We start from the raw sequence: 216798 nt of genomic DNA, 5'->3' as shown, positions 1-216798 counted from the left end.
CAAGCGCCCAAATCCACGTCGGTAATACGTCGGTATCGCAACTGTATTACGGAGGTGCGGAAATACGGAAGAAACAATGCCCTTTCTCTCCCCCTACCCCACAGCGCGTGCCCGTTGCGTCTCTCGCGAGTCACAGGGACTGCAGAGACAGTAGCTGACGAGCCAGAGGCTTCAGTGCCTGCTGTGCCTCTAAGACCAATTGGGTCGCACGGGTGGTTGCGGCGGTGTGCTGACCTCCGGTTACCCGATCGGCCAGCTGACGGGCAGCCTGCGCATCGTCAGCAACGCGATGCGCCAAACCCTCCGCTTCCAACTGACGATAGTCCTGAGTAAAGTTGGCCGTGTTGGGACCGCACATCACAGGGCAACCCAGCACGATGGCTTCCCAGGGATTGTGCCCTTCTGTGTTGCCAAAACTGCCACCAATCAACGCCACCTGTGCAAGTCGATACCACAGACCCAGTTCACCAAGCGTGTCGGCCACATAGACCTGATGGCGCTTCTCGACCATCTGCCCACAACTGCGCTGCGCAAACGACACCCCTGCCCCTGCCAGCGCCTGACAGATCTCTGCCCCCCGCTCCGGCGCACGTGGTGCAACAATCAGCAGCGCGTCAGGGTCCGTTTTTAACACCTCTTTTTGGGCGGCAATGGCCACTGCCTCATCCGGCACATGACTGGAGGCCGCAACCCAGCATCGCCGATTTGCCAAAGCCCCTCGCAACTCATCCAAAGCTTCCGTATTTACGTTCAAGGGCGCAGCCGCCGGTTTGAGCGACGGCATGACCTGCGGCGCGACTGCGCCAAGCCGCTTCAAGTAATCTGCGGAGGTTGGCTCCTGTGCTGCCACAAAGGCAAACATCTGCATCAGGTCTTTAAAGCCCGACCGCACTTTGTGCCGGCGCTCAAACCCGTCTTGAGAGATTCGAGCATTGATATACGCCAAGGGGATACCACGGCCGGCAATGTCGACAATTGCCCCGGGCCAAAGGTCCTGTTCCGACCAAATCGACAGATCCGGCCGCCAATGGTCCAAAAAGCGGGCGACATAAGTGGGGCCGTCCAGCGGCAAAAACTGATGCATCACCCGGGGCGGCAGGTTTTGCCCCAAAACCTGGGCTGAACTGCGGGCGGTTGAGGTGACCAGGAAATGGGCTTCCGGCGCCAATTCCCCCATCACTTGCAACAAAGGCCGCAGAGCCAGGACTTCGCCCAACCCCACCGCATGTAGCCAGATCAATGGGCCCTCAGGCCGCGCCAACCCAGCTTGCCCGAGTTTCTCTTGCGCACGTGTGGGATCATCTTTGCCACGTGCCACGCGGCGGGCCACCACAGCGCGCATCACCGGCTGCAACACAACACGCAAGGCCAGGTAGCTGCGCAACTGCCACCCAAGCGAAACCTCTGCGCTTTTTTGCTCAATGCCCATACCAAGGTGCCCGTCCGTTGCTGTGGTTCTCAACCTTATATACACTGGCCAAAGCCCAAGACCATGCCCGGGCAAAGCGTTGCCGCCAAACAACGCTTACGCGAAAACCCACGTTAATAAGTGGTGAAGGACTTTCTGAAACAGTGCGCCTGACGCCACTGTTTGTTACGTATTTGATGCCGGATCCCAAATGTCACTGACAACATCTTTTTGGACCTTAAGCCGCTCGCTGGCCAGACGGACCTATCTGCCCTCATTCATCGCGCTTGCTGTGGTGTTCTTCTTGGCAAATTACGCTGAGAAAAGCGAGACCGTGATTGCGCAACAAGAGCAACGGGCCCTGATCAGCAGTGAAGCCAGCCGCCTGCGCGCCCAATTGGAGGGTTACGTCACCGCGGATATCCAGTTGGTGCGCGGCATGGTGGCAGCGTTATCCGCCAATTTGGACATGTCCCAGGAAGGCTACAGTGCGCTTGCAAGCCAAGTGATGGGCACCCGTCACGAATTCCTCAATATCGCACTGGCGCCGGATCTGGTTGTGAACCGCGTCTACCCTTATGAGCCCAACAAAGCGGCGCTTGGATTGGACTACAACAAGAATGAAGCCCAGCGTGCGGCCGCCTTCCGGGTGCGCGACACCGGCGACGTGGTTCTTGCCGGCCCCTTAAATCTGGTGCAGGGCGGAACCGGTTTTGTGGGACGCTTCCCGGTCTGGGACACTCGCAACGGGCAAAAGCGTTTTTGGGGTTTGGTCGCCGCTGTCATAGATGCGGATGTCCTCTACAAGGAAGCAGGGCTCTTAGATCCCTCTCTGGCCATCGACGTCGCCCTCATAGGCAAAGATGGCACCGGCGCTCAGGGCGAGCTCTTTTTTGGCGACAGCACCATTCTGGACGACACGCCGATCCTGATGGACATTCAATTGCCAAGTGGGTCCTGGCAAATGGCCGTGCGCCCCAAAATTGGATGGGCCACAGCCGCTGACGACGTTTGGGGTACCCGGATCTTCTTCCTCTTTGTTGGCCTGCTTATTTTTATTCCAACTTTTGCTGCCGGACGCCTGTCCGAGACACGTAGGCACGCCATCGATACCTTAAAGCGCCGCGAAACCGAGCTTGAGCGCCTGTCTCTTGTGGCCAAACATGCCTCCGACAGCATTATCCTGAGCACGCCGGATGGCATAATTCAGTGGGTGAACGCCGGTTTTACCCGCATGATGGGCTACAGCTCCGAGGAGGCGGTTGGCCAACACGTTGGCAAGTTGCTGAATTCAGAGAATACCAGCCCAGACACCATCCAAGCCATGATCGACCAGCGGATCCAAGGCAACCGGTTCCATTGTCAGATTGTCAACAAAACCAAAGACGGCCGGGACATTTGGGTTGGCACGAATATCTTCCCGATCAAAGACGAAGACGGCAACATCACGATGAACATCGGGATCGAGCGCGACATCACCCGCACCAAAAACTACGAGAAGGATCTGGCCGAAGCCAAGCTCGTGGCGGAAAAGGCCGATCGCGCCAAATCTGAGTTCCTCGCCAATATGAGCCATGAGATTCGCACGCCCATGAATGGCATTCTGGGCATGGCTGATGTGCTGAGCGAAAGCGACCTTTCGATCGACGATCGCCAATGTGTCGAAACCCTGCGTGACAGTGGTCACGCACTGCTTAAAATCATCAACGACATCTTGGATCTATCCCGTCTGGAAAGCGGCAAGCTGGAGGTGTCCGAGGTTGATTTCAACCTGCGCCGCTGTATCAACAGTGCGGTCGAGCTGCTGCGCCACAAGGCGGAAAAAAAGGGCATTTCGCTCACAGTGGACTATGCCGATGACCTGCCCAAAAACGTGCGATCCGACGATGGCCGGCTGCGCCAGATTGTTGTGAACCTGGTTGGCAACGCTGTGAAATTCACCTCCGAAGGCGGGGTACGGGTTCAGGTAAGCCGGGACGATGACGCGGAGCATGGCATCAAAATTGGCGTTTATGACACCGGTATTGGCATCTCTTCTGAGCAGGCAAAGCACATTTTTGACCGCTTCGCCCAGGCGGATGCCGCAACCACGCGGGCCTTTGGCGGCACCGGGCTTGGCTTGACAATCTCCGCCATGCTGGCCCGGCGCATGGGCGGTAATATCATCCTCTGTGATGACTATGAAGAAGGCGCTTGTTTTGTCGCCACCATCAACACCCAGCCTGCGTTGGGGGCCACCCCACAGGACACCGCCCCACCTGTGTTTGCTTCAGAACACTTAGATGGCGCGCGCATCCTGCTGGCCGAAGACAACAAGACAAACCGCCTGCTGGTGCAAAAATACCTGTCCGCTTTTGACGTGGAACTGATTGAGGTGGAAAACGGGCTGCAGGCTGTCGAGTTTTGCAAAGCCTACAATCCGGATGTGGTTCTGATGGACATGTCGATGCCGGAGCTGGACGGGGTGGAGGCCACCCGCATCATCCGGTCTTTGCCCATTCATCAGCCGCCCATTGTGGCGCTGACAGCCAATGCTTTTGACAGTGACAAAGACGCGTGTCTGGAAGCAGGCATGGACTACTTCCTGTCAAAGCCGATCAACAAGGCCCACCTTCTGCAGGCATTGTCGACCCAGTTGGAACACCGCAAGGCCTCCTAACCCTGTTGCATTGCGGGACCGGCGGCGCTGATTATAGCGCCGCCGTCCTCGTCACCTAGGCAGCAGGCATCCGCTGCTCAACAATTTCTGCCCACCAGGAACAGCCCGCCGGAATGGCCTCATCGTTAAAGTTGTATTCCGGGTGGTGAACCATCGCGCCGTCTTCGCCGTTGCCCACCAAAATATAGGCCCCCGGACGCTCTTCCAGCATGAAGGCAAAGTCCTCGCCGCCCATGACCAGCGGTGCTTCATCACACTGACCAGAAATCGACTTGGCCACTTCGGCGGCAAATTCGGTCTGTGTTTCAGAGTTCACCATCACCGGGTAGCCGCGGTGGTATTTGACTTCGACTGTGCCACCAAAGGTCGCCGCGATGCCGTTGCAGATGTCGTTGATACGCTCTTCCGCCAAGGCACGCATATCTTTGGACATAGTGCGCACGGTGCCTTTGATGTGCACCTTCTGCGGGATCACGTTGAACGCTTTGGACGAGGTCTCAAAGCTGGTCACGGAGACAACCACCTGATCCACCGGATCAGCGTTGCGGCTGGCAATGGTCTGCAGCGCCAGAACCGCCTGCGCGGACATCACAGTGGTGTCCACCGTGTCATGTGGCTTGGCAGCGTGACCGCCTCGACCTTCAAAGTGGATTTCAAACTGGTCGGTTGCCGCAAAGAACGAGCCCGGACGGATCGCAAAGGTGCCCAGCGGCACACCCGGCCAGTTGTGCATGCCGTAAACTTCCTGAATGCCCCAACGCTCCATCAGACCGTCTTCACACATCTCGCGACCACCGCCGCCACCTTCTTCAGCAGGCTGGAAGATCACCACAACCGTGCCGTCAAAGTTGCGGGTCTCCGCCAAATACTTCGCCGCACCCAGCAGCATGGCGGTGTGCCCATCGTGACCACAGGCATGCATCGCGCCCGGTGTTTTGGAGGCATACTCCAGACCGGTCTGCTCGTGGATAGGCAGCGCATCCATGTCAGCACGCAGACCAATCACCTTGCCAGAGCCGGTCTCTTTGCCCTTGATCACGCCAACAACGCCGGTGCGGCCAATACCGGTGGTCACTTCGTCCAGACCAAACTCTTCCAGTTTCTCCGCCACAAGCGCGCTGGTGCGGTGCGTTTCAAACAGGATTTCCGGGTTCTCATGCAGATCACGGCGCCAGGCGGTGATTTCGTCATGCAACTCTGCAAAACGGTTCTTGGTTGGCATAATTGTTCCTCGCTTAATAGTACGTTCTTAAACCGCTGGCATGCGGCGTTCGATCACTTCGGACAGAAAGCTGCTCCCGTGCGGGATTGCCTCGTCGTTAAAGTTATATTCGGGGTGGTGCAACGCCGCGCTGTCGCCGTTGCCCACCATGATGAAGGCCCCGGGCCGCGCTTGCAACATATAGGAGAAATCTTCGCCGCCCATCTTCAAAGGCGCTTCATGACACCCCCCAGACACCGCCGTAGCAACCTCTTCCGCAAACGCCGCCTGCTCATCCCAGTTGATTGTTGCAGGCGTGATGCGCTGATAGTCGACCGTGGCCGTGCCGCCAAACGTCGCTGCGACACCGGCCACAACTTCTTCCATACGCGCTTCAACCATATCCTGTGTATCCGGGTTAAACGTCCGCACGGTGCCTTTCAGCGTCGCGGTGTGTGGGATCACATTGTAGACGTCCGAGCCGGTCTGAAACGAGGTCACCGACAGCACAGCACGATCCACAGGATCGGCGTTGCGGCTGACTATCGACTGCAGCGCCAAATGGATCTGGCTGCCCATCATCGTCGGGTCGATGGTCTTATTCGGCTGCGCCGCATGGCCACCTTTGCCTTCGATCTCAATGGTGAAGAAATCCACCGCCGCCAGCAACGGTCCTTTGCGCAAGGCAAACTCGCCAACCGGCAGGCCGGGATAGTTGTGCATGCCATAGACCTCTTTGATGCCAAAGCGCTCCATCATGCCATCTTCGACCATGGCCAAGGCACCATTGCCACCTTCTTCCGCAGGCTGAAAAATCACCGCCACGGCCCCATCAAAGTTGCGGGTCTCGCTGAGATACTTCGCCGCCCCAAGCAACATCGCCGTGTGCCCATCATGGCCACAGGCATGCATCGCGCCGTCACGCTTCGAGGCGTACTCCAGCCCTGTCTGCTCCGCCATTGGCAGCGCATCCATGTCCGCTCGCAAGCCGATCACATTGCCTTTGGTATCTGTCTTACCTTTGATCAACCCAACCACACCGGTACGGCCAATGCCGGTGACCACTTCGTCACAGCCAAACGCCTTGAGCTTTTCGGCCACCAAAGCGGATGTGCGATGGGTGTCATACAACACCTCCGGGTGCGCATGAATATCCCGCCGCCATTCGGTGATTTCGGCGTGCAACTCCGCGAAACGGTTTTTAACCGGCATGTCTCTCTCCCCTGCCCCTGCTTTAGTCTGCGCTCGGCATGCGCCGCTCAATCATCTCGACAAACCAGCTGCTGCCCACCGGGATGGCTTCATCGTTGAAATCGTAGGCTGGATGGTGGCACTGTGCGCTGTCGCCATTGCCCAGGAAGATATAGGCACCGGGGCGCTCTTCCAGCATGAAGGAGAAATCTTCTGCAGGCATAATAGGTTGCACATTGGCGTCCACATTTGCCACACCCGCCACGGCCTGAGCCGCTTCCACAGCAAACTCTGTTTCACGATCATGGTTGACCGTGACTGGGTAGCCCTCTTCCCAGATCACCTCTGCTGTCGCGCCAAAGGCCAGTGCCGTATGGGTGGCAACCTCGCGAATGCGCCGTTCCGCCAACTCGCGATTGTTGTTGTCCAACGTCCGCACGGTGCCCTTCATACGCACCGTATGGGCAATCACATTGGAAGCACTGCTGTCGGTCTCCAATGTCCCCACGGTCAGCACCACGCGTTCAATTGGCTTCACGTTGCGCGATACAATGCTCTGCAAGGAGACCAAGATCTGCGCCGCCACAAGGGTTGTGTCGACCGCCTCCTGAGGCTCAGCCGCGTGGCCACCTTTGCCGGTGACCACAATCTCAAACTCATCCGCCGATGCCAAAAGCGCCCCGGGACGGATGCCAAATTCACCAATAGGCGTGCCCGGCCCGTTGTGCAGCCCGTAGACTTCTTGAATGTTCCACCGGTCCATCATGCCGTCGCGGCACATCTCCCGGCCACCACCGCCGCCTTCTTCGGCGGGCTGGAAAATCATCACCGCCGCGCCGTCAAAGTTGCGCGTCTCCGCCAGATACTTCGCCGCGCCCAGCAACATCGCGGTATGTCCGTCATGCCCACAGGCGTGCATCTTGCCGTCAACCTTGGATGCGTAATCCAGCCCGGTCGCCTCGTGGATCGGCAGCGCATCCATGTCTGCCCGCAACCCAATCACCCGCCCTTTGGTGTCTGTTTTGCCTTTGATCACCGCCACAACACCGGTCTGCCCAATGCCCGGCGTGATCTCGTCCACACCAAATTCCTTCAACCGTTCCTGCACAAAATCCGCCGTCTCATGTACATCAAACAACAGTTCGGGGTTCTCATGCAGATGACGCCGCCATCCGGTGATCTCTTCGTGCATTTGCGCAATACGATTGCGGATAGGCATGGGCACTTCCTCCTAAAGGGCATGGTTTTCCTGATCGCTGCGGCGAGACTGAACGAATGTTCATTGGCTGGCAAGGGCTCCAGCCAAAATAATTCACTTATCAAGCAAATCCCCGCCTACCCATGCGTCAACATGAGTCACCACGACAGGCTTCGGAGCGCTCGCACCACCAGGCACAAACGGCTAGACTTAAGGCATGCGAACTTGGATACGCCACCGGGCCACGATTCTCCTCCTCTTCTTTATCCTGCTTGTTGCACTCGCCAGCGGCGTCTGGCGCTACGGCTACGTGCAGGCGCTGGATCAACTGGCCCGTCGCGGCGAAGCTGACCTCGCCTTGGCCGCGGACCGCCTTACGGCACAATTGCAGCGTTATCAGGAACTTGCCGTCCTAATGGCGGAGCACCCAACACTGCTGGCGCTGAGCAAAGATCAGTCCAACGCCCAGCCCAGCGCCGACCTGCTTTTGGAGGTGGCGGACAAAACCGCTGCGCTTGATCTGATCTATGCCAGCGCCGACGGCACCATTCTGGCCACCGCCCAGGAAAACGCGATCCCGTCTGAGAACCTCACCGGCGCGCCGTATTTCACCCGCGCCTTGCACGGCGCCATTGGCACCCACCACGCCGTGGACACCCGCTTCAACCAACGCGCCTTCTACTTCTCCGCTCCCAGTTTTGGCGCAGACGGAAAAGTGGCGGCCGTCCTCACAGTTGTGGTGGACATGGCCGATGTGGAAGGCAACTGGCGCGGCGACGGCCCTGCTGTCTACTTTGTGGACGATGCCAAAGAGGTTTTCATCACCAACCGCTCCGAGCTTTTGTTTTGGCAGCGCCCGGTTGACAGCACCGGCCTCGCCCCTTCCGATGCCCCTGCTCCGGCTTTCACCAGCCATACCACCGCAGGCTATGAAATCTGGAAAATGGACTGGGGACCCTATATCCCGGAACGCGGCCTGCACATTGTGAAAGACCTGCCAATCATCGATCTTGTGGCCGAAGCCATTGTCGACGTCAGCTTCGCCCGCCGCATTGCAGGCCTTCAGGCCGGCGCTATTGCCGCCGTGGTCATGGTGTTTGGGCTGATCCTGCTGCAAGTGCTGGAACGCCGCCGCGTGCTGGCCCAGGCCAACGCCGAACTCGAAGAACGTGTGACCATCCGCACCAAGGCACTGTCTTCCACCAACGAAGCCCTGCGCCGTGAAATCACCGAACGCGAAGAGGCTGAGGCCGCCCTCAAAAAGGCACAGGCTGATCTGGTGCAGGCAGGCAAGCTTTCTGCCCTTGGCCAGATGAGCGCCGGCATCAGCCATGAACTCAACCAGCCGCTACAGGCCATTCAGACATTTGCTGACAACGGCACCCGGTTCCTGGATCGCGACAACACCGAAAAGGCTGGCGAAAACCTCACCCGCATCTCGCAGATGGCCACCCGCATGGCCCGCATCATCAAAAACCTGCGCGCCTTTGCCCGCAACGAAAACGAGCCCATGGGCCGCGTGGATCTGGTGGCCACCATCAGCCAGGCCGTGGAACTCACCGAACTGCGCCTCAACCAGGACAACATCAACCTCAGCTGGGCCGCCCATTCCTACAACATGCCCATCTATGCATTGGGCGGCGAAGTCCGCCTCGCACAGGTGTTTGTGAACCTGATCAATAACGCCGCCGACGCCATGTCCGACAGCGAGGAACGTCAGATCAACATCTCTATTGTCACGGCGCCGCGCCTCTGTGTGAATATCCAAGACACCGGCCCCGGCATCGACGCCCCCGACAAGATCTTTGATCCGTTTTACACCACCAAGGAGGTTGGCAGCGCAGAAGGCATGGGCCTCGGCCTCTCTATCAGCTATGGCTTGGTGCAAAGCTTTGGCGGCAACATTCGCGGGCAAAACTTGCCTTCCGGCGGCGCGCTGTTCACCGTCGAGTTGGACCAATGGCAAGAGGAGAGCCAGCCATGACAGCGCCTGTTCTGGTGGTCGATGACGACCCCATCGTGCGCGAAGCCCTGACACAGACGCTGGAGCTCGAAGAGTTTCCGGTGATCTCCGCAGGCTCCTTTGTCGAAGCCAAGGACCACATCACCGCGCGTTTCGCCGGCGTGATCCTCTCGGACATGCGCATGCCCGGCCGCGACGGCTTTCACCTCCTGCAGTTCACCCGCGACACCGACGCCGAATTGCCCGTGATCCTGCTCACCGGCGAAGGTGATATTCCCATGGCCGTGCGCGCCATGACCCAAGGCGCCTTTGGCTTTCTGGAAAAACCCTGCGCCCCGGCCGAACTCATCGCCGTGATCGAACGCGCCCAAAAAGCCCGCGCCATGGCGCTGGAAAACCGCCACCTCAAAGCGCAGCTCGAAACTGGCGACGCCGCCGCCCGCATCATCTACGGCACCTCGCCCCAAGCCGAAGCCCTGCGCCATCGCGCCCGGTCTGTGGCCCGCATTAACGCTGAGGTGCTGATCTCCGGCCCGCCCGGCGCAGGCATCTCCAAAGTGGCCGAGGTCATCCACCTCTGCGGCGCGCATCCCGAAGGCCCCTTTGCCAAACACACCGCCGCGGGCATGGATCCTGCCGCCTTTGCGGTTGCCGTCGAGGGAACCCAAGGCGGCACCCTCTTTTTGGACGATGTGCATTCCATGCCGATGCAGACGCAATTTGCCCTGCTCACTTTGCTGGAAACTGGCGAACACCCACGCCTGATCTTTGGCAGCGCCGCGCCGCTGGATGACGCCGTGCAATCTGGCGCCCTGCACGCCGACCTTTTTTACCGCCTCGAAGCGCTGCAAGTCCGCATCCCCGGCCTGTCCGAACGCCCCGAGGACATCCCTGTTTTGTTCCGCCACTACGTGGCCCAAGCCGCCGAACAAGCGGGCATCGACGCCCCGGAGATCACCTCCGATGTGATCTCGTCCCTGATGGCGCAGGACTGGCCCGGCAACGCCCGCGCGCTCATGAGTGCGGCCATGCGCTTCACCCTGGGCCTGCCAGGCGAGGAAACCCAAACCGCTGGCCTGGGACTGGCCGACCAAATGGCACAGGTTGAGCGATCCTTGCTTGCAGAAGCGCTGCGCAAGCACCAAGGTCGGGCCGCAGCCGCCGCTGAAGCGCTCAAGCTGCCGCGCAAAACCATGTATGACAAACTCGCCAAATACGGCCTCAAGCCCGAAAGCTTCCGATGACCGCAACGACCGACCCATCGCACGCCCCGGCCCCCGCACATCTCACCCGCCGCGCCGGATGGCTGGCGATTGCCGCCATGTTTGCCATCAACGGCTCGATTTTTGGGTTGTGGGCCAGCCGCATCCCTGCCTTCAAAGCCACACATGATCTCAACCACGCGGAACTCGGCGGGTTGCTGCTCCTGCTTGCAGCTGGCGCGATCTGCGCCTTCCCGCTGGCAGGCCGCCTCGCAGACCACTTTGGCGCGGCCCGCGTGACCAAAGCATTTGTCTTGGCCAATTTGATCTTTGTGTTAGCGCTCGCACTCACACCCAACGTCTGGCTGCTTGGCACAGTCCTTTTCCTGTTTGGCGCAGCGCACGGCGGTATGGACGTCACGATGAATGCCTGGGGCGCAGAGGTTGAACGCTGGGCCAAACGTCCGCAAATGTCGTCGTACCACGCAATGTGGAGCCTCGGAGCAGGCATCGGTGCCGCCTCTGGCTTTGCCGCCATCAGCCTCAACGCTGCACCGCTCACGCACTACGCCATTGTGGGCATCCCCTTGACCGCGCTGCTGTTTTGGCTCGGCAACATCCCGTGGACCTCTCCGCTCAACCGCGACAGCAAGGCGCCGATTTTTTCGATCCCCAAAGGCCAGCTCGTGCTGGTCGGCCTGCTCGCACTCGGTGCCTCTATGGGCGAAGGCGCCATGGCAGACTGGAGCGCGGTTTATCTTGTGGACATTGGCGGTGCGCCTGAAAACTGGGCCGCCATGGGCTATGCAATCTTCTCCGTGACCATGGTGATCATGCGCCTCCTGGGCGACTGGATCACCCACCACACCTCACCCCATTTGGCCGCCCGCGTCAGTGGACTTGTGGCCGCAACAGGAGCAGCCCTAACGGTGCTGTTCCCGGTGCCACAGGTGATGCTGGTGGGCTTTGTGATGATGGGCATCGGCTACGCTTTGATCTTCCCCCTCGCCTTCAGCCGCGCCGCCAACGACCCGCATGAAAGCCCTGGCAAAGCCCTCGCGGGAACCGCCACCTTCGGTTACGGCGGCATGTTGCTCGGCCCGCCCGTGATTGGCTTCATCGCCAACGCCACCTCACTTCGGGTGTCCTTTGGCGTGCTGGCTGTATTGGCGCTGATGATTGCGGTGTTGAGTGGAGCGTTGAAGCGGGAAAACTAGCTGTCCCGCCTTTCAGCTTGCGAAAGGGGCCTGCAAATCAGGCCCCAAGAGCGTTTTTCAATCTGATCAGCCATCAACCGGCGCAAAATGCGCACGGAAGAAACGCAGGCAATCCGGCTCATATGTGAACTTGAGACCGCGAATGTCCGCTGCGCCCTGCATCACACGCTGCACACTTTCCGCGACCACATCCATATGTGCCTGCGTATACACCCGGCGCGGCAGTGTCAGGCGCACCAACTCCAGCTTTGGCATGAAGTTTTCACCAGTGTCTTTGTCACGTCCCGCCGATACCACACCACGTTCCATAACCCGCACACCCGCATCGATGTAGAGCGCTGCTGCCAGCGCCTGCGCCGGGAATTGATCTTGCGGAATATTCGGAAGAATGGCTTTTGCGTCGAGATAGATCGCGTGCCCGCCAATGGGTTGCACAATCGGCACGCCCATCTCCATCAACCGGTTGCCGAGGTATTCGACCTGCCCAACACGCGCGCTGATGTGATCATCCTGCACACTTTCCGTGATGCCAATCGCCAAGGCTTCCATGTCACGTCCAGCCATGCCGCCGTAGGTGTGCAGCCCTTCATAGACCACCACAAGGTTACAGGCCTTCTCATAGATATCGGGATCGTTCATCGCCAAGAAACCGCCGATGTTGACCAGCGCATCTTTCTTGGACGACATGGTTGCTGCATCGGTCAGCGCGCAAAGCTCATGCACAATCTCACGCACAGTTTTGTCCGCATAGCCCTCTTCGCGCTGCTGAATGAAATAGGCGTTTTCCGCCACCCGTGTCATGTCATGCACCAACAGCGTATCGGTGCGATCACACCACGCCCGCAACGCGCGCAGGTTGGCCATAGAAATCGGCTGCCCACCCGCCATGTTCACGCAGGTTGCGATACAGATGTAAGGGATCTTCTCCGCCCCAACCTTCGCCACCAGCGCATCCAGCTTGGCCAGATCAACATTGCCTTTGAATGGATGTGTCGAGGCCGGATCATGGGCCTCATCAATGATCACATCCACAAAGCTCGCGCCCGCCAACTCTTGGTGCAGGCGCGTGGTGGTGAAATACATGTTGCCCGGCACATAATCCCCATCCGAGATCAAGATCTGCGACAGAATGTTTTCAGCGCCACGTCCTTGGTGTGTCGGCACGGTATATTTGTACGAGTAATAGCTCTCGATGGTGTCCCGCATGCGATAGAAGTTGGCGCTGCCCGCATAAGCTTCATCGCCAAGCATCATGCCCGCCCACTGCCGATCCGACATCGCGCCACAGCCGGAGTCTGTCAGTAGGTCAATATAAACGTCTTCGGATTTGAGCAGGAACGTGTTGTAGCCCGCCTCCGCAATGGCGGCACGGCGCTCATCTTCGGTGGTCATCTTCAGCGGCTCGACCATTTTGATTTTATACGGTTCGGCCCAGGTTCTGGTGGATGTGGTCATTTTTTGACTCCTTGTCCAAACGACACATAAGTGAGTTTTCACGCGGAGCCTTTGAGAGGTGCGCCACGGAAAACCCGTGGCATTTCATCCCTCCCACCAGACAAGATCGCCTGATCAAAGTGGCCGAGAATGAGCGTATCGCCGCTCCGACCAAAAACAAGAGTTTTCATGTTGTGAAACGCGCATGCGACGATTCTGCGCACCAGGGTAACCAACTTCCACGCAGCCCCGTTAACCTCTCGCCACCCCAAAACGCACCTCCGCAAAACAGTCGCGATACCGACAAATTACCGACGTGATTTTTGGCGCAAACCGGTCTGCGGCCAAAGCCTAACGCTCAGAGCGGTAGCATGCTGGTGGACTTGATTTCTTCCATAGATAACAAGGCTGTCACGTTGTGCACCTTAACCTCCGAAATCAGAGCTTGATAAAAGGTGTCATAGGCGCGCGCGTTCTGCACCTGAACTTTCAGGATATAGTCTATGTCCCCCGCCAGCCGGTGTGCTTCCAAAACCTCAGGGCGCTCACGCAGGGCTTTCAGGAACTTCTGCTGCCAGTCCGCCTCATGTTCGCTGGTGCGGATCAGGACAAAGAAACATGCCTCAAAACCAAGGGCTTCGGCGTCGAGCAGCACGGTCTGCTGCCGGATCACTCCAGCCTCTTTTAATTTGCGAATGCGATTCCACACCGGCGTCTTGGAAGAGCCCACACGTTTGGCAATTTCGTCCAAGGATTGCGCCGCATCGCGTTGCAACTCCCCGAGAATTTTCTTATCCATATCGTCGATACGCAACGCCATCCCATTTCCCCTGCTATTTGTGGAACACTGGCGTATTTCCCCAAACACCCCGGAACACACGTTTCTATTTCCGCCAGCATCTGGCGGTTAAGGGGAACAATTTCCTATATTGCTTCTAAAGTCAAACCCCGGGAGAGCCTTATGCCACGCGCATTCACACCCAAAGTCATCACCGCCAACGCCCTGATCGAAGGCGACGTGATTTATTTCACCAAAGACGACACTTGGACCCGTGATCTGGCCTGCGCCGAGTATCTCACGGATGAGGCCCACGCACAGGTGCGTTTGCTGGACGCAGAACAGCAAGTTGACCAGGTGGTTGGCGCTTACCTGGCGGACACCGCAGAGGGCGAAAATGGCCTGGAGCCAACCCACTTCCGCGAAGAATTCCGCCGCACCGGGCCGTCCAACTATTTCCACGGCAAACAAGCAGACAGCAAGCAACAGGATGGTCAGGCCGCCTGATCGGCCTCTCCTGCAGCAAACAAAAGGGTCCACCCATGTATCACTACAACGACTTTGACAAAGCCTTCCTGGCAGAGCGCAATCGTCAGTTCCGTGCACAGGTAGAACGCCGCGTCGCTGGCAACCTGACCGAAGAAGAATTCCGCCCCCTGCGCCTGATGAACGGCCTGTACCTGCAATTGCACGCCTACATGCTGCGCGTCGCCATCCCGTATGGGTCGCTGAGTTCCGCACAGATGGACACACTCGCGCTCCTCGCAGAGAAGTGGGACAAAGGTTACGGCCACTTCACCACGCGCCAGAACATCCAGTACAACTGGCCCAAACTGACCGACGTGCCGGATATGCTCGACGCGCTTGGCAAGGTTGGCATGCACGCCATCCAGACCTCTGGCAACACCATTCGCAACGTGACTGCGGACCACTTTGCCGGTGCGGCTGCCGACGAGCTGGAAGACCCGCGCCCCGTGGCTGAGCTGATCCGCCAATGGTCCACCGACCACCCGGAATTCCAGTTCATGGGCCGCAAATTCAAGATCGCCGTCAGTGCCGGTGCGCAAGACCGCGCTGTGTTGAAAGCACACGATCTGGCCGTACGCATTGTGAAAAACGACGCTGGCGAGATCGGCTACCAAATCCTTGTTGGCGGGGGCCTTGGCCGTACGCCTATGGTGGGTAAGGTTCTCAATGACTTCCTGCCGCGCGAAGACCTGCTGCCGTATATCGAAAGCACTGTTTCGGTCTGGAACCAGATTGGCCGCCGCGACAACAAATACAAAGCCCGTATCAAGATCACCGTGCATGAAACCGGCCTTGAAGAGTTCCGCGCAAAGGTAGAAGAGCGCTACGAAAGCGTACGCCCAACCTTCTCCGGCATTGATCAGGACCTGTTTGAGGACATCAAAGCCCACTTTGCACCTCCGGCATTCCGCAACGCGCCCACTGTTGAGTTTGACAGTGCTTACGACGCCAACCCTCTGTTTCGCAGCTGGGTTGATACCAATCTGACAACGCACCGCGCGCCGGGGTATTCGGTTGTTACGGTTTCGCTGAAAAAGCACGGCGAAACTCCCGGCGATGCCACGGCAGATCAAATGCGCGCATTGGCTCAGATTGCCCGTGACTATGGCCATGACGAACTGCGCATCAGCCACGAGCAAAACGTGATCCTGCCGCATGTGCACAAGTCCGATTTGCCGGCGGTCTACGCCGCGTTGCGTGAAGCGGATCTGCACACCGCCAACATCGGCCTGATCAGCGACATCATCGCCTGCCCCGGTATGGACTATTGTGCACTGGCCACCGCCCGTGCGATTCCGGTTGCCCAACAAATTGCAACCCGTTTTGACGAGCTGAAGCTGGAACATGACATTGGCCACCTACAGATCAAAATCTCGGGCTGCATCAACGCCTGTGGACACCACCACGTGGGCCACATCGGCATTCTCGGTCTAGATCGCGCAGGCGTGGAAAACTATCAGATCACCCTTGGCGGCGATGCCACTTGGAACGCTGAAATTGGCCAACGTGCGGGACCAGGTTTTGCCTATGATGAGATCGTTCCAGCAATTGAGCGTCTTGTGAACGGGTATCTGGAGCTGCGCGAGGGACCGGAAGAAACCTTCCTGGAGGCTTATCGTCGCCTTGGCCTCGCGCCTTTCAAGGCACATCTCTATCCAGAGACCCAGGCCAATGCAGCATAATGGCATAACCCCTTTGACCTCCCCTCTGACGTCGGCGATTTCGCCCACGTCAGAGCGCAAGGACCCGTTGCAGGCCAAGGTAGATGTGCTCAACGCCCGCTATCGGCATCACTCTGCGACCTCGGTCATGGAGGCCGCGCTCAAAGACCCACAGGCCGGCAAGCTGGCTCTGGTGTCGTCTTTTGGTGCCGAATCCGTTGTGCTGTTGCATATGGCCGCTGTTGTGGATCGCAACATTCCGGTGATCTTTGTCGACACCGAAATGTTGTTCACGGAGACGCTTGTGTACCAGCAAGAAGTGGCGGAACGCCTGCATCTGGATAACGTCCAGGTTATCCGTGCAAGTGACGCCACTTTGGCTGCGGAAGACCCAGACGGTACGCTGCATCAGCTTGACACCGATGCCTGCTGTTCCCTGCGCAAAACACGGCCTTTGCAAAAGGCTCTGCGTGGCTATGACGGCTGGATCACCGGCCGTAAGCGTTTCCAATCCGGCACACGCGCCGCCTTGGACTTCTTTGAGGTCGAGGACTTCACCGGCCGTATCAAAGTGAACCCGCTGGCCCATTGGGCGCCAGAAGACGTGCGGGCTTACATGGAAGAAAACCGCCTGCCCCGCCACCCGCTTGTGGCACAGGGCTACCCTTCGATTGGCTGTGCCCCTTGCACATCCAAGGTTGCGGAAGGCGAAGACCCGCGCTCCGGTCGGTGGCGTGGTCAAGAAAAAGACGAATGTGGCATCCATTTTGTGAACGGCAAAATGGTGCGAGCTGGAGAAAAGACATGACTGTGATTGTAACGGACAGTGGCTTCACCGCCGACAACTGGACTCTGGGCTTTGTGCCTTTGGACGAAGCGGCCAATGACGTTGCCGCCCTTGATGTGCCTTCCACCGCTGATCCCGCAGATGTCATTGCGCAGTTGGCAGGGGTGGAAATGGTCCGCGTGGACTTCCCCAGTTTTGCGGATGGCCGTGGCTTTACCATCGCGCGTCAATTGCGTTTGGCTGGTTACAAAGGCCGCCTGCGCGCCAAAGGCCACGTGATTTCCGACCAATACGCCATGGCACGCCGCTGTGGTTTTGACGAGGTAGAGATCTCCGAAGAGCTCGCCACACGCCAACCAGAAGGGGAATGGAAATTCCGCTCCGACTGGCAAGCCAACAACTACCAAGCGCGCATGCGCGGCTAACACATCGCAAAAAAGCGATGCGAGCTTGCGTTATGTCAAAGCCGCATCGCTGCTATCCCTTCAAAACCTCACCAGAGATGTTACATGAGGAGCGGGCAGTCCCGCCCAGTATTTGATATGACCGAGCAAAAACCCGTGACCGAATCCACCGCCCAAAAAGTGCCAGCGCTTCCTGACGCCCAGACTGTCACCGAAGTGAAGCACTATACCGACCGTTTGTTTTCCTTCAAATGCACCCGTCCCGCCTCATTGCGGTTCCGTTCCGGTGAGTTTGTGATGATTGGCCTGATGGGCGACCCTGACCCAAAGACCGGAAAGCAAAAACCTCTCTTGCGCGCGTATTCCATTGCGTCGCCAAGCTGGGACGAAGAAATGGAGTTCTACTCCATTAAGGTACAAGACGGCCCGCTGACCTCCAAGTTGCAGCACATCCAGCCGGGTGACGAGGTTATCCTGCGTCCCAAGCCTGTTGGTACGCTGGTGCATGACGCCCTGATCCCGGGCAAGCGCATCTGGTTTTTTGCCACCGGCACAGGATTTGCACCGTTTGCGTCCCTGCTGCGTGAACCGCAAACTTATCAGGACTACGACGAAGTCATCATCACCCACACCTGCCGCGAAGCTGGCGAGCTGACCTATGGCCGTGATCTGATCGAAGCTCTGAAAGACGATGAACTGTTGAACGAAGTGATCGGTGAGGGTTTCTGGAAGAAGATCAAATACTACCCGACCACCACCCGCGAAGAGAGCGCCAAGATGGGGCGTATCACCGATCTGATCCGGTCTGGCGAAGCCTATGCTGATCTGGATGTTGAGCCGCTCAACCCAGAAAGCGACCGCGCGATGATCTGTGGCAACATGGCGTTCAACCTAGAGCTCAAAGATATGCTCGAGGAAGCTGGTCTGGAAGAAGGCGCCAACTCAAAGCCTGCTCAATATGTGGTCGAGAAAGCCTTCTTGGACTAAGTCCAAAACATAGTTCCAAAAGAAAACGCCCCGACATTGGCCGGGGCGTTTTGCGTTTTGGGTACTGAAACAGTTTACATTCCAAGCGCTTGCTTTGCAGCGTCCAACGCCTGCGTTAGCATTTCTGGGTTGTTGGTGGCGCTTTCGATGGCTGTTTTGAGCGTGGTTTTCTCAATCATACCCAGCGACGATCCGTCGATCACCTCAGACACTTTCGCCATATCAAAACCGTCCGCGGTAAACACGCTGGTCAAATCCGCCAAGCCGGTTGTGGCCGCATCAGTAGCCTGCTCAGTTGTTTCTGTTACAGCCTCTGTCGCATCAGAAGCAGCTTCCGTCGTGGCATCTGTGGCTGCGTCGGTGGCCGCGCTGGCGGAGTCTGTGACCGCGGTTACGGCCTCCTCAGCGGCTTCGGTGGCCGCAGCGGCGGTATCTGCAGCGGCGGTATCTGCAGCCGCGTCTGTAGCAGCTTCCACAGCTTCAGTTACAGCAGCTTCAGCTTGGTCAGCAACTGCTTCGACCTGGTCTGTTGCAGCTTCAACAGCCTCTTCCGCTGCTTCCTGAACGGCCTCTGCGGTTGCGGCAACACCATCAGTTGCCTCTTGCACGGCCTCTTCCACGGCTTGCTGCGCCTCTTCAACAGCTTCAACAACCGGAGAGGTCTCAACAACTGGAGCGTCGGTCACAGCGTCCTTGCCGCCCTGCCCCAATACAAAATAGGCCACCACCGCAATGGCACCTGCAATCACTACAAAAATCAGATTCTTCATGGAATTCTCCAGCTCTATCTCTCCCACCCGAACAGTCCGGGCCCTTCGCCTGTTCTATTTCTGCCGCTCAACGCCCACTCTCAAGGGGGAAACCTGCCATATTTGCATCATCGCCCTAGATTCGGCGGTTGTATCGTCTGAAAAGGACGAATAAATTGGGTGCCCAAAGGCATTCACCATTGAAGGAAGAAAACCATAGCCCGCAGACCTCATAACGCACCGCCTCAGCGTGACACCGGACCCCGCGTCAACGGACGCATCCGCGCTACCGAAATCCGCTTGATTGGCGCAGACGGCGAAAACGTCGGTGTCGTGACCCCATCGCGGGCCATGGTAATGGCTGACGAGGCTGGTTTGGATCTTGTTGAGATTTCTCCAAATGCAAACCCACCTGTGTGTAAGATCATGGATTTCGGCAAGTTCAAATATGAACAGCAGAAACGTGAATCCGAAGCGCGCAAAAAGCAAAAGACCATCGAGATCAAAGAGGTCAAGTTCCGCCCCAACACGGACACGCATGACTACGAAGTCAAAATGCGCAACGTGTATAAGTTCCTGGAGAACGGCGACAAAGTCAAAGTGACTTTGCGCTTCCGTGGCCGCGAAATGGCGCACCAGAACTTGGGTCGCGAATTGCTAGAGCGCGTGGCAGCGGACACCAAAGAAATGGGCAAAGTTGAAAACATGCCCAAAATGGAAGGCCGCCAGATGATTATGCTGATCGGCCCGCTGCCGAAGTAAATCTGGCAGACCATTGAATTCTAAGAAACCCCGCCATCGCGCGGGGTTTCTTATTGGTGACATACCGAAGGCAACAAAAAGGCCCCAATCTTAGGATCGGGGCCTTTCTATTTTACTATAGGTCACTTAGCCGGCGGCAGTCACCGCGCGGCGGGTCAAAACCCCAACCAAGTGGGCCCGGTATGCCGCCGTGCCATGCAGATCAGAGATCATGCCATCTTCGCCTGGCGTCATATCGGCAATGGCGTTAGCGGAGAAGTTGCCGGACAGCGCGGCCTCAGCCTCCGTCCAACGGAACACGCCCTCTTCAGACGCGCCGGTTACCGCGACACGCACACCGTCCGCATATTTGGCCACAAACACCCCCACCAAGGCAAACCGCGAGGCTGGCTGCTCAAACTTCTGATAGTTTGACGCCTCCGGCACGGGGAAACGCACCTCCGTGAGGATCTCCCCCTCATCCAAGGCCGTTGTGAACATGCCTTGGAAATAGTCATCCGCCGCAATCTCACGCGCATTGGTGACAAAGGTGGCACCAGATGCCAAGGCCCCGGCTGGGTAACAGGCAGATGGATCGTTGTTGGCCAGAGAGCCGCCAATGGTTCCACGTGCCCGCACCGCCGGGTCACCGATGCCTCCGGCAAGAGCCGCAAGTCCGGGGTAAGCACCGGCCCCTGCAGCCACATCCGCATGGGTGGTTGCCCCACCGATACACAGCGCGCCATCATCGCCGGTGCAAATGCCCTGCATCTCGGCAATGCCCTTGAGGCTCACCAGCTTAGACGGGCTGGCAAGGCGTTGCTTCATGGTGGGGAGCAATGTTTGCCCCCCACCCAGTGCCTGCGCATCCTCGGCGCTCAGCGCGGAGACCGCATCCGCGATCGTGGAGGGTTTTTCGAAGTCGAAATTATACATGATATTTCCTCCGCTTATCCGTTCATCGCCTGCCAGACGCGCGACGGCGACACTGGCATATCGATATGGTGAATGTCATGCCCACCAGAGCGCAACGCGTCAACAACCGCGTTGATCACCGCTGGAGGAGACCCAATGGCTCCAGCTTCGCCACAGCCCTTCACACCCAATGGATTGTGCGTGCAAGGTGTCTGACTAGAGTGGTCCACGCCGTAGAAAGGCACATCACTGGCACGTGGCATGGCATAGTCCATATAAGACGCGCTCAGCAGTTGGCCATTCTCGTCATAAGCCGCGTTTTCAAGCAAAGCTTGACCAATGCCCTGACCAATTCCACCATGCACCTGACCATCGACAATCATCGGGTTAACAATGTTGCCGAAGTCATCTGCCGCGTTAAACGCCTCGATGGTGACCTTACCGGTGTCCGGATCCACCTCCACTTCACAGGCATAAGCACCGGAAGGATAGGTGAAGTTGGCAGGATCATAGAAAGCCGTCTCCTCCAAACCCGGCTCAATGTCCTCAAGCGGATAGTTGTGTGGCACGTACGCGGCTAGCGTCACATCCCCCCAAGCCACTGATTTGTCTGTGCCCGCAACCGAAAACGCACCATCTTTGAGTTCGATGTCCGCTTCAGCTGCCTCCATCAGGTGCGCGGCAATCTTCTTGGCTTTGGCAATGATCTTCTCAGTTGCCCGAACCATGGCGGAGCCGCCAACTGCCAGCGAGCGTGAGCCGTAAGTGCCCATGCCCATTGGCGTATTGGCCGTATCGCCGTGCACGATCTCAACCATGCTTTCGTCAATGCCGATCATCTCCGCGATCACTTGCGGGAAAGAGGTCTCGTGGCCTTGGCCATGGCTGTGTGAGCCGGTCATCACAACAAGGCCACCGGTTGCATTTACACGCACTGTTGCGCTTTCATACAGACCCGCACGTGCGCCCAGCTGTCCCACAAGGTTTGACGGCGCAATACCGCAAGCCTCGATGTAGCAGTTCACGCCAAAGCCACGCAGCTTGCCTTTGGCCTCGCTGGCCTTACGGCGTGCCTCAAAGCCAGACAGATCCGCCATCTTCTCCAAAGCATCCATGGTGCCGTGATAGTCACCGGTGTCATATTCCACCGCCACTGGGGTGGCATAAGGGAACTCAGTGATGAAGTTTTGACGGCGCAGAGCAATTGGGTCCACACCTAGCTCGCGCGCCGCTTTGTCGACCACACGCTCCAGTTGGAATGTCGCTTCTGGACGGCCCGCACCGCGATACGCATCCACAGGCACTGTGTTGGTGAAGACCGCTTTGACGTTCACGTAGATCAGCGGTGTTTTGTAGTTCCCCGCCATCAGCGTGCCATGTAGCCAGGTTGGAACAGACGGTGCAAAGGTCGACAAATACGCGCCCATGTTTGCGTACGTATCAGTCCGCAAAGCTGTGAAGTTATTGTCCGCATCCAGCGCCAGCTCGATCTTGGTCACGTGATCTCGGCCATGCGCGTCCGAAATGAACGCCTCAGAACGTGTTGAGGTCCACTTCACTGCACGGTTCAGGGCTTTGGCCGCAAAAGTACAGAAGGCTTCCTCAGCATAGTGGAAGATCTTTGTCCCAAAGCCACCGCCGACGTCCGGCGCAACAACCCGCAGCTTATGTTCCGGAATGCCCAGAACAAACGCGCCCATCAAAAGACGGATCACATGTGGGTTCTGGCTGGTTGTGTAAAGCGTACTTTCACCGGTTGCGCGGTTGAAATCGCCAATCGCAACACGTGGTTCCATTGGGTTGGCCACCAGGCGGTTGTTGCGCAACTCGAGCGTTGTAACATGTGCCGCCGCCTCAAACGCCGCGTCGACTGCTGGCTTGTTCTCTTCAACGAAGCCCCAGTCATAACAGAGGTTACTGGTCAGATCATCGTGCACTTTTGTGGCCCCATCAGCCAGTGCAGCCTTCATATCGACAACCGCCGGAAGCTCTTCCAGATCAACCTCAATGGCTTCAGCAGCGTCACGTGCCTGCTCCAAGGTTTCGGCTACAACGGCAGCGATCTGATCCCCCACGTAGCGCACTTTGCCTTGAGCCAGAACCGGGTGGGCAGGCTCCTGCATCGGCTCGCCGTGGCGATCCGTCACTTGCCAACCGCAAGGAATGCCACCAACACCTTCAAAATCCGCACCGGTGAAAATCTTGATCACCCCCGGCATAGCCGACGCAGCATCCAGATTGATGCCATTGATATTGGCATGAGCAATGTCAGAGCGCAAAAAATGTACGTAGGCCTGACCGTTAACTTGAATGTCGTCTGTATAGTTGCCGGTTCCGCTTAGAAACCGGACATCTTCGCGCCGCTTGGGGCTGGCGCCAATGCCATTGTCCTTAGGCATGTTAATCCTCCCTAAAATCAGAGCGGGCCAAAGCCTCACGCATCCGATTTGAAATCAAAATCGCACAAGTTCGCGCCTCCTCAAACGCGGGTCTGTGGATCACTCGGCTGCAATGCTGCTCACATCTTGCCCGCTGGCCGCCAAGATCGCTTTCACGATGTTGTGGTAGCCGGTGCAGCGGCAAATATTGCCCTCAAGATGATGGCGCACTTCCGCTTCGGTAGGTTGCGGGTTGTTTTTCAAGAGATCCGCCGCAGACATGATCATGCCTGGGGTGCAAAATCCGCATTGCAGGCCGTGGTGATCTTGAAATGCCTGCTGCAACGCATTCAATGTGCCATCCGGCGCAGCCTGACCTTCAATGGTGTCAACCGAAGTGCCTTCTGCTTCCATCGCCAACATGGTGCAAGCTTTCACGGCAACCCCATCAACATGCACCACACAAGCGCCACATTGGCTGGTGTCGCATCCAACGTGCGTGCCGGTCAGGCCAAGGGTTTCTCGAAGAAATTGACTGAGCAAAGTGCGTCCTTCGGCATCGCCGGACATTTCTTTGCCATTCACGGTCATGGTGACCTGTGACATTGGCTCCTCCCAATTTAGCTATTGTCATTGAACAAGAGTAAAGCAGCCACCATGCAACTTGAGAAGCCGTTTTTTTTAACAATCTAATTAGGCGGCGTAGACATTGGTCGTAGCTGCAAGCGCAGCACAAAACGACGCTTTTTCTTAGATGCCTTTCTCGCGTGGCATGGGGCGGATTGGGATTTCCTTCAACAATCCCCCCACCCCCATGGCCGCAATATCATCATGGGACACCTCAAGCCCGCAGATCACACGCTCCAGCACCCAATCCGCGCCATTGAGAGCAGGAGACCGGGCACAGCCTGGCAAACCAATCACAGGTTTGCCGTCAATTCCCCCTAGAAACAGTAGGTTTCCGGGGTCAACTGGCATGCCAAACCGCTCAACCTGACCACCCGCATTCCGCAGAGCCTGCGGTGCTACATCCAGCGGATCTGACGTTGCCGACGCGGTAAGAACAAAGATCATGTCCCCGGTAGCAGAGCGGATCGCTTGCGCCAATGGTTCTTCCTGGTGCGCCACCAATACGCGTTCACTAAGTGACATTCCCATGCGTTCAACACGACCAGCCATCGCCCGGCGCCCCTTATCAGATGGGGTGTTGCCAATTGTCGTCTCAATCAACGTGGCCGACTGATAGACTGGTCGCAACAGCGAGACAGCCGCCGCCGCAACATCAGTTGCCACATCAATCGAGGATGATGGCACGGCATAGGAAATAATCTTGATGGTCGCGACCATGCCCCCCGCGTCAACCCGATGATAATCCGGCACTGTCGCGACCGTAATCATCGGGTCAATCGAGTTAATCTGCTGCACTTTGTCAGCGTTGACGCGGATCACACCATAGCCCTCAGCATAGAGGTTCACCCGCCCAGCGCCCGCGCCTGTTGCTCGGACCCCCTCAATCCCAACAAGCATGGCCGCTGCCAATTTGGCTGCCGCTTCATCTTCGGGCACATCGCCTTGGTCCAATTGGGCAACAACAACGGTCTCAAACCCTGCGTCGACGAGAGCCTGTAGGTGCGTTTCTTGCAGGACTGTTCCTTTGGGGAGTCTTTTGCCGGCAACCAGGGAATGCGCCAACACGGCGTCCAATGCTGATTTGACAGGCACGGCACCAAACTTCATGTGCCTTTCCTCAACACTGTCAAAATCTCCGCCAGGATCGACACCGCAATTTCGGACGGGCTTGCCGCGCCAATGTCCAATCCAACCGGACCGTGTAAACGAGCAATGGCTTGACCCGAAAACCCGGCGTCCTGAAGCCGTTCAACCCGCTTGGCATGGGTTCTTTTGCTGCCAAGAGCGCCAATATAAAAAACATCTGACTTCATAGCGATATGTAGTGCTGGATCGTCGAGTTTGTGATCATGGGTCAACAAAACAAGCGCAGTGCGCGCATCAATTCCAATGGTTTGCAAGGCCTCATCTGGCCACTCATCGACTACAGCCTCCCCGGGAAACCGCGCCTCAGAGCCAAACGCGGCTCGCGGGTCAATGATTACGGGATCAAAACCGGCGACACGAGCCATTGGCACCAACGCCTGCGCAATGTGAACAGCTCCCACAACGACCAACCTCAGGGGAGGATTGTGAATCGCAACAAAGCGGCCGTTTTCCTCCACGCCAGATCGATCCATGCGAAAGCGATCTGCAAATCCGGTATCCGACAGTTCGCCACCGCCAGTTTCAACATTGGCAACATACGCGACCGCTTTGCGCGCGGCACGGGCCTCAACCAATTGTAACAGCACGTCCTCAGTGAGAACGGTTCCCACAGGTTCGACCAGAACCTTGATTGTGCCACCGCAGGCCAAGCCAACAGCAAAGGCATCTCCGTCGCTGACGCCAAATTCCAACAAGGTGCCCTTGCCGCTTTCAATCGCGTCGAGTGCCTCAACCATCACCGCGCCTTCGACACAACCACCAGACACTGAGCCTTCAATTTGGCCATCACCGGACACAACCATCTGCGCCCCCGTTCGACGTGGTGCAGAGCCCCAGGTTTCAACCACCGTGGCCAGGGCAGCCCCACGTCCAGCGCGATACCAGTCCAGCGCCAATTCCGGCGCTCCTTCAAGTCCTTGGCGCATTCCACCCTCCCTCAGAGCAAAAAACATGGGCCTCGTTCCACCAAACCGCAAGGTCCTCTTTTTCCATATACTTCACAGGCTCAGGACCATTATTGTAGCTCTCCAAGGAGCCGTGCCTTTTCCCCTATATCGTCGGGACGTGACAAAGCCTCCGCAAGTGCCTCTATGGAAGCTATGGAGTGGCCGGCGCGGAAACTATCAACATGCGGCAACATTGCCCGAATGCCTTGCGCCTTGGCGGCAAACCCCTCCCACCTCAGAAGTGGATTCAGCCAAATCAGGCGTCGCGAAGACAGGTGCAAGCGCTGCATTTCTTTGGTCAGCGCCTCAGGCGCACCACGATCCAACCCATCGGTGATCAATAAGACAACGGCGCCCTGGCCCATCACGCGGCGCGACCAATCTCTGTTAAAACTGTGCAGGCACTCCCCAATTCGTGTACCGCCTTCCCAATCCTGCGCTTCGGCACCCGCCGCTGCCAGCGCGGCATCTACATCCCGAGTTGCCAAATGACGGGTGATGTTGGTTAGGCGTGTGCCAAAAGTGAAGCCGTGAACCTTTGCCCATCCCGCGCCTTTTTGATTGGCAACCGCATGTAAGAAATGCAGCACCATGCGGCTGTATTGGCTCATGGAGCCAGAGATATCACAGATCACCACAAGGTTGGGCCAACGGATACGCGGGCTTTTACGGACTAGGCCAGACAGGTCTCCCCCTTGGCGCATGGAGTGCCGTATGGTGGCGCGCCAATCGATTTTGCGCCCAAGCGGATCCGGTTTCGTGCGTCGAGACAAGATTGGTTTGACCGGTAAGCTCAGGCGCGACAGCATGCGCTTTGCTTGGGCAATTTCCTCCGTGCTCATTTGCTCAAAATCCAGCGACCGCAACTTCTCCTCTGAAGACATGGTGAGGGATGCGTCGATCTCGATTTCAGTGCCGGCCTCCTCTTGCGCCACATCTTCGGGAAGGTCTTGATTGGCCCCATCAAGCAGTGCTTCTGCTGCGCGCTTCTCTCCGGCTTGTCCCGCGCGGTCCTCTTGCACACCGCGCACAGCCGGCAACATCATCGCCATCATGTGCTCCAGATAGCGTGGATCACGCCAATACAGCCGAAAAACTTGTGCAAATACAGTGCGATGTTCGGGGCGAGACACAAAACACGCATGCAAGGTCCAATAGAAGTCTTGCTTGCTGGTGAACCCTGCAGCTTCGACAGCTCGAATAGCGTCGATCACCCGCCCTGGGCCAATGGGCAGCCCGGCCTTGCGCAAAGCGCGCGCGAACCAAGTGATGTTTTGCGTCAGTTTAGGATCATCCGGGATCTCAAGCGGAAGGTGTTCAGCCATCGTTCACAACGGGGGGCCAGCCCCCCATGCCCCCCGGGATATTTGAGGCCAAATGAAGCATCAGGCAGGTTCCAGCGTTGCACGCGCCTCGTCCAGAAGGCGCTTGGCTTCTGTTCCTTGCAGTTTGGCAATGTCGTCCTGGTATTTGAGCACGGCTCCCAAAGTGTCAGCGATCACCTCGGGACTTAGGGTGAGAACATCCAAAGCCAACAAACACTTGGCCCAATCTATGGTTTCCGCAACACCAGGCTTTTTAAAGAGATCTTCCGTGCGCAGCCTTTGAACAAACGCCACAACCTCCCGGCTTAGGCCCTCCGCCGCTTCAGGTGCACGGGCGCGCAAAATTGCCATTTCGCGATCAAAATCCGGGTAGTCGACCCAGTGATAGAGGCACCGGCGCTTGAGCGCGTCGTGCACTTCTCGGGTCCGGTTGGATGTAACTATCACTATCGGCGGATGCGGCGCTTTGATGGTGCCTATTTCCGGGATGGTCACCTGAAAATCGCTGAGCGCCTCAAGCAAGAAAGCCTCAAACGGTTCATCAGTGCGGTCCAACTCATCGATCAGCAACACGGGCGCGCCAGCCAGATCAGGACGCATGGCTTTCAGCAGCGGGCGCTCCACAAGGTAATCTGGCCCAAAGAGTTCTTCCTGAAGCGCGCTGCGGTCTGCGCCTCCGCTGGCTTCTGCGGTGCGGATGGCAACCATTTGAGCAGCGAAATTCCATTCATACACCGCGCTGGAGGCATCCAAACCTTCGTAACACTGTAAGCGGATCAAGCTGCGCCCCAAAGCTGCCGAAAGCGCCTTGGCAATTTCAGTTTTGCCAACCCCGGCCTCGCCCTCCAGAAAGATTGGTCGCCCCAAGCGCAGCGCCAAAAAAACAACCGTCGCAAGCGGCCGACCACACACGTAGCCTTCTTCTACCAGAAGCCGTTGAATATCGTCGATGCTCTCAATGTCCTGCATAGGGGCGCCTTTGGCTGAAAATGCTCCGGTCACGCTGCATTGGAGCACCCGTCACGTCAAGCGTTTGCCCCCGCGACAAAAGTTGTAGAAAAGCACAAAGCCTTCCCAATTTTTGCCGCAAATGGTCTATATCTTTCCCGCAAAGGCCATCAAACAAGGCCAGATCATCAGGCCATAAAGGCCAGGGGCGTAAGGAAAAACATCGAGATGCAGGACACCGCCAACGGCTTTGACACGCCGATGCTTGGATTGTCACGGGATGAATGGCTCACGCAGCTGGAACATGTTGCGGACGCGCATGGGCACTTTCAACCGCTGGGAAAACGTCATTGGGCAACTCTGGTAGAGGACAAACCTGTCCTTCTGGTCACCTTTGAAACCATTGATAGCATTCAAAAACGAGGCGACACCGGCCATCCGTTGGGATGGGAGTTGGTGCGCGAGTTGGGCTGGTCTCACCTTTGTGTTTTGAGTGATGGAGACACGTGGTTTCGCGATCCGGAGGTGATTGCTTATTTTGATCGTCTGTCTGATGACGGCTTTTTTGATGAGTTTGATGAAGTGGTGTTTTACGGCGCTGGTTCTTGTGGCTATGCCGCCGCGGCCTATTCGATTGTCGCAACCGATGCACAGGTTGTGGCGGTGAGACCGCAGGCAACCCTATCGCCGCGGTTGGCGGGCTGGGACAAACGGTTTCCACACTCCCGAAAAATTGCTTTCGACGGGCAGTATGGCTTTGCACCTGATATGGCCGCCATGGCAGACCGTTGCTTTGTGATTTACGATCCGACCCAAAGCTTGGACGCAATGCACGCGGCGCTTTTTGCCCGTGAAAACACCGTCTTGCTACCGACAGCCCATTTGGGCGACACCCCGGAAGAAGACCTGTTGGAGATGCAAATTCTGTATCGGGTCTTGGTGAAAGCGGGCGCGGGCACATTGAGCCGTGCGGCCTTTTACAAGCTTTACCGAGCCCGGAGGGCCCATGTTCCCTATCTGGATCGCCTCTTGCGGAAGGTCTCACAAAAGAACCGTCCGTTTGTTACCGCCCTTCTCTGTGCCAACGTCGCGCGGCGCCTGAAAGAGCCGCGATACCTGCGCCACTTAAACGCGCTTGTGCAGGATGCCGATCAGGGGCGTTTGGCGAGCTAAAACCGGCGCAAAACCGCTAAGTTTTGCGCACAAAGACTAGCCACTGGTCGCGGCTTTGTGTAAGCCGCGACTATGACCCAAAATCTGACCATTGCCCGCCCCGATGACTGGCATCTGCATCTGCGCGATGGCGCGATGCTGCAAGCCGTCCTGCCTGAAACCGCGCGCCACTTTGGCCGTGCGATCATCATGCCCAACCTGGTGCCGCCGGTTGTGACCGGAGCGCAGGCCGCAGCCTACAAAGATCGCATTATGGCCGCGCTGCCTGACGGCATGAGTTTTGAACCGTTGATGACGCTGTACCTCACTGAAGACAGCGATCCGGAAGATATTGCAGCGGCCCATGCCACCGGTCTGATCAAAGCAGTCAAACTCTACCCCGCCGGTGCGACCACCAACTCCGCCAGCGGCGTTGCAGATTTCAAAAACGTGCGCGCGTCGCTGGAGAAAATGGCCGAGATCGGCCTGCCACTGTGCGTCCATGGCGAGGTCACCGACCACGACATCGATATTTTTGACCGCGAAGCGATTTTTATTGACCGCGTGTTAGATCCAATTCGCAAGGCAACGCCAGGCCTGCGCGTGATTATGGAGCATATCACAACCAGTGACGGTGTTGCGTATGTGCAGGACAATGCGACCGATCTGGGCGCAACAATCACCACGCACCACCTGATCATCAACCGCAACCACATCCTCGTGGGCGGGATCAAACCGCACTACTACTGCCTGCCTGTGGCCAAACGCGAAGAGCACCGTTTGGCACTGCGTGCGGCGGCGACATCTGGTGATGCGCGATTCTTCCTGGGCACCGACAGTGCGCCGCACCTGGATGGCGACAAAGAAAGCGCTTGTGGCTGCGCCGGTTGTTTCACCGCGACCAATACCATGGCGCTTTTGGCGCATGTGTTTGAGGAAGATGGCGCGCTGGACAAGCTGGAAGACTTTGCCTCCCGCAATGGTCCAAACTTCTACGACCTGCCAGTGAACGAAGAAACCATCACGCTTGCGAAGAATGACCAAGCCTCTGTCTTCCCAGACAAAATCGAGAGCGCCAATGGACCGGTTACCGTATTTGATCCCGGCTATGACGTGTTCTGGACTGTCGCTGACTAAGAATTTCCGCTGCCAAAGGATATCAAAATGATCCCAACCGCCTTCCCGCCAAAAGAAGAAATTGCCCGCCTGACAGCCCGTATGCTGCTGGAAATTGGCGCTGTGAACTTCAACACCGATGAGCCCTACACGCTGGCCTCTGGTCTGCCGAGCCCGAGCTATATCGACTGCCGCAAGCTGATCTCTTTCCCGCGTATCCGCGCGACTTTGATGGACTTTATGACCGTCACCGTGATGCGCGAAGCCGGCTTTGAAGCGTTTGACAACATTGCCGGTGGTGAGACCGCCGGCATCCCGTTTGCCGCACTGGTGGCCGAGCGCATGGCGCTGCCAATGACCTATGTGCGTAAGAAGCCAAAGGGTTACGGCAAAAACGCCCGTATCGAAGGCGCGATGAGCGAAGGCGAGCGCGTGCTGCTGGTGGAAGACCTCACCACCGACGGCGGCTCCAAGCTGTCGTTTGTCGATGCAATCCGCGAGACCGGCGCGTCCTGTGGCAATACTGCGGTGATTTTCTACTACGACATCTTCCCGGAAACCGAGAAGACGCTGGGCGATCACGGCGTGGCGCTGCACTACCTCTGCACCTGGTGGGATGTGCTGGCGGAAGCCAAGGCGCAGGGTGTGTTTTCGGAAGAGACACTGTCGGAAGTGGAGACCTTCCTCAAAGACCCACGCGCGTGGCAAGAAGCTCGCAAGGGGTCCTGAGCCTTTCGGCGGAAAACCGACCATGTTGAGGCTCTGAACCGCCGCAACGACACAAGATGTTGACGCAACAACGCCCGCCCTGACAATATCAGGGCGGGCGAAGTTATCCACAGGCGATCCACAAAAACATACAAGTTGCCCAGTTTGAGACCGCTGGTTTAGAACCAGCCGGGTGGGGCATTTGGGGACAGACATGAACGAAATCGCGAGCATCAATTCGGGCGAAACCGCAGCAGCAGAAATTGAGGCGCTACCGCACTCCATCGAGGCTGAGCAACAGCTTCTGGGTGCCATTCTGACCAACAATGACATCTTTGATCGCGTGGCGTCGGTGATCAATTCGTCCCATTTCTATGAGCCTGTGCACTCGCGGATTTATGAGATTGCCGCCGCCCGAATTGCCAAGAACAATCTCGCCTCACCGGTTACGCTGAAAGCCTTTCTGGAAGACGATCCAGGGCTGATTGAACTGGGTGGCCCCGCCTACCTTGTGCGTTTGGCCGGATCGGCAATTTCTTCTTTTGCTGCAGCCGATTACGCGCAAATGATCTACGATATGGCGATGCGCCGTGAGTTGATTGATCTGGGCAACAACATTGCATCGAAAGCCAAGAAAGCAGACATCAAGCTTGAGCCAAAAGAGCAGATTGTTGAGGCGGAACAGGCGCTTTACAAACTGTCAGAGCAGGGCACTTCTGAGCGCGGTTATGTCAGCTTTTTGAAAGCGGTGACCCAAGCGGTGAACACCGCTAATGCGGCCTACCAGCGAGACGGAGGTTTGGCCGGAATTTCCACCGGTTTGGTCGATCTTGATAAGAAGCTTGGCGGCTTGCACCCGTCGGACCTTTTGATCCTCGCGGGACGTCCGTCGATGGGCAAAACATCGCTGGCAACCAACCTCGCGTTTAACGTGGCAAAGGCTTATAAAAAAGGCGTCAAACCAGATGGCAGCGAGGGCGCGGTTGAAGGCGGCGTGGTGGCCTTCTGTAGCCTCGAAATGTCGGCTGAACAATTGGCGGCGCGTATCTTGTCTGAGGCGGCTGAAATCCCGTCTGAACAGATCCGAAAAGGCGACATGACCGAAGAGGAATTCCGCCGATTTGTTCAAGCGGCAAAGGATCTTGAGGCTTGTCCGCTGTTCATCGATGACACCCCTGCCCTACCCATTGCGCAGCTCGCAGCGCGGGCGCGACGCCTTAAGCGGACACATGGGTTGGACCTGCTGATCATCGACTATTTGCAGCTGTGTCGCGGTACGGCCGACAACCGTGTGCAGGAGATTGGTGAGATTTCCATGGGTATGAAGGCGATTGCCAAGGAGCTCAATATTCCGGTGATCGGCCTCTCCCAGCTGTCACGTACGGTGGAAAGCCGAGACGATAAACGCCCACAACTCAGTGACTTGCGGGAATCTGGCTCGATTGAGCAGGATGCTGATGTGGTGATGTTTGTGTTCCGCGAAGAGTACTATGTGGAGCGGGAAAAACCGTCTGATGACCGGCTTGATGAGATGGCCGCATGGCAAGAACGCATGGAGCGTTTGCACGGCAAAGCCGAGGTGATCCTTGGTAAGCAGCGTCACGGTCCCATTGGGACAGTGGAGCTGTCGTTTGAAGGGCAATACACCCGTTTTGGCAACCTTGTGCAGCCTTGGCAGCAAGGCGGCGGCGAGGAGTTTTAAGCCGCAACCAAGCGCTTTCGAATCGCCGCGTTAACTTGCGGTTTTGGCGGCGATTTGCACGTCGGTATTGCGTCTGTATCACGACTGTTTTGCAGAGGTGCGTATTTTCGACCCGCCGCAATCGGCAATTGTTAAGCCACAGTTCGCAGCAACGGGGAAAAACGCACCGCCTTTGGCCTTGACCTCGCGGGGTCAGACGTCAACAAACACCGTCATGGCTACTGCAACTTTGACAATCGACCTCGACGCCCTGATCAACAACTGGCGGGCGCTGGATGCACAGACGGAAGTGACCACCGCCGCGGTGGTGAAAGCCGACGGATACGGACTGGGCGCGGACCGCGTGGCGCGGGCTTTGATGCGCGCCGGTGTGACCCGCTTTTTTGTCGCCGCTGCCGAAGAAGGCGCAAGCCTGCGTCAGGCTGTCGGCCCGGACCCGGAGATCAACATCTTTGGCGGTCATATGCGCGGTGACACCGATATGATCAGCGACATGCACCTGACCCCGATGCTGAATTCGGTGGATCAGATTGTACGCCATGTCGAGGCGCTGCCAGCACATCCGTTTGGTGTGCAGCTGGACACCGGCATGAACCGGCTTGGCCTTGAAGCGCCGGAATGGGAAGCGGTGAAAGAACTGGTGTTGCAGCGCGGGCCAACCTTGATCATGTCGCATCTGGCCTGCGCCGATGAGCCAGAGCACCCGATGAACCCCAAGCAGTTGGCTGCGTTCAAAGAGATGACGGACGGGTTGGACATTCCGCGCTCGCTGGCCGCGACGGGCGGGATACTGTTGGGTGATGACTATCACTTTGACCTGACCCGCCCTGGTGTGGGTCTGTATGGGGGAATGCCGTTTGTGGATGCCACCCCTGTGGCCAGCCTACGCCTTCCGGTGATTCAAGTGCGCGACGTGGCCGAAGGTGAAAGCGTGGGCTATGGCAATGCCTGGATTGCCGAACGCGACAGCAAAGTCGCCACCCTTGCGGCGGGCTATGCCGATGGCCTTTTGCGGGCGATGAGCGGCAAGGTTGCCACTTTTGCTGGCGAAGATCGCTGCCCGTTGATTGGCCGGATTTCCATGGACCTGATTGGCATCGACGTGACCGATCTGTCTGACATTCCCCGTGAGGTGGAATTGCTTGGGCAACATCAGTCGGTGGACACATTGGCGGATGCGGCCGGCACCATCGGCTATGAAATCCTGACCTCAATGGGCCAACGCTATCAACGCCGGTACAAGTCTTCATGAAGCTGATCGTGGCTCCTTTAAATGCCATTGGGCGCAGCATGATCGCGTTGTTCACTTCTTTTGGGGAGGTTGTGCTGTTTGTCTGGGGCGCGCTGAGCCATATTTTCCGCCCGCCGTTCTATGGCCGCGAGTTTCTCAGCGCATTGTTCAACATTGGCTGGCTGAGCCTGCCGGTGGTCGGTTTGACCGCGATTTTCACCGGCGGCGCACTGGCTTTGCAAATCTATGACGGCAGCTCCCGGTTTTCGGTGGAAAGCGTTGTGCCGCAGATTGTGGCGATTGGCATGGTGCGCGAACTCGGCCCCGTCTTGGTGGGCCTGATGGTGGCCGCACGGGTCACAAGCTCGATTGCTGCTGAGATTGCCACCATGAAGGTGACCGAGCAGATTGACGCTCTGGTGACCCTGTCGACCCATCCGATGAAATACCTTGTCGCCCCGCGTGTGATGGCCGCCATTTTGGTGGTGCCTGCGCTGGTGGGCATTGGCGATATCGTTGGCATCTATGGTGGTTTTCTGGTCGCGACGGAAACCTTGGGGTTCAACCCAGCAACCTACATCCGCAACACCGCCGACTTCCTGCAACTCAACGATATTGTGTCGAGCCTTGTGAAAGGCTCGGTGTTTGGCGGGATAGCTGCCGTGATGGGCTGCTACGCGGGCATGCATTCTGGCCGCGGTGCGCAAGGCGTGGGCCGCGCCACCAAAAGCTCTGTGCAAGCCGCCGCGGTGATGATCCTGGCCGCCAACTTTATCCTCACAAGCCTGTTCTTTGCCTCATGATCCAGTTTGACAACGTGCATAAACGCTTTGGCCCCAAACGGGTGCTGCAAGGGGTGAACCTCGAGATTGCCAAGGGCAGTTCGATGGTGATCATCGGCGGGTCCGGCACCGGGAAATCGGTGATGTTGAAATCGGTGTTGGGGTTGATTACGCCGGACAGCGGCACCATCACCGTGGATGGGCAGAACGCCACCCAAGGAGATCGTGATGCCTTTCTCGCACGGTTTGGCATGTTGTTTCAGGGCGGCGCGCTGTTTGACAGTATGACCGTTTGGCAAAACGTGGCATTCCGCCTGCTGCGGGGCAGTCTGAAACGGCCCAAGGAAGAAGCGCGCGAGATCGCCATTGAGAAGCTGCGCCGGGTGGGATTGACGCCTGATGTGGCGGATCTTTATCCGTCTGAGCTGTCCGGCGGGATGCAGAAACGTGTGGGGCTGGCTCGTGCGATTGCAGCAGAGCCGGAGATCATCTTTTTTGATGAGCCCACCACCGGTCTTGATCCCATTATGTCCGGTGTGATCAATGACTTGATCCGCGAGATTGTGGTGGAGATGGGTGCAACGGCCATGACCATCACCCATGACATGAGCTCAGTACGAGCGATTGCCGATAACGTGGCGATGCTGCATGGCGGGGTGATCCAATGGACCGGCCCGGTTAGCCAGATGGACGCCAGCGGCGATCCCTATCTGACGCAGTTTATTTCAGGATCCGCAGAGGGGCCGATTGAGGCGGTGCGGTGACCCCAGGTGGCGTCCTGTTTTTGCTGTTGCTGATCGCTTTACCACTTACTGCTGCGGGCTTGAGCTTGGTGCGTCTTTGGCACAATGGCGTTGCAAAAAGATATGCCGCGGAAAGTGGTCTTGCGGTGGTCCTTTTTGCCATACTGATGACTGTGTCACTGGATGTGCCTGCAGAGGGGCGAACTGCCCTCCGCGCGGTGACGTTTTTTGCCTACCTGTGGCCAATGTATGCGTGGGTACGTGTTGTGCGCGCCACGCGGCTGCGCTGGTATGACAGCGCCTTGGCCTTCGTGTTGCTTGGGCTTATTGCGATACCCGTTTTCGGAGCGAGCCATTTTGAGGCGCGAAAATGCGAGGGCATTTTTTCGGGGCTAGAAACATGTCGCGGAGTCGGCTGACCCTTACCTTTTCTTAACCATTTGTTCGCAGAATGTTCGCTGTGTTTTGGTAAAAGGTAATTCGGGTATGTCAGAGAACGAGCCGCAGTCGCCGGTCACTCCAGTTGTGGGCACAACCGGCGATGACAGCATCACCACGGGCGACGGCGTTGACAGTGTCAACGGGCATGCCGGCAGCGACACGCTGACCTCCGGGGACGGCAATGACCTTGTCGCGGGTGATATGGTTGGGCGCGAGTGGGTCTTTGTTGACGGGCGGTGGGTGTATAATCCGGATGCCATTGTGCGCAACGGAGATGCCGAAAATCGCGCGTATGATGATGTGATTAGCACAGGCGCAGGGGATGACGTTGTGCTGGGCAACGGGGGCAATGACAGCCTGTTGTCCGGGGCTGGTGCGGATACCGTGAACGCGGGCACCGGGCGCGACACCGTGGACGGCGGCGCGGGCAACGATGTGCTCAACCTGGAATCTGGTGATGACCTGGCCCAGGGCGGCCTTGGCGCGGACACCGTGAATGCGGGAAGCGGCGATGATCTGGTCTATGGCGATCTGAAAAACGGCAATCTGCTTGCTGATAGCGCAAAAGGCGCCGCAACATTGGGGCAGCTCGCCGAGGCCGGTTGGCATGTGGACGCAGAAGGCGCGTTGTCGCAATCCGTCGCCACGCAAACCGGAGACACCTATACCATCAGCTTCGAGATGGCGGCCAACCTGGCGGGGGGCGCCACCAGTGGCAGCGTTGAGGTATTGTGGAATGGTGAGGTCATTGGCACCGCCTCCACCACATCCGGCGTGTTTGAAACCCATACGTTTGAGGTGAGAGGCAGCGGTGACGCGGGCGGATTGACCCTGCGTGAGGTGCCGCCGGAAAACAGCGGACCGGACATCAATATGGACGGGCCGATCTTCAGCTACCTCAAGGAGGTCAGCCTTGGTGGAGATAGCGTTGAGGTGGCAGCCTTCGCCCCCGGACAATCCAAACTGTTCCAGATGATCGACGGGCAATTAAACGTGTTTGATCCGGAAACCGAGCAATATGAAGTCGCCGGAGACCCAACCGGCCTGCGGATCAATGCCATTGGCTTCAACACCGAAGACGACCTGATTTATGGCATCGCCAAGGCCAACGGAGTGGATGCACTTGGCAATCCTGTCTCGATCCGTGACCTTGTCATGGTGGATGCCGAGGGCCATGCCTATCGGGTGGGTGAAACGCCCGTTGCGGACTACGTTGGCGATTTTGATGACACAGGCAACCTCTGGACTTTCCAGAGCAGCCTGAACCGCGTCACGATGATTGACGTGAACGCTTTGGATGGAAGCGGCAATCCGGTGGCGACAAGTTTTGACCTGCCCAATGGCCTGTTTGGTGGCCGCGCCTATGACGTGGCATATAACGCCAAGGACGGTGCTTTTTATGCGGTGGAATCCCCCGGACGAAATGGCGAGGCAGGAGCAGTGCATCGCATCGACATGTCGGATGTGCCCGATGGCGGCGCGCCGCAAATCACGTCGGTCGACATCACTGCCACGCTCTATGAAGACGGGATGACAGCCGGAATGCCCAAAGGGGCCTACGGCGCAGTCTTTCTGGATGGGGACGGAAATCTCTATTTTGGCTTGAACCGGGGCGACCATGATCTGGACGGCGGCACCGGTGCCTCCGGAGCTATCTACCGTGTAGAGGTCGACTGGGCTGATGGCGCGGCCTATGCCGAGTTCATGGCCGAAGCGCAAAGCACTGGCAGCAATGACGGCGCGGTGGATCCGCGCGCACCTGATCCATTTGCACCGGTAGATCCGGACGGCAGTGTGCTGATACGTGAGCCTGCCATTACTGGCACCGAGGGTGGCAACGACAAGCTGCGTGGCGGTGACGGGGACGACACCCTTCACGGCGGCGGCGGCGACGACACTTTGCAAGGAGGCAAAGATGACGACTTGTTGTATGGTGACAGCGGCAACGACCAGGTGTTTGGCGGCTCAGGAGATGACACCGCGGCTGGTGGTGCTGGAGAGGATAAGCTCATCCTTGGTGCCGGCGATGATGTGGGCTACGGCAATGCCGGGCGGGATTTCCTGCACGGGCGCATTGGAGACGACTCGCTTGATGGCGGGTCTGGGACCGACAAGCTGGTGGGCGGCACCGGTGCCGACACGCTTCACGGAGGCAGCGGCAACGATCATCTTTGGGGCGGCAATTGGTGGAAAGACGGCGATGCCGACACTTTTGTCACCCAGGCGGGCGGCGGCCGCGACATGATCCATGACTTTGAGGTTGACCATGACGTCATCGACCTCAGCAGCTACGGCCTTCAATACAGCGATCTTGCGGCCCACATCCAAGATCAGGGATGGGCCACCGTCATCGATCTCAGCAGTCTGACCGGCGGGGATAGCGGTGACAGGCTGATCCTCAAGTCCGTTGATCCCAGCGATCTGGATGAAAGCAATTTCCTGCTGTGAGGTGACCATGACCAAGCCAACATATGCCCCCCCCACCGCCGGGTCCGCGCTGGGCCCCACGGGGGCACCCCTGCATGAAATCACCCGGCTGATCGCGCCACTACTTGTGCTGAGTGCCGTCTCGAACTTGGCCATCTTGGTCAGCCCGATTTTTATGATGCAGGTGCTGGACCGGGTCCTGCCCACCGGAAACTTGCAAACTTTACTTTTGCTGTTGAGCATCGCCGCAATGGCACTTTTGCTTCAGGCCTTTGTGGATGGGCTGCGCGACATCACCCTGCAACGCACAGCTCGCTGGTGCGAACGATTCTGCGCGCCGATTGTCCTCGCGCAACCGCTCAGTCATCGACAGCCACTGTTGGCACGGGTCAACGACATCAACACCGCATTGGAGGGCCCAGCGGCCCGTGCGGCGCTCAGCCTGCCCTGGCTGCCGGTGTTCACCTTGGTTCTGTGGCTGATCCATCCCTGGTTTGCTGTGCTTGCAGCGACGCTGATCGCGCTGGCCGCAGCCATTCGATTGACGTCGCAAATCACTGGTGCCAGCCGGCGATCTTCCTTGCGTGCGGCCAAAGACTACGAAGCCTGCGCAATGCGTGACGCGCAGAAGGTGTCTGCCCACCCGGCCCTGTCCGGCCTGAGCCAAAATCTGTTCCAGCGCTTCTTTGCCGCTCAGAAAAACCGCAGCGATCTACAGGATCAAATGACCCCGGGACGTGTCGCGACCATCGGTCTGGAGGCCTATTTGCGCAGCTTGACCCAGCTCTTGGGACTGAGCCTTGGGGCAGCATTGGTGGTGGGAGACGCATTGAGCGCAGGCGGCATGATTGCTGCCAGTTTGATCCTCACCAAAACTGTCGCCAGTTTCGAGGCGGTTTTTGCCAGCATACAGGAGTTGAAACACGCCAGACAAAGCATGATTTCTTTGCGCCAACTGCCGGTATGCCCGCGCCAAACCAACACCGAAATTGACGGATTGGAGGGTGCCTTGAAATGTGAAGGGCTGATCTCCCCCAGAGGCGGCGGCGCGCCGCCGCGCCTGGATCGAATCAGCTTTGCCCTCTCTCCCGGCAGTTGCCTTGCCATAGTTGGCGCCTCCGGCAGCGGCAAATCCACGCTTTTGGAGGCTCTTGCCGGGGTAACACCCTGCCCCATTGGCACCGTCTGGCTGGACGAGACAGCGGTCGATACGCTGCCCCCAGACAGTCAGACCGCTCAAATTGGGTATCTGCCGCAGCAGGCACAGCTGTTTCACGGCACTCTCGCGGACAACATCTGTGGATTTGCCACTATGCCAAACGACAAGAGGGTGATCGCGGCGGCCCAGACCGCTGGAGTGCACGGCTTGATTTCGGCTCTGCCACAGTCTTATGACACAGACGTTGGTGCCTCACCGTTTGTGTTGTCAGCGGGGCAAAAGCAACGCGTGGCGCTGGCTCGGGCGATCTTTCATCAACCGCGCTATCTGTTTTTGGATGAACCCAACGCTTTGTTAGATGCGGCCGGCGAGAGGCAATTATGCGCGGTTCTTGCCCGCCTCAAAAAGCAGCGCACCACAATTGTGATGGTCATCCACCGATCAGGGCTCATGGGCCTGGCGGATCACGTGTTGGCGCTCGACAAGGGGCGTTTGGCAGACTTTGGCCCGCGGAGCGATGTCTTGGGCCGGATGAGCGGCGGTCGCCGCCGGCTGGAGGTGCCGATTTTGAGTGCCAGTTTGCAAGACGTCACCGATTGGGTTGGCGCCCAGTTTTCCCGCAGCAATGATGCCGCGCTGTCGCAACGGGCAGAACTGATTGCCAGCGAACTGTTTAATCTGGCACTGGTGGATGGCCCGCGTGACACGCAACGCACGGCAGTTTTTCTGTTTCGGTTTCTCAACGACCACCGGTGTGAAATCTCATTGACAGAAAACCGGACTACACATGCAGATAAAACAGTGCAGCGCGTCGCACGCCTGATGCGACAACCAGAGGCAAACATGTCGGACTTGCCGCGTGATGAGGCGGCAATTGCCATGCTCTCCCAACTCAGCGAGAACTTTGATGTGCAAAACCTAGACGGGCAATCGGTTTACCGCGCTGCACTTTCCACATCCGTCAAACCGCTTAATGGGATGACAGCACATTGAGCACAGAGATCGCCCACATGTCCCCCAGACCTGAGGGCGGCCTGCCGTCTCAGGTCACCCAGCCGCTCCGCGTCGGGCTCTACACCATTGTGTGCGCCCTGGCCATTTTGGGTCTTTGGGCCTGTCTCGTGCCTCTTGCCACGTCAGTCTCGGCAAGCGGCCACTTACACACACGCAAACCCAGCCTGGACATTCAGCACCGCTTTGGCGGCAAGATCGCCAAGGTCCATGTTGCGCCCCATGACGCAGTCAACAAAGGCCAAATTCTCATGCAACTGGACACATCGGACGCCGAAGCCGAGCTTGGTGAAATGCAGGCCACCCTAGCACCGATGCAGGAAGAGCGCGCCGCACTGCGGGCGGCACTGGACGGTGACTTGACGGCGCAACAGGCCGATCTATTGGCGCCTCAAACGCAGCTGGCCTTACAGCGCATGCAGGTCAGGCGGGAGGTTTTGACTCTGCGCACCGATATGACACATCAATTGGAGGTCTCTCTCAGACAGCGCGCAGAGCGCCATCATGCCAGCTTGCAGCACCTCACAAACCGGCAACACTCGATGCAAGCCCGCTTGGATCGCTACACAACTTTGGCAAATCGGGGTGCCCTGCGCGCAGCCGAAACCGAGGCCCTTAAGGAGAGCATTCTCAACATCCAAGCCGATCTTGCCCGAGAACAGGCGAAAATTGCGTCCCTTGACAGCCAAGCCACACAAGCCAAGCTGCAAGTGGCGCGTGACAAGTTGGAGTTCCGTCAGAATATTCTGGACCGGCAGGCGCAATTGGAGGAGGCGATTCCGCGCCTACGGCTCCAGATGTTGCGGCTGTCAGCGCAGATCGATCAGGCAGACATCCGGGCGCCGGATGATGGCATCGTTGCGTCTCTGCCCTATGACACGGCCGCCATGGTGATTGCGCAAGGGGACACAGTTGTGACATTGGCGCGCACATCAGACACATTGGATGTGGCCTTCCTTGCCAATCCGCAGACCATCGACCAACTCCGGGTCGGGATGCAAGGATATATGACCGTGACCGGCCTGCCGCAGCGCAACCATCCCAAGGTGCGCGTCACGCTGACATCACTGTCACCGGAAGCCCGACGCGATCAGAACAACATGATTGTGGGGTATGACGGGGTCGCCGTGATGAACGCGCAAGACCGAGATCACTTGCGCGAGGAAATGGGAGAGTACCTGAATTTGACCAGAGACATGCCTGTGCACCTTGTTTTTACGGGTCGAGAGACGACGTTTGCGGACTATTTGATCGGACCGTTCTTGCGGTTTTTGAACTTGGCTCTGCAAGATTAGGAACGCGCAGGCGTCGCAACCGAAGAGCAACAGGGCTGTGCTGAGACAAAAATGGTACTCAGCGCACATCGAATACTGGCAACACCGGTGCGCCCCGCCTGCTCGGAGCAGCCATCGTGTCGTTTGAAGGCGGCAGTTCAACCTCCAAGTTTAGGAGGTTGGCAGGAAGCGAGGTGCCAAATTCCCCGAGGGTCACAGCTTGCGTTGGCCAAAGGTTGCGCATAGCTCTTTCGCCATGACCCACGTTTTGCGCCTGTGCAACCTTTCTTTGCTGTTCCTTTTTCCCATCGCTTGGTTTGCACCATTGATGCGGGCCGGACTTTTGCCATTGTTTGGGTTGAGCGAAATTTCGATTGTGTCCGGTTTACAGTCGTTGTGGGACACGGATGTCGCGCTGGCGTTGCTTGTGACATTCCTGGCCATCTTTGCGCCGTATATGAAGGTGATTGGGCTTGCGCTGATCCAGTTTGGCATGATGCGGCGCAAGGTGCTGCCGGCGCTGGAATGGCTGGGCAAATTGGCCATGGCGGATGTGTTTTTGATCGCACTCTATGTTGTGATTGTGAAAGGCGCCGGCCATGTCACGGTGGAAACCGGGTGGGGATTGTATCTATTTACCACCTGCATTTTGGCGTCTCTGGCGATTAGTCATTTGACCCGCAAGCGGTAGTGGTCCAAAACGAGAACATGGCAAAAAGCAAAACCCAATTCAATTGCTCCAGTTGTGGCGCACAGTTTTCCAAATGGTCTGGCCGATGCGAAGGCTGCGGCGAATGGAACACCATTGTGGAGGAAGCGCCTTTTGGCGCTGGCCCATCAGGATCGTCGCTTGGCACGGCCAAGGGGCGGCGCATTGAGCTGTCCGATTTGCGCACTGAGGAAGCCCCGCCGCCACGGACCTTGAGCAATGTAAAAGAGCTAGACCGTGTACTGGGCGGCGGCCTGGTGCCGGCAAGCGCTATTCTTGTAGGCGGTGATCCGGGGATCGGCAAATCCACGTTGCTGCTTCAAGCGGCTGCGCGGTTTGCGCGGCAAGGTGTGAAGACCATTTATGTGAGCGGCGAAGAAGCCAGCGCACAGGTTCGGATGCGGGCGCAGCGTTTGGGCCTGACCGAAAGCCCGGTATTGTTGGCCGCCGACACAAACCTGCGCGATATTCTGACCACGTTGGAAGCTGAAAAGCCGCAATTGGCAATCATCGATTCCATTCAAACAATGTGGAGCGACTCTGTTGCCAGCGCGCCCGGCTCCGTCAGCCAGGTGCGCGCAGCGGCTCATGAACTCACCGCTTTTGCCAAGCGCAAAGGCATGGCGATTGTATTGGTCGGCCACGTGACCAAAGAGGGTCAGATCGCCGGTCCCCGCGTGGTGGAGCACATGGTGGATACAGTGCTCTATTTTGAAGGCGAGCGCGGACATCAGTTCCGGATTCTGCGCGCCGTGAAAAACCGCTTTGGACCTGCCGACGAAATTGGCGTGTTTGAAATGACCGGGCGCGGCTTGGCTGAAGTGGCCAACCCAAGTGCGCTGTTCTTGGCAGATCGCGGCGCGCCAAGCCCCGGCAGCGTGGTGTTTGCCGGCATTGAAGGCACACGTCCTGTACTGATCGAGTTGCAGGCTTTGGTTGCGCCCTCGCCGCACAGCCAATCGCGCCGTACGGTGGTGGGCTGGGACAGCGGACGGTTGGCGATGATTCTCGCGGTACTAGAATCACGTTGCGGGATTCCCTTTGCCGGGCTGGATGTGTATCTGAACGTGGCTGGCGGCATGAAAATTTCGGAACCGGCAGCGGACCTCGCGGTGGCCTGTGCGCTGATCTCCGCGCGCGAAGACAGTGCGCTGCCCGCCGAGACCGTGGTTTTTGGCGAAATCAGCCTATCCGGGGCCCTCCGATCGGTCAGTCAGACGGAAAATAGGTTGAAAGAAGCCCAAAAACTTGGTTTCACGTCCGCAATCGCTCCGAAAGGTGGCAAGTCCGCGAAGGTTGAAGGTATCAATCTCAACCGCATTGGGGATTTGGCAAGCTTTGTGGGAGAGGTATTCGGAGCGGGCTGACAGGCCGAGAGTTAAAAAGTGAAAATCTGGCCGGGGGCGGTCAAAGGGGACGAGAATACATGGAAGGCTTCACAATTATCGATGCCGTGGTCGCAGGTGTGATCATCGTTTCAGCGCTTCTGGCCTATAGCCGGGGTGTTGTGCGCGAAGGTATGGCCATCGCAGGGTGGATCGCGGCCGCGATCTTGGCCTTTATGTTTGCGGGCACGATACAGCCGATGGTCAAAGAAATCCCGGTTTTGGGGCAGTATTTGTCCGACAGCTGTGAACTGTCGATCATCGCCGCCTTTGCTGGTGTATTTGCGCTGGCGCTCATCGTGGTTTCGCTGTTCACGCCGCTGTTTTCCTCCATAGTGCAGCGATCTGCGCTTGGCGGCATTGATCAGGGGCTTGGCTTTATCTTTGGTGTGTTGCGCGGCATCCTGTTGGTGGCGATTGCCTTCTTTGTGTACGAAACCGTGATCACCAGCCAATCCGTGGCGATGGTGGACGACAGCCGCTCCGCCGCTGTGTTTAGCCGCATCACACGCAAGATTGATGACCGCGACCCACAGCAAGCCTTGGGTTGGATCACCACACAATACGAAGAGCTTGTGGGCGTCTGCGCACAGTAAGCGTCGCCACTTCAGTAAGACTTAAGCCCGCGCCACATGGTTGCGGGCTTTTTGCTGCGCGACGGTCTGGGCACTTGTTTGCCGCGCGGCGGGGGGATACCGTCGCAAAAATCGGAATGTTTTGGCAGCTTTACCATGCGACTTTGGATATTCATCACCACCTTGAGCCTCGCCATTTGTGTGTCGTTGGTGTTGTTTATGTTGCTGCCGCCAAACGCGATTAAAATTGCCGCAGGCACACAAGGCGGCGCCTACACACTTATGGCCGAGCGTTATCGAGACGTTCTGGCGCGGGATGGCATTGACGTGCAGATTGTGCACACCAATGGGTCAGTGGACAATGCCGAGCTGATGTCTAACGGCATGGCGGATGCCGCATTTTTGCAGGCAGGCATTGACGTGGTTGATGGTACTGCGGAATCGATAGGTGGCGTATTTTATGAGCCAATGATTTTCTTGGCCCATACCGGGCACAAGATTCCCACAAACCCAGCTTTGTGGCGTGACCTTACAATTGCGGCAGGCAAGCGTGGCTCTGGAACAGCGGTAGCCTTTGCGGATTTTCAGGATGCGGTTGGGATGGACAAAGGTGCCAACACGCTGGTGGATGTCGGTTTTTCCCAGGCGATTTTTGCGTTGCGGGCCGGTGAAATCGATATGGCCTTTTTTGTCAGCAGCATCGAGGCCCCCTATTTGCGGCAAGCTTTTGGCTATGAGGACATCGACATTCTACGCCTGTCCTACACAGACGCAATTGCGCGGCATTTGGACTATGCCGATCTGGTCGAAGTCCCTACAGGGGGGGTCTCATTGAACCCGGTACAACCGGCCGAAGCGCGACAGTTTCTGGCCCTCAAAGCCCAGCTGGTGATTGACCCCAATTTGCATCCGGCATTGGTGAACCGGCTAACCATGGCGGCTAAGGAGCTGCATCGCGGGCATGATGTGCTGACCCCGCGTGGCACTTTCCCGGAGCCACGTGGCATCGGCATCCCGGAAAACAGCGTGGCGCGGCAATTGATTGAAGATGGACCAAGTACCTGGCACAGCCTGTTGCCCTATTGGATGGCGGCGCAGGTCAATCGACTGTTCCTGCTGACCTTGCCCATCCTGTTCTTGCTGCTCCCGCTTCTGCGGGTTTTGCCAATGATCTATGCCTATTTTCGCGGCTGGCAGGTGTGGAAGCACTACGGGCGCATCCGCGAGATCGAAGCGCAGATGGGACCGAAGTGTACAGCAGATGAACTGGCGGGCATGTCCGAAGAGCTAGAAGAAGTTGATCACCGGATTTCGCAGCTGAAGTTGCCACCGGCGTATCGCCAAACAGCTTATCATGCACGCATGCATATCGACCTCGTACAAAAACGTATCACGCATTTGGAAACGCAGCTGAGCTGAGCTGCGATCAAGGAGCACTGTCATGGACGGCACAAGCGAAGCACAACTTTTCTCCGGTATTTTTAGCGCCGTGATCATCGGTGGCTTGGCCGGGTGGCTTGCCGGCAAGCTGGTGCGAGGCGGCGGCTTTGGCTTGGTTGGCAATGTGATCTTGGGCATTGGCGGTGCCATCTTGGCCAACTTCGCGTTACCATTCCTGGGGTTTTCATTTGGCGGAGGCTTTATCAGCTCGGTATTTCAATCAATGCTCGGCGCGGCGGTGGTTCTGGTGTTGATCCGCATGGCCAAACAAACCTGAGCGCAGATTGTCACAGCTTTTGTGATCCTTTCGTGACATGCCCGCCATGAGCCCTTAAGAGGAGCCTAGCACGAGAACAGGATTCGGAGCTTCCCTGTGGACAGTGGTTATGACCACCCTTTCAGCTGGCGCAGACCGCGCACAGAAAAGGCTTGTCTGCCCGCGACTCCGATTGATCTGACTTGTACCTTTGGTGCCTCGGTGCGCAGCCTCACTCAACCTAGCCTAACCTGACGAAGGGAGCCCTGCCTGTGTGCGGAATTTTGGGGATCGCCAACCGAAACCATGACGTCTTTGGAGAGATCTATGATGGTCTCTTGATGTTGCAGCACCGTGGGCAAGATGCCTCGGGTGTGGTGACCTACACCGGGGGATACTTTCGTGAACGCAAGGCCAATGGTTTGGTCAAAGATGTGTTCCAGCCGTCTGATGCCGAGACCCTGACCGGGCGTATTGGCATGGGGCATGTGCGCTACCCTACCGCGGGCAGCCTGTCCGCCTCGGAAGCGCAGCCGTTTTTTGTGAACGCGCCTTATGGCATTTACCTTGTGCACAACGGCAATATCACCAACACCGAAGCCCAGCGCGAAAAGGTGACCGGGAAATACAGCCGCCATCTGCGCACCACCTCTGACAGTGAAATCCTGCTGAACGTGCTGGCGGACAAAGTGGCCGACGCGATCAAAGTAAACGGCAGTGCCGATGCGATCCGCAATATCTTTGCGGGCGTGAAAATGACCATGGAGCGCGTGCAAGGCGCCTATTCCGTGGTGTGCCTGATCGCTGGTGTGGGCATGCTGGCGTTCCGCGACCCCCATGGCATTCGCCCGTTGTCTGTCGCTAAACGGGACGCCGAAGGTGACGGTGACGACTACGCCTTTGCTTCTGAAGATGTGGCCTTTGGCATCAACGGCTTTGACAAAATGCGTGACCTGAAGCCGGGCGAAGCCATGCTGGTGGATCTGGAGGGCAACCTGCATGAGTTCCAAGCGGTGGAAGGCAAGCTGACACCTTGTATTTTTGAGTATGTCTATCTGGCGCGTCCGGACAGTGTGCTGGACGGTGTTTCCGTCTATCAGGCGCAAATCCGCATGGGCAAAACGCTGGCCAAGCAGATTGCCGAAAGTGGGCTGGACATTGACGCAATCATTCCGGTGCCAGACAGTGCCCGCCCTGTGGCTTTGGAAGTCAGCAACATCACTGGCATCCGCTACCGCGAAGCGCTGGTGAAAAACCGCTATGTCGGCCGGACGTTTATTATGCCGGGTCAGGAAGAGCGCCAAAAATCCGTGCGCCGCAAGCTGAACGCCATTCCACGGGAAATGGAAGGCCGCAACATCCTGTTGATCGACGACAGCATTGTGCGCGGCAACACCATCAAGAAAATTGTGCAGATGTGTCGAGAAGCCGGGGCCAAAAAGGTCTACATTGCCTCTGCATCCCCCCCTGTGGCCAATCCAAACGTCTATGGCATCGACATGCCAACCAAACACGAGCTGATCGCCAACGGCAAATCCACCGATGAAATCCGGGAAGAGTTGGGCGCAGATGCGCTGTTTTATCAAGACCTTGAGGATCTGATCTGGGCGGCCAAAGAGGGCAATCCGGAGATCGAGCAATTTGATTGCTCCTGCTTTGACGGCAACTACATCACCGGTGGTGTGACGCCTGAGTATCTGGCGGCGCTGGAAGGCAGCAGCCGTGTGAGCAAGAAGATCGAAGAAGCCCCAGCACCCGGTGCAAGCTGGAACAGCGCCTCAGTGGCGCCGTCGCAGGGCTGAGGCAATGAACCTGCTGGCGCTCGACAGCCGCTGGCAGCGGTTTAATGATCCAGACTACGCCTGCAAGTGTTGCGGGCGTAGTTTTGGCGGTCTCGTTGACATTGGATTTGGCCAACCGGATTGCTGGCCCCATGGCGAGATGACAGACAGCGACACGTTGACGGTGGGCGACGATGTGCTGACCGCCGACCTTTGTGTGTTTGACGACCTGCGTTTCCTTCATTGTGTCCTGCCCTTGCCAATCCGGGGCAGTGACGAGGTATTTTTGTTTGGTGTTTGGGCGAGTGTCACCAAAGACCAATTTAAGGCCTATGTGTTGGACGCCACCGGTGAGGCTCCTGGGTTTGACGGCTGTGACGCGTGGCTGATGAATGACTTGCCGCTGTTTGAGTGCGACGAACCAATGGGCTGCGCCTTGAAACCGGCAGAATCGGCTGCTGAAAGACCCCTTCTCACGGCCAAATCCGGTCCTCTGGCACAAGCGCAAGCAGAGGGCATTTCCTTCGATCAACTGCTGGATATCTATGCGGCCAGTGGCGAAGACCTGCGCTCACATCTGTTGGGCTGATTTTCGCCACATCTGCCTTTTTTCTTAGGCAATCGCCCGCCTGTTCAGCGGTCCTTAACCATAAATAGCCTATGTCTGTCTGGCGGCACCTACCCCTCCCCTATATAGCCGCCACCACTCACAGACACAGGCAGTATCATGTCCTCCAAGACTCCTTCTCACGTGGCCGCGCAGGCCACGCAATCCGGTGTGCTGAAAAACCGCTCTCGCTTGACCCTGATCGGCGTGATGGGCAGCCCCAAAAGTCCACGCGCGCTGTTGATGACGGCCGGTGGAAAAACCCTGCGCGTTGAACTGGGAGACCGCACGCCATCCGGCAAAGTGGTTGCCATCGGCGAAGACAGCGTTGTGCTCAATGCGGGCCATGGCACCACCCGCCTGTCGATGCCAAACTAGACCTCTCCGAAATGAGGGGTTCAAACACAGGTCCCAGCGGACCTGCGACGTGCTTGCCCCTTGACCTCATGACACTTTGGACGCATTTCATCGGCCTATGAGTGATACGTCCAACACCCCCGACGCCTCCGGCGAGAAAATCGCGCTGATCACCGGCGCTTCCCGCGGCCTTGGCGCTGCCTTTGCAGAGGCTCTTGTGCCCGCATACCACGTGGTGGCGGTCGCCCGCACCACCGGTGCCTTGGAAGACCTGGACGATCGCATACAGGCCAAAGGTGGCAAAGCCACATTGGCACCCATGGACATCACCAATGCAGACGCGATGGCGCAGCTCTGCCGGTCAATTCATGACCGCTGGGGCAAGGTGGATTTGTGGATCCACACCGCCGCACATGGCGCGCCTTTGACCCCAACCGATCACATTGACGCCAAAGACTGGCAAAAATCCTTGTCGATCAACGTCGACGCGGTTGGCCGGTTGATCCCGTTTATGAGCCCGCTGCTGGGTGACACAGGGCACGCAGTGTTCTTCGAGGACAACCACGCGGGCGAGAAGTTCTTTGGCTCGTATGGCGCCACCAAGGCTGCGCAGATCGCGCTGGCCAAAAGCTGGCAAGCCGAGACCACCAACATCGGCCCTACCGTGTCAGTGCTCAGCCCACGTGGCATGCCCACCGGCACACGCGCGCGGTTCTTCCCAGGCGAAGACAAAGACAGCCTTGTGCATCCGCGCGAGGAAGCAGCACGTTTGATGGCTGAAATGGGCCTTTAACGCCCGTTAAGCTGGCAACACCGCAACGGTTGCCGTTCGCGACACCACGTGGCTTGCCCCCTTTGCACACCTCCACTAGACAGGACGTCAGCAAATATTGGGGCAGGCACATGCGTATTCTCATCACCAATGACGACGGTATCAACGCACCGGGACTGACCGTTCTGGAACAGATTGCTGCGGAGCTGGCTGGCCCAGATGGCGAAGTCTGGTGTGTGGCGCCTGCGTTTGAGCAATCTGGTGTGGGCCACTGTATCAGCTATACCCACCCGACCATGATTGCTCAGATGGGCGAACGCCGCTTTGCGGCGGAGGGCAGCCCTGCGGATTGCGTGCTCGCTGGCGTGCACGACGTGATGAAGGATACGCCTCCAGAGTTGATCCTGTCCGGTGTGAACCGTGGCAACAACTCGGCTGAGAACGCGCTCTATTCCGGCACGTTGGGGGCGGCAATTGAAGGCGCCTTGCAGGGGATTCCGTCGTTTGCACTCTCGCAGTTTCTCGGCCCGAAGAATTTCACGGCGGATGATCCATTTGAAGCTGCAGGTGCTTATGGTGCGGATGTGGTGCGCAAAGTGTTGGACGCCAACCCGAGCAACGACCACGCGTACGGGCTGTTTTATAACGTGAACTTCCCGCCTATACTGGCAGCGGACGTGCAAGGGGTGCGGGCTGTGGCACAGGGTCTGCGGCAAGGCACGCGGTTCTCGGTTGAGCCCCACAACGCGCCATCGGGCCGTCGGTTCCTTTGGGCCAAGGGTGGCGACCAGACGGTGATGACCGGCGAAGGCACCGATGCGGCCGCCAATCTCGACGGGTATATCTCGGTCACGCCGATGCGGGCGGACCTTACGGCACATGATACGCTGGCCGCGTTGAAAGGCATTGAATGACCGACCCTGACGCGCTTGCACAACGCAAAATGCAGTTTCTGTTTGCCTTGCGCTCGCGTGGGGTGACCGATCCGGCTGTACTCACCGCCATGGAAGACGTGGACCGCGGCCTGTTTGTGCGTGGTCTGTTTGCCGAGCGGGCTTATGAGGATACGCCGCTGCCCATTGCCTGTGGGCAGACCATTTCTCAGCCCTCCGTTGTGGGGCTTATGACGCAAGCGTTGGAAGTGACATCCCGCGACAAAGTGCTCGAAGTGGGCACTGGCTCCGGCTACCAAGCGGCCATTCTCAGCCATCTGTCACGTCGGGTGTATACTGTGGATCGTCACAAGCGACTGGTGCAGGAAGCGCGCGCCATTTTTGACCAGCTGGGCATCGTGAACATCACCTCGCTGATCTCGGATGGCAGCTTTGGCCTGCCCGATCAGGCGCCGTTTGATAAGATCATCGTCACAGCCGCCGCAGAAGACCCGCCAGGCCCCCTCTTGGCGCAACTCAAGATCGGCGGTATCATGGTGGTGCCCGTGGGGCAGTCGGATGCGGTACAAAGCCTCATTCGGGTGCGCAAAACCGAAAACGGGTTGGACTATGACGAATTGCGCTCGGTGCGTTTTGTGCCATTGCTTGAGGGCGTCGCGCGAGAGAATGATTGATTTGATTGGGCTTTCCCCTTGGCAAAGGGTGACGGCTCGCCCATTTGGAAGCTTAACGAAGCGAACAACAGACGCGGCTTTGGCAGCAGACCCCCGGTAGCAGGGCGCCGCATGTGAGGACATCGAGATGGCAGTTTTCTCATCTAAGAACACCCGGTTGATCGGCGCAGGACTGGCGTTGACTGTGATGAGCGGCTGTTTGGACACGCTAGATTACGACTTGCGCGGAGACATTGGCGGCGGATTGGACACCACCACTGCGGCGCAAACCGCCACGGCAACGCGGCCTGAGCCGGATGATCGCGGTGTGATTTCTTATCCAAGTTATCAGGTCGCGGTGGCCAAACGGGGTGACACGCTGGCGGATGTATCCCAGCGCGTAGGCATTCCGGCCGACGAGTTGAGCCGTACCAATGGTATCGCGCTGGATGCGCAGCTGCGCGAAGGCGAAGTGGTCACGCTGCCCCGTCGTGTGGCGGAGCCGTCAGCGGCCACAGGCGGCACCGGCATGGTCACTGCCCCCGGTGGTGTAGACATTGCCTCGCTGGCTGGCGGCGCAATCAACAATGCCGATACCGGCGTTGAAACAGAGACATTGCAACCAGCGGCAGCCCCTGCCTCGCAGGTTCAGTCAGGTGTGGAACCTGTGCGCCACAAGGTAAAACGTGGTGAGACCGCCTTTACCATCGCGCGTCTGTACAACGTCTCGGTGCGCTCGCTGGCGGAATGGAACGGTTTGGGCAGCGACTTCACCATTCGTGAGAACCAGATCCTGCTGATCCCGCCAGTTGATCCGCAGGCGGAAGCCCAACGCAAGGCAGCGGCTGCAGCAGCAGCCACAACCACCACAAAGCCAGGCGAAGGCTCGCCAACGCCAACACCTCCAAGCGCCTCCAAGCCGCTGCCGGAAGACAACACCGTTGCGGCGGCGACACCGGTTGCCAAACCGGAAAGCCCAAACCTGAACGAGCAGCAGAGCGCCAGCAAGGCGGCCATGAGCTATCCGGTGTCCGGCAAGGTGATCCGGCCCTACTCCAAAGGCAAAAACAACGGCATTGATATTGCCGCACCAGCAGGTACGCCTGTGACAGCTGCGGCGAGCGGCACGGTGGCGGCGATCACCAAAGACGCGGATGACGTGACCATTCTTGTGGTGCGCCACCCCAACAACCTGATGACGGTTTACTACAACGTGGACGGTGTGAAGGTGAAAAAGGGTGCAAGCGTGAAGCGTGGGCAGAGCATGGCTGTGCTGCCTGCGGAGAACAGCTTTGTGCACTTTGAGGTGCGTGAAGGCTTTGACAGCGTCGACCCTGCCCCCTACCTGAAGTAAGAGATCGAGGTGTCTGCGTTAGGACAACGCGACGCCTTCTCGGCCTGCCAAATCCACAAAGAACTGCCAAGCCACACGGCCGGAGCGTGCACCGCGTGTGGCTTGCCACTCAATGGCTTCGGCGCGTAGGCGGTCCGCGTCCACTGTGACACCATGGGCGACGCAATAGCCGTCGATCATCGCCAGGTATTGGTCTTGAGAGCATGGGTGGAAGCCCAGCCATAGGCCAAAGCGGTCTGACAAAGAGACTTTTTCTTCCACAGCCTCAGACGGGTTGATCGCAGAGCTGCGCTCGTTTTCGATCATGTCGCGTGGCATCAGATGGCGGCGGTTGGACGTGGCGTAGAATACCACGTTGTCAGGCCGCCCCTCGATGCCGCCATCCAGCACCGCTTTGAGGGATTTGTAATGCTGGTCATCGTGGCTGAAGCTGAGGTCATCGCAGAACAGCAGGAACCGCTCCTCACTGGCGCGCAGGAGGTTTAGGAGCCGCGCCACGGACGGCAGGTCCTCGCGTTGCAGCTCGACAATCTTGAGAGGTAGACCTTCCGCAAGAATTTGAGCGTGTACCGCCTTCACGATGGAGGATTTGCCCATACCCCGCGCGCCCCAGAGCAGCGCGTTGTTGGCGGGCAGTCCGCGTGCAAATTGGCGGGTGTTGTCCAGAAGCGTATCCCGCGAGCGGTCGATGCCCACCAGCAAGTCGAGGGACACACGGTTGATATTGGCCACAGGTTCCAGTCGGTCTGGGTCCACATGCCAGACAAACCCATCTGCAGCCGCAAAATCCGGCGCGGCCATAGGGGCCGGTGCCATGCGTTCAAGCGCTTCGGCGATACGGGTCAAAGTGGTGTCATCCATGGCGGGCCTCCTGCTGTCTTGCGCGATACAGACCATGTTCATGACGGGACAACAAGAGGCCAAAGAAAAAGGCGCACCCCAAAAGGGATGCGCCTCAAATCTCAGCCAAAGATAGACCTACTTGTGGCTTTCCGCGTCGGCGATATCCGCCTCGTCTTCGCCTTCTTCGTCGTCCTCAAAGTAAACGCCTTCGGCTTTCAACTTGGCGACCCGCTGACGGTCCACACGCCGCACCAGGAAGATCGAAACTTCGTAGAGGCCGTAGACCACCACAAATAGGATCAGCTGCGTGGTGACGTCTGGTGGGGTGACCAAGGCGGCCAGTACCAGAATGCCCACCATGGCGTATTTGCGTACGCGGCCGAGACCTTCGGCATTCACCAGACCCGCTTTGCCCATCAGCGTCAGCAGCACTGGAAGCTGGAAGCAGAGGCCAAAAGCCATGATGAACTTCAGCGAGATATCCAAGCTCTCGTTTACCTTACCAAAGAAGGTGATCTTGATGCCGCTGTCGGTTTCAGGAACCACGGCTGTGCCGGTTGGCATTTCGCTGGTTGTGCTGGCCAACAGATTGGCAAAGATCGAACTCACGTCGGTGAAGCCCAAGAAGAACGCCATCGCCAGAGGTGTCACCACGAAGTGCGCAAAGGCCGCGCCCAGCAGGAACATAAACGGTGACGCAATCATGAAGGGCAGAAAGGCACCACGCTCGTTTTTGTAGAGCCCAGGGGCCACAAAGCGCCACAGTTGGAACGCGATCACCGGGAACGCGAGCACAAAGCCCCCCACCATGGAAATGCGGAACAAGGTGAAGAGGTATTCCTGTGGCGAGGTATACTGCATCGTTGGCGACGGATCGCCCAGCGCCCGCAGGGTTTCCTCAATGGGGCCCAGCAAGAACTGCAGAGTTGGCTCCGCAATCACAAACGCCAGAATCATGCCAACCAAGAAAGCCAGCACAGAACGGATGAGCCGCGTGCGCAGTTCCGCCAAATGCTCGATCAGCGGTGCGGAGCTGTCTTCCATGTCGTCAGTTGAGCTCATGCCTCATCCTTCTTTGCCGCCGTCTTGGCCGGAGGTGTCGGCGCGGGATCATAGCTGCGTGCCGCTTTGCGAGCAGCCTTCGCCGCATCCTCTTCGCTGGCAGCGGCTTTTTCCGCGGCTTCACGGTCCAGACGTTCTTGCGCCATTTCCGCAGACTTCTGGCGTATTTTCTCTGCCGCCTCTGCGCGTTCCTTGGACAACGTGGTGGTTTGCGCGCCTGGCTCGTATGACATAGAGCGCTTCACTTCGTCGACGGAGTCATTCAACGCGCTTGTGGCAGATTTCAAAGGGTTGGTGACTTTGTCCAACCCATCGGTGGCCCCTTTGATGGTGTCGGTGACGTCTTTGACGCCCGCCTGATCAGCCGCCTGATTCATGGCAGAGGAAAACTCCCGCGCCATGCCTTTGGCCTTGCCCACAAAGCGGCCCACCGTGCGGAACATCACCGGCAGGTCTTTGGGCCCCACCACGATGAGCGCCACGATGCCAACAAGCAGAAGCTCGGTCCAACCCAGATCAAACATCTTGGATCAGCCCGCCTTACGCTTTGTCTTTTTCGTCTTCCGGCGTCACGTCCTTGGCCGCGTCTGCCGCTTCTTCCTCAAGCTCTTTGGCGCCTTCGTTTACGCCTTTTTTGAACGAGGTGATGCCTTTGCCAACTTCGCCCATGATGCCGCTGATTTTGCCGCGTCCAAACAGGACAAGAACCACAACTGCGATCAGAAGGATGCCGGGCAGGCCGATATTGTTCAACATGACTTTGTCTCCCTTGGTCGGAGGCACAATGGCCGCCTAAGTCTCATGGCAAAGTCCTACCGCGCCGGGCGCGGGGGCAAAAGGCGGATTTGCAGGGGTGTGAAGCGATATTTGGGGTTTTTGGCATCTGATTTGACACTATTATGTCAGTTGTCATTATTTTGGCGGGAAGTCGGAGAATCACACGTTATGGCCAGCTCTCAAAACCGTTCGGACCGGCTTTATGGTCTCATGGAGATTTTGAAGGACGGCAGCTTGCACCGGGCTGAGGATTTAGCTGCTGCGATGCAAGTGTCCTTGCGGACGATCTACCGAGACATGCAAACCTTGGCAAACAGCGGCGTGGCCATCGAGGGCGAGCGCGGCACCGGCTATCGCGCGAAGGCGGTTTTGACGTTGCCGCCGTTGAACTTGACGGAAGAGGAATTGGAGGCGTTGCACATAGGATTGGAGGTGGTCGGGACAGGCATGGAAGGGCCATTGCGGGCGGCGGCAGAAAGTCTGAGCGCGAAGATAGATGCGGTGTTGCCGGAGGAGATTGGCGGCGTGAGCCAAGGCTTTGGCTTTGCGGCCTACCCGTTTGCGGAAACCACTCAGGCGCTGCAATACCTAGAACCGCTGCGCGAAGCCATTCGGGCACGGCAAAAATTGCGGATCACCAGTGGAGATGAGGTGGCACGCGATGTGCGCCCTCTGAAGCTCGACTATTGGGGCCGCGTTTGGACGTTGGGTGTCTGGGACGAAACCCTTGGCCAGTTTGCAAAAATCCGGGTGGACCAGATTGCTGAGCTGACTGTGTTGCCAAGCTTGTTTGTCGAGGAGCCGGGCAAAAGCCTAAAGGATTTTCTCGCACAGAGCTAAGACGTTTCAGGTCTCAGCGGGGAAGACAAAACAGCGGTCGCGGCGAATTGTGAGCCAGAGCGGCGTGCCCTCTTTGGGCAGGAACACATTTGGCACGGTGACCTTAAGCGCGGACCCATCATGGTCCATTTTGAACTCCACCAGGCTCTCGTTGCCCATGAAGCGGGCGCGGGTCACGATGCCACGTGCGGCAACGCCGTCTGACGGGGTTGGCAATGGGCCTTTGCCTTGGCGATCAAAGTCGAGCTTCAGATGCTGCGGGCGGATGACAATTTCGACCGGCGCGCCGTCTGCAAGGCCGGGGGTCAGGAACTGCCCAAAGGGGGTTTCAGTGAGCGCGCCGTTGCTCACGGATTTGATGACGTTGATGTCGCTGAAGAATGCCACCGCCTGTTTGTCTTTCGGGGCGTTGTAGATGTTGTACGGTGCGCCCTGCTGAACGATCACGCCATTACGCATCAAGGCTATTTCGTCAGCCATGCGCATGGCCTCTTCCGGCTCATGCGTCACCAGCAACACCGCGGTGTCTTCTTCTTTAAGCACCGCAAGTGTTTCATCACGGATGCCGTCGCGCAGGCGGTTGTCGAGGCCAGAGAAAGGCTCATCCATCAGCATGATGCGCGGGCGTGGAGCTAAAGCGCGGGCCAAGGCTATACGCTGTTGCTCACCACCGGACAGAAGGTGCGGATATTTGTCGATGGCCCAGCCGAGGTTCACCTTAGCCAGAAGTTCCTCAACGCGGTCGCGTTTTTCGTCTTTGCTGCCTTTGAGGCCAAAGGCAACGTTGTCGCTCACCGAGAGATGCGGAAAGAGCGCAAAGTCTTGAAACATCAGGCCAATCTGACGGCGTTCTGGAGGAATGCGGAACACAGTGTCACAGATCAGCTTGCCGTCCACATAGATTTCGCCGCTGTCTTGCATGTCCACACCGGCGATCATGCGCAGGGTGGTGGACTTGCCACAGCCGGACGGGCCAAGCAGGCAGGTGACCTTGCCCGATTGCAAAGTCAGAGACACATCGTCCACCACCTGACGGTTGCCAAAACGGCGGCGCAGGTTGCGGATTTCCAAACGTGGTGGCGTCGAAGTGGATGTCAGCTGCACGGGAGGCCTCTTGCAATCCCCGATGTTTTTCATCGGGTTTCGCGTTGGTGTATCAGCCCCCTACCCGTGCTTCAACCCTGCGGCTCCCGATCAGGACTGCGGCAAATCCGACGGCCAGAACGATGAGGCAGATCTGCAGAAGCTGCTCGTATTTGTGACCATCGTAGAGGAACTGGGCCACAAATTCTGTGTCGCGGAACATATAGGCGGCGGCACCGTAGAGCGCGGCAAAGAAACACGCCATGTAAGACCAGAGCGGCACATCCCGGCCGCCGATCAGGCTGGCAACTAGCACCGGCGTGAGGAACATCGAGGCCGTGCCGGATACGGCGACGGCATCAAATAGGGTTTGGTTGCCACAAAGGGTCAGCGCGCCACCGGCGAGGGCAAAGACCAACATGGCAACGCGGCCGCCAGCCAGAGTGCGCGGAGCGAGTTTGAGCTCCTCGACCACAAGGCGGGCGGCGGAGCTCAGCGCGGAGTCCAATGTCGACAGCGCGGACACCAGAAGTGAGAGGATCAACAGGGTGAACACCCATGTGGGGAACATCGCGCTCCAAGTGCCGATCAACTGGCCTTCATACGCGGCACCTTCAAGCGAGGCCTGAATGCCAAAGAAACCAAACGCGATGATGCAAAGCGTGGACAGCCAAAACGCATGCAGGAAGCTTTTGCGGGTGGTGTCACGATCCGCGAGAAAGCCGCGGTCCATCATCACCGGGTCATGTACCGGATAGGAGAAAACTTGAAGTGCGGCGACCACCAGAAGCACCCAGCCGTTGTGTGGGCCAGAGGCACCGGGCGCCGTTAGGACAGCGCCGAGATCGCACTCGGGGCGCAGAACCAGCGCGACAAAGGCGATGCCAAATACCACAAGGAACAGAAGCATCTGTACCACATCGGTGCGTAGAGCTGCGGACAAGCCGCCCCAAGCGGAGTAAGCAAGAGCAACCACGCCAACGATCAGGATGGAGATGGTGCCAGCATTGGCAACATCCGGCAGCGCCGCACTGAAGATCAGGCCGACGACCAGCAAATTGGCAAAAACTTCGGACAGCAAACGTAGGGCAATCACGACGTTGTAGGCGGTGGTGCCGGGTGTGCCAAAGCGCGAGGTGAGCCAGTCTTGCACTGAGCCAGCGCCCTGCACGCGCATGCGGTTCACGATGTAGCCGCCGGTGAGGAAAGACGCGTAGTAAGCCGCATAAGCCAGCGTGCCCGCGATGCCGTAGTAGAAACCTAGGATGGCAGCATTCATGAGCGAGCGGGCGAAGATCCAGGTGGTGACCTGCGACAGCACCAAGGTCCAAAGCGAAGGCGCCTGCCCTTCTGCGGTCTGCCCGCCAAAGAAGCCCACAACCGTGGCCCGTTTCGGGGCGACCACAAGGCTGAGCAAAAGAATGGCGGCAAAGATGGTGATGAGTGTGGCGGCGTGCATGGTCGTGTCCCGTTCAGAATTGGGAACGGCCTAGCAGGCGGCCCGCTGCCAGACCAGCCGCCCCACAGAAACGTGATGAAACGTCAGAGGGTTACGTGGGTTCCGTCAGATCAAACGCCACATCCCCTAGCACACGACCGTTGACCTGAATGGCCAGTTTGTGCGGACCCGGATGCAGTTGAAACGTGCTGGCATTGACTTTGAGTGGATGCTTTTTGGCCAATGTGAGCGACTTTCCAGCAGGGATTTTGCCTTGCTTGAGTTTAAACACCTTGTCACTGCCACGCCCGTTGGGGCGATGGAAACTCAGCACATAGTCGACCATCACCGGCACGGGGGATGTGCCATCCGTGGACAGCGTTGTTTCGACTTGAAGCGCGTCGCCGATCTGGATGCAGTCGCCGCCCACTGAAAGGCTGTCCAATGTGATGGGGGCGTCTGCGTGGAACCCCAACATCGACAGCGCACCGGAATGACCTGCCTTAACCGCGGTGCGCAGGGAGTGGCGCGTCATCCAGTCCAGTTCTTTTTCGGCTTGCTTGCCTTGTTCTTTCCACTCGGAGAGTTGGCTGACCACCGTGTCAGTTGAGAGTTTGGAAATGTCGTTGAGGTGGTTGGACACCGACCGGGTCACGTAGCGTGTTGGGTCGGCGTGCAATTTTGTCAGTAAGGGCAGCGGTGCCATGGGATCGATGTCGATTTTTTTGGCCCACGGCAATTTGGGACGTGTGCCCTCGCTCACCAATCGGCGGACGTGGTAATTGTCATTCTCGGCCCAGTCATGCAGGCGGGCAAAGGTTTCGTCCGGCCAGCGGTTGAGGAAAGCGCGGATGTAGAACTCCATGGAAAAGCGCTTGGTGGCCTCTTCCAGCAGATCGAGCGCTCGATCCCGATGATTTTCAACCCCATGACGGGTGGCCAAGATGCCAGGCACCGCATGGATGAAGCGGCCAAAGTCATCGTCGGTGAGCGACGGATCAAGTGCAGGCGGCATGGCCGCTTCAAGTTGATCCGCCATGTCTGGGAAATCTGGCGCGAGGCGTTTTTCGATGCAGTCAGCAATCCATTCCATTCGCTCCATGAGCTCGCGCCCTTGAAGCCCTGCCACAACCTCGTGATGGAAGTCCTCACCATCAAACCCCGGCACTCCGGCGGCAAATTCTGCCGCCAGATCGCCGAGGCTATTTGTGTTAAACAACTCATCTTTCAGTGAAAAACCCTGGGACACACCCACACCTCGCGCCATTTCGTCTACTTTTCGCGCTTACATAGCAGAAGCAAAGGCACCGCCGTCCAGCAGAACATTCTGCCCGACGATAAAGCCTGCGTGATGTGAACACAGGAAGGCACAGGTGGCGCCAAATTCATCTGATGTGCCGTAGCGGCCAGCGGGGATTGTGGCGGCGCGTTGGGCCTGTGCCTCCTCCATGGAAATGCCTTGTTGCTCGGTCACAGCCTTGTCCAGAGACACGGCGCGGTCGGTGGCGTGAATGCCCGGCAGGATGTTGTTGATGGTCACACCTTTGCCCGCCACTTGACGCGCGGTACCCGCGACGTAGCCGGTGAGGCCTGCGCGCGCGGCGTTGGACAGGCCCAGCACCGGAATCGGGGATTTGACCGAGACAGAAGTGATGTTCACCACACGGCCCCAGCCGCGTGCCATCATGTCCGGCACCAGTGCTTTGATAAGCGCGATAGGGGCCAGCATGTTGGCGTCCAAGGCGGAAATGAAATCGTCACGATCCCAGTCGGTCCACATGCCTGGAGGCGGGCCGCCGGCATTGTTGACCAGAATATCCACGCCCTGCGCGGCTTCGATCAGCTTGGCTTGGCCCTCAGTGGTGGTCACGTCGCAGGCAATCGCCTGCACATCCACACCAAAGTCGGACCGGATATCAGCGGCGGCGGCCTCAAGTGCCTCAACGCCGCGCGCGTTCATGATCAGGTCGACACCTGCCGCAGCCAGAGCGCGAGCACAGCCCAACCCAAGACCTTTTGAGGACGCACAAACCAGCGCGCGTTTACCTTTAATTCCCAATTCCATGCGATTCTCCCCGTTGTTGTGGGGGTAAGAAATACCCAAATTAGGAATGATGCCAGCATAATGCCGGAGCCGTGGCATTGTGCTGCCACATTTGTGTGTCACTTCACTTGTTCAAAGAAAGCGTGCAGTACACTAGAGTAGGTAAGTTATGACGTCCCAAGTCCAAGATAGCTCCCAGCCCTCCCAACGCCTGCCGGTGTATCCGGCGGATGCCTTTGTGGTGACCGACGGAGCAAACCTTGGTGATTCCCTGTCTTTTGCAGAGGAACTCGTCTTTGATGATATTTACACCTTGGCGCACGACGCAGAGGAAAAAAGCCTCGCGTTGCGTACGGATAGCGAAGGTCAGCACTTCATTGCCAGCGAATACAGCCTCGGCAACAAGGGCGCACGGGTCTATCTCGATTGCGTTGCCACCTTCATGCCGCCCAGCGGCGACACAATTGAAGTTTTGGTATTGGTCGAAGTCGACCACGACGGCGGTGTGGTAGAGGTTTATGGGGCCCCATTGGCGCCGCTCACTCCCAAAGGCGACTATGTATTGGTCGGTGTTGATCGTGGCGCGGCCTCCACAAAATTGGCACAGCTGGCCTGCGTGAGCTTTACCGGCGGCACCCGCATCACTATGGCCACGGGCGAACAGCGCCGTGTGGAAGAATTGACCGTGGGTGATCGGGTTTTGACGCGCGATGACGGCCCACAAGAAGTGCGCTGGATTGGCCATGCCGTGCAACGCGCAAGCGGTGAGTTTGCCCCCATTGTCATTACCTCCGGCACACTCAACAACACACAGGATCTGCGGGTGAGCCCGGATCACCGGTTGTTTGTCTATCAACGCCATGACCATATTGGCGTGGGGCGCAGCGAGCTGCTGATCAAGGCACGCCATCTGGTGAATGGGGACACGGTCTACGCCGACGAAGGTGGTTTTGTGGACTACTACCAGATCATGTTTGACACCCATCAGATCATCTTTGCTGAGGGTATTTCGGCGGAAACCATGCAAATGGACACACGCACGCGTCCTGCAGTGCCAGAAGAGGTGAAAGAGCGTCTGCGCCCAGCGTCCAACGCGACTCGTGGCATGCCGCAGGCACATCTCGAAGTGCATGAAAGCTTGCTGGATCGTCCTGATGCGGTGGAACTTTTGAAGCGGGCGTCGTCGAAGTAGGATCCGCCGCTTTTCCTTGCGAATTGGCGCTTTGCGACCTATACGCGCGAACATGTTGGACACGCAGACAAACCGCCCCGAATTGCCGCCCGAGATTGCGCGCCGTCGCACCTTTGCGATCATTTCGCACCCGGACGCCGGTAAGACCACGCTGACCGAAAAATTCCTCCTCTATGGGGGCGCGATTCAGATGGCGGGTCAGGTGCGGGCCAAAGGTGAGGCGCGCCGCACACGGTCTGACTTCATGCAGATGGAGAAAGACCGCGGGATTTCCGTGTCGGCCTCCGCCATGTCGTTTGATTTTGGCACTTTCCGCTTCAACCTGGTGGACACGCCGGGCCACAGTGATTTTTCCGAGGACACCTATCGCACGCTGACCGCTGTGGACGCGGCTGTGATGGTGATTGACGGCGCCAAAGGTGTGGAAAGCCAGACGCAAAAACTGTTTGAAGTGTGTCGCCTACGCGACCTGCCCATTTTGACGTTTTGTAACAAAATGGACCGCGAAAGTCGCGATACCTTCGACATTATTGACGAAATCCAAGAAAACCTTGCGATTGACGTGACGCCAGCCAGTTGGCCCATTGGGGTCGGCCGTGAGTTCATGGGCACCTATGACATGCTCAATGACCGGCTCGAGCTGATGGATCGCGCGGACCGGAATGTGGTGGCCGAAAGCGTTCAGATTGAAAGCTTGGATGACCCCAAGCTGGCGGACCATATCCCAGAGCACCTGCTGGAGCAGTTGCGTGAAGAAGTTGAGATGGCCAAAGAGCTGTTGCCGGCGCTTGACCCACAGGCGGTGCTGGAAGGGCATATGACGCCGATCTGGTTTGGCTCTGCGATCAACTCCTTTGGCGTAAAAGAGCTGATGGACGGCATTGGCACCTACGGGCCAGAGCCGCAGGTTCAAACGGCAGAGCCGCGCAAAATTTCGCCCGAAGAGAAAAAGGTCGCCGGGTTTGTGTTTAAGGTTCAAGCCAACATGGACCCGAAACACCGCGACCGTGTTGCGTTTGTACGGATGGCTTCTGGCCACTTCAAACGCGGCATGAAGCTGACCCATGTGCGCACCAAAAAGCCGATGGCGATTTCCAACCCCGTGTTGTTCCTGGCGTCTGATCGCGAATTGGCCGAAGAGGCCTGGGCGGGTGATATCATTGGTATTCCCAACCACGGACAACTGCGCATTGGTGACACGCTGACCGAAGGCGAAGCTCTGCGCGTGTCCGGCATCCCCAGCTTTGCGCCGGAACTGCTGCAAGGCGTTCGGGCCGGCGATCCGTTGAAAGCCAAGCACCTCGAAAAGGCACTGATGCAATTTGCTGAAGAAGGTGCCGCAAAGGTGTTCAAGCCGATGATTGGCTCAGGCTTCATTGTGGGTGTGGTCGGTCAGCTTCAATTTGAGGTACTCGCCAGCCGGATTGAGATGGAATACGGCCTGCCCGTGCGTTTTGACCAGAGCCAGTTTACTTCGGCACGCTGGGTGCACGGTGAACGTCAAGCTGTTGAAAAGTTTGCGGATATGAACAAACAGCACATCAGCTACGACAATGATGGTGATGTGGTGTTCCTGACCCGCCTGCAGTGGGACATTGACCGCGTTGCGCGCGACTATCCGGATGTCACGCTGAGCGCGACCAAGGAAATGATGGTCTGATACACTCTGCGATTGCACGGGGTTTCCCCCCGTGCAAACATCGCCCCATGTCTGAAAAAACCCTCACCTATCCGGGCGGTTACGCCTATATGATGGAGCGCTACGACGGGCGGCGCGAGCCGTTTGATTTTGGCCCCGAAGACTTGCCGCCCTTGGATGTGAACCTGTCGGTTCTGAGGAATGCGGTTGTGCCGGAGCGCGCAACTCAAAAAGGGCCTGCCGACCCAAACACCAGTTGGTCCCGCAAACGGCGGCAGATTGCAGAAGAGTTCATTGGCGCAAGTGAACTGGCCTTTTTGAATGCTCAATTGATTTCCAACCTGCGCAAACGAGAGCATCCCCCACAAACCGCTACGCTGTTTTGTCGGCTCTGGGCCGAAGAGTCCGAACATCTGATTTCAGAGTTGAGCCTGCGGTGGCTGGTAAGTTCTGTGCAAACCTTTGCGGACCATGGGGAAACAGCGGCGCAGCGTGAGACTGGCCAAGGGCTGCGCATGTTGTTTGGCATGATGAAACTTTACGAATTTGAGCGCAGTTTCAGCGGGTTGGATCCCAACAAGGAGTATGGGTTTGGCAAACGTGTAAAGACACGGTTGCCACTCGACATGGAGCCGTTCTCGCTGATCCATGGCGGTCTAGACATCAACGTGATTGCGCCAATTTGGGAGATGGGCAAATCTGATCCAGTGATCGCGCCTTTGGTGGATTTCCTGCTGCAGGAATTGATCGAGGAGCCAGGCGGCGTGTTCCGGCGCTTGGCGCAAATGCGAGCCAAGAAAGAACGTCAGCAGGCGCGCAAATGAGCACCAAGGTTCCCACCTGGGGCGTGGTGGCAACGATCAAAGCGCCCGCCGTTGATATTTTGAATTTTGTCGCCCACCACCTCGAGCTGGGTGCCACACATGTGTGGATCTATTTGGATGCGGCCAATCCGGAGGCCAAAGAGCATCTCAAGCCACATCCGCAGCTGACAGTGGTGCGTACCGGCGACAATTACTGGATGAAGACACGCGGGAAAAAGCCGCCGATGCACCAGCCCCGCCAATCTTTCAATGTGCGACACGCCTACAATCGCGCCAAGGAAGTAGATTGGCTACTGCACATCGATGTTGATGAGTTTTTGTGGCCAGATCACCCAATCACAGACCAACTGGCCGCACTCCCAGAAGAGTGCTTGGTTGCGCGGGTCCGCCCTGCCGAGGCGATGGCAACAACTGAAAAAAGCGACATTGTGCATTTCAAGAGCTTCATTGCAGACAAGTCCAGGCGCGATCAGATTGTTGCGGAGGTGTACCCGAACTTTGCACCTTATCTGAAAAACGGCTTTGTCAGCCATGTGGCCGGGAAGATGTTTCTGCGCACCGGTCAGAAAGATATGGCAATCAAGATCCACAATGTGGTGCAGAACGGTCGCCATAACCCTGGACAGGTTGAATTAACCGACGTTGCTCTGCTGCATTTGCACACCACCAGCTGGGACCATTGGATGGAGAGCTTTGCCTATCGCCATAAGAAAGGCTCTTATCGCGAGGAATTGGGCTCCGCAGTGCCAGAAGATCAGGGCGGCCTCAATCTCCACAGATTGTTTGCGCATTTGGCGGAAGAACCAGAGGGGTTGCGGCAGTTTTATCAGGAAGTGTGTGTGGCGACGCCGGCGCTAAAAGCGAAGCTCGATGCCCGGGGACTTCTCCGCAGTCATGATTTAGGTTTGGACGCCAAAAGACAGAAACACTTCCCGCGGTTTGGGGTCTAATGTTTCCGCATTGCGCCAAGTCGTTAGCACATATTCGGTTTCATTGACCCGAGGGCGCAGGTGCGATAGAAGGCCCCGTGGATCAAAAACGCCATAGACGCGGGGTCAGACGGACCCGATCCAAAGCGCCGCTACGGGCCAAAAAGTGTCCGTAAACCACGGATACAAATGACAAAATTTTCTGACCTAAACCTCAACCCGAAGGTACTCAAAGCGATTACCGAAGCGGGCTATGAAACCCCAACCCCTATCCAGGCAGGGGCGATTCCTTCTGCATTGGATGGTCGCGATGTGCTTGGCATTGCCCAAACCGGCACCGGTAAGACGGCCAGCTTCACGCTGCCAATGCTGTCGTTGCTTGCCCGTGGACGCGCCCGCGCACGGATGCCGCGCAGCTTGGTGCTGTGCCCAACCCGCGAGTTGGCGGCTCAGGTTGCCGAAAACTTTGACACCTATTCCAAACACTTGAAGCTGACCAAAGCACTGCTGATTGGCGGCGTGAGCTTCAAAGAGCAAGAGACCATCATCGACAAAGGTGTCGACGTTCTGATTGCAACGCCGGGCCGGTTGCTTGACCATTTTGAGCGCGGCAAGCTGATCTTGTCTGACGTGAAGGTCATGGTTGTGGATGAAGCGGACCGGATGCTGGATATGGGCTTTATTCCCGATATCGAACGCATTTTTGGTCTGACACCTTTCACACGGCAAACGCTGTTTTTCTCGGCTACCATGGCACCGGAAATCGAGCGCATCACCAACACCTTCCTGTCCAATCCTGAGCGTGTCGAAGTGGCGCGCCAGGCAACTGCCAGCGAAACCATTGAGCAAGGCGTCGTGATGTTCAAAGCCTCCCGTAGGGACCGCGAAGGCAGCGAGAAGCGTAAGGTTCTGCGGGCGTTGATTGACGGCGAAGGTGACAAATGCACCAACGCAATCATCTTTTGCAACCGCAAGACCGACGTGGATATCTGTGCGAAATCGCTCAAGAAATACGGTTACGACGCCGCGCCTATCCATGGCGATCTGGACCAGTCGCAACGGACACGCACGCTGGAAAGCTTCCGTAACGGCGAATTGCGCATTCTGGTGGCGTCTGATGTGGCGGCCCGTGGTTTGGACGTGCCAAGCGTGAGTCACGTGTTCAACTTTGATGTGCCGGGCCACGCAGAAGATTATGTGCACCGCATCGGCCGCACTGGTCGCGCGGGCCGTGAAGGCAAAGCCATCACCATTTGCAGCCCACGTGACGAGAAGCAATATGATGCGGTTGAGGCGCTGATCCAGAAAGAAATCCCGCGGCTTGAAAACCCGGTGAAAATTGAGCCGCGCAAACCTCGCAAAGCTAAAGAAGATGCGGCACCGAAGGTGGAAGCAAAGCCAGAGGCGGTTGAATCCGTTGAGGCACCGGCAAAAGATGACAAGCGCAAGCGCGATGACAACCGTGGGCGTGACCGGGAAGACAACAACCGAAGCGGTCGGGACGACAACAACCGACGTGGTCGGGGCCGTGGCCGCAACGACCGGCGTGATGACGGCAACAAAGTTGTCGGCATGGGCGATCATATGCCCAGCTTTATTGCAATGAGTTTTGACGAGCGCCGCGAACAAGGAACCCAATGATCCCGGCGCGATTTGCCCCGATCCTTTTTGGCCTGATCCTGTCCGGGATGATGACCAATGTGGTCACATTTATCTCAACTTGGCATGTGGGTGGCTTTGTCCAGGACTTTGTGGCCACATGGCTTGGTGCCTGGGTCACAAGCTGGATGGTTGCGTTTCCGCTTGTGCTGGTGCTTGCCCCTCTGACGCGCAAACTCGTACAGATTTTGGTCCGCACGCCTTAAGCCTGCGGACCACCACTTTCCAACAATTCTAAGAGGCGATGCCGCCGCTTGAGGTTAGCTCAAGCGGCTGACAATCACCGTGACTTCTGGCTTTTTGCCAATCTCGTCACGGGCGGAATTGCGCACGATACGACGAATGTCGCCTTCGATCTTGTCATCATCCCGCAGGGTTTTCTCTTTGGCACGTCCAAGGAACTGCGTGACGTCTTCTTCGAGCACATCCACCAGCGGCGCTTGGGAACGGCCCAACTCCGGCAAGCCCATCAGCTCACACCAGGCATCACCCAGCGGCTCATCGTCTTCATCAAGCAGCACGGTCACGATCACATGGCCATTAAGCGCCATGCGGATGCGGTCCCGGATGATCCCATCCATGGCACCGATCTGCGTGCTGCCATCCAGATAGGTCCGCCCGGTTTCCACATAGCCCGCAATTGACGGCTGCTCACCGGAAAGATCCAGCATGGTGCCGTTCACAGCCACAATCGATGCCCGGCCGTTGTCATTGGCCAGCTTGGCATGTTCGCGCAGGTGACGGTGCTCACCGTGGTTCGGGATAACCATGGTTGGGTTTACGATGTCGTGCAGACGCAAAAGGTCCGGACGGTTGGCGTGACCGGACACGTGGTATTTGCCGGAGCTGTCATCCACCACATCCACACCCATTTCGGAGAATTGGTTGATGATGCGGAACACGCCCTTTTCGTTGCCCGGAATGGTTTTTGAGCTGAACAGGAACAGATCGCCCTCTTTCAGCGTGATGCCATTGTATTTCCCTCGTGCCAGCTGCGCGCTGGCTGCACGGCGTTCCCCCTGGGAGCCGGTGACCAGCAGCATGAGGTTTTCGCGCGGAATAGACGCGGCGTCTTCCGGGCTAACCACTTTGGGGAAGTCTGACAGAACGCCAGTTTGCATCGCTGCTTCGATCATGCGGCGCATGGCGCGGCCCATCAAGCAGATGGAGCGCCCTGCCCGTTCGCCGGCTTGTGCCAGGGTTTTCACCCGCGCAACATTGGACGCAAAAGTCGTTGCGACGACCATGCTGGACGCTTGGGAAACCAGTTTTTCAATCTCCGGACCAACGGAGGCTTCTGACCGACCTGCATGGGGAGAAAAGACATTGGTACTGTCACAGATAAGCGCTTTAACACCGCCTTTGGACACTTCAGCCCAGAGTTCCGGATCAAACGGTTCCCCCACCAGAGGGGTTTCGTCCAGTTTGAAGTCACCAGAATGGATCACGCGGCCGGCAGGTGTGTCGATCACCAAAGCAGCGCTTTCCGGAATGGAGTGGCTGATGGGCAGGAAACCCACTTTGAACGGCCCTGCATCGGTGGTTTCTGGCCATGCGGACACAGTGCGGATCATCTCTTCGGGTTGCCCTCGGTCCGCCATCTTGTGACGGGCCAAATTGGCGGTGAAGGCGCGGGCGTATACCGGAACCTCAAGACGGTCCCAATAGTGGCCAATGGCGCCAATGTGGTCTTCGTGGCCGTGGGTGATGAACACCGCCTCAAGCCGGTTCTTGTTTTCTTCCAGCCATTTGATGTCGGCAAAAATCAGATCAACGCCCGGGCTGGTTTCCATGTCAGAAAACGCCACGCCGATATCGACCAGGATAAGCCGCTCGTTGTCGGCGGGTCCGTAGCCATAAACATAGGCGTTCATGCCAATTTCGCCGGAGCCGCCAAGCGGCAAATAGATCAAGCGGTCGCTCATGCGCCCTGCTCCTTGTTGTGTGTATGGATCACGGTCAGGCCGTGCATCGTCAAATCATCTTCGATGGTGTCAAACAGGCTGTCGCCCTGCTCAAACAGAGGCGCAAGACCGCCTGTTCCCACCACTTTCATAGGGGCGCCATATTCCGCTTTAATGCGCGCAATGATGCCTTCGATCAGCCCAGTGTAGCCCCAAAACACACCGGACTGGATACAGCCAACCGTGTTGGTTCCGATCACTTTTTCAGGTTGGCTGATGTCCACATGCGGCAAGGCAGCCGCACCGGAGTGCAACGCTTCCAGCGACAGGTTCACGCCAGGGGCAATCACGCCGCCCACATACGCGCCGTCCTCGGCCACCACGTCAAAATTGGTTGCAGTGCCAAAATCAACAACCACCACATTGCCGCCGTGCCGCTCATAAGCGGCAACAGCATTTGCCAAACGGTCTGGCCCTGGCTGCGTGCCTTGGTCGACACGCGGTGCCACCGGCAGTTTGCAGTCCGGTTTGCCCACCACCAATGGGCGGCAGTTAAAAAACCGATCCGCAAAAACGCGCAGGTTAAAGACCACGCGAGGCACGGTGGAAGAGATGATCACGTCGGTGATATCCGCGTCGATGCCGTAGTGATTGATCAGCGTGGAGTACCACGTGAAATAGGCATCCGCCGTCCGCGCGTGGTGGGTCGATGTGCGCAGGGTGCAGAGGAACTTTTCCCCGTCCCAGATGGAGAACACAGTGTTGGTGTTGCCGCAGTCAATGGCGAGAAGCATGGGTAAGATCCCCTTTCACGCGGATCAGAAAAAAATATCTGCCGCGGGAATGGCCACGCGGCCTTTTGCGGTCTTCAACACGAGATTGCCCGCGCTGTCCACTGTTTCAAAGGTTCCGGTCGTTTCGTCACGGGTGGTGCGGGCGGTGATGACCTCTCCAATACGCGCCGCGCGGGCGAGCCAGGCTGTGCGGATGGGTTCAAAACCATAGGTAACAAACTGAGTTTCCCACCGAGCGTAGGCCGCGGCGAGGGCGTCGAGGAACTCTTCTGGAGTGACAGAAGCGCCTGTTTCACTGAGTAGAGATACAGGCGGCGTTGCTTGAGTTTCCACGGCCCCCGTATCAGGCGCATGGGCCAGATTTACGCCGATGCCGATGGCGATATGGCTGACGGCACCGCCTGCCATACCCGCGCTTTCCAAAAGGATGCCTGCGACTTTACCGCCGTTCAGAAGCACGTCATTGGGCCATTTCAGCGCCAGGCCATCAGGACGGCCAGTGACCGCGACAAAGGCGTCATAGAGCGCGAGAGAGGCCACAAAGGAACGCAGGGCCACTTGATCCGGTGTTTCGGCGGGACGCATCACCAGCGTGCCGGCAAAATTACCAATTGGATCAACCCACGCTCTGCCGCGACGGCCACGGCCTTGGGTTTGGCGCAGCCCCAAAATCCACTCCGGACCAGCCAACTCTGGTGCGATGCGTGCAGCTTCGGCATTGGTGCTGTCCACTTCGGCCAGCACGCGGCGACCGTATCCTTCTGGCCAAGTGTTCATATCAGTGTGATCTTTCAACGATTGGTCAAAACAGCAACGCGCCCCGGTGGGGCGCGTCACGTTCAATTGCTTGTCTGTGCGATCAATGTGGCATCAGAGCGGCCGCAGCAGCCTGAGCGGCGGCATCCACACCAAAGAAGTTGACGATACCAAGCAGCATGATCGCCGCACTGGCCATCAGCAACACCTGCTGAACCAAGGAGCGCGGAGCGTCCAAAGCGTCGCCCTCTTCGCCAAAGTACATGTAGAACACAATGCGCAGATAATAGAACGCGCCGATGACAGAGGCCACAACACCGGCAATTGCCAGCCATGCCAGACCACCTTCATAGGCGGCGCGCAGCACGTAGAGTTTGCCAAAGAAGCCAAGGAACGGCGGCACACCTGCCAGAGAGAACAGCAGAAACAACAGCGCCAGCGCCCGACCGGAAGATTGCTTGCTGTACATGTTCAGAGAGGCGATGTCTGTCACCGGCTGGCCGTCTTTTTCCATGGACAGGATAAAGGCAAACGTACCGACGTTCATGGTGACGTAAATCGCCATGTATACCAGCATCGCTTCGACACCCAGAGCCGTACCTGCGGCCAGACCCATCAGCGCATAGCCCATGTGGGCAATGGAGGAGTAGGCCATCAGGCGTTTGATGTTGGTTTGGCCAATCGCGGCGACAGCGCCGAGGAACATCGACAAAACAGACAGCAGCGCAATGATCTGTTGCCAGTCACCGACCACACCACCAAAGGCGTCAAACAGCACGCGAGCAAAGAGGCCCATCGCCGCCAGTTTTGGCGCCGTAGCAAAAAACGCAGTGATTGGGGTTGGCGCACCTTCATAGACGTCCGGTGTCCACATGTGGAACGGCACAGCGGACACTTTGAACGCGAGACCGGAGATCACGAAGGTCAGACCAAACAGCAGACCCAACGGGGTGTGACCGTGGCCAACCGCATCGATGATGCCTGCAAATGTGGTGGTGCCGGCAAAGCCATAGACCAGCGAGGACCCATAAAGCAGCAGTCCGGAGGACAGAGCGCCGAGCAGGAAGTACTTCATACCGGCTTCGGTGGATTTCACACCATCTCGGCGCAGGGTGGCAACGACGTAGAGCGACAGAGACTGCAGCTCGAGACCCATGTAAAGGGTCATTAGGTCGCCGGCGGACACCATGGTCATCATCCCCACCATGGCCAGCGCCACGAGGATCGGATACTCAAACCGCAACATGTTGCGGCGCTGCATGTAGTCCGCGCCCATCACGAGCACTGCGGCACCAGCCAGTAACATCGCCACTTTGGCAAAGCGAGAGAAGGCGTCGTCGTGGAACATGCCGTTGAAGGCGATGTTTTCACCTTCGCCAGAGATGCCAATCCACACCGCGAGGATCGCAAACACCCCAGCAGTGAGCCAAGTCAGCATCGGCGCCATTTTGTCTTTGCCGGTGTAGACCACCGCAAGCAGCGCCAGCATGGCGTAAATCGCCAGCAGGATTTCCGGCAAGATGATATTCAGGTCAGCCTGGATCATATCTCAAGCGCTCCTTAGTGCGATGCCGACTGGCTGGCGGAAGCGCCGTGTGCCAGTGCGGTGTCATAGTTGGAAATCAGGTTCTCGACGGAGGGACCAATGATGTCAGTGACCAGGGATGGGTAAACGCCCAGGATCAGCGTCATGGCAACCAGTGGGGCGAAGATCATCTTTTCGCGGCTTGTCATATCGCTGATGGTCTTCAGGCTTTCCTTGATCAGGTCACCCATCACAACGCGGCGGTAGAGCCACAGCGCATAGGCTGCGGACAGGATCACTCCGGAGGTGGCGATCAGTGCCACCCAGGTGTTGACCTGGAACACGCCCATCAGGGTCAGGAATTCGCCGACAAATCCGGAGGTGCCTGGCAGGCCAACGTTGGCCATAGTGAAGAACATGAAGATCAGCGCGTAGGCAGGCATGCGGTTCACAAGGCCACCGTAGGCGTCGATTTCACGGGTGTGCATGCGGTCATAGATCACGCCAACACAGAGGAAGAGCGCGCCGGAGATGAAGCCGTGGCTGATCATCTGGAAGATCGCGCCGTCGATGCCCTGTTGGTTCGCGGCAAAGATACCCATGGTCACGTAGCCCATGTGTGCCACCGAAGAATAGGCAATCAGCTTCTTCATGTCTTCTTGCACGAATGCCACCAGCGATGTGTAAACAATCGCAATCGCTGACATCCACATCACCAGAGGTGTCATCACCTCAGCGCCAATTGGGAACATCGGCAGCGAGAAGCGCAGGAAGCCGTAGCCGCCCATCTTCAACAGGATAGCTGCAAGCACAACGGAGCCAGCTGTCGGTGCCTGTACGTGGGCATCCGGCAACCAGGTGTGTACCGGCCACATCGGCATCTTTACGGCGAACGAGGCGAAGAAGGCCAGGAACATGATGGTTTGCATGCCGCCGATTATGGTGACGCCCATGACGCTCATGGTCTCAGAGGCAAACTCATGTGCCATCAATGTTGGAATGTCGGTAGTACCCGCGTTCACAAACATCGCGACCATCGCCACCAGCATCAGCACGGAGCCGAGGAACGTGTAGAGGAAGAACTTGAACGACGCATAGATGCGGTTGGCGCCGCCCCAAATCCCGATGATCAGGAACATCGGGATCAGCCCTGCTTCGAAGAACAGATAGAAGAGCACCAAGTCCAGTGCCATGAACACGCCAAGCATCAGCGTTTCAAGCAGCAGGAAGGCAATCATATATTCCTTCACGCGGGATTTTACGTCCCAGGACGCCCAGATCACAAGCGGCATCATGAAGGTGGTGAGCATAACAAACAGGATCGAAATGCCATCAACGCCCAGTTTGTACTTCAGCCCCATCAGCCAGTCGCGTTCTTCGACAAACTGGAAACCTGTGTCGCTGGGGTCAAACCCGGCGAGCACAAACAAGGACATCAGAAAGGTGATGATAGTGGCGGTCAGGGCAACGCGTTTGGCGTTGCGCTGAGCCATTTCATCCTCACCTCGCAGGAAGACCAGAAGGATCAAAGCTGCAAAGGTCGGGATAAACGTGACCAGGGAGAGCAAGCTGTCGTTCATTAGTGCGCTCCTCCGCTGAGCGTCATCAAGGTGATGAGGGCAACGATGCCGATCACCATGGCAAGGGCATAGGTAAAGACGTAGCCAGTCTGGGCGCGGCCTGCGAGACGGGTGACCCAAGGCACAAAGCCCATAGCCACACCATTTAGGGAGCCGTCGATCACGTCACCGTCACCGCGTTTCCATAGGAAACGGCCGATGGCAGCTGCCGGACGCACAAACAGGAAGTCATAGGCTTCATCAAAGTACCACTTGTTCAACAAGAACAAGTAAAGTGGACGTTGTGCTGCTGCCAAACGTGCTGGCATAGATGGGTTCCAAATATAGAACCACAGCGCAAAGACCAGACCGATGACCATCGCGATGAAGGGGCTGATCTTGACCCATTTCGGGGCATGGTGCGCGTCATCCATCACGTGGTTGTCAGGGTGCGTAAAGACCGCGCCTTTCGGCGCTTCGCCGTGGTGCGCGGCTTTCACAGCAGCATGGCTTGGATCGTCATGCGTTGCAGCATGGTCGTCACCGTGTGCATCGTCTTTCGCGTGGTCATCCCCATGAGAAGCTTCTTCGCCGTGGCCTTCGCTGCTTTCAGCATGGTGCGACGGCACGCCGTAGAATTTATTCACAGTGTCGTGGTCACCAAAGAAGGAGCCAAACCAGATCATCCCAGCAAAGATCGCGCCCAGCGAGAGTACGCCCAGCGGGATCAGCATGACCATAGGGCTTTCATGCGCATGATCATGGGTGTGCTTGTTGCCACGGGCTTCGCCATAGAAGGTCAGGAAAATCAGGCGCCAGCTGTAGAAGCTGGTGAACAGCGCAGCGATGACCAACATCCAGAAGCCGTAACCGCCTGCGGTGCCTGCCCATGCGCTTTCGATGATCGCATCTTTCGAGAGGAAACCAGCAAAGCCGATGTGCGTGAGCGGGATGCCAACGCCGGTGATCGCCAGCGTTCCAATCATCATCGCCCAGTAGGTATAGGGAATCTTCTTACGCAGACCACCATAGTTGCGCATGTCCTGCTCGTGGTGCATCGCGTGGATCACCGAGCCCGCGCCCAGGAAGAGCATTGCCTTGAAGAAGGCGTGGGTGAAGAGGTGGAACATCGCGGCGGAGTAAACACCAACACCAGCGGCCACAAACATGTAGCCCAGCTGGGACATTGTGGAATAGGCGATCACGCGTTTGATGTCGTTTTGCACAAGGCCGATGGTTGCTGCGACAAAGGCGGTTGAAGCACCGATGAAAACGATAAACGCTTTGGTGTCACCGGCGTATTCGATCAGTGGCGACATGCGCGATACCAGGAAGACACCTGCGGTTACCATCGTCGCGGCGTGGATCAGGGCAGACACTGGGGTGGGGCCTTCCATCGCGTCCGGCAACCATGTGTGCAGAAAAAGTTGCGCCGATTTGCCCATTGCACCAATGAATAGCAGGAAGGCAATCAGGTTGGCCGCGTTCCAGTCGCGCCACAAGAAGTGCAACTCCATTTCGGCCAGTGCCGGTGCAGCGGCGAAGATGTCGTCAAACTTGATGCTGTCTGTCAGCATGTAGATCGCGAAGATGCCGAGCAGGAAGCCAAAGTCGCCCACGCGGTTGACCACAAACGCTTTGATCGCGGCAGCGTTGGCAGATGGCTTTTTGTAGTAGAAGCCAATGAGCAAGTAAGACGCGACGCCCACGCCTTCCCAGCCGAAGAACATCTGCAGGAGGTTATCCGCAGTCACAAGCATCAACATGGTGAAGGTGAAGAAAGACAGGTAGGCGAAGAAACGCGCCTTGTAGTTCTCGTCCTCTGTCCAATGCTCGTCATGCGCCATGTAGCCAATGGAGTAGAGGTGCACGAGGGCCGAGACCGAGGTCACCACAATCAACATGATCGCAGTCAGACGATCCACGCGGATGGACCACGCGGTGTCGAGGTGACCGGATTGGATGAAATCCAACACATGGATTTGTTTGACCTGCGAGGCGTCAAGGCCAAGGAACACAATCCAGCTCAGCAGACAGGCCCAGAACAAGATCGCGGTTGTCAGGTATTGCGCGGCTTTTTCACCGATTAACCGCCAACCGAACCCAGCAATCAGGGCGCCAACCAGCGGCCCAAAGAGAATAAACGTTTCCATGATCGCTTAGCCTTTCATCACGTTGACGTCTTCGACCGCAATCGAACCACGGTTGCGGAAGAAGGAGACCAGGATCGCGAGGCCAATGGCGGCTTCTGCGGCCGCCACGGTCATCACAAACAGCGCGAAGACCTGTCCGGTGAGATCGCCCAGGAAGGACGAAAACGCCACCAGGTTGATGTTCACAGACAGCAGGATGAGTTCAATCGACATCAACAGAATGATGATGTTCTTCCGGTTCAGGAAGAGGCCGAAAATGCCGATGACGAAGAGCGTCGCCGCCACGCCTAGGTAGTGTTCCAAACCAATCATATTTGGTCCCTCGGTTCTTTTTATCTCTTCAGGCGGGCTTAGAGCCCCTGCCCCGGTTTTACGTCTTTCAATTCCATCGCGTCCGCTGGGTCGCGCCACATCTGCTCCAGCACATTCTGACGCTTCACGTCTTTGCGGTGGCGCAGCGTCAGAACAATTGCACCAATCATTGCAACCAACAGGATCAGGCCGGACAGTTGGAACAGCAGGAAGTACTGATCATACAGGATCAGGCCCAGAGCCGCGGTGTTGTGGGTGTCGGTTGGAGTGGGGGCTGCGCGCAGGCTTTGCGCCGTGTCGGCAAATTCCCAAGGACCAAATACGATGCCCAGTTGCATAAGCAGGATTGCACCAATCAGCAGCGAGAGCGGTAGGTATTGCGCCATGCCCGCTTTCAGCTCGGCAAAGTCGACATCCAGCATCATCACCACAAACAGGAAGAGCACAGCAACCGCGCCCACATAGACAATGATCAACAGCATCGCGACAAACTCTGCGCCCAGCAAAACAAACAGCCCGGCGGCGCTTAGAAACGCCATGATCAACCAGAGCACCGAGTGCACCGGGTTGCGGCTGATGACGGTGCAGAAGCCGCCAACGATCACACAGATCGAAAACAACCAAAATGCATAATCCGCGATGGTCATGTGTCACTTCCCTCTTTGTCCGCCAGAACCTCTTGCACCAGTTCCATGGCGCGGGTGGTGGCGGGAATACCGGCGAACATCGACATTTGGCCGATGGTCTCCACGATTTCTTGTTTTGTGGCCCCAACCTCCACCAAATGGCGAAGCGTGAGGCGGATTTGAGCGTCTCCTTGTGCACCCAGCATAGTGAGCGCGCCAAGGGTCAGCAGCAGGCGGGTCTTGGCATCCAAGCCGCCTTTGTTCATCGAGTTGCCAAAAAACATCTCCATGACGTCTTTGGGCATGGTGGGCCAGAGCGCCTCAAACCCTTTGGGCGTGAACGATTCCAGCGCAGGATTGAAGGATTTCGCCATCTCCTGATACTGGGCGAACATCGCCTGATATGGGTTTTTGCTGTCGCTCATGGTCCTAGGTTCCTAACTCAGCGGTATGGCGCGTCGATTTCGAGATTGCGCGCGATCTCGGCTTCCCAGCGGGCGCCGTTTTCCAGAAGCTTCTCTTTGTCGTAGAACAGCTCTTCGCGGGTCTCGGTGGCAAATTCGAAGTTTGGCCCTTCGACAATCGCGTCCACTGGGCAAGCTTCCTGACAGAAACCGCAGTAGATGCATTTGGTCATGTCGATGTCATAGCGGGTAGTGCGGCGGGAGCCATCTTCGCGCGGTTCCGCGTCAATCGTAATCGCCTGTGCCGGACAAATCGCTTCACACAGTTTACAGGCAATGCAGCGCTCTTCGCCGTTTGGATAGCGACGCAGGGCGTGTTCGCCGCGGAAACGTGGAGACAGCGGGCCTTTTTCGTGTGGGTAGTTCACGGTGGCCTTAGGCTTGAAGAAGTACTTCATGCCCAGTTTGAAGCCGCCCAAGAAGTCCTTCAGCAGGAAGTAGCCAGCGGCGCGTTTGTAGTCGATTGCCGTCATATCAGCCTCCGATGGCCCAGCGGGCATAGGCACCGCCGAAAAGTTCAAATTTCGCAAGGAACGACACCAGCACAACCCAAACGAGGGACATGGGCAGGAAGACTTTCCAACCGATGCGCATCAGCTGGTCGTAGCGGTAGCGCGGGGAGATGGCTTTCACCATCGAGAAGATGAAGAACACAAAACAGATCTTCAGCAGCATCCAAACGATGCCGTCAGGCAGGCCGGGGATTGGGGAGAGCCAACCGCCAAGGAACAGCAGCGACACCAGTGCACACATCAGCACGATGGCCACATATTCGCCAATCATGAACAGCAGGAACGGGGTGGAGGAGTATTCCACCTGATAACCTGCCACCAGTTCAGATTCCGCTTCGGGAAGGTCAAACGGTGGGCGGTTGGTTTCCGCCATGGCCGAGATCAAGAAGAGGAACATCATCGGGAAGTGTGGCAGCCAATACCAGCTGAAGATGCCGTAGTTGCCGTCTTGTGCGTTCACGATGTCACCGAAGTTCATCGAGCCGGTGGTGATGATCACACCGATGATGATCAAGCCCAAGGACACTTCGTAAGAGATCATCTGCGCTGCGGAGCGCAGGGATCCCAAGAACGGGTATTTGGAGTTGGAGGCCCAACCGCCCATGATCACGCCGTAAACTTCCAGCGAGCTGACCGCCATCACATAGAGAATGGCAACGTTGATGTCAGACACCACCCAGCCGTCATTAAACGGGATCACAGCCCAGGCGATCAGCGCCATGACCAGGCTGACCATTGGGGCGAGCAGGAAGACCACTTTGTCCGAGCCTGCTGGATAGACGATCTCTTTCACCGCGTATTTGATGAAGTCAGCAAAGCTTTGCAGCAGGCCAAAGACGCCCACAACATTGGGGCCCCGGCGCAGCTGTACAGCCGCCCAGATTTTCCGGTCAGCGTAAAGCAGGAATGCCAGCGCCACCAAAAGCGGCACGACAACCGCCAGCACCTGCCCCAAAGTCAGGAGCAAAATGCCGAGGTTCGTGGTGGTAAAGAATTCAGTCATGGGTCCTCACACCGTAGGTATTCCGTTGTCTTCGCAGTTCGCGACAATGACTTCAGCGTCAATTGTCTTGAGACCACGGGGCAAAGCGGCGGAGATGGTGTAAACTGCATCTCCCGACCACAGGTCGCCCTGATTATCTGTTGTTGTGCGCACATGGCGGGCAAAGCCGAAGCCACGAATGAGCGCATATTGTGCCGCTGCACATTCCGCGTATGCATGCACGTCACTTTCGTCCCGTGCGCCGGTCATTGCGACGTGAAAATTCACCAGATCGCCTTCCAGCAGGCGGGTGTCCACGCCTGCGTATTTCGGTTCAAATACCACCTCCTCACGCATCACATCCGTTTCGGGCTGCGGGGTGCAGGCCGACAGCCCGGCCAAAGCGGCCGAAGCAAGCAGGATATGAGGGCGCGTGAAGGTCATTCGTTTGGCTTATTCCGCAGCGATTTTGGCATTGTTGCGCGCTTTGGCTGCGGCAGAGAGTTCTGCCATCAGCGTGCTGGCGCGTGCAATGGGGTTGGTCAGGTAGAAGTCGGTGACGACCGCTGGAAAGCGGCCTTTTTTCAGCTCGATTGGCGCAATCGGTTGCCACTCGTTTTCGACAAACTGATCGATCTGTTTGAGGTGCGGCACCGCGGCCACCAGTGCCTGACGCAGCTGCGCGAGACTATCATAAGCCAATGGCGCATCCAGTTCAGCGCTCAGCGCTCGCAAGATCGCCCAGTTCTCTTTGGCCTGGCCCGGTGCAAAACCGGCGCGCATGGCCAGTTGAGGACGACCTTCGGTGTTCACAAACAGGCCGTTTTCTTCGGTATATGCCGCCGCTGGCAGGATCACGTCTGCGCGGTGGGCACCGCGATCGCCGTGGCTGCCCTGATAGATCACAATCGGGCCTTCGCCAATTTCGACTTCGTCGGCACCAAGATTGAACACCACTTCCGCGCCTTCAAGTGCTTTGGTCATTCCGCCTTCGGTCACGGCGCCTACATCCAGCGCTCCAACACGGGAAGCAGCGGTGTGCAACACCAGCATCTTGCCGCCCATCTTCTCGGAGGCAGCCATACACTGGCTCAGTACCGCAACGGCGTCGCCTTCACCAAGCGCACCCTGACCAACAATCACCACCACGCCGTCTTTTGGCTCAGCAGTGGCCGCCAGTTTCGCCAGTGGGGAACGACCCGGACCGGCCATGGCATAGTCATAGGTCAGATCCATGTCAGACTGGCCAATTACGGTGACGTTGGCACCTTTGGTCCATGCCTTACGAATACGGGCATTCAGCACCGGCGCTTCGTCGCGCGGGTTAGTGCCAATCAGGTAGATTTCTTTTGCGGTATCGATGTCTTCGATAGAAGCGTTGCCTACATAGGCCGAACGATTATCCGCAGGCAGCGGCGCACCGTTGGTGCGGCATTCGATGGAGCCTTCGAGGCCTTCAACCAACTGCTTTAGAGCAAAGACCGCTTCGGTTGGGGCCAGATCGCCGACCAGCGCAGCTACCTTTTTGCCTTTCATCACGTCAGCGGCGGCGGACAGCGCCTCACCCCACGTGGCGGGCTTCAGCTTGCCGTCCACACGCACGTAAGGTTGGTCCAGACGCTGACGACGCAGGCCATCCCAAACAAAACGGGTTTTGTCAGAAATCCACTCTTCGTTCACGCCATCGTGGTTGCGCGGTAGGATCCGCATCACTTCACGGCCTTTTGTGTCCACACGGATGTTGGAGCCAAGCGCGTCCATCACGTCGATGGTTTCTGTCTTGGTCAACTCCCAAGGACGGGCGGTGAAGCTATAGGGCTTGGAGGTCAACGCGCCAACTGGGCACAGGTCGATGATGTTACCCTGCAGGTTGCTGTCCAAAGTCTGGTTCAGATAGCTGGTGATTTCCGCATCTTCACCACGACCAGTCTGGCCCATCTGGGTGATGCCCGCAACTTCGGTGGTGAAACGCACACAGCGGGTGCAGGAAATGCAGCGCGTCATTGTGGTGGACACAAGCGGACCGAGGTCCAGGTCATCCACCGCGCGTTTGCCCTCCTTGAAGCGATTTTCGCTGATGCCATAGGCCATGGCCTGGTCCTGAAGATCACACTCGCCGCCCTGATCGCAGATCGGGCAATCCAGCGGGTGGTTGATCAGCATGAATTCCATCACGCCTTCACGCGCCTTTTTCACCATGGGTGAGTTGGTTTTCACCACCGGTGGCTGGCCTTCGGGACCGGGGCGCAGATCACGCACCTGCATGGCGCAGGACGCGGCAGGCTTAGGCGGACCGCCAACAACCTCAACAAGACACATACGGCAGTTACCGGCAATCGACAGGCGCTCGTGATAGCAGAAGCGCGGGATTTCCACGCCTGCTTCTTCACAGGCCTGGATCAGGGTCATCGCGCCCTCTACCTCGACTTCGGTCTCGTCGATGATGATCTTGCGGAGGTCAGACATCGCTTATTTCGCCCTCAAATACACGCCGATCGCGCTGTTTCGTTCGATTTCCGCGCGACCAAGCGCACAGACAGATTCCGGATCGTCCAAAGAGACACCTTTGTGCTGCAAAAAGGCATCGCCACGTTGGCGCATGCGCTCTTTCTCTTCGTCCGACTTGATGAATGCTTTGATTTCTTCGTCGGTATAGCCAAGCTTGCGCGCCTTGCGCACCAATCCCCAGCCATCAGCCACACCTTTGAGCTTGCGCGGCTCGATGGTGTCGCAGTGTTCGCTGAGTTCATAGGCCACCAACGCCCAATACAATGGATCGCTTATTTCCTTCACCTCACGCAGAGGCGGCTTGGCGGCGGTTGCGCCACTCAAAGCCAGGGTTGCAGCCACAACAACGGATGTCACACGGATCATTTGCTCACTCCTTTAACAATGGCAAAGGGACCCTTTGCCAAGGAGGACAGAGGCAAAAGCCCCTGTGATAGGCAATAACAGCCGGGATATGTCGGATAACCGATCACGGGCGGCAGTATCCTTCGAGTCTGATTTTGTCATCCACAGGGATGATGGTTTCTGTGTCCGGGCCGATCACCCAATCCATTTTTGAGGTGCCGTATTCTTTGATGCAGTATTTGACGGCCTCATAGCCACCGGCCTGTCGCGCCCCGTCCAAACTTTGGTTGGCGCGGGAGACAATCACCTCAAAATGGTCGCGTTCTTCTTTGGAAACCTGATCGGCCTTGGCCTTGTACTCAAAACCTTCAAAGGCAATGCGGTCACGCTTGCTCTTGAAGCTCGCACGCCAGTTACCGCTACAGCCCGATAGTGCCGTGGCAGCAATGAGCAACCCGACAACAATGGCTGGCGTTTTCCGCTGGCAAGTGAACTTGGTCTTGAGCATTCTTGGTTTTTACTCCGCAGCAAAGGCGCCCATGCGCCCGGTATTGTTGGCTTTGATACGATCTTCAATTTCCTCGCGGAAATTGCGGATCAAACCTTGGATTGGCCACGCGGCTGCGTCGCCCAAAGCACAGATGGTGTGGCCTTCGACCTGTTTGGTCACGTCCCACAGCATGTCGATCTCGTCGATCTGCGCTTCGCCACGCACAAGACGATCCATTACACGCATCATCCAGCCGGTGCCTTCGCGACACGGGGTACACTGGCCACAACTTTCGTGTTTGTAGAATTTGGACAGGCGCCAGATCGCTTTGATGATGTCGGTCTGCTTGTCCATGACAATCACCGCAGCGGTGCCAAGCCCGGAACCCAGATCGTTGCGCAGATAATCAAAGTCCATGATCGCATCGCGCATGTTCTCGCCACGCACACAAGGCACCGACGAGCCGCCCGGGATCACAGCCAATAGGTTGTCCCATCCGCCGCGAATGCCGCCGCAGTGTTTGTCGATCAGCTCCTCAAAGGAGATCGACATCTCTTCCTCAACAACACACGGGTTGTTCACGTGGCCAGAAATGCCAAACAGCTTGGTGCCAGCGTTGTTTGGACGGCCAAAGCCTGCAAACCACTCGCCACCACGGCGCAGAATGGTTGGCACAACAGCGATGGATTCCACGTTGTTCACGGTGGTTGGGCAGCCATACAGACCTGCACCCGCCGGGAACGGTGGTTTCATGCGCGGCATGCCTTTTTTGCCCTCAAGGCTTTCCAACAACGCGGTTTCTTCACCGCAGATATAGGCACCAGCGCCGTGATGTAGGAACAGGTCAAAGTCCCAGCCGGAGCCGGCCGCGTTTTTGCCAAGCAGACCTGCATCATAGGCTTCGTCAATCGCGGCCTGTAGTGCTTCCCGCTCGCGGATGTATTCGCCACGGATGTAGATGTAGCAGGTGTGCGCGTTCATCGCGAAAGAGGCAATCAAGGCCCCTTCGATCAGCGTGTGCGGATCGTGGCGCATGATTTCGCGGTCTTTACAGGTGCCGGGCTCAGATTCATCGGCGTTGATTACCAAGTAAGCCGGACGACCATCGCTTTCCTTCGGCATGAAAGACCACTTCAGACCGGTTGGGAAGCCCGCGCCGCCGCGCCCACGCAGGCCGGAGGCCTTCATGGTGTCGATGATCGAATCCCGCCCCTGCTGGATCAGCTTTGCGGTGCCATCCCAATGGCCGCGCGCCTTGGCGCCAGCCAGTGTGCGGTCATGCATACCGTAGAGGTTGGTAAAGATACGGTCTTGATCTTTGAGCATCCCGTTACCCTTTGTCTGCCTGACGCGCGCGCCAGATCTGATAGATGTTGACCAACGCCCAGATCAGCGCGGCCATTGCAGCAAAATCAAACAGAAGCGCAAAGCGCCCTGGCAATCCCGCCATCTTTCCAATCACGTTGAGAGCCAGCCAAATCAGAATGGTTCCGGCGATTACCACCGAAACCATGCGGCTTTTGCGCGCCAAGTCCTGATCCGATTGTCTCTCAGTCATTTATCAATCCTCGTAGACGTCGCCTTTGGCGACTTTCTTGGAGAACTCTGTTTCTTCGCCCGCCGCCAGCAATTTGGCCTGATCCACCCAGCCATCACGCTCAATGCGGCCTTTGAACGACAGTTTGTCGTCCATGTCTTCGATTTCTGCCGGACCCCAAGCAGCGATCTGCGCAAAGGTGGTCACACCGTTAGCGTGCAGCTTCTTCTCCAGCGCCGGGCCAACGCCCTTGAGCTGTTTCAGATCGTCGGCGGTGTCTGCTTTGGCGGCTTTCTTAGGTGCAGGTTTCTTGGCCTTAGGCTTGTCCGAATTGGTCTCAGCCTTCTCAGCTTTCGGTTTGGCGGCTTTTTTGGCCTCTTCCGCCTGCTTAACAGCCGGCTTGGGTGTCGGAGCTGGCATTGGCGGCTGACCTTCAGCAGCGCGCCCGGCAACAACGCCGTCCTTGCCAACCCAAGGGGTCAAAATCGGCACTTCCGTGCCGTCGATGCGTTTGATGGAGTCGCCAATATCCGTCGCCAGCTGCGCGGACGCGTTGTATTGCGTCTTGCCGCTGTCGTATTCTTTGAGGCTGGTCAGACCGGAAAGCGGCTCAGAGGAATAACGGCCGTTCTGAGGGCCCGGTGTTGGCACCTTGCCAGCGGCCAACTCATCCAGCATTGTGGCAAACCCGTCGGCGGTCAGGTCTTCGAAGTAGTCTTTGCCAATTTGCGCCATTGGCGCGTTAGTGCAGGCACCAAGACATTCAACTTCTTCCCAAGAAAACTTACCGTCTGCGCTCAACTGATGTGGCTTCGCAGCAATTTTCTCTTTGCAGACAGTGATCAGGTCTTCGGCGCCACAGATCATGCAGGACGTGGTTCCGCAAATCTGAATGTGCGCGACGGAGCCAACCGGCTGCATCTGGAACATGAAGTAGAAAGAGGCCACTTCGAGCACGCGGATATAGGCCATGTCGAGCATATCGGCGACGGTTTCAATCGCGGGCTTAGACAGCCAGCCTTCCTGTTCCTGCGCGCGCCACAGAAGTGGGATCACAGCGGAGGCTTGGCGGCCTTCGGGGTATTTGGTGATTTGAGCCTCGGCCCAAGTCTGGTTGGCCTCGGTGAAAGCAAAGCTTTCTGGTTGGTCATGATACAGGCGACGGAGCATTAGTTTTCGAACTCCTCAAGCGGAATACAGGTCGCGGAGGCCGCGTCCCCCGGAATGTCCTCGCCCTTTTCCTGGGCGTTAAAAGCAGCATCGGTGACGTTTAAACGACACATGTAGCTGCCGTCATCGGTCTCGACGAGAACAACGTTGTCACGGATGTGCAGGTAGCCATTTGAATTGGCGACCATGTCCGGAAAGGAGGGATCAGCCGAGGCTGTTTGGCAGCTCAGTGCCAGAACAGCTGCCCCAATAGAAACGCGCGTTTTCATCGGTCGATCTCCCCGAACACGATATCCATGGTGCCGATGATGGCGGCCACGTCGGCAAGCTGGTGGCCGGTTGCGATGTGGTCCATCGCCTGCAGGTGCAGGTAGCCCGGTGCGCGCAGCTTGGCGCGATAAGGTTTGTTGGTGCCATCAGCGACCATGTAGACGCCAAATTCACCTTTGGGGGCTTCGACGGCGGCATAAACCTCACCAGCGGGCACGTGGAAGCCTTCGGTGTAGAGCTTGAAGTGGTGGATCAGGCTTTCCATCGAGGTTTTCATGTCACCGCGTTTGGGCGGGGTCAGCTTGCCACGAGACAGTACGTCACCGGTGGCTTCACGCAGTTTCACAATGGCCTGACGCATGATCGACAGCGACTGGCGCATTTCTTCCATGCGCATCAAGTAGCGGTCGTAACAGTCGCCATTTTTGCCAACCGGAATTTGGAACTCAAACTCATCGTAGCATTCATAAGGTTGCGCACGACGCAGGTCCCATGCGAGGCCGGCCGAGCGTGCCATAACGCCGGACATGGCGAATTGCAGAACCTCTTCTTCGTTCACGACGCCAATGTCGACGTTGCGCTGCTTGAAGACGCGGTTTTCGGTCAGCAACCCGTCGATGTCAGCGATCACTTCCGGGAACTCAATCGCCCATTCTTCGATGTCATCCACCAATTGATCTGGCAGATCCTGGTGCACACCGCCGGGGCGGAAGTAGTTGGCGTGTAGACGCGCACCACAAGCACGCTCATAGAACACCATCAGCTTCTCACGCTCTTCAAAGCCCCACAGCGGCGGGGTCAGCGCGCCAACGTCCATCGCCTGTGTGGTGATGTTCATCAGGTGGTTCAGAATACGGCCAATTTCGCAGAACAGCACACGAATGAGCTGCGCACGACGTGGCACCTCGGTGCCGGTCAGCTTTTCAATCGCCAGACACCATGCATGTTCTTGGTTCATCGGCGCCACATAGTCGAGGCGATCCAGATAGGGCAGGTTTTGCAGGTAGGTGCGGCTTTCCATCAGCTTTTCAGTGCCACGGTGCAGCAAGCCAACGTGCGGGTCGCAACGCTCGACAATCTCACCGTCCAGTTCCAGAACCAGACGCAGCACGCCGTGGGCCGCAGGGTGCTGCGGGCCGAAGTTGATGTTGAAGTTGCGGATCTGCTGTTCGCCGCTCAGCGCGTCCACGCTGCCGTCGTCAAATTTGGAGCCGTCCATCATTTCGCGTCCCCTTTTTCGTCACCGGGCAGGATGTATTCAGCCCCTTCCCACGGAGACATGAAGTCAAACTGTCGGTAGTCCTGTGTCAGTTGCACAGGTTCATAAACCACGCGTTTTTGCACTTCGTCGTACCGCACTTCTGTGTAACCGGTGGTCGGGAAGTCCTTGCGCAGAGGGTGGCCACGGAAGCCATAATCCGTCAGCAGGCGACGCAGGTCCGGGTGGTCGGAGAAGATGATGCCGAACATGTCGAACACTTCACGCTCAAACCAGTTTGCGGAGGGGTGCACCGGCACAACGGAGGGCATCATCTCATCTTCGCGCACAGAAACGCGCAGACGCACGCGGTGGTTCTGATACATGCTCAGGAAGTGGTAGACGACATCAAAGCGCTTGGACCGCTCAGGATAATCCACGGCCGTGATATCCACGAGAGTGGAGAAGCGACAGGTCGGATCGTTGCGCAGGAATTCCACAAACGGCGCGATGTTGGCTGGGGCCACATCGATGGTCAGCTCGTCAAATGCAACATCCCAACCAATCACACAATCCGGGCGTTTGAGCTCAATGTGAGCACCAAGTTCTTTCAGGGCTTCGGTCATCGTTCAATTGTCCCCGTGCGGCGGATTTTGCGTTGCAGCTGCAACAGACCGTAGAGCAGCGCTTCGGCGGTTGGCGGGCAGCCCGGAACATAAATGTCGACCGGCACAATGCGGTCACAGCCGCGCACAACAGAGTAGCTGTAGTGGTAATAGCCGCCGCCATTGGCACAGGAGCCCATGGAGATCACGTAGCGTGGCTCTGGCATCTGGTCGTAGACCTTGCGCAAAGCAGGCGCCATTTTGTTGGTCAGCGTACCCGCCACAATCATCACGTCAGACTGACGTGGGGAGGCGCGCGGGGCGATACCAAAGCGCTCCGCATCGTAACGCGGCATAGAGGTGTGCATCATCTCAACCGCACAGCAGGCCAGACCAAAGGTCATCCAATGCAGAGAGCCGGTGCGGCCCCAGTTGATCAGATCTTCCGCGTTGGTCAGCAGGAAGCCTTTATCCTGAAGCTCGGAATTCAGCGCCTGGGTGACAACTTCCTTGTCAACACCAGCGGTGTTTGCGCCCGTCATCACTCCCATTCCAGAGCTCCTTTTTTCCACTCATAGGCAAAGCCAATGGTCAGAACCGCGAGGAACACCATCATCGACCAGAACCCCACCATCGAAACATCCTTGAAGGCGACGGCCCAAGGGAAGAGGAAAGCAATTTCCAGATCGAAGATGATGAAAAGGATCGAGACGAGGTAGAACCGAACGTCAAATTTCATACGCGCGTCATCAAAGGCGTTGAAACCGCATTCATAGGCCGAAACTTTTTCCGGGTCCGGGTTGCGGACGGCCAAAACAACGGCTGCGAGAATGAAAACAAGACCGAGACCGATGGCAACGGCAGCGAAGATGAGGATGGGAAAATATTCCCGAAGCATCTCTTCCAAGGGTAGCTCCTTTCATGCACGCCAGCACGGTGCAGTCAGATGGCTGTGTAGACTCTCTGCGGGGTTTACCCCTGCCCTATGGCGGGGTCAACATTTAGCGCAAGTTTTGAGCAGGGCGTGACTTTGATGTTTTAGGATTGAAAACAAATACTTAAACAATTCTCACATCTATGTGCGGCATTAAGCCGGTGTCAAATTTTCCAACCAGCCTCTTGAAACAGGACAATTTGACCCTTGATTCCAAATCCGCGCCTACCCAAGCGTTTCAGTCGGAAAATGAGTTTCATCCTTGCCAATTCACGGCATCCGCCCAGATGCATAAAAACCGTGATGTACCGGATATTTAGACGGCTTCAGGTGTGGAGGCCCAATAGAGCCTCCACGGAGCGTCTTTGGCTTCACGACGCCCAGTTTGGCTTTTGCTTGGCAAAGAATGCACCAATGCCATCTTTGGCCTCGTCGCCTTCCCAGCAGGCCACCAACTCACGGATGGTGTGGTCAATCACATCATCGTCAATGGTTGGGCCTAACTTGCGCGCAAGCGCCTTGGCCCGGGCCACAGCCCCCGGCGCGCAGGCCAAATAGGGTGTGACTTCAGCCTCGACCGCTGCGTCCAATTCATCTGTAGGTACCGCCTTTGCCAAAAGCCCCAAGGTGACTGCTTCAGGCGCTTTGAACAATCGGGCAGACATAAAGACTCGGCGCGCCATGGCTTCGCCCATGCGCGACAGCACATAGGGGCCGATGGTGGCTGGGATCAGGCCAAGTTTGGTTTCCGTCAGCCCCATGGTCAGCGTGTCCACGCCAATCGCTACGTCACAGACACTGGCCATACCGACCCCACCGCCAAAGGCATTGCCCTGAAGTCGGCCAATCAACGGCTTTGGCATGGTGTTAAGCGCTTGCAGCGCCTCGGCCAGCTTGCGTGCTTCAACAAAGCGCGTGTCTGGATCCGCCGCCATCTGCGCCTGCATCCAAGCAAGGTCCCCCCCGGCGCAGAAGCTCTTTCCGGCGCCGGTCAGAACGACCACACGAACTCTGTCATCTGCACCAAGCGCTTCAGCAGTTTGCTTTAACTCGACAATCATTTGCCCAGACATGGCGTTGTGCTTTTCCGGACGGTTCAGAGTGAGCGTGGCAACGCCGCGGTCGTCAATGTCTATGGTCAGAGTTTCAAACATGGGTGTCCTCGTGTTTGGTGGCCTGCATTGCCGCGAACAGGCGCAAGATCGCCCCTTCTCTGCTCAGCTGGCTGGCGTCCAGGTGAATGTCAGCGTCGGGAAAGGGCTCAAACCGGCGGTTTTGCACTGCTTCCCAAGTGGGCAAGGTATGCCCTTCAATGTCGTTTTCACGTGTGTCTACACGCCGCCTGTGCTCAGCCGGATCGGAACACGTGATCACCACATCCAGATGATGGTGGTGTTTGGAAGGCTGTCGCCAGTCCCGGCGGGTCAGTGCGATAGGGTTTACACTGTCCGCAATAACATCAAACCCTTGATCCAAAGCTGCGCCGGCGACGGCCTGAGCTGCGGCGTAGCCACCATCTGCGAGGTCATCACACGTCATGTGAGACTGCCGCATCGCAGCTTCCATCTCGTCTATGCGCAAATGTAAAGCGCCGGCTTGTTCCGCTAGAGCACGGGCAATGGTGCTTTTGCCAACACCGGGCAGCCCAGACAAACACAACAGAACCGGCATTATTGCCCCCGCATGGCCCGCGCCATCTCTGCCGCTTGCGCCAGAACGGCGGTATCGAGGCCTGTCTCGTAGCCCAGCGCCTTAAGGCGCGCATCCACGGCTTCTGTGGCCACATTGCCTTTGGCCCCTGGCGCATAGGGGCAGCCGCCCAGACCACCAACGGCGGCATCAAACACCCGCACCCCAAGTTCCAGAGACGCTTCGATGTTCGCCAAGGCACGGCCAGCAGTGTCGTGATAATGGCCTGCCAGCATGTCGGCAGGCACCACGTCCAACACGGCTTTCAACATAGCCGAAATGCTCTCTGGCGTGCCTTGACCGATGGTGTCGCCCAGGCTGATCTCATAGCAGCCCGCGTCAAACAGGTGCTTCGCGACTTCCACGACTTTTTCAGGCGGTGTCGCTCCATCGTAAGGGCAATCAGTGACACAGCTCACATAGCCGCGCACAGGCAGACCGATTTCTTTGGCCGCGGCCACCACAGGCGCAAAACGTTCCAGGCTCTCCGCGATGGTGGCGTTGATGTTGGCTTTGGAAAAGCCTTCAGAGGCAGAACCGAAGATTGCAATCTCATCTGCCTTGGCAGCCACTGCCCCCTCAAAGCCGCGCATGTTGGGTGTGAGAGCTGCGTAGCTGATGCCTTCAGCGCGGATAATTCCCGCAAGGACTTCCGCCGAGTCCGCCATTTGCGGCACCCATTTGGGGCTGACAAAACTCGCTACCTCGATGCGCTTGAAACCCGCTTTGGACAGGCAATCCACCAACGCAACTTTCTCAGATGTCGGGATTTGGCGCTTTTCGTTTTGCAGCCCGTCCCGCGGGCCCATTTCGAAAATTTCAACGGTTGTGGACATGGTCAGGCCCCTTGCTCCGGCAAGTCATAGAAGTCTTGCGTGTAAAACTGCTGTTCCCCTTCAGCGGCCTGCGCCGCCTGATAGGCCGGACGCGCTTCAATCCGGCGCAGATAGGCCGTGGTCAACGGGTAGCCATCAAACCGCACATATCGGCTGGCGCTTTCCAGCGTGAAACCCATCATCACATCCGACGCCGAAAACCCGCTTCTCAACAAAAACTCCCGTCCGTCGGCCAACGTGCCCTCAACTGCCTTCAAAGCAATCGCCAGCCGTTTGGTTTCAATCCCCATCACAGTGGGAGACTTCATCCAATCTTTGGGCAGGAACAGATGCTGCATGTTGAGGTTCTGAATGCCCGCCGCGATGGTCTCTGCGTAATACAGCCATTGCAACCAGTCAGCCCGCTCCTCACCGCCGACCTCTGGCATCAAGCCATGCCCCTCGCGGGTTTCGCAGAGGTACTGCACAATCGCGCCGCTTTCATAGAGCACCCGTCCGTCGATTTCCAACGCCGGCACGCGCCGGGCGGGAGACATAGCTTTGAAGTCAGGCTGCTGCAATGAGCCGTCCATAATCTGGTACGGCACGATCTGCACCGTTTCCTCCAACTCGTGAAGCAGCCAGTTCACCCGAAAGGACCGGCTGCCCGCAATGGAATGCAGGACCGCACTCATGTCTCGTCTTCTTCCAACAGGATTAGGGCCGTACCGTCCTCGACTTGTGCGCCCTCGGTGGCCAAAACATCCGCCACGACACCATCACGTGGAGCGAGCAGAGAATGCTCCATTTTCATAGCTTCCAAGATCGCCAGGCGGTCGCCTTCGCTCACCTCTTGTCCGGCCTCCGCAAAAATCGCTTTCACAAGGCCTGGCATCGGTGCGGCAATCACGTTGCCGCCTGCCCCGCCTTCGTCTTCACGGTCCAGCGGATCCACGACAGTGAAGCGATAGCCGTTGCCCCAGAACACGGTCAGCTCGTCGCCGTTTTGCGCGGTACGCGCGGGAACTTTGACTGTGTCGACCCACCAGCTGCCGCCTTTGAAAGTGACGGTGTGCTCCGCCTCACCGACGTGAACGCTGTAATTGCCGGTGTCATTCACACGCACATCTACATCGATACGCTCTTCATTGTGGATCATCGACACGCTGTGTGTGAGCGGGGACCACAGTACCAGCGTTTCGGCCGGCGCGGATCCGTCCAGTGGCCGCAATCCCAACGCTGTCAGCGCCGCAACCGAACGGGCTTTGGTGCAGGCCGACGGCTGTACTGCAAGCGCGTCGATGTGGCGCTCGATCAGGCCGGTGTCAACGTCGCCCGCCACAAAGTTGGGCTGCGCCGCGAGCAAGGCCAGAAAGCTTACGTTGGTCACGGTGCCGCCCACATCAGTCCAGCGCAGCGCGCGTTCCAATTGTTTCAAGGCAATCTCACGGGTCGCCCCATGCACCACCAGCTTGGCAATCATCGGGTCATACCACGGGCTGATTGTGTCGTCTGCCCGCACACCGCTGTCGATACGCGCCGCTGCAGGGAACTCCAGATGCGACAGCGTACCGGTCGCGGGCAGGAAGCCTTTGGGTACATCTTCAGCATAGATACGCGCTTCAAAAGAGTGGCCGGTGATGGTCAGCTCGTCTTGCTGTTTCGGCAGCGGCTCACCTGACGCTACGCGCAATTGCCATTCCACCAGATCGACGCCGGTGATGGCTTCGGTGACGGGGTGCTCCACCTGTAGGCGGGTGTTCATTTCCATGAACCAGAACCCGTCCGGGCGCAGGCCATCAGAACCGTCCACGATAAACTCAATGGTGCCCGCGCCTTTGTAGTTGATCGCCTCGGCCGCACGTACAGCAGCGTCGCCCATTGCCGCGCGCATTTCTTCGGTCATACCCGGAGCAGGCGCTTCTTCGATGACCTTTTGGTGGCGGCGTTGCAGCGAACAGTCCCGCTCAAACAGATGTACCGCCTTTTCGCCATCCCCAAAGACCTGCACTTCGATGTGACGCGGGCTGGTGACGTATTTCTCGATCAATACATCCGGGTTGCCGAAGGCTGTGGTGGCTTCGCCCTGCGCCGACGCCAGCGCATCCGCAAACTCCGCGGGTTTCTCAACAAGACGCATGCCTTTGCCGCCGCCGCCCGCAACCGCTTTGATCAGCACAGGGTAGCCGATGGCCTCGGCTTGTTCGGCCAAAAACGCCGCGTCCTGATTGTCACCGTGATAGCCCGGCACGACCGGAACGTTGGCCTCTTCCATAAGCGCTTTGGCAGCGTCCTTGAGCCCCATGGCTCGGATGGCTTTGGCAGATGGACCGATGAAGGTGAGGCCTGCAGCCTCGACAGCCTCCACAAACTCAGGGTTTTCCGACAAGAAGCCGTAGCCGGGGTGGATACCCTGCGCGCCGGTGTCCAGAGCGGCTTGGATGATCACATCGCCTTTAAGGTAGCTGTCCGCTGGCGCGGCACCTCCAATGTGCACGGCTTGATCTGCCAGCGCGACGTGTTTTGCGGTGGCGTCCGCGTCGGAGTAGACAGCAACGGTTTTTACCCCCATGGATCGGGCGCTTTCCATCACGCGACAGGCGATCTCACCACGGTTGGCGATTAGAATTTTTTCAAACATCGGGTGGTCCTTTGTGTTGAGACGTCGGACCGGGGGCTGCCTGCCCCCGGACCCCCGGGGATATTTTGGGCCAAGAGAAGATTACATCCGGAACACGCCGAACTTGGTCTCCTCAATTGGTGCGTTCAGAGAGGCTGTGAGGCTCAGGTGCAGCACGTCGCGGGTTTTGCGCGGGTCGACAATACCGTCATCCCACAGGCGGGCTGAGGCATAAAGCGGGTGGCTTTGTTCTTCGAACATGTCCAGCGTGGGCTGTTTGAAGGCGGTCTCTTCCTCCGCGGACCACTCCCCGCCTTGCCGTTCGATGGCATCGCGTTTGACCGTTGCGAGTACACCCGCCGCCTGTTCGCCGCCCATCACGGAAATGCGGCTGTTAGGCCAACTCCAAAGGAAGCGTGGACTATAGGCGCGACCAGCCATGCCGTAGTTGCCTGCGCCAAAGGAGCCGCCGACCAACATGGTGATTTTTGGCACTTTGGTGGTGGCCACTGCGGTCACCATTTTCGCGCCATGGCGGGCGATGCCTTCGGCCTCATATTTCTGGCCAACCATAAAGCCTGTGATGTTTTGCAAGAACACCAGTGGGATTCCGCGTTGCGAGCAGAGCTCAACAAAATGCGCGCCTTTGGCTGCACTTTCCGAATAGAGCACGCCGTTGTTGGCGATGATGCCGACGGGGCAACCTTTCACATGGGCAAAACCACAGACCAGTGTTTCGCCAAAGCGTTTTTTGAATTCATCAAACCGGGAGCCGTCGACCACCCGGGCAATGACCTCACGGATGTCATACGGCGTGCGCAGTCCGCCAGGCACCACACCGAGGATTTCTTCGGGATCATACGCAGGCTCTTCTGACGCCTGCCAATCAACGGTTTGTGGTTTGGTGCGGTTGAGGTGCTTGAGTGCATCGCGCGCCAAAGCCAATGCATGGGAATCGTCATCCGCCAGATAGTCTGCCACACCGGACAAACGGGTGTGCACATCGCCGCCGCCAAGATCTTCGGCACTTACAACCTCACCGGTTGCTGCTTTCACCAGTGGTGGGCCTGCAAGGAAGATAGTCCCCTGCTCTTTTACAATGATGGTCACGTCTGACATTGCCGGCACGTAGGCACCACCAGCTGTGCAAGAGCCCATCACAACGGCGATCTGCGGGATGCCTTTGGCGGACATATTGGCTTGGTTAAAGAAGATACGGCCAAAGTGGTCGCGGTCTGGGAACACTTCATCTTGCTGCGGCAAGTTCGCACCGCCGCTGTCCACCAGATAGACGCACGGCAGGTTATTCTGCTCCGCGATCTCTTGAGCCCGCAGGTGTTTTTTGACAGTCATCGGGTAGTAGGTGCCACCCTTAACGGTGGCATCATTGCAAACCACCATGACCTCTTGCCCGTGGACACGGCCAATCCCCGCCACAACACCGGCACAGGGTGCGGCGCCGTCGTACATGTTATGCGCTGCCGTCGCGCCCACTTCCAGGAACGGCGAGCCAGGATCCAGCAAACCCGCCACACGCCGGCGCGGCAGCATTTTGCCGCGGCTTTCGTGACGTGCGCGGGATTTTTCCCCGCCACCCATACGAGCCTTTTCCGCCACCTGACGCACATCATCAATCATCTGAAGATGCGCCGCGCGATTGGCGGCAAATTCCTCAGACGAGGTGATCACTTTGGATTGCAACTTACTCATTGTCGTATCCCATTCTTATGACAGGCGTGGTGTGTGATCTCACTCCACCAGCCCATCCGCTTCCAGATAGAGCGCCTGTTCGGCGGTCATATACATCAGGCAACTCACCGTCGCCGGACCACCGCCCGTGCCGCCGCCCCAAAGTGAGCGTTCGTAATCACAGGTGGCGTCGCGATAGGCGATCCAGGCGCGTTGCATGTTCTTGAGGGCATCGCCCTGAGACGGCGCGGCCGAGCCCAGGGCGGCCATTTCTTTGTCTGTGGCCTTACGCGTTGCACGGACCGCCTTGTAAGCGGCGTTGAGACGCTGGTCCCAATAGGCCCGCTCCTGATCAAGGCATTGGCTCATGCCGTAGGTGGACCAGCCACCCTCAGTGGCCTCCATACAGTGATTGGCGGAATTGCCGATACATGTGGTGGGGTTCTGACTGTCCGTCATCGCCGCCAGACAGGTTTCGGTTGCGACGGTCGAGAAACCCGCCCCCCCCTCTGCCAGCGCCACAGTGCCAGTGACCACTCCTGTCGCAAATGCCAAAATCTTCCACATGGTTTGATGCCTTTCAAAACGCTGATTTGCCTTGAGGGTAAGCGAGAAGGCTGTTCCCGCCCAACCCCACAGGGCAAATTGGCGCTTCGGAGCCCTTACGCCTGCGCTGCCATCAGTTCGCGGCCAATCAGCATACGGCGGATTTCGCTGGTGCCTGCGCCAATCTCCATCAGCTTCGCATCGCGGAAAATCCGACCCACAGGGTTATCAGACAGGTAGCCCGCGCCACCCATGGCCTGCACCGCCTGGTGCGCCTGGGTCATCGCTACTTCGGATGCGTAGAGACAACACGCCGCGGCGTCCTGACGGGTGATGCGGCCTTCGTCGCAGGCTTTCGCACATTCATACACATAGGCGCGTGCAGAGTTCATCGCGGTGTACATGTCGGCGATTTTGCCCTGCATCAGTTGGAAATTGCCGATGGATTGGCCAAACTGTTTGCGCTCCACCATGTAGGGCATGATTTCGTCCAAACAGGCCGCGATAATGCCGGTGCCGATGCCCGCCAGAACCACGCGTTCGTAATCCAATCCGGACATCAGAACCGCAACACCTTTGCCTTCTTCGCCAAGAATATTCTCGAACGGCACTTCTACATCTTCAAAAATCAACTCTGCGGTGTTTGAGCCGCGCATGCCCAGCTTGTCGAAATGCGGCGAGGTGGTGAACCCCTTCATCTCTTTTTCGATCAGGAAAGCTGTGATGCCGCGCGGGCCTGCATCCGGATCGGTTTTGGCATAAACCACCAGCGTATCGGCGTCTGGACCGTTGGTGATCCAGTATTTGTTGCCGTTCAGAACAAAGCGATCGTTGCGCTTCTCGGCACGCAGCTTCATCGACACCACATCTGAGCCGGCGGAGGGTTCGGACATGGCCAGAGCCCCAACATGCTCACCAGATAGCAGGCGCGGCAGGTATTTGGCGCGCTGCTCATCGGTGCCGTTGAGTTTAATCTGGTTCACACAGAGGTTGGAGTGCGCGCCGTAGGACAAGGATACGGACGCGGACGCACGGGCAAGCTCTTCGACCACAATCACATGTGCCAGATAGGACATGCCGGCCCCGCCAAATTCTTCTGGAACGGTGACCCCCAACAGGCCCAATTCGCCAAACTCTTTCCAAAGCTCATTGGGGAATTCGTTTTTCAGATCGATCTCTGCGGCCATCGGTTTGATGCGCTCTTGCGCAAAGCGGTGCACCATCTCGCGCAGCGCGTTGACGTCTTCACCCAGGTCAAAATTCATCGTGTGCATGAACATGGGACACCCCCTTCAGTTATTGAACAGTTGTTCAATAACTAGACCGAGTCGCAGCACGGATCAAGAAATTTCACGCCACCCCAAGCCCCACACAACAAAAAAGGCGACGCAAACTGCGCCGCCCATTTGGTATTCTCTTTTATATTGAGAGCCTTGCGTTAGGTCGCTGCCCGCGCTTCCAAAGCCGGATACCGCAAGGCCAATGTGACGCCGCGCGCCACAAAACTGACCATCAATGCCAGCCACAAGCCATGATTGCCCAAACTCGGCAAACAAACCGCCAACGCAGCAAAGTAGATTACGGTTGAAAGCAGCATCATGTTGCGCATGTCTTTGGTTTGCGTCGCGCCAATAAAAACGCCATCCAGCATAAAGGGTACAACACCAAGCATGGGAGAGAGCACCACCCAAGGCAGATAGTCCCGCGCCAATGCCCTAAGAGTCACAGAGGATGTCATGAGGTCCACAATCCAGCCGCCGGCAATCCAATAAACTGTCGCGATAAGGATCGACCCAAGCACCGCCCAGACGGAAGCCAAATAAGTGGCTCGCCGCAACCCGACGCGGTCTTTGCCACCAAAGGCCTGGCCTGCGAGTGTTTCCACAGCAAAGGCAAAGCCATCCAGCGCGTAGGCCGTAATGTAAAGGAACTGCAACAGCACCTGATTTGCCGCCAGTGTGTCATCCCCAAAATCCGCTCCCAGAAACAAGAACGACATGAAGATTGCCTGCAACATCAAGGATCGCAGCAAAATATCGCCATTAACTGCCGCCATTTCCCGCAAGGCTGCCCGATCCAAAACACGCGCCTTTTCTTTCCACGCAGGGTTTTGGAAAACGTCGCGACACAACCACACAGCCAAAGCGCAGCCCGTCACCTCGGCAATGACAGTGGCAATCGCCACACCTTCAACACCCCAACCCAACCCAAGCACGAACCATAGGTCGAGCAGAATGTTGACGCCGTTCATCCAAAGCTGAATGACAAGCACGGCCTTTGTACGCTCCTGAGCAATCAACCACCCTGTGAGGCCGTAAATTGCAATCGCCGCTGGAGCAGACCAAATGCGGAATTGCAAATACTGTTGAGCCAGAACCTCAACTTCCGGAGAAGCTGGAGACAGCCAAAAAGCTGCTCGGAAAAACCAAACTTGGCCGACAATGAGCAAAAGCCCCGCCACAACGCCAATCATCACCGCACGGGTGAGCATCGCGGCCACTTCACCGTACCGCCCTTCCCCTTTGGCGCGTGCAGTTAGGCCTGTGGTGCCCATCCGCAGGAACCCGAAAATCCAGTAGAGCCCTGCAAGAATAACAGCGCCAATGCCCACAGCACCAATGGGCGCAGCTTCGCCCAACTGCCCGACGACACCTGTGTCCACTGCACCAAGGATAGGCACTGTGGCGTTGGACAAAACAATCGGAAGGGCGGTGTGTAAAATGCGCCGGTGAGTGATTTCGCCAACACCACTCGCTTGCGGTCCTTCATTCATCTTTGGATGGCATCAAGAAATGGCCGGTGGCCTGCGCAAACAACACGTCGCGCTGATCTTGCCAAGCCTCGACATGTACAGAGGCATAACGACGGCCGGAGCGGTTCACCCGCGCACGGGCATAGGCATCGCGAGGCAAACCGGATCGCAGGTAGTCCACTGTGAAGTCTATTGTCTTGGGCAAACGGGGCAAATGGCCTTCGGTCAGGCTTTCCATGGAAATCCGACCGCTCTCGATATCATCCCACAACCCGGACCAAGCCAACCCAATCACCGCCGTGGTCTCAAGAAAGCCCGCCGTCACGCCGCCATGAATGGCGGGTAAAAGTGGGTTGCCAATCAGCTTATCATCAAACGGCAAAATGGCGGTGAGCTCATCACCACGGCGTTCAAACTCGATGCCAAGAAAATTAATGTAAGGCACACCATGCACCAGCGCAGAGAGCGCTGTGTCACGGCGTTGTTTGACCACCTGTACGGGTTCTGGGCGGGGGCGTGGCATACTCAGCTCCTCTGCACTGTAAAGGCGCCGGTTGCCGTGGCAACGGGACGAGCGTCGTCATCATCAAACGCGGTTGCCCGCACAAAGGCCACCGAACGGGTGATGTGGTAACACTCGGCTTTGGTGCGCACATTCTGCCCCGGCGTCGCCGCGCGCATATAGTCAATTCGCAAATCAATTGTCGCGGTCCCGGACGGTGAAGATGGATGGCACATCGCGGCCGCACCGCAACAGGTGTCCATCAAGGCCGAAACCGCGCCGCCGTGCAAAACCCCGGTTTCCGGATCGCCAACAATTTTGGCATCATAGGGCAATTCCATTTCTGCTTTGCCGGCGCCAATGTCCGTCAGCCGCATGTTCAACGCCTTGCAATGGGGAATCGCATTGATGAAATGCTCCGCCATTTTTGCTTTGTCCGGTTCCATGTCCTGCCTCCGACTGGTTTTCGTCCTTTATGAGCGCCATTTGTCGCTGGCTTCAAGGGGGCGGTTGCTCTTGCTGCGGATGCAAACTAAGTTTCGCCCCCAAGGAGGCCCCGCAAATGTCTGATACTCGCATGACTTTTAAGGAAATGTGCGCCCGTTTTGACGTCACGCCCAGAACGCTGCGTTATTATGAGTATATCGAGCTCTTGCAGCCGGAACGTGAAGGTCGCAGCCGTTTTTTTGGCCCTCGTGAGATCGCCCGCATGACCCTAATCATGCGCGGACGCCGCTTTGGCATTAAGCTCGAAGACATCCGCCAGTGGCTCATGATTTATGAGAACGATGGCACCTCCGCACAGATGCAGGCCTTTGTTGAAATGGCTGACCGCCAGATGGCGGAGCTTGAAGAACAGCGCCAACAACTGGATGAGGCGATGCGGGAACTGAAGGCACTGCGGGACGAAACTGCGGGCTTCCTCACCAAGGCCACCTAAACCGTGATCTCTTACTGAAACACGCTGAGCAAATATTGGGCGCCCATTGGGCGCCTTTTCTTTTGCTGCCCCAAACTGCTCCCGATGCGCAGGATATCGCTTAAGATGAAAAAACTGATCCTACGTCACTTCAATTTGTGACGTGACGTCTTACTTACGTTAACGTCAAGCTGTATAGTAACCCAATTCCCGAAGCCCATTTTGTTCCCAACTTCCGTAAGAAAGGACGCAACGATGAGCGAAGAAACGATGACCATTCGCGAGATGTGTGACGTCTATGACGTGACCCCTCGTACCCTGCGTTTTTACGAGTCCAAGGAACTTTTGTTCCCCGTTCGCGAGGGCCAAAAGCGTTTGTTCACTAAACGTGACCGCGCCCGTTTGAAACTGATCCTGCGTGGCAAGCGTTTTGGATTTTCTCTCGAAGAAATCCGCCAGCTGCTCGACCTATATGACATGGGCGATCAACAGGCGACGCAGATGCAACGCACCTATGAAGTGGCCAAGCACCGCCTCAAAGACATGGAAGAGCAACGCGACGAGTTGAACGAAGCGATCGACGATCTGCGCGAACAACTCAAATGGGGCGAACAGTTCCTATCCGATCTCACATCGCAGAAAGACGCCGCTCAGTAAGCGACGCACACCAAATTCCGTCTCGGATCATCCAAAGGGAAGAGCTATATGCCGATTTATACCGCGCCCGTAAAAGACCTGCAGTTTGTGCTGCACGACGTATTGAACGTCTCCAACTCCGACATTCCAGGCTACAGCGACCTGGACGCCGACTTCACCAACGCCGTGCTGGAAGAAGCTGGCAAATTGACCGGCGAAGTGTTGGCGCCTCTCAATGTTGTTGGCGATCAAGAAGGCTGTCGCTTGGAAAACGGCGTTGTGTATACGCCGACAGGTTTCAAAGCCGCATTTGAGCAAGTGAAAGAAGGCGGCTGGCCGGGTCTGGATATGCCCGAGGAATACGGCGGACAGAACATGCCACAGGTGCTCGGCACAGCAGTTGGTGAGATGTTCTCCTCCTCCAACCAAGCGTTCACCATGTATCAGGGTCTGACCCACGGTGCAGCGGCGGCGATCCTCGCCCACGGTACCGATGAGCAGAAAAGCAAATGGCTGCCGAAAATGGTCTCCTGTGAGTGGACCGGCACCATGAACCTGACAGAGCCACATTGCGGCACCGATCTGGGTCTGATGCGCACCAAGGCAGAGCCGCAGGACAACGGCAGCTACAAAATCTCCGGTCAGAAGATCTTTATTTCTGCTGGCGACCACGACATGGCGGACAACATTGTCCACCTTGTTCTCGCCAAAGTGCCCGGCGGCCCGGAAGGCATCAAAGGCGTATCTCTCTTCATCGTGCCCAAGTTTATTGTGGATGACGAAGGCACCATCGGTGCGCGCAATGGCGTGTCGGTTGGCAGCATCGAAGAGAAGATGGGCATTCACGGCAACTCCACCTGTGTGCTGAATTACGATGAAGCCGAAGGCTACCTGCTGGGAGACCTGAACAAAGGCATGCGCGCCATGTTCACCATGATGAACGAAGCGCGTCTGGGTGTTGGGATGCAGGGCCTTTCCGCCGCTGAAGCGGCCTACCAAAACGCCGTGGAATACGCGAAAGATCGCTTGCAGGGCCGCGCCGTAACTGGGGTTGAAAACCCGGATGGCCCAGCAGATCCGTTGATCGTGCACCCGGATATCCGTCGCTCTCTGATGGATCAGAAATCTTTTGTGGAAGCGGGTCGCGCGTTCATTCTGTGGGGGGCTAAACTTCTCGATGAATCTCACCGCAAAGGTGACAAAGACGCTGATGGTTTGGTCTCTCTGATGACCCCGGTTATCAAAGGTTTCCTGACCGATGAAGGCTACGACATGACGGTCAAAGCCCAGCAGGTTTATGGCGGCCACGGGTACATCGAAGAGCACGGCATGAGCCAGTTCACCCGCGATGCGCGGATTGCGATGATCTACGAAGGCGCAAACGGTGTTCAGGCTCTGGACCTCGTGGGTCGCAAGCTGGCAGCTGACGGCGGCAAGCACGTGATGGCCTTCTTTGAGCTGGTCAAAAGCTTCTGCAAAGAAAATGGCGAAGACGAAGCGCTGAAGGATTTTGTTGGCCCGCTAAAGCAAGCTTCGAAGGATCTGCAAGCCGCAAGCATGTACTTCATGCAAGCAGGCATGAAGAACCCGAATGATGCTCTGTCTGGTTCCAACGACTTCATGCATCTCTTCGGTCATGTTTGCCTGGGCCTGATGTGGGCCCAGATGGCCAAAGCCGCAAACGCGGCATTGGCCTCTGGTGCCGAAGACAAAACCTTCTACGAGACCAAGCTGACCACCGGCCGCTACTACATGGCGCGTCGTCTGCCAGCGACCGGCATGCACCTGGCGCGTATCCAATCCGGTGGCGACACCGTGATGGCGCTGGCCGCAGACCAGTTTTGATCCGGTTGGGCGGGGCCTCCCCGCCCTCCACTCGTGTACCGGCGTCGTAATGGAGGACAGATGCCCAAACGTTTTCGACTGACCCGCCGTTTCCCTGTTGCGATGACAGAGGATGGGTATCGTAAGCTACGCAGTTTTGCGACGGAGGCCGGTCTGGACGAAGGTGAGGCGCTCTCGTTTCTGTTTGAGAACTTCGACGCTGTAACAGACGACGACCAACTGGCGCATCGCTTGCGCCAGTTCAACGCGACTTTGGATGACCGCAAACGGTGATCAAGCCCGCGCAGACATTTGCCAAGGGGAGGACGGCATGACAATCAAACTCTACTGTTTTGGGGAAAGTGGCCATTCCTACAAAGCTGCTCTGGCATTGGAACTTTCCGGTCTCGAATGGGAGCCCGTGAAGGTGGACTTCTTTGCAGGCGAAACCCGCTCCGATGAATACCGCCAGAACGTAAATGAGATGGGTGAAGCGCCGGTGCTTGTGGATGGCGACTTTAGCCTGACACAGTCCTCGGTCATTCAGGATTACATTTCCGAGAAAACCGGGAAATTTGCGGGGCGCGACAACGATGAACGCCGCGAAATTCTGCGTTGGCAATTCTGGGATAACCACAAGCTCAGTTCGTTTGCAGGCATGACCCGCTTCCTGATCAACTTCATGCCCGAAGACAAACAGCCCAAAGAGGTGATTGCCTTCAATCAAGGCCGTCTCAAAGGCGCCTATGACATTCTGAACAAACATCTTGAGGGACGTGACTGGATTGTGGGCGACAGCCTGACCAACGCGGACCTGACCTGCTGTTCCTACCTCTACTATCCAGAGCCCTTTGGCTTTGACCGTGCCGAATGGTCCAACATTGACCGCTGGCTATCCAATATTTCGCAAACGCCGGGGTGGAAACACCCCTACGACCTGATGCCCGGTTCCCCTGCGGACCGCGCCTGATCTCGCCTGATAATAGGAGACCACAATGACCGAAGCCTATATCTATGACGCCGTGCGCACGCCGCGCGGCAAAGGCCGCAAAGATGGCAGCCTGCACGAGGTGACCTCCGTTGCCCTGTCCAAGACTGTTTTGAACAGCCTGAAAGAGCGCAACGGCCTGGAAGGCCACGCCGTTGAAGACGTGATCTGGGGCAACGTGACCCAAGTGAAAGAGCAAGGCGGCTGCTTGGCGCGGACCGCTGTACTCGCTTCCGATCTGGACGAAATCATTCCAGGCCTCTCGATCAACCGCTTCTGCGCGTCTGGCATGGAAGCTGTGAACCTCGCGGCGAACCAGGTCAAAGGCGGCGCAGGCGATGCATACATCGCTGGCGGCGTTGAAATGATGGGCCGCGTGCCGATGGGCTCTGACGGGGCCGCAATTGCCGTAGATCCATCTGTCGCTATGGACATGTATTTTGTCCCACAGGGCATTTCCGCCGACATCATTGCGACTGAGTACGGTTTCACCCGTGATCAAGCGGACCAATTGGCCGTAGAATCCCAACGCCGCGCCGCAATGGCGTGGGAGGAAGGCCGGTTTGATAAGTCCATCGTGGCGGTCAAGGACATCAACGGCCTGACCATTCTGGATCGCGACGAGTACATGCGTCCGGGCACCGACATGCAATCCCTCGGTGGCCTGAAGCCTGCGTTTAAGGAACAGGGCGAAGTGATGCCCGGTTTCGACAAGCTGGCGATCATGAAGTACCCCCACCTTGAGAAGATCAACCACATCCACCACGCCGGTAACTCTTCCGGTATCGTGGATGGCTCTGCTGGCGTACTGATCGGCAACAAAGAGTTTGGTGAGAAATACGGCATTAAGCCACGTGCGGTGATCAAACAGACCTGCAAAATTGGTCTGGACCCAACCATCATGCTGACCGGTCCGGTCCCTGCGACACAGAAGATCCTGAAAGACGCAGGCATGGCGATCTCTGACATCGACCTGTTTGAGGTCAACGAAGCCTTCGCTTCGGTGGTGATGCGTTTCCAGCAGGCGTTTGACGTTGATCCGGCGCTGGTAAACGTGAACGGCGGCTCCATCGCGATGGGTCACCCACTGGGCGCCACCGGCGCGATCATCATCGGCACATTGCTGGACGAGCTGGAGCGTCAGGACAAAGAAACCGGCCTGGCCACCCTCTGCATCGCGTCCGGCATGGGCGCGGCCACCATCATCGAACGCGTGTAACCGGCTGACATTAGGATAAGAGACATGACTGATTTCACAATGAAAGTCGGCGACAACGGTGTCGCCATCATCACATGGGACGTGAAGTCCAAATCAATGAACGTGCTGAGCCGTGAGGCTTTTGGCGACTTGGAAGCTTGCATTGACGAAGTGCTGGGCAACGACGACATCAAAGGCGCGGTAATTACCTCTGGCAAAGACACATTTGCCGGCGGCATGGACCTGAACGTGCTTGGCTCCATCCGTGCGGATGCTGGCGACGAGCCTGCGCAAGCGCTGTTTGACTTCACTATGATGGGCCACAAGTTCCTGCGCAAAATCGAGCGCGCGGGTATGGACCCAAAGACCAACAAAGGCGGCAAGCCCATCGCTTCTGCCCTGCCCGGCACCGCGCTTGGGATTGGTCTGGAACTGCCGTTGGCAACCCACCGCATCTTTGCCGCTGACAACCCAAAGGCAAAAATTGGCCTGCCGGAAATCATGGTTGGCATCTTCCCGGGCATGGGCGGCACCACGCGCTTTATTCGCATGATGGGCGCCATGGCGGCCTCGCCGTTCCTGCTGCAAGGCAAGATGGTCGATCCGAAGAAAGCCAAATCCGCGGGCATCATCCATGAAGTGGTGGACGATCCTGTTGCAGCCGCAACCGAATGGGTGTTGTCGGCTACAGACAAAGACATCCTGAAGCCTTGGGATGCCAAAGGCTACAAAATGCCAGGTGGTGAGCCGTATCACCCAGCGGGTTTCATGACCTACGCAGGCGCGTCGGCCATGGTGAACGGCAACACATGGGGCGTGTACCCAGCGGCCAAAGCGCTGCTGTCTGCCGCCTACGAAGGTGCACAGGTGCCGTTTGACACCGCGCTGAAGATCGAAGCACGCTGGTTCGTGAACGTGCTGATGAACCCGTCGTCTTCGGCGATGATCCAGTCTCTGTTCATCAACAAAGAAGCGCTGGAAAAAGGAGCAAACCGCCCGGACGTGCCGGATCAGTCCGTCAAAAAAGTCGGCGTTCTGGGCGCAGGCATGATGGGTGCAGGCATCGCGCTGGTGTCCGCACAGGCCGGTATGGATGTTGTGCTAATCGACACCAACCAAGAAGCGGCAGATCGCGGCAAAGCCTACTCCGAGACCTATCTCGACAAGGGCATCAAGCGCGGCAAGGTCACGGCAGAAAAAAAAGAGGCCATGTTGGGCCGCATCAACGCCACCACTGATCTGAACAATCTGTCCGATGTCGACCTGATCATCGAAGCGGTGTTCGAAGATGTCGGTGTGAAAGCCGAGATGACCAAGAAAGTCGAAGCGATCATCCCTGAGGATGCGATCTTTGCCTCCAACACCTCGACACTGCCGATCACTGGTTTGGCGGAGGCCTCGGTGCGCAAAGAGCAGTTCATCGGCATCCACTTCTTCTCCCCAGTGGAGAAAATGGCGCTGGTGGAAATCATCAAAGGCAAGGAAACCGGCGACCGTGCGGTGGCCAAAGCGCTCGACTATGTGCGTCAGATCCGCAAGACGCCGATCGTTGTGAACGATGAGCGCTTCTTCTACGCCAACCGTTGTATCATTCCTTACATCAACGAAGGCGTGATGATGGCGGGTGAAGGTGTCGGCCGTCCGTTGCTGGACCACGCAGCACAGTTGCTGGGCTTCCCGGTGGGGCCAATTCAGTTGGTGGATGAGACCTCGCTGGATCTGGGGGCAAAGATTGCCAAAGCCACGAAAGCAGCCATGGGGGATGCCTATCCGGCCTCCGTTGCGGATGACGTGACCTTCTGGATGGTCGAAGAGGGCCGTTTGGGCCGAAAGGCAAAAGCTGGCTTCTTTGACTATGATGAAAAAGGCAAACGCGGCGACTACTGGACCGGCTTCAACGAGAAGTTTCCGCTTCTGGACGAACAGCCTGATCTGATCGAAGTGCAGCATCGCCTGATCTTTGCGCAAGTTCTGGAAGCCGTGCGGGCGCTGGAAGCGGGCGTGTTGGAAGACATCCGTGAAGGTGACGTGGGCGCAATCCTGGGTTGGGGCTTCATGCCTTGGTCCGGCGGGCCATTCAGCTGGCTCGACATCGTTGGTGCCGCCTGGGCTGCAGAACGCTGTGACCAACTGGCCGAGAAATTTGGCGATCGGTTTGCCTGCCCAGCACTACTGCGTGAGATGGCAGACAAAGGTGAGACCTTCTATGGCCGCTTTGGTCCAAAGGCCAAAGCGGCAGCCTAAACGCATCATTTTAAACACAAAACGCCCGGTAGCCTATGCTGCCGGGCGTTTTATTTTGTGAATTTTCTACGCTGCGGCTAGCATCATCTCTGGCTTCACAGACACATTCCGCACCGCGCCGCTTTCCAGCATGGTCATAGCTGTTTGCACCGGCACCATGTTGTAGTTCGCCGCCCGACCAAAACGGGGCCGCACACCGGCACGTACGCCCCAAATGCACTGGGAAAACAACAGTGCCCCGCCGTTGACAAACACCATCTGATCATCAGCAAATACCGGCAGGATAGCCTTAAGCGGCGTGGTTGGTTCCACGCGGTAGGTGCCGCTCAATACGTCCAAAGCTGCGCCAGGGATGACAGAATAGGGATCGCCCCATTTGTCGCGTACCGACGGGCTTTCGACGAGAACCCCTTCCCCCGGTTGCACCAAGAGATTTCGCCGATTCTCCAAGGCGCCGGCGGGGACAAAAATCGGCCAAAGCTGGCGCGGGGTCACGTGGTCGTGCCTGAAGATCGGATCTGTCGCCAAAGCGGTGACACGCTGAAACCCAGCGTCAAATGTGAGGACTTCGTCGCCGACATGCAAGCTGTCTACAGTGGCCCAGCCACCCGGCGTGACCACACGGGTGCCTCCCACAAACCCACATCCCGTGGTTGTGATCACCGGCCGCAGGTTGGATTGGCGGCGCCTGGCCGCCAAAGCCAACCGGGCTTTGTCACGAAGTGTTCCCACCATATGTTCCATCGAGTATTCGGCCCCATCCAAATAGTCATACGGCTCTTCATTGTTTTTGAACCGCAGGTCCGATTGTTTGGTGCCAGCCTCTACAATTCGTAAACAATCTCAGCAGGCTGTTCTGCATTTAGTTCAACTGAGAGAAGGCTCAAACTGAATGAAATTTGAAACAGCGCCCGCTTGCCATTACCTTTGCCGCAGCGCTGCGCCAGACCTTGGAAACAGCCCCCGAAACGCATGATTGTTTCAAGAATACCAACTAAGGCGTGCGTATTATTACCGTCTTCCCTTTTGAAACGACATCCGCAAGATTGCATCCAGCATTTAATGGGAGGGTTCGCCGATGGGTTGGATGTCTGATGAAACTGGTTTGGAAAAATGCGCGGCAAATTATGTACCCTTGTCCCCCCTGTCGGGGCTGAAGCGTGCGGCAAAAATCTTTCCAGACCGCCTCGCCCTGGTAGATGGAGAGATTCGCCGCACCTATCGGGAGTATCACGCACGATGCAGCCAGCTGGCCAGCGGCCTCGTCAGTTTGGGTGTGAAACCTGGCAACGTGGTTGCTGCGCTTCTGCCCAACACGCCGGCCGCATGTGAGGCGCATTTTGGCGTGCCTGCCTGCGGCGCCGTACTGAACGCGATCAACATTCGCCTTGATATCGCGACGGTGACCTACATCTTTGAACACGGGGAAGCCAAAGTGGTTTTGGTCGATAGCGCGTTCCTCGAGCTTGCCGAGGCCGCTTGCGCCGCGATGACCACCCCCGCCCCCACGCTGATCGAGGTGGCAGCCCCGGAGGCAGGTTTTCCGGCCACCGGACGGCACCAGACCTATGAAGACCTATTGGCGCAAGGCGACCCTGTGTTTGACTGGATCATGCCACAAGACGAATGGGAGAGCATCGCGCTCAACTACACTTCAGGCACGACAGGCAAGCCCAAGGGCGTGGTGTACCACCACCGTGGCGCCTATCTGAACGCCATGGGACAAGTGCTGAGCTGGCGCATGACATTGCACCCAGTCTACCTGACCATTGTGCCCCTGTTTCATTGCAACGGCTGGTGCCACACGTGGATGATGCCGATGGTGGGTGGCACCATTGTCTGCTGTCGGGACATCACAGCGCAGGCGATTTTCAACGCAATTGCAGATGAGGGCGTGACCCACTTTGGTGGCGCCCCTATCGTGTTGAATATGCTGGTCAATGCGCCGGAAGAGCAGCGCCGAGCGTTTGATCACGTTGTCGAAGTCTTCACCGCTGGCGCCCCCCCTGCGCCGGCCACTTTGGCCAAGATCGAACCGATGGGTTTTCACATCACGCAAGTCTATGGCCTGACCGAAGTCTATGGTCCGGCCACAGAATGCCTGTGGGATGACACCCGCTGGGACGACCTAGAAGGCCATGACCGCGCCGCGATCAAAGCCCGCCAGGGTGTGGCGATGCCCTTCATGGACGACATCACTGTTCTTGACGACAAAATGGCGCAAATTCCTATGGATGGTGCCGCAGATGGCGAGATCATGATCCGCGGCAATGCGGTTATGAAAGGCTATTTGAAAAATCCCGAAGCCACCAAAGAAGCCTTTGCCGGCGGCTACTTCCATTCTGGCGACATCGCGGTACAGCATCCCGACAGCTACGTACAAATCACCGATCGCGCCAAAGACATCATCATCTCTGGTGGAGAGAACATCAGCTCTGTGGAAGTCGAAGGTGTGCTGATGCATCACCCTGCAGTGAACCTTGCAGCGGTTGTGGCCAAATCAGACGAGAAATGGGGCGAAATTCCCTGTGCCTTTGTCGAACTCTTGGACGGTCAAACGGCAGAGGAGAAAGAGGTGATTTCTTTTGCACGAGAACACCTTGCAGGATTCAAAACCCCAAAGAAAGTGGTATTTGGCGAATTGCCTAAAACCTCTACAGGCAAGATTCAAAAGTTTGCCCTGCGCGAAAAAGCCAAGAGCCTGTAGGGGTGCTTGGCAATCGCCATCGCTGACCTCAACATCCAAGCAATCTTATCAAGGCGAGAGGCACCAACCCTCGCCTTGATCAAAGATGGGAAATCAAGCAGTCCGCAAAGCCGCATCCAAATCAGCGACCAAATCATCAGGATCCTCGCACCCGACCGACAAGCGAATGAGATCATCACCGATGCTGATTTTCTCCCGATGCTCTTCGGCCACTGCCGCGTGGGTCAAGGATGCGGGATGCTGAATCAGGCTTTCTACACTGCCAAGACTGACCGCGAAGTGGAACAAACGTGTCGACGTCAGCACACGCTCCACCCGGTCAAGCCCGCCCTCCAATCGCAATGAAATCAGCGCGCCAAAGTTTGCCATCTGCTGTGCAGCGATGGCATGGCCCCGATGGGTTTCCAAGCCGGGATAAACCACTTGAGAAATCCCGTAAGCACTTGCGTTTTGAGACAGTTTTTCAGCAATAAACGCTGCCGAAGACGCCTGTCGTTCAACCCGAAGAGCCAGCGTGCGCAAAGACCGCAGAAGCAGTGCACAATCGCTTGGGCTCATCACCGCGCCAAGCGCGTTTTGCAGATAACCAACACGTCCCGCCAGGCCTTCCGGTGCCCTTTCCGACACCGACAGCACCCCACCCAACAGGTCCGAATGCCCGCCAAGAAATTTGGTGGCGGAATGCATCACCACATCAACGCCATGATCCAATGGCAACTGACCGCAAGGCGACGCAAAGGTACTGTCACACACCGTCACCGCCCCTACGTCGCGCGCGATTTGGGCCACCGCCTGTAAATCTACAATTTTTAACAGCGGGTTGGACGGCGTCTCAAACCACATCAGATTGGCACCCTGAGCCACTGCCCTCAAAGCTTCCGCGTCGGAAAAATCAACCAGTTCAACATCATATCCAGCCATCGCAGGACCAACCTGGGCCAACAGTCGATAAACACCTCCATAGAGATCTTCGTGCGCGACGATCTTGGCGCCCGGCTTCAGCGTTGCCAGCATGGTTGACGCAGCAGAGAGGCCGGACGGGAACACAAAAGCCGCCTCCGCGTTTTCAAGATCCGCAAGGCAGCTTTCCACCCGCTGCCGAGTTGGGTTGCCAGATCGGGAATAATCATAGCCTCGGTTTTTTCCGATACCGTCCTGCACGTAGGTTGTGGCCGTGTAGAGAGGGGGCACCACCGCACCGGTGGCAGGGTCGGGCTCATGACCGGCATGGATGACGCGGGTTGCCAAGGAGGTGCGGTTTTTGGTGCTCATGGTTTTCTCTCTGCGGATAAGGGCTTAGCGGGATTGGCTCGTTATCTCAGAGGCGCTGAAAAGAGCAAGCCGTAACTGCTGAGCAAAACCATCCTTCGTCTCCCAGGATAGCAAACAACACTCCCCCCTTGGCACGCCCCCACCCAAACCGAACACCTTTGGCAAAAGCCCGCAGATGCGACGCTGCAGTGCAAAAAAGTTGCGGCATTTTGGGAAACGCTCTGATAAGGTTACCGCAACGACCAAAAATGGCGACGACATGAGCAGTACTCCAAAAATCGAAGACGACATGCGCGAGAAGATCATCTCGCAACCAGATGTAATTCTGGAAGACCGAGACCTGATGCGCGCATTGATTGCCGCCAATGAAAAAACCATGGGTGGCAACATCGTTGACCTGCGCGGCATCGCCATGGAGCGGCTTGAATCGCGTTTGGATCGGCTGGAAGACACACATCGCAGCGTGATCGCAGCAGCTTACGACAACCTCGCTGGTACAAATCAGGTGCACCGCGCCATACTACGGATGCTGGATCCGGTAGAATTTGAAGGCTTCCTGCACGATTTGGGCGGCGAAGTGGCCGATATTTTGCGCGTGGATGCAGTGCGTTTGGTGCTGGAAACCGAAGCGGAAACCGAGGGTGACGCCAATATCGCACGTCTTGGAGATGTTTTGTCGACGGCGGCTCCTGGATTTGTGGAAGACTATTTGACCGGTGGACGCAATATACCACAGCGGCAGGTGACGTTGCGCCAAATACAGGGTGGGGGTTCGGTGGTCTATGGTGATGACGCCGATTGGATCCGCTCTGAGGCCTGTCTGAAGTTGGACTTTGGCTCTGGCCGCCTACCCGGCTTGCTGGTCATGGGGGCTGAAGATCCGCACCAGTTCACACCGCAGCAAGGCACTGATCTGTTGACGTTTTTTGCCGGTGTGTTTGAGCGTGCCATGCGCCGCTGGCTGGCGTGATAAGCCCTGCGGCCAGTGACGCGGTTGCGCGGTTTCTGGCCCATAAAACAGCGTTGCAAGGCGCGTCCGAGAACACCGTTGCGGCTTATCAAAGAGACCTCACAGAATTCCTGATCTTTATGACGATGCACAAAGGCGGGCCGCAGGGGCTGGCCCCTTTGATGGAGCTGGGTGTGCCGGACATGCGCAGTTGGATGGCGAGTGCGCGATCCAGTGGCATTGCGCCACGCTCACTGGCGCGTAAGCTCTCGTCCGTAAAGAGTTTTTACCGCTGGCTGGCCGACAAAGAAGGATGTGATCCGACGGCTGTTCTCGCAACCCGCGCGCCGAAATTTCAGGCCAAACTGCCACGCCCTTTGAGTGAAGGCGCAGCCAAGGATGTGATTGAGACCGTGGAGTTTCAATCACAAGAAGACTGGGTGGGCGCACGGGATATCGCCGTGATTACAATGCTTTACGGATGCGGATTGCGCATCTCTGAGGCGCTTGGCCTGACGGGAGCGGATGTGCCCTTGCCCAATGCGCTGCGCATTGTTGGGAAAGGCGGCAAAGAGCGGGTGGTGCCGGTGATCGACACGGCACGCGATGCGGTGGCGCGCTATATTCGTCTTTGCCCTCATACACTTAGCGAGGGTCTTCCGTTGTTTCGTGGGGTGCGCGGCGGGGCGCTTAATCCACGACAGGTGCAGAAGGTTATGCAGCAAACACGGCAGCAACTGGGCCTGCCTGCGAGCGCCACGCCACATGCGATGCGACACAGCTTTGCCACGCATTTATTAAGCGCTGGTGGGGACTTACGCGCCATTCAGGAACTCTTGGGCCATGCATCCTTGTCAACGACGCAGGCCTACACCCAAGTCGATGCGGCGCGATTGATGGAAGTCTATAACAAGACCCATCCGAAGGCGTGAGTTAACCTCCCTATTTTGGCGCAAAAATCACGTCGGTATTCTGTCGGTATCACGACTGTTTTGCGGAGGTGCGTTTTGTTGCGTGTAAAGGTTAAGTCTGCGGGCGTTGCGTGCCAGTCGGGATCACCTCATACCCCGGCTCTTCCGGCTCATCATCGAGCATCTCCGGGGGGAAGCCGGGAGCGAGGACGGACAGGCCGGTGGCCTCTTCCAGCCGCTTGATGATGTTGGGGCTGAGCTCGCGCGCGCCAAAGCGGGCAATGGCGTCGTCAAACATCGAGATCATCAGCGGGTTGAGTTCTAACGGCACCCCTGCCCTGTCGGCGACGTCTTGGAATAGGCCGATGTCCTTTTTGACCAGATCCATGGTGAAGGAGATATCGCGCGAGCCATTCAGAATGACTTGGCTCTCAGTTTCGTGGCTGAAGGAGTTGCCGGAACTGATGCGGATCGCCTCATAGGCGGTGTTGAGGTCCATACCGGCGGCGGCGCAGGTGGTGAGCGCTTCGGCGGAGGCCACGAGATGCGCCGTGGCGAGGTAGTTGGTCACCACCTTCAAAACGGAAGCGGAACCAAGCGGGCCGGTGTGCAGGATACGGCGGCCCATGGTAGTCAGGAGTGGCAGGATGCGCTCAAAGGTGTCGCGATCACAGCCTGCGAAGATGGCGATGTTGCCGGTGTCGGCGCGGTGGCAACCGCCGGAGACCGGGCAATCCACCGCCGCGCCGCCACGTGCGATCACCAATGCGCCGAGGCGTTTGACCTCGGCCTCATCCGTGGTGGACATTTCCATCCAGATTTTGCCCTCAGTGACTTCAGGCAGCATCTCTTGCATGACCGCATCGGAGGCCGCGGGGGATGGCAGGCAGGTGATGACCGCATCGCAGAGGCGCATCATTTCGGCGGGACCGGACACGGGTTTAGCCCCGGCCCCGCATTTCTCCGCCACAAGATCGGGGTTGAGATCATGCACATAAAGGTCTTTGCCGTTGCGCAGCAGGCTGCCGGAGAGTTTGCCGCCGACATTGCCCAATCCGATGAAGCCGATTTTCATAGCTGTCCTCCTTTGGTTAAGGTCAGACTGCGTGGGAGAAATTGCGCCAGCAGGCCTGATACCGACAGGGAGTGGACGTTTTTAGCTTTTGAGCAAACGGCCAGGGGCGTTGGCGGCCAGTTTTGCGCCAGAGAGTTTGACCATGTGCCAGGCGAGGGCAAGATTGCTGCCAAACACCGGCTTGTCGAGGTCGGCCTCTAGGCTGTCGATCACATCCAAGGTTTGCAGGTTGGTGCAGCTGAGAAAGACCGCATCCACGTCTTGATGCCCCACTTGCAAGGCGGCGGCTTTCACAGAAGCGGTATCAATGCGGGCGACGTTTTCTTCGCCTGCCTCGCCAAAAGACACCAGATGCGGCACGGCAATGCCTGCGGCCTCAAAGGCCTGTTTCACCGGCAGGGAGACGCTTTCGACATAGGGCGTGACCATGCCAAGGCGGGTGATGCCCAAGGCTTTGCAGGCGGCGATTGAGGCCGTGAGCGGATCGGTCACGGCGGGCGTTTGCACGCCTTGTTTGACCAGATCAGCAACCTTCTCTGCGCCAATCATGGTTGTGCCAGACGTACAGCCGTAGCCAACTACATCGAAGTTTGCGGCGGGCGGGAAAAGGGATGCGCTGGCAGGCAGGGTTTTGGACATTTCCAGCAGCGTGTCTTGTGTGACTTCCGGGTCCGAGGGCACCCGGCTGGTGTAGATGGAGAGATCGCGGGACGGGAACAGACGGCGAAAGTCCTGCTCCAGCGTTTCGTCAAACTTGAGCACGATCAGGCCCAGAGTGGTCTGACCGGACGCCGGGGTGCCAAGGGTGAAAGGGACAGTCTCCATGGGTGTTACCTCAGAATGGGCAGGGTTGCAGCGGCGCGGGAGGAGAGCAGCTCCGGGCCGGTGTCGCGCAGGACGATGTTTTCTTCATGCACTTGAAACAGGCCGGGGGCGATTTCGACGCCCGGCTCCAAGGTGAGCACCATGCCTGCGCGCAGCTCAGTGTGGTCATGGGGCGTGAAGCTTGGCCATTCGGTGAGCGTGATGCCCAGACCATGGCCAAGGCGACCGCCACCGGGCGTGGCGCCTTGCTTGGTCAGGCTATCGACAAACATGGCGTGCACATCGCAGGCCTTGTGGCCGGGGCGCAGGGTGGCAAGCACGTGGTCGGTGGCTAGATAGAGCTGATCATAAGCGCGTTTGGCGGCGTCGTCGGCGTGACTGATGGCGAAGTTGCGGTCAAAGTCACAGAAGTAGCCGTCCAGCACCGCGCCGGTGTCGAGCATGAGGATGTCGCCAGCCATGAGGCGTTCATCACCTGCCGGAGAGATCACATCTCCGTAGCCGCCCTGCCCTGCGCCGCCTGCTGTATAGCTGACCCAATCAGCCCCCTCCTCTAAGAGAATACGCTGAAAGTCTCGGAAGACTTGACCGTGAGTGTTGTTTTCAGAGGCGTATTCAGTGATGCGGGAGAAGGCGCGGTCTGCAATGGCGCAGGCGGCGCGGATTTTGGCGACTTCGCCATCGGATTTGATTTCACGGGTGCGTTGCACGGTGTTGGTGGCGTCGACAAAGCGGCGCGGGGCGAGGTTTTGTGTGAGCTGGAGGTAATCCCCAAGCGGCATGCGCAGGTGGGTTTCCAGGCCCATGGGCAGGCCGATGGTGCCGGCCTCGGGCACGATGTCAGCAAGGGTTTGGGAGAGCAGGCTAACGCCGTCGTCGCCGGGAAAAGGCGCATCCCATGTGCGGATGTCGGTGAGCCAGGTTTTGGACATCAGGTCCGCACCGATGGAAGGGATCACGGCGATGGGGTCGCCTTGCGTGGGGATGATCACAAACCACGGGCGGGCGGGGCTTTCCCAGAAGCGGGTGAGGAAGCCTGTGGTGTAGAAAATGTCGGCCTGTGAGGTCAGCAGGAGTGTAGTTTCGCCTGCGTCTGTCATGGCGGCTTGCTGGCGGGTGATGCGGGTGCGGAACTCTGCTGGTGGAAAGCCACGGTCAGGCATCTTCTGGCCCTTCGGAGACGAAACACAGAACGCGGGCGTCAGTCGGCAGATCGGGACGTTTCAGGAGCGCGGCGGCGACACCGGCAACGCCGGAGGGCGTGCTGGCGATGCCATGGGACTTGAGCGTGTCCACTGTGTCCTGCGCCTCCTGCTCGGAGATGGTGACAAAGCTGTCCGCATCCATCGCAAGCCCGTTGAGCGCCACCATGGAGGCCGTTTTGCAATCCAAGCGCCCCATATCGGACACAGGTCCGGTGGTGTCGACCAATTGGCCAGCACGAATGGATTCAATCAGCGCGGGGGCGGCTTCGGGTTCCACCACGGTGACATGTGGCGCGTCACCCCACGTGGTGCGGGCATAGGCCGCGACGGCAGCAGCGAGGCCGCCTACGCCAGCCTGTAGAAAGATGTGGGTGGGTGGCGCGGGGATTTGCGCAGCGGCTTCAGAGGCCATTTGCAAATAGCCCTCCATGACGCGGTAGCCGCTGTCTTCATACCCGTCCCATGTGCTGTCAGAGAGCAAAGTCCAGCCATTGTCTTTGGCGGCTTGCGCGGCGGCCTCCATGCTGGCTTCGTAGTCGTCACCGGCCCAAGCCACTGTGGCGCCTTGCGCCTCCAGACGTTTGCCAAAGGCTTGTGGCACTGTGTGGGAGAGGTAGATCACGGCTTTTGCGCCAAACACACGCGCGCCAGCGGCGACGGACATGCCGTGGTTGCCCGCCGAGGCGGTGACATAGGTGCGGCCCGTTAAAGCGGTTGCCCAGTCGTTGGGTTCCGTGCGGGCCGCATCATAAGCGATGGCGTAGGCGGCACCGAGAGCTTTGAAGGAGCCAAGCCCCATGCGGGAGCGCTCGTCTTTGATGTGTAAGCTGTGCACGCCCAAGGTGGTGGAGAGATCCGCCATGTCTTGCAGTGGGGTCTCGGAATGGGCTGGGCACAGGGCGAGCAGCTTGGCAACGGCGGTGGCGTCGCGGCTCGGGAGGGTCTCGGATTGGCGCGTCGGCAGGCCGTGGCCGCGGTGTGGGTTTTGCAGGGTTTCGGTCATGGCTCAGAGTGGCTTTCGAGGTAAGATTTGAGACGAGTGACCTCCCCTGCCCGCATGCGGCCGTCGCGATTTTCAAACAACGCACGGACCTCGGTGCCTTCAAAGGCCAGATCATCACCAACATAACCGCGATGGACCAGGCGGTAGGATTTGGCGGTCCACTCGACGATCTCCATGCGGATGGTCAATGCGTCGCCATCGGTCAGTGGGCGGCGGTATTTGGCATGGGTTTCCATCAGGCCCAACCCCACGGCGTCGAGGTGTTCACAGACAGCGGCGTGGCCGCCATATTGCTGCAAAAAGCGCTGAAAGGTGCCGTCCATCCAGCGGTAGATGTTGGGGTAGTAGACAATGCCAGCCGGATCACAGTCGCCAAAGACAACGTTGTGGTGATTTTCGAAACTAAAAGGCATGGCATGAGTCCGACTGAGATTTCTTTGACGGTCAGAGTGAGCGGGGTTGCGGGGAAAGGCAATGGGCTGTGCAGGGTTGACAGGAGAGGGTTCAGAACCAAAGGCTAGCGCAAAGATTTGGGCAGAATGCTCTGAAATCGCCACAGGCTGAGCGTAGTGCCCGCAGTTTCCCGAAAGGAGCCCCAACATGGCCACCAATTTGGATGACATCGACCGTCGCCTGCTTACGGCCATTCAGAAGAACAACCGACTGACGGCGGATGAGTTAGGGGAGATCGCAGGCATCTCGCGCTCCGCTGTGCAACGGCGGCTGAAGCGGTTTCGCGATGAAGGGATCGTGGAGGCGGATATCTCTGTGGTCTCTGCGAAAGCCGTGGGGCGGCCAATGACCTTTGTGGTCGAGGTGGAGATGGAGCGCGAGCGCACGGACCTGCTTGATGAGTTCCGCCGCTCGATGCTCAAGCTCGATGATGTGCAGCAATGCTACTACGTCACCGGTCAGGCGGATTTTATTCTGGTGGTGACCGCCCCGGATATGACCGCCTATGAGGAGTTCAGCCGCCACGTGTTCAACGACAATCCCAACATCCGGCGGTTTCACAGCAATGTGGTGATTGATCGGGTGAAAGCGGGGTTGCAGGTGCCGGTGTGAGCGCTGTGCCACGTCGGCAGCCGCGCACTGGACGTCAGGATCAGGGACCAATCACAGGGGTCGGAAAGGCCTGTATCACCACAAAGGCAACAATGGCTGAGAGAATAAGGAAGAGGGCTGCAACTTTCAAATCGCCGCACCAAGAGTGCCGACGGCAGTAGGCGGTTATGTGTTTCATGTCTGTTCTCGCGTGTTGATGACACGCTACAGATGGTAGCGCCAACAGAGACTGCATTCAGAAATCGCGACAGTGATTTGGGATGCGGCGCCAAAAGCAGCCAAAGGCAATTGGCACTCAAAACCAGATGGACCCGCGAATGGGCTTCAAGGCGGGTTGTCGATTGTGTTGGGAACCGCATAAATCACCAATGACGCCACGCCATAGGCGATACCGAAAAACATGGCGGCCAGCAGGATGTTGCGGCAGAAATCGTGCTTCTCACAGAATTTTTGAAAACGCCCCATGGTTGGTCCCAGTGCCAAGGTCCGGTTGAGATAGGGCCTTCTGCATTGGCACAGAAGCTCAAAAACCGGACATGTTACTGGGGCAGCGTGCCGGTTTTGGATGGGATGCGACATGGGAATGGGGGGAAGCTGATCCCCAGAACCGGAGGTTGAAGCACGTCAATATTGCTAGCGCAATGGAAGCAGACACAATACGGTGCCCAGCGAGACTACAAAAAACAGAATTGAGGCCGGCTGATGACATCTTGGAAAGCGAAGATTGTGATCGCGAGCCTTCTGATGTTGGGGTTAAAAACTCTTGCCATCTCTGAAACGGTGCGTTCCCCCTCACCGTTGCGATATTTTGTTGCTGCAGACAACGAAGCATTTGCTGAGAATATGATAAACCTCTTAGATACATATACTCTCGTCTACGACGGCACGTTTGGCACACATGGTCGGCAGGTCTCGCAATTTATTTTTCTGCAAAAGCGCGATGCAATTTCAAATGGAAAAATCGCGAAGACGGTATTGAAAGGGATCGATGGCAGCGTAAATCAACAACTGCTCAGTGAGCATTCAGAAAGCGACGAGTGCTTTGTTTCGACGTATCCAACCGAAGATGGCTGGCCGGTAACATTTGTTATCAGCACAACTGTCGACAATCAGAATGGATCACTACAGTGTTTTGCGGTCGGCCTGTCGTATCATGTCACGGAGCGCGTACCGGACGATCCGCAGCAATCTTGGAGGAAGACGTATCTTGATCTGTTGCAGGCTGGGGCTGTCAACGAGTAGCGCCATAGGAAACTTAGCCCGCCTTACGAAACCCAGCTTGGTTCAGGTTTGCGGCGACGTAAATGTCCGTCCAATGCTTGACCTAGTTAACTCCCACTGAACTGAAGGTCGATTGGCTCTCAGACAAGAGTCCCACATAGGCCTCTCGCCATTTGGATGGAACAAAGTCGTCTAAGCTGCCCTTCACAAATTTGTACAAACCAGCAGTGAGGCATTGGCTCATATACTCTGGAGCCTCGTTGTCTACACTGTGAACTACCAAAAGAACCCAGCGTTTTTCTAAGCCAACACTAAAGCTTTGTACAAAGCAGTGCCCTGAGTTGGCTGGAAGTTCCAAAATGAACTCCGCCACTTTTGGATCAAACTCAGTCAAGGCATCAACTGCTAGTCGCCCTTGCACGATGAAATCGTCCCCTGATGCAAAAACAAAATTCGGTTTTGCAGCCACCCAAGGTTCGTTCGAAACAACAGTTTCGCGAATTTGGCCAATTGTGCGAAAAACCGAAAGCAATTCGCCTGCTTTCCTTGTGGTGTGAGGATCATCCGAAACCACCGCTGCCATTAGCACTCGTGCTGGGGAAACGTCAGAAGCAAACCCTTTCACGGGATGCAGTGCCAAGACAACTGCGGCGACCATCACACATAACTTCAACATGCTATCCCTCAAAAGGCGCGGACTAAACGACTGTAAACGTACATTCCCACTAGTGAAGTGGCTGGCCTCAAAACAAAAAAGCCGCCCCTTTCAGGGCGGCTTCCTTGTTTCAACCTATCGGGTCAGCCTTAGTCGATGATCGCGTTCAGGGTGGCGCTGGGGCGCATGACTTTGGCTTTCAGCTCCACGGATGGGCGGAAGTAGCCGCCAATATCAGCTGCTGGACCTTGGGCCGCAGCGAGCTCGGCCAGGATGGCTTCTTCGCCGTCTGCGAGCGCTTTGGCCACACCTGCGAATTCGGCTGCTAGGTCGGCGTCGTCAGACTGTGCTGCCAGTGCCTCGGCCCAATAGCGGGCGAACCAGTAGTGGCTGTCGCGGTTGTCTGGCTGACCGACTTTGCGCGATGGCGAACGGTTGTCGTCCAGAATGCCTTGGGTTGCGGCTTCAGCTGCCACACCGAGAACACCTGCTTTGGCGTTGCCTTTGACATCCGCGAGGAAGTTCAGGCTTTCACCAAGGGCACAGAACTCGCCCATGGAGTCCCAGCGCAGGTGGTTTTCTTCGACCAGCTGCTGCACGTGCTTTGGTGCGGAGCCACCGGCACCGGTTTCAAACAGGCCGCCACCTTTCATCAGCTTCACGATGGAGAGCATTTTGGCGGAGGTGCCCAGCTCGAGGATCGGGAAGAGATCGGTCAGGTAGTCACGCAGCACGTTGCCGGTGATGGCGATGCTGTCGTTGCCGGCGGTGATGGTTTTGAGCGACTGTGCGGTGGCCTCACGAGGCGCCATGATCTGGAACAGGTCAGCTTTGCCAGCCGCCGCGAGCGCCGGGGTCACATATTTGATCAGCTCGGCATCGTGGGCGCGGTTTGCGTCCAGCCAGAAGATCGCCTCGGACCCGGTCAGGCGCTGACGGTCCATCGCCAGTTCGATCCAGTTCTCGATTGGGGCTTTCTTCACGGTGCAGGAGCGCCAGATGTCGCCGGTGTCCACATCGTGAGAGTGCAGCACGTCGCCGTTTTCCAGAACGATGCGGATGGAACCCGCGGCTGGGGCCTCAAACGTGGTTGGGTGAGAGCCGTATTCCTCGGCTTTCTGCGCCATCAGGCCGACGTTGGCGACGGAGCCTGCGGTGGTCACGTCAAGCGCGCCATTGGCTTTGAAGAAGTTGACGGTTTCGTCATAGACAGTCGCGTAGCAGCGATCCGGGATCACACAGTTGGTGTCACCTTTGTTGCCGGCTTCGTCCCAGCCCTTGCCGCCTGCGCGGATCACGGCTGGCATGGAGGCGTCGATGATCACATCGGACGGCACGTGCAGGTTGGTGATGCCTTTGTCGCTGTCGACCATGTACATGGACGGACGGTCCAGCGCGGCGATCTCGGATTTGATGGCGTCGGCGTTGTCGAGCGTGTCGATCGCAGCCAGAACAGCACCCAGACCGGAGTTTGGAGAGCCGCCAGCGGCGGCGATGGCCTCACCATGGGCGTCCCAAACCGGACCCAGCCATGCTTTTACCGCGTGGCCAAAGATGATCGGGTCGGAGACCTTCATCATGGTGGCTTTCATGTGCAGGGAGAACATGGTGCCGTCGGCTTTGGTGTCTTCAATCGCGTCCGCGAGGAAGGCGCCCAGCGCTTTGGCGGACATGAAAGTGGCGTCTGCGATGGTACCTGCGGCCAGCGGGTAGCTGTCCTTGAGCACGGTCACGGAACCGTCTTTGCCAACAAATTCGATCTTCGCATCACCGGCTTGCGCCTCAGAGATGGTGGCGGATTTTTCGTTGGCGTAGAAGTCGTTGCCCGGCATGGAGCTGACTTTGGTCTTGCTGGAGCTTTCCCAGGCGCCCATGGAATGTGGGTTGTTCTGAGCGTAGTTTTTCACGGCGCGGGCGGAACGGCGGTCAGAGTTGCCTTCACGTAGTACCGGGTTCACGGCGGAGCCTTTGATGCCGTCAAAACGCGCGCGGATGGCTTTGTCTTCGTCAGACTGCGGGTCTTCTGGATAGGACGGGATGTTGTAGCCCTGGCCCTGCAGCTCTTCGATGGCCGCGACCAGCTGTGGCACGGAGGCGGAGATGTTTGGCAGCTTGATGACGTTGGCGTCCGGTGTTTTCACCAATTCGCCCAGCGCGGCCAGCTCATCAGATTGACGCTGCTCTGCAGTCAGGTTTTCAGGGAAGGTGGCAATGATGCGACCGGCAAGGGAAATGTCCGGGGTGCCAACGGTGATACCAGCGGCGGACACAAACTTGCGAATGATCGGCAGGAAGGAGGCGGAGGCCAACTCAGGCGCTTCGTCTACAATGGTATACAATATGTCGGGCGATTTTTTATCAGCCATGTTTCTCACTACCTTTTTTGCGTCAGGGGTGTTCTGTGACTTGCGGGATCAGGTCGGGATGACCTGACAAAATCCGAATGGTTCTCCTCCGCCCTCGCGCAGACTCAAAAGCCCGCACAACAGCAGCGTGCGGGCTTCGTATAGGCCGATGGGGCGCAAAGATCAATTCTCGGTTGCCGCTTAGGCAGAGGCTTTTTGCCGCGCTGCAGCCATGTAGCTGTCGATGGCGGCAATTTGCTGCGCGTTGAGGCGCAGACCCAGCTTGGAACGGCGCCAGACCACATCGGCGGCGGCACGGGCGTATTCCTTCGCCATGAGCCAGTCGACCTCAGCAGCGGTGAGCGTGGCGCCAAAGTCTGCGCCTAGATCAGCGGCAGATTTTGCGGCCCCGAGCATCTCCGGTGCTTCGGTGCCATAGGCGCGGATCAGGCGTTTGGCCCAGGCATCGTTTAGGAAGGGGTAGTCGCGTAGTAGCTCGGCAATCTTGTCCCCCACCTGATGCACCTCAAAATCACCCCCGGGCATGGCCACACCGGCCGTCCAAGGGGCTGTGGCCTCCGGGAAGAACGGCGTGAGTTTCTCCATCGCCGCTTCGGCCAGCTTGCGGTAGGTGGTGATTTTTCCGCCAAAGATGTTGAGCACCGGTGCGCCACCATCATCCAGTTTCAACACATAGTCGCGGGTCGCGGCCTGCGCAGAAGACGCGCCGTCGTCATAAAGCGGACGCACACCGGAATAGCGCCAGACGATATCCTCCATGGTGACGGGCTTCTTGAAGTAGTTAGAGGCAAAGTCGCAGAGGTATTGCGCCTCTTCATCGGTGCAGGTTGGGGCCACGTCAGCGTGGGTGTGCTCCTGATCGGTAGTGCCGATGAGAGTGAAATCTTCCTGATAGGGAATGGCAAAGATGATGCGCCCGTCGGTGCCTTGGAAGAAGTAACAGCGGTCGTGGTCAAACAGGCGTTTGGTCACGATGTGGCTACCGCGTACAAGCCGAACGCCGGCAGAAGAATTTTGCTGGATCACACCACGAATGACATCCGCCACCCAAGGGCCACCGGCATTGACCAGCGCCTTTGCGCGAGTGCTGCGGCGCACGCCGGTGTCGACGTCTTCCATCTCGATATGCCAGAGGCTGTCTCCCCGTTGCGCGGAGATCACTTTTGTGCGGGTGCGAATGGTGGCGCCGCGCGCCTCGGCATCGCGGGCGTTCAACACCACAAGGCGGCTGTCTTCGACCCAACAGTCGGAATACTCAAAGGCTTTGACAAATTTCTCTTTGATTGGCGCGCCTGCTTCATCGATTTTCAGATCCACGGTGCGGGTGCCGGGCAGGATTTTCCGCCCGCCGAGGTGGTCATACATGAAGAGCCCCATGCGGATCAGCCAGCTGGGGCGACGGCCTTTCATCCACGGCATGACCACACTCAACAGTTTTGAGGTCGGCGTGTCGTTTTCAAAGCGCATGTCTTTGTGCATCGGCAGCACAAACCGCATCGGCCAGCTGATGTGCGGCATGGCGCGTAGCAGAGTTTCACGCTCGATCAACGCTTCCCGCACCAGACGCACTTCGAAGTATTCGAGATAGCGCAGACCGCCATGGAACAACTTGGTTGAGGCCGAGGACGTGGCCGAAGCCAAATCGCTCATTTCCGCCAGTTCCACCGAGAGCCCCCGCCCTGCTGCATCGCGGGCAATGCCACAGCCGTTGATGCCGCCGCCAATGACAAAAAGATCCACCGGATTTTCGGTTTGCGCTTCCATAAGAACACCTTCGAACATTTGCGCACCCTTACGAACCCAAAACGCGCATATCGTCAAGGAAATTCTCTGTGACTCCACGGATTTTCGTTGAAAATCCACCCGCCGCCTGCCACTGAAGGTGGAAGCAAACGAAAAGTAACGAACATGCTGAGCAGTTTTCGCGAAAGAGAAATCCTCGATATCGCCCGCAGCGAGGGCAAAGTCACTGTTGAAGGGTTGGCCGCGCGCTTTGACGTGACCGTGCAAACCATTCGCCGCGACCTCAATGAAATGGCCAACGCCGGTAGGCTGGAGCGGGTACATGGCGGCGCGGTTCTCCCCTCCGGTGTGCGCAACATTGCTTATGAGGAACGCGGACGCGTGAACGCGGATGCCAAAGCGGCAATGGCGGCGCGCTGTGCGGCGGACATCCCCAATGGTTCCGCCCTGTTCATCAACATCGGCACCAGCACAGAGGCACTGGCAAGCGCCTTGCTGGGCCACGATGGCCTGCTGGTGGTGACCAACAACCTCAATGTGGCACGGATATTGTCCGGCAACGCGCGCTGCAGCGTGCTTTTGACTGGCGGGCGGCCGCGGGAAGAAGATGGCGGATTGGTCGGCCCGGTGGCCGCGCGCATGGTGGCCGACTTCGCCTTTGACTATGCCATCCTGGGCTGCTCGGCGGTGTCGGACACCGGCGTGGCCTATGATTTTGACATCGACGAGATTGCCGTATCCCACGCCGCTTTGGCGGGTGCGCGGGAAACCTGGCTTTTGGCGGACCACTCTAAATTCCAACGCAACGCCCCCGCGCGGATTTTGGACTTCGCCGACGTGGCCCGGCTCTACACCGATGACATCCCGGACACATTGGCCGAGGTTTGTGCGGCGAAAGACACTGCGGTTCTGTCTGGATAAGCCAACCGGTTGCGATGGAAATTCGTTTTTCCCGCCCGTGCCGTTGACAAGCTGGCGCGGCTATAAGAAAGGTGACGGCGCAGGGTGACCTGCTGGCCGTTTGGCGATGGCCCCTTAGCTCAACTGGATAGAGCAGCTGACTTCTAATCAGCAGGTTGAGGGTTCGAGTCCTTCAGGGGTCGCCACGGCTGTGTCACACGGCTTGCCTAAGCTCCACTGAAAAGGTCCGCGGGGCTAATTTTTGCGCAGTCCAGTTGGTGCAGCACGGCCGCACTTAAGGAAAACGCGTCATCCAGCGCATCGTGTTCCCGAAGCAGCCCAGTCTCGACACCAAAAAAGCTGCTGAGACTTGCGCTGTTGGTGGTGGCGATATCATGTTCTGACATCGACGCCTTTTGAAAAACTGATTTCAGGTTGCCAAATCGGTTGGCAGGAATGCTTGGCTGTACCCCCTGCACAAAGCAGCTCACGCCCAAGGCAAAAAGCTCATCTTTTCCCCAGCTCCACAGGCGGCTTCCGCGCGAAAACCTGTCCAAGGCTTCAAGCGCCGCTGCTATTCCAACGCCCTCTGCCCGCAGTCTTTCGTTGGTGATGCCGGTCAAAGCGACAAAATACGGGTCAAGCTCACATAGCGCGCCAAACCTGTCCTTGGGCAAGACAAGGACATTGAGACTATCCTCAACCCTGGCCTGACCTTCCAAATCAATCAGAACGGCGCCGATCTGAACCAACAGGGGGTCTGGATCGTCAGCGGCGGACCAAAGCCGGTGCATTGCGCCCTCACAGGACAAATACTCTGTGTCAAAAATCACCAGCTTTGACATGTGTGCTTTCCGCCTTTGACCGGTCTGAAAACCATCTGGGTCATCCACTTTCTGTGGCGTGGTGTGAGGCTTTCGAACATCCGGCCAGCGGTGACAGGTCGGCGCTCTGACCGCGCGCAAAGCCTTTGGGGACGGATTGGCCAAACAGGTGACACCTGCCGTCGCGCAATATGCCCAAACAGTCCAGCTCTGTAGAGAGTAGTGACATGGAGGCACTCAAACCCGGCTTGAGTTGGCCATAGATGTGCTGCAGACCCACGGCTTGCGCCGGGTTGGCACTCGCAAATTTCGCGGCATCGCCAAGGCTGGCAACGGTGTGTTGGACAAGGGTTTGCACCGCGTTTGCCATCGTCAGGTGGGCGCCTCCAAGGGTGCCGTCATCCCCGGTCAATCGCCCGTGTTTCAGGCGAATTCGACGGCCATACAGCGTCATTTCCTGCGAGCGGCCATTCATAGTTTGCATCGCGTCTGTCACCAGACAGAGGTGATCCGGCAAGGCCCGCACGGCCAGGTTTAAATTGTGCGGATGCACATGATGACCATCCGCCACGATGCCCGCGTAAAAAGCACCACCGCCCAACACCGCACCAACTGCGCCCGGCTCCCGCGGGGTCATCTGGCTCATAGCGTTGAAGAGATGTGTGCCCCCCGTAACGCCGGATTGCGCCGCCCGTGTCATGTCCTCGAAAGTTGCTTCGGTATGCCCCGCAAAAAGTGTCACGCCAGCTTGCTGGAGCTGTTGCAGCATGTGAGGTGGCTGTTCTTCCGGTGCCAGCGTGACAAGAAGCGGTATTTTTGCGGCGGCCTCACACAGCAGGTCGACATCACTTTGGCGCAACGGCCGAATGAAGTCCTTTTGATGTATGCCTGGCCTGTGGCGGGAGATAAACGGTCCCTCCAGATGGAGCCCCGCAATCCCTGGAACCCCAATTGCAACCGCCTCAGCCACAACCTCAATTGCCCGGCGATAGTCGCTGTTTGGTGCGGTTGTGAAGGTCGGAAAGATATGGGTGGCTCCGCCAAGGGCGGAGGCTGCGACCATCGTTTCGAGACCGGAAATAGTCAGGTCAAAATTGAATTGCACATCTCCTGCGCCATTGATCTGCAAATCGAGAAAACCCGGCATCACAATGGGAACGCGGAGCGCATTTGAGGGGACGTCGTTTTGCGGAACGTCACCATGAACGGTGACAATCCGGCCTTCCGCCACACCAATCAGCGCGTGGGGCTGGCCGTGCCGGGACACGCCATCATACATCATATCTGCATACACAAAGGTGCGGGCCTGAGGATCAGCCATCGGACACGGCACTTTCCTGCCCGTCCGGATGCACCAGCTGATAGTAACTGCGCAGCTCGAGATCGCGCGCAGCCTCTTCATCCAGCATCACCGTTACTTTCTGGTGCATCTGCAAAGCACTTGCCGGACAGCTTGCCGCCAGCGGTCCCTCAATCATTGTCTGTACCGCCGGCGCCTTGGAACTGCCGGTGGCAACCAGAAGGCACTCATCAGAGGCCATAATTGTTCCAATCCCAACGGTGAGCGCATATCTCGGCACCTGCTCCATCGTGTCAAAGAAGCGGAGATTGGCATCGCGTGTGCTCTGGGTCAGCGTCTTGAGCCGTGTTTTAGAGACCAAGCTTGAGGTCGGTTCATTAAAGCCAATGTGCCCGTTCACCCCGATTCCGAGCAGTTGAAGATCTATCCCGCCAGCCCCGGATATGCGCGCTTCGTACTGTGCTGCGGCCATCTCCGGGTTGTCGCCCTCCGACGGCGGGATATGGGTCGCACCCGGATCCACGTCGATGTGGTCAAACAGATGGTGGTTCATATAGGTGCGATATGATGCAGGGCTGTCGCTCGAAATGCCCCAGTATTCGTCCAGATTGAAGGTGGTTACCTGCGCCCAACTGGCGTCGTGTTGGTGGCTCTGCTTGACCAGTTCGGCATAGACATCCTCCATCGTGCCGCCTGTCGCCAATCCAAGCACAGATTCAGGATTGCGCTGCACTGACATCAACAACTGCCGCGCCGCCTGTACTTTGACCTCCTCGGCCGTTTTGAAAATCAACACCTTCATGACAGGTTCCCTTTGGCTACCGCAGCGGACAGCGCACCGTACATCGCGCTGTGCTTGCCCAACCCTGCAGGTACGAGTTGGGGTTGAAATTGCTCCGGCTCCCGAGACAGGTGACGCCGCACGCCACTGAGGAAATCATCCGCCAGCCCAACGCCCCCGCCGAGCACAACCCGCTCGACTCCCAAAACGGCGGCCAGATTAGCACAGAGTTCGGCAATGGCAGCGCAGGCATTATCCATCAGGGTTTGCGCCCAACGCTCCCCCGTCGCGGCCGCGGCAAAAACTTGATGGCATGCAAAACCGGGATAGCCCTGCTCTGCGGCCATGGCCTCTATGGCGCGGCCGGAGGCAATGCTCTCGTAGGTGCCAACACGCCCACATCCGCAATTGCGATCTCCGGTTCTGCTCACCATTGCACCAACATGCCCCAACATCCCGTTTGGCGACTGCAGGGGCTGGCCGTTCAACATAAAGCCCGCCGAAATCCCTGTAGATACGGTCAGATACGCCAATGAGGCGACGCCCTGCCCGGCTCCAAAGCGAAACTCGCCGATGGCGGCGGCCTGCGTGTCATTGAGCGCGACAACGCCAGGCCCCATCGCGTTTGACAAACAATCCACCAGGGGCAGTTTGTTGAGATCTTTCAATATGGTGTGGTTGACGGAAGACCATAGGCCCTGCTCATCCAGCTTACCGGCAACAGCCACGCCAATTGGCGCGCCAGCGGTGTAGCCTATGTCACGGGAAATATGCGCCAGGTCACGCACCAGGGCATCCGGCCCATCTGCGCTCCTTGTCTTGCGTACAAGCGCGTCTTGAACCTGCCCCGCAACAATCGAAACCGCCGCCAGCTTGGTTCCTCCCAAGTCCACCGCATATCCATTCAAATCAGCCAACGCGCACATCACCATTGCCTACATCCCGCTTTGGCAGAGCTTCATAAAATTTGGCGGTGTTCACTTCCAGACGCGTGAGAACCGTGCCGACAGTCACGCAATCCGCGCCGGCGTCCAGCGCCATCCGCGCCCATTGCGGTGTGTCATAGCGCCCTTCCGCCATCACAAACCGCTCCAAAGCGCGTAACTCCGTCACAAATTTGAGGTCTGGAGACGTGTTGTCGCCTTCGGTCTCGAGCGTGTACCCCGACAAGGTGGACCCAAGAATGCGCGCGCCATCTGCGACGGCAGCTTGGGCATCCGCCATTGTGGCGCAATCAGCCATCGCAAGGCATCCCCGCGCTAAGATTTCCCGCACAAGTTCCGCGCAGGCAGTGGGCCGCACGCGGTCTGTTGCGTCATAGGCAATCACATCGGCGCCTGCCTGCGCCAAATCCACGACGTCTTGCACCCACGGCGTGATGCGCACCAAACTGTCATCCAAGTCGCGTTTCACAATGCCAATGATCGGCTGTGTGACACCGGCCCGCACAGCCGCCACATTGTCCGCGCCCTCGATGCGCACGCCAACAGCCCCGCCGGCAATGGCTGCTTGGGCCATGGCCAATATGATATCGGGGCGGTCCATCGGGCCGTCATCCACCGGCTGGCATGACACCACCAAACCGTTTTGTAGCTGTTTCAGTATCGTCATGCCTACCTCATCAGACTTGGCAGGCCGGTGGCCAGAATTGGGAAGGTACACACCAAGACCAGCACAATCAGCGGCGGCAACAGCCATGGCAGAATGGCTTTGGCCAGGCGCTGATAGGGAATCTCCCCCACCTGGGCGACAACAAACAGAGCCATCCCCATGGGCGGGGTCAGGATCGAGATCATCAGGTTAAGCACCACGATGATGCCGAAGTGCACCGGATCAACGCCAAAGCCCAACGCCACGGGCACCAAAATGGGCACCACCACAAGCAGGATCACCAGAGACTCGATGAAGGCACCCAGCACAAAAATCATGAGGTTCACCGCGATCAGAAACGTCAACTTACTGTCTGCGATCGCCAGAAACAGGCTGGCCAGTTGCTGTGGCGCTTGTTCGCGCGCCAGAACCCACCCCAGCAATCCAACACCTGCGATGATCGTAGCGATCGCAGACGAGGTCACCGTGGTGTCGTAAATCGCATCCCACAGCCGCCGGAACGTGAGTTCGCGGTAAAACAGCAGGTCGATCAGGATGGCATACAGCACGGTGATGGCAGCGGCTTCGGTTGGCGAGAAATACCCGGAGAAAATGCCGCCGACGATGACAACAGGTGTAAGCAAGGCAGGGAGCGACTTCACAAACATGCCTGTGATCTCGCCGGCGGGCTTCACTGGGTCCGTCGGGTATTCACGCTTGCGGGCAATAAAATAGACCATGCACATCAGGGCCCCGGCACACATAACGCCCGGCACAATGCCGCCCAGAAAGAGCTGTCCAATGGATGTGTTGGAAATCACCCCATACAAAACCATTGTGATGGAGGGCGGCACAAGCGGACCAATCATCGACGACGCCGCGGTGACGGAACCGGAGAACTCATCGTCATAACCGGCTTCGCGCATGGCTTCGATTTCCATTTTGCCAAGCCCCCCGGCGTCGGCAATTGCGGACCCCGACATGCCCGAGAAAAACAGAGAGGCCAGAACATTCACATGGCCCAGACCACCTGTGATGTGCCCAACCAAGGCACGGGCAAAGCCAAACAGGTGATGTGTGATCCCGGCGGAGTTCAAAATGGCCGCGGCCAGAATGAACAGCGGCACCGCCAACATGGGAAAGCTGTTAAGCCCGTCCACCATGCGTTGGGCGGCAAAAGTTAGGCCAAGGCCGGAATAATAGAAGTAGCCCATCGACACAAAAATCATGCCAATGCCAATTGGGACATTCAGCAGGACCAGCAGGAGCCAGCCCACAACAACACATAACAGCACCATGTTCAGGCCCCCTCTTGTTCGACTGATTTGAATGACGTGATGTTTTGGAGCAGGCGCCAGAAAATGCGGTGCACGATCAACACCAGCGCCACAAAGGCGGAGGCGTAGAGAACCGCATCCGTTGTCGGCAACGTCACCGTTTCATTGTTCCATGTGCGCAGGATTGTTTTGTAGGCAATCCAGACCAGATGACTGGCCAAGGCGATGTAGACAATGTCGACAAGGATCGCCCAGGTTTTCTGAACAATTGCCGGCAGAAGGTCCATCAGGAAGCCCATGCGCAAATGCGCGTCGTCCCGCTCAACCGTGCCAATGCCAATCAGGGCCATCCAGACCCAAAGCCAACGTGCAAGCTCCTCAGTCCAAATTGGCCCAACCACCAAATTGGTCCGCCCAACAATCTGCAACACCATGACAAAAAACAGAACGATAAACAAAACGGAGGCCACAGAGGCTTCAAAACCGTATTTTCTTTTCATTCTTTCCGCCCCAAGAGTAGAGAATTGGAGGAGGCGTCGCAGCCTCCCCCAACAGCTTTTCGTGGCTTACTCGCCGCGCACTTTTGCGATTGCGCCCGCGCCAAACTCACCTTCCAACTCATCGTAATACGGCTTCATCGCCGCACGGAATGGGGTTGTGTCAGGTTCGGTGATGGTCAAACCACGCTCTTTGAACGTGTCCACCAGCTTGGCTTCGGCTTCAAATGTCAGGCTGTCTGACACCTCGCCACCTTTGGCAACAGCGGCCTGAACCCAGCCTTTTTCTTCATCGGAAAGGTTGCCCCAGGTGGAAGTGCCAATCTGAATGGCGCCCGACGCAATGAAGTGATTGGTCATCGCGATGTGGCTTTGCACCTCATAGAACTTCATCGCTTCGATGGTTGGCAGCGGATTTTCTTCCGCGTCGACCTGATTGGTTTGCAACGCAAGATAGACTTCCGCAAAAGCAACTGGGGCCGGTGTCGCGCCGGTGTTTTTCGCATAGGCGATCAGGAACGGCACGTTTGGCGTGCGCAACCGCAGGCCTGCCATGTCATCCAACGAATTGATCGCACGGTTTGAAGTGGTTTGACGTGTGCCGTAGTACCAGACATCCAGCAGATGAATGTTGGCTTCATTCATCTTTGTCGCCATGTCCTGCCCCCAGGGGCCGGCCACAATTTCTTGCAGGTGATCAAAGCTGTCGACCACATAAGGCGCGCCAACCAGCTTCAACTCAGGAATGATATAGGACATGTCCGGATAACCGGTCATCACCATGTCCAGCTCGCCGGCTTGAACCTGCGCCACCATGGCTTTGAAATCACCAAGAGAAGAGGATGGGAAGAGATTGACTGTCATCTCGCCGCCGGACACTTTTTCAAGCTCATCTTTAAATGCGAGCGCGCCCTGGTACACGTTGGACACTTCATTGTCCTGCATACCAAACGTCAGTGTTTTTTCGGCAAAAGCCGCCCCTGACATCAAAAGAGAGACAACCGTCCCGGTGATTAGTTTATTCAGCATCTCATATCCTCCTTGCTGTTTGTTCACGGCTTAACGCCGCTTTGTGTTAGGCTTCCTCGATTGATTGGGTCTCACTCTGCAGCGATTTTGGCGCTGCCAGTCGCGACCGATAAGATCGCTCAAGGTGGCCATCCATTTGCTTGGTTGCGGTGACGACATCCCCGTTGAGCACCGCCTCATAGATCGCGCGATGTTCTTCATAGACCAACGCATCCATATGGCGCGGGCTTGGGGAATTGGGGCGATGCGCCAACATCGTGCTCACAAACATGTCGTGCAGCTTCAAAATGATCGGGTTGCCCACAACCGCGACAATGGAGCGGTGAAACGCAATATCTGTGGCCGGAAAGGCATCTGTACCCACCGATTCCAGGTTCTTTTCCAGAGCGGCCTGCATTTTGGCCACTTGGATATTGGACGCGTTTTCGGCGGCAACCCGCACGGCGCCAGCTTCGATAAACTGACGCATTTGCTCCAGATGCGCCGCACTTTCAGCATTCCCGAGAATTTCGCGAATGTGGTCGCCAGCCAGCGTAAACACATCCTCCAAGGACGGCGTTGTGACCCGGGGGCGTTTCCCCGTGCCGGTCGAAAGAAACCCGCGCATGTGCAGATTGGACAAGGCTTCCCGCACGGTGGGGCGGGAGGTTGAAAACTGGTCACATAACTCACGCTCAGTTGGCACTGCATCGCCAACTGACAATGTTCCATCTTTTATCTGCGCAATGATCGACTCGGCGATCCGGGCGGCGGTTCGCTTGGGGGTGTCGTTTCGCATTTCCAATTCCGGCGACATTCCAATTCTCCTGAGCTTGGTGGGTCATTGGGCAAAAGACCTAACAAAAGGATCTGCAAACCACCACCTGAGCTATCAACTTGCCTCATTTGGTATTTCCAAAACTATTTTTTGTCAAACCATACTTTACCAAAAGTTCCATTTGGGATACCAAAAAGCCAATATGGAGTCAGCGGGGATGTCAGACCTCCCCCTTGAACGCGAAGCAATCGTGAGGAAATTATGGGTAAATCACTTGAGGGCATGTATGCCGCACTGTTGACGGGCTTTTCTGACAGCGGCGCCTTTGATGCAGGCAGACAGACGGCAATCACGGAGTATGTTCTGCGGCAGGGCCTGCAGGGCATTTACATCGGAGGCAGCAGTGGCGAGTCGGGATTGATGTCCACGGACGAGCTGTTGGCGCAGCAGGCAGTCATTGCGGGACTCCCGGACGCGCAAAACGCACAGGTGATCGCACATGTTGGGCAACCCAACACCCGTGATTCCATCGCCTTGGCAAAATCCGCCGAAACCTTTGGGTTTGCGGCCCTGTCGGCGCTGCCACCGCACTCCTACCCGTTTTCCGATGAAGAAATCTTTCACTACTACGCAGAGCTTGCCGCCGCGACTTCTCTGCCGCTGATTGTCTACGAGGTGCCGGTGCGCACCGGGCGGCCGCTGCCGCTTGCATTGCTGCAACGTCTGCTGGATTTGCCCAATGTCGCCGGGATCAAATTCACCTCCACCGACCTCTTCAAACTGTCAATGTTGCGCCGAAGCCGGCCGGACAAGACCTACTTCTTTGGGTTTGACGAAATCTTCGCTGGCGCGGCGGCTTTGGGCTGTGATGGCGGAATTGGCACAACATACAATGTGTTCGGCAAGCTATATGTCGAGCTCAACAAAAGTGTGCTGGCATCCGATTTGCGCCAAGCGCAGGAACTTCAGGACATCTCTCAGCGCTTCGTCGAAGTTCTTTTGGAAACAGGCGTGATACCTGGGGTCAAGGCTGCGCTGAGATCCATCGGAGTCGACGCAGGCTTTGCACGAGGGCCCCTCATTGAACTGGACACAAAGACGGAAGAACGCATCGGTGCCTTTTTGCAATCCGCGCCAGTTCAAAGCTGGTTGTCCTAAAGCGCAAGCCTCATGAACCATACAAGGGCGGCACATTTGATGCCGCCTGCCCCCTCCTCCAAGGCGCTGTTTTTGTGCTTGCCTCAATCAAACAGAGTTTTGTGACTGCGCGGTGCAGTCACAGGAACCCTAAGAATAGTCACGTATATTTCACCCATGTTTACCGCGCAAACACAGCCAACCCGGCAATTATGTGATACGCTGAATCATAGTTGCAAGGAGTAGAACGCGCGCGCCTGACGTTTTGAAGGGCAAAAGGGGACAGCAACAAAAAAGGATCGATCAGCAGAGACAACGCGTAATGAACACCAATACCTTTTCGGTCGCGACGCTCGAGCCAGAGCTTAAGCAGCTGTATTTTCTGTGGCGATCCGCGGCAACGGCCGCGCCGCTGCCACAACTCAAAAACATTGGGCTACCTTTCCTGCAAGCCCCGCCCAGTATCCTGTCAATTTATGAGATTTTGCGGTCCCACACCGGGGAGCCTGTCGACTTCAAAGGGCTCTATGTGCGCAGCAAGCTCAACAAAACGCTGAGCAAAACCTTCACGGGAACCTGGCTATCCGATCACATTGGCAAGGGCCCAGGCTCCAAGATGTGGAGCGCGTTTGTGCGGGCTGCAACAGAGCCCTTCCCGCTGAACATCACCCTGCCCTACACAGGTCCGCTCAAAAACTATCACAGCACGTCCGAGCTTTACCTACCAATAAGTGGAGACCGACATACGGTGGAGTTTGTGATGGTGGGCGTGGTTCTAAAGCCGGCCGACTATGGAGAAGTGGTTGATTTCCCTGGACATCGGCGAAACGGGACGCAGTCCTGATTGTTAGAAAAAGGGCGCCTGTGACGCCCATCTTTTGCAACGGAACGGCTTGCCCCCTGTGTCAGCCGCCTTGGCGCACTTCCTTGATCCAGGCCACAATCAAATTGCGGCTTTCCTGATCCATCTCGATCGCGTTGGGGGGCGGCATGGCGTGGGTGCGGCCCGCTTGCAGATAAATCTGCTCAGCATGGCGTGCCACATCTGCTTCGGTTTCCAGCACCACGCCTTTTGGGGCCCAGTGCAAGCCCTCCCAAGAAGGCTCACGGGCGTGACACATTGAGCAGTTTCCGGTGACCGCATAGTAAGCGTCTTCAAACCCCTCGGCGGAGGCGAACTTCTGCTCGTAGGCGGTCAGTTCACGGGCCTCGGATTCCTCGTAGGTCTCGCCGCTCTGCGCGGTGGAGAGCCAGGCGATGGTCACCATCAGCAGCGCAGTAATCAACCAGGTCCAGAGCGGGCCTTTGCCGGTGCGGTGCATGGTGTTGAAGTAATGGCGGATGGTGACACCGGTCAGGAAGATCAGGCTGGCGATGATCCAAGCATACTCGGTGGCGAAGGCCAGCGGGTAATGGTTGGACAACATCAGGAACACCACCGGCAGGGTCAGGTAGTTGTTGTGGGTGGAGCGCACCTTGGCGATCTTGCCGTATTTGGCATCCGGCGTGCGGCCGTTTTTCAGATCATCCACAACGATGCGCTGATTGGGCATGATCTGGAAGAACACGTTAGCGGTCATGATGGTGGCGGTGAAAGCCCCAAGGTGCAGCAGCGCGGCACGGCCGGTGAAGATCTGGTTATAGCCCCAGGACATCACCACAAGGATGGCAAACAACAGCAGCATCAGCAGGGTTGGCTGCTCGCTGAGCTTGGATTTGCACATGAAATCATAGGCCAACCAGCCAATGGTCAAGGAGCCACCAGAGATCAGGATGCCCTGAAACAGGGTCAAGTCGGCTTTGGTTGGGTCCAGCAGGAAAAGCTCACCACCCACCCAGTAGACAATCATCAAAAGCGCGGCGCCGGAGAGCCATGTGGTGTAGCTCTGCCATTTGTGCCAGGTCAGGTGCTCCGGCATTTCGGACGGCGCCACGAGGTATTTCACGGTGTGATAGAAGCCACCGCCGTGCACTTCCCATTCTTCGCCAAATGCGCCTTCTGGCAGGTGTTTGGCCGGTTTCAGCATCAGGTCCAATGCGATGAAATAGAACGACGCGCCAATCCATGCCATGGCGGTGATGACGTGTAGCCAGCGCACCGAGAACGCAATCCAGTCCCACAAAATAGCCATATCGTACATGGCGGTCTCCCCTAGATTCGAATTTTGATCAGTCTACGCGACAGGGCTTTCTTTCGGAATTCCCTCTAAATGCCAAGCAGTATCAAAAATTTCAGAACAATGAAAAATCTACACTATCTGCTGGGCTGCACACAAAAAAGGCGCGTCCGAAACCAGAGCGCGCCTTTGCAAAACTGTTTTGCCCTAAAGCCTTAGCTGCCACGATAGGTGGAGTAGCCAAACGGCGAGAGCAGCAGTGGCACGTGGTAGTGCGAGGCCTCCGACATGCCAAAGCGGATTGGCACGATGTTCAGGAAACGCGGTTCTTCCGGCGGGGTGCCGCAGGCGTCAAGGTAAGCCCCGGCGTGGAAGATCAGCTCATATTCACCGATGGCGAACTCCGCAGCTGGCAGGATTTGTTCATCGGTGCGGCCATCATCGTTGGTGACCAAAGATTTGAGTTTGGTGCGGGTCTCGCCTTCGATTCGGAAGAGATCAATTTTCAGGCCCTCAGCAGGGCAGCCACGGGCGGTGTCCAGAACATGAGTGGTCAGATAGCCGGTCATGGATGTGTCTCCTGATTGTTTGTATTGGTTTTAGTCCGGTTGGGGCGCTGGAGGCAAAGCCTGTCTGAGGCGATGCACTTTCCGATTTTTCTTGAAAAACAAACGCGATTATCTGGCATATCCAGCAATGCGCGTTACGGTGCGCGGACCGCCAGACCAAATACAAGAGAAAGACCCCGATGACGATCTTGGAACTCTGTGTGCTGGCATTGGCCGGATTTGGCGCTGGCGTTGTGAACACGATTGCGGGGGGCGGGACGTTTTTGACCTTCCCGGCGCTGGTCTGGGCCGGGGTGCCGCCGGTCGCGGCCAATGCCACCAGCGCGGTGTCGGTGTTCCCCGGCTATCTGGGCGGAGCAATAGGATTTCTGTCAGAACTCAAAACACTGTCGCGGGCGCAAATGATCCGGCTCACCGTCATCACGCTGGCGGGCGGATTGGCGGGGTCGCTGTTGTTGCTGGTGTCGTCCAACGAGGTGTTTTCCTATGTGGTGCCGTTTCTGTTGATGTTTGCCACAACGGCGTTTTTGCTGGGGGCAAAGCTGCAGGTCTGGGCACAGGAAAAGGCAAAATGGTTCAAGCCGGAAGGCGCTGTGGGACTGTTTTTGGTCAGCGTCTATGGCGGCTATTTTAACGGCGGCTTGGGCATTGTGCTGCTCGCGCTGTTTGCCATGTGGGGCTGGCGTGACATTCACCTGATGAACGGGGTGAAAAACGGACTGTCGTTTGCGCTGTCCGCCATTTCGGTGGTGACATTTGCCGTGGCAGGCCTGGTGGTTTGGCCGATGGCGGTACTGATGATGGTGTTTGCGGTCTTGGGGGGCTACAGCGGGGCTTTTGTCGCCAAGGCCATTCCGGCTTCCGTGGTGCGCTGGATCGTGGTCGTGATCGGCTACGGCATGAGCGCGGTGTTTCTGGCGCGGTTGTTTGTCAGCTGACCCGATGATTGGAGCCAGCTGACAAGCGTTTTGTCGATCAGGCGGATTTGAGCACCGGCGCTGGTGCAGGGGTAACTGCAAGTGCCGCCGTGCCGTTTTTCTGCGCCACGCCAGCAACATAGGTCTCTGCCACAGCGCGATCATCGCCCAGAGTTTGCAGGATAAACAGCTCTTCCGACAGGCTTTCCGCGCGCTGCACGCGCAGGTCCATGGCGTGGGTGGCGTGGGAATCCAACACCACCACATCCGCATCTGAGCCTGCGGCCAGCGTGCCGATTTTGTCGGACAGGCCCAGCACCTCCGCGTTGCCACGGGTGATCCAGTCAAAGGCGCGCAGCGGGTGCAGTTTCTGCTTTTGGAGTTGCAGGATTTTGTAGCCCTCATTCAGTGTCTGCAGCATCGAGTAGCTGGTCCCTGCCCCGATGTCGGTGGCAATCGCGTTCTGAATACCACGGGCGCGCAGCCCGCCGTCGTCAAACAGACCGCTGCCCAGGAAGAGATTGGAGGTTGGGCAGAACACCGGTTTCGCCTGCGTTTCGGCCAGTACATCAATCTCGCGCGGGGTCAGGTGAATGGAGTGGCCCAGCAAGGTTTTGGGTGTCAGCAGGCCGTAGCTTTCATAGACGCCCAGATAGTCCGGCGCGTCGGGATACAGCTCTTTGGTGAAGGCAATCTCGTCGTGGTTTTCGCTCAGGTGGGTCTGCACAAAACACTCGGGGTGCTCCGCCACCAAAGCCTGCGCCATCTGCATCTGTTCTGGCGTTGAGGTGATGGCAAAGCGCGGGGTGATGGCGTAGTGCGCACGGCCCTTGCCATGCCACTTGGCAATCATCTTTTTGCTGTCGTCATAGCTGGATTGCGGCGTGTCGCGCAGAGCATCCGGCGCGTTGCGGTCCATCATGACCTTGCCACCAATCATGCACATGTTGCGCTTTTCGGCTTCAGCAAAATAGGCCTCCACCGATGCGGTGTGCACCGAGCAGTAGGAAACAGCGGTGGTGGTGCCGTGGCTGGTCAGCAGATCATAGAAGTGTCCCGCCATCGCGGTGCTGTGCTTGGGATCTTCAAAGCGAGTCTCTTCGGGGAAGGTGTAATTGTTGAGCCAGTCCAGAAGCTGTTCGCCCCAGGAGGCAATCACCTGCACCTGCGGGAAATGCACATGGGTGTCGATGAAACCGGGCAGCAGCAAATTTGGACGGTGGTCCTTGACCGTGGCCTGTGGCGCCTGCGCCGCAATGTCTTGGTAGACACCGGTGGCTTTGATCTTGCCGCCTTCGATCAGGATCGCGCCGTCCTTGATGTAGGTATAGGCGTCGGTGTCCATCTCATCCGCAGGGGCGGCGTGGAAATCCAGAATACGGCCCCTCAGGAGCGTTTGGGTCTCTGTGTGTGGCATGGTCGGGTCCAATGTGGAGGAATAAAAAGGTGCGGGCCGCCGAAGGACAAGGCTGGCCCGCACAAGGGCGTCCGGGGAAGTGGACGTTATTCGGCCGGTGCCGGGACCTCATCCACCACCGCGTTTTCGTTCACGAGGTCGTCCTCTTTGTGAAACAGCGGGTAGATGTAGAGGAAGGCCGCGGCGATGAGGTAGCCGGAGGTCACACCGTTAAGTGCAGGCCACTGCAGGCTGGCACCATGGATGATACCAAAGGCAGACATCACGGCTGCTGCGAGGGCAAAACCACCGGCGTTGCGGAAGCGGCCATCAATGACGCTGGCGACAATGGCACCCCAGATTAGACCGGTCAGGATTGCGCCCTGTGAGAGAGCCAGATGTCCTTCGAAATGCGCGCCTTGCTGCAACAGGGCGGCGGTCAGGGCCTCATCACCGAGGTTTGGCAGACCCGCCACGCCTACGGCACCCAATGCACCCATCAGCGAGCCCCATTTCACCATCAGGAAAGAGGACACATGCGGCATCATCGCGATGGTCACCGCCGCCATGTGATCGGTTTTCACCGAATGTGCCGTATTGGTAATCAGGCTGAGCGCAACAAACACCAGTACCGGAGCCGCGGCTGCGGTCGGGATCAGGTTGTTGAGGAAAGCAAGCAGACCGAAGAAGGCTGCCAGCGGGATCACCGCGCCCACGCCAATGATGTAGCCCGCATGTGCGCCCATGCGCTTATAAGCCGGGTGGCCGATATAAGCGGTGGTTGGAAAAGGTGAGCCAAAGACCGCACCGACCATGGTGCCCAGACCGTCGGTGATCTGACAGGTGGCCACAGGGTAATGGTCCCCCGCCGCTTCGGCGCTTTCCACGTTGTTCATGGTTTCGATGAAGTTGTAGATCTGCACCGGCACCAACACCAGGAACAGCTCCGGGTTGGCAAACAGATACTGGATGCCTGCGATCAGGTCACCAAAATATGGCAGCGGTGGGTAGAATCCAACGCCATCCAGGCTGAGCTTGGCTTCGCCAATGCCAAAGGCCACCACGGTGCCGACGATCAGTGCGAGCAGACCGGCGGGGATGTTGTATGGCAGGCGGAAGCGGCCCACGAGCCCCCAAAGGATGATGATCATCGAGGCAAAGCCGATGAACGGGTTTTCAAACACGGTCGCCAGCGGCACAGTGCCAATGAACACCAGCGCGATGCCGCAGAGCGTGCCCAGCATACCGGCGCGTGGGGTCACACGTTTCAGCCACGGGCCAATCACAGCGCCCATTGCGGCGACGATTCCGCCCATGAAACCAGCGCCGATACCGACCTGCCAAGCCAGCATTGGGTCATTGGTGGACCAGTAGATCGGGCCAATCACGCCAAACAGATAGACAAACATCACCGGTGTCGAGATGCCGTAGGGCAGCGCGGTTACATCGCGGCCATGTTGCGCGGCGGCGCGTTTGGCCAAACCAACATAGACGGCGATCCCGGCCAGAATGGCCACGGCTGCGCCCGGCACGATGCGACCATAGACAATCTCAGCAGGCATCTGGAACACAAATTGGCAGACGCCAGCAAGCACCATCAGGTTGATCAAATTGTCGGTGAAAAGCGCCCAAAAGGCACTAAAATCGCTGCGATCAAACAGCTTGTAGGTATAGCTACCATCCCTCATGTGGGACCTCCATTTGCTAACCGAAGGGATGCCGCCCTCTCCTCAAGGTGACATCTCTTGGCGTGAACTCACTGGGCTGCGATATGCGGTCCAGTGCCCCGAAGTTGGGGAGTTGCGGCAGTTTCAGAGGTCAGCGCCGGAATCACTTCGGCCACATCAGAGGTGGCGATCCCGGCAGGCCGCATTTTGCGGCTACCGCCTGCCCACGAGGGGCAGATCAAGGGCGCGACGGACAGGCCATCGCGATATTGGGTGCGTGCGGGAGACTGGGACAAATCGACATCAGACCGCGCGTGGGCACTGTCTTTCTGAGCCGTCTTGTCCAAGCAATGTGCCATCTGGCCTCCCCTATCGCGCAGGTATCGCGCGCGTGTGGCCTTAGTTTTATCGGCTGTGACTACGGGGCAAAACGGCGCAAATCGGGAGATACTTTCAATGGATTTTTGAATAAAACGTCGCGTAAGGCTGAGAGCGGCAAACGCCAAAAACAAAGCACCCCCGCAGCCCAATGGGCAACGGAGGCGTGTGTTTTCAAAGGATTAGAGAGGCTTAGAAATCGACCTCGATGGCGATGCCTTTTTCCACCGCCAGATCAACGACGGCAGCAGCCACCGCGAGATCCTGCAAGCCCACACCTGTGCCATCAAACAGGGTGATTTGCTCCGCCGAGGTGCGCCCCGGGTTGGTGCCGTTGATCACCGCGCCGACTTCGGCCACATCACTGACCTCAATCAGCCCTTCGGCCACCGCGTGTTGCGCCTCGCCGATGGTGATCGATTGCGCCACCTCGTCGGTGAAGACGGAGGCTTTCGCCAGAAGTGCGCTTTCGACCTCTTGTTTGCCTTTGGTGTCCGTGCCCATGCAGGCGATGTGCGTGCCGGGCGCCACATGATCCGCCATCAAGGACGGTGCAAAGGCTGAGGTGATCGAGATAATTACGTCAGCTTCGCCCATGCCATCGAGCTCCACTGCCTCAAAAGGAAGGCCCGCCTCAGAGGCGACTTTCTCAATGTTAGGCAGCATCTCCGGATGGTAGTTCCAGCCGATGACCTTTTCAAAGCCGCGCTGCTCCAGCGCGGCGCGCAATTGGAAAGTGGCCTGATGCCCCGCGCCAATCATGCCAATGACTTTGGCATCTTCGCGGGCCAGATGTTTGATCGACACGGACGACGCGGCAGCGGTGCGCAGCGCGGTCAAGAGGTTGCCGCCGACCATGGCTTTGGCCTTGCCGGTGTCCGGATCAAACAGGAACACGGTGGACTGGTGGTTGATCAGCCCGCGCTTTTCCAGGTTGTTGGGCCAGTAGCCGCCCGCCTTCATGCCCAGCGTCAGCCCCGCCTGATCAAAGCCGCCTTTGAAACCATAAAGCGCGTCTTCGTGGCCGATGGCCTCACGCACAACCGGAAAGTTATAGGCGTCGCGCGCGGCCATGGCGGCAAAGACTTTTTCAACCGCATCAAACGCCGCCTCACGGGTCATCAGATCGGCAATTTCGCGTTCAGGTACAATCAGCATGGTGCTCTCTCATCAGAAATTTGAATGCCCGCGCGTCAATGCCGGAAGGGAAAGCAGACACGCGGGCACAAATCCGGCGCCCCATACGCCGGAGGTGTTTTTTTGGTAACGGGATCAGTAGGCGCGGCCGCGAGCGGACACAGGCCAAACCGTTTCCACCTTGCCGTCGCGCACCCCAACGTACCAGTCGTGCACATTTGCGGTTGGATCGCAGTGGCCCGGCACCAGCTTGAGCTTGTCATTGACCTTCAACGCGCCGGTTGGGTCCATGACCACACCGTGTTCATCCGAGCATTTGATGTATTCCACATCGTCGCGACCAAAGATCACCGGCAGGCCGCTGTCCACGGATTGCGCCTTCAGCCCTGCGTCCACGATGGCTTTGTCGGCTTTGGCGTGGCTCATCACGCTGGTCAGGATGAAAAACGCGTTTTCCCACTCACCCTGGTCAATCCGGTTGCCGTCCTTGTCCAGGATGCGGCCGTAGTCTGCGTCCATAAAGGCGTAGGAGCCACATTGCAGCTCGTTGTACACACCGGAGTTGCTCTCAAAATAGTAAGAGCCGGTGCCGCCGCCGGAGACCAATTCGCAAGCAATGCCTTCGGCTTTGAGGCCGTCCACCGCGTCCTGCACCTGCGCAATCGCCACGTCGAGCTTGGCCTTGCGGTCCTCGTAGCTGTCCATGTGCTGCATTGCGCCCTGATAAGCCTGAATGCCGGTGAACTTAAGGTTCTCTGCTGCTCCAACAGCCTTGGCAATCTCTACAACGGCCTCAGTTGTGGTCACGCCACAGCGGCCCGCGCCACAGTCGATCTCGACAAAGATTTCCAGTTCGGTGCCATGCTGCACGGCTGCGGCTGAGAGGTCGGCCACATTGGCGACGTCATCCACGCAGACAATTGTGCGGCTGCCAAATTTGGGCAGGCGGGCCAGACGGTCGATTTTCGCCGGGTCACGCACCTGGTTGGAGACCAGAATGTCCTTGATGCCACCACGGGCAAAGACCTCGGCCTCGGACACTTTTTGACAGCACACACCCACGGCGCCGCCAAGGCTTTCCTGTAGCTTGGCCACATCCACGGATTTGTGCATCTTGCCGTGCACACGGTGACGCATGCCGTGGGCTTTGGCGTAGTCACCCATTTTCTTGATGTTGCGCTCCAGCGCATCAAGGTCCAGCACAAGCGCCGGAGTTTGAATGTCTGCGGCGTCCATGCCCGGCTTGGCCGGAATGTCATAGCCCACTTCGTAGTTGTCGAGATTGGTCATGTCTTTCATGTCCTTATCCTCTGTCGAAAATCGTATTGTGTGTGTTTCAGGCGGTTGCCAGCCAAGGCAGCTTGTCCAGATCGACGTTGCCGCCAGTGATGATCAGCCCGACGCGTTTGCCCTTGAAGGCCTCCGGGTTTTTCAGAACTGTCGCCAACGGCACGGCGGAAGAGGGCTCCATCACGACGCGCAGGTGCTTCCAGGTGAGCTTCATCGCGTCGATGATCTCTTGCTCAGACGCGGTGTAAATCTCGCTCACGTGGTTGGAGACAAAGTGCCAGGTGCGCTCTTTCAACGGAACCAACAGCCCGTCAGCAATGGTTTTTGGCGCATCATCGGCGATGATGTGTCCGGCTTTGAAGCTGCGGTAGGCGTCATCGGCCTGTTCCGGCTCTGCGGCAATCACCTGCGTTTCCGGCGCCAAGGTGGAGAGCGTCAGGCAGGTGCCGGAGATCATGCCGCCGCCGCCAATGGGCGCGACCACCATGTCCAGACCGTCAGTCTGTTCGATGAATTCTTTGGAACAGGTCCCCTGCCCCGCTATCACGCGATGATCGTTGTAAGGATGAACAAAATCGCCGCCTGTGGCCGCTTGCACCTCGGCAAAGGTCGCCTCACGCGACGTGGTGGACGGTTCACATTCGGTGATCTTGCCGCCATAGCGACGCACGGTGTCTTTCTTGGCCTGTGGCGCCGTGCGCGGCATGACCACGTTGCACGGGATGCCGCGCTTCATGGCCGCGTAACTGAGACAAGACGCGTGGTTGCCGGAGGAATGTGTCGCCACACCCTTCTTGGCCTGCTCGTCATCCAGTCCAAAGACTGCATTGGCCGCGCCGCGCACTTTGAACGCGCCGGGTTCTTGGAAGTTCTCACACTTGAAGAACAGCTCCGCACCGGTCAGTTCGTTGAGGTAGTCCGACACACGCACTGGGGTGCGGCGGATGTGGGGCTGAATGCGCCTGTGCGCCTCCAGCATGTCCTCATAGGTTGGGATATACATGTCGCTGTCCAACATCAGGCCGCGTCCTTCTGCGCCGTCGCAGTGTGGCCACGGTAGAAATCTTGTGCGGCGGCAACACCACTGCCCAGTTTGATGTCCAGACCAAGGTCCACCATGCACATCTCTGCGGTGGCGATGCCGGAGAGCGCCATCACGTCGGTCAGGCTGCCAAGGTGGCCGATACGGAAGACTTTGCCCGCAACCTCGCCAAGCCCCACACCAAAGGCGACGCCGTATTTCTCCGCCGCGTGGGTCACAATATCAGTGGCGTTAAAGCCCTCCGGTGTTTTGATCGCACTCACGGTGTCGGAATAAACCGACGGGTTAGCGGCGCAAAGCTCCAGCCCCCAGGCACCGACGGCGGCGCGCACGCCTTCGGCGATGCGGGTGTGGCGGGCAAAGACGTTGTCCAGACCTTCGTTGAGCAGCATGGAGCAGGCTTCATTCAAGCCATTCAGCAGGCCGACGGCAGGCGTGTAAGGGTAAGCGTTGGCGGCATAGCCTTTGGCCATGTCGTGCACGTCAAAGAAGGTGCGCGGCAGTTTGGCGGTCTCGGTCGCGGCCATGGCTTTGGCGCTGAAGCCGACAATCGCCAGACCAGCAGTCAGCATGAAACCTTTCTGTGAGCCGGTCACAGCAACATCCACACCCCATTCGTCCATGCGGAAGTCCATCGAGGCAATCGAGGACACGCCATCGACAAACAGCAGCGCCGGGTGGCCTGCGGCATCCAAGGCGCGGCGCACGGCGGCGATGTCAGATTTCACACCGGTTGCCGTCTCGTTGTGGGTGGCCAAAACGGCTTTGATTTCGTGGTTGGTATCTGCGGTGAGGATTTCCTCGTAGCGATCCGCTGGCAAGCCTTTGCCCCACGGGGTTTCCACAACCTGCACATCGAGGTCGTGGCGCTGGCACATATCGATCCAGCGGTGGCTGAACATGCCGTTGCGTGCCGCAAGAATTTTGTCACCGGCAGACAGTGTGTTGGTCAGTGCGGTTTCCCAGCCGCCGGTGCCGGTGGACGGGAAGATGAAAATCTCCGCGCTCTCGCTTTTGAGCACTTTGCGCACACCCTCACGGGCGGGGTGCAGGATTTGACCAAACAGCGGCGAGCGGTGGTCAATGGTTGGCATGTCACACGCCTTGCGCAGGCTCTCCGGGATGTTGGTTGGACCGGGAATAAAGACAGGGTTTTGGAAGCTCATGGTTGGTCTCCTTCAAGCGTTGCAATCAGGATAGCGGGTGCGCCTCAGGCTGAAAATTTTTTTGAAAAATGATTTCAGAATGACATTTTTCAAAATTATTCAATGTTGTCAGATGCTTGATTTTTTCATATTGTGAATGTGTTTTTCAACAATTTCAAAGGGGCAGTTTATGGTTTCGCAAAAGAATACAGAAAATGACGGTCCCAAGGCCCGTGGACGTCCACGTGATTGGCACGACAAAACGGCACAGAACACCATCAAATCGCTCGATCGCGCGATGGAGGTGTTTGAGTATCTCAGCGAGGAACAGGGCAAAACCCTCTCGCAGATTGCCGATGAGATGGGGCAATCCCCGGCCACGGTGTACCGAATTCTGGTGACACTGGAGACCCGTGGATTGGTCGAGTTTGAGGGCCGCGAACAGCTTTGGCACATTGGACCGCGTGCCTTCATTATTGGCGCCCGTTTCCTGCGGCGCACCAGTCTTGTGGACCGTGCACGGCCCGTGATGCGCAAATTGATGGAACTGACCGGGGAGACCGCCAACCTTGGCGTGGAGCGCGAAGGACAGGTGCTTTTCCTCAGCCAAGTGGAAACCCACGCCAGTATCCGCGCGTTTTTCCCACCCGGCACCCTGTCGCAAATGCATGCGTCGGGCATTGGCAAGGCCTTACTGGCACATATGGAAGCGGGCCGGCGCAATCGGCTGTTGGCCAACGAACAGCTCACGGAGTTTACCAAACACACCATCACCGATGTGGATGCCTTGCTCGAAGACCTGCTCGCCATTCGGGAACGCGGCTATTCAGTGGATGACGAAGAGCGCAACATGGGCATGCGTTGTATCGCGGCACCGGTGTTTGATTTTAATGGCGAAGCGGTGGCAGGCATATCCGTGTCTGGACCAGCCAGTCGTGTGAGCGCAGAGGAAACCGACCGCCTGGCAAAGGCCGTGACTTCTGCAGCAAAAGAACTGACCCTGGCAATTGGCGGGGAGGCCACAGCATCTTGAAAAATGTTTGCGCTACCATTTATGTGGAGTCAGAGAGGGAGGCGCGACATGCCCCAGAACACAAAGGGCCAGGCACTTATCGTGATGGGTGTCAGCGGCGTCGGTAAAACCACGGTGGCGCGGGCTTTGGCGGATCGGATCGGCGGGCGCTACATCGAGGCTGATGAGTTTCATCCGATGGAAAACGTCGCAGCCATGGCAGCGGGAACACCGCTGACGGACGCGATGCGACAGCCTTGGCTGGAGCGGCTGGCGATTGCGATGCGGCAGGCCCGCACATCGCAACCGGACACACCTGTGGTGGTCGCTTGCTCCGCACTCAAATACAGTTACCGGGATATATTGCGGGCTAAAAACCCTGAAGCGATCATCGTCTATCTCAAAGCGGATCCCGACATGATCCGCGCCCGTATCGAAGCCAGAACGGACCACTTTATGCCGCCAAGCTTGTTGGACAGTCAGCTGGCCATACTGGAACCGCCTGCACCGGATGAGGCCTGTGTGCCCGTTGACGCCAGCCTGTCGCCTGAAGGCACCGTGGCCATGGCATGTGAAGGACTGGCCCGCAGAGGCAACGCGGGTACATTGACATCCTCCTGACACCGCAGGACACATGAAAGAGCGCACCGCGATTTGAGCGGCACGTACCCCTTGAAGACAAGGAACACACCGATGACGCTTGCAAACTTTGGCCTCTATGGACTTGGCACAATGGGCACCGCCCTGGCGCATAACATCGCTGAAAACGGTTTTGATCTGCATGTGGCTTCCTATCGCAAAGCCGATATGGACAGGTTTGTCACTGAGGCGCCGGCTTTTGACGGCAAATTCACCGGCCATAAGAGCCTGGCCGACATGGTGCGCGACATGCCCGCGCCGCGCGCGATCATCTTTCTGATCCCGGCCGGACAAGCGGTGGATGACGCGATTGCGCAGGCCCGGCCCCATATGCAGCCCGGCGATGTCTTGATTGATGCGGGCAATTCGAATTTCCAGGACACCCGCCGCCGCGCGGCTGACCTTGAGGCCAGCGGGTTGGCCTATATGGGCATGGGAGTGTCCGGCGGCGAGTTTGGTGCGCGCACCGGCCCGTCGATGATGGTGGGCGGCACGGCCTCGGTCTGGGAGGCGATGCGCCCCATGCTGGAAGCGATCTCGGCCAAGTTTGAAGGTGCGCCTTGTGTAGATCATGTCGGGCCGGACGGCGCGGGGCATTTCGTAAAGACGGTGCACAACGGTATTGAATATGCCGACATGCAGCTTTTGGCGGAGAGTTATGGCCTGATGCGGCAGGGTTTGGCGATGTCGCCAGCCGAGATTGGCGCAGAGTTTGAGCGTTGGAACAATGGGCCAATGCGCAGCTACCTGGTGGAGATTTCTGCTAAAGTTTTGCAGACCGTTGATCCAAAGACGGACACGCCGCTGGTGGATGTGATTGTCGATACAGCGGGTCAGAAAGGCACCGGCCGTTGGACCGCGATTGAGGCTCAAAAGCTGGGGGTTGCCGCCAATACGGTAGAGGCAGCGGTTGGCGCTCGGGTGTGGTCCGCCGGCCGTGAGGCGCGTGCCGTTGGCGAAGAGATTTTTGCACCAGCGCGTGGCGCGGTTGAACTGACCTCTGCGCAGATGGAACAAGCGGCTCTGGCCGCGCGCGTCATTGGCCACAGTCAGGGGTTTGACCTCTTGGCCAGCGCGTCCGAGGAATTTGACTGGGGCCTGGATCTGTCGCGCTGTGCCGAGATTTGGCGGGCGGGGTGTATCATTCGATCTGAATTGCTCAGCGGCATTGCAGACGCCTTCCGCAACGCGCCACCGGCGGGATTGCTGGCGTATGCGCCGGAGATGGCAATCACGCTCAAAGATACGGTTCCCGCCTTACGCGCTGTGGTGGGCACGGCCATCGCCGCGGGCCATCCCGTGCCGGTGATGACAGCCGCACTGGCGTGGTTTGATGGCATGACACAAGCGCGCGGCACGGCGGATTTGATCCAGGGGCAGCGCGATTTCTTTGGCCGCCATAGCTTTGCGCGGGTCGACGGGGGCAGCGGCCATCATGGGCCGTGGGCGGACTGATCCCACGCAACTAAAAAAGGGCCGCCAAAGCGACCCTTTCCAACTCATCTTAGCGAGAGCATTAAGCCGTCAGACCCTCTGGCTCGGCCAGACCGTTGGCGCGGCAACAGGCCGTCACGGTGTTGGCCAGCAGGCAAGCAATGGTCATCGGACCAACACCACCCGGCACAGGGGTGATCGCACCGGCCACAGCAGCGGCGCTTTCAAAATGAACGTCGCCCACCAGACGGGTTTTGCCTTCGCCTTTTTCCGGCGCAGCAATGCGATTGATGCCAACATCAATCACAGTGGCACCTTCTTTGATCCAGTCGCCCGGCACCATTTCCGGACGGCCCACCGCTGCAATCACAATGTCGGCACGTTTCACCACATCCGGTAGGTCCTTGGTGCGGCTGTGCGCGATGGTCACGGTGCAACTATCGCCCAGCAAAAGCTGTGCCATTGGCTTGCCCACAAGGTTGGACCGACCAACAACAACAGCGTTCAACCCGGACAGAGACCCCAGTTGATCGCGCAGCAACATCAAGCAGCCCAGTGGAGTACAGGACACCATGGCCCGCTGCCCAGAGGCCAGCAAACCGGCGTTAACAACATGCAGACCGTCAACGTCTTTGCTCGGATCAATGCGTGCCACGATGTCTGTTTCGCTCAAGTGGTCCGGCACAGGGAATTGCACGAGGATACCATGCACAGCAGGGTCGTTGTTCAGCTTATCGATCAACGCATAAAGCTCGTCTTTGGACACGTCGGCGGGCAATTTATGCTCGTAGGAGTTCATACCGACCTCAACGGTCTGCTCGCCTTTCGAACGGACGTAAACCTGCGAAGCAGGGTCTTCGCCAACCAACACCACAGCCAAACCCGGCGTAATGTCGTGTTCCTCTTTCAAGCGCGCCACATGGCCCGCCACTTTTCCGCGTACAGTGGCCGCAAAGGCCCGTCCATCGATGATTTGTGCGCTCATCACGCTCCCCTTTATGATCTGCCCGGGGCGCGCCCCGGTGGGTGCTCTCACACGCGCCGCTCCTTGCGCGTCAGTCTAATTTGATGGTTTTGGCTTCCCGAGCAATGGACCAGTCAATCAACTGCCTCCACAAGGTCTCGGCAATCTCGGTGTCCAGCCCCTCTTGCGCAGCGGTCTCTTTGACCTTGGCAACAACGTCTTCGACGCGGGCTGGAATATTGGCAGGCAGGCCTACGCCGGTTTTGATTTCGACGGCGCGGTCGATGTAGGTGGTGCGCAGCGCCAACAGGCGGACCAATTCGCGGTCCAACGTATCAATCTGCGCACGCAGGGATGGCATATCAGGACAATCGGCGGGGCTCAGCATGGCATCCTCTCGCAAGTGTTGCGCATGCCCTACCCCGCCTAAGTCCAAATCGCAATGCGTCAGAACAGTCCCTCGACCAGACCTTCCTCATTGATGCGGATATTCTCCGCAGCTGGATGACGTGGCAGGCCGGGCATGGTCATGATCTCACCACAGATCACCACAATAAACCCAGCGCCCGCGCTCAGCCGTACCTCACGCACCGGCACGGAGTGACCGGTTGGTGCGCCGCGCAGGTTAGGATCGGTGGAGAAGCTGTATTGTGTCTTCGCCATACAGACCGGCAGGTGACCGTAACCCGCGTCTTCCCAAGCTTTGAGCTGATCGCGGATTTTCTTATCAGCCAGAACTTCGTCCGCACGGTAGATCGAGGTTGCGATGCGTTCGATTTTCTCAAACAGCGGCAGCTCGTCTTTGTAGAGCGGTGCAAATTGGCTCACACCAGCGTCGGCGATTTCCGCAATACGGGTCGCCAGCTCTTTGGTGCCCTCAGAGCCTTTTTCCCAGTGCTGACACAGGATTGCTTCAGAGCCTTGGCCTTCAACGTAGTCCATCACCGCCTGCACTTCGGCGTCAGTATCGGTGACAAAATGGTTGATCGCCACAACAACCGGCACGCCGAACTGTTTCAAGTTGCCGATGTGACGTCCCAGGTTGGCACAGCCTTCGTTCACCGCATCGACGTTTTCCGCACCAAGGTCTGCTTTGGCCACGCCGCCGTTCATTTTCATCGCGCGAATGGTGGCCACCAACACAACCGCGTCAGGTGCCAGACCTGCTTTGCGGCATTTGATGTTCATGAACTTCTCAGCACCCAGATCGGCACCAAAGCCCGCTTCGGTCACCACATAATCCGCAACCTTCAGCGCGGTGGTGGTGGCAATCACGGAGTTACAGCCGTGGGCGATGTTGGCAAACGGACCGCCGTGCACAAAGGCCGGGTTGTTTTCCAGCGTCTGCACCAGATTTGGCTGCATCGCGTCTTTCAGCAGAACGGTCATCGCGCCGTCCGCTTTGATGTCACGCGCGTAGATCGGGCTGCGGTCACGGCGGTAAGCGACAATCATGTCGCCCAGACGTTTTTGCAGGTCAGCCAGATTGTTGGCCAGACACAGGATCGCCATCACTTCCGACGCCACGGTGATGTCAAAGCCGGTCTGACGTGGGAAGCCGTTGGCAACCCCACCAAGCGAGGTCACGGTGTCACGCAGGGCGCGGTCGTTCATGTCGAGCACACGACGCCAGGTCACACGGCGCTCATCAATTTCCAGCTCGTTGCCCCAGTAGATGTGGTTGTCGATCATCGCCGACAGCAGGTTGTGCGCGGAGGTGATTGCGTGGAAGTCCCCTGTAAAGTGCAGGTTCATCTCTTCCATCGGCACGATTTGCGCGTAGCCACCGCCTGCGGCGCCGCCCTTCATGCCGAAGTTTGGCCCCAAGGAGGCCTCGCGGATACATACAGCGGCTTTTTTGCCAATCGCGTTCAGACCGTCGCCCAGACCCACGGTGGTGGTGGTTTTACCTTCACCCGCCGGGGTTGGGTTGATCGCTGTCACAAGGATCAGTTTGCCGTTTTCACGGTCCTGCACCGAGTTGATAAACTCCTGGCTGATCTTGGCCTTGTCGTGGCCATAAGGCAGCAGATCATCACTGCCAATGCCCAACTTTGCGCCAATGTCCTGGATAGGCTGCTTTTTCGCCTCACGGGCGATTTGAATATCGGTTTTAAAGCTCATCGTGACCCCTGTCATATAATTTGACGCTCTCTCACCTCATTTGTAGCGCCGAATACACGGCAAAGAGATGCGTTTCCGACATATCCGGCGCTTCTTGCGTCGACATAAGAGGCGCCGGTTTCGTTTTGGAGACGTTACGTCAGGATCATGCACAAGGACCACCCTTAGTGGATCACAGCTGGATCACGATTTGCGGGCGCGTTCCAAGTGGCTCCACACCGGTTGATCCGGCACAAACAGGCGCATCCTGTCTCCCACGGAAAGTGTGCCCGCCCGCTCGACCCAGGCGGTCACACCCCGTTTGTCCTTGGCGGCGGCCTTGAACTTTGGCCCATAGCCGGGGTGCGCCCCTTCGATCACACGACCGGGCAACACACAGGGGCGGTTCTCCATATCCACGGTGATGGTCACCCCATCCGGGCCTTGCAGGCGCGCGTTTGGTGGCACATGGGTGAAATCGGGAATCCCCTTGAGCACGACGGAGGCGCCAACCCAGGCCGGGTCCACGGCCTCAAGCCCCATTTCAGCGGCGATCATGTCCAACTCTTCCTGAGACAACACCGACAGTTGGCGCACGTTTATAATTTCCGTGCCGCGCTCATAGAGGGCTTTGACACGCACACAGGACGGCCGCGTCAGGCCAGAATGAAACTCACCCGCGTCGCCACCCAGGGCGAGGTCCAGCGACGGCACCGGCGCGGCGCTCAGATTTTCTTCGGAATTGGCCACCCGGCCAAGCCAGACCACCTCGGCCTCAAAAGTTGTGGGTTTTAATGCAGGCATGTCGCGCTTCCTCGTCACTGTTCTACGCCGGAACCTAGAGGCAGTGTCGAGATCAGACAATCAAAGATGGCTGATGGAGATGTTCACCATTTGTGACCAGCGCCTTGCGTAAAAAAAAGAAAAACCCCGAAGCGCCCTCACGCTCCAGGGTTTCATGGTCTTGGGCCTGTCCCTCAGGTTAGGCGGTGGGTTCCGGCTCTAGTCCGCCATCCCCACTTGGTTTATTACGTGGCTTGGTTTTTGGAATGGCAGTCACGCTTGGCGCGTTGCCTTCGTCGTTGCCGTCATCATCGTCGCTGGCATGGGGTGGTTCGCCATTCATGACCCGCTTGATTTCATCACCGGTCAGGGTTTCGTATTCCAACAAGCCTTGCGCCAGACGTTCGAACTCTTCGTTCTTGTCTTTGATGATGCCAACCGCACGCTCATAACCTTCGTCAATCAAGCGCTTCACTTCGGATTCGATCATCTCTTTGGTGGCCGCAGACACCGAGAAGCCACCGGTGTTGCCTTGGTAACCCGCCGCCGCTTCCTGATAGTCGATATTGCCAACTTTATCAGACATGCCCCACTGCATCACCATGGCACGTGCCAGACCGGAGGCCTGCTGAATGTCGCCGGCCGGGCCATTGGACACTTCGTTTTCGCCGTATTTGATGATTTCAGCCGCTTTGCCCGCCATCGCCATGGCAAGACGCTGATGACACTCTTCTTTAAAGAGGTTCAGGCGATCCATCTCCGGCAAGCTCATCACCATGCCCAACGCACCACCGCGCGGGATGATTGTTGCCTTATAGACCGGATCACATTTTGGCAGGTGAATACCCACAATCGCGTGGCCAGCTTCGTGGTAGGCGGTCATTTCTTTTTGCTCTTGGGTCATGACCATGCTGCGCCGTTCGGCCCCCATCATGATCTTGTCCTTGGCAAATTCAAAATCTTCCATGGTGACAAACCGGCGGCCAACGCGGGCGGCTGTCAGCGCGGCCTCGTTCACCAGGTTGGCAAGGTCCGCACCGGAGAAGCCAGGCGTCCCACGCGCAATGATGCGCAGATCAACGTCAGGGCCCAGTGGGGTCTTGCGCGCGTGCACACCAAGGATTTTCTCGCGGCCTTTGATGTCCGGGTTGCCCACGGTCACGTTGCGGTCAAAACGGCCCGGACGCAGCAGCGCAGGGTCCAGCACGTCACGACGGTTGGTCGCGGCGAGAATGATCACGCCTTCGTTGGCTTCAAAACCGTCCATCTCCACCAGCAATTGGTTGAGTGTCTGTTCACGCTCATCGTTGCCACCGCCGTAGCCTGCGCCACGGTGACGGCCCACGGCGTCGATTTCGTCGATAAACACGATGCACGGCGCGTTTTTCTTGGCCTGCTCAAACATGTCACGGACACGGGAAGCCCCCACACCAACAAACATCTCCACAAAGTCAGAACCGGAAATGGTGAAGAACGGCACACCAGCTTCGCCTGCAATCGCACGTGCGAGAAGCGTTTTACCGGTGCCGGGAGGGCCAACAAGCAGCGCACCCTTGGGAATTTTGCCGCCAAGGCGGGAGAATTTCTGCGGGTTGCGCAGGAATTCAACAATCTCTTCGAGCTCTTCTTTGGCCTCATCAATGCCTGCCACATCATCAAAGGTCACGCGGCCATGCTTTTCGGTCAGCATCTTGGCTTTGGATTTGCCAAAGCCCATCGCGCCACCTTTGCCGCCGCCTTGCATGCGGTTCATGAAATAGATCCAGACACCAATCAGCAGAAGGAAAGGCAAAAGGCTGATCAGGAAGGCTTGCAGACCGGAGGTTTCCTGGCTCTCGGCACGTACATCAATGCCTTTGTCCGTCAGAAGCTTTGTCACCTCTGCATCACGTGGCAGAATCGCCGAATTGGTCGAGCCATCTTGCGTCTGATAGCGCAGCTTTTCGCCATCAATGACCACATTCTGCACTTGCCCGGCTTCCACCGACGCCACAAAGTCCGAATAACTGCTTTCACGGCTTTGCAGCGAGCTGCTGTCTCCGCTGAACAAGTTGAACAAAGCCAGGATCAGTAAAAACAGCACGACCCAGAAAGCTACATTTCTCGCATTGCCCAAGGCAAGTCTCCCTTTCAGAACGCCCGTGGCCTATCACGTGCGCGTACAGAGTTAAATAGAGATCGCGGGGCCGTAATCAATGCGATTGTGTGCAATTTCAGGCGTAAGGCGCGGCCAGTGTTGCTTATGTGCGCAGAAGCTGTGCCGTCCAACCTTCTGTCAGCCCGGCCAACGGTGCGGCGATCAACGTATCCCCCTGCCAGACAGCGGGGGTGGCCCAAAGGCTTTGTCGGGCATGGCCAGTATCGCGCCAATTTGGAATTTTTGCGAGTCCTTCTTGACCCAAGGCCTTAATTTTAAGGGTTTCGGATGGGGTGCCCCCGCTGCAGGAGACACGCCAGCGCCGATCCCACACGGCCTCTGGGACGGTGACGCTATCGCGCACAGCCGACCATTCCCGAGTCACGCGAAGCTGCGTCTCTGATGGCAAGATCAAACAGCCGTGAAGCGGCTTTGGGGTTTGAGACGTCATCGCCTCCAACAGCGGACGATACCGCGGGCGATAAGCGTGTCCGGACACTTTGCAAAGCGCCTCAGCCAACGCTTTGCTGCGCAAAGCCTCCGGCGCACCGTCAAACGCCGCCCGGTTGGCCACCATGTCACCCACGGGTTCTTGTTCAAAAAGCGCGCCTATTTGGCGCTCTGCCCAGTGCAGCACGTCTTGCTGGCGGCGCATGTGGGCGGCGGTTTGTGTAAGCCGCTCAACAGTCAGCCCCAAGGGTGCCAGTGTCTCAAACATCTGACGGGCCTTCACCCGGTCAAAGCGCGGGTCTTCGTTGCTTGGGTCGTCCGCCCAAATGATGGAGTTTTGCTGCAAATGCTGACGCAGATCGCCCCGCGTCACGTTCAGCAAAGGACGCAGCCATGTCAGCCCGCCTCTTTCCCGCACCTCCGACATACAGGCCAAACCGTCCACGCCAGACCCACGTGACAAACGCATCAAAAAGGTCTCGGCCTGATCGTCCTGCGTATGTCCCAAAGCCACATGCCGCAGTCCGTTTTCTTTGGCCCACCCGTCAATTACCTGACGCCGCCCATCGCGCGCGGCATTTTGCAAATTGCCCACGCCGTCCCATGTCCACGGCAAAACGTCATGTTTCAGACCACGCTGCGCGGCATAGTCCGCCACCAGCGCCAATTCGTCCGCTGCCTCAGGGCGCAAGCCATGGTTCACGCTGACCACGGCCAACTCCGCCCTGCCCCATTGCCGTAAAAGGTTCAGCAAGGCCATGGAATCGCCACCGCCACTCACGGCGACGCCAATTTTTTCAGGAAAGTCTGTGCCAAACGCCCGGTCGAGAGCGTTTGAAAGTTGGGTCAGGAGCACTGCAAGGTGACCATTTCCGCCTGAGCTTCGGTCACAAAGGCCCCACCTGGATAGCGCACGCCCACTTCGTTGAGCGTCACACAGGCCTCATTGGTCTGTCCCAAGGCACCGAGAGATTTGCCAAGACGGAACAACGCTTCTGGTGCTGTGCCGGATTGCGGCGCACCAGAATAGGCTTCCAAGAACGCGCGGGCAGCGCCAGTCAGGTCAGTTTTGCCCTCAAGCGCCTGGCCGCGACGCAGATGCGCCTCTGCCTCAAGCGGGCTGCCGGGATAGGTTTGCACAAAGGTCGAGAACTGGTCCGCCGCCGCGCCAAACTCCCCCGCGTCCAACGCGGTCATCGCCCGATTGAAATCCGCCTCTTCGCCCACGGCCAGTTCGGTTGGCGCACCATCACCTGACCCACTGTCTTCGCCACCTGTAGACGGCACGGTATCCACGTCGCCCCCCAAGGTCGTGGTCTCGCCCAATTGGCTCAAATCGCCACCTTCAAGCTCCACAAGGCGAAATTCCAGATCACCAATGCGGTTGGTGCCGTCGGTCACAACACGCTCAACACGATATTGCAGCTGTTCCGTCTTACCGGTGAGGACCCGCAATTGCTGCTCAATCACATCCACCCGCTCCAGCGTGGTCGCGCCGGTCACAATGGTGCCGGCGGACCCCGTGGTGGAGAGCTCCCGTTTCAGGTGCTGAATTTCCACATAAAGAACGGAGAGTTGCTGGCGAATGTCGGCCAGCGTTTCTTCGCGTGTCTGGGCCACGCCCATCATCGGCGCCACGGCAAGCGCAAGCGCGCTCAGGGAAGCAAATACGTGCGCTTTCATCTGTCTCTTACCCCGACAGGTTGGCGGTCAGCACCGTGACCGCGCGGCGGTTTTGGGCGTAACAGCTTTCTTCTGAACAAATTTCGATTGGGCGCTCTTTGCCGTAACTGACAGTGCGGATGCGGTTTGACGCCACCCCTTGAGAGACCAAAAGCTCCTGCACCGCGCTGGCGCGGCGCGCGCCCAGGGCCAGGTTGTATTCACGGGTGCCCTGCTCATCGGCGTGACCTTCAATCACCGCCACATAATCCGCGTTCTGCATCAGCCAGTTGGCCTGTGCCAGAACCACCAAGCGGCCCTGCTCGCTCAAGGTTGACTGATCCACAAGGAACAACACCCGATCCCCAACCGCTTCTTGGAAGTAGGCGATGGAAGATGGGTCGGCACTGCTGCCCAGGTCGCTGCCGTTGCCGGCGCCAAAGTCATCATCGTTGCCAAACCCACCTGGGTCCGTACAGGCCGCCAGGGAAAGTGCAGCCACTGTCAGCACTGCTTTTGTCCATAGTTTCATGCGTATTGCCTCGCCTCTATACCCGTCGCCTCAATTGCATTTTGTGCTCTTCTTATGACGCTGTCTTATCACAAGCTGCTGTGCAAGCAAAACGCGGGGGTTTCTTACTTTATTGCAGTGGGGACCAGGCAGGGTCAGAGCCACCGCCATTGATCTTCACCGGTTTCAAATTCCGTCCAGACACATCCACCGAGTAAAGCGACGCCGCCCCACCCGCACCGCGGGTTTCGCGGGTGAACATGATGACACGCCCGTTTGGCGACCAGGTTGGGCCTTCATCCAGGAAAGATGCGGTCAACAGGCGCTCTTCGCTACCATCGGTGCGCATCACGCCAATGTGGAAGCGGCCTTTGTTCTGTTTGGTGAAGGCAATCAGATCACCGCGTGGCGACCAAACCGGCGTGCCGTAGCGGCCTTTGCCAAAGCTGATGCGGGTGGCCTCGCCGCCACCTGCCGACATGACGTAAAGCTGCTGTGTACCGGAACGGTCGCTTTCAAACACAATCTTGCTGCCATCCGGACTGTAGCTCGGTGCAGTCTCAATCGACGGCGTTGACGTGAGACGCTGACGTTTGCCGGAAGCGATGTCCATTTTGTAGAGGTCGGTGTTGCCACCTTCGGTCACCGACATCACCACGCTTTTGCCATCCGGGCTGAACCGTGGAGCAAAGCTCATGGTGCCGCTTTCGTTGGACAGCACCTTGCGGCGCACGGAGCCAACGTCGAGCACATAGACCTGCGGGAAGCCGGTTTCATAGCTGGTGTAGAGCACGCGATCCCCCGTGGGCGAGAACCGTGGTGCCAGCACAATCGAACTGCTGTCGGTCAGGTATTGCAGATTGGCGCCATCGTAATCCATCACCGCCAGGCGTTTCTTGCGGTTATTCTTGGGACCGGTTTCGGCCACATAGACCACACGGCTGTCAAAATAACCGCCTTCGCCGGTGATCCGCGCGTAGACCGCATCCGCCACTTTATGCGCCATGCGCCGCCAGCCATCGGTGGTGCCTTTGAACCGCAGGCCACTGCCCAGCTCGGTACCCGCAAACACGTCATAGACCCGGAACTTCACTTCAAGCTGATTGCCGCTCACCGACACACCACCGGTGATCAGCGCCTGTGCGTTGACCGCCTTCCAGTCAGCAAACTGCACCGGACTGCCAAAGTTGGTGATCGAGGAGATATGCGCTTTGGCCGGAATTTCCCGGAACAGCCCCGTGCCGTTGAGGTCCGCCGCAATCACGCGGCTGATGTCCTTGGACACCTGATTGGAGCCTGGGGTTTCCGCGACAAAATCCGGCACCGCATAGGGCATCGGCTCAATCACACCGTCGGTGATTTCGATTCGCAGGGGCTGGCCTTGGGCCACAACCGGTTGGGCGAATTGGCCCACCGTCAGGATCCCGATCACTAGGGTCGCAAAAAGTCTCATCATCTGGACCTCATTTTCTCCGGGTTAAATGTAATCTCAACATCCCGCCAATGGTCATATTTTTCTGCGGGTAGGTCGAAGCCGCTTTTCTGGCACCGCAACACGGCACGGCGCGCGGCGGCAAAAGCGGTTTTGGCGGCAGCTTCATCGCCGCCTTCGTAACTCAACATGCGAATATCACCCTGAACCTTGCCGTTTTGATCCAGGCTGAGTCCCACCACCACAGTCACATCCGCGGCACGGGAGCCAACATCCACCACCCAACATTGCTGCACCGCCACGCGCAGCCCGTCTTTCTCTCCACGGGTGAGCGGCGGACCGGAGGGGGCGGTTGGCGTGGACTCGGTTGGCGCAGCGGCCTCGGCCAGCGCAGCAGCAATCGCATCTTCTGCCGGTGTTGGTGCCGGTTCCGTCACCTTTGGACGCAGACGCGGGCGCAACGAACGCGCGGGCGCGGCGCTGACAACCTCTTCCTGTTTCGGCTCGGTGGCAATTTCGGTAGAGGCTGCCTCAGGTGCGGTGTCTTCCTTAACCTCTTCCGCCGCCTCGCCCGCTTCATCCGGCTTCGTGGCCTCTTGCAAGGCATCGGCTATGGCTGTGTCCGGCTCAGGTTGCGCCACAGGTTCCGGGGCCACGCGCTCCACAGGCGCGGGCACGGGCTCTACCGGCGCATCCGGAATAATCACAGCGGTGTCGGCTTCAGGCGTTGGCAGTTGTGGCGTGGGTTCTGGCGCGACTTCCGGTTCCGGCGGCGTTGGGTCAGCAAGATCGGCCACATCCGGCGCAACTTCCGGCTCGGCCTCAATCGGCTCGATGGGTTCCGGCTGCGGCACCACAGCATCTTCAGGCGCCACCACTTCCGGAGCAGGCTCGGTCTCTTCCGGTGGCTGCGGCAGGGCAATCTCGGTGGAGGTCTCCGGCGCGATTTGGCTTTGGGTCAGCGCCTCAAATTCGGCTGTGGAAATCATCGCGATGTCCACCACCTCCATAGGCGGCGGATCGGAGTCAAACACCCCGCCCAACAACACCCAGCCAATCAGGCCGGTGTGGGCAACGCCCGAGATATAATGCCCAATATGCACCTGCGCGCCCTAGTTATCCGTCCCGCTTGGGTCGGTGCCATCCAGCGCCGGGCCACCCATGTCGGTCACAAGGCCCACATCGCTAAAGCCACCCGCGTTGAGCGCGCCCATGACCTGCACCACCGCTTCGTAAGGAATGGCTCCATCCGCACGCAGATACACCCGATCGGACTCGCGTTCTGCCGCAACCGCGCGCAGCTTCGGGATCAGATCTTCGGCGGCAACGGGTGTGGTCATAATGGTGATGCCAAGGTTCGCATCAATGGTAATGGTCAACGGCTCTTCCTGCTCACCTGGCAAAGGGTTGGCGGCTGTTTTGGGCAATTCCACCGGCACGCCCACTGTCATCAGCGGCGCAGCCACCATGAAGATAATGAGCAACACCAGCATCACATCCACAAAGGGCGTGACGTTGATCTCGCTCATCGGTTGGCTGGAACGGCGATTGCGGCGGCGACGTTTGCCGCCTCCTCCGCCGGATTTCATAACACCCGCGCCCATGGCTTAGGCGTCCAACTGGCGGCTGAGGATGGTGGCAAACTCGTCGGCAAAGGCCTCATAGCCCGATACAATCCGGTCGCTGTCCGCGCTGAGTTTGTTGTAGAAGATCACGGCAGGGATCGCGGCCAAGAGGCCAAGCCCGGTTGCCAACAGGGCCTCAGCAATGCCCGGCGCCACAACGGCGAGGTTGGTGTTCTGTTGGGCGGCAATCTCGATAAAAGCGTTCATGATGCCCCAAACGGTCCCAAACAACCCAACAAACGGTGCGGTGGACCCAACCGTGGCGAGGATTGGCAACCCGTGTTGCAGCTCGTCGGCCTCTTTGGCAATCGCCACATCCATCGAGCGGTCAATCCGGCTGGTGGCATTGGCAATCAACCCGCCGTCTTGGCGGTGGCTGCGTTGCCACTCGACCATGCCGGAAGCAAACACCCGCTCGGAACGGCCTTTGGGTTCCGGTCCCAGCTCCTCAAACAGCTTGTCCAACGGTTCACCCGACCAAAACGCCCGATCAAACCGCGCGGCCTCGCGCCGCGCCTTGCGGTACATGATGTGTTTCTGAAAAATCACCGACCAAGACCAGAAGGATGCCACGATTAGCATCACCATCACCAGTTTTACGGTTAAAGTTGCGCGCGCAAAAAGTGCCCACATCGAGAAATCGACTGCTGCGTGTTCCATATAGCCTGCTCTGCTTTGTGGCCCTCTGTCGGGGCCTTGTTTGCGAGCAAACGTAACGGGTTTCTACGGGGAAAGCCAATAAATTGGCGTCGCTCGCGGGAAATTGCCCGCTTTAATGCACCATTTGGCGGATATTCGCCGGTAAACGCACTGGCTGGCCCTGCTCATTCATACACACCACGGTGACCATGGCGTGAAACAGCACCTCTTCACCGCGTTTCACCCGCTGTTCCATCACCAAACGTGCAGCGGTGACATTGGCCACCTCGGTTTCCACAGTCAGCAAATCGTCCAGCACAGCGCTGCCCAAATAGTCACATTCCACACGGCGCACCGCAAAGACAATGCCCTCAGCCTTCATTTCCAGCTGATCCATGCCAATCTCGCGCACCCACTCGCTGCGCCCACGCTCGATGAATTTGAGGTAGTTGGCATAATACACAATGCCCGCCATGTCGGTGTCTTCGTAATAGACGCGGATCGGCAAGGTGTAAGGCATTGGCAGGTCTCCACAATAAGATGACCTATGGGTAGGCAAGCAGCCCAGCCATTGCAAGTGTTGGAAGCGGCCCCGCGCCAATCGCGGAGCCGCTCAAGGTAGTTACCGCCCCACACCGGCAAAACGCACGCCGCTCAGGTCGGCCATCTCGCGCTTCCAGGTGGTGATGTCATCTGCGTTCAGATCCGACAGGCTGCTATGCCCGCAGGCGCGTGCCAGCACCTGCATCAGCTCAACACTGGCACCAAAATATCGCGCGAGCTTTTCCGCGCCAATCTGCACGTCCAGCTTTTTGCGCAGCTCCGGCTTCTGGGTCGCAATGCCCACCGGGCAGTTGTTGGAATTGCACATGCGTGCCGCGATACAGCCCACCGCCTGCATGGCCGAATTGGACACCGCCACCGCATCCGCGCCCAGCGCCATGGCTTTCACGAAGTCTTCGGCCACACGCAGACCGCCGGTGATCACAAGAGAGACCTCGCCACCGGTCTTGGCATCCAGATGCTTACGCGCCCGCGCCAAGGCCGGGATCGTTGGCACTGAGATGTGGTCGCGGAAGATCAACGGCGCGGCCCCGGTGCCGCCGCCACGACCATCAAGGATGATGTAATCCGCACCAGCTTCCAGCGCGAAGTCGATGTCCGCCTCGATGTGATTGGCCGAGAGTTTGAAACCAATCGGAATGCCACCGGAGCGTTCCCGCACCTCATCAGCAATGCGGGCATAGTCCTGCGGCGTATGCAGCTGCGGGAAAGTCGACGGTGACACCGCGCTTTGTCCCGGCTCCAGACCACGTACCTCGGCAATCTTGCCCTGTACCTTTTCGCCGGGCAGATGCCCGCCCGTGCCGGTTTTGGCCCCTTGCCCGCCTTTGAAATGAAAGGCTTGCACCCGCTCAACCAGCTCCGGCTTCCAGCCAAACTGCGCGGAGGCCAGCTCATAGAAATAGCGCGAGTTTTCCGCCTGCTCCTCGGGCAACATGCCGCCTTCACCCGAACAAATCCCGGTGCCTGCCAGCTCTGCGCCACGTGCCAGCGCGGTTTTTGCTTCTTCCGACAGCGCGCCGTAGCTCATGTCAGAGACAAACAGCGGAATGTCCAACCGCAACGGCTTGGCCGCCCGTGGACCAATCACAACCGATGTGTCCACCGGCGCATCATCCAACAGCGGCTTGCGCGCCACCTGGGCTGGCAGGATCTGAATGTCGTCCCACTGCGGCAAATCTTTGCGCGGCACGCCCATGGAACCCATCTCGCCGTGATGTCCCAGCTTGCTCAGCCCATCGCGTGCAAGTTCGTGTATCCGCGCCACGGTGGGTTCTTCGGGAGTGGGCACAGCCTGCGGCACATCCGATTGCGGTTTTGGAGCAGGGTCGCCTGCCTTGGCCTCCCCCATGCGGGTATGCGCCCCGTCACAAAACGGCGCATTGGCACTGGCTTTGCATTGGCACAAAAACGCATCACCGCTTTTCTCGGCGGTGAATTTCTGCGGTTTCATCTCTGTTCCCGCGTGGCTGCCGTCACAAAACGGCTGATTTTTGGATTTCCCGCAACTGCACCAGAAATAGGTTTTACCTTCTTCCAACTCCACTTTGACGGGTCGGGTCGCCGCAATAATGGGCACATCACCTGCCATGTCACACTCCTTGTTCGCGTTTGGCTACACAAACAGAGTGCCTCAAATAGCGGGTTCACAAAACAGGTGCCACTGCACAGCCAGCACTGCACACGCGCACATGAGCACCGACTCACTCGACCTGAAGTGCGAAATTGTGGGATTTAGTCGAGTCGCAGCCGTGCAAACAAGCGCAGCGCGTGGCTCGCGTCTTCCGCTGCCACCGGCATCATCCGGTCATAGGCGGCGGCAATCACCGCCGCGATTTCCGGACGCAACACGGTTGCGCCACTTTCCGGCACCACGGCCAAAGGGGAAGTCTCCGCAAAAGCTTTGGGTCCCCAGGCCACAATGGTCTGCACCGCCTCGCCCAAGGCCAGCGCCTCAGCCGGAATTTGCGACATGGCATCATTCATGCGCAGGAAGACAAAAGCCGCTTGAATGCCGCCATCGTTTTCAAAGCGGAAGGCGCGGTATTGGGTGGCGTCCGCCTCTTTCAAACGGCCCACCAACGCCTTGAGATCCGGGATCAAACGCTCAAGATCCGGCACCTCCAGAAGCTCATCCCATTCCCGGAAGAAAAACATCATCAGGTTACTGCCAAGCTCTGGATCGGTTTCGGCCATTTGATGACCCACCAAGGTCACCACAGCTTCCAGCGCCCCCTTCACAGTTTCCAGAGTGGCATCCTCGACCCCAAACACCACAGGCGAAATTGGGCGTCCCCAGCGGGCAAACCCGTAGCTGCCATCGTGGCGGGTAAACAGAGTTTCAACGTCCTGCGGTGTCATATCGGGCTCCTGTCAGATCGCCCGCTATGTGCCGCCAAGCCACGCCTAAAGCAAGCCCTTAGGCCAATTCACTGGCCCAAGGTGGGTTGGCCCCGGCCCGCGATACGGTCACACCCGCCACTTTGGCCCCAAAGGCCAGTGCCGCCGCCGCATCTTCCAGCGACAACTCGCGCACCTTGGCTTTGGTCAGCACACCAAGTTCTGCAAGTTTGGCCAAAACGCCAGCATTAAACGTGTCGCCCGCGCCAACGGTGTCGACAACCTCCGCTGTTGCGGCCGCCACGGACAGTTTATGCCCGCTGGTCACATAGGCGTCTGCACCTTCGCCACCACGAGTCACCAGCACCAGCGCAGGGCCCTGATCGATGATCTTCATGGCGCGTTCATCCAGAGTGTCATCACCCGGCACAAGCCACTGCAAATCCTCGTCGGACACTTTCACGATATCAGCCTTGGCAAACATCTTTGCCAATCGCCCGCGATAGGCCTTCTCGTTGGCAATAAATCCGGGCCGAATGTTCGGGTCCACCATCACCGCGCGTCCCGCGCCCTCGCGCTCTAGCAACTCGGCATAGGTGTCCGCACAGGGCTCCACCGCAAGACTGATCCCGCCGAAAAACAACGCTTTCACCTTGGGTTCCACCGACACAAGATCAGAGGGCTGGATCATGCGGCCAGCGGTGTTTTCATCATAAAACGAATAGGTTGCCTGCCCGCTGCTCAAATGCACAAAGGCCATCGTGGACGGACGTTTGGCGCGAATGAGGGCCGAAGTGCTGACGTTGCTGGCGACCAGCTCGGTCATCAGAATGTCGCCAAAACTGTCGGTGGAAATGCCACTGACCAATCCCACACGTGCGCCCAAACGGCCCAGCGCCACGGCGGTGTTGAACACTGCGCCGCCGGCATGGGGCACAAAGCCGGTGCCGCCCTCAACGGTCTCACGCGGGATCATATCAATCAGCGCTTCGCCACAACACAGGATCATGTTTGCCTCCTCAGGCCAGCCATTTGGCGTAGTCGCTCACCAACAGGTGGGTTGGCGCGACATCTTCTTCGATCTCAGCAAACCGGCCAATCGGCTCGCGGAAGATGTTGTCTGTTTCATCGTCATTCACGGTGGAGACCTCGCCAATCAGCACATCGCCCCCCTCGCCCCAGAACGCGTGCCAGTCACCCGGCATCAGGGTCAGGCTCTCGCCCGGCGCGAACTTGAGCTTTTCGCCAGGCGCAAACGAACGCGGAATCCCATCACACATCACCATACCACCGCGGTCCTCGGCAAAGTTACCATCGTCGTCAGAGCCAAACAGCTCCACGACCATAGTGGCCCCACCACGGTTAATAATGTCTTCCGCTTTGATCACATGGGTGTGCATTGGCGAGAGCTGATCCTGACGCGAGATCAGAAGCTTCTCCGCATAACACATGCCGCCACCACGCTGTAGATCGGCCAGACGCCCGTTGCGCAGAGTGAACAAAAACAGCCCCATCTCGTCAAACCGGCCCGCGCCATAATCGGTGATGTCCCAGCCGCAGCGTGCCTGAATAAGTGCCTCGGCCTCTTTGGCCCGCGCCTTGAACTCCTCCGGCGCCCAATAGGCAAAGGGTGGCAGTTTAAAGCCGTAAGAGCGGATCATCTCATCCGCAGCCGCCATAATGTCATTGATGGTAGAGCGTTTCATCTCAGTCTCCCAATGCTGCCAGAGCTCTCGGCAGCCTTTAGCGCTAACAATTTTCACCCTCCCTAAGCCACAAGTTGGCGATCGGGCAACGAAAAATAGCGAAAATTCAAAAATTGCGGCGGCTAAGCAAAGAATGGGCCCTCACGACAATTGCGAGGGCCATCTAATTTAGAACGTACGCACATCCGTGATCGTCTCCGCGCCAAACCGATCGCTTAGGATATGAGCGCAAATCTTCGCTGCTGTGTCCTCTGCCTTAGCCAAGCCACCCTCGGCTTTCATCGATTTGAACTGATCCAGCAGGGCAAAATCCTCCTCCGGTGCAGAGCGAATGGTCGCTTGCATGCCGGTGTCAATCACACCCGGTGCGATGCTTTCGGCCTTGAGACCAGAAACCGCGTCTTCCACCATCGCGCGCGCGTGCATGTCCATGGCCGCTTTGGTGGCGCAATAGACGCTCCAGCCCGTGTAGGCGTTGCGCCCCGCGCCGCTGGAGATATGCGCGACCCGACGCTCCGCGCCTTCGGTCGCCGCAACAAATGCATCGCTCAGAATCAGTGCCGCGGTCACGTTCACTGCCAAGGACTGGGCAATCTTGCCTGCGTCCTGACGGCCAATTGGGGCGATGGGTTCCACAATGCCAGCGTTATTGATCAACACAGCCTCGCTTGCACCTTCCAAGAATTTGGAAAACTCCGCGCCGGTGGCAAAGGCTGTCACAGCCTCTGTGTCTCCCAGATCAAGCGCAACCTCGGTCAGCCCTGCCATATCCGATCCAATGCCGGAACGGGACAGGCCCAGAACCTCGTAGCCCGCTTCAATCAGGCAAGACACCATACCCGCGCCAAGCCCCTTGGAATGGCCCGTGATAATCGCCTTTTTCATCCTTTTGCTCCCACAAGTTAATTTGTGAACCATCTCTACGCGGCTTTCACCGCAAGGTGCAATTACTTGATGATCAGAATGGCGCGGAAATCATTCACATTGGTGAGCGTTGGCCCTGGCACCACCTGCGCGTCGATCTTTTCAAAGAAACTATGGGCGTCATTTTCCGCCAAAGCTAGAGCTGCGTCCACGTTCTTCGCCTGCGCTGTCGCAAGCGTGTCAGGCCCAATCACCGCGCCGGCCACCTCTGCCGCGCCATCGACACCGTCGGTGTCACAGGCAATCGCATGGATGCCTTCTGCACCGTCCAGCGCCAGCGCCAAAGCCAGCGCGAACTCCGCGTTTGGCCCACCTACGCCATCTCCACGCCGTGTCACGGTCAGCTCTCCGCCAGACAGAAGCACCCGAGGCCCACGCCCCACTTTGGCCTTAGCCAACTCAGCCTGCGCTTGCGCCACATCGCGCGCTTCGCCTTCCAGCGCATCCCCAAGGATTTCCACGCGCAATCCGGCAGCCTCTGCGACCTCCTGCGCCGCCTGCAGCGATTGCAAGGGCGAAGCAAACAAGATGTTTTCTGTGGTCGACAGCCGCTCATCATCCGGCATCACCACACCGGCATGCGCCCGCGCGGCGGCCTCGACATGCTCCGGCAAAGTCACGCCAAACGGAGCCAATGCCGCCAGCGCGCTGTCCAGGCTCTCCGGCTCCTCAACTGTGGGACCAGAGCCAATCATGCCCGGATCGTCACCCGGTACGTCCGAAATCAAATAGCTCACCACTTTGGCTGGATAGGCTGCCGCCGCAAGCTGTCCCCCTTTGGCCTGACACAGATGTTTGCGCAGCGCGTTCATTGCTGAAATCGGCGCACCGGAGGCCAGCAAATCCGCATTCACTTGCTTCAATTCATCAAGCGTCACGCCTGGAACCGGCGCGGTCAGCAGTGACGACGCCCCGCCGGAAATCAAACACACCACCGTGTCTTCTGCACTTAGACCGTGCATCAGCTCCAGCATTTCCAGCGTCGCCGCTTCGCCCGCCGCATCCGGCACAGGATGCGCCGCAGACTTAATGGTGATCCCTGTACAAGGCCGCTCGTAACCGTAGCGCGTGATGACCAATCCCTCGCAAGGCCCCCAGGCGCTTTCCAATGCCTCTGCCATGCGCGCACTGGCCTTGCCGGCGCCAACCACAATCAACCGGCCTTCAGGTTTTTTACCCAAAACGCCCGGCAAAGCAGCCATCGGATCGGCCACCGCCACCGCTTTGGCAAACAAGTCCCGCAGCAAACTATCTGGATTGATGTCCATACTCATACTCCCCCCAAATGCACATGTTCTCCCGCCCTTTGGCACCCGACCACATGCATATCAGAAACTGCACCAAAGGAGATGTTTCCGCTAACATGCACAGTTTTACAGGCGGAGCAAGCCACCGCCTCTGTACCTGCTGCACGCCCGCCTTTCCAAGCCACTCAACCTGCCCTACTGTGCCGCGACTTTCTTAGACCAAGAGCGCCCCATGGCTCAGATCAGCCTGAAACAGCTTCAAGCCTTTGTGGCAGTAGCCGACTTGCAAAGCTTCCGTCGTGCGGCGGACCGGCTGAACACCACGCAGCCCAATATTTCCACCCGCATCGCCGGTCTGGAAAGCCAAATTGGCCACTCGCTGATGGCTAGGGATGCTGGTTCCGTACGGCTCAGCCCGGTGGGGGAAAAGCTCCTGCCAGAAGCGCGCAATGTCTTGCTGGCAATGGACAGGTTCCTGCTTACCGCAGCGGATGACACCCTCTTTGACGGCACCCTGCGCATTGGCGTGACCGAGATGATTGTGCACACGTGGCTCGGCGAGTTCTTCTCCGCGCTCAAACAGCGCTTTCCCAATATCGACATGGACCTGACCGTTGATCTGTCGGTGAACCTGTCCCGCGATTTGACGGAGCGCAGGATCGATCTTGCCCTGCAAAGCGCCCCGTTTGAACGCCAGATCAGTGGCAACGCTGATCTTGGGCCCCTGCCAATGTTGTGGGTCGCCAGCCCCAAACTGGACCTGTCCGGCAAGGTGCTCAGCCTGCACGATCTGGCGCAACATCCAGTTTTGACCCACGCCCGCGGCACCATTCCCTACAACCAGATGCAGGATCACTTCGCCGCCTTCTCCGATGTCTCAGTCCGGCATGTCTCCTCCTCCAACCTCGCTGCCTGTCACCAAATGACCCGCGACGGGTTGGGCGTGGCCTGCCTACCCGAAGCCATGGTGCGCGAGGACTTGGCCAATGGCACTTTGGAGCCCCTGCGCTACCTCTGGGTGCCCGACGCGCTGCAGTTCTACGCCCGCTACGACGCCGACACCTGCCCCAGTTTTGTGGAGGCTGCAGCGGAATTGGCGCAGCAAGTAGCGCAGGCTCATGCCGCAGGATAAATTTTCTCAATCCAATTCATGAAATCTAATAATTGGATTTCATGAAGTCTGCGCTCTACCCTTCGACACAAGACAGAAGGAGGCGCAATCAGATGCCATCACACAGGACCCGCTTGGGCGTCGACATTGGCGGAACCTTCACCGATGTGGTGCTGGAAATCGACCAAAAGCGTTTTTCCACAAAAGTGTTGACCACCTACGCCGCGCCGGAAAACGCCATTGTGGATGGCATGCATCAGGTCTGCGCCAAGGCCGGTGTGACACCCACCGCCATCGACCAAATCATCCACGGCACCACGTTGGCCACCAATGCGTTGATCGAGCGGCGTGGCGCCAAGACCGCGCTGATCACCACAGAAGGCTTCCGCGATGTGATCGAAATGCGCACCGAAAGCCGGTTTGAGCAGTATGACCTGAACCTCACACTTCCAGAGCCGCTTTTGCCGCGCAACCGCCGCTATGTGCTGCGCGAACGCATGGATGCCACAGGTTCCGCGCTGATCCCGCTGGACCGCGCCGACATCGAGGCGCTGGCCGACGAGCTGGCCGAAGCCAACTACGAAAGCATCGCTGTGGGCCTGCTGCACTCCTATGTAAACGACGCTCACGAACGTCTGATCGCAGAGGTTCTGGCGGAAAAACTGCCCGACGTGATGGTCTCGTTGTCCTGCGAGGTCTCCCCGCAGATGCGTGAATATGAACGCTTCAACACCACCATCGCCAACGCCTACATCAAGCCCCTGATGAAGTCTTACCTTGGCCGCCTGAAAGACCGGTTGGCGGACGAAGGCGCAGCGTGCCCTGTATTCCTGATGCACTCCGGCGGCGGTATCATGTCGTTAGAGAGCGCCGCAGATTTCCCCGTGCGTTTGGTGGAAAGCGGCCCGGCTGGCGGTGCGATTTTTGCAGCCGACATCGCGGCCAAGCACGGCCTCAGCAAAGTGCTGAGCTTTGACATGGGTGGCACCACCGCCAAAATTTGCCTGATCAAAGATCAGACACCCAAAACCGCCCGCGTGTTTGAAGTTGCCCGCACCTATCGCTTCAAAAAAGGGTCCGGCATGCCAATTTCGATCCCGGTGATCGACATGGTGGAGATTGGCGCAGGCGGCGGCTCGCTCGCCCATGTGGACGCGATGAACCAAATCCGCGTTGGCCCGGAGAGCGCTGGGTCCGAACCCGGACCGGCCTGCTATGGCCGAGGCGGCGACACCCCCGCCGTGACTGATGCCGACCTGATCCTGGGTAAGCTTGATCCCAACAACTTTGCGGGCGGATCCATCCCGCTACATCCCGACAATTCAGCCAAGGCGCTGGACACCGTGATTGGCCAAACGCTGGACATGGACGCAACCGAGGCGGCCTTTGGCCTCGCGGAAGTGGTGGACGAAAACATGGCCAACGCCGCCCGCGTGCATGCGGTGGAAAACGGCGAGGACCTGTCTGAGTACACGATGATTGCCTTTGGCGGTGCCGCCCCGCTGCATGCCGCAAGGCTGTGCGAAAAACTTGGCGTCTCCCGTTGTCTGGTGCCGCAAGGCGCGGGCGTCGGCTCCGCCATCGGCTTTCTGCGCGCACCGTTTAGCTTTGAAGCCAACCGCTCTGTCTTCATGCGACTGAGCGATTTTGACCCCGCCAAAGTCAAAGCCCTGTTTGACGACATGTCTGATGAGGCCACCCGCTTTGTGCGCTCCTGTGATGCGGATGCAGACATCCTGCGCGACCAAAAAATCTACATGCGCTACGCCGGACAGGGCTGGGAAATCCCCATCTCCCTCACCGCCGAGCAAGCCGCAAACCCCGACGCGCCCACCTTCCTGCGCCTGTTTGAAAGCGACTACAAAGCGCTCTTTGGCCGCGCGGTTGAGGGCATGGAGGTGGAAATCACCGTCTGGAGCGTGAACGCCTACACCGCTCAGGACGCGGCCACGCCCCTTGCAGACACAGGCACGCTGACGCCCCTCGGTCCAACCATGACACGCCCCCTCTTTGATCCGGCCTTGGCCCAAACCGTGGACGCCGCCGTCATCGCCCGCGCTGACCTGCCAACCAGCCATATCGCCCAAGGGCCAGCCGTGGTGACCGAAGATGAGACCACCGTGGTTGTGCCCGCCAGCCGCGAGGTACTGACCCACGCCGACGGCACGCTGGACGTGCGCACAAAGGAGACCACGCAATGACCGAGCACAGCAAAGTTGCCTATCAGGTCATGTGGAACCGCATGATCTCCGTGGTCGAAGAACAGGCGCAAGCGCTTGTCCGCACGGCCTTTTCCACTTCCGTGCGCGAAGCGGGCGACCTCTCTGCCGGGGTTTACAACGAGGCCGGAGACATGCTCGCCCAAGCGGTGACCGGCACCCCGGGCCATGTAAACGCCATGGCCGACGCCGTGGGCCATTTCATCCGCCGCATCGGGCGCGACAACATGTTTGAGGGCGACGTTTATCTGACCAACGACCCATGGGAAGGAACCGGCCACAAACACGACATTACCGTGGTCACGCCATCTTTTCACAACGGTGCGCTGATCGGTTTTTTTGCCTGCACCGCGCATGTCACCGACATCGGCGGGCGCGGTTTTGGCGCGGATGCCAATGACGTACACGAAGAAGGGCTTTATCTGCCAATCATGAAGTTTGCCGACCGGGGCACGGTGGATCAAACCCTGCTGGCGCTGATCCGGGGCAACGTACGGGAGCCGGATCAGTTGGTTGGCGATATCTACGCGCTGGCAAACTGCAACGAGATTGGCCACCGCCGCCTGATCGACATGGTGGAAGAGTTTGGTCTCTCCGATCTGACTGGCATCTCCGACTTCATCCTGACCAATTCCCGCGAAGCCACTTTGGCGCGCATCAACGCGCTCACACCCGGTGAAGCTGAAGGACACTTGCGCATTGACGGCTACGACACACCGATCGACCTGCACGTCAAACTGACCATCGAGAAAGACCGCATTCTCAGCGATTGGGACGGCACGTCCGGCCTCGACAAAAAAGGCATCAACGTGCCGCTGGTCTACACCAAGGCCTATGCCTGCTACGCATTAAAATGCGCCATCGCTCCGGAAATCCCCAACAACGCCGCCTCATTGGCCCCGTTTGAGATCACCGCGCCGGACAACAGCATTGTGAACGCCAAGTTCCCGGCCCCGGTCGCGCTGCGTCACGTGATTGGCCATATGGTGCCCGACACGGTCTACAACGCGCTCGACAAACTGCTGCCCAACACCGTGCCCGCCGAAGGTGCGGGGTGTTTGTGTAACTTCCAGGTCTCCCTGCGCCCCCGCATGGACGGCGACGCGCCAGCAGATGCTGTGCGCGCCGAGGTGCTGACTTTCAACTCCGGTGGCTCCGGCGCGCGCCCCTCATTGGACGGCATGAATGCCACCGCCTTCCCCTCTGGCGTGATGACCATGCCGGTGGAGGCCACCGAACAGGTTGGCCCTGTGCTGATCTGGCGCAAAGAGCTGCGCCCGGACAGTGGCGGCGCGGGCGAATTCCGTGGCGGTCTGGGGCAATACATGGACGTCGGCGCACGTGAGGGCCACGAGTTTGACATCTCCCTGATGCTGGACCGCGTGGACCACCCGGCGCAAGGCCGCCGCGAGGGCGGCGCCGGTGGGGCCACCCGTCTGGCAAGGTCTGATGGCGCTGCGGTGCGCGGCAAAGGCAAACAATTCATACCCCACGGCACAGTGGTGCAAATGGGCTTCCCCGGCGGCGCTGGCTACGGTAACCCAAACCGTCGTGATCCGGCGCGTGTCAAACGCGACCTTGCGCTTGGCTACATCACTCCGGAGCACGCCGCAGAGCATTACAACATATCGGCAGATGAGATTGCCGAGGCCCTTTCGCGGGCCAAACGGGGGGAGATTGTCTAATGGCAGCAGGCGCAATGGCCACCAAGCCAACCAAAACAACTTACGACGTGGTTATCATCGGTGGGGCGATCATGGGATCCTCCACCGCATGGTTTTTGTCCAACAATCCGGATTTTAGCGGCTCGGTTCTGGTGGTGGAAAAAGACCCATCCTACGAATTCAGCTCCACTGCCCACACCAACTCCTGTATGCGACAGCAGTTTTCCAATCAGCTGAACGTCCAGATCTCGCAGTTCGCCGCCGATTTTGTGAAAAACCTGCGCAAGCATATGGGCGGAGATGACCGCGTGCCGGAGTTGGATATTCAGAACTACGGTTATCTCTATTTGGCGGACGACGAAGACTTTGCCCAAACCCTGCGCGACAACCAAAAGGTGCAACTTGCTGCCGGGGCCGAAACCGAACTCCTGAGCGCAGAAGACATCGCCGCGCGTTACCCTTTCTACAATGTGGACGACATCCTGCTGGGTTCGATCAACACCAAAGACGAGGGGTATTGGGACGGCGGCGTGGTGTTTGACTGGTTCCGCCGCTCCGCCCGCGAACGTGGTGTCGAATATGTACAGGGCGAAGTGGTCGCCATGGCACGCGATGGCGGCAAAGTCACCTCGGTCACCCTCGCCTCAGGAGATGTTGTGTCCTGCGGTCAGGTGGTGAACGCGTCTGGTCCGCGCGCCGCACGCACCTCGGAAATGGCCGGCATCCATATGCCGGTGGAACCGCGCAAGCGCTTCACCTGGATTTTTTCCGCTGAAACGCCGCTGGATATGGAACTGCCTCTCACGATTGATCCCTCCGGCGTGCATTTTCGCCAAGACGGCCCTGAAACATACCTAGCTGGATGTGCCCCCGATCCGGACCCGGCTGTGGGTTTTGACGACTTCCACATGGATCACAACCGCTGGCAGGATCACGTCTGGCCGATCATCGCCACTCGCATTCCGCAGTTCGAGGCGATCAAAGTTGGCGCCGAATGGGCCGGACACTACGCCTATAACACGCTGGATCAAAACGCGATTTTGGGCGCCCATCCCGAGATCACCAACTTCATATTCCAGAACGGATTCTCCGGCCACGGGCTGCAACAAAGCCCCGCCATGGGCCGTGCCGTGGCAGAATTACTGACCTACGGGGAATTCCGCACCCTAGACATGGCGCCCTTTACGTTTGAACGTGTGCTCAACAATGATCCCATAGTTGAGAAGGCCGTGATCTAATGGTGCAATCCAACCCGTTCCTGACCGCAATCCGCGATGGCAAACCGCAAATTGGCCTCTGGGTCTCACTTGGCGACCCCCTGACCACCGAAGTGGTCGCGGGCGCAGGCTATGACTGGCTGCTCTTGGATATGGAGCATGGCGCGGGCGAGCTCTCAGACGTGCAGGCACAACTGCAAGTCATCAAAGGCTATGACGGCACCGCCATTGTGCGCCCGGACTGGAACGACCCAGTGAAAGTAAAACGCCTGATGGACGTTGGCGCGCCGGGGTTGCTCTTCCCGATGGTGCAAAACGCTGAGGAAGCCGCCGCCGCGGTGGCCGCCACGCGCTACCCCCCCAAAGGCATCCGTGGATATGGCGGCACCACGCGCGCCACAGGCTTTGGCCGCGACAAAAACTACACCGCAACCGTGGACGATCAGACCGCCGTGCTGGTGCAAGTCGAGTCCCTGCAGGCGCTGGAGAATGTCGACGCTATTGCAACCACCGATGGCGTCGATGGGGTCTTCTTCGGTCCCGCCGACATTGCCGCCGACATGGGCTACCTCGGCCAAGCCATGCATGACGACGTCTGGGCCAAAATCCTGCCCGCCGCCATGCGGCTGATTTCCAAGAAAATCCCCGTTGGCACCCTGGTGCGTGACGTGGGTTTTGCCCGCCGCCTGTTGGGCGCGGGGTTCACCTTTGTCGCCTGCGGCTCGGATGCCGGCCTTTTGGCCCGCGCCGCTGACACTTTACTAGAAGACGTGAAAGCTCCCTGATCATGAAGAAACTTGTCCTCACCGGCGCCGCTGGCCGCCTTGGCTCCTACCTGCGTGAGCCGCTGACCAAACTGGCAGATGAACTGGTCTCCACCGACATCACTGAGGACATTGGCACGCTTTATGCGGGTGAACGCTACGTGCAGGCCGATCTGGCCGACTTGGATGCCATGCTCGAGGTGCTGAAGGACGCCGATATGGTGGTGCATTTTGGCGCCATTGGCGATGAGGCCCCGTTTGAGGAGATCCTCGGCCCCAACATCATCGGCGCACATAACGTCTGGGAAGCCGCCTACCGCAATGGTGTGAAACGGGTGGTTTATGCCAGCTCCGTACACGCCGTGGGCATGCACAAAATTGCCGACAACATCGGCATCGACGCACCGCACCGCCCCGACACTTTTTATGGCCTCGCCAAGTGTTTTGCCGAAGACTTGGGCCGCATGTATTGGGACAAACGCGGAGTAGAAAGCGTTCACATGCGCATTTTCTCTTGTGCGCAAGTGGTGGCCCCGCGCTCGCTTTCCACATGGCTCAGCTATGAGGATCTGATCCGCATGGTCACCGCAGCAATCACCGCGCAAACCGTTGGCTTTTCAATTGTCTACGGCATTTCCAACAACGACCGCGCCCCGGTGCACAACACCGGCGCTGGTCACATCGGTTACAAGCCGCAAGACAACGCGGAACAGTTTGCCGAGGCCATCCTTGCCGACGCGCCGCCAGCCGACCCAACCGATCTGGCGCAGATGACCATTGGCGGGCCGTTTGCCACCATTCCGCTGGGCGAGAGCGGTCTCGCAAAAATGACCATCGTGGACGACAGCAAGAAAGCCTAAGCGCCTTTTACGTCCACGCGGGGGGCCACAGACATTGGGAAAATCGCGATCAGGAACAACACCATCGCCGCCACCCAAAGCCCCCCGGCCAGCATCAGCGTAAAGTCGTACACCGCCATCAAAAAGCTCTGCCCGACCCAGCGCATCAGCGCGGCAGCGGCCATGGCGCCGTAAGCCCACACCACAGGCTTTGGCGCAATCAGCGCCCGCCCGGTGTGCCCCAACGCGGCGCGGCTCATCACCGCCAGCGTCATGCCACCGACACAGCCGATGCCCAGCACGTGAATGGCCGCCAACTCCTGACCAATGCCAAATCCAGACAGCCCCCATAGGATCAGGCCAAGCGCCAGAAACCCCATGCTGATGTGCAGCGACCATAGAATGGGCTGGCTTGTGGTCCACAGGCTTTTCCACCCGCTCAAGCGCAACAACTGCGCCGCGCCAGCCACCAATGCCACGCAGGCCAACAGCACACCAATGCCGCTCATCGCGGCCCAGGGCAGCACCAGCGAAGTCACAATCGAGGCTTTGTTGAGAATGTCTGGTGTTTTGGGCCAGTCCGCCTCCGGCACCTCTACACGCTTCATGGCGTTGCGTGTGAATGCCGGTGTGACCCGGCCTCCCAACACGCCAATCAAACCAACCAAGGTCATCAGCCCGCCGTTGATCCCCTGACGCGCGGTGTCATCAGTCAGGCCGGTCCATTCCAGATGCACCAACAGGTTGCTCACCCAAAGCGCCACCAGCATCGACAACAAGATCATGTTCTGCGGTTTGGGGCGTTTCAGCAGTTGGCTCAGGATTTTCCACGCCAAAACAGGCACAAACGCCAGATCCGCGACCATTGCTGCCATTGGGGGCACCACACCCAGCGGCCACAGGGCGATGCGCCCGATCAGCCACAGCCCAAAGACACCGGCAATAAACCCGATCCGCGCGCCTTTTGCGCCGGTCCAATTGGGCACTGCGGTTAGGAAAAACCCGCCAATTGCTGCTGAACCGTAGCCAAAAATCATCTCATGGGCGTGCCACTGGCTCGGCGCCATCTCAAGAGCGTCCAGCCCAGCGCCGCCTGCGGCCAAGGACAAGGTCCAAAGTATCCCTGCCCCGGCGCCAAACACGCCTGCTGCAAGGAAGAAAACCCGAAAACCTTCGGAGAAGACACGAAATAGCGCGGACATGACTCACCTGATAAATTACCTGCTCCCGGCCAAGGTAAGTCGGGAGACTTTGCGCAGACTTGACCAAAACCAAGCCGGATCGACAAAGTGAGAAAAAGTCGCAGCGAAAACGAAAAAGGCCGGAACGCGCAACGCTCCGACCAAACCACATTCCTGCCTTTGCTGATTAGGCAGCAACCCTGCCAGCGTCATCCTGTGCCTCGCAAACCGCAGGGTCTTCATCATCCGCGATGTCTGCCAAAACAAACTCACCTACCAGATGCGACATTGAAGTGGTGTCGCGCTGCATCGAGCCCACAGCGGCGGCAGTTTGCTCAACCATGGCGGCGTTTTGCTGGGTCACATTGTCCAACTGAGACAGGCTGCTGGAAATTTGGCTCAACCCTTCGGACTGCTCTTTGGAGGAGTTCGCCACCTGTGATGTGAGATTCGCAACCGATTCAACTTTGTTCACAATGTTCCCCAAGACTCGCCCGGCCTGATCCACCATCTCAACACCGTTCTCCACCAGATCAGACGAGGCTTTGATCAACTCGCTAATCTCGGCCGCCGAGTCTGCGGCTCTCTGTGCCAAACTCCGCACCTCTGAGGCCACCACGGCAAACCCGCGCCCGGCGTCACCTGCACGCGCGGCTTCCACCCCTGCGTTGAGTGCCAAAAGGTTGGTTTGAAAGGCAATCTCGTCAATCACATCCGTAATTTGTGAAATCTGCGCTGATGATTCGGCAATCTCGCGCATCTTGGCCACGGTTTCCCGCATCACGTCCTGCCCGGTTTGGGCCTGCTGATGGGTCTGCGCCATCATCGTGTCAGTTTCCTGGGTCGCGCTGGACGACGACTGCACGCTTTTGGTGATCTCTTCAACGGACTGCGTTGTTTGCTCCAGCGTCGCAGCCTGTGTTTCCGTGCGCCGCGCCAGATCATCCGCGCCGGAGTTCACTTCAGCTGCTGTCAGATCAAGGTCATCGGTGGCATTTTTGATCGAGCACATCACCGCGCCCATATCCTGTTGCAGCTGATTGAACCCAATACGCATGCCATCATAGCGCGCGGGAAAATCGCTACTGTCTGGCCCTGGGATCTGCTGCGACAGATCTTTGTTGGCCATCCTCTGCATGCCGTCTTGCAAGTATCCGAAGGCCAGCGTCTGTTCCGCCTGCTGCGCCTTGAAGTAGGCTTGGATCACCAGGTTCATATCGAGGGTAAAGGCGCGCGTCAGAGCAGAGAGCTGCTGCGCGATTTCTGCCTTGGCCATTGGGCCCATAAACTTGCGACCCCGCTGCATGAGGCGGGTTTGGATATAGGACGTGGCGCGAGAATACCCAGCCAAATAGAGATCAAACGGCAGTTCAATGCGAAAGTGTACTTCGCCGATAGTTTGCGTGGCCTGATAAAAGCTCTCATCAAACTGCCCATTCAGAAGCATTGTCCAATGCTTCTTTTGCTGGCTGCGGGCGTGGGCCAGCATCTCGTCAGAATTAAAGAACTTGGCCGCGCCTTCCTGCGCCATTGCATAGTCATAGAAATAGTCGAGAATTTCGTCCAACCAAGGCGTCACTCTGGCACCCGCGCGAATAAGCGCGTCACCATCCTTGCCGTCGAGTCCAAATTGCGTCACGGCGGCAGTCAAAGTTGTAGTCATCGTTAATAGTACCTTCGTTCCCTGGTATAGAATTCCGATACCAATCTAGGGAAATGATCCTTAACAGAAGGCTTACAAATGTCCTGCCATGTGATGGCTTCCAGCGGAATGGTAAATTTTACTATTTCCCCTGAAGTACTTAGGCGCGACCTTCACATATTGGATCCCGAAACGAGGGCAAAAAGCGCAAAATTCAAAGCCAGTCCAATCACGCGTTCCGCATGAAACCCGCAGTGCAGGCACAGCTTAACAGGCACAAAAAAAGCCCCCCGCACGTCAGTGCGAGAGGCCCAAATTCTCTGGGCAAAACGCCCTTTTATCTTAGGCCAGCGCTTCGATGCGCGCACCGGCAAACTGATCCACCATGGAGCGGCCAGCGGCCTCATCCATCAGGCACAGCGCGGTGGACAGCGCATCTGCCACAGCGGCCTTTGGTGCGGACACAGAGGCCAGCGCCTGAACGCTTGCTGCGCCGTTTGGCAGGAAGATGTGACCTTCGGTGCCGGACAGAACAGTGGCCGACGGCGCGGAGGTTGCCAACGCACGGTCGGTCAGGGTCACGCGGGCAACGATGTCACCTTCTGGCGTGGCCACACCGGCTTTCCAGCCAGCGCCATCCGCCTTGGTGCCCAGAGCAGCCACTTCGCCCATATCCATCAGCACATTGGTCAGGCCTGCATCTTTCATCAGCGCCACAACGCGGTCGGTGACGTAGCCCTGCGCGATGCCGTTCAGGGTCAGCGCCATACCGTCGGAGTCAAACTTCACAGCAGCTGTGTCAAACTGCACGTTCTGCCAGCCCACGAGGCCCTGCGCATTGGAGACGTCACCTTTGCCACCCTTGGCCAGCCACAGCGGCTGCACGGATGGGTCAAACGCGCCGCCGCTGGCTTTGTTGATGCTGTCGCTCAGGCTCAGCACTTCCAACAGCTCTGGCGCAGGCGCGGACAGAACACCGTCACGGTTCAGCGTGGTCAGCGCGCTGTCGCGGTAGAGGGAGAAGATGCCTTCCAGACGGGACAGCTCAGCTTCCACCGCGGCAAAGATTGGCGCCGCTTCAGAGGCGCTCATACCGGCAATCTTCATCTGGGCAGGCGCGCCCAGCGCAATACCAGACCAGGTGGCGGTTTCGGTTGCGGCAACGGCCATGCCCGCAGGCACAGCGGCGCTCGCTGCGGCGATGGTCAGAAAACGGCGGCGGTTCAAACGGGTCATGACGGGGTCTCCAACGTCTGATCTAAATCTATCGGTCCAAGGACTGCTTCGGTGGGAATAGCATCCAATGACATAATTTGCCCACCCCATTGGGTCGCAAAATTTGCCGCATCTTGCAGTTCTTTGAACGGAACCACCTCCTGAGCGCCCATTCCACCGGCCACTTTGGCCCCAACCACAAAATGTGCGCCCTCTGCGAGCACCCAGTTTTCGATTCCCGGCTGCGCCCAAGATTGCGCCTCGCCCATGTCGCTCACGTATACGCCGATGATTTTGGCGTCCCGCTCGGGGCTTTTAAGATAGGCCACCATGTCGCGAGTCTGCGCAAAGAACAGCGGCGCGGGATAGCCTTCCAAGTGGATCTGGCCTTTGGGCCCGCCATGTTCCGCGACATTCATCTGACAAAAGAAGCTCAGCGCCTCTTCGGTCAAGGGCACCGGATCAGGTGGCGCCACAGCGGCCTCTTCCTTACAGGCGGCCAAAGCCAATAGCGCGGCCGCAATCAAGGGTAGTCTCATGGTTCCACCCTCCGGAAGGCCAGCCGGGCAAAAGCAAAGCCCAACAGAGGCCAGATTGCCAGAGACAACGGAGCCGCCCAACTTGGCAAGGCAGAAGCCGCACCAACCATACCACTGGCCAAGGCCACGCTTTCAGAGCTGGCAATGTTCCACAGACGGAAGGCGTCCGCCGGATTGGCCACCATCAGCCAGGGGAACAGGGTCTCGGTGAACCAGCCGCCAGTGTCCATCACCACTGCGCCCAGCAGACCTAGATCATACAGCACCACAAAGATCAGCCAAAGACCTGCGGCCATGCCAGCGGCCGCCGTGGCGGATTTCGCAAGCGAAGACACCATGTATCCCAATGTCAGAAACACGCCGCCCAACAGCACCGAGGTGCCGATAAGGCGCAGAAGCGCCAAAACGCTGTCTTGCCCTGCGCCGCCCATGTAGGCTGCGATGGCCCCCGCCGTGCCAAAGCCAATGGTCATGGCGATGGTCAGTGCCGCAAGGTGCGCCGCAAACTTGCCCAACAGGATTTCGCCCCGTCCGGCTGGATAGCTGAGCAACAGGCCCAAAGAGCCGCGTTCCGCATCCCCCGCCACGGCATCAAACGCCATCATCAGCGCCAACAGAGGCGCGAGATAAACGGACAGGGTGGTCATCGACGTCACGGAGACCGTCAGCATGTCCACGCCCAGAGTGCCGGTGGGCGCGCTACCTGCAAAGGTCAGCGCCAGCGCAAACAGCACCATGATCAGGGTTGCCATGAATAACCAGCGGTTGCGCGCCAAAATGCGCATCTCCGCCTGTGCAATTGCCAGAAACCGCATCAGTGCAACTCCTCTTTGGCATAAAATCTATACAGGTCTTCGAGCCGTGGCGGGGTGATATCCACATCCGCCACCGCGCCGCCCATCTCGGCAATCTTACGCAGCATTTCCATTTTGCCTGCGGCGTCGATCTCGATTTCCACCGAGGCGCCGTTCATACGACGCCCGCCAGTGACTTGAACCAGCGCTTCGGCGTCCGAAGTGGCGCGCACACGCATCTTGGTGCGCAATCCAGCTTTGGCAGACAGACCTGCCAACGTGTCATCGGCCACCAAATGGCCTTTGCGCATAATCGCAATCCGATCCGTGCGCGCCTCAACTTCGGTCAATGCGTGGCTGGCGATCAGCACGGCACAGCCGCCCGCAGCCAACTCGTCAATGATGGCGTAGAGGTCTTGGCGGGAAATTGGGTCCAACCCGCTGGTCGGCTCATCAAGCAAAGCCAGCTTGGGTTTACCCAGTAGCACTTGCGCCAAACCAAGACGTTGCCGCATGCCTTTGGAATAGGTGCCAATGCGCCGGTCCAACGCATCCGCCAGCCCCACACGCTCCAGCAAGCCGGCAATATCAGCCTTCTGCCCCGCAAGCCTTGCAAACAACGTCAGTTGTTCACGCCCTGTCAAAGCCGGATGAAAACTCACCGCCTCCGGCAAAAACGCCGTATCCGCACGTGCCGCTCCGCTGCCCGGCTTGTGGCCCGCAATCTTCACACTGCCACCGCCCATCTTGGTCAGGCCCAACACCGTTTTGATCAGCGTCGACTTGCCTGCACCATTGTGGCCGAGCAGGGCCACCCGTTCGCCAGAGGAAACCGTGAGGTCCACCCCATGCAAAACGCGCGTTTTGCCCCGATCTTTCACGAGGCCTTGTATGTCTAGGATCTTATCCATCTTGGTCCACCTTCTCGGCCGCCGCTGGCCGAATGGGTTTCATCAAAGGGTGGCTGTCAATCACGCCCCCCGGCAACAACGCCGGAAAAGCTGATTGCGACCACCGCACCATCTGCACCGCAGGTGAGCCGAGCAGCATTTTTGCCGCCGGTTGGCTCCAGAGCACATGGTCCATCGAGTCGTTTGGTCGATAGGGGCTGTCCGCAAACCCGTCGCCGTTTACGTCAAAGGCTGCATTGTCGCTCCAGTAGTTGCCACGGCCCTCCTCGGACCATTCATGCCACTTGGTGGAGACAAATTTCACCTGCGTGCGATTGCCCACAAAGGCATTGCCCACAATCCGGTTGTCCTGAGAACCAGCTGTAAAGTGAATGCCAATGCCACAGCCCTCAAACCAGTTGTCGGAGAAATCGTTCTTGTTGGAATTATAGAGGAAGGTGCATTTCTCCTTGGCGCCCTTCACATAGTTCCCGGTGATCTCACTGCGGTTGGCATAGTTTAACATCACCCCATGTTCGCGGTCATTGATCGACACGTTGTTTTTGACCTTCACATGGGTTGTGAACATCACCGCATAGCCCAGATCATTGCCGATGCTGACATTGCCGGTCACTTCGGAGCGGTCCGCATACATATAGTGCACCGCAAAGCGCAGCTCGCGGAACAGGTTGTCCCGGAAAATGTTGCGCTTGGACGAGTTCACAAAAATCCCGTCGCGCCCCCATTTCACGTCATTTTTCTCAACCACAGCGCCGGGTGCGTTCCACACATAAATCCCGTTGCCGCGGCGGTTCATCAACCGGTCCTGCCGTCCCTCAATACGGTTGCCCGCCACCAGCGCATCTTTGGCGCCGTGAATGTCGATTCCGTAGAGGTTGCCTAGCAATACATTGTCCAAAATCTGCGGCGCATAGGCAGTTTTCTTCAACTGAATACCGCTGTCGATGTCCTCGTGCCGATCGCCAGAGCCAACCACTGTCAGCCCGCGCACCACCACATCGTCGCCTGTCACTGTAATCACAGACCCGTTGCCCTGCCCATCAAGGGTGGCATGGCCCTGCCCGTCCAGCGTCACGGTTTTGTCCAGCACCACCGTCTCATTGTAGGTGCCAGCAGCGAGGCGAAGCACGTCACCGTCCTCCGCCTGCGCCAGTGTCTCGGAAATGGCCCCGTCCCGCAACGGCACGTCCCAGTCAGCCGCCAAAGAAGCGGAGGCCAACAGAGCAAACACAACGGAAAGGGACCATTTCATCATGACTTATGCACCTTTTGGCTCAACAAACATCCGGCCGCGCATTTCCATGTGCAGCGCGTGGCAGAACCACTGGCAGTAGAACCAGTGTACACCGGCCCGAGCAGCGGTGAAGGTCACAGAAGCGGTCGCCTGTGGGCCCACTTCCATCGCCACACCAAAGTTCGCCATGCAGAAGCCGTGGGTCAAATCGTCAATGTCATCCAGGTTGGTGACAATCACAGTGACCTCATCGCCTTCGGTGACAGTGAAGTCCTCGATGGCAAAGTTTGGCGCCTGGCTCGACATGTAGACGCGCACTTTGTTGCCGTCCCGGATGATCTGATCCTGCCAGTCGTCCAGATCCACGCCGTCCGCTTCCGCTTGCTTGCGGGTATCTTCCCAAATTGGGTCGTTACGGTCATAGGCGTTTTTCGGGTTCACGATGTCACGGCGTACAATGATGCTGTCATGCGGTTCGGCAAAAGTTGGCCCATCATGCACCACTTTCATCTCGCTGCCTGTGATGTCGATCAACTGCTCGTTCTCTGGTTTCAAAGGACCGGTGTTCAAGAAACGGTCTTTGGAGAACTTGTTCATCGAGATCAGCCACTTGCCGTCGGCCTCTTTGGTTTCACCCATGGAGGTCGAGTTGTGGCCCGGCTGATAGTGCACATCCACTTTCTCAAGGATCGGATCCACATCTTCACCGGCATACTGTTTCACAGCCGCTTCAAGGTTCCATTTCACAACCTGAGAGTCGAGGAACAAGGTTGTGAAGCAGTTGCCCTGACCGTCATACGCGGTGTGAAGTGGGCCAAGACCCAACTGTGGTTCTGCCACAATTGCGGAGCGTGGATCGGCGTCTTTGTAGAACACGTCGTCCAGCTTGGTCACATCCATCACGGAGACGGTTGGAGACAGCTTACCAGCGATACAGACGTGCTTGCCGTCTGGTGCGGTGTTGATGCCGTGTGGCGAGTTTGGAATTGGCACGTAACGGGTGTAGTTTTTGTTGGAGCCCTTGCGGCCATCCACAACCTTCACGCCGTTCAGTTCCTGATAGTCGCCGGTCTCGATCGCTTTCTCGATTTCCGCGATGTTGAAGACAACAACGTGGTCCAGTTCGCTCTCGGTCATCTCCGCCAGGGTCATGCCCATCTCGGAGTTATAGGAAGTCGAGTAGGCGTATTTACCTTGGTAGTCACAGTCGGTGTTGTCGAGGTTACCCGAAACAATCACCTGCCACGCCACTTCCATGGTGTCGCCGTCAATCGCCGAGAAGATGTTTACGTACTTCTCTGGCTCGTTCAGGATTTTACCGTCATTCACCAGCGGTGCTTCGTGCTCGCCGTTTGCAAACACATAACCGGTACGTGGGTATTTCTGTGGACGCAGGCCGTGAATGTCGTGTGCGTTCGGGATCTCGATGATCTTGTCACACTTCATCACGTCACAACGCACACGCGCCACACGGGTGTTGGCTTTGTCGTTCATGAACAGGAAGCGACCATCGTAGGTGCCGTCGGTGAAGGACATGTGTGGGTGGTGAAGGTCACCGTTGTCGTAGGTCACCTTGCCGTTTGCGGCGAGGAACTCTTTGGTTTTGTCGGTCAAGCCTTCGGTCAGAACCTTCAGCGATTCATTGGTCTGGCCCCAACCGGTTGCGGAACAGCGGTTGAACACAGGCACACGCATCAGCTCACGCATGGATGGCACGCCGAGCACACGCAGTTCACCACTTTGGCCGGAGGACCAGAAGCCGTAGTATTCGTCCAGTTCACCTGGCGCCATGGAGGCCTTGCCAGCGGCGGCGGCTGGGCTAGCGCCACCGACCAGTGAACCCACACCGGTACCGGCCAGAACCGCGCCGGTCGCTGCCGCGCCCATCACGCCACGACGGCTGACTTTCATATTTTTCAGGTCTTCAGACATTGTTCCCTCCTTAAAGGTCTATGCAGTCTTTGCATTTGGATGATTGGCCGGAGCAGATTTCTTCGGAATCTTGATCTCAGCCGAGCCCGTTTTCTCGCGCCGCTTAAGCTGGCGGATCACAACAGGACATTTGGCTTCGCTCTGATAGAGCACCTGACAATGCAGGCAGTTCACGCATTCGTTGGGGTTGATTTCCCCGGTTGGGTGAATGGCCTGTACCGGACATTCATTGGCACAGGTCTGGCACGGGCTACCGCACTCTTTGTAGCGACGCAGCCAATCAAACATGCGCATACGCGCAGGGATCGCGAGTGCCCCACCCAGTGGGCACAGGTAGCGGCAGTAGAAGCGTTCAATGAACAGCCCCGCCACCAGCAACGATCCGGCAAACACAACAAACGGCCAGTCACGTACAAATTTCAGAATGATCGCGGTTTTGAACGGCTCGACTTCGGCCAGTTGCTCCGCAGTTTCCAAAGACGCCAGCGACACGCCAAACAGTCCTAGGAAGATCATGTATTTAATCGGCCACAGGCGCTCATGCAGCCCCCACGGCAGGGTCCATTGCGGCACTTTGAAGTAACGCGCAATTTGGTTGGTCAGCTCTTGCAGCGCACCAAACGGGCACAGCCAGCCACAGTAGGCCCCGCGGCCCCAGAACAGCAACGCCGCAGCGATGGCAAACCATTGGATGAACACCAGCGGATCCATCAGGAAGGCATCCCAGGTGAAACCCGAACGCATCGAATTTGCCAGCGCCATGATATTCACCACTGACAACTGCGCATTGGCATACCACCCAATGAAGAACAGCGTGAACGTCAGATAGCCAATCCGGAACCAATAGAACCGGCGCGCGTTCCAAGTGGCTTGGAATTGGAAGAAGAAGACAGCGGTCAATACCAGAAGCATCACGCCAAGGATGGCAATTTCTGTGACTTTGTCTTTCCAGATGCGCTGCCACAAAGCGGCCTTCGCCGCCGCTTCATCCGCAGCACTGTCTACAACTGCCGCCACAGGCAAAGGCAGCAGGTAGTCATCAGGAAGACGATACCCAAGGTCCCAGGTCAGGAAGACACGGTCAAGCGCGCCCACCGAGCGTTGCACCAGAAGCTGCAAACGGAACGGTTGCGCCGGATCAAACTCCGCTTCCGCCGGAATTTTAAAGAGCTCCAGCTCGACAAAGCTTGGGCTGTCAGTGGTTTCCAACGCCCGCAGACGGCGGTGCTGTTTGTCAAAGAAACGCACCGAGTTGTCGCCTTGGATCAGCTGGATACGGTCAAAGATGCCGCCCCGCACATAGCCGGAGCCTTTGAAGCTATACTTGCCGCGACCCAACACCAGAATGGCGTGTTCACCTTCATCAAGCCATTCAACAAGGTTTTCATATTCATTGTCACCCAGCAGCGAGCGGCCAATCGACGGCACAGACACCAGTGCCATATGCATGTCGATAAACGTGTCGTCCAACTCACCTTTTTCTGGGCGTTTTGCAGCGCGTTCGTCATCCATCTCGGCAAACGCTTGGTTGACTTGCCCCACATCCAGCGTCATCCGCCGCACAGAGCCGTCGCCTGCCAATGTGGTCCAGTCCTGAACCGCTTGATTGGCCATGTCCAGCTCACGCTTCGGGCCGGTTTCTTGCACCGCAAGCCCACCCAAGCCTAAGGCCCGCGCCACTTTGATGCCGCCGCGCACAAGGCTGTCGTCAATGATCATGATCGTCACAGTGGCGCCGGAGATGATATCGAGATCATGCCCCTCGCCGCCTGTTTCCGCCTCAACCTTCAGGTCAAGACCAGCGTAACCTTCGGTCAGCGTCACCATTTTGCTGTTGGGAATGCCAATCAACACAATTGGCTCGCTGTGTTTCACCAGCTTCACACCGGTCAGCACTGCGTCGTCGTCAATGGCTGCGACCACATGGATCGGCTTGCCCGAATATCCGGTGGTGCCGACAAAATCAGAGGTCAAAAACGCCCAAGCCACGGTCTCGCCGCCCTTGAGCACAGGCGCGACTTTCACGTCCTCGCGCACCGGGCCAAACGCGTCGGCCCCCTCTGCCAGTTCGGCAGGATCTAACTCTGTTAGGAAAGACGCCAGGCTGTCGGCTTTGGCTACATCTGCCATCATGAGCCCAAAGGCACAGACAATTGCAGACACCCAGGTCGTAAATGCGCGCTTCACAATCACAGCGCACCTCCTTCTGTCGGGTTCGCTGTCATCACATGGCCCGCGCGGGCCATTTCATTTTTATATTGGGGCCCACACGGCGGCCCGCGGGTCATCGGGCGCTCCCACGCCTTGCTGACAAACACAGCAGAGTCCGCCTTGCACACCACCACTGACATAGCAACGCCATCAGCTGCGCCCAAAGCAACAACGCCGGCATCAATTCCGGAGACACCGGCGCACGTCACGCAGGTCAGACATTTGGGGCAGCCGCCGTGGCTCGGAGACTGCGGCGCGCGCTTTTCAACGGAGCCATCTTCCCGCAACCGCACCATCACCGGTCCGGCATCCGCACAAATCTCGATCCAATCGCCACTTTGATCGCCACTTGCATTGGCATGGGCCATCTGTGGCACCATCATTTGCACCACCAACGCGACAACAGCCAACAGCCCGGTCAAAGACCGGCTCAGGCGTGCGCAGGTAGGCGAATCGGAGGACATTGGGCGCTCTCAAGAACTATTTCTTGCGCCCTTAGTAGCCGCCCTCACCCTCCAGCAACTTGATCCTTATCAAGCCGCGCGTTTCATTTCCGTCAAAAACTCACCCCAGCGGAAAAACTTAGCCACCCTGCCCGCCATCGCTTACCAAAGCTTAACCCTAACCCTTTGCATTAAAACAAAATCCCACTCCAATCCGAGGCAAATTTCACATTCATGAAACTCTCGCAAAAAGTGCATTTTAGGACCTCATTAAGCCCCTCCTCCTACGACCAAGGACACTAAGGAGTGAGTGGAATGACGACTTTTACGGGGTATTTGGTTAGTCTCGACGTGGGATCAGACGGACTGGGAACCGGGGACGAAATTGACTCTGGGCTTGGCGGCGCCAGCATTTTCACACAAGAAGACATGCCAATCGGCACCGGATCCGTGGCCTTCCCAGGCACAAGCACAATCACCGGCACATTTTATACGCAAGACGGACAGGCCTACTTCGTGCCCGACGACTCAAATGTCGATCCAGGCAACAGTCTTGGCTATATCGACAGCTTCACGGAAGCCCTCGAGGGCAGCCGTGGAGACGATGCCATCCGGGATTTGGACAACAGCGACGATGTCATCCATGACACCGATAGCGATATCTATGGCAGTACCGGCAACGATATGGTCTTCGCTGGCGGCGGCAACGACACCGTTGTCTTTGGGGATGGCAACGACAGCATTTACGGTGGCGAAGGCGATGACCAAATAGGTCTCTGGACCACCGGCTCGGGTGACAACGCGCTCGACGGCGGCGCTGACAATGACGTCATCATCGGCGGTAGCGGCAATGACCAGATCACCGGCGGGACCGGTGACGACACCATGTATGGCGCAGGCGGCGACGACACCTTTATTGGCGGCGACGGCTCCGATCAGGTCTGGGTGACCGACACTCAGCACAACGCGGTCATCGACGGCGGCGATGACGCCAGCGGCTGGGATTTGGTGGGCTTCTCCAACTCCACGTCTACGGACGGTGTGAACGTCACCTTCACCGGCGACAAATCCGGCACCTATGATTTCAAAGGCACCGATGGCTCCGGCAGCTTTGACGGCATTGAACACATCGCCGGCACCAGCTTTGGCGACACCATCGACGCCACCAACGTGACCACCTTCCAGACGTTGGAAGGCTTTGGTGGGGACGACTCCATCATTGGCGGCAGCGGCGACAGCTACATCTACGGGGGCGATGGCAACGACACCATCGATGGCGGCGACGGCAGCGACAACATCTACGGCGGCAGCGGTAACGACGAACTGAAAGGCGGCAGCGGCAACGACAACTTCTACATTGACGAGTCCGACGACGTCACAAATGTCGACGGCGAAGGCTGGTGGGACGAGGTCTATTTTGACGCCGCAAACACCAACGCGGGCGTGAATGTCACCTACAGCGGCGACAATGCGGGTTCTTACTCTTTGGGCGACGCTTCCGGCACCTTCGCCAATGTGGAAATGCTCAACACCACCTCCAACGATGATTACATCGACGCCAGCGCGTCAACCGATGGAGAGCTGGCCTCTTTGGTCGGCGGCAATGACACTTTCATTGGCAGCAGCGGCGATGACGAGGTCTGGGCGGGCACCGGCGATGACAGTATCGAAGGCGGAGACGGCAACGACGAGCTTGTTGGCGAAGAAGGAAATGACGTTCTAGACGGTGGCACCGGCGACGACACAATCTATGGCGATGAAGGCGACGACACCATCACCGGCGGCTCCGGCAACGATGAGCTTCACGGTGGGGACGGCAACGATGTGTTCAATGTGTCTGCCACAGCTGGCGCGGACAGCGACGACGACGAACTCGAGGCTGCTGTCCTGGACCTTGGCGGTTTTGGCGAAGTCGAACCTGCCATAGCCGAGCTGCCTGGTTTTGAACTCAGTTTGGACGACGATGACGACGTCGCGGAAATTGATGTCTATGATCCTCCGTTGGAAGATGACGCGGATGCGGCTGATGATGAGGTTGACGATGACGTTCTAGAGCCCGCAGTCATGCCGGGAGACGACAACGAAAAAGAAACCGACGACGATGATGTCACAAACACGGTGACCATCGACGGCGGTGCCATGCATGATACGCTCAATATCGACGCGGGCGACTACGATACAGGTGCAACCGTCACTTTCACCGGCAACGCTACTGGCACCTTCGAAACCGGCGGCGTCAGTGGCTCGTTCACCAGCATCGAAGAAATCCACACCACCGAAAACGCAGACTCCATAGATGGATCGGCCGCAAGCGAAGGCGCTACTTGGGTCACCGGAGGCGGCAATGACACCATTATTGGCACCAGCGGCAATGATACCATCGCAGCTGGTAGTGGTAATGACAGCGTTTCTGGCGGTGACGGAAGTGACACTTTTGTACTCGACGATGGCAGTGGCGTTGACACGATTTCCGATTTCCAAATTGGTGGCGAAGAGTTTGACCAGTTGGACGTGTCCGAGCTGCACAACGCAGCTGGTGAGCCGGTGACAGTTCATGACGTGACCGTCCAGGACAACGGCACGGGCCATGCTATCTTGTCTTTCCCCAACGGCGAAACGGTCCAACTCATGGGCGTCGACCCCGAAATCCTCGACAAGCCGATGTTGCACGCGATGGGCATCCCCTGCTTCACCACCGGCGCAATGATCACCATACCGAGCGGCGAAATCCCAATCGAACATCTGCGTGTGGGGGACAGGGTACAAACGCTGGATCACGGACCACAGCCGATTGTCTGGATTGGCAAACGCCATCTGACACAAGCGGACCTGCTAGCCTTCCCGAAACTGCGCCCGGTGCACATCCGCGCTGGCGCGCTTGGCAACGATCGGGACATGCTGGTTTCGCCACAGCACGGCATGATGACCACGCAAGACGGCGACACACCGCAGTTGGCGCGCGCCATTCACTTGGCCCGCAACGGCGGCCCCGGCTTTCGCATTGCGCAAGGCGTGCGTGAGGTGACTTACTATCACCTGATGTTTGGGCGCCACGAGGTCATCATCGCCGACGGTGCCCCGTCGGAAAGCTTCTACCCCGGCCCCATGGCAATGGGCGCCCTCGGCACGGCAGAGCAGCGCGAGATTGCCCATCTCTTCCCGGCGCTTCTGACCGGCAAAGGTGCGGCCACCTACGGCCCCACCGCCCGAGGGTTCCTCAAACGTCGAGAGCTGACCCGCGACACCGCGGCGCGGTTTGAGCCCAAACGCGTCTTTGCCTGACACCACAACAAGGCCCGCTGTGTGCTTCCGCCGCGGGCCTTGTTAACACATGAGTTAACAAAAAAACGCACCTCCGCGAAACAGTCGCGATACCGACACGATACCGACGTGCCAAATCGACAATGGTTAAGCGTTAACCCGCAAGCCGCGGTACTTGATCATCACAAAATTGAAGGGGCCCGAAAGCCCCTTCGTATTCGTCATAAAAATAGTGTCGTCAAATCTGGACCACCACCTCAGACACACACCCGACGGCGAAAACGCATTGAAAATACCTCACATCTTCTGTGCCGGACCGAAACGGTCCCCCAACTTAGCAAAAGCAGAAAATGCCCAGCCCACGATCAGTCTTGGGGAGACCGATGTGCAACCTCTTTGAAAACACCTCGCCACCACTCACTTGATGTCAACGAACCTGTCAAATGCAAAAAAACACCATAAAATCAAACGCATTTTCTGCTGCGGCCATGTTGGAACCGGATACCCACTCACCTTCACTAGGTGTTGTTTTTGCAAACCAATTGGGCTCGGATCAAGTGGCAAACAATTGCCAGTATCAAAGATCCACCAACCCCAGAAGCACCGCCTTGGCCACCGCTTGCGAGGTGTTACGGGCCTTGAGTTTGGCTTTGGCGCTGGCAATCGGCTTGTTCAAAGTGTTTGCGCTGATGCACAGGCGATCGGCAATCTGCACCCGATCCAACCCCAAAGCGGACCAGTAGATGTAATCCTTCTCCCGCCCGGACAGGCGCACCACGCCATCCTTGTGCTGTTCCAGCATGCCGCTGTTGAGCATTTCAGCCACCGCGCGCAGCGATGTTTCATGTTCTTTCCAATAGGCAAAAAACTCAGCATCTGATGTGACGTGCCCGATATGCAGACCAATGCCGGACGACACCGGATTCCGAGAATAATGAGACAACAGAAGGGTTTGCCCCCAAATCATACCCAAATCATTCTCGAACTGATGCAACCGCCGGTTTGCCGGTGTCGCGTCGTAGGTGTCAGGATCATCATTCCAAAAAATCTCTTCCTGACCGCGCAATAACAGTTCGGTGCTGATGTCCTCGTCCAGCAGGCGATCTTTGCCCACCGCCTCTTCCCATTCGGCAACGTAAGAATGACGGAAAAAGCTGGCCTCGGTCATTTTACCGGGGGTTGCCAGCCCGATCATCGGAATAACGCCATAGCCGACACCGTCCACGCCCAGCGTCCCCAATGCCGTCAAGCAGCACTGCCACAACGCGTCGCCATCCTTTGCCTGCTTCAGGTCGCCTGCCAACTGGCCAATCAGATCTAGCTTCATCCGCGAACCTCCCGTTTGTCCGCCCTTGGACCGTTCTGACGCAGCGTGACCACGGCAGTGATCAGCAGGAAGGTGGCAAAAATCAAAGCACAGGACACAAGCAACCCATGTGGATCCTAAATCTGCATAGCGGTGCCATTGATCAGGGGGCCAAGCAGCGCGGCGGCGGCATACACAGTGCCAAACACTGCGTTTGCGGAAATCAGCGCCTGTCCGGAAAAACGATCCCCAACCATGGCCAAGCCCACCACATAAAACGCTCCGGCACATGCGCCCCACAGGGCTATTAGCATCAAGTACGCGATTGGATAGGACATGACACACGGCATGACCAGCGAGCTCGCCACCCCCATAGCCGCGCACCCCGACAAGACAGGCAGTCGCCCCACTTTGTCTGACAGGATGCCTAAAGGCACGGAGCCCAGCAGGTTACCAAGCGCAAAAGCGGTGATTGTGTTAGCCGCGATATCTGCGCCCAACCCGATGCGCAACGTGTAGACGGAAAGCAAGTAAGCAGGCACATCTTCGTACAAACCGTAACAAATCACCGCTGCAATCGCCAAAGGCGTCACCGAAGAAACCAAGCGCAACGACACTGGCGAGGTGGGTTCTGAAGCCATTAGCTGTGCCAAAGGCAGGGCTGCCAACACTACCCCGCCCAACAATAACGGCAAAGCCACTGCGCCGAAGGCCAGCCCTCCAGACGTCCCGAACTGCGGCTGCATGAGACTGCCAGTGGCGATGCCAAACAGAAAACAAAATGCATAAAGACCTATGGTGCGCCCCCGAATTTGACTGGGACTGGTGGCGTTGAGCCAGTATTCTAGCACGCGAAACACCATGCCAAGGCCGCCGCCCAAAGCAAACCGTCCCAGCAACCAGAGGCTGAAGCTTGTAAAATAAGCCAGACAAGTCAGCCCCAGAAGGGCAATCCCAAGAAACGCCAGAAGCAATTGTTTGGTGGAAAACCAGCGATGCAGCTGGGGCAAAAACGGTGTGACAAGCAACCACCCTAGCGCTGGCATTGCTGCGTTGAGACCAATGCGCGCCGCCCCCACACCGCTTTGCTCAAGCAGAATTGCCAAAAGCGGGAACGAGACACCGTACCCAAACGTCAAAAGTAAGACCGTAAAAAACACCGAGATGGTCAGTCTCGTCACAGGTAACACCTTAAACGTCAGGGCAAATCACTACTTACAGATAAGGCCAAAGCTAGTCGCAAACCTGCGCCAGGATCAAGCAGCCCCTAGGTTGAAATTTACACCAACGTCAGTCGCTTTCGTTCTCATCCCGACAGGCCTGGATACTGCTCAGCCCTTTCATGCTACCGGTGAGGTCAATCTCCTCTGACGTTCCGGACCCGCCTTGCACCAGGACTTTGGTGCGTTTGCCAAACTCCTTGGCAAATTCCGGATTGTCAAAAAACGCATAGCCACCCGGCAGGCCATTTTGGAATGCACCTGTGACCGTACCTTGAAAGCGGCTGTCACCGAAGTCGAAGAGAACGCTGCCTTCTGCGCCCTCCTCCACCCCGTCAAAGGCGGCGTTGTAAGCGGCAAAGAAAGCGCCGTTTTGGTCGGGCACCACGCCAATTTGCACCAATGTGCCGCTATCGAAGGTTTTTTCCATATAGCAGCCGTTTCCATTGGCCGGGTTGGTCCGCACGGTCCAATCGCCCACGGTGGCAAACTCCGGATGGGTTTGCGCGAAAGTGGCTGACGGCAGCAGGAGAGAGAGGCAAAGCCAGAGGCGGGTCATAGGTCACTCCGAAGCTTGTTCAAGTTGGAAGATGTCGGGGGTGCAAGGTTTGCGGTTTGCGGGCATTTTGTCCGCCCCATCGGCACGACGGCTGCGCGAGCCACCAACCAGCAGTTTAAACTGCGGATCGGACAATTTACCATTGACCTCAAACGGCCAGGCGCTGCGCGCCAAGGGTTGGCCGACGCGACGCGGTTCAGCCCGGATGGCGATGGCATCTTTCACCCAATCCACCATGCCGCGCACCACCATTTGCACGCTGCGGGTTTCGGCCACCACCTGCGTGAAGGTGACATTGCCCGCGTTGATTTTCACCGGGGCTTTTACGCAGACAATCTCGGTTTGACCTGCGGCAAACTCCTGCGAAAACAGCCAGGGGAAAATGCCGAGACCGGCAAGTTCCAACAGGCTGGTGGCGATGGCCCCGTCGCGCATGTTGAGCGAGGCGCTCCCGGCCATGGAGTTCATGAAGGCTTTGCCGGAGGTGATATTGCCGGTCACATCGACATTGGCTGACAGTTTGCCCCGCGCGGGAATACCAACCTCTAGCGCCTTGAGAATTTCGCCAAAATCCCAGCCGCTGGTGCTGCCCTGAATGCGCGCGCGATCAGGGTTTTCAATGGCATCCATGGAGGCGGTGACCTTGAAAAAACCAGGACCGTAGTAGAGCTCGATGGGGCCTGCTTGAATTTGGCCCTCCTTGGCGATCAGCTCGCTGCTCATCGAGGAGGTACCGGCGTCACCGACAAATTCAGCCAGCTCCAAAGTGATCGCCAGATCCGTTTCGGTGAGGATGCGTTTGAGGCTAAAGACGTTGCTTTCCTTTTCTAGCACCAGAGGCTGGATCGGTGGGCGGCCATCATCCGCCTCTTGGGCTTTGGCCTCCTTCGCGGTTTTGGCGGCCTTGGCGCGTTTATTGAGTTGCACGAGGATTTTGCCGCCTTCACGCAGGTCCACAAGGCGCATACGGTTGCTGAGGATCGCCCCGCGGATCACATTGATCTCCTTGCTGAGATCGAAAGTAAGGTCCGAGGTGAGATCCGTGCCGTCCGCCTGAAAATCAAAGCCAAGTTTGGCTTCTTTGGCCGCCCCCTCAAGGGTAAAGCCGGTCGCGAGCGTCGACACCCCCACGGGTTTCAGGCCCAGCGCAGTCAGGAAAGGTGCGGTGTCTGCAACACCAAATTGCAGGTCCAGCTTCATGCCTGCGAGTTCTTCAATGCTGGCGACCACCACATCTGCGTTTAATGTCCAGAGGTCGGTGTCGACGGTTTGGGCCTTGAGTTCACGCAGGCTCAACTCGCCGTCGTTGTCGTTGATGACAAAGTCCGCTTCCACACCGCCAAATTTCGCGACCTCCTCGGGGGGCAGGTTTTTAAGCAAGAGCTCGGCGGACCCTTGCAGATGGCCGGTCAGATCCACAAAGGCGAGGTTGAAGACATCGCCAATATCCCCTTCGGCGGTCAGATAGGGCGCGTCCTCTGGCCCTGCCTGAAGCGCGATGTCGCGTAAGCCTAGGGTTTTCTGCTCTGATCGATAGACATTGCCGATGGAGATGGGGCCTACGCGGTCGAGGCCCTGCTCAAAGGCGTTGGTCTGGATGAGCAATTCCTCAAAGGTCAACCGCTCCCCGGTGTTGACCACATGCGCCTGAATTTCGGTGAGTTTAAGGTCTTTCAGGCTGTTGGCATCTGCAGGCGGCTGCCCTTCCGGATGCAGGCGGGCGTCCATTTGGAAGTCAAATCCAGCGCGGGTGAAAAGGTTGTCAACATCGCCGGTCACGGTCACGTTTTGGCCTTTGCTCAGATCCAGTGTGGTTTGTAGGTTTTCCAGGGTCAGCAGTTGCGGCGCGCTGGTGACGTCCACCGACAGAGTGCCCACGCCTTCAAGGCTGCGGGCGAGGCCAAGCACTTCAAATACATCACCAATTTGACCGGTAGTGAGCTCGAGACGCGCGGTATAGCCTTGCGCGCTGTCGGGCAGTCGGGCGCCATTGTAGCTCAGCGAGATGTCGCCAAACTCCAGTTGATTGGTGAACGGCGCGCTGTCGGGAAATTTGCCGTCCCAAGTGAAAGCCTCGCCGTTGAGCGTGCCAGCGCCGGTGACGGAGGCGAGTTGGCCGTCCTGAAGCTGCTCCAACAGGATTTTCTCCAGCGCAAAAATAAACTCAAAACCGCTTTTCTCATCAATCGAGGCAAGACCAATGTTGGTGAAAGATACTGTGCGGTCACTGAGGAAGGTGATGATCGAGGGATCGGGCAGATCGTCCGTTGCGGCGCTGTCTACAGTTGATGTGGTTTCTGACGCTTCTGCCGCGTCTTCCCGCGCAACCTTGGTCCAACTGGTGGTGCCATCGGCCTTGGTGATCATGTTCACCTGCAGCCCGTCAATGGTCAGATTGTCTATGTCGATGCGGCGGTCCAGCAAGGCGGGCAGATCCAATTCCCATTCCAACAGGTCCAGCCGAGCCAGATTTATGTCGGTAATGTTCTCGCTGGGTATGCTGGCTCCGGAGACGTGCACTTTGGTGGTGCCTGCCAGGACAACGCGCACGTCGCCGTCAATCAGGAAAGGCTGGCCGATTTGTTCGGTTAAAAGATCCGCGACAAAGTCTTTACGAAAGCCACGGAACAGCGGCGTCGCCAGCGCAGCCCAGATCAGAGCGCCCAGCGCCACGGTGAGCACAATCAGCCCGGTGAAAAATCTCAAAATCCAGCGTTTCAAAGCCTGTCCTTTCGCAGAGTGCTTAGGAAGTCCGTCAATTAGGTGAGCGCCCCTGCCTTTTTGACTGCGCGGTAAAATGGCTGCGCGCGTGAAACAGAGGCTCCGTCAAAGATGTCTGTCTCTACCTTTGCACAGGTTTGGGTGGATTGAGAACAGCTTAGCTAGACAGGACATGTTCAAAGGCGCTGACGGCCGTTGGACGGTGGGACAGCGGAATTGGGCGGGGTTGTTTACCCTTTGTTAAAGCCCTTTGGTCGCGGCATTGGCGTGTTCGGCCGCCACAAAACCGCCGTAACACTTTGTAAATAAAACCACTTTCCAAACACACGATCCCGTTGAGCGACCAAAACACTGCAAACCCCTTCACAATGTCAGGATTCAGCTTCGCCGCTTATTCGCGTCAAACCTGAATGGAGTGCCACACCGCTTGCGCGTTGCTGCCACGATTGGAACACATTTCCTCCACAGCTTAGCCGTGAAGGTGAGAACTTGCTGCCGCATTTCCTCCTGGTCGCATGATAGAGAGGAAGCTGCGTAGATGGATTGCGCTGAGGAAAACGTGACTGTGCTGCCTGCGGGCACCGAGCTTTTGCGCGGGCAGTACCGGATCACGCGCAGTTTGGGCCAAGGGGGATTTGGCCTGACCTACCTCGCGCGCGACAGTCTAAACCGTGTGGTGGTAATCAAAGAGTGTTTTCCCGAGCAGATTTGCCACCGAGTGGGTGCGCAGGTGGTGCCGTCCGGGCCAGAAAGCGCGCCGTTTTTTGCGTCGGTTTTGGAGCAGTTTCAGGCCGAGGCACATCAGTTGGCCGAATTGGACCACCCGCGCATCGTCGGTGTACATCAGACGTTTGCCGAAAACGGCACGGCCTATACGGCGATGGATTTTGTCGAAGGTGTGGACCTGCATGAACTGGTCGACCACGCGCCGGGGCGGCTGACGCCGACTTTGGTGAACAAGCTGCTGCGGCAGGTTTTGGACGCGCTGAGCTATTTACATGACCGGGGCGTGCTGCACCGGGATGTGGCGCCGGACAACCTGATCCTGAGCGCCAATGGCGACGTGACGCTGATTGACTTTGGCGCGGCTTATTCCTCCGGGGAAGCCGAGGGCGGGCAAAGCCAGCGCATGTTGGCGGTGAAAGACGGCTATTCGCCGCCAGAGTTCTATTGCGCCGACGGGGTGCAAGGCGCCTATAGCGATCTGTATTCGATGGGAGCGCTGTGTCATTTGGTCTTTACCGGCGAGGCGCCACCGGACGCGCAGACACGGCTGGAAACCGTGGATGCAGGGCGGATGGACCCCTATGTGCCGCTGGAGTCGACGGATTTTGAAATTGATATCCGCCTCAAACTGGCCACGGATCGGGCGCTGGCCTTGGAACCCAAAGACCGGTTGCGCTGTGCAGATGACTGGCTGGCGGTAATGGATGGGCCCATTCCCAAGCCGCTCGCTGTGTTTGATCCGGCGGTGATTGGTGTGATCGAAGAGCTTGTGAGCAAGACCAACAAGGTGCTGACACCGGGGTTGCCGAAGGCGTTGCAAAAGCCACTCAAAGTACTGGAAGAGGCGCGGCAGGTGCCGCCCCCACCCAAGCAGTACGTCGATATTTTTGGCGATCCGATTGACGACGTTGAGGCCTATCTCAAGGAGCAGGATCGCCTGTGCAAGGCGCGTGCCAGAACGCCAACGCGGCTGTTGCAGCAGGGCGATTTCCTGCGCCGGCCCAGCTCGGAGGGGCCGGAAGCGCCTGCGCCCCCCAAGCCGGATGGCGAAAGCCTACTCCACAAATTCCGTGACCGGTTGAAGGGTGACCGGTCAAACCCCAACACCCGTCTATTTCTAATATGAAGGGACATCCCATGCGGTTCATTCGCGATATTATTGCTGAGAAATCCCAATCGGCTGGTCAGGCCGACAGCACAGCGTTGCGCTATCCGTTGCGATTGCGGGAGCAGGACCGTGCGGATGTGGCCGAAGAGCCGACACCAACGGTGCATATCGAGGCAGAACCCGCCCAGCCTGCGCCAGACGCCGCCGCGTTTGTGGCCCCGCAACCACCGGAACCTACAGAGGCGCCAGTGGATTTGTCCGCGATTTCTGCAGCTTTGACCGCGGCTCCTGTAGAAACCCCTGTCGAGTTGGAAATGCCGCAAACAGAGATCCAAAGCGATCCGTTTGGCAATCTGTTTGCAGAGGAGGCGCCGCAAGACGCACTGGTAGAACAGCCATTTGAAGCGCCGCGGATGCTGGAGCCGGAAATGGCGCCCGCCCCACAAGTCGCGGCCCCGCCCCCTGTGGTAGAACCCGTTGCGCCACCGCCAACACAGCCAGAGCCAGCGCAAGTGGAACCTGTCCCTGCGGAGCAGGAAGTGGATCTGGCGGCGTTGCAGGCCAATATGGCGGCCGCTAAGCCAGCGGCGGGGCGTGGATCCAAAGGGCGCGTGAAAACCCGGTTGCTCGGGTTTAGTGCGCCCGCCAGTCAGGCGCATGATCCCATGGCGCAAACCCGCGAAGCGCCGGTGTCGGCGCAGGCGCAGTTCCCTGTCGGCTGGCTGGTGGTCGTGGAAGGCCCCGGCAAAGGCGCATCGTTTTCGCTGCATGACGGATTGACCCAGATCGGGCGTGGGGAAGGCCAGACCGTGCGGTTGGATTTTGGCGACACGACGATTTCGCGTGAGAACCATGCGGCGATTGCGTTTGACGGTGAGCAGCGGCGGTTTTTCTTTGGCCATGGCGGCAAAGCCAATCTTGTGCGGCTGAATGGCCGCCCGGTGTTGAGCACAGAGGATTTGGACAGCAACAGCCTTATTCGAATTGGCGAAACTACATTGCGGTTTGTGGCCCTGTGTGGCGAGGACTTTGCCTGGGGTGACGCGGATGCGGGGCGCAGCGACCTTGGCTGAGCTGAGCTTTGATGTGGCCACCGCGCTCTCTCTGGGCGCGCGGGAGAGGCAGGAGGACACCGTGGTGGCCGACTTCCCGCTGGGGGCGCCGATGGGATTTGCGGTGCTGTCGGACGGCATGGGCGGGCATTCCTGCGGAGACGTGGCCAGCGGTATCGTGGCGACAGAGTTATTCAGTGAGTTGAAACTGTTGAGCGGCGCGCCGGAGGAAATGGAGCGCAACATCGGGCCCGTTTTGCAGGAGGCCGTGGCAGCGGCCAATAGCTGTATCCAGCTGTATGAGCGGCAGAACTCAGATGCGTCGGGCATGGGGGCCACGGTGGTGGCGCCGGTGATTTTTGGCGCGCGGCTCTATTGGGTCTCTGTCGGGGACTCGCCGCTTTATCTGTGGCGCGCGGGCCGGCTGTATCGGTTGAACGAAGACCACTCCTATGCGGCGCAGATTGATTTGATGCAGGCGCGCGGGTTGATGGATGCCGATGAGGCGCAGAACCATCCGGATCGCAGCGCGCTGATCTCGGTTTTGGCGGGGGCGGAGATTGCCAAGGTGGATTGCCGCGCCGAGCCGATGACGTTGCAAGCTGGGGATATTGTTCTGGCGGCCAGTGACGGGCTTCACACCTTGGCTGACGAAACGGTGGCGGAGGTTTTGCAAGAGAGTGCAAAAGCCACTGGTCAGGAGATTAGCGCGGCGTTGCTTGCAGCCGTGCGCGCGGCGGGCTGTCCGGAGCAGGACAACCTGTCGCTGTGCGTGATCAAGGCGGTGCATCGGGCAGAGGCACAAGAGGCCAAACCAGCACCGTCGCCGCAACCGGCGCGCCCGCGCGCCACCGGAGAGGTCGTGCAAATCGATCGACGGGCGCATCGCGGCACGGTGCGCACCATTGTCAGCCTAACGCGAAAGGTCGGGAAGTGATGCAGACACAACCAGAGCAGATCGTTGGGCAATTGCACTCCGCATTGGCGAGCGGACATGTGCCACGGCGTCAAAAGGCCTTTGGCGAAGAGATCCTTACCCACCTGACTGAGGCGGTGCGTGTGGTGGTTCTGGGCCGTTCGGGCAGCGGGAAAACCAGCCTGATCAATATGATGCTGGGTGGCGATGTGATCCAACCGCCGCAAGACGTACCGATTGTTGAGGTGGTCTACGGCGCAAGTACGCAGGCCACAGTGACCTGGGCGGATGGGGCGACGGAAACAGTAACAGTTCATGCGCTGGACGATCGGACGCGAGGCGCGGCGCGGGTTACATATGAGGTGCCAATCGACAGCCTGAAAACACAGGCGTTTGTGGAAGTGATGCAACCCAATGATCCCGCGGCGCAACAGGCGTTGATGCAAACGGCCTTGCAGGAAGGCCAAGTGTTTGTCTGGTGCAGCGAAGGGTTTGATGCTTCGGAACACGCCATTTGGGACACGGTGCCGGATGCCATTAAGGACCACAGTTTTCTGGCCCTGACCAAGGCGGACCGGCATATCATGACCGGCGGGTTGGCGGACCAGTTGGCCGCGCTGGAAGAGAGCGCGGTGGAGGCGTTTCTGGGACTGCATCCGGTGGCCACGTTGCACGCGCTCAAGGCGCGGGCGGGCGGTGAGGCGCAACAGGAGTTGTGGGCAGCATCTGGTGGCCAAGAATTGGTCGAGGCGGTTGAGGCGCAGGCGCGCAAGGGGCGGGCGGCGGACTTGGACCAGGCGCGGTTGCTGTTGGCGCAGTTAGGAGAAGTTGTGGAAGCCGCGGGCGACGACGTGCCCCCTGCCCCGCAGCAAACACCTGTGTCGAGCAAGCCAACTTTGGGCAGCGAAACCGCGCTGATGGATCAGTTGCAAACGCTGCTGCAAACGGCGGCGCAGGAGATGTTGTCCGACTTAGATGCGGGAAAAATCCCCAATGCGGATGGGTTGTTGTCGCGCTGTGCCGACACTGTGCGGGCTTTGACCTCGGTGTTGGACGCAGAAGCAGGACAGGATCCGGCGGCGACGGATTTGCTGGATGACGCCCGCGACGGGGAAGACACGTTGATGTTGTTGCAGGTCGAGCAGAGCCCGACGGCGGCGGAGGACGGGATCATCCTGTTGTTACAACTCCGCAAAGAAATAGGCGCGAGGGCACAGGCATGAACATGCAAATTCGGCAAGAGAGCAAGCCCGAGGTGCGCACATCGCGGCGGATTTCCAACCTGCGCACAGGGTTGGAAGGTCTGGGACAACTGGGGCAGGATCTGGACGAGTTGGATCATCTGTTGGCGCAACTGTCACAGGTGGCTGGCAAAAATTCCGCCAAAACCGTGGAGCGCCTGCGCAAGGATGTGGCGGGGTTTGAGCCCACCATCACCGTGCTTGGGCAGGTGAAATCTGGCAAAACCACTTTGGTGAACGCGATGGCTGGCTGGGCGGATTTGCTGCCGTCAGATGTGAACCCCTGGACCTCTGTGGTTACCTCGCTGCACCTGAAACCGGCGTCGCGTCCGGCGGAAACCGGGGCCAGCTTTCAGTTTATGACCGAGGACAATTGGGACCGGTTGTTGAACCAAGGCGGGCGGATTGGCGAGATGGCCAGCCGCGCCGGTGCGGAAAGCGAGTTGGCCAAGATTGGCGAACAGATCGAGAAGGTGCGCGCCAAAGCGCAGAAACGGCTGGGCAAGAAATTTGATCTGTTGCTGGGGGAGATCCACAACTACGGCTATTTCGACAAGAACCTGTTGGAGCGCTACATCGTTCTGGGCGACGATTTTGGCGAGGCGGACAGCGAGCAAGGACGGTTTGCGGATATTCTGTCCTCGGCGGATCTAACGCTGAACTGTGACACCGTGCCGGTGCCGCTGTGCCTGCGAGACACGCCCGGTGTGAACGACACGTTCATGATGCGCGAACAGGTGACCATTCAGGCGCTGCGCAGCAGTAAGATCTGTGTCGTGGTTCTGTCAGCCGGTCAGGCGCTGACCTCGGTGGACATGGGGCTGATCCGGCTGATTTCGAACCTGAAGTCGCGCAATGTGCTGATCTTTGTGAACCGGATTGATGAACTGCCGGACCCGGCCAATCAGGTGCCCGAGATTGAAGCCAGCATCCGCCAGACATTACACAACAAACAAGGGCCGGAGGATGCCGAGATCCTGTTTGGCAGCGCCTATTGGGCCAACAAAGCGCTGAGCGGTAATATTGAAGGCATGCCGGAGGTGGCCAGCAAGGCCTTGTTTGATTGGGCAGAAATTGCGCTGGACCAGCAACATGGACAAATGCAACCGCATGAAATGGTGTGGGAGCTGTCCGGTATGGGACACTTGTACCGTGCGCTGTCGGAGCGGGTGATCGAAGAGCAAGGGCAGCAGCTTTTGCAAAAGACCACCAACGCCGCGCTGACGGTTGCAACCAGCGAGTTGGCGGCAGGCATGGTGCAGATCGGAGCCAAACAAGGCGGCAACGCTAACCTGTCGACCTATGATGCCCTCAAAGAATTTCGCAGCATCGCGGCGTTTCACCATCAGACCTTTGCAGAAGAGTTGGATGCTGCCATAGCAGACTATCACACCCGCGCGGATCGGGCGCATGCGAAGTTCATTGACCGGGCGTTGCGGTCGTTGCTGACGCATTTAGAGAACTACGGCAAAGACATTGTCTGGGACTACGATCCGGTGGGGCTGCGCATGTTGCTGCGCACCGCCTATTCGGCCTTTGGCGCGCGGGTGCGCAACTTGGCGCAGGCGCGGTTTGAGGCGGCGATGACGGATGTGGCGATGCTCTATGCCAACACCTACGGGCACGCGGTGGAGGGTATCCAGATGGCCCCCCCTGCCCTACCCGACCTGCCCGCCCCGATTGCGCTGGGACAGACCATCGCGCTGGATTTCAACGACGGCTGGTGGATTTCCTGGTGGAACCGCATTCGCGGCTTCAACGCATTTTCCAAGCGCTTCCAGAACCTGATCGCGCGGGAAACCGAGGATTTCATGTTGCAGTCCAAAGGCATTCAGACCGAGCAGGTTCGGGCGCTCGCAACCAGCTGTTTGCGCGAGTTCTTTGAGCAGCATGACGAAATCATGCAGGACATCAGCGCCGCGCCGCAAAGCGCGGAGATCGAGAAGCTATTCCAAAGCGGCGAGGAAGGTCAGAAGCGCGCCCAGCTGGACGCGCTGACCACGCAGTTTGACGCACTATTGCAAAGTACCATGGTTGAGGCAGGAGGGAGCTCCCAATGACCGCTCAGGATGTAGAAATTGTGGCCCAGCAGGCATTGCGCAAACCGCGCATTGCCCTAATGGGGGAGTTCAGCGCCGGCAAAAGCACGTTGATGAACCTTTTGTTGGGCTGTGACCCAATGCCGGTGCGCATTACCGCCACGCGGGTGCCGCCGGTCTGGGTGAGCCATGGCGCGCGCGGGGCAACCTTGGTGCGTGACGACGGCTCGGAGGCGGCGTTTGACGGGGCAGATATTTGTGAGGCTCCGATGGCGGGCTGTGAATTGATCCGGTTTTCGATGGATTCCGACATTCTCAACCTGTGCGACCTGATTGATATTCCCGGGATTTCCGACCCTAACCTGAAGCATGAGACCTGGTTATCGCTGATGGATGAGGTGGATTGCGTGATCTGGTGCACCCACGCAACGCAGGCCTGGCGACAGTCCGAGGCAGCATTATGGGAGCAGGTGTCCCAACAGATCAAAGGGCCAAACCACTTGGTTGTGACGCAGTTTGACAAGCTGCGCTCCGAGCGGGACCGCGCGCGGGTTTTGGCGCGGCTTGAGGCGGAGGCTGGCGACGCATTTGATGCAATTGTCCCGATTGCTACGCTGGAGGCGATCAACGCAGGCATGGATGAAACCGCCTGGCGCAACAGCGGCGGGGCGGCTTTGATTGAACGCATGGTGGCAATGCTAGTGGGAGAGGCCGAGGCAATGGCCGCTGCGCAAGATGATGTTAACGCGCCCGCCGTACAAGATACAGAAGCAGATTTGCCCGAAGCAATAACGGCACCGGCCGCATCACCTGAGGTGTCCTGCGCCAAAAATGATGGGCCAAAAGTGATGCCCCGACGGGTGCGCCCAAAGGCACCCAATCCGGTGCGACCTTCGAGTGAAGAGTTACTAGACATGCCGCTGCACGCCCTTGGCGTTGGTGGTGATATTTGAGGTGATCTCTTGCCTAAGTTGAAGGCCAGTGGAGATCGCGTAACGTTGGAGGACAGCGATCTGTGACGGTTGCAGACTGCCTAGATGCCCTACGATCCGACATTCCCGGCTGTCAGGTGGCAGCATTCGGGGATGTGGCCGCGCATCTGATCCTCAAAGCGTCCCATGACAAGGCGATGCCCCGGGAAAGGCTGGATAACCTCTGTGCCGAAGCGGCACGGTGTTTTGTGGCGACCGAGAGCTTAGGGGATCCAAAGGCCACCACTCAAGACAGCATTGTGCTGACCGCGCAAGACATGCGGATCTATGTCCGGGCGCAGGGCCGTGTGGATTTCATTTGTCTGCTCTGTCCCTTGGACTGCGATCCCCAACTTGTTGTTCCCAAAGGCATAGCCGCGCTGACCAAAATGGCGGGGGACGCGTGATCGCGCCGCGCAAAGATATCCTTACCGCCTCAGACACCGAGGTGGCGGACGCACGCGCAGCTATGCGGCGGCTGACAGCGCCGATGACGCCGGCCTATGGCACGTGGCGCAACTTTCATTCTGCGGCGGAGGCCGTGCTGGCCGTCATTAGCGAAATTGGCGAGGTGGTGCTGGCGCGAACAATTGCTGTGTCCGCGCAGGACTGCGACGCCGCGCTGCTGCTGACCATCAGCAACCGGCACTTGGTGGCGCTAGAGGGGATTTCTCTGGATGCCAGTAATGCCGAAGCGCAAGACGTCGTAGCAGCGATTGAGCGGGCGCTGGATGGCGCCAAAAGCCTGCGGTTTGACATTGCCGCGCGGACGCCTGAGATGCCAAGCTCGGCCCGATCATGGTCCTGTCAGGCATTGTTGGAGACGCTGGAAGCGCCGCACGAGAATACGGTCACGCCTGCCATTATTGCAGATGTGAAGGCGCTGTCTGTTGCCTGGCTTGAGGCGGAGGTCGGTGTGGAAGCTGGCCCGGATGCGGCGCTGCGGGCGTTGCACCATATGGCCAAAGCCCGTGGGAATTTTGTGGGGCAAGTGGACCAGTTCCGGCAAGATCGCCCCCACTTGGCACTGTTTTCCATGACAGAGCAGATATTTGCCGTCGAAGTCAGTTGGCAAGGGAACTTGCTGCTGGCGATCTGCGAGGCATCCACGCGGGAAGATCTGCTCGCGATGTGGCGCGGCTTGGTCGCAGAGACGTAATCCAGGCAATTTCCGGCGACTAAATGTATTGGCTTAACGGCTGTGTACTTGCGAGAACCCCCAACCTGTATTACAGGTATATAGCTTAGAGATTCCTGTTGCCCGCCGAGACCCGAAACATCATGCAGAGCCCGCTCGACACATTGGACCGCCGCCCGCTGTACGCGCAGGTGGCCGAGGGCATTGCCGCGATGATCAAGGATGCGGGGCTTGCGCCAGGTGATGATTTGCCGTCTGAAGCGGAGCTTTGCGAACGCGCTGGCGTGAGCCGTGTTGTGGTGCGCGGTGCCTTGGCGCAGTTGGCCGGCGCAGGCCTCATCAAGATTTCCAACGGGCGGCGGGCGCAGGTGATGTCGCTGGATGGCAATGTGTTGACCGCATCGTTGAGCCAAGGACTGGCCACGGCGCAATTCAGCGTTTTGCAGGCTTTGGAAGTGCGCAATGGCATTGAGGCCAGTACCGCCGCTTTGGCTGCGCAAAACCGGAGTGACGCGGATTGTGCCCGGCTCTCGACACTGTGTGATCAGATGCAGGACGCCTTGGAGGATGCCGACAGTTTTGCCGAGCTTGACTATCGCTTTCATCTTGCGGTGGCCGAGGCCACGGGCAACCCGCTTTACGTCTACATCGTGCAGTCGCTGCGCGAGGTGATCGAAACCTCGGTGAGTGCTGGGCGGTTGGCGCAGCCCAGGTCCAAGGACCAACAGCGTATTCTGTCCGACCATCGCCGCATTCAACACGCAATTGCCAATGCAGATGCCACCGCCGCAACCATGGCGATGAAAGACCACTTTGCCGCCGCCAACACTGCGCTTGTGCAGGACGCGGCGCCTCAAATTACTGGATCCTGAAAATGTCCCATCCCGCCCCCAAACCGCTCGACATCCTGTGCTTTGGCGAACCGATGTTTGAGTTTTCCTTTGTGGACGCGGACACCATTCGTCCTGGCATCGGTGGCGATGTGTCCAACACCGCCGTTGCCGCCGCGCGGGCCGGAGCACGAGCCGGGATGTTGACCCATCTGGGATCGGACAATTTTGCGGAGCGTATTCTGCAGCTTTACGCGGATGAAGGCATTGATGCCTCCCGCGTGGTGCAATCGCAGACGGCTCCGACCGGACTGTACTTCATCGACTACGGACCAGACGGGCATCGGTTTTCCTATCGGCGCGCTGGATCAGCAGCGAGCTTGGTCGGGCCGGAGGATTTGTCGCCCGAAATGTTTGAAGGCGTGGGCGTGCTGCATATCAGCGGGATCACCCAGGCGATTTCCGCGTCCTCCTGTGCGGCCACAGTGCGTGCGGCAGAACTCGCCCAAGCGGCGGGGGCGCGGGTGTCGTTTGACACCAACCTGCGCCTGAACCTGTGGTCAGCAGAGGACGCGCGTCAGGCGCTGAAACAAATCTCGCCGCTGGTCGATATTGTGTTCCCAAGTCTTGAGGATGCGGAAGCGCTGTTTGGAACGTCTGGTGTTGATGAAATTTGCCAGCGGTTCCTTGCGGAAGGCGCAGCACTGGTCGTGCTGACGCTTGGTGAGGACGGCGCGGTGGTGGCGGATGCCAACGGGCAAGTGGCCGTGGCACCGTGCAAGGCCGCTCTGGTGGATGCGACCGGCGCAGGCGACACGTTTGATGGCAGTTTTCTGGCGGAATATGCGCGCACCTCTGATGCCGTGACGGCGGCGCAGTTTGCCTGTGCGGCGGCATCGCTTTCGGTGGAAAACGTCGGCGCGGTGAAGTCTATTCCAAAGCTGGACGCCATTCGCGCGCGGCAGGGGTAAACCGCCGCGCCGGGGAATGGATTTAAGTGGGCGATTTGGGTGCGTAGTCTGCCGGGTCCAAGCTCTCCGGACGCCCCGGAAGCGATAGGTTGCTGACCGAAAGCTGTTTTCGAGCAATCACTTTGCCTTTGCGGATCACGGCGAGGCGGTCAGCACGCAGGCGGATGGCCTCGATCTTGTCGCGCGCTTGCAGCAGCACAAGATTGGCGGCGCAGCCTTTGGCAATGCCATAGCCTTCCAGCCCCATGATGTTTGCCGAGTTTTGCGTGACCGCGTCAAAGCACCAGGCCATGTCCTCGCGGCTGGACAGCTGGCCGACGTGCAGGCCCATGAAGGCCACATCCAGCATGTCAGCCGTGCCCATGGAGTACCACGGGTCCATCACGCAATCAGAGCCAAAGCCCACAGTGATGCCGGCGTCCCGCAGCTCGCGCACGCGGGTTTGGCCGCGCCGTTTGGGATAGGTATCGTGCCGCCCTTGCAGCATGATGTTAATCAGTGGATTGGGAATGGCATACACGCCCGCTTCGACCATCAGCGGGATCAGCTTGGAAACGTAGTAGTTGTCCATCGAGTGCATGGAGGTCAGGTGTGAGCCAGCAACCCGTCCCTGCAATCCCAGCCGCTGTGTTTCATAGGCAAGCGTTTCGATGTGGCGGCTGTGCGGATCGTCACTTTCATCACAATGCATGTCGACCATTAAGCCGCGGTCCGCAGCGATTTCACAAAGCTGGCGCACAGAGTTTGCACCGTCCGCCATGGTGCGCTCAAAATGCGGGATGCCTCCAACCACATCGACGCCCATATCCAGCGCGCGCAGGGTGTTGGCCATCGCAGTTGGATCACGCAGAACACCGTCTTGCGGGAAGGCCACCAGTTGCAGATCGATGTAGTCTTTGACCTGTTCACGCACCTCAAGGAGCGCATCAACGCCTTTCAACTCATCATCGCAAGTGTCCACATGGCTGCGGATCGCGCCCAGCCCCATGGAGACCGCCAGATCGCAATAGCGCAGCGCCCGTTGGATGATGTCATCGACACTTTGTACTGGTTTGAGTTCGCCCCAGAGCGCGATGCCTTCGAGCAGCGTGCCGGAGACATTCATGCGCGGCGTGCCCAGCGACAGCGTGGCGTCCATGTGGAAATGCGGGTCCACAAAGGGGGGCGACACGAGGTAGCCGCTGGCGTTGACAACCTCGGCTGCCTCCGCTGTGATGCCAGCTTCAACAGCGGTGATCACGCCGTTTTGGCAGGCGATGTCCACACCGGTGCGCCCGTCAGGCAGGGTCGCGTTTTTGATGATCAGATCAAACATGAAAAATCCTAGCGTTGGCCTTTGAACCACGGCGTCAGAAGTGCGCGCGGATAGTCGGCTTTTCGGGCCGCCACCACAAGCGCGATGATCGACAGGATGTAGGGTGCCATCAGGAAAACCTGCCCCGGCAGCAAGGCACCCACTTCGGTTTGCAAGCGCACTTGCAGCGCGTCAAAGGCGCCGAACAAGAGCGCGCCCAGCAGGGCTTTGCCCGGCTTCCAGCTGGCAAAAATCACCAGGGCGATGCAGACCCAGCCGCGTCCGTTCACCATGCCAAAGAAGAAGGCGTCAAAGGCCGACATTGTCAGGAAGGCACCGCCAAGTGCCATCAGGGCAGAGCCTGCCACCACGGCCCCAATACGCAGCCCGTAGACCGAGAGGCCTTGGGCGTCGACGCTGTCAGGGTTGTCGCCCACAGCTTGCAGGGCGACGCCCAAAGGAGTGCGGTTGAGCACATACCAGACCAGCCCCACCATCAGGATCGCCAGCCATGTGAGCGCGGTTTGTTGAAACAGCACCGGCCCCAGAAACGGCAGGTCCGAGAGCAGCGGCACGTCGAGCGGCTGAAACGGCTCAATGCGCGGCGGGGAAGACACGTTGGGCAGTGCGGTGCGATAGGTGAAGTAGCTGACCGAGGTGGCAAACATCGTCACCCCAAGCCCGGACACGTGTTGAGACAGGCCCAATGGCACGGTCAGAATTGCATGGATCAGACCAAAGAAAGCCCCCGCGAGCGCAGCCACCAACACGCCGCCCCAGAGGCCCGCGCCCAACCAGACGGCCATCCATCCGGCCATGGCCCCGGCGGCAAAGATGCCTTCGATACCGAGGTTAAGTACGCCGGTTTTCTCGCAGAGCAAGGCCCCAAGCACGCCAAAGATCAGCGGTGTGGCGATGCGCAGGGAGGCGGCCCAGAAGCTTTCGCTGAGCAGGATTTGCAGAATGTCCATCATGCCTGCTCTCCTTTGGGCGTTTTCACCAAAGCGATGCGGTAGCGGGCGAAGAAGCCGCCAATCAGCACGCAGAGCAGCGACATGGAGACCACGAGATCCGCCAGATAGGACGACACGCCCATGGCGCGGCTCATGCTGTCGGCACCGACAAACACGCTGGCGATGAAGACCGCGGACATAACCACCCCAACCGGCGAGAGGCCAGCGAGCATGGCGACCACAATGCCGGTGTAGCCAAAACCGGGGCTGAGGTCGGCTGTGAGATAACCTTTGAGGCCAGCCACTTCGCTCACACCGGCCATACCGGCCAAAGCGCCGGAAACAATGGCGACGCTCATCAGGGAGCGGTTGACGCGGATACCGGCATGTTTGGCGGCTGCGGCGTTTTCTCCCACTGCGCGCAGTTTGAAACCCCAGACCGAACGCGCCAGCATGAATTGTGCCACGCCAGCACAGACCAGCGCTATGATCAGGCCGGAATGCACGCGCATACGATCCATCAATGGGGGCAACATGCCTTGGTCCAAAATCGGTGGGCTTTGCGGCCAGCCAAGGCCCATGGGGTCTTTGAGAGGGCCTTCGAGCATCATTTGCAGGAAGATAAGGATCACGAAGTTCAACAAGAGCGTGGTCACCACCTCATCCGCGCCAAAGCGGGATTTGAGCACAGTAGGCACCGCCATACCAACGGCCCCTGCCGCGCAGCCAAAGAGCACGATCAGCGGGATCAGCACAAAGCTGGGGGCGTCGATGGCTCCCGCCCCGATAGCCACGGCAGCCATGGCACCAAGGTAGAGCTGTCCTTCAGCCCCGATGTTCCAGAGTTTGGCCCGGAAAGCGAGCGCGGCGGCGAGACCGGTGAAAATCAATGGCGTGGCGCGGGTCAACATTTCGGTGAAAGCAAAGGTGGAGCCAAACACACCTTTGAACATTTCCTGATAGGCGGTGGTTACATTGGCCCCGGCAAATGCGAGCGGCAGAGCCGCCAAAGCCAGCGCCACAAAGGCGGAAAGCACCGGGATGCCCAACGTCATCAGGCGTGAGGAAGACTGTCTGGGTTCGATGCGGATCATGTCAGTTCTCCCGCCATCATCAGGCCAATGTGTTCGCGATCGCGGCTATTTGCTTCGATTAGGGCGCCGTCGTGGATCACCATGATGCGGTCCGCGAGGCTCAACACCTCATCGAGGTCTTCGGAAATCAGCACGATGCCTGCGCCACGAGTGCGGGCCTCCAGCAAGCGGCGAGCCACTTCGGCGGCAGCCCCCATGTCGAGGCCGCGCGTCGGTTGGTTGGCGAGGATCAGCTTGGGGTTTTGCTCAAACACCCGCGCCAGGATCAGTTTTTGGATGTTGCCGCCGGACAGAAGCCGCGCACGGGCGGTCACGCCGGGGCCGCGCACGTCATAGTCGGCTGCCAGCCGATCGGCGTTGGCGCGAATGGCATCGCGTTTCAGCAGGCCATTGGCCTGTACCCCCGGCTCATCCAGCCGTTCGATAACCATGTTTTCGGCCACGCTCATCGCGCCGACGATGCCGTCATGGTGGCGGTCTTCCGGGATACGGCCGACCCCGGCGTGGATCATCTTGCGCGGGGTTGGATTAGCGATGGCCGTTTCGTCCACCGTCAGCGTCCCGCCGGTGGGCTGGTTCAAACCGGAGATCACCCCCGCCAGCGCGCTTTGGCCATTGCCAGAGACGCCGGCGATGCCAAGAATTTCATGTTGGTGCACTGTGAGGGTGACATCCTCAAGCGAGTCCCGCTTGGAGCGGCCTGCCACCGACAGGTTTTTCAACTGCAGCACCGGCGCACCCGGCGGCAACTCGCTGCGTGGGGTTTCAGGCGTGTCGGCCCCAACCATCATTCGCGCAATGACACGTTCGTCCGCCTCATCAGTGGCAATCTCACCCACCTTTTCGCCATGGCGCAACACAGCGATGCGGTGGGAAAAGGCCAGAACTTCGCGCAGCTTGTGGGAGATGAAAATCACCGACAACCCTTCGCGGGTCATGGCGACAATGCTGTCAAACAGCGTGTCCGCTTCTTGCGGCGTCAGAACGGCGGTGGGTTCATCCAACACCAGAATGCGCACATCGCGATAAAGCGCTTTGAGGATTTCGACCCGCTGGCGTTCGCCCACGCTCATCTTGCCCACGGGCACGTCAAGCTGTGCCTGAAGGCCAGTGTGTTCCATGATCCGCGCGATCTTGGCGCGGGCACCTACGCGGTCGCGTTTGAGCATCCGCAAAGGCTCGGAGCCCAGCACGATGTTATCAAGTGCATTGAGGTTTTCGGCCAGCGTGAAGTGCTGGTGGACCATGCCAATACCGGCGGCCAAAGCCGCTTGTGGATGGCCCAGCATAAGAGGGTGCAAGGCGCCTGCGTCGTCGGCCACATCCACAGTGCCCTCATCGGGCATGTAGTGCCCAAAAAGCATGTTCATCAACGTGGTTTTGCCAGCGCCGTTTTCTCCCAACAGCGCCAGCACCTCGCCGCGGTGCAAGGTCAGATCCACCGCGTTATTTGCCACAACGGAGCCAAACCGCTTGGTCAGCCCGTTCAAAGATAAGACTTTATTCTGTGTCACAATGTGAAAAGGCCGACCCCGAGGATCGGCCTCCCCCCAAATCAGTTGTCAGAGACCGGACGGTCGTCGTTCACGTTCACACGGAACATGCCGCCCATGATGTCGGCCTCTTTGGCGCGCACGGCATCTACCACATCGGCTGGCACCAGTTTGTCATCCAGCACCAGCGAGCCGCCGCCATACTGCATGAAGCTGAACTGCCCGTAATCCGCCGCCTCAAAAGTGCCGCTGGCGACGCTTCCGATGGCTTTGTCGATGGTAGCTTCCATGTGCCACAGGGCGGACGCCAGAACGGTGCCCGGGTAGTCGCCGGAGGTGTCGATCACGTTGCCTATGGCTTTCACGCCCCGCTCCACAGCGGCGTCAGACACGCCAAAGCGCTCCGCGTACATGATGTCCGCGCCCGCATCCATCATCGCAAAGGCGCTTTCCTTGGCTTTGGGTGGATCATACCAGCTGTCGATGAAGTTGACGATGAACTTCACATCCGGGTTCACCTCGCGTGCACCGTCCATGAAGGCATGCATCAGGCGGTTCACCTCTGGAATGGCGTAGCCACCCACCATGCCGATCACGTTGGACTCAGTTGCCTTACCGGCCACCATGCCCGACAGATAGGACGGTTCGTGAATCCAGTTGTCAAACACTGAGAAGTTTGGCGCCACCGCCCCGAATGAGGAGCCCATGAGGAAGGCGGTTTCCGGATAATCCCCGGCCACTTTGCGCGCCGCGCGCTCCAGGCCAAAAACTTCGCCCACAATCAATTGCATGCCCTGTTCGGCATATTCGCGCATCACGCGTTCATAGTCTGTGTTGGCCACGTTTTCGGAAAACACATACTCAATGTCGCCACGCTCGGCAGCTGTATTCAGCGCCAAATGGATGCGGCTGATCCACTGTTGCTCCACCGGCAGCGTGTAAATGGCCGCGACTTTCACAGCCTCGGCAGCGGCAATTCCTGCGGACGCAAGAACGCTTGCCCCCAATGCGGATGCGAGCAGCACCCGACGAGACATCTTTCCAACGATCTTCATAGATAACCCCCTGATTGAACCCCTCCAATCTCGACAACTTTGACCGTTCGATCAATCCATTTGTTTGCAAATGAGTTTTTTACTACAAGATACGGCGACTGTGCGGCAAATATTTAGACACCATGCTGAACGACAAGTCTGGTTCTGAGGAATTCCGGCCTAGCATCTCACACAGAACACTTTTGGTCTTCTGAGAGAGCTGGAAGACTGTGTAACAGGCATACAGATGCCGCGACCAGACATGGTGATACGTCCGTCCTCCTCCAATCGATTGAACACACGTACGGCGGCAGAAGTGCACGGGCCTCGATTTTATGGTGATCACTTGCGAGCTAGGCGCGAAGTTGTGTTACCAACTGCGTTATGCGCGCGAGGGGCTACAAAGGCCGCGGGAGACACAGAACACCCCAAAACTTTTTGTCCCCCTTCTGGTAAAGCGCCAGATCTTCGGAAAACTCCCCACGTGAAAACCCACCGGAAAGCAACGACACGGCGCCGCTGCCAGCAGGCTGCCATAAACTTTGATCATAGAAGCCACATTGGCTGCCGAAGCGAGAAGAAGAACGCATAAAGACTTCAGTGACTGGACCACATATGAACGTGGCCAGCTAAGGACGCTGTCTTGCAAGTCCGCTGATCACGTTCCTGACCTTCTGTTCGGCTACCAATGCATCTTGGCCCTGAACTCAGAAGATACCACGCCCACTTCTTGTTGAAGATCATCAGACAGAGACCTACAGCCTACGTTCGTGTGAACAGCGCCAAGTTTGTGGGCAGAAATCACTCTGAACCCAACCTCCCCAGGTTGCAATTCCGACAATCGCAATTTTGTTCTAATGCCAACGCCGAACTTCAGCGGGCCGAAAAAGAGACCGTCACATTTCGCACGCAAAGGCGATAAACGAACGGAAATCGCCCCTGATCCTAGTGACTGCGGGCATCGAATTCATAAATCGCTTTGCGGCTCAAATAGGAGCAATCGCGAGTGACCGGATGGCTGATCGCCTCAATCAAATCGTTCCGCTTTACAGGTTTTCCAATCACGCCATCAACGCCGGACCTCAGGCACAACTCCACTTGAGTTTTGTGCGTATTCGCCGTCAGCGCAAAGATTTTGCAAGGTGCGAGCCCCAGATCCAGCTCAAGTTTTCGGATGTGCGACGTGGCATCGATTCCGTCCATAACGGGCATTGTCACATCCATAAAAATCGTCGTGGGCCGTAACGCCTTGTACAAATCCAATGCCTCCAACCCGTTGCTGGCAAAATCCACTATGACCCCCACTGTTTCCAATAGTTTTCCGGCCACCAGGCGATTTGTTTTGTTGTCATCGACGACAAGAACCCGTCCTGAACCCAGCGTGTTTTGGCAAGTTTCCAAGCTGGCCGTTTCCTTGCCATAGACGGAACGCCCCAAATCTGTTCTCATTTCGGGATTGAGAACCTGTTCAATTTCTTCACTTCTAACCGGCTTGAGCCACGTCGCCGAAAAATCTACGAGGTCAGTTTCAGCAGATCTGTACCGGAGGGGCGTTGAAACCATCAAGGCATGCGCACAGTGGGCAGACTGTTTGTTGAACACTGCTCCAAAAGCCGTCTCCTTTCGGTCAACGTGATCACCATCCCAGATAACCGTTTGGTATTGACCACCGTAATTCAGAACCTGTTCAGCATTTTCAAACGCAAACACGCGGCAGTTCATCGCCACTAGAGTTCGTTCCAAGACTTCATTTGACTCAGTTCGAGGCCCCACAATGGCCACATCGTAGGTGGGTTCCCGCCCCTGCCGATCGTTTGATTTTGGCCTCGCTCCGGGACAGACTGGCAAATTTAGGCTCACAGTAAAACAAGACCCTTTACCAACACGAGAGCTGACTTCGATCGCGCCTCCCATTTGCTCGGCCAAGGCCTTGGAGATCGCGAGGCCCAAACCGGTCCCCTCAACCGCATTTTCCGTGTCTTGTTGGATTTGCTCATAAGCGGAAAACAACGTGCTCATTTGATCTTTGGGGATCCCTCGCCCGCTGTCCACGATCGCCAAAGACAGCTGAACCGCTCCATCAACAATTTCATAGGCTGCTCGTAAACCGAAATGCCCATTGTCTGTGAACTTTAGAGCGTTCCCGAGGTGATTGAGGAGAACCTGCCGGATGCGCGCGCTGTCACCGATGAAATAAGACGGCATCGTGTGCGGGTATTCAATCCAGAAGTCTAGGTTCTTATCATGTGCCAACGGCTGTATCAGCCCGGCCGCTTCATAAATGGTATCCTTTAAAGAAAACCGCTCATTGGCAAAGGTGAATTTACCTTCGGTCGCTTTGGAATAGTCCAAAATGTCATTTATGATACCTAAGAGGCTGGTCGCCGAGCCTGCAATGGTTTTCAGATAGGACCTCTGTTGCGGGTTCAATGCACTGTGTTGCAACACCTCTGTCATGCCTAGGATGCCATTCATGGGCGTGCGGAGTTCGTGACTCATTCGGGCAAAAAACCTGTCTTTCGCCAGGCCCGCCGCTTTCGCCTCCTCGTTTGCCTTCGCAAGGTCTCCTGCTTTTTGCTCCAACTCTTGCTGATGCTCGTAGTACTGCGTCACATCCGAACGCAAACCAACAAGATCGCCGTTTTCACTTTCAACTTCCTGAATGCGAAGAAATTTGCCACCTGGCAATTTGCGCTCAACGGGCGCTCTCTTTCTGTTTTCACGATCAAGACGTTCCGCCAGCCAAGCGTCCTCTTGCCCTTCTGCTTCAGGATACTGCCCATGTTCGATCCCATAACGCATGATCGATTCAAACGTCGCTCCAACTTTGATTGCTGGCGCAGTATGTTTGTAGAGCTCGGCGTATTTCGCATTAAACGCCACCAACACGTCGTCGCGATCAAACATCGCGAAACCTTCAGGAATTGAGTTCACCGCATGTTCGAAACGAGATTTCACCTTTTCGACCTCACCCTGGGTTGCGTTCAACCGTGCCCGAAGTGTTTCACGTTCGGTTACATCAACAAAGCAACAGAATATGCGTGCGTCGTCAGCCCCAAGTTGGGCAGAAAGTGCAATCTCGAAATCAAACCAACGCGTATCACTGCCGGTGTCTGACACGTTTAGTGCGTTTCTCAACCGGATCGAATCCGTCTTTTTTTCTATCAAGGCTTTCTGCAGAAAATCCGCCGTTTGACTGTTTAGAAAATGCAATGGAGATCTGTTCAGGCATTCACCGTCTGGGCGATGAACCAGTTTGGTACAGGCAGAGTTCATCCAAACCACCTTCGTAGTCGAAAGCCCCCCAGCGCCTTCCAGCGCCAAAACAAAAGCCGGATCTCGCTGGGTCAGCAGAACCGAAGAAAGAAGATCATTTACCGACACCAAATCGTCCTTTCGAACCAATCCTCTAATTCTGTGCAGGAAACCTTAAGGATCTATGAAATGGCATTGATCAGCCCCACCTGAGTGGTCCAGTTTGAATGATCCAGTACTGTTTCCAATTGGGAGTGTAGAGGCCACATCACCGGTCCGAGCAGTGGTTCACTGCTTACTCAGTTTGGGCAATGCTAACCCCAAATTTTTGGAAGCTGCCTTTAAAACGCTCAACCAGAGGGGCCTCCGCGATGTACCGTCTCTGTGCGTCGTCAGAGTTTTTGGAACCAAGGGCGGCCTAAACTAAGAGAGAGTTCGGCTCATCTGGTTGGTTTGATTA

200 protein-coding genes and 1 tRNA gene are annotated in these 216798 nt (G+C 58.0%); 77 read left to right on the top strand and 124 right to left on the bottom strand.

Features of this window, described 5'->3' with window-relative positions:
* Nucleotides 1-130: 130 nt before the first annotated feature.
* Nucleotides 131-1462 (bottom strand): glycosyltransferase N-terminal domain-containing protein, encoded by a 1332-nt coding sequence (locus tag Q0955_RS18675; RefSeq protein ID WP_299427597.1) that lies wholly within the window; start codon nt 1460-1462, stop codon nt 131-133.
* Nucleotides 1463-1619: 157 nt separating this feature from the next.
* On the opposite strand from Q0955_RS18675, the gene Q0955_RS18670 reads away from it, so the two are divergent.
* Nucleotides 1620-4067, top strand: coding sequence for a response regulator (locus Q0955_RS18670; RefSeq protein WP_299427594.1), 2448 nt, complete (start codon nt 1620-1622; stop codon nt 4065-4067).
* Between the two features lie 55 nt (nt 4068-4122).
* Here Q0955_RS18670 and Q0955_RS18665 read toward each other — a convergent pair whose 3' ends face one another.
* Genes Q0955_RS18665 through Q0955_RS18655 form a run of 3 tightly spaced genes read right to left on the bottom strand, consistent with a single transcriptional unit; the run spans nt 4123 to nt 7678 of the window.
* The gene (locus Q0955_RS18665; RefSeq protein WP_299427591.1) at nt 4123-5289 is read right to left on the bottom strand and encodes a M20 aminoacylase family protein; all 1167 of its coding nucleotides are present in this window, start codon (nt 5287-5289) and stop codon (nt 4123-4125) included.
* 27 nt (nt 5290-5316) lie between these two features.
* Nucleotides 5317-6480, bottom strand: a complete 1164-nt coding sequence (locus Q0955_RS18660) for a M20 aminoacylase family protein (protein ID WP_299427588.1) — start codon at nt 6478-6480, stop codon at nt 5317-5319.
* A 22-nt stretch (nt 6481-6502) separates the two neighbouring features.
* Nucleotides 6503-7678, bottom strand: coding sequence for a M20 aminoacylase family protein (locus Q0955_RS18655; RefSeq protein WP_299427585.1), 1176 nt, complete (start codon nt 7676-7678; stop codon nt 6503-6505).
* 196 nt (nt 7679-7874) lie between these two features.
* On the opposite strand from Q0955_RS18655, the gene Q0955_RS18650 reads away from it, so the two are divergent.
* Genes Q0955_RS18650 through Q0955_RS18640 form a run of 3 tightly spaced genes read left to right on the top strand, consistent with a single transcriptional unit; the run spans nt 7875 to nt 12039 of the window.
* Nucleotides 7875-9641 (top strand): ATP-binding protein, encoded by a 1767-nt coding sequence (locus Q0955_RS18650; protein WP_299427582.1) that lies wholly within the window; start codon nt 7875-7877, stop codon nt 9639-9641.
* The gene (locus Q0955_RS18645) at nt 9638-10864 is read left to right on the top strand and encodes a sigma-54 dependent transcriptional regulator (RefSeq protein ID WP_299427579.1); all 1227 of its coding nucleotides are present in this window, start codon (nt 9638-9640) and stop codon (nt 10862-10864) included. The genes Q0955_RS18650 and Q0955_RS18645 overlap by 4 nt, the downstream gene beginning before the upstream one ends.
* Nucleotides 10861-12039, top strand: coding sequence for an MFS transporter (locus tag Q0955_RS18640; RefSeq protein WP_299427576.1), 1179 nt, complete (start codon nt 10861-10863; stop codon nt 12037-12039). Before Q0955_RS18645 ends, Q0955_RS18640 begins: the two co-directional genes overlap by 4 nt.
* Before the next feature lie 66 nt (nt 12040-12105).
* On the opposite strand, the gene Q0955_RS18635 is transcribed toward Q0955_RS18640, so the two are convergent.
* Nucleotides 12106-13494: a tyrosine phenol-lyase gene (locus tag Q0955_RS18635; protein WP_299427573.1), complete on the bottom strand. Its 1389-nt coding sequence runs from the start codon at nt 13492-13494 to the stop codon at nt 12106-12108.
* Nucleotides 13495-13831: 337 nt separating this feature from the next.
* Nucleotides 13832-14293, bottom strand: coding sequence for an Lrp/AsnC family transcriptional regulator (locus Q0955_RS18630; RefSeq protein WP_164644732.1), 462 nt, complete (start codon nt 14291-14293; stop codon nt 13832-13834).
* 141 nt (nt 14294-14434) lie between these two features.
* Between Q0955_RS18630 and Q0955_RS18625 the strand changes: the two genes are divergently transcribed.
* From Q0955_RS18625 to Q0955_RS18605, 5 genes are all read left to right on the top strand, one after another.
* Nucleotides 14435-14758, top strand: a complete 324-nt coding sequence (locus Q0955_RS18625) for a DUF2849 domain-containing protein (protein WP_299427570.1) — start codon at nt 14435-14437, stop codon at nt 14756-14758.
* A 35-nt stretch (nt 14759-14793) separates the two neighbouring features.
* The gene (locus Q0955_RS18620) at nt 14794-16461 is read left to right on the top strand and encodes a nitrite/sulfite reductase (protein WP_299427568.1); all 1668 of its coding nucleotides are present in this window, start codon (nt 14794-14796) and stop codon (nt 16459-16461) included.
* Nucleotides 16451-17248: a phosphoadenylyl-sulfate reductase gene (locus tag Q0955_RS18615; RefSeq protein ID WP_299427565.1), complete on the top strand. Its 798-nt coding sequence runs from the start codon at nt 16451-16453 to the stop codon at nt 17246-17248. The genes Q0955_RS18620 and Q0955_RS18615 overlap by 11 nt, the downstream gene beginning before the upstream one ends.
* A complete protein-coding gene (locus tag Q0955_RS18610) occupies nt 17245-17652 on the top strand; it encodes a DUF934 domain-containing protein (RefSeq protein WP_299427562.1) in 408 nt (135 codons plus the stop codon). The genes Q0955_RS18615 and Q0955_RS18610 overlap by 4 nt, the downstream gene beginning before the upstream one ends.
* Nucleotides 17653-17769: 117 nt before the next feature.
* Nucleotides 17770-18618: a ferredoxin--NADP reductase gene (locus tag Q0955_RS18605; RefSeq protein ID WP_299427559.1), complete on the top strand. Its 849-nt coding sequence runs from the start codon at nt 17770-17772 to the stop codon at nt 18616-18618.
* A gap of 74 nt (nt 18619-18692) precedes the next feature.
* On the opposite strand, the gene Q0955_RS18600 is transcribed toward Q0955_RS18605, so the two are convergent.
* On the bottom strand, nt 18693-19388 hold the full coding sequence (locus Q0955_RS18600; RefSeq protein WP_299427556.1) for a translation initiation factor 3: 696 nt from the start codon (nt 19386-19388) through the stop codon (nt 18693-18695).
* Nucleotides 19389-19583: 195 nt separating this feature from the next.
* Here Q0955_RS18600 and infC point away from each other — a divergent pair, with 195 nt between their 5' ends.
* Nucleotides 19584-20129, top strand: coding sequence for a translation initiation factor IF-3 (infC, locus tag Q0955_RS18595; RefSeq protein WP_366140702.1), 546 nt, complete (start codon nt 19584-19586; stop codon nt 20127-20129).
* A 126-nt stretch (nt 20130-20255) separates the two neighbouring features.
* On the opposite strand, the gene Q0955_RS18590 is transcribed toward infC, so the two are convergent.
* The 7 genes from Q0955_RS18590 to Q0955_RS18560 all read right to left on the bottom strand — a co-directional run bounded on the left by Q0955_RS18590 (nt 20256) and on the right by Q0955_RS18560 (nt 28418).
* Nucleotides 20256-21044 (bottom strand): xanthine dehydrogenase family protein subunit M, encoded by a 789-nt coding sequence (locus Q0955_RS18590; RefSeq protein WP_299427550.1) that lies wholly within the window; start codon nt 21042-21044, stop codon nt 20256-20258.
* A 14-nt stretch (nt 21045-21058) separates the two neighbouring features.
* Nucleotides 21059-23422 carry a xanthine dehydrogenase family protein molybdopterin-binding subunit gene (locus Q0955_RS18585; RefSeq protein ID WP_299427547.1) on the bottom strand — a complete coding sequence of 788 codons (2364 nt, stop codon included), beginning with the start codon at nt 23420-23422 and terminating at the stop codon, nt 21059-21061.
* A 99-nt stretch (nt 23423-23521) separates the two neighbouring features.
* Nucleotides 23522-24007: a (2Fe-2S)-binding protein gene (locus Q0955_RS18580; protein ID WP_299427543.1), complete on the bottom strand. Its 486-nt coding sequence runs from the start codon at nt 24005-24007 to the stop codon at nt 23522-23524.
* Between the two features lie 144 nt (nt 24008-24151).
* On the bottom strand, nt 24152-25138 hold the full coding sequence (locus Q0955_RS18575) for a molybdopterin-binding protein (RefSeq protein ID WP_299427540.1): 987 nt from the start codon (nt 25136-25138) through the stop codon (nt 24152-24154).
* On the bottom strand, nt 25135-26103 hold the full coding sequence (locus tag Q0955_RS18570) for an XdhC family protein (RefSeq protein ID WP_299427538.1): 969 nt from the start codon (nt 26101-26103) through the stop codon (nt 25135-25137). Before Q0955_RS18570 ends, Q0955_RS18575 begins: the two co-directional genes overlap by 4 nt.
* Nucleotides 26104-26192: 89 nt before the next feature.
* Nucleotides 26193-27449: a VWA domain-containing protein gene (locus tag Q0955_RS18565; RefSeq protein ID WP_299427535.1), complete on the bottom strand. Its 1257-nt coding sequence runs from the start codon at nt 27447-27449 to the stop codon at nt 26193-26195.
* Nucleotides 27450-27509: 60 nt separating this feature from the next.
* A complete protein-coding gene (locus tag Q0955_RS18560; RefSeq protein ID WP_299427532.1) occupies nt 27510-28418 on the bottom strand; it encodes a MoxR family ATPase in 909 nt (302 codons plus the stop codon).
* A 207-nt stretch (nt 28419-28625) separates the two neighbouring features.
* On the opposite strand from Q0955_RS18560, the gene Q0955_RS18555 reads away from it, so the two are divergent.
* From Q0955_RS18555 to Q0955_RS18445, 23 genes are all read left to right on the top strand, one after another.
* Entirely contained in the window at nt 28626-29570 is a 945-nt protein-coding gene (locus tag Q0955_RS18555) for a phosphoadenosine phosphosulfate reductase (RefSeq protein ID WP_299427527.1), read from the top strand.
* A 72-nt stretch (nt 29571-29642) separates the two neighbouring features.
* Nucleotides 29643-30686 carry a dihydroorotase gene (gene pyrC, locus Q0955_RS18550; RefSeq protein ID WP_299427524.1) on the top strand — a complete coding sequence of 348 codons (1044 nt, stop codon included), beginning with the start codon at nt 29643-29645 and terminating at the stop codon, nt 30684-30686.
* Nucleotides 30687-30713: 27 nt separating this feature from the next.
* Nucleotides 30714-31394, top strand: coding sequence for an orotate phosphoribosyltransferase (locus Q0955_RS18545; RefSeq protein ID WP_299427521.1), 681 nt, complete (start codon nt 30714-30716; stop codon nt 31392-31394).
* 193 nt (nt 31395-31587) lie between these two features.
* A complete protein-coding gene (locus Q0955_RS18540; RefSeq protein WP_299427519.1) occupies nt 31588-33075 on the top strand; it encodes a replicative DNA helicase in 1488 nt (495 codons plus the stop codon).
* A 214-nt stretch (nt 33076-33289) separates the two neighbouring features.
* On the top strand, nt 33290-34327 hold the full coding sequence (alr, locus tag Q0955_RS18535; RefSeq protein ID WP_299427516.1) for an alanine racemase: 1038 nt from the start codon (nt 33290-33292) through the stop codon (nt 34325-34327).
* Entirely contained in the window at nt 34324-35109 is a 786-nt protein-coding gene (locus Q0955_RS18530; RefSeq protein ID WP_299427513.1) for an ABC transporter permease, read from the top strand. The genes alr and Q0955_RS18530 overlap by 4 nt, the downstream gene beginning before the upstream one ends.
* Nucleotides 35106-35852, top strand: coding sequence for an ATP-binding cassette domain-containing protein (locus Q0955_RS18525; RefSeq protein ID WP_294117464.1), 747 nt, complete (start codon nt 35106-35108; stop codon nt 35850-35852). The genes Q0955_RS18530 and Q0955_RS18525 overlap by 4 nt, the downstream gene beginning before the upstream one ends.
* Nucleotides 35849-36250, top strand: coding sequence for a hypothetical protein (locus Q0955_RS18520; RefSeq protein ID WP_299427509.1), 402 nt, complete (start codon nt 35849-35851; stop codon nt 36248-36250). The genes Q0955_RS18525 and Q0955_RS18520 overlap by 4 nt, the downstream gene beginning before the upstream one ends.
* 67 nt (nt 36251-36317) lie before the next feature.
* Entirely contained in the window at nt 36318-38720 is a 2403-nt protein-coding gene (locus Q0955_RS18515) for a calcium-binding protein (protein ID WP_299427506.1), read from the top strand.
* 7 nt (nt 38721-38727) lie between these two features.
* The gene (locus Q0955_RS18510; RefSeq protein ID WP_299427502.1) at nt 38728-40851 is read left to right on the top strand and encodes an ATP-binding cassette domain-containing protein; all 2124 of its coding nucleotides are present in this window, start codon (nt 38728-38730) and stop codon (nt 40849-40851) included.
* 17 nt (nt 40852-40868) lie between these two features.
* Complete coding sequence (locus Q0955_RS18505; RefSeq protein WP_299427499.1) at nt 40869-42164, top strand: HlyD family efflux transporter periplasmic adaptor subunit; 1296 nt, start codon at nt 40869-40871, stop codon at nt 42162-42164.
* Nucleotides 42165-42399: 235 nt separating this feature from the next.
* Nucleotides 42400-42834: a paraquat-inducible protein A gene (locus Q0955_RS18500; protein ID WP_299427496.1), complete on the top strand. Its 435-nt coding sequence runs from the start codon at nt 42400-42402 to the stop codon at nt 42832-42834.
* 17 nt (nt 42835-42851) lie between these two features.
* On the top strand, nt 42852-44219 hold the full coding sequence (radA, locus tag Q0955_RS18495) for a DNA repair protein RadA (protein WP_299427494.1): 1368 nt from the start codon (nt 42852-42854) through the stop codon (nt 44217-44219).
* Between the two features lie 59 nt (nt 44220-44278).
* Entirely contained in the window at nt 44279-44833 is a 555-nt protein-coding gene (locus tag Q0955_RS18490) for a CvpA family protein (RefSeq protein ID WP_299427491.1), read from the top strand.
* Between the two features lie 135 nt (nt 44834-44968).
* Nucleotides 44969-46231 carry a TAXI family TRAP transporter solute-binding subunit gene (locus tag Q0955_RS18485; protein ID WP_299427488.1) on the top strand — a complete coding sequence of 421 codons (1263 nt, stop codon included), beginning with the start codon at nt 44969-44971 and terminating at the stop codon, nt 46229-46231.
* 22 nt (nt 46232-46253) lie between these two features.
* Nucleotides 46254-46529: a GlsB/YeaQ/YmgE family stress response membrane protein gene (locus Q0955_RS18480; RefSeq protein WP_299427484.1), complete on the top strand. Its 276-nt coding sequence runs from the start codon at nt 46254-46256 to the stop codon at nt 46527-46529.
* A gap of 251 nt (nt 46530-46780) precedes the next feature.
* Complete coding sequence (purF, locus tag Q0955_RS18475) at nt 46781-48310, top strand: amidophosphoribosyltransferase (protein ID WP_299427481.1); 1530 nt, start codon at nt 46781-46783, stop codon at nt 48308-48310.
* 4 nt (nt 48311-48314) lie between these two features.
* The gene (locus Q0955_RS18470; RefSeq protein ID WP_299427478.1) at nt 48315-48878 is read left to right on the top strand and encodes a DUF2199 domain-containing protein; all 564 of its coding nucleotides are present in this window, start codon (nt 48315-48317) and stop codon (nt 48876-48878) included.
* Between the two features lie 138 nt (nt 48879-49016).
* Nucleotides 49017-49274, top strand: a complete 258-nt coding sequence (locus Q0955_RS18465) for a pilus assembly protein PilZ (protein ID WP_299427475.1) — start codon at nt 49017-49019, stop codon at nt 49272-49274.
* Between the two features lie 97 nt (nt 49275-49371).
* Nucleotides 49372-50046, top strand: a complete 675-nt coding sequence (locus Q0955_RS18460; RefSeq protein ID WP_299427472.1) for an SDR family oxidoreductase — start codon at nt 49372-49374, stop codon at nt 50044-50046.
* Nucleotides 50047-50156: 110 nt separating this feature from the next.
* Nucleotides 50157-50939: a 5'/3'-nucleotidase SurE gene (gene surE, locus Q0955_RS18455; protein WP_299427469.1), complete on the top strand. Its 783-nt coding sequence runs from the start codon at nt 50157-50159 to the stop codon at nt 50937-50939.
* Entirely contained in the window at nt 50936-51592 is a 657-nt protein-coding gene (locus Q0955_RS18450; RefSeq protein ID WP_299427466.1) for a protein-L-isoaspartate(D-aspartate) O-methyltransferase, read from the top strand. The genes surE and Q0955_RS18450 overlap by 4 nt, the downstream gene beginning before the upstream one ends.
* A 127-nt stretch (nt 51593-51719) precedes the next feature.
* Nucleotides 51720-52925: a LysM peptidoglycan-binding domain-containing protein gene (locus tag Q0955_RS18445; RefSeq protein WP_299427463.1), complete on the top strand. Its 1206-nt coding sequence runs from the start codon at nt 51720-51722 to the stop codon at nt 52923-52925.
* 18 nt (nt 52926-52943) lie between these two features.
* Here Q0955_RS18445 and Q0955_RS18440 read toward each other — a convergent pair whose 3' ends face one another.
* From Q0955_RS18440 to Q0955_RS18425, 4 genes are all read right to left on the bottom strand, one after another.
* Nucleotides 52944-53786: an ATP-binding protein gene (locus Q0955_RS18440; protein ID WP_299427460.1), complete on the bottom strand. Its 843-nt coding sequence runs from the start codon at nt 53784-53786 to the stop codon at nt 52944-52946.
* A 117-nt stretch (nt 53787-53903) separates the two neighbouring features.
* Nucleotides 53904-54830 (bottom strand): twin-arginine translocase subunit TatC, encoded by a 927-nt coding sequence (locus tag Q0955_RS18435; protein WP_299427457.1) that lies wholly within the window; start codon nt 54828-54830, stop codon nt 53904-53906.
* Entirely contained in the window at nt 54827-55354 is a 528-nt protein-coding gene (gene tatB, locus Q0955_RS18430) for a Sec-independent protein translocase protein TatB (protein WP_299427454.1), read from the bottom strand. The genes Q0955_RS18435 and tatB overlap by 4 nt, the downstream gene beginning before the upstream one ends.
* A gap of 16 nt (nt 55355-55370) precedes the next feature.
* Nucleotides 55371-55586 carry a twin-arginine translocase TatA/TatE family subunit gene (locus tag Q0955_RS18425; protein WP_299427451.1) on the bottom strand — a complete coding sequence of 72 codons (216 nt, stop codon included), beginning with the start codon at nt 55584-55586 and terminating at the stop codon, nt 55371-55373.
* Nucleotides 55587-55775: 189 nt separating this feature from the next.
* Here Q0955_RS18425 and Q0955_RS18420 point away from each other — a divergent pair, with 189 nt between their 5' ends.
* Nucleotides 55776-56447 (top strand): HTH domain-containing protein, encoded by a 672-nt coding sequence (locus Q0955_RS18420; protein ID WP_299427448.1) that lies wholly within the window; start codon nt 55776-55778, stop codon nt 56445-56447.
* Nucleotides 56448-56453: 6 nt separating this feature from the next.
* On the opposite strand, the gene Q0955_RS18415 is transcribed toward Q0955_RS18420, so the two are convergent.
* The 4 genes from Q0955_RS18415 to Q0955_RS18400 form a co-directional block, all read right to left on the bottom strand.
* Nucleotides 56454-57545 carry an ABC transporter ATP-binding protein gene (locus tag Q0955_RS18415; protein WP_299427617.1) on the bottom strand — a complete coding sequence of 364 codons (1092 nt, stop codon included), beginning with the start codon at nt 57543-57545 and terminating at the stop codon, nt 56454-56456.
* Nucleotides 57546-57603: 58 nt separating this feature from the next.
* On the bottom strand, nt 57604-58989 hold the full coding sequence (locus Q0955_RS18410; protein ID WP_299427445.1) for a sodium:proline symporter: 1386 nt from the start codon (nt 58987-58989) through the stop codon (nt 57604-57606).
* Nucleotides 58990-59080: 91 nt separating this feature from the next.
* Complete coding sequence (locus tag Q0955_RS18405) at nt 59081-60187, bottom strand: hypothetical protein (protein WP_366140700.1); 1107 nt, start codon at nt 60185-60187, stop codon at nt 59081-59083.
* Between the two features lie 66 nt (nt 60188-60253).
* Nucleotides 60254-61033, bottom strand: coding sequence for an SDR family oxidoreductase (locus Q0955_RS18400; RefSeq protein WP_299427439.1), 780 nt, complete (start codon nt 61031-61033; stop codon nt 60254-60256).
* Nucleotides 61034-61181: 148 nt separating this feature from the next.
* On the opposite strand from Q0955_RS18400, the gene Q0955_RS18395 reads away from it, so the two are divergent.
* From Q0955_RS18395 to Q0955_RS18370, 6 genes are all read left to right on the top strand, one after another.
* Complete coding sequence (locus tag Q0955_RS18395; protein WP_299427436.1) at nt 61182-62204, top strand: Hint domain-containing protein; 1023 nt, start codon at nt 61182-61184, stop codon at nt 62202-62204.
* 52 nt (nt 62205-62256) lie between these two features.
* Nucleotides 62257-63864 carry a peptide chain release factor 3 gene (locus Q0955_RS18390; protein WP_299427433.1) on the top strand — a complete coding sequence of 536 codons (1608 nt, stop codon included), beginning with the start codon at nt 62257-62259 and terminating at the stop codon, nt 63862-63864.
* 47 nt (nt 63865-63911) lie between these two features.
* Nucleotides 63912-64667, top strand: a complete 756-nt coding sequence (locus Q0955_RS18385) for a hypothetical protein (RefSeq protein ID WP_299427431.1) — start codon at nt 63912-63914, stop codon at nt 64665-64667.
* The gene (locus tag Q0955_RS18380; protein WP_299427428.1) at nt 64664-65617 is read left to right on the top strand and encodes a glycosyltransferase family 2 protein; all 954 of its coding nucleotides are present in this window, start codon (nt 64664-64666) and stop codon (nt 65615-65617) included. The genes Q0955_RS18385 and Q0955_RS18380 overlap by 4 nt, the downstream gene beginning before the upstream one ends.
* A gap of 168 nt (nt 65618-65785) precedes the next feature.
* Nucleotides 65786-67237, top strand: a complete 1452-nt coding sequence (locus tag Q0955_RS18375; RefSeq protein WP_299427425.1) for a DEAD/DEAH box helicase — start codon at nt 65786-65788, stop codon at nt 67235-67237.
* Nucleotides 67234-67461 carry a DUF2798 domain-containing protein gene (locus Q0955_RS18370; protein WP_299427422.1) on the top strand — a complete coding sequence of 76 codons (228 nt, stop codon included), beginning with the start codon at nt 67234-67236 and terminating at the stop codon, nt 67459-67461. The genes Q0955_RS18375 and Q0955_RS18370 overlap by 4 nt, the downstream gene beginning before the upstream one ends.
* Nucleotides 67462-67515: 54 nt before the next feature.
* On the opposite strand, the gene Q0955_RS18365 is transcribed toward Q0955_RS18370, so the two are convergent.
* From Q0955_RS18365 to Q0955_RS18200, 34 genes are all read right to left on the bottom strand, one after another.
* Nucleotides 67516-69180: a ribonuclease J gene (locus Q0955_RS18365; protein ID WP_299427419.1), complete on the bottom strand. Its 1665-nt coding sequence runs from the start codon at nt 69178-69180 to the stop codon at nt 67516-67518.
* Complete coding sequence (locus Q0955_RS18360; protein ID WP_299427415.1) at nt 69177-69953, bottom strand: type III pantothenate kinase; 777 nt, start codon at nt 69951-69953, stop codon at nt 69177-69179. Before Q0955_RS18360 ends, Q0955_RS18365 begins: the two co-directional genes overlap by 4 nt.
* Before the next feature lie 24 nt (nt 69954-69977).
* Nucleotides 69978-70730: a biotin--[acetyl-CoA-carboxylase] ligase gene (locus Q0955_RS18355; protein WP_299427412.1), complete on the bottom strand. Its 753-nt coding sequence runs from the start codon at nt 70728-70730 to the stop codon at nt 69978-69980.
* 82 nt (nt 70731-70812) lie between these two features.
* Nucleotides 70813-72255, bottom strand: coding sequence for an NADH-quinone oxidoreductase subunit NuoN (nuoN, locus tag Q0955_RS18350; protein ID WP_299427409.1), 1443 nt, complete (start codon nt 72253-72255; stop codon nt 70813-70815).
* Nucleotides 72256-72269: 14 nt separating this feature from the next.
* Nucleotides 72270-73814, bottom strand: coding sequence for an NADH-quinone oxidoreductase subunit M (locus Q0955_RS18345; RefSeq protein ID WP_299427406.1), 1545 nt, complete (start codon nt 73812-73814; stop codon nt 72270-72272).
* The gene (nuoL, locus tag Q0955_RS18340; protein ID WP_299427403.1) at nt 73814-75946 is read right to left on the bottom strand and encodes an NADH-quinone oxidoreductase subunit L; all 2133 of its coding nucleotides are present in this window, start codon (nt 75944-75946) and stop codon (nt 73814-73816) included. Before nuoL ends, Q0955_RS18345 begins: the two co-directional genes overlap by 1 nt.
* Nucleotides 75947-75952: 6 nt before the next feature.
* Nucleotides 75953-76258 carry an NADH-quinone oxidoreductase subunit NuoK gene (nuoK, locus tag Q0955_RS18335; protein WP_164644785.1) on the bottom strand — a complete coding sequence of 102 codons (306 nt, stop codon included), beginning with the start codon at nt 76256-76258 and terminating at the stop codon, nt 75953-75955.
* Nucleotides 76259-76296: 38 nt separating this feature from the next.
* On the bottom strand, nt 76297-76905 hold the full coding sequence (locus tag Q0955_RS18330; RefSeq protein WP_299427400.1) for an NADH-quinone oxidoreductase subunit J: 609 nt from the start codon (nt 76903-76905) through the stop codon (nt 76297-76299).
* Nucleotides 76902-77309, bottom strand: coding sequence for a carboxymuconolactone decarboxylase family protein (locus Q0955_RS18325; protein WP_299427397.1), 408 nt, complete (start codon nt 77307-77309; stop codon nt 76902-76904). The genes Q0955_RS18330 and Q0955_RS18325 overlap by 4 nt, the downstream gene beginning before the upstream one ends.
* A gap of 17 nt (nt 77310-77326) precedes the next feature.
* A complete protein-coding gene (gene nuoI, locus Q0955_RS18320) occupies nt 77327-77821 on the bottom strand; it encodes an NADH-quinone oxidoreductase subunit NuoI (protein WP_294117382.1) in 495 nt (164 codons plus the stop codon).
* A gap of 1 nt (nt 77822) precedes the next feature.
* Nucleotides 77823-78863 carry an NADH-quinone oxidoreductase subunit NuoH gene (gene nuoH / locus Q0955_RS18315; protein WP_299427394.1) on the bottom strand — a complete coding sequence of 347 codons (1041 nt, stop codon included), beginning with the start codon at nt 78861-78863 and terminating at the stop codon, nt 77823-77825.
* 6 nt (nt 78864-78869) lie between these two features.
* Nucleotides 78870-79199 carry a hypothetical protein gene (locus Q0955_RS18310; protein ID WP_299427615.1) on the bottom strand — a complete coding sequence of 110 codons (330 nt, stop codon included), beginning with the start codon at nt 79197-79199 and terminating at the stop codon, nt 78870-78872.
* A gap of 96 nt (nt 79200-79295) precedes the next feature.
* Nucleotides 79296-81308: an NADH-quinone oxidoreductase subunit NuoG gene (gene nuoG, locus Q0955_RS18305; RefSeq protein ID WP_299427391.1), complete on the bottom strand. Its 2013-nt coding sequence runs from the start codon at nt 81306-81308 to the stop codon at nt 79296-79298.
* Between the two features lie 3 nt (nt 81309-81311).
* Nucleotides 81312-81716 carry a DUF5333 domain-containing protein gene (locus tag Q0955_RS18300; RefSeq protein ID WP_299427388.1) on the bottom strand — a complete coding sequence of 135 codons (405 nt, stop codon included), beginning with the start codon at nt 81714-81716 and terminating at the stop codon, nt 81312-81314.
* Nucleotides 81717-81819: 103 nt separating this feature from the next.
* Entirely contained in the window at nt 81820-82203 is a 384-nt protein-coding gene (locus tag Q0955_RS18295; protein ID WP_299427386.1) for a hypothetical protein, read from the bottom strand.
* 9 nt (nt 82204-82212) lie between these two features.
* Complete coding sequence (nuoF, locus tag Q0955_RS18290) at nt 82213-83511, bottom strand: NADH-quinone oxidoreductase subunit NuoF (RefSeq protein ID WP_299427383.1); 1299 nt, start codon at nt 83509-83511, stop codon at nt 82213-82215.
* Nucleotides 83512-83515: 4 nt separating this feature from the next.
* Nucleotides 83516-83743 carry a DUF5337 domain-containing protein gene (locus Q0955_RS18285; RefSeq protein WP_299427380.1) on the bottom strand — a complete coding sequence of 76 codons (228 nt, stop codon included), beginning with the start codon at nt 83741-83743 and terminating at the stop codon, nt 83516-83518.
* A gap of 3 nt (nt 83744-83746) precedes the next feature.
* Nucleotides 83747-84892 (bottom strand): NADH-quinone oxidoreductase subunit E, encoded by a 1146-nt coding sequence (locus tag Q0955_RS18280; RefSeq protein ID WP_299427378.1) that lies wholly within the window; start codon nt 84890-84892, stop codon nt 83747-83749.
* A complete protein-coding gene (locus Q0955_RS18275; RefSeq protein ID WP_299427375.1) occupies nt 84892-85161 on the bottom strand; it encodes a hypothetical protein in 270 nt (89 codons plus the stop codon). Before Q0955_RS18275 ends, Q0955_RS18280 begins: the two co-directional genes overlap by 1 nt.
* Nucleotides 85158-86381 carry an NADH-quinone oxidoreductase subunit D gene (locus tag Q0955_RS18270; protein WP_299427612.1) on the bottom strand — a complete coding sequence of 408 codons (1224 nt, stop codon included), beginning with the start codon at nt 86379-86381 and terminating at the stop codon, nt 85158-85160. The genes Q0955_RS18275 and Q0955_RS18270 overlap by 4 nt, the downstream gene beginning before the upstream one ends.
* Nucleotides 86381-86986: an NADH-quinone oxidoreductase subunit C gene (locus Q0955_RS18265; RefSeq protein ID WP_299427373.1), complete on the bottom strand. Its 606-nt coding sequence runs from the start codon at nt 86984-86986 to the stop codon at nt 86381-86383. The genes Q0955_RS18270 and Q0955_RS18265 overlap by 1 nt, the downstream gene beginning before the upstream one ends.
* Nucleotides 86983-87516 (bottom strand): NADH-quinone oxidoreductase subunit B, encoded by a 534-nt coding sequence (locus Q0955_RS18260; protein WP_164644800.1) that lies wholly within the window; start codon nt 87514-87516, stop codon nt 86983-86985. Before Q0955_RS18260 ends, Q0955_RS18265 begins: the two co-directional genes overlap by 4 nt.
* The gene (locus tag Q0955_RS18255; RefSeq protein WP_283427194.1) at nt 87507-87872 is read right to left on the bottom strand and encodes an NADH-quinone oxidoreductase subunit A; all 366 of its coding nucleotides are present in this window, start codon (nt 87870-87872) and stop codon (nt 87507-87509) included. The genes Q0955_RS18260 and Q0955_RS18255 overlap by 10 nt, the downstream gene beginning before the upstream one ends.
* A gap of 398 nt (nt 87873-88270) precedes the next feature.
* Entirely contained in the window at nt 88271-89053 is a 783-nt protein-coding gene (locus Q0955_RS18250; RefSeq protein WP_299427367.1) for a crotonase/enoyl-CoA hydratase family protein, read from the bottom strand.
* Nucleotides 89046-89570 (bottom strand): AAA family ATPase, encoded by a 525-nt coding sequence (locus Q0955_RS18245; protein WP_299427364.1) that lies wholly within the window; start codon nt 89568-89570, stop codon nt 89046-89048. Before Q0955_RS18245 ends, Q0955_RS18250 begins: the two co-directional genes overlap by 8 nt.
* Complete coding sequence (locus Q0955_RS18240) at nt 89570-90424, bottom strand: hydroxymethylglutaryl-CoA lyase (protein ID WP_299427361.1); 855 nt, start codon at nt 90422-90424, stop codon at nt 89570-89572. The genes Q0955_RS18245 and Q0955_RS18240 overlap by 1 nt, the downstream gene beginning before the upstream one ends.
* Before the next feature lie 2 nt (nt 90425-90426).
* Complete coding sequence (locus tag Q0955_RS18235; protein WP_299427358.1) at nt 90427-91098, bottom strand: glutathione S-transferase family protein; 672 nt, start codon at nt 91096-91098, stop codon at nt 90427-90429.
* Nucleotides 91095-93044 carry an acetyl/propionyl/methylcrotonyl-CoA carboxylase subunit alpha gene (locus Q0955_RS18230; protein WP_299427355.1) on the bottom strand — a complete coding sequence of 650 codons (1950 nt, stop codon included), beginning with the start codon at nt 93042-93044 and terminating at the stop codon, nt 91095-91097. Before Q0955_RS18230 ends, Q0955_RS18235 begins: the two co-directional genes overlap by 4 nt.
* Nucleotides 93045-93125: 81 nt before the next feature.
* Nucleotides 93126-94733 (bottom strand): carboxyl transferase domain-containing protein, encoded by a 1608-nt coding sequence (locus tag Q0955_RS18225; protein ID WP_299427352.1) that lies wholly within the window; start codon nt 94731-94733, stop codon nt 93126-93128.
* Between the two features lie 39 nt (nt 94734-94772).
* Nucleotides 94773-95279, bottom strand: a complete 507-nt coding sequence (locus tag Q0955_RS18220) for a lysozyme inhibitor LprI family protein (RefSeq protein ID WP_299427349.1) — start codon at nt 95277-95279, stop codon at nt 94773-94775.
* A gap of 95 nt (nt 95280-95374) precedes the next feature.
* Nucleotides 95375-96538, bottom strand: a complete 1164-nt coding sequence (locus Q0955_RS18215; RefSeq protein WP_299427346.1) for an isovaleryl-CoA dehydrogenase — start codon at nt 96536-96538, stop codon at nt 95375-95377.
* Nucleotides 96539-96696: 158 nt separating this feature from the next.
* Nucleotides 96697-98031 carry an MATE family efflux transporter gene (locus tag Q0955_RS18210; RefSeq protein WP_299427343.1) on the bottom strand — a complete coding sequence of 445 codons (1335 nt, stop codon included), beginning with the start codon at nt 98029-98031 and terminating at the stop codon, nt 96697-96699.
* Complete coding sequence (locus Q0955_RS18205) at nt 98024-98533, bottom strand: PaaI family thioesterase (protein ID WP_299427340.1); 510 nt, start codon at nt 98531-98533, stop codon at nt 98024-98026. Before Q0955_RS18205 ends, Q0955_RS18210 begins: the two co-directional genes overlap by 8 nt.
* 2 nt (nt 98534-98535) lie before the next feature.
* A complete protein-coding gene (locus Q0955_RS18200; protein WP_299427337.1) occupies nt 98536-98958 on the bottom strand; it encodes a PaaI family thioesterase in 423 nt (140 codons plus the stop codon).
* A 116-nt stretch (nt 98959-99074) separates the two neighbouring features.
* Between Q0955_RS18200 and Q0955_RS18195 the strand changes: the two genes are divergently transcribed.
* From Q0955_RS18195 to Q0955_RS18165, 7 genes are all read left to right on the top strand, one after another.
* A complete protein-coding gene (locus tag Q0955_RS18195; protein ID WP_299427334.1) occupies nt 99075-99452 on the top strand; it encodes a MerR family DNA-binding transcriptional regulator in 378 nt (125 codons plus the stop codon).
* A gap of 234 nt (nt 99453-99686) precedes the next feature.
* On the top strand, nt 99687-100088 hold the full coding sequence (locus Q0955_RS18190) for a MerR family DNA-binding transcriptional regulator (protein WP_299427331.1): 402 nt from the start codon (nt 99687-99689) through the stop codon (nt 100086-100088).
* Nucleotides 100089-100136: 48 nt separating this feature from the next.
* Nucleotides 100137-101912 carry an acyl-CoA dehydrogenase C-terminal domain-containing protein gene (locus Q0955_RS18185; protein WP_299427328.1) on the top strand — a complete coding sequence of 592 codons (1776 nt, stop codon included), beginning with the start codon at nt 100137-100139 and terminating at the stop codon, nt 101910-101912.
* Nucleotides 101913-101972: 60 nt separating this feature from the next.
* Nucleotides 101973-102185: a hypothetical protein gene (locus Q0955_RS18180; protein ID WP_295175263.1), complete on the top strand. Its 213-nt coding sequence runs from the start codon at nt 101973-101975 to the stop codon at nt 102183-102185.
* Nucleotides 102186-102222: 37 nt separating this feature from the next.
* A complete protein-coding gene (locus Q0955_RS18175; protein WP_299427324.1) occupies nt 102223-102861 on the top strand; it encodes a glutathione S-transferase family protein in 639 nt (212 codons plus the stop codon).
* 25 nt (nt 102862-102886) lie between these two features.
* On the top strand, nt 102887-104098 hold the full coding sequence (locus Q0955_RS18170) for an acetyl-CoA C-acetyltransferase (protein WP_299427321.1): 1212 nt from the start codon (nt 102887-102889) through the stop codon (nt 104096-104098).
* A 24-nt stretch (nt 104099-104122) separates the two neighbouring features.
* A complete protein-coding gene (locus Q0955_RS18165) occupies nt 104123-106321 on the top strand; it encodes a 3-hydroxyacyl-CoA dehydrogenase NAD-binding domain-containing protein (RefSeq protein ID WP_299427318.1) in 2199 nt (732 codons plus the stop codon).
* Between the two features lie 66 nt (nt 106322-106387).
* Here Q0955_RS18165 and Q0955_RS18160 read toward each other — a convergent pair whose 3' ends face one another.
* Nucleotides 106388-107065, bottom strand: a complete 678-nt coding sequence (locus Q0955_RS18160) for a Hint domain-containing protein (protein ID WP_299427315.1) — start codon at nt 107063-107065, stop codon at nt 106388-106390.
* Nucleotides 107066-107399: 334 nt separating this feature from the next.
* On the opposite strand from Q0955_RS18160, the gene Q0955_RS18155 reads away from it, so the two are divergent.
* Nucleotides 107400-109028: an AMP-binding protein gene (locus Q0955_RS18155; RefSeq protein WP_299427312.1), complete on the top strand. Its 1629-nt coding sequence runs from the start codon at nt 107400-107402 to the stop codon at nt 109026-109028.
* A gap of 93 nt (nt 109029-109121) precedes the next feature.
* On the opposite strand, the gene Q0955_RS18150 is transcribed toward Q0955_RS18155, so the two are convergent.
* The gene (locus tag Q0955_RS18150; RefSeq protein WP_299427310.1) at nt 109122-110300 is read right to left on the bottom strand and encodes a PLP-dependent aspartate aminotransferase family protein; all 1179 of its coding nucleotides are present in this window, start codon (nt 110298-110300) and stop codon (nt 109122-109124) included.
* Between the two features lie 259 nt (nt 110301-110559).
* On the opposite strand from Q0955_RS18150, the gene Q0955_RS18145 reads away from it, so the two are divergent.
* Both Q0955_RS18145 and Q0955_RS18140 read left to right on the top strand, forming a co-directional pair.
* Nucleotides 110560-111270 carry a DUF484 family protein gene (locus tag Q0955_RS18145; protein ID WP_299427307.1) on the top strand — a complete coding sequence of 237 codons (711 nt, stop codon included), beginning with the start codon at nt 110560-110562 and terminating at the stop codon, nt 111268-111270.
* Nucleotides 111267-112181, top strand: coding sequence for a tyrosine recombinase XerC (locus Q0955_RS18140; protein ID WP_299427304.1), 915 nt, complete (start codon nt 111267-111269; stop codon nt 112179-112181). The genes Q0955_RS18145 and Q0955_RS18140 overlap by 4 nt, the downstream gene beginning before the upstream one ends.
* 91 nt (nt 112182-112272) lie before the next feature.
* Here the strand turns inward: Q0955_RS18140 and Q0955_RS18135 are convergent, their stop codons facing one another.
* From Q0955_RS18135 to Q0955_RS18115, 5 genes are all read right to left on the bottom strand, one after another.
* Nucleotides 112273-113235: an NAD(P)-dependent oxidoreductase gene (locus Q0955_RS18135; protein ID WP_299427301.1), complete on the bottom strand. Its 963-nt coding sequence runs from the start codon at nt 113233-113235 to the stop codon at nt 112273-112275.
* Between the two features lie 81 nt (nt 113236-113316).
* Nucleotides 113317-114060, bottom strand: coding sequence for an Asp/Glu racemase (locus Q0955_RS18130; protein ID WP_299427298.1), 744 nt, complete (start codon nt 114058-114060; stop codon nt 113317-113319).
* Nucleotides 114061-114065: 5 nt separating this feature from the next.
* Nucleotides 114066-115223, bottom strand: a complete 1158-nt coding sequence (locus tag Q0955_RS18125) for a Xaa-Pro peptidase family protein (RefSeq protein ID WP_299427295.1) — start codon at nt 115221-115223, stop codon at nt 114066-114068.
* Nucleotides 115216-116268, bottom strand: a complete 1053-nt coding sequence (locus Q0955_RS18120; protein ID WP_299427292.1) for a pyridoxal-phosphate dependent enzyme — start codon at nt 116266-116268, stop codon at nt 115216-115218. Before Q0955_RS18120 ends, Q0955_RS18125 begins: the two co-directional genes overlap by 8 nt.
* Nucleotides 116265-116681 carry an acyl-CoA thioesterase gene (locus Q0955_RS18115; protein ID WP_299427290.1) on the bottom strand — a complete coding sequence of 139 codons (417 nt, stop codon included), beginning with the start codon at nt 116679-116681 and terminating at the stop codon, nt 116265-116267. Before Q0955_RS18115 ends, Q0955_RS18120 begins: the two co-directional genes overlap by 4 nt.
* 187 nt (nt 116682-116868) lie before the next feature.
* On the opposite strand from Q0955_RS18115, the gene Q0955_RS18110 reads away from it, so the two are divergent.
* Nucleotides 116869-117333 carry an Lrp/AsnC family transcriptional regulator gene (locus Q0955_RS18110; protein ID WP_299427287.1) on the top strand — a complete coding sequence of 155 codons (465 nt, stop codon included), beginning with the start codon at nt 116869-116871 and terminating at the stop codon, nt 117331-117333.
* A 324-nt stretch (nt 117334-117657) separates the two neighbouring features.
* Here Q0955_RS18110 and Q0955_RS18105 read toward each other — a convergent pair whose 3' ends face one another.
* Nucleotides 117658-117798 (bottom strand): hypothetical protein, encoded by a 141-nt coding sequence (locus Q0955_RS18105; protein ID WP_299427284.1) that lies wholly within the window; start codon nt 117796-117798, stop codon nt 117658-117660.
* A 237-nt stretch (nt 117799-118035) separates the two neighbouring features.
* Here Q0955_RS18105 and Q0955_RS18100 point away from each other — a divergent pair, with 237 nt between their 5' ends.
* On the top strand, nt 118036-118575 hold the full coding sequence (locus tag Q0955_RS18100) for a hypothetical protein (RefSeq protein ID WP_299427281.1): 540 nt from the start codon (nt 118036-118038) through the stop codon (nt 118573-118575).
* Between the two features lie 82 nt (nt 118576-118657).
* Here Q0955_RS18100 and Q0955_RS18095 read toward each other — a convergent pair whose 3' ends face one another.
* The 3 genes from Q0955_RS18095 to glpD all read right to left on the bottom strand — a co-directional run bounded on the left by Q0955_RS18095 (nt 118658) and on the right by glpD (nt 123357).
* A complete protein-coding gene (locus tag Q0955_RS18095) occupies nt 118658-119230 on the bottom strand; it encodes a hypothetical protein (RefSeq protein ID WP_299427278.1) in 573 nt (190 codons plus the stop codon).
* Nucleotides 119231-119358: 128 nt separating this feature from the next.
* Nucleotides 119359-121575, bottom strand: a complete 2217-nt coding sequence (locus Q0955_RS18090; protein WP_299427276.1) for an NADP-dependent isocitrate dehydrogenase — start codon at nt 121573-121575, stop codon at nt 119359-119361.
* Between the two features lie 180 nt (nt 121576-121755).
* Nucleotides 121756-123357, bottom strand: coding sequence for a glycerol-3-phosphate dehydrogenase (gene glpD / locus Q0955_RS18085; protein WP_299427273.1), 1602 nt, complete (start codon nt 123355-123357; stop codon nt 121756-121758).
* A gap of 126 nt (nt 123358-123483) precedes the next feature.
* Here glpD and Q0955_RS18080 point away from each other — a divergent pair, with 126 nt between their 5' ends.
* Both Q0955_RS18080 and Q0955_RS18075 read left to right on the top strand, forming a co-directional pair.
* On the top strand, nt 123484-124239 hold the full coding sequence (locus Q0955_RS18080; RefSeq protein WP_299427271.1) for a DeoR/GlpR family DNA-binding transcription regulator: 756 nt from the start codon (nt 123484-123486) through the stop codon (nt 124237-124239).
* Between the two features lie 108 nt (nt 124240-124347).
* Nucleotides 124348-124424 (top strand) — tRNA-Arg (locus Q0955_RS18075).
* A 21-nt stretch (nt 124425-124445) separates the two neighbouring features.
* Here Q0955_RS18075 and Q0955_RS18070 read toward each other — a convergent pair.
* The 9 genes from Q0955_RS18070 to Q0955_RS18030 form a co-directional block, all read right to left on the bottom strand.
* Nucleotides 124446-124970: an exonuclease gene (locus tag Q0955_RS18070; RefSeq protein ID WP_299427268.1), complete on the bottom strand. Its 525-nt coding sequence runs from the start codon at nt 124968-124970 to the stop codon at nt 124446-124448.
* A gap of 133 nt (nt 124971-125103) precedes the next feature.
* A complete protein-coding gene (gene nagA, locus Q0955_RS18065) occupies nt 125104-126363 on the bottom strand; it encodes an N-acetylglucosamine-6-phosphate deacetylase (protein ID WP_299427265.1) in 1260 nt (419 codons plus the stop codon).
* Complete coding sequence (gene nagB / locus Q0955_RS18060) at nt 126356-127144, bottom strand: glucosamine-6-phosphate deaminase (RefSeq protein WP_299427262.1); 789 nt, start codon at nt 127142-127144, stop codon at nt 126356-126358. Before nagB ends, nagA begins: the two co-directional genes overlap by 8 nt.
* A complete protein-coding gene (locus Q0955_RS18055) occupies nt 127141-128055 on the bottom strand; it encodes an ROK family protein (protein ID WP_299427259.1) in 915 nt (304 codons plus the stop codon). Before Q0955_RS18055 ends, nagB begins: the two co-directional genes overlap by 4 nt.
* Nucleotides 128033-128734 carry a putative N-acetylmannosamine-6-phosphate 2-epimerase gene (locus Q0955_RS18050; RefSeq protein WP_299427256.1) on the bottom strand — a complete coding sequence of 234 codons (702 nt, stop codon included), beginning with the start codon at nt 128732-128734 and terminating at the stop codon, nt 128033-128035. The genes Q0955_RS18055 and Q0955_RS18050 overlap by 23 nt, the downstream gene beginning before the upstream one ends.
* Before the next feature lie 2 nt (nt 128735-128736).
* Complete coding sequence (locus Q0955_RS18045; RefSeq protein ID WP_299427254.1) at nt 128737-130011, bottom strand: TRAP transporter large permease; 1275 nt, start codon at nt 130009-130011, stop codon at nt 128737-128739.
* Between the two features lie 2 nt (nt 130012-130013).
* The gene (locus Q0955_RS18040) at nt 130014-130490 is read right to left on the bottom strand and encodes a TRAP transporter small permease (protein ID WP_299427251.1); all 477 of its coding nucleotides are present in this window, start codon (nt 130488-130490) and stop codon (nt 130014-130016) included.
* 66 nt (nt 130491-130556) lie between these two features.
* Nucleotides 130557-131516, bottom strand: a complete 960-nt coding sequence (locus Q0955_RS18035) for a sialic acid TRAP transporter substrate-binding protein SiaP (protein WP_299427249.1) — start codon at nt 131514-131516, stop codon at nt 130557-130559.
* Between the two features lie 46 nt (nt 131517-131562).
* On the bottom strand, nt 131563-132312 hold the full coding sequence (locus Q0955_RS18030; RefSeq protein ID WP_299427246.1) for an FCD domain-containing protein: 750 nt from the start codon (nt 132310-132312) through the stop codon (nt 131563-131565).
* Nucleotides 132313-132534: 222 nt separating this feature from the next.
* Here Q0955_RS18030 and Q0955_RS18025 point away from each other — a divergent pair, with 222 nt between their 5' ends.
* A complete protein-coding gene (locus tag Q0955_RS18025; RefSeq protein WP_299427243.1) occupies nt 132535-133431 on the top strand; it encodes a dihydrodipicolinate synthase family protein in 897 nt (298 codons plus the stop codon).
* A 301-nt stretch (nt 133432-133732) separates the two neighbouring features.
* Entirely contained in the window at nt 133733-134254 is a 522-nt protein-coding gene (locus tag Q0955_RS18020; protein WP_299427240.1) for a hypothetical protein, read from the top strand.
* Between the two features lie 61 nt (nt 134255-134315).
* On the opposite strand, the gene Q0955_RS18015 is transcribed toward Q0955_RS18020, so the two are convergent.
* Nucleotides 134316-135551 carry a urate hydroxylase PuuD gene (locus Q0955_RS18015; RefSeq protein ID WP_299427237.1) on the bottom strand — a complete coding sequence of 412 codons (1236 nt, stop codon included), beginning with the start codon at nt 135549-135551 and terminating at the stop codon, nt 134316-134318.
* Between the two features lie 191 nt (nt 135552-135742).
* Nucleotides 135743-136096 carry a hydroxyisourate hydrolase gene (uraH, locus tag Q0955_RS18010; protein WP_299427234.1) on the bottom strand — a complete coding sequence of 118 codons (354 nt, stop codon included), beginning with the start codon at nt 136094-136096 and terminating at the stop codon, nt 135743-135745.
* 179 nt (nt 136097-136275) lie between these two features.
* On the opposite strand from uraH, the gene Q0955_RS18005 reads away from it, so the two are divergent.
* Nucleotides 136276-137034, top strand: coding sequence for a sulfite exporter TauE/SafE family protein (locus Q0955_RS18005; RefSeq protein WP_299427231.1), 759 nt, complete (start codon nt 136276-136278; stop codon nt 137032-137034).
* Nucleotides 137035-137071: 37 nt separating this feature from the next.
* Here the strand turns inward: Q0955_RS18005 and guaD are convergent, their stop codons facing one another.
* The 7 genes from guaD to bhcA all read right to left on the bottom strand — a co-directional run bounded on the left by guaD (nt 137072) and on the right by bhcA (nt 145089).
* On the bottom strand, nt 137072-138430 hold the full coding sequence (gene guaD, locus Q0955_RS18000; RefSeq protein ID WP_299427228.1) for a guanine deaminase: 1359 nt from the start codon (nt 138428-138430) through the stop codon (nt 137072-137074).
* A gap of 86 nt (nt 138431-138516) precedes the next feature.
* Nucleotides 138517-140097 carry a xanthine/uracil/vitamin C permease gene (locus Q0955_RS17995; protein ID WP_299427226.1) on the bottom strand — a complete coding sequence of 527 codons (1581 nt, stop codon included), beginning with the start codon at nt 140095-140097 and terminating at the stop codon, nt 138517-138519.
* Nucleotides 140098-140165: 68 nt separating this feature from the next.
* Complete coding sequence (locus Q0955_RS17990; protein ID WP_299427223.1) at nt 140166-140435, bottom strand: hypothetical protein; 270 nt, start codon at nt 140433-140435, stop codon at nt 140166-140168.
* 211 nt (nt 140436-140646) lie between these two features.
* Nucleotides 140647-141612 (bottom strand): iminosuccinate reductase BhcD, encoded by a 966-nt coding sequence (gene bhcD / locus Q0955_RS17985; RefSeq protein WP_299427220.1) that lies wholly within the window; start codon nt 141610-141612, stop codon nt 140647-140649.
* A 114-nt stretch (nt 141613-141726) separates the two neighbouring features.
* On the bottom strand, nt 141727-142890 hold the full coding sequence (bhcC, locus tag Q0955_RS17980) for a 3-hydroxy-D-aspartate aldolase BhcC (protein WP_299427217.1): 1164 nt from the start codon (nt 142888-142890) through the stop codon (nt 141727-141729).
* Nucleotides 142891-142927: 37 nt separating this feature from the next.
* Nucleotides 142928-143899 (bottom strand): beta-hydroxyaspartate dehydratase BhcB, encoded by a 972-nt coding sequence (bhcB, locus tag Q0955_RS17975; RefSeq protein WP_299427214.1) that lies wholly within the window; start codon nt 143897-143899, stop codon nt 142928-142930.
* Nucleotides 143899-145089 carry an L-aspartate--glyoxylate aminotransferase BhcA gene (bhcA, locus tag Q0955_RS17970; protein ID WP_299427211.1) on the bottom strand — a complete coding sequence of 397 codons (1191 nt, stop codon included), beginning with the start codon at nt 145087-145089 and terminating at the stop codon, nt 143899-143901. Before bhcA ends, bhcB begins: the two co-directional genes overlap by 1 nt.
* A 169-nt stretch (nt 145090-145258) precedes the next feature.
* Between bhcA and bhcR the strand changes: the two genes are divergently transcribed.
* The 3 genes from bhcR (at nt 145259) to gndA (ending at nt 148174) form a co-directional block, all read left to right on the top strand.
* The gene (gene bhcR / locus Q0955_RS17965) at nt 145259-146101 is read left to right on the top strand and encodes an HTH-type transcriptional regulator BhcR (RefSeq protein ID WP_299427208.1); all 843 of its coding nucleotides are present in this window, start codon (nt 145259-145261) and stop codon (nt 146099-146101) included.
* 48 nt (nt 146102-146149) lie between these two features.
* The gene (locus tag Q0955_RS17960; RefSeq protein ID WP_299427205.1) at nt 146150-146701 is read left to right on the top strand and encodes a gluconokinase; all 552 of its coding nucleotides are present in this window, start codon (nt 146150-146152) and stop codon (nt 146699-146701) included.
* A gap of 72 nt (nt 146702-146773) precedes the next feature.
* Nucleotides 146774-148174 (top strand): NADP-dependent phosphogluconate dehydrogenase, encoded by a 1401-nt coding sequence (gndA, locus tag Q0955_RS17955; protein ID WP_299427202.1) that lies wholly within the window; start codon nt 146774-146776, stop codon nt 148172-148174.
* A gap of 61 nt (nt 148175-148235) precedes the next feature.
* On the opposite strand, the gene folD is transcribed toward gndA, so the two are convergent.
* The 19 genes from folD to Q0955_RS17860 all read right to left on the bottom strand — a co-directional run bounded on the left by folD (nt 148236) and on the right by Q0955_RS17860 (nt 167267).
* Nucleotides 148236-149138 (bottom strand): bifunctional methylenetetrahydrofolate dehydrogenase/methenyltetrahydrofolate cyclohydrolase FolD, encoded by a 903-nt coding sequence (folD, locus tag Q0955_RS17950; RefSeq protein ID WP_299427199.1) that lies wholly within the window; start codon nt 149136-149138, stop codon nt 148236-148238.
* Between the two features lie 70 nt (nt 149139-149208).
* Entirely contained in the window at nt 149209-149505 is a 297-nt protein-coding gene (locus tag Q0955_RS17945; RefSeq protein ID WP_299427196.1) for a chorismate mutase, read from the bottom strand.
* 59 nt (nt 149506-149564) lie between these two features.
* A complete protein-coding gene (locus Q0955_RS17940) occupies nt 149565-151241 on the bottom strand; it encodes a formate--tetrahydrofolate ligase (protein WP_299427193.1) in 1677 nt (558 codons plus the stop codon).
* A 183-nt stretch (nt 151242-151424) separates the two neighbouring features.
* Complete coding sequence (locus tag Q0955_RS17935) at nt 151425-152024, bottom strand: MOSC domain-containing protein (protein WP_299427191.1); 600 nt, start codon at nt 152022-152024, stop codon at nt 151425-151427.
* A gap of 178 nt (nt 152025-152202) precedes the next feature.
* A complete protein-coding gene (gene ftsH / locus Q0955_RS17930; protein ID WP_299427188.1) occupies nt 152203-154119 on the bottom strand; it encodes an ATP-dependent zinc metalloprotease FtsH in 1917 nt (638 codons plus the stop codon).
* Nucleotides 154120-154243: 124 nt separating this feature from the next.
* Nucleotides 154244-155446, bottom strand: coding sequence for a tRNA lysidine(34) synthetase TilS (gene tilS / locus Q0955_RS17925; protein ID WP_299427185.1), 1203 nt, complete (start codon nt 155444-155446; stop codon nt 154244-154246).
* On the bottom strand, nt 155437-156273 hold the full coding sequence (ybgF, locus tag Q0955_RS17920) for a tol-pal system protein YbgF (protein ID WP_299427182.1): 837 nt from the start codon (nt 156271-156273) through the stop codon (nt 155437-155439). The genes tilS and ybgF overlap by 10 nt, the downstream gene beginning before the upstream one ends.
* Before the next feature lie 7 nt (nt 156274-156280).
* On the bottom strand, nt 156281-156784 hold the full coding sequence (pal, locus tag Q0955_RS17915) for a peptidoglycan-associated lipoprotein Pal (RefSeq protein WP_299427179.1): 504 nt from the start codon (nt 156782-156784) through the stop codon (nt 156281-156283).
* A gap of 109 nt (nt 156785-156893) precedes the next feature.
* On the bottom strand, nt 156894-158219 hold the full coding sequence (gene tolB, locus Q0955_RS17910; RefSeq protein WP_299427176.1) for a Tol-Pal system beta propeller repeat protein TolB: 1326 nt from the start codon (nt 158217-158219) through the stop codon (nt 156894-156896).
* The gene (locus Q0955_RS17905) at nt 158216-159298 is read right to left on the bottom strand and encodes a hypothetical protein (protein WP_299427173.1); all 1083 of its coding nucleotides are present in this window, start codon (nt 159296-159298) and stop codon (nt 158216-158218) included. The genes tolB and Q0955_RS17905 overlap by 4 nt, the downstream gene beginning before the upstream one ends.
* 9 nt (nt 159299-159307) lie before the next feature.
* The gene (tolR, locus tag Q0955_RS17900; RefSeq protein WP_299427170.1) at nt 159308-159799 is read right to left on the bottom strand and encodes a protein TolR; all 492 of its coding nucleotides are present in this window, start codon (nt 159797-159799) and stop codon (nt 159308-159310) included.
* Between the two features lie 3 nt (nt 159800-159802).
* Nucleotides 159803-160480, bottom strand: a complete 678-nt coding sequence (tolQ, locus tag Q0955_RS17895) for a protein TolQ (protein ID WP_164644854.1) — start codon at nt 160478-160480, stop codon at nt 159803-159805.
* A gap of 112 nt (nt 160481-160592) precedes the next feature.
* Nucleotides 160593-160979 (bottom strand): tol-pal system-associated acyl-CoA thioesterase, encoded by a 387-nt coding sequence (gene ybgC, locus Q0955_RS17890; protein ID WP_299427167.1) that lies wholly within the window; start codon nt 160977-160979, stop codon nt 160593-160595.
* Nucleotides 160980-161081: 102 nt separating this feature from the next.
* Complete coding sequence (locus Q0955_RS17885) at nt 161082-162614, bottom strand: glutamate synthase-related protein (protein WP_299427164.1); 1533 nt, start codon at nt 162612-162614, stop codon at nt 161082-161084.
* A gap of 143 nt (nt 162615-162757) precedes the next feature.
* Complete coding sequence (locus tag Q0955_RS17880; protein WP_299427161.1) at nt 162758-163384, bottom strand: hypothetical protein; 627 nt, start codon at nt 163382-163384, stop codon at nt 162758-162760.
* A gap of 58 nt (nt 163385-163442) precedes the next feature.
* Nucleotides 163443-164372, bottom strand: a complete 930-nt coding sequence (locus tag Q0955_RS17875; protein WP_299427159.1) for a carbohydrate kinase — start codon at nt 164370-164372, stop codon at nt 163443-163445.
* Between the two features lie 10 nt (nt 164373-164382).
* Nucleotides 164383-165069 (bottom strand): D-lyxose/D-mannose family sugar isomerase, encoded by a 687-nt coding sequence (locus Q0955_RS17870; protein WP_299427156.1) that lies wholly within the window; start codon nt 165067-165069, stop codon nt 164383-164385.
* A 168-nt stretch (nt 165070-165237) separates the two neighbouring features.
* A complete protein-coding gene (locus tag Q0955_RS17865; RefSeq protein ID WP_299427153.1) occupies nt 165238-165954 on the bottom strand; it encodes an SDR family NAD(P)-dependent oxidoreductase in 717 nt (238 codons plus the stop codon).
* 62 nt (nt 165955-166016) lie between these two features.
* A complete protein-coding gene (locus Q0955_RS17860; protein ID WP_299427150.1) occupies nt 166017-167267 on the bottom strand; it encodes a glycerate kinase in 1251 nt (416 codons plus the stop codon).
* Between the two features lie 205 nt (nt 167268-167472).
* Between Q0955_RS17860 and Q0955_RS17855 the strand changes: the two genes are divergently transcribed.
* The 6 genes from Q0955_RS17855 (at nt 167473) to Q0955_RS17830 (ending at nt 175075) form a co-directional block, all read left to right on the top strand.
* Nucleotides 167473-168372, top strand: coding sequence for a LysR family transcriptional regulator (locus Q0955_RS17855; protein ID WP_299427148.1), 900 nt, complete (start codon nt 167473-167475; stop codon nt 168370-168372).
* 92 nt (nt 168373-168464) lie between these two features.
* Nucleotides 168465-170552 carry a hydantoinase/oxoprolinase family protein gene (locus tag Q0955_RS17850; protein WP_299427145.1) on the top strand — a complete coding sequence of 696 codons (2088 nt, stop codon included), beginning with the start codon at nt 168465-168467 and terminating at the stop codon, nt 170550-170552.
* The gene (locus tag Q0955_RS17845; RefSeq protein ID WP_299427142.1) at nt 170549-172255 is read left to right on the top strand and encodes a hydantoinase B/oxoprolinase family protein; all 1707 of its coding nucleotides are present in this window, start codon (nt 170549-170551) and stop codon (nt 172253-172255) included. The genes Q0955_RS17850 and Q0955_RS17845 overlap by 4 nt, the downstream gene beginning before the upstream one ends.
* Nucleotides 172255-173472: an FAD-binding oxidoreductase gene (locus Q0955_RS17840; protein ID WP_299427139.1), complete on the top strand. Its 1218-nt coding sequence runs from the start codon at nt 172255-172257 to the stop codon at nt 173470-173472. The genes Q0955_RS17845 and Q0955_RS17840 overlap by 1 nt, the downstream gene beginning before the upstream one ends.
* The gene (locus Q0955_RS17835; RefSeq protein ID WP_299427136.1) at nt 173472-174236 is read left to right on the top strand and encodes an HpcH/HpaI aldolase/citrate lyase family protein; all 765 of its coding nucleotides are present in this window, start codon (nt 173472-173474) and stop codon (nt 174234-174236) included. The genes Q0955_RS17840 and Q0955_RS17835 overlap by 1 nt, the downstream gene beginning before the upstream one ends.
* A 2-nt stretch (nt 174237-174238) precedes the next feature.
* On the top strand, nt 174239-175075 hold the full coding sequence (locus Q0955_RS17830; RefSeq protein ID WP_299427133.1) for an NAD(P)-dependent oxidoreductase: 837 nt from the start codon (nt 174239-174241) through the stop codon (nt 175073-175075).
* Here Q0955_RS17830 and Q0955_RS17825 read toward each other — a convergent pair.
* The 10 genes from Q0955_RS17825 to Q0955_RS17780 all read right to left on the bottom strand — a co-directional run bounded on the left by Q0955_RS17825 (nt 175072) and on the right by Q0955_RS17780 (nt 187177).
* On the bottom strand, nt 175072-176256 hold the full coding sequence (locus Q0955_RS17825) for an NnrS family protein (protein WP_299427130.1): 1185 nt from the start codon (nt 176254-176256) through the stop codon (nt 175072-175074). The genes Q0955_RS17830 and Q0955_RS17825 overlap by 4 nt on opposite strands.
* 166 nt (nt 176257-176422) lie before the next feature.
* Nucleotides 176423-177874 (bottom strand): globin-coupled sensor protein, encoded by a 1452-nt coding sequence (locus Q0955_RS17820; protein ID WP_299427127.1) that lies wholly within the window; start codon nt 177872-177874, stop codon nt 176423-176425.
* Between the two features lie 345 nt (nt 177875-178219).
* Complete coding sequence (locus Q0955_RS17815; protein ID WP_299427124.1) at nt 178220-179113, bottom strand: FAD:protein FMN transferase; 894 nt, start codon at nt 179111-179113, stop codon at nt 178220-178222.
* Nucleotides 179110-179631, bottom strand: a complete 522-nt coding sequence (locus Q0955_RS17810) for a nitrous oxide reductase accessory protein NosL (protein WP_299427121.1) — start codon at nt 179629-179631, stop codon at nt 179110-179112. Before Q0955_RS17810 ends, Q0955_RS17815 begins: the two co-directional genes overlap by 4 nt.
* Entirely contained in the window at nt 179628-180449 is an 822-nt protein-coding gene (locus Q0955_RS17805; protein WP_299427609.1) for an ABC transporter permease subunit, read from the bottom strand. The genes Q0955_RS17810 and Q0955_RS17805 overlap by 4 nt, the downstream gene beginning before the upstream one ends.
* Entirely contained in the window at nt 180446-181336 is an 891-nt protein-coding gene (locus tag Q0955_RS17800; RefSeq protein ID WP_299427118.1) for an ABC transporter ATP-binding protein, read from the bottom strand. Before Q0955_RS17800 ends, Q0955_RS17805 begins: the two co-directional genes overlap by 4 nt.
* Nucleotides 181329-182588, bottom strand: a complete 1260-nt coding sequence (locus Q0955_RS17795; RefSeq protein ID WP_299427606.1) for a nitrous oxide reductase family maturation protein NosD — start codon at nt 182586-182588, stop codon at nt 181329-181331. Before Q0955_RS17795 ends, Q0955_RS17800 begins: the two co-directional genes overlap by 8 nt.
* 6 nt (nt 182589-182594) lie before the next feature.
* A complete protein-coding gene (gene nosZ / locus Q0955_RS17790; RefSeq protein ID WP_299427116.1) occupies nt 182595-184502 on the bottom strand; it encodes a TAT-dependent nitrous-oxide reductase in 1908 nt (635 codons plus the stop codon).
* A gap of 18 nt (nt 184503-184520) precedes the next feature.
* Nucleotides 184521-186635 carry a NosR/NirI family protein gene (locus tag Q0955_RS17785; RefSeq protein ID WP_299427603.1) on the bottom strand — a complete coding sequence of 705 codons (2115 nt, stop codon included), beginning with the start codon at nt 186633-186635 and terminating at the stop codon, nt 184521-184523.
* Nucleotides 186636-186691: 56 nt separating this feature from the next.
* Complete coding sequence (locus Q0955_RS17780; RefSeq protein WP_299427113.1) at nt 186692-187177, bottom strand: DUF2946 family protein; 486 nt, start codon at nt 187175-187177, stop codon at nt 186692-186694.
* A 294-nt stretch (nt 187178-187471) separates the two neighbouring features.
* On the opposite strand from Q0955_RS17780, the gene Q0955_RS17775 reads away from it, so the two are divergent.
* Nucleotides 187472-190438, top strand: coding sequence for a Hint domain-containing protein (locus Q0955_RS17775; protein WP_299427110.1), 2967 nt, complete (start codon nt 187472-187474; stop codon nt 190436-190438).
* 556 nt (nt 190439-190994) lie between these two features.
* Here the strand turns inward: Q0955_RS17775 and Q0955_RS17770 are convergent.
* From Q0955_RS17770 to Q0955_RS17755, 4 genes are all read right to left on the bottom strand, one after another.
* Nucleotides 190995-191744, bottom strand: coding sequence for a LuxR C-terminal-related transcriptional regulator (locus tag Q0955_RS17770; protein ID WP_299427107.1), 750 nt, complete (start codon nt 191742-191744; stop codon nt 190995-190997).
* Nucleotides 191745-191860: 116 nt separating this feature from the next.
* On the bottom strand, nt 191861-192904 hold the full coding sequence (locus tag Q0955_RS17765; protein ID WP_299427104.1) for an MFS transporter: 1044 nt from the start codon (nt 192902-192904) through the stop codon (nt 191861-191863).
* A 109-nt stretch (nt 192905-193013) separates the two neighbouring features.
* Nucleotides 193014-193502 carry a hypothetical protein gene (locus tag Q0955_RS17760; RefSeq protein WP_299427101.1) on the bottom strand — a complete coding sequence of 163 codons (489 nt, stop codon included), beginning with the start codon at nt 193500-193502 and terminating at the stop codon, nt 193014-193016.
* 3 nt (nt 193503-193505) lie between these two features.
* Nucleotides 193506-196208, bottom strand: coding sequence for an AsmA family protein (locus Q0955_RS17755; protein ID WP_299427097.1), 2703 nt, complete (start codon nt 196206-196208; stop codon nt 193506-193508).
* Nucleotides 196209-196761: 553 nt separating this feature from the next.
* Here Q0955_RS17755 and Q0955_RS17750 point away from each other — a divergent pair.
* The 10 genes from Q0955_RS17750 to Q0955_RS17705 all read left to right on the top strand — a co-directional run bounded on the left by Q0955_RS17750 (nt 196762) and on the right by Q0955_RS17705 (nt 207215).
* Nucleotides 196762-198075, top strand: coding sequence for a serine/threonine-protein kinase (locus Q0955_RS17750; RefSeq protein WP_299427094.1), 1314 nt, complete (start codon nt 196762-196764; stop codon nt 198073-198075).
* 11 nt (nt 198076-198086) lie between these two features.
* Entirely contained in the window at nt 198087-199130 is a 1044-nt protein-coding gene (locus tag Q0955_RS17745) for an FHA domain-containing protein (protein ID WP_299427091.1), read from the top strand.
* Complete coding sequence (locus tag Q0955_RS17740) at nt 199105-200046, top strand: protein phosphatase 2C domain-containing protein (protein ID WP_299427088.1); 942 nt, start codon at nt 199105-199107, stop codon at nt 200044-200046. Before Q0955_RS17745 ends, Q0955_RS17740 begins: the two co-directional genes overlap by 26 nt.
* Nucleotides 200046-201248, top strand: coding sequence for a GTPase domain-containing protein (locus tag Q0955_RS17735; protein ID WP_299427085.1), 1203 nt, complete (start codon nt 200046-200048; stop codon nt 201246-201248). Before Q0955_RS17740 ends, Q0955_RS17735 begins: the two co-directional genes overlap by 1 nt.
* Nucleotides 201245-203326, top strand: coding sequence for a dynamin family protein (locus Q0955_RS17730; RefSeq protein WP_299427082.1), 2082 nt, complete (start codon nt 201245-201247; stop codon nt 203324-203326). Before Q0955_RS17735 ends, Q0955_RS17730 begins: the two co-directional genes overlap by 4 nt.
* Nucleotides 203323-204258, top strand: a complete 936-nt coding sequence (locus Q0955_RS17725; protein ID WP_299427079.1) for a dynamin family protein — start codon at nt 203323-203325, stop codon at nt 204256-204258. Before Q0955_RS17730 ends, Q0955_RS17725 begins: the two co-directional genes overlap by 4 nt.
* A 62-nt stretch (nt 204259-204320) precedes the next feature.
* Nucleotides 204321-204683 carry a hypothetical protein gene (locus Q0955_RS17720; RefSeq protein WP_299427076.1) on the top strand — a complete coding sequence of 121 codons (363 nt, stop codon included), beginning with the start codon at nt 204321-204323 and terminating at the stop codon, nt 204681-204683.
* A complete protein-coding gene (locus Q0955_RS17715) occupies nt 204680-205435 on the top strand; it encodes a hypothetical protein (protein WP_299427073.1) in 756 nt (251 codons plus the stop codon). Before Q0955_RS17720 ends, Q0955_RS17715 begins: the two co-directional genes overlap by 4 nt.
* 122 nt (nt 205436-205557) lie before the next feature.
* Entirely contained in the window at nt 205558-206286 is a 729-nt protein-coding gene (locus Q0955_RS17710; RefSeq protein ID WP_299427070.1) for a FadR/GntR family transcriptional regulator, read from the top strand.
* A gap of 2 nt (nt 206287-206288) precedes the next feature.
* The gene (locus tag Q0955_RS17705) at nt 206289-207215 is read left to right on the top strand and encodes a sugar kinase (protein WP_299427067.1); all 927 of its coding nucleotides are present in this window, start codon (nt 206289-206291) and stop codon (nt 207213-207215) included.
* Nucleotides 207216-207237: 22 nt separating this feature from the next.
* On the opposite strand, the gene Q0955_RS17700 is transcribed toward Q0955_RS17705, so the two are convergent.
* From Q0955_RS17700 to Q0955_RS17675, 6 genes are all read right to left on the bottom strand, one after another.
* On the bottom strand, nt 207238-208530 hold the full coding sequence (locus Q0955_RS17700) for an amidohydrolase family protein (RefSeq protein WP_299427064.1): 1293 nt from the start codon (nt 208528-208530) through the stop codon (nt 207238-207240).
* Nucleotides 208531-208538: 8 nt separating this feature from the next.
* Nucleotides 208539-209480 carry an ABC transporter permease gene (locus Q0955_RS17695; protein WP_299427600.1) on the bottom strand — a complete coding sequence of 314 codons (942 nt, stop codon included), beginning with the start codon at nt 209478-209480 and terminating at the stop codon, nt 208539-208541.
* Nucleotides 209480-210556, bottom strand: a complete 1077-nt coding sequence (locus Q0955_RS17690; protein ID WP_299427061.1) for an ABC transporter permease — start codon at nt 210554-210556, stop codon at nt 209480-209482. Before Q0955_RS17690 ends, Q0955_RS17695 begins: the two co-directional genes overlap by 1 nt.
* Nucleotides 210553-212046, bottom strand: coding sequence for an ABC transporter ATP-binding protein (locus Q0955_RS17685; RefSeq protein ID WP_299427058.1), 1494 nt, complete (start codon nt 212044-212046; stop codon nt 210553-210555). The genes Q0955_RS17690 and Q0955_RS17685 overlap by 4 nt, the downstream gene beginning before the upstream one ends.
* A 65-nt stretch (nt 212047-212111) precedes the next feature.
* On the bottom strand, nt 212112-213104 hold the full coding sequence (locus Q0955_RS17680) for a BMP family protein (protein WP_299427055.1): 993 nt from the start codon (nt 213102-213104) through the stop codon (nt 212112-212114).
* Between the two features lie 924 nt (nt 213105-214028).
* On the bottom strand, nt 214029-216467 hold the full coding sequence (locus tag Q0955_RS17675) for an ATP-binding protein (protein WP_299427052.1): 2439 nt from the start codon (nt 216465-216467) through the stop codon (nt 214029-214031).
* Nucleotides 216468-216798: the final 331 nt, after the last annotated feature.

The organism is uncultured Shimia sp., assembly GCF_947493595.1.
Lineage (GTDB): Bacteria > Pseudomonadota > Alphaproteobacteria > Rhodobacterales > Rhodobacteraceae > Shimia.
The sequence above is the reverse complement of the archived record's forward strand: the minus strand, read 5'-3'. Positions and strand labels throughout refer to the sequence as shown.

Bases quoted from the DNA above. Each gene is read 5' to 3' on its own strand.
- Q0955_RS18670 (WP_299427594.1), top strand. From the start codon at position 1,620: ATGTCACTGACAACATCTTTTTGGACCTTAAGCCGCTCGCTGGCCAGA.
- Q0955_RS18665 (WP_299427591.1), bottom strand. From the start codon at position 5,289: ATGCCAACCAAGAACCGTTTTGCAGAGTTGCATGACGAAATCACCGCC.
- Q0955_RS18660 (WP_299427588.1), bottom strand. From the start codon at position 6,480: ATGCCGGTTAAAAACCGTTTCGCGGAGTTGCACGCCGAAATCACCGAA.
- Q0955_RS18655 (WP_299427585.1), bottom strand. From the start codon at position 7,678: ATGCCTATCCGCAATCGTATTGCGCAAATGCACGAAGAGATCACCGGA.
- Q0955_RS18650 (WP_299427582.1), top strand. From the start codon at position 7,875: ATGCGAACTTGGATACGCCACCGGGCCACGATTCTCCTCCTCTTCTTT.
- Q0955_RS18645 (WP_299427579.1), top strand. From the start codon at position 9,638: ATGACAGCGCCTGTTCTGGTGGTCGATGACGACCCCATCGTGCGCGAA.
- Q0955_RS18640 (WP_299427576.1), top strand. From the start codon at position 10,861: ATGACCGCAACGACCGACCCATCGCACGCCCCGGCCCCCGCACATCTC.
- Q0955_RS18635 (WP_299427573.1), bottom strand. From the start codon at position 13,494: ATGACCACATCCACCAGAACCTGGGCCGAACCGTATAAAATCAAAATG.
- Q0955_RS18630 (WP_164644732.1), bottom strand. From the start codon at position 14,293: ATGGCGTTGCGTATCGACGATATGGATAAGAAAATTCTCGGGGAGTTG.
- Q0955_RS18625 (WP_299427570.1), top strand. From the start codon at position 14,435: ATGCCACGCGCATTCACACCCAAAGTCATCACCGCCAACGCCCTGATC.
- Q0955_RS18620 (WP_299427568.1), top strand. From the start codon at position 14,794: ATGTATCACTACAACGACTTTGACAAAGCCTTCCTGGCAGAGCGCAAT.
- Q0955_RS18615 (WP_299427565.1), top strand. From the start codon at position 16,451: ATGCAGCATAATGGCATAACCCCTTTGACCTCCCCTCTGACGTCGGCG.
- Q0955_RS18610 (WP_299427562.1), top strand. From the start codon at position 17,245: ATGACTGTGATTGTAACGGACAGTGGCTTCACCGCCGACAACTGGACT.
- Q0955_RS18605 (WP_299427559.1), top strand. From the start codon at position 17,770: ATGACCGAGCAAAAACCCGTGACCGAATCCACCGCCCAAAAAGTGCCA.
- Q0955_RS18600 (WP_299427556.1), bottom strand. From the start codon at position 19,388: ATGAAGAATCTGATTTTTGTAGTGATTGCAGGTGCCATTGCGGTGGTG.
- Q0955_RS18590 (WP_299427550.1), bottom strand. From the start codon at position 21,044: ATGTATAATTTCGACTTCGAAAAACCCTCCACGATCGCGGATGCGGTC.
- Q0955_RS18585 (WP_299427547.1), bottom strand. From the start codon at position 23,422: ATGCCTAAGGACAATGGCATTGGCGCCAGCCCCAAGCGGCGCGAAGAT.
- Q0955_RS18580 (WP_299427543.1), bottom strand. From the start codon at position 24,007: ATGTCACAGGTCACCATGACCGTGAATGGCAAAGAAATGTCCGGCGAT.
- Q0955_RS18575 (WP_299427540.1), bottom strand. From the start codon at position 25,138: ATGAAGTTTGGTGCCGTGCCTGTCAAATCAGCATTGGACGCCGTGTTG.
- Q0955_RS18570 (WP_299427538.1), bottom strand. From the start codon at position 26,103: ATGCGCCAAGGACTTGAAGGAGCGCCGGAATTGGCGCTGGACTGGTAT.
- Q0955_RS18565 (WP_299427535.1), bottom strand. From the start codon at position 27,449: ATGGCTGAACACCTTCCGCTTGAGATCCCGGATGATCCTAAACTGACG.
- Q0955_RS18560 (WP_299427532.1), bottom strand. From the start codon at position 28,418: ATGCAGGACATTGAGAGCATCGACGATATTCAACGGCTTCTGGTAGAA.
- Q0955_RS18555 (WP_299427527.1), top strand. From the start codon at position 28,626: ATGCAGGACACCGCCAACGGCTTTGACACGCCGATGCTTGGATTGTCA.
- pyrC (WP_299427524.1), top strand. From the start codon at position 29,643: ATGACCCAAAATCTGACCATTGCCCGCCCCGATGACTGGCATCTGCAT.
- Q0955_RS18545 (WP_299427521.1), top strand. From the start codon at position 30,714: ATGATCCCAACCGCCTTCCCGCCAAAAGAAGAAATTGCCCGCCTGACA.
- Q0955_RS18540 (WP_299427519.1), top strand. From the start codon at position 31,588: ATGAACGAAATCGCGAGCATCAATTCGGGCGAAACCGCAGCAGCAGAA.
- alr (WP_299427516.1), top strand. From the start codon at position 33,290: ATGGCTACTGCAACTTTGACAATCGACCTCGACGCCCTGATCAACAAC.
- Q0955_RS18530 (WP_299427513.1), top strand. From the start codon at position 34,324: ATGAAGCTGATCGTGGCTCCTTTAAATGCCATTGGGCGCAGCATGATC.
- Q0955_RS18525 (WP_294117464.1), top strand. From the start codon at position 35,106: ATGATCCAGTTTGACAACGTGCATAAACGCTTTGGCCCCAAACGGGTG.
- Q0955_RS18515 (WP_299427506.1), top strand. From the start codon at position 36,318: ATGTCAGAGAACGAGCCGCAGTCGCCGGTCACTCCAGTTGTGGGCACA.
- Q0955_RS18510 (WP_299427502.1), top strand. From the start codon at position 38,728: ATGACCAAGCCAACATATGCCCCCCCCACCGCCGGGTCCGCGCTGGGC.
- Q0955_RS18505 (WP_299427499.1), top strand. From the start codon at position 40,869: ATGTCCCCCAGACCTGAGGGCGGCCTGCCGTCTCAGGTCACCCAGCCG.
- Q0955_RS18500 (WP_299427496.1), top strand. From the start codon at position 42,400: ATGACCCACGTTTTGCGCCTGTGCAACCTTTCTTTGCTGTTCCTTTTT.
- radA (WP_299427494.1), top strand. From the start codon at position 42,852: ATGGCAAAAAGCAAAACCCAATTCAATTGCTCCAGTTGTGGCGCACAG.
- Q0955_RS18490 (WP_299427491.1), top strand. From the start codon at position 44,279: ATGGAAGGCTTCACAATTATCGATGCCGTGGTCGCAGGTGTGATCATC.
- Q0955_RS18485 (WP_299427488.1), top strand. From the start codon at position 44,969: ATGCGACTTTGGATATTCATCACCACCTTGAGCCTCGCCATTTGTGTG.
- Q0955_RS18480 (WP_299427484.1), top strand. From the start codon at position 46,254: ATGGACGGCACAAGCGAAGCACAACTTTTCTCCGGTATTTTTAGCGCC.
- Q0955_RS18470 (WP_299427478.1), top strand. From the start codon at position 48,315: ATGAACCTGCTGGCGCTCGACAGCCGCTGGCAGCGGTTTAATGATCCA.
- Q0955_RS18465 (WP_299427475.1), top strand. From the start codon at position 49,017: ATGTCCTCCAAGACTCCTTCTCACGTGGCCGCGCAGGCCACGCAATCC.
- Q0955_RS18460 (WP_299427472.1), top strand. From the start codon at position 49,372: ATGAGTGATACGTCCAACACCCCCGACGCCTCCGGCGAGAAAATCGCG.
- surE (WP_299427469.1), top strand. From the start codon at position 50,157: ATGCGTATTCTCATCACCAATGACGACGGTATCAACGCACCGGGACTG.
- Q0955_RS18450 (WP_299427466.1), top strand. From the start codon at position 50,936: ATGACCGACCCTGACGCGCTTGCACAACGCAAAATGCAGTTTCTGTTT.
- Q0955_RS18445 (WP_299427463.1), top strand. From the start codon at position 51,720: ATGGCAGTTTTCTCATCTAAGAACACCCGGTTGATCGGCGCAGGACTG.
- Q0955_RS18440 (WP_299427460.1), bottom strand. From the start codon at position 53,786: ATGGATGACACCACTTTGACCCGTATCGCCGAAGCGCTTGAACGCATG.
- Q0955_RS18435 (WP_299427457.1), bottom strand. From the start codon at position 54,830: ATGAGCTCAACTGACGACATGGAAGACAGCTCCGCACCGCTGATCGAG.
- tatB (WP_299427454.1), bottom strand. From the start codon at position 55,354: ATGTTTGATCTGGGTTGGACCGAGCTTCTGCTTGTTGGCATCGTGGCG.
- Q0955_RS18425 (WP_299427451.1), bottom strand. From the start codon at position 55,586: ATGTTGAACAATATCGGCCTGCCCGGCATCCTTCTGATCGCAGTTGTG.
- Q0955_RS18420 (WP_299427448.1), top strand. From the start codon at position 55,776: ATGGCCAGCTCTCAAAACCGTTCGGACCGGCTTTATGGTCTCATGGAG.
- Q0955_RS18410 (WP_299427445.1), bottom strand. From the start codon at position 58,989: ATGCACGCCGCCACACTCATCACCATCTTTGCCGCCATTCTTTTGCTC.
- Q0955_RS18400 (WP_299427439.1), bottom strand. From the start codon at position 61,033: ATGGAATTGGGAATTAAAGGTAAACGCGCGCTGGTTTGTGCGTCCTCA.
- Q0955_RS18395 (WP_299427436.1), top strand. From the start codon at position 61,182: ATGACGTCCCAAGTCCAAGATAGCTCCCAGCCCTCCCAACGCCTGCCG.
- Q0955_RS18390 (WP_299427433.1), top strand. From the start codon at position 62,257: ATGTTGGACACGCAGACAAACCGCCCCGAATTGCCGCCCGAGATTGCG.
- Q0955_RS18385 (WP_299427431.1), top strand. From the start codon at position 63,912: ATGTCTGAAAAAACCCTCACCTATCCGGGCGGTTACGCCTATATGATG.
- Q0955_RS18380 (WP_299427428.1), top strand. From the start codon at position 64,664: ATGAGCACCAAGGTTCCCACCTGGGGCGTGGTGGCAACGATCAAAGCG.
- Q0955_RS18375 (WP_299427425.1), top strand. From the start codon at position 65,786: ATGACAAAATTTTCTGACCTAAACCTCAACCCGAAGGTACTCAAAGCG.
- Q0955_RS18370 (WP_299427422.1), top strand. From the start codon at position 67,234: ATGATCCCGGCGCGATTTGCCCCGATCCTTTTTGGCCTGATCCTGTCC.
- Q0955_RS18365 (WP_299427419.1), bottom strand. From the start codon at position 69,180: ATGAGCGACCGCTTGATCTATTTGCCGCTTGGCGGCTCCGGCGAAATT.
- Q0955_RS18360 (WP_299427415.1), bottom strand. From the start codon at position 69,953: ATGCTTCTCGCCATTGACTGCGGCAACACCAACACTGTGTTCTCCATC.
- Q0955_RS18355 (WP_299427412.1), bottom strand. From the start codon at position 70,730: ATGAACACTTGGCCAGAAGGATACGGTCGCCGCGTGCTGGCCGAAGTG.
- nuoN (WP_299427409.1), bottom strand. From the start codon at position 72,255: ATGATCCAGGCTGACCTGAATATCATCTTGCCGGAAATCCTGCTGGCG.
- Q0955_RS18345 (WP_299427406.1), bottom strand. From the start codon at position 73,814: ATGAACGACAGCTTGCTCTCCCTGGTCACGTTTATCCCGACCTTTGCA.
- nuoL (WP_299427403.1), bottom strand. From the start codon at position 75,946: ATGGAAACGTTTATTCTCTTTGGGCCGCTGGTTGGCGCCCTGATTGCT.
- nuoK (WP_164644785.1), bottom strand. From the start codon at position 76,258: ATGATTGGTTTGGAACACTACCTAGGCGTGGCGGCGACGCTCTTCGTC.
- Q0955_RS18330 (WP_299427400.1), bottom strand. From the start codon at position 76,905: ATGACCATCGCGGATTATGCATTTTGGTTGTTTTCGATCTGTGTGATC.
- Q0955_RS18325 (WP_299427397.1), bottom strand. From the start codon at position 77,309: ATGAGCGACAGCAAAAACCCATATCAGGCGATGTTCGCCCAGTATCAG.
- nuoI (WP_294117382.1), bottom strand. From the start codon at position 77,821: ATGACGGCAATCGACTACAAACGCGCCGCTGGCTACTTCCTGCTGAAG.
- nuoH (WP_299427394.1), bottom strand. From the start codon at position 78,863: ATGACTGAATTCTTTACCACCACGAACCTCGGCATTTTGCTCCTGACT.
- Q0955_RS18310 (WP_299427615.1), bottom strand. From the start codon at position 79,199: ATGCGTGAGGAGGTGGTATTTGAACCGAAATACGCAGGCGTGGACACC.
- nuoG (WP_299427391.1), bottom strand. From the start codon at position 81,308: ATGTCTGACCTCCGCAAGATCATCATCGACGAGACCGAAGTCGAGGTA.
- Q0955_RS18300 (WP_299427388.1), bottom strand. From the start codon at position 81,716: ATGATCCGTGTGACATCCGTTGTTGTGGCTGCAACCCTGGCTTTGAGT.
- Q0955_RS18295 (WP_299427386.1), bottom strand. From the start codon at position 82,203: ATGCTCAAGACCAAGTTCACTTGCCAGCGGAAAACGCCAGCCATTGTT.
- nuoF (WP_299427383.1), bottom strand. From the start codon at position 83,511: ATGCTCAAAGATCAAGACCGTATCTTTACCAACCTCTACGGTATGCAT.
- Q0955_RS18285 (WP_299427380.1), bottom strand. From the start codon at position 83,743: ATGACTGAGAGACAATCGGATCAGGACTTGGCGCGCAAAAGCCGCATG.
- Q0955_RS18280 (WP_299427378.1), bottom strand. From the start codon at position 84,892: ATGCTCCGTCGCCTGTATCATGACCAACCAGAAAGCTTTGCTTTCACC.
- Q0955_RS18275 (WP_299427375.1), bottom strand. From the start codon at position 85,161: ATGAAAACGCGCGTTTCTATTGGGGCAGCTGTTCTGGCACTGAGCTGC.
- Q0955_RS18270 (WP_299427612.1), bottom strand. From the start codon at position 86,381: ATGGACGGCTCCAAATTTGACGACGGCAGCGTGGACGCGCTGAGCGGC.
- Q0955_RS18265 (WP_299427373.1), bottom strand. From the start codon at position 86,986: ATGACCGAAGCCCTGAAAGAACTTGGTGCTCACATTGAGCTCAAACGC.
- Q0955_RS18260 (WP_164644800.1), bottom strand. From the start codon at position 87,516: ATGGGAGTGATGACGGGCGCAAACACCGCTGGTGTTGACAAGGAAGTT.
- Q0955_RS18250 (WP_299427367.1), bottom strand. From the start codon at position 89,053: ATGTTTGAAACTCTGACCATAGACATTGACGACCGCGGCGTTGCCACG.
- Q0955_RS18245 (WP_299427364.1), bottom strand. From the start codon at position 89,570: ATGCCGGTTCTGTTGTGTTTGTCTGGGCTGCCCGGTGTTGGCAAAAGC.
- Q0955_RS18240 (WP_299427361.1), bottom strand. From the start codon at position 90,424: ATGTCCACAACCGTTGAAATTTTCGAAATGGGCCCGCGGGACGGGCTG.
- Q0955_RS18235 (WP_299427358.1), bottom strand. From the start codon at position 91,098: ATGAGTGCGGTCCTGCATTCCATTGCGGGCAGCCGGTCCTTTCGGGTG.
- Q0955_RS18230 (WP_299427355.1), bottom strand. From the start codon at position 93,044: ATGTTTGAAAAAATTCTAATCGCCAACCGTGGTGAGATCGCCTGTCGC.
- Q0955_RS18225 (WP_299427352.1), bottom strand. From the start codon at position 94,733: ATGAGTAAGTTGCAATCCAAAGTGATCACCTCGTCTGAGGAATTTGCC.
- Q0955_RS18220 (WP_299427349.1), bottom strand. From the start codon at position 95,279: ATGTGGAAGATTTTGGCATTTGCGACAGGAGTGGTCACTGGCACTGTG.
- Q0955_RS18215 (WP_299427346.1), bottom strand. From the start codon at position 96,538: ATGTTCATGCACACGATGAATTTTGACCTGGGTGAAGACGTCAACGCG.
- Q0955_RS18210 (WP_299427343.1), bottom strand. From the start codon at position 98,031: ATGAATGAAGGACCGCAAGCGAGTGGTGTTGGCGAAATCACTCACCGG.
- Q0955_RS18205 (WP_299427340.1), bottom strand. From the start codon at position 98,533: ATGCCACGCCCCCGCCCAGAACCCGTACAGGTGGTCAAACAACGCCGT.
- Q0955_RS18200 (WP_299427337.1), bottom strand. From the start codon at position 98,958: ATGGAACCGGACAAAGCAAAAATGGCGGAGCATTTCATCAATGCGATT.
- Q0955_RS18195 (WP_299427334.1), top strand. From the start codon at position 99,075: ATGTCTGATACTCGCATGACTTTTAAGGAAATGTGCGCCCGTTTTGAC.
- Q0955_RS18190 (WP_299427331.1), top strand. From the start codon at position 99,687: ATGAGCGAAGAAACGATGACCATTCGCGAGATGTGTGACGTCTATGAC.
- Q0955_RS18185 (WP_299427328.1), top strand. From the start codon at position 100,137: ATGCCGATTTATACCGCGCCCGTAAAAGACCTGCAGTTTGTGCTGCAC.
- Q0955_RS18180 (WP_295175263.1), top strand. From the start codon at position 101,973: ATGCCCAAACGTTTTCGACTGACCCGCCGTTTCCCTGTTGCGATGACA.
- Q0955_RS18175 (WP_299427324.1), top strand. From the start codon at position 102,223: ATGACAATCAAACTCTACTGTTTTGGGGAAAGTGGCCATTCCTACAAA.
- Q0955_RS18170 (WP_299427321.1), top strand. From the start codon at position 102,887: ATGACCGAAGCCTATATCTATGACGCCGTGCGCACGCCGCGCGGCAAA.
- Q0955_RS18165 (WP_299427318.1), top strand. From the start codon at position 104,123: ATGACTGATTTCACAATGAAAGTCGGCGACAACGGTGTCGCCATCATC.
- Q0955_RS18160 (WP_299427315.1), bottom strand. From the start codon at position 107,065: ATGGAACATATGGTGGGAACACTTCGTGACAAAGCCCGGTTGGCTTTG.
- Q0955_RS18155 (WP_299427312.1), top strand. From the start codon at position 107,400: ATGGGTTGGATGTCTGATGAAACTGGTTTGGAAAAATGCGCGGCAAAT.
- Q0955_RS18150 (WP_299427310.1), bottom strand. From the start codon at position 110,300: ATGAGCACCAAAAACCGCACCTCCTTGGCAACCCGCGTCATCCATGCC.
- Q0955_RS18145 (WP_299427307.1), top strand. From the start codon at position 110,560: ATGAGCAGTACTCCAAAAATCGAAGACGACATGCGCGAGAAGATCATC.
- Q0955_RS18135 (WP_299427301.1), bottom strand. From the start codon at position 113,235: ATGAAAATCGGCTTCATCGGATTGGGCAATGTCGGCGGCAAACTCTCC.
- Q0955_RS18130 (WP_299427298.1), bottom strand. From the start codon at position 114,060: ATGGAGACTGTCCCTTTCACCCTTGGCACCCCGGCGTCCGGTCAGACC.
- Q0955_RS18125 (WP_299427295.1), bottom strand. From the start codon at position 115,223: ATGCCTGACCGTGGCTTTCCACCAGCAGAGTTCCGCACCCGCATCACC.
- Q0955_RS18120 (WP_299427292.1), bottom strand. From the start codon at position 116,268: ATGACCGAAACCCTGCAAAACCCACACCGCGGCCACGGCCTGCCGACG.
- Q0955_RS18115 (WP_299427290.1), bottom strand. From the start codon at position 116,681: ATGCCTTTTAGTTTCGAAAATCACCACAACGTTGTCTTTGGCGACTGT.
- Q0955_RS18110 (WP_299427287.1), top strand. From the start codon at position 116,869: ATGGCCACCAATTTGGATGACATCGACCGTCGCCTGCTTACGGCCATT.
- Q0955_RS18105 (WP_299427284.1), bottom strand. From the start codon at position 117,798: ATGGGGCGTTTTCAAAAATTCTGTGAGAAGCACGATTTCTGCCGCAAC.
- Q0955_RS18100 (WP_299427281.1), top strand. From the start codon at position 118,036: ATGACATCTTGGAAAGCGAAGATTGTGATCGCGAGCCTTCTGATGTTG.
- Q0955_RS18095 (WP_299427278.1), bottom strand. From the start codon at position 119,230: ATGTTGAAGTTATGTGTGATGGTCGCCGCAGTTGTCTTGGCACTGCAT.
- Q0955_RS18090 (WP_299427276.1), bottom strand. From the start codon at position 121,575: ATGGCTGATAAAAAATCGCCCGACATATTGTATACCATTGTAGACGAA.
- glpD (WP_299427273.1), bottom strand. From the start codon at position 123,357: ATGTTCGAAGGTGTTCTTATGGAAGCGCAAACCGAAAATCCGGTGGAT.
- Q0955_RS18080 (WP_299427271.1), top strand. From the start codon at position 123,484: ATGCTGAGCAGTTTTCGCGAAAGAGAAATCCTCGATATCGCCCGCAGC.
- nagA (WP_299427265.1), bottom strand. From the start codon at position 126,363: ATGGCTGATCCTCAGGCCCGCACCTTTGTGTATGCAGATATGATGTAT.
- nagB (WP_299427262.1), bottom strand. From the start codon at position 127,144: ATGAAGGTGTTGATTTTCAAAACGGCCGAGGAGGTCAAAGTACAGGCG.
- Q0955_RS18055 (WP_299427259.1), bottom strand. From the start codon at position 128,055: ATGGTGATGTGCGCGTTGGCTGATTTGAATGGATATGCGGTGGACTTG.
- Q0955_RS18050 (WP_299427256.1), bottom strand. From the start codon at position 128,734: ATGACGATACTGAAACAGCTACAAAACGGTTTGGTGGTGTCATGCCAG.
- Q0955_RS18045 (WP_299427254.1), bottom strand. From the start codon at position 130,011: ATGGTGCTGTTATGTGTTGTTGTGGGCTGGCTCCTGCTGGTCCTGCTG.
- Q0955_RS18040 (WP_299427251.1), bottom strand. From the start codon at position 130,490: ATGAAAAGAAAATACGGTTTTGAAGCCTCTGTGGCCTCCGTTTTGTTT.
- Q0955_RS18035 (WP_299427249.1), bottom strand. From the start codon at position 131,516: ATGCTGAATAAACTAATCACCGGGACGGTTGTCTCTCTTTTGATGTCA.
- Q0955_RS18030 (WP_299427246.1), bottom strand. From the start codon at position 132,312: ATGTCGCCGGAATTGGAAATGCGAAACGACACCCCCAAGCGAACCGCC.
- Q0955_RS18025 (WP_299427243.1), top strand. From the start codon at position 132,535: ATGGGTAAATCACTTGAGGGCATGTATGCCGCACTGTTGACGGGCTTT.
- Q0955_RS18020 (WP_299427240.1), top strand. From the start codon at position 133,733: ATGAACACCAATACCTTTTCGGTCGCGACGCTCGAGCCAGAGCTTAAG.
- Q0955_RS18015 (WP_299427237.1), bottom strand. From the start codon at position 135,551: ATGTACGATATGGCTATTTTGTGGGACTGGATTGCGTTCTCGGTGCGC.
- uraH (WP_299427234.1), bottom strand. From the start codon at position 136,096: ATGACCGGCTATCTGACCACTCATGTTCTGGACACCGCCCGTGGCTGC.
- Q0955_RS18005 (WP_299427231.1), top strand. From the start codon at position 136,276: ATGACGATCTTGGAACTCTGTGTGCTGGCATTGGCCGGATTTGGCGCT.
- guaD (WP_299427228.1), bottom strand. From the start codon at position 138,430: ATGCCACACACAGAGACCCAAACGCTCCTGAGGGGCCGTATTCTGGAT.
- Q0955_RS17995 (WP_299427226.1), bottom strand. From the start codon at position 140,097: ATGAGGGATGGTAGCTATACCTACAAGCTGTTTGATCGCAGCGATTTT.
- Q0955_RS17990 (WP_299427223.1), bottom strand. From the start codon at position 140,435: ATGGCACATTGCTTGGACAAGACGGCTCAGAAAGACAGTGCCCACGCG.
- bhcD (WP_299427220.1), bottom strand. From the start codon at position 141,612: ATGCTGATTGTACCTGAACGCGAAATTGCCGATCTGATGACCCGTGAG.
- bhcC (WP_299427217.1), bottom strand. From the start codon at position 142,890: ATGAAAGACATGACCAATCTCGACAACTACGAAGTGGGCTATGACATT.
- bhcB (WP_299427214.1), bottom strand. From the start codon at position 143,899: ATGTTGGACAGCGACATGTATATCCCAACCTATGAGGACATGCTGGAG.
- bhcA (WP_299427211.1), bottom strand. From the start codon at position 145,089: ATGAGCTTCCAAAACCCTGTCTTTATTCCCGGTCCAACCAACATCCCG.
- bhcR (WP_299427208.1), top strand. From the start codon at position 145,259: ATGGTTTCGCAAAAGAATACAGAAAATGACGGTCCCAAGGCCCGTGGA.
- Q0955_RS17960 (WP_299427205.1), top strand. From the start codon at position 146,150: ATGCCCCAGAACACAAAGGGCCAGGCACTTATCGTGATGGGTGTCAGC.
- gndA (WP_299427202.1), top strand. From the start codon at position 146,774: ATGACGCTTGCAAACTTTGGCCTCTATGGACTTGGCACAATGGGCACC.
- folD (WP_299427199.1), bottom strand. From the start codon at position 149,138: ATGAGCGCACAAATCATCGATGGACGGGCCTTTGCGGCCACTGTACGC.
- Q0955_RS17945 (WP_299427196.1), bottom strand. From the start codon at position 149,505: ATGCTGAGCCCCGCCGATTGTCCTGATATGCCATCCCTGCGTGCGCAG.
- Q0955_RS17940 (WP_299427193.1), bottom strand. From the start codon at position 151,241: ATGAGCTTTAAAACCGATATTCAAATCGCCCGTGAGGCGAAAAAGCAG.
- Q0955_RS17935 (WP_299427191.1), bottom strand. From the start codon at position 152,024: ATGCCTGCATTAAAACCCACAACTTTTGAGGCCGAGGTGGTCTGGCTT.
- ybgF (WP_299427182.1), bottom strand. From the start codon at position 156,273: ATGAAAGCGCACGTATTTGCTTCCCTGAGCGCGCTTGCGCTTGCCGTG.
- pal (WP_299427179.1), bottom strand. From the start codon at position 156,784: ATGAAACTATGGACAAAAGCAGTGCTGACAGTGGCTGCACTTTCCCTG.
- tolB (WP_299427176.1), bottom strand. From the start codon at position 158,219: ATGATGAGACTTTTTGCGACCCTAGTGATCGGGATCCTGACGGTGGGC.
- tolR (WP_299427170.1), bottom strand. From the start codon at position 159,799: ATGGGCGCGGGTGTTATGAAATCCGGCGGAGGAGGCGGCAAACGTCGC.
- tolQ (WP_164644854.1), bottom strand. From the start codon at position 160,480: ATGGAACACGCAGCAGTCGATTTCTCGATGTGGGCACTTTTTGCGCGC.
- ybgC (WP_299427167.1), bottom strand. From the start codon at position 160,979: ATGCCTTACACCTTGCCGATCCGCGTCTATTACGAAGACACCGACATG.
- Q0955_RS17885 (WP_299427164.1), bottom strand. From the start codon at position 162,614: ATGGCAGGTGATGTGCCCATTATTGCGGCGACCCGACCCGTCAAAGTG.
- Q0955_RS17880 (WP_299427161.1), bottom strand. From the start codon at position 163,384: ATGACACCGCAGGACGTTGAAACTCTGTTTACCCGCCACGATGGCAGC.
- Q0955_RS17875 (WP_299427159.1), bottom strand. From the start codon at position 164,372: ATGATCCTGTGTTGTGGCGAAGCGCTGATTGATATGATCCCGCGTGAG.
- Q0955_RS17870 (WP_299427156.1), bottom strand. From the start codon at position 165,069: ATGAAACGCTCTACCATCAATGACATTATGGCGGCTGCGGATGAGATG.
- Q0955_RS17865 (WP_299427153.1), bottom strand. From the start codon at position 165,954: ATGAAAAAGGCGATTATCACGGGCCATTCCAAGGGGCTTGGCGCGGGT.
- Q0955_RS17860 (WP_299427150.1), bottom strand. From the start codon at position 167,267: ATGAGTATGGACATCAATCCAGATAGTTTGCTGCGGGACTTGTTTGCC.
- Q0955_RS17855 (WP_299427148.1), top strand. From the start codon at position 167,473: ATGGCTCAGATCAGCCTGAAACAGCTTCAAGCCTTTGTGGCAGTAGCC.
- Q0955_RS17850 (WP_299427145.1), top strand. From the start codon at position 168,465: ATGCCATCACACAGGACCCGCTTGGGCGTCGACATTGGCGGAACCTTC.
- Q0955_RS17845 (WP_299427142.1), top strand. From the start codon at position 170,549: ATGACCGAGCACAGCAAAGTTGCCTATCAGGTCATGTGGAACCGCATG.
- Q0955_RS17840 (WP_299427139.1), top strand. From the start codon at position 172,255: ATGGCAGCAGGCGCAATGGCCACCAAGCCAACCAAAACAACTTACGAC.
- Q0955_RS17835 (WP_299427136.1), top strand. From the start codon at position 173,472: ATGGTGCAATCCAACCCGTTCCTGACCGCAATCCGCGATGGCAAACCG.
- Q0955_RS17830 (WP_299427133.1), top strand. From the start codon at position 174,239: ATGAAGAAACTTGTCCTCACCGGCGCCGCTGGCCGCCTTGGCTCCTAC.
- Q0955_RS17825 (WP_299427130.1), bottom strand. From the start codon at position 176,256: ATGTCCGCGCTATTTCGTGTCTTCTCCGAAGGTTTTCGGGTTTTCTTC.
- Q0955_RS17815 (WP_299427124.1), bottom strand. From the start codon at position 179,113: ATGACCCGTTTGAACCGCCGCCGTTTTCTGACCATCGCCGCAGCGAGC.
- Q0955_RS17810 (WP_299427121.1), bottom strand. From the start codon at position 179,631: ATGAGACTACCCTTGATTGCGGCCGCGCTATTGGCTTTGGCCGCCTGT.
- Q0955_RS17800 (WP_299427118.1), bottom strand. From the start codon at position 181,336: ATGGATAAGATCCTAGACATACAAGGCCTCGTGAAAGATCGGGGCAAA.
- Q0955_RS17795 (WP_299427606.1), bottom strand. From the start codon at position 182,588: ATGAAATGGTCCCTTTCCGTTGTGTTTGCTCTGTTGGCCTCCGCTTCT.
- nosZ (WP_299427116.1), bottom strand. From the start codon at position 184,502: ATGTCTGAAGACCTGAAAAATATGAAAGTCAGCCGTCGTGGCGTGATG.
- Q0955_RS17785 (WP_299427603.1), bottom strand. From the start codon at position 186,635: ATGATGGCAGATGTAGCCAAAGCCGACAGCCTGGCGTCTTTCCTAACA.
- Q0955_RS17780 (WP_299427113.1), bottom strand. From the start codon at position 187,177: ATGTCCTCCGATTCGCCTACCTGCGCACGCCTGAGCCGGTCTTTGACC.
- Q0955_RS17775 (WP_299427110.1), top strand. From the start codon at position 187,472: ATGACGACTTTTACGGGGTATTTGGTTAGTCTCGACGTGGGATCAGAC.
- Q0955_RS17770 (WP_299427107.1), bottom strand. From the start codon at position 191,744: ATGAAGCTAGATCTGATTGGCCAGTTGGCAGGCGACCTGAAGCAGGCA.
- Q0955_RS17760 (WP_299427101.1), bottom strand. From the start codon at position 193,502: ATGACCCGCCTCTGGCTTTGCCTCTCTCTCCTGCTGCCGTCAGCCACT.
- Q0955_RS17750 (WP_299427094.1), top strand. From the start codon at position 196,762: ATGGATTGCGCTGAGGAAAACGTGACTGTGCTGCCTGCGGGCACCGAG.
- Q0955_RS17745 (WP_299427091.1), top strand. From the start codon at position 198,087: ATGCGGTTCATTCGCGATATTATTGCTGAGAAATCCCAATCGGCTGGT.
- Q0955_RS17740 (WP_299427088.1), top strand. From the start codon at position 199,105: ATGCGGGGCGCAGCGACCTTGGCTGAGCTGAGCTTTGATGTGGCCACC.
- Q0955_RS17735 (WP_299427085.1), top strand. From the start codon at position 200,046: ATGCAGACACAACCAGAGCAGATCGTTGGGCAATTGCACTCCGCATTG.
- Q0955_RS17730 (WP_299427082.1), top strand. From the start codon at position 201,245: ATGAACATGCAAATTCGGCAAGAGAGCAAGCCCGAGGTGCGCACATCG.
- Q0955_RS17725 (WP_299427079.1), top strand. From the start codon at position 203,323: ATGACCGCTCAGGATGTAGAAATTGTGGCCCAGCAGGCATTGCGCAAA.
- Q0955_RS17710 (WP_299427070.1), top strand. From the start codon at position 205,558: ATGCAGAGCCCGCTCGACACATTGGACCGCCGCCCGCTGTACGCGCAG.
- Q0955_RS17705 (WP_299427067.1), top strand. From the start codon at position 206,289: ATGTCCCATCCCGCCCCCAAACCGCTCGACATCCTGTGCTTTGGCGAA.
- Q0955_RS17700 (WP_299427064.1), bottom strand. From the start codon at position 208,530: ATGTTTGATCTGATCATCAAAAACGCGACCCTGCCTGACGGGCGCACC.
- Q0955_RS17695 (WP_299427600.1), bottom strand. From the start codon at position 209,480: ATGGACATTCTGCAAATCCTGCTCAGCGAAAGCTTCTGGGCCGCCTCC.
- Q0955_RS17690 (WP_299427061.1), bottom strand. From the start codon at position 210,556: ATGATCCGCATCGAACCCAGACAGTCTTCCTCACGCCTGATGACGTTG.
- Q0955_RS17680 (WP_299427055.1), bottom strand. From the start codon at position 213,104: ATGAAGATCGTTGGAAAGATGTCTCGTCGGGTGCTGCTCGCATCCGCA.